This window comes from Streptomyces sp. NPDC046909 (assembly GCF_040644695.1).
GTDB lineage: Bacteria > Actinomycetota > Actinomycetes > Streptomycetales > Streptomycetaceae > Streptomyces.
The window spans coordinates 1-193,925 of the sequence record NZ_JBEYXC010000008.1 but is presented as its reverse complement, the minus strand read 5'-3'; the positions used below and the strand labels follow the sequence as shown (position 1 = coordinate 193,925).

Below are 193,925 nucleotides of genomic sequence, written 5' to 3'. Positions count from 1 at the left end.
CGTCCGGTGGGTGTCCGGGCGCCGGAGCCGATCGTGGTCCGGTGATGAGGGCTTGCCCGCGGTCGGATGTCGGTGGCGTTCCGGTGGCCTGTGGCGGTCTGTCCGGTGGGTGTCCGGGCGCCGGAGCCGATCGTGGTCCGGTGATGAGGGCTTGCCCGCGGTCGGATGTCGGTGGCGTTCCGGTGGCCTGTGGCGGTCTGTCCGGTGGGTGTCCGGGCGCCGGAGCCGAGCGTGGTCCGGTGATGAGGGCTTGCCCGCGGTCGGATGTCGGTGGCGTTCCGGTGGCCTGTGGCGGTCTGTCCGGTGGGTGTCCGGGCGCCGGAGCCGAGCGTGGTCCGGTGATGAGGGCTTGCCCGCGGTCGGATGTCGGTGGCGTTCCGGTGGCCTGTGGCGGTCTGTCCGGTGGGTGTCCGGGCGCCGGAGCCGAGCGTGGTCCGGTGATGAGGGCTTGCCTGCAGCCGGGCGTGGGTGACGTTCCGGTGGCCTGTGGCGGTCCATCACGTGGACGTCCCGGCGCCGGAGCCGACCGCCGTCCGATCATGAGCGCATGCCCGCAGTCGACATCCCCGGTTCCAAGTCCATCACCGCCCGCGCCCTCTTCCTGGCGGCGGCGGCCGACGGAGTCACCACCCTCGTACGCCCCCTCCGCTCGGACGACACCGAGGGCTTCGCCGAGGGCCTGACCCGGCTCGGGTACCGGCTGGGACGGACACCGGACGCCTGGCAGGTGGACGGCCGCCCGGCGGGCCCCGCGGTACCGGAAGCGGACGTGTACTGCCGGGACGGCGCGACCACGGCCCGCTTCCTGCCGACCCTGGCAGCGGCGGGCCACGGCACGTACCGCTTCGACGCCTCGGAGCAGATGCGGCGCCGCCCCCTGCTCCCCCTGACCCAGGCCCTGCGCGACCTCGGCGTGGACCTGCGGCACGAGCAGACGGAGGGCCACCACCCCCTGACGGTCCGGGCAACGGGCGTCGAGGGCGGCGAGGTGGTGCTGGACGCGGGGCAGTCCTCGCAGTACCTGACAGCACTGCTCCTCCTGGGCCCACTGACCCGCAAGGGCCTGCGGATCCGGGTGACGGACCTGGTCTCGGTGCCGTACGTGGAGATCACGATCGCGATGATGCGGGCGTTCGGGGTGGAGGTGGGGCGGGAGACGGGCGGTTCGCAGGGGAACGTCTTCGTGGTCCCGCCGGGCGGCTACCGCGCCACGACGTACGCCATCGAACCGGATGCCTCCACGGCCGGCTACTTCTTCGCGGCGGCAGCGGTGACCCCGGGCGCGGAGGTGACCGTGCCGGGCCTGGGGGAGGGGGCGCTCCAGGGCGACCTGGGCTTCGTCGACGTACTGCGGCGGATGGGTGCGGAGGTGTCCGTGGGACCGGACGGCACGCGAGTCAGGGGTACAGGGGTCCTGAGGGGGGTCACCGTGAACATGCGGGACATCTCCGACACGATGCCGACGCTCGCCGCGATCGCACCCTTCGCCGACGGCCCCGTACGGATCGAGGACGTGGCGAACACCCGGGTCAAGGAGTGCGACCGACTGGAGGCCTGCGCGGAGAACCTGCGGCGGCTGGGGGCGGAGGTGGCGACGGGCCTGGACTGGATCGAGATCCGCCCGGGGGTCGCGGGCTCCTTGAGGGGGACCGAGATCAAGTCGTACGGCGACCACCGCATCGTGATGTCGTTCGCGGTGACGGGCCTTCGGGTGCCGGGAATCTCGTTCGACGACCCGGGATGCGTACGGAAGACTTTCCCGGGCTTCCATGAGGCGTTCGCGGAGCTGAGGGACGGCCTGCGGTAGGGGGGCACGGATGGCGCGTCGCGGGCGGTGCGGTGCGGGTCAGGGTGTTTCCGTGCGGGGTGTTGCCGACTCGGCGGCTGATGACCGTAGTTGATCCCGCACCGCCCTCAACACCGGGTCTCCCTCCGCCCCCGTCCGTACCGCCGCGAAGATGTTCCTCGACGGCGGTTCCCCCTCCGTCGTCAGTACCGCGAGGCGCCGGTGTTCGTACAGCGGCCGCACCAGCCTCGGGATCAGCGCCACCCCCGCCCCCGCCTCCACCAGCGCCGCCAGTGCGCTCCAGTCGTTCACGGCGTGGCGGATGTCCGGGGTGAAGCCGGAGGTCGCGCAGACCGCGCGGGTGATCGCGCCGACGCAGCTGCGGGCGTCCCCGGCGACCCAGGTGTCGGTGGCCAGTTCGCGCAAGGCGACCTGCTTGCCGCCGGTCAGTCGGTGGTTCGTCGGGACCACGATGTCCAGGACGTCCCGCAGCACGTCGATCCGGCTGTAGCGGCGGTCCGTGTGGGGTGGGGTGGCCGCGAAGTCGACGGCCACCGCCACGTCGACCTGTCCGGCGTCCAACGCCGTGAAGAGGTCCGGGGGTTCGGCCTCCACGACCTCGACGCGTACGTCGGGCAGACGCGCGGCCAGTCCGCGCAGTACTCCCGGCAGGAGGCCCAGGATTCCGCTGGAGAAGCAGCCGATGGTCACCGAGCCGCGGCCGCCTTCGCCGTATGCCGCCAAGTCGCTGCGGGCGCGCTCCAGTTGGGCGGCGATGGCGTCGGCGTGGGTGAGGAGGACACGGGCTTGGCCGGTGAGGCGTACGCCTCGGCCGTCCCGTTCCGTCAGGGGGGTGCCGATCTCGCGGGACAGGGCCGCGATCTGCTGTGAGACCGCCGACGGGGTCAGGTGCAGGGCCTCCGCCGTTCTCGCCAGGCTGCCTCGGCGCTGGAGTTCGCGGAGGACCGTGAGGCGGCGCAGGTCGACTGTGAAGGTCTCGCTTACCTGTTCCATCGAGAAAGGTTAACTGGACCGGTCGGGCTGTCATCGGAAACCATCTACGCCATGACCTCCTCCTATCTCATCCTCCACGGCTGGCAGAACCACCGTCCCGAGGGCCATTGGCAGCACTGGCTCGCCGATCGTCTCGCCGAGCTCGGGCATGAGGTCACGTATCCGCAGCTGCCGGAACCGGACGACCCGGACCTGGAGGTGTGGCTCGGCGAACTCGCCCGCCACCTCGAACAGCGCCCTGACGTCGTCCTCGCCCACAGCCTCTCCGCCGTCCTCTGGCTGCACGCCGTCTCACGCGGGATCGTCAAGGAGGGGTACGTGGAGCGCGTACTGCTCGTCGGGCCGCCCTCTCCCACCGTCCTCGCGCAATACCCCGAGGTCGCCGAATTCGCCCCGCCCCCGCTGGAGTTCGCCCTCCCCGGCCCGACCCTCCTCGTCGCCGGCGACGACGACCCGTACTGCGCGGGAGGCGCCCGAGCCGTCTACGGCGACCCCCTCGGCCTCCCCACGACCCTCCTCCCCGGCGCCGCCCACCTCGACCTGGACGCCGGTTACGGCTCCTGGCCCTCGGTGCTGGAGTGGTGCCTGGACCCGGAGACTGAGTTCACGGTGCGGGGGGAGGGGTAGCGCCACCGGACGTACCGCTCTCCTCCCCGGCTCCGGCCCCACCCGCACTTCCCGGCCTCCGCAACTCCGGCGTCGTCACCCCCACCCCCACCACCGCCGCCACGCACATCAGCCCTCCGGCGATCAGCGCCGTCGCCCCCGACGTCCAGCCCGCCACCAAGCCGCCCCGCAGATTGCCGAGGTGAGGGCCCGCCTGGCCGACGATCGTCTCGGCGGCGGTGACCCGGCCGAGGAGGGAGTCAGGGGTGAAGGTCTGGACGATGGTGGTGCGGGAGAGGACGGCGAGGGCGTCCGCCGCGCCGGCCAGGGCGAGGAGGGCGAGGCCCGCCCAGGCGCTGGTCGTCAGGCCGAAGAGGAAGAGGAACACGCCCCAGCCCCCGGACGCGCACAGCATGACCGGGCCGGGGCGGGCCAGGCGGGTGACCGGGCCGGAGAAGGCGGTGGCGGTGACTCCGCCTACGGCCAGGGCGGAGAGGAAGAGGCCGAGGGTGCGTGGGTCGCCGCCGAAGCGTTCCTGGTTGACCAGGGGGAAGAGGGAGAGGGGCATCGCCAGGACGCATGCCGCGAGGTCCGTGAGGAGGGCGCCGCGCACCACGCGGTGTCTGACCAGGAAGCCGAGGCCGTCCAGGACGCCGTGGACGCCCGGGCGGGACTTGTCGCCCTCGGGTGGGAGGGCGGGGAGGCCGTAGGCGCCGTAGAAGGACATCGTGAAGCTCAAGGTGTCCAGGAGGTAGCAGACGCCTATGCCCCACCAGCCGAGGACGACGCCGGCGACGGCGGGGCCGGTCAGCATCATCGCCTGGGCGGTGACCTGCTGGAGGGCGAGGCCCGCGGCCACCTGCTCCTTCGGCAGCAGACGCGGGACGAACACGCCCGCCGCGGGGGCGCCCAGCGCGGCGAAGGACGTCTGGACCGCGACCAGGACGAGGACGACCGCCACCGGCGCGTGTCCGGCGAAGCCCTGCACGGTCAGCAGGAGGGAGCAGGCCGCCGATCCGACGGTGCCCGTGAGGTACATGCGGCGGCGGTCGACGCGGTCGGCCCACGCGCCCGCGAACAGACTGACGGCGACCATCGGCACCGCCTGCGCGACACCCACCGCGCCCGTCCAGAACGTGCTGTGGGTCATGTCCCAGACCTGGTACAGGACGGTGACCATGGTCATGAAGCTGCCGAGCGTGGACACCGTGCGCCCGAACAGCAGCCGCCGGAAGACGGGGGAGGTGCGCAGGGGCCGTACGTCGAGCAGCGCGTGGGACAGGCTCATGAGAGGAGGACCGGGGGCGGGGTGGGCTGATGCACCCGGGGACGCTAACCGGTCGTCGGCTCCCGAGCCACCGAATTAGTCAGGCGCTCGCGGCGCTGAACAGGTCACGCGCTCTCGTTCAGCAGCCGCCCCAGATGCTCCCGCCCCGCCCCCAGCAGCTCGGCCAGCGGTGCCGCCCCCTCGTACCAGCGCTTCTCGTACTCCCAGCACAGCCAGCCGTCCCAGCCGTGCCGGGAGAGGACCTCGACGCACTCGGCGAGCGGGAGGACGCCGGCGCCGAGGGGGAGCGGGGTGGTGTCGTCGGGGGAGGCGATGTCCTTGACCTGGACGTATCCGAGGTACGGGGAGAGCGCCGCGTAGGTCTCGGAGGGCTGTTCGCCGCCGAGCCAGGTGTGCATGACGTCCCAGAGGGAGCCGGCGTTGCGGTGGCCGACGAGGCCGAGGACGCGGATCGCGTCGGCGCCGGTGCGGTGCGAGTCGTGGGTCTCCAGCAGTACCCGTACGTCGACGTCGGCCGCGTACTCCGCCGCCGTGCCCAGGCGTCGCGCGGCCGTCGCGTCGGCCTCCGCGGTCGTCTGCTCGGGGCTGGCGCCGGGGAAGACGCGGATGTACGGGGCGCCGAGGTCGTGGGCGAGGTCGAGGAGGGCGCGGATCTCCGCGATCACCGTCTCGTCGTCGCCCGGCGCGGCCACGCGCGCGTACCCGGCGAGACCGAGGATCTCCACCCCGGCCGCCTTGAACTCGGCGACCACGTCGGCCCGGCGGGCGGCGTCGATGCCGGGATGCACCGCCTCCTCCGGATGCGCGCGCAGTTCCACGCCGTGATAGCCGTGGGCGGTCGCGAGGCGGAGGACCTCGGGGACGGGGAGACCGGGGACGCCGAGAGTGGAGAACGCCAGCTTCATGTCAACGGACTCTACGCGTCACTCCTGACCGCCGTGCAGGTCCAGGCGCCAGTCCTGGCCGACCAGGTCCTTGCCGAAGGAGCGGTGCGGTTTCTCGGCGAGGAGGACGAAGCCGTGGCGCTGGTAGATGTGGCGGGCGGAGGTGAGGATGTCGTTGGTCCACAGGACCAGCTCGCGGTAGCCGACGCCGCGCGCGAAGTCGATGACGGCGGTGACGAGCCGGTCGCCGATGCCGAGGCCGCGCGCCTCCGGCTCGACGAGGAGGAGACGCAGGCGGGCCGTCGCCGGGGCCTCGTCGCGTACGCACATCACGCAGCCCACCGGGCGGCCGTCGAGCTCGGCGATCCACACGCGTTCGAGGTGCGGGTCGTGGTCCTCGGCGAAGTCGGCGACGATCCGGGCCACCAGCCCCTCGTAGTCGGCGTTCCAGCCGTACTCCGCGGTGTAGAGGGCCGCGTTGCGCTGCACGATCCAGCCGAGGTCGCCGGGACCGGGCTCGCGCAGCAGGACGTCCTCGCGGCGTGGCGGGCGGCCGTCGGAGAGGAGTTCGCGGACGGTGTGCATGGCCTCGGCGAGCCGGGGGCGGTCGGCGGACGGGACCGTCGCCAGCAGCGCGCCCACCGACTCGTCCGCCCGCTCGGCGAGCAGCGCCGCGGTCTCCCGCCCCCGCGCGGTGAGCGTGACCCGGCGGCGGCGCGGGTCGCGGCGGGAGGGGGCGCGCTCGATCAGGCCGTCCTGCTCGAACTTGTTCAGGATCCGGCTCAAGTAGCCCGCGTCCAGGGAGAGTTCGCCCCGCAGATCGGCCGCGTCGGTACGCGGGGAGTGCGCGAGCTCGTACAGGACGCGGGACTCGGTGAGGGTGTACGGGGCGTAGAGGTGGCGGCTGTAGTCGAGGGCGCCGATGACGTTCGTGTAGAAGCGGTTGAAGGCGCGGATGTCCTGCACGGTCATGGTCGTCGACCCCCGGATCGTTGACTCAGTCAGAGATACCGTACGACGACCCCGCACCCCCGTCCAGAGTCACGCCCGGCGATACACGCTGACCTGCGTCCCCGTCGGCGAGGTGGCCGTCGACACCAGCTCGAAGGTGTGCTTGGCGCCCTCGGTCGGGAAGATCGACTTGCCGCCCCCGAGAATCACCGGCATCACGATGAGCCGCAGCTCGTCGACGAGCCCCTCGTGGAGAAGGGTGCGGGCGAGGCCGGGGCTGCCCATGACGAGCAGCTTGCCGCCCTCACCCTCACTCTCGCTGATCTTGCGGAGGTGGGCGACGGCCTCGGCGCCGGGGACGAGGGTGCTGTTCTCCCAGGTCAGGTCGTCATCGCCGAGGGTGTCCGTGACGACGTACTTCTTGATCGAGTTCATCCGGTCCGCTGGGGGTCCCCCCGCTTGCGGGGGAGGATCCCCCGCCCGCTCCGGCCACGCCCCCGCCATCGCCTGCCACGTACGCCGCCCGAACAACAGCGCGTCCGCCTCCCCCAGCGCCGCGTCGAAGGCCCCGCCGACCACCTCCGGGTCGAAGAAGGCGTGCGTCCACCCACCGTGCGCGAACCCGCCGTCGGTGTCCTCCTCGGGGCCGCCGGGGGCCTGGACGACGCCGTCGAGGCTGATGAAAGAGGTGATGACGATGGGCATGGGAGGTGCTCCTGTCGGCTGTGCGGCTGGTTACGGGAAGGGAGACCGGCGCGGGGCGCGAAACTCATCGGTACTCATCGGTGGGCGTTCAATGTTGGTCCGGCGGCCCGATGATGTGCAGCCCGACGTGCCGGGCCACCCAGGTCACCTGCCGGGCCTCGTCCTCGGGGTCGCCGGTGGCACGTACATGGACGAAGACGGTGTGGTCGTCGGCCCGTTCGTCCCAGTCCCGCGTACGGCGGTTGAACTGCACGGAGACCTCGGCGTGCTTGAGATCCCGGTTCAGCTCCTCCTCCGGGACCTCCGGCCACACCAGGCCGTACCACTCCAGCTGCCCGATGCACCGGCCCGCCGCCGCGGTGAAGGCGTCCTCGATGCCGCCGATCGGCTGCTCCCACAGGTCGGCCGCCAACGGCAGCCAGCGCGACAGGGACTCGGGGTCGGTGGCGAGGTCGGCTCCCGGGACGCCGCAGTAGAGCGCGGGCGGGTCGACGGGTTCTCCGTTCATCCGCCGCACGTCCCGCCACCGCGTGGTGATGAACGTGGCGTCTCCGGGAAGCGTGTTCCGCAGGCGCACCACGTCCTCGACGGTGTCCAGCCGGACATCCACCCGCACCTTCGACTCCGCGCCGACCCCCACCGCCACCAGCCCCCGCGCGATGCTCAACGCCTCGGCCGGGTCGGTCGTACGGAACACGGGGTAGGCGACTTCGACGGACATGAGCCGGACCCTGCCACAACCCCGGAGACGCGGAAACCGGATATCACCTGCGCGGCGGGGACGCTGAGGGCGAACGGGGGTTTGTGGCAGGTGAGTTGTCCCCAGGATCAAGGGCATGACGACAACGGCCACACCGGCGTACGACGATCACGCGGACTGGTACAACGCGTTCATGTCGCCGAGCCTGGGCGGCGCGTACTTCGAGCAGGTGCATACGACGCTGAGGGCGCTGCTCGGCCCCGGCGAGGGCGTCTGTCTGGACGTCTGCTGCGGCACCGGCGCCCACGCGGGCGTCGCGGCGGAGCTGGGCCGGACCCCGGTCGGCGTCGACCTCTCGGCGGGGCAGCTGCGGCACGCCGCGGCGCGGCTGCCGGTCGCGGTCGCCGACGCGACGGCGCTGCCGCTGGCCGACGCCTCCGTGCCGGCGGCGATGTGCGTGCTGGCGAGTACGGACGTACCCGACTACGCGGCCGTGGTGCGCGAGATCGCGCGGGTGCTGACGCCCGGCGGGCGGTTCGTGCACCTCGGGGTGCATCTGTGCTTCGTGGGGGCGTTCGCGGACTGGCGGGAGCGCGGGCGGGTGGTGCTGGACGACCGGTACGCCGACCGGTCCCGCACCCTCGACTCCTGGAACCCCGAGGGCGTACGGGCTCGGGTGGGCGCCTGGCACATCCCGCTGGCCGACCTCCTGAACGCCGTGACGGCGGCGGGGCTGCGGCTGGAACGGACCGTCGAGGCGGGGCCGGGCGGGGTGCCGGAGCTGTTCGGATTCGTCGCGGTGCGGTGAGGTTCGTGTCGGAAATCCGGGCCGGGTAGAGAAACGCTTGCGTTTCGTTAAGCCTCCTCGTAGTCTGAAGCTTGTCGGTACGAAACCGTTTCGTATCGAAGTTCGGCTGTCGACAGACAGGGAAAGGGGAGGTGGACCGCGATGACAGGTTCCCCCGTGCTCCTGGCGGTGGCCCTCTCCCTCGTCTCGGCGGTCTGCTACGCGGCCGCCGCGGTCGTGCAGGAGCGGACCGCCGCCGGCACCACGAGCGTGCGCGGCGCCCTGGCCCGCGGCGCCTGGTGGGGCTCGGTCCTCCTCAACGCCTCCGGCGCCCTGCTGCACGTGGTCGCCCTGCGCTACGGACCGCTGACCCTCGTCCAGCCGCTCGGCGCGCTGAGCCTGGTGCTGGCCGTGCCGCTGGGCTCGCTGGTGACGGGGCGCCGGACCTCGGGCGCGCAGTGGCGCGGCATGGCCTTCACGGTCGTGGGACTGTCGACGCTGCTCGCCGTCACCGCCTCGGGCACCGGCCCGGCCGAGACCCTGAGCACCCCCGAGGTCCTCACGGTCGCCCTCGTCGCCGGCGCGGTCATCGCCGCGCTCGCCACCCGGACCGGCCTCGCGGTCGCCGCCGCGTCCGGCATCGCCTCCGGCGTCGGCTCCACACTGGCCCAGAAGCTGGTGATCGGCCCGACCGTCTCCTGGGACGCCGCCCTGCTGACCCTCCTGACGGTCGCCTTCGCGGTAGGCGGCCTGCTCCTGTCGCAGAAGGCGTACGGCAACGGCCTCGGCGCCCCCCTCGCCACCCTCACCCTCCTCAACCCCGTCACCGCCTCCGCCATCGGCATCGCCCTCCTGGGCGAGGGCTTCCAGTACGGCGCGACAGGCACGCTCCTCGCCCTCGCGGGAGCCGCGGCGGCGGTACGCGGGGTACTGCTCCTGAGCGGCCCGAGGCCCGACGAGGCGACGGCGACGGCCCCGGTCCACCCGCTGGCCATCGACGAGGTGCCGCCGACGCTCCCGGTCCGGCCGCCGGTCATCGACGAGATGCCGTCGAGGCTCCCGGTCCGGCCGGTGCGCACGGAATCCCTGCCGAGCGGTCCCCGGACCGAGCCGAGCGGCCCCCGGACCGCCGAGATGCCGCCCACCGTCCCCGTCCAGCCGGTGCGCAAGGCCCCCCTGCGCCCCCTCACCGTCGCCACCGTCTCCGTCGAACTGACCGGCGCCAGCCGGGCCCTGTGAGAGGCAGAACCCGAAGATGACGATCCTGCAGATGCCCCCTCGGACCGCCGTACGCAGGGCGGGACTGGTGGACGTACCCGCGGTGGTACGGCTGTTCACGGTGCCGGAACACGCCGCCGTGGACCCGGACCAGGCGCAGCGCGCGATGCGGCTGATGCTGGCCCACTACGCGCTGGAGGAGGGCGAGGTGTGGGTGGCCGAGCGCATGGACGGCACCTTGCTGGCGGCGGCGGTCTGGCTCCCGCCCGGCACCGAGTCCCCGCACACCCGCTTCAGCGGCCTCTTCGCCCGCGAACTCAGTGTCCCGCTGCCGAGGGAGCCGGCCCTTCCGACGGCCCTGAAGCAGGCCAAGCCCGACACCCCGCACTGGACGGTGATCACCGTCTGCACCCCGGACGACACGGAGGCCTGGGACCCCAAGGTCGTCACCGACCTCCTCTCCCCGGGCCTCCACACGGTCGACGCCGACCACGCCCCCGCCATCGCCGTCACCCTCTCCCCCCGCCACATGGACCAACTCCGCCCCCTGGGCTTCCGCCACCCCCACCAGGTCACCCTCCCCCCGGGCAACGGCATATGGCTGACGACCCGCTCTCCGGAGCCTCGGCTGGCGGCTTGAGGGGCCACTGGAGGGGTCACTTGAGGGGCCACTTGAGGGGCCGGGGAAGTCGGTCCCGGCATCCCGGGCATCGGCATGCGCCTGCTGCCCCGCCGTCCGGAACGCCGGCCGACGGCTTGGTCCGTCAGGGCCCGCACCTCGCCCGGCGAGGGCAATCCGCAGCCTCCGCAGCTTCCGTAGCCTCCGAGCTTCCACAGCCTCCGGAGCTTCCGTAGCCTCCGGAGCCCTCTCCGGGCCGCTCAGCCCCGCGGCGCCCCGGTAGACCCCCGCACCATCAGCTCCCCCCGGATCACGGCGATCCCCCCAGGCGGCTCCTCCTCCCGCCCCATCGCGATCCGCCCCGCCCGAGCCCCCGCCTCCGCCAACGGCAACCGCACGGTCGTCAACGCCGGCACCGCGTCGATGCTGAACGGCAGATCGTCGAACCCGGCGACGGACACGTCGTCCGGAATCCGCAGCCCCGAGTCCCGCAGCGCGGCGCACGCCCCCAGCGCGACGGAGTCGTTCGCCGCCACGACTGCCGTGAGGGACGGATCCCGCCGCAGCAGCTCCAGCGTGGCCTCGTAACCGGAACGCCGGTCGTAACGTCCATGCACGGTCCACCGCGGGTCCTCGGAGATCCCCGCGTCGGCGAGCGCGGCGCGATGCCCCTCCAGCCGATGCCGGGTGGTCGTCCGCTCCTCGGGCCCCGCGATGTACCCCAGCCGCCGGTGGCCGAGCCCGAGCAGATGCTCGGTCAGCTCCCGCCCGCCGCCACGGTTGTCGAAGGTCAGCGCGATCGCGGAGGTGTCCGGCGCCGGCGGCCGCCCGCACAGCACCACCCGCGTCCCCGCGTCCCCCAGCTTCCGCAGCTTCGCCGCGACCGCCGCCGCGTGCGGCGCGTCCTCGACCGCGCCGCCGGTCAGGACCACGGCCGCCGCCCGCTGCCGCTGGAGCAGCGTCAGGTACGTCAGCTCACGCTCCGGCGAGCCCCCCGTGTTGCAGGTCACCGCGAGCCGCTCACCGCCCGCGCGCCCGCCCGGACCGCCGATCTCCGACTGGATCGCGCTCGCCATGATCCCGAAGAAGGGGTCGGCGATGTCGTTGACGAGGATCCCGACCAGGTCGGACGTCGCCGCGGCCAGCGCGCTCGCCGGCCCGTTCAGTACGTAGTCCAGCTCGTCCACGGCGCGCAGCACCCGCTCGCGGGTGGATGCGGCCACGGGATAGTTCCCGTTCAGCACGCGCGACACCGTCGCGGGCGAGACCTGCGCGCGGGCCGCCACGTCCGCCAGGGTCACCGTCATCTCGTCGTCCTCCGGTCGCGCATCGCAGTCGTACTCCGTCGTACGTGGTCCTACACGCGGGCACCCATGGCCCGGTTCCGAGCCGACCTTAAGGGCACACCCCCCTGTTGTTCGCCCCCTCGAACAACTCAACCCAGTCACGGTCTTGTCCGGACCGCTGGTCAGAGGCTAGCTTCTTCCTAGATAGAAAGCGCTTGCTGTACCGCTCACCCGTAGAGGCGTACGCGGCGCGCACAACCGCGTACGAAAGCTGCGTACGACTCCTACGAAGGGACTGCCGTGACACGCAAGACGGTGCGTATCGCCATGAACGGCGTGACCGGGCGCATGGGCTACCGCCAGCACCTGGTCCGCTCCATCCTGGCCCTCCGTGAGCAGGGCGGCCTCGACCTCGGCGACGGCACCGTGCTGTGGCCCGAGCCGATCCTGGTCGGCCGCCGCGAGCACGCCCTCAAGGCGCTGGCCGAGCGGCACGGCCTGGAGCACTGGTCGACGGACGTGGACGCGGTCCTCGCCGACCCGACCGTCGACGTCTTCTTCGACGCCGCGATGACCTCGGGCCGCGAGGAGGTCCTCAAGAAGGCCATCGCCGCGGGCAAGCACGTCTACACCGAGAAGCCGACCGCGGTCGGCCTCGAAGGCGCCATCGAGCTGGCCCGGCTGGCGCGCGAGGCGGGCGTCAAGTCCGGTGTCGTGCAGGACAAGCTGTTCCTGCCCGGCCTGCTCAAGCTCAAGCGGCTCATCGACGGCGGCTTCTTCGGCCGGATCCTGTCCGTGCGCGGCGAGTTCGGCTACTGGGTCTTCGAGGGCGACTGGCAGGAGGCCCAGCGCCCGTCGTGGAACTACCGCGCGGAGGACGGCGGCGGCATCGTCGTCGACATGTTCCCGCACTGGGAGTACGTGCTGCACGAGCTGTTCGGCCGGGTGACCTCGGTGAACGCGCTGGCCACCACACACGTCCCGACCCGCTGGGACGAGAACGGCAAGCCCTACGCCGCCACCGCCGACGACTCCGCGTACGGCATCTTCGAGATCGAGGGCGGTGTCGTCGCCCAGATCAACTCCAGCTGGGACGTGCGCGTCAACCGCGACGAGCTGGTCGAGTTCCAGGTGGACGGCACGGAGGGCTCGGCGGTCGCCGGTCTGCGCAACTGCCGTGTCCAGCACCGCAGCGCGACGCCGAAGCCGGTCTGGAACCCGGACCTGCCCGCCACCTACTCCTTCCGCGACCAGTGGCAGGAGGTCCCGGACAACGCCGAGTTCGACAACGGCTTCAAGGCCCAGTGGGAGCTCTTCCTCAAGCACGTCTACGCCGACGCCCCCTACCACTGGGACCTCCTCGCCGGCGCCCGCGGCGTCCAGCTCGCCGAGCTGGGCCTGAAGTCCTCGGCCGAGGGCCGCCGTCTCGACGTACCGGAGATCGGGCTGTGACGATCCAACTCCCCGACGGCCAGGGCGGATTGAGGGCGTACGAACCCCGCCGCGAACCACTCGCCGTCACCACCGGTTCTCCCTTCACCTCTCGTACGGTGTTCTCGGCGGCGCATGTCGTCGCCGACCCGTTCGCCGACACGACCCCCGACTCACCGGCCGCCGTCGACTGGGACGCCACCCTCGCCTTCCGCCGCCACCTGTGGTCCCACGGACTCGGCGTCGCCGAGGCGATGGACACCGCCCAGCGCGGCATGGGCCTGGACTGGGCGGGCGCGGCCGAGCTGATCCGCCGGTCCGCCGCCGAGGCCAAGTCCGTCGGCGGCCTCATCGCCTGCGGCGTCGGCACCGACCAGCTCACCGGCCCGGCGTCCCTGGACGAGGTCCGGGCGGCGTACGAGGAGCAGCTCGCGCTGGTGGAGGAGTCCGGCGCGCAGGCCATCCTGATGGCGTCCCGCGCCCTCGCGGCGGCGGCGAAGGGCCCCGAGGACTACCTGGAGATCTACGGCCACCTGCTCCGCCAGGCCACCGAGCCGGTCGTCCTGCACTGGCTGGGCCCGATGTTCGACCCGGCCCTTGAGGGCTACTGGGGCTCCTCCGACCTGGACGCGGCGACGGACACCTTCCTTGAGGTCATCGCGGCCCACCCGGACAAGGTCGACGGCATCAAGGTCTCGCTCCTGGAGGCCCAGCGCGAGATCGACATCCGCCGCCGCCTCCCGCAGGGCGTCCGCTGCTACACCGGCGACGACTTCAACTACCCCGAGCTGATCGCGGGCGACGAGAAGGGCTTCAGCCACGCCCTGCTCGGCATCTTCGACCCGCTGGGCCCGCTGGCGGCGGAGGCGGTCCGCGTCCTGGACACGGGCAACACGGAGGGTTTCCGCGAACTCCTCGACCCCACGGTCGAGTTGTCCCGCCACCTCTTCCAGGCGCCCACCCGCTTCTACAAGACGGGCGTGGTCTTCCTGGCCTGGCTCGCGGGCCACCAGAGCCACTTCACCATGGTCGGCGGCCTCCAGTCGGCCCGCTCCCTCCCGCACTTCACCCGCGCCTACGAACTCGCCGACGGCCTGGGCCTGTTCCCGGACCCGAAGCTGGCGGAGGAGCGGATGAAGAACCTGCTCGCCCTGTACGGAGTGGCCCAGTGAGCACCGGACTTGAACGCTTCTCCATCAACCAGATGACGGTCAAGCAGCTGTCGATGCCGGAACTGGCCGACGCCTGCGGCCAGTTGGGCATCGTCAACGTCGGCCTGTGGCGCGAGCCCGTCCAGACGTACGGCCTGGAGGCGACGGCCAAGCTGATCCGCGACGCGGGCCTGACGGTCACGACCCTGTGCCGCGGCGGCTTCTTCACGGCGATCGATCCGGTGGAGCGTTCAAAAGCGCTGGACGACAACCGCCGCGCGATCGACGAGGCGGCGACGCTGGGCACGGACACCCTGGTCCTGGTCTCCGGCGGTCTGCCCGCCGGTTCGAAGGACCTGCACGGCGCGCGGGAGCGCATCGCCGACGCGCTGGGCGAGCTGGGCCCGTACGCGGAACAGCACGGCGTACGCCTGGCCATCGAGCCGCTGCACCCGATGTACGCCTCCGACCGCTGCGTGGTGTCGACGCTCAAGCAGGCCCTCGACCTCGCGGAACGTTTCCCGGCCCACCAGGTCGGCGTCACGGTCGACACGTACCACATCTGGTGGGACGACGACGCGCCCGCGCAGATCGCCCGGGCGGGCGCGGGCGGCCGTATCCACACCTTCCAGCTCGCCGATTGGACCACCCCGCTGCCGGAAGGCGTCCTGAACGGGCGCGGCCAGATCGGCGACGGCGCGATCGACATGCGCGAGTGGCAGGGCTACGTCGAGGCGGCCGGATACACCGGCGCCATCGAGGTGGAGCTCTTCAACGACGGGCTGTGGGCGCGGGACGGCCGAGAGGTGCTGGCGGAGACGGCGGCACGGTTCGTGGAGCACACGCTGAATCAGTAGTCGGCAGCTTCCGAGTAGATACCCTCCCAGGCCGCCGCGATGTCGGTGGCCTGGGGGTGTTGGCACGTTGACAGCACCTTGAGGATGTCCTTCATGACCAGGCGCATGTATTGGTGCGAGTCTCGGGCCAAGTCCGTGCGGAGCCGCCGTAGCTTCGGATCCCCGGGGAGTTCCTGACCGAGCGACAACAGGCCGAGGGCGGCCAGTATGCGCTCCTGGGTGGCACCCGCCTGTGGATAGGACCGCCGCAGCGCGGCGTGGGCATTCATTCCATCGATACGAGACAGCGCAAGCGCGCACTGGCCTCGAATCTGCCACTGCGTGCTTGTGAGTCCTTGGTGAAGCTCGTTCAGGAACCTGTCGTCGTTGAAGACGTGGGTCTCGCCCGGCAGATGTCGATAGAGCTGCTCGGCCGCCGCTGCGTCCGGCTCTGCGTGTGCCAGAAAGAAATCGTACGACGACACACCGCACCTCCGGCGACGCCGAGTGCCCCCGATTGTCTGCCGGGCTTGTGCACCCCGGCAAGGGGACGGTGGGACGAGGGGCGGACCTGTCCACGCTTTAAGATCGGCCCCGGTACCCAGACGAACGGATGTCGACGCCCATGTACGTCAGCCGGATCAGAGTGCAGGACATCAAATCCTTCCACGGCCCGCGTCAGGTCGACCTGACTCTGACTCGCCCCGACGGCAGCCATGCCGGGTGGACAGTGCTCGCGGGCCGCAACGGATCGGGCAAGACGACCTTGCTGCGCGCCATGGCTCTGGCGCTCACCGGACCGGCGGTGGCGCGCAGTCTGGTGCCGGGGTTCGAGAACTGGGTGACGGAACAGAGCGGGGCGGGCACGGTAGAGGTCGAGATCACCCGGGACGCGAAACACGACCGCTTCTCACACGGCCGCCCGCCCACTGGTTCCTTCCGGGCAGGGCTCCGCTGGACAGTTCCCCGGGACGGCTCGGCCGGGCGGGTGCCGGTCCGCAGGGGGGTGCTGCCCGGTCTGGGGGAGATCACGTACGGCAAGCGGTCGGCCAGTGCCAGTGCCGCTCACCGTGGTCCATGGGCCGACAACCCGGCAGGCTGGTTCTGCGCCGCCTACGGGCCCTTCCGGCGGATGGCCGGAGGCTCCGGTGAGGTGCAGCGGCTGATGCTCGCTTCAGGTCCCGTGGCCAGGAACACGAGCCTGTTCCACGAGGACGCCTCCCTGGCCGAGGGGGTCGCCTGGCTGATCGAGCAGCATCTGCGCGCGCTGGAGAACAGGGAGGGCGCCGCCGGGCTGAAGGCGTTCACCCTGGCGGTGCTCCGGGACGGGCTGTTGCCGGACGGGTACCGGATCGTCGACGTCGACTCCGAGGGCCTGTGGGTCGAGCGGGACGGCAGTCGATTTCCGCTGCGCGAGACGAGCGACGGATTCCGTACGGTGACCGCCCTGGTCGTCGACATTCTCAAGCAACTGCACGACGTGTACGGCCCCGGTCTGTGGACGTCCGAGTTGTGGGAGGCCCGGGGTGGCTCGGTCGCGCTGATGACCCCCGGTGTCGTCATCATCGACGAGATCGACGCTCATCTGCATGTCTCCTGGCAACGCCGCATCGGACCCTGGCTGACAGCGCACTTCCCCCGCATCCAGTTCGTCGTCACGACGCACAGTCCCTACATCTGCCAGGCCGCGGACCCCGGTGGCCTGATCCGGCTGCCGGGTGTGGACGAGGCACGCCCGCCCGAGGTCATCGATCAGGACCTGTACGACCGAGTGGTCTACGGCAGCGGCGACGACGCCGTTCTCTCCGACCTCTTCGGTCTCGACACGCCCTATTCCGAGCGGGCCGAGCAGGTGAGGGCCGAGTTCGTGGAGTTGGAGGCGGAGATCTACGACGGGGCCTCGTCACGGGAGACGCTCGCCCGCTACCGGGAACTCAAGGAGCGGCTCACCAGCTCGCCGTCGGCCCGTGTGGACGAGATGAGCGCGCACCTCCGCCGGATCGGGGAGGAGATCACCGGGGGCCCGAAGGACGAAGAGGAGTGATCCGGCTTCGGCGCGCGGTCCTGTCCGCGGGCACGAAGGAGCTGCTGAAGGACTACACCGAGGACATCCGGCAGCGGGCCACGGAGAAGGAACGCAAGGACAGGGCTAAGGACCTGTGGGCGAATCGCCGGCAGGTCCGCCCCGGCCTCCTGGCGGGGCTCGCGGAGATGGCTCCCGGCCACGAACGCTGCATGTACTGCGGTGACGGCCAGGGCACGGACATCGATCACTTCGAGCCGAAGAGCCTCGCTCCGCTGCGTACCTTCGACTGGCTCAACCACGTGCTCGCCTGCTCGTTCTGCAACAGCAACCAGAAGCGGAGCCTGTTCCCCGTAGCGGCCGACGGCAGCCCACTGCTCGTCGACCCGACAGCCGAGGACCCCTTGGACCATCTACGGCTGGTGCTCCCGCTTGGAACGTATCAGGGCCTGACCGACAGAGGACGGGCCTGTATCGAGGTGTTCGGCCTCAATGCCAGGGCGGTGCTGGTCAAGGGGCGCAGGGACGCCTACTGGACGGCCAGGGATTCCATCGAGCTGTGGCGCTCAGCCATGGACAAGGGAGACGGTGACAAGGCGAAGCGGATCGTCCGGGTTGCCTGGAACCGCCCACTCATCGATGTACTGGTCGCCATGTTCCACCAGTCCGGACATCCGGCGGCCGATGCCCTGTTCGCGGGGGAGGAGGAGGTCCTCGACCTCCTCCACGATCCCGAACTGCGATCCGCGTTTCTGCACTTCCGGGGCATCGTCTACTGACGCGCCCGTCCGTCCTCCCCGAAGTGGTCGAACTCGCCTGCCTGTACGCCGAGTACAAAGGCATCCCACTCGGGGCGAGTGGTGGTGACGGTGGTGTGCGGGGCGGTGGTGTTGTGGATGCGGACGGTGTCGTCTTTGCCGAGGGTGGCCTGGATGGCGGGTCGGTCGGAGTGGGGTTGGCGCTTGAGGGCGGTGAGGAAGGTGGCGAAGGTGGCCGGTGTGGCCGTGAGTATCGCTCCGGTGGGGTCGCTGCTTTCCGTCAGATGAACGGTGCCGGGGGTGGCGGCGATGTGGATGCAGGAGTCGCCTGATCCGCAGTAGGACGACCTCTGCCAGGTGTAGCGAGGCATGGTGACTCCTTACAGTTCCCGGGCGATTTGGTGGATGACATCCCGCGATTTGGCCGGGGGGAGGGCCCTGGCTTCCATGCGGTCGAGGAGCCTTCGATACATGTGCAGTTGGGCTTCGGCGTCCAGGAACACCGGCCCGTGGGACTGGTCGAGGTGGACGGTGTCGAGCTGGGGCACCGGCCCGTTGGAGTAGAAGATCGACTGGCCCGAACCGGGGAACGAGCCGGCGGTGAAGGGGAGTACTCGTAGAGTGACGTGGTCACGTTCGCTCATGTCCAGCATGTGGTGCAGCTGAGCCCTGGCCATGGCCGGCCCGCCGAACTGCATCCGTAGGGCGGCTTCGTGGACCACCACCTCGTACGGCGTCGGCGGGTCCCGGAAGAGCACTGCTTGGCGCTTGATGCGGTACGACACTCGATGCTCGATGTCTGGTGGGGAAAGCTCGGGAATCACCTGGCGGAAGAGCTCGCGGGCGTGGTCGATCGTCTGCAGCAGGCCGGGGATGTGAACGGTGACAGAAACGCGCAGGTGCGCGGCGTGGTGTTCTACCTCGGCGAGGTCCAGCAGGGCGGCTGGCAGCAGGTCCCGGTACTCCTCCCACCAGCCGCGATGGCGCTGGGAGGTCATGGTTGCCAGCGCCTCGGTCAGGGCCCTGTCCGCGCACTTGTAGTGGCAGGCGAGCGCGCGGACCCGCTCGGCGCTCACGCCCACGCGTCCAGCTTCCATGTTGCTGATCTGGCTCTGCTGCGCACCGACCAGTTGACCGGCCTGGGTCGCGCTCAGGCCTGCGCTCTCCCGGAGTTTGCGCAGTTCAGTGCCGAAACGGAGCTGGCGCCCCGTCGGGATGGCTCTCATGGTCGGCGCCCCTCCTCGGAGCGCTTGGTCACCCACAAGGATGATTGGTCATGGATGTCTAGTAAATGGAGTCATGTATTAACTCAACATCGCTACCTTATTGCTCAGGCGCCCTCGCTCAGAAGCGCACCGCCCGACGGGGCGGCACCGCCACTGGGCAACCATCCGCACATCCTCAACTCCCCACTGTGATCGGAGATTTCCATGGCCACCGTAACCCCGCCCTGGGCCTACACCCTCCACCTCCCGCACGATCCACTCGCACCGGGGATCGCCCGCGCAACCCTCCGCACCGTCCTCGCCGCACACGGCCTCGCCGAGGTCGCCCCCGTCGCCGAGCTGTTGGCGTCCGAGCTGCTCACCAACGACCCCCGGGTGCCGCCCGGATTCGGGGGCGCCGACATCGACGTACCACCGCCCGACGCCGAGAACGGCCGCGGTCTGCACCTCGTACGGGCCTTCGCGGACTCCGTCGGGGTCTCCGTACTGCGGGAGCTCGGCGCGTCGAAGGGTGGGAAGCTGCTGTGGGCCGAGTGCCGGTGACTCCCAGGCGAGCCGGGCTTACGCCACGATGCCGGGAGCGACGGTCGGCATCCTGCGGTGAGCCGCATCGCCGTGCGCACCGTGACCGCACTGCCTGCTGAGTAGGCGCACCCGACCGCACCACGAAAGGCTCGCCCCTCACCCATGAGCGTCCGTAGCATCACCTGTACGCCCATCTCAAGGAGCAGGCACATGAGCGCACAGCCCGTCGAACCCTTCCCTGAACCCCCGCGCACGCCGGACGACGTCGCCGCCGCCCTTCCGCCTGCGCAGCGCATGGAGTTCTACCGGGAGATCGGTACCGCCACCGAGGAGACGATCAGCGGGGTCCTGCGCCGCTGGCGCCTGCGCATCCGCCTCTACCAGAACCCCGACCCCGGAGAGCGGATGCTGCGCGAACACCAGGACGGCACCCGGCCCGGCCTGCCCGCAACCGCCGCAATCCGCGCCGCCGAGGAGGCCCGCGGCCGGTGAACGAAGAACAGCATGACCGCATCACCCTCTCTCCGCAGGTCTGGGACACTCTCGACGACACACGAATGTCGGCCGACGTCTTCGGGGCGATTGCCGCATTCCTCGTCGAGCTGCGGAAGAACGCGGTCCCCCAGGACGCGCTCCCCATCCCCGGACGACCCGACTGGTACTCCGCTCCACTCGTCCGTGATCTCGGTCTGGTCGAATACCACGTCGGTGACACCCAGCCAGGCCAGGATGACCCTGATCCTGGTCCGGACATCTTCGTCGCCCGCATCCTCCGTGTCGACGTACCCGACTTTTGACGATGCGGGGGGACGCACAGACGTTGGGCGGTGGGGTTCATAGGGATGTGACACTTCGCGCTGAAGTGACACATCCCCGCGGAGGGAGGGCCTGCAGAGAGCGGGCTGGAGGGCGCCGCACCGCTTTGTCGATCTGCTGCGCGTCGTCGGGCTGGGCAGCCGCCATTCGCCGCAGTCTCAGCGCTTCACCAAAAATTCCTGAGAAACCGTGCAACCCTCCCCCCACCCCGTGGGTCGTACTTGGCATCAGGGCTTCTGGGGAGGGGATCTGGGGGGATCGCGGGGGTTCTGATACGGAGGGGAAAACCCGAGGGGGCCTGGTCGACGGACCAGGCCCCCTCGAAGTTTTCCCGGGTCACTGGGGCACCGGGTCACCGGGTCAGAAGAAGACCCCGCACCTCAGCAGCACATTCGCGTACGGCCGCGCCTCGCCGGTCCTCACGACCAGCCGCACCCCCGCCGACAGCTCCTTGAGCCGCTCGTGCGAGACGAACTCCAGGCCGTCCTCGCCGAAGTGCCCGGCCAGCAGCTTCGCCGCCCCCGGGTTCGCGTTCCGTACCTCCGACGCCGCCGTGGCCCCTTCCACCACCAGCTCGGCCAGCAGCCCCTCCACCACCTCGGCGAAGGACGGCACCCCGGCCCGGAAGGCGAGGTCGACGACCCGGGGCCCGTCGGGTATCGGCATACCGGCGTCGCAGACCAGTACCCCGTCCCCGTGCCCCAACTCGGCCAGCGCGCCCGAGAGATGACGGTTCAGGATTCCCGCCTTCTTCACAGTGCGTCTACCTCCTCGGCCGTCGGGAAGGACACCTGCGCGCCCTCCTTCGTCACCGCTGCCGCCCCGACCCGGGCCGCGTACGCCGCCGCCTCCGCCAAAGAGGACCCCCTGCCCAGCCGATAGGCCAGCGCGGCTGTGAAGGCGTCACCCGCGCCCGTCGTGTCCACGGCGTCCACCTTCACGGACGGGACCCGCACGACCCCCTTCGAGGACGCCACCAGCGCGCCCTCCGACCCCAGCGTCACGACCACCGACCGCGGCCCCTTCGCCAGCAGGATCCGCGCCCAGTCCTCCGGTGAGTCACCCACCGCCGAATCGCCGAGGATCACCTTCGCCTCGTGCTCGTTGACGATCAGCGGGTCGCAGGCCGCCAGCACCTCGGTCGGCAGGGGGCGCGGCGGCGACGGGTTCAGTACGAAACGGCTGTCCGGGGCGAGACTCCGTACGACCTCCACGACCGTCTCCAGCGGGATCTCCAACTGGACCGAGACGACCCGGGAGGCGTGGAAGAGGCTCCCCGCGGCCCGTACGTCCTCCGGGGTCAGACGGCCGTTCGCGCCCGGCGAGACCACGATGCTGTTGTCGCCGGACGGGTCGACCGTGATCAGCGCGACCCCCGTCGGCGCCCCGCCCACCAGCACGCCCACCGTGTCGACCCCGGCCGAGCGCTGCGAGTCCAGCAGCAGCCGGCCGTACGCGTCGTCGCCGACCCGGGCCAGCAGGGCCGTGGCGGCGCCGAGACGGGCGGCCGCGACCGCCTGGTTGGCGCCCTTGCCGCCCGGGTGGACGGCGAGGTCGGAGCCGAGCACGGTCTCCCCGGCGCCCGGCCGGCGCTCGACGCCGATCACCAGGTCGGCGTTGGCGGATCCCACGACCAGGAGGTCGTAGTCGTACATGAAATCGCTCCCCTATGAAGTGAGTTGAGGCGGGCGGGTCCCCGTCAGGACGACCCGCCCGCCTTGCGGCCTCAGCCCGCCGGCTTCAACCGCCGCTACCGGCCCGCCGGTCTCAGCCCGTGAAACCGGCCACGTTCTCCTTCGTGACCACCTTCACCGGCACCATGACCGACTTCGCGACCTTCTCGCCCTGCGCGGCCTTCACGGCGTTCTGCACGGCGATCCTGCCGAGTTCGGAGGGCTGCTGCGCCACCGACGCGTACAGCGTGCCTGCCTTGACGGCGGTCAGGCCGTCCTCGGTTCCGTCGAAGCCGATGACCTGGACGGACTTTCCGGCCTTGGAGCCCAGCGCCTTGATCGCGCCGAGCGCCATCTCGTCGTTCTCCGCGAAGACACCGGAGATGTCGGGGTTGGCCTGGAGCAGGTTGGTCATGACGTCCAGGCCCTTGGTGCGGTCCCAGTCGGCGGGCTGCTTGGCGACGACCTCGATGCCCGGGTAGGCCTTGAGCCCCTCGGCGAAACCGGCGCCGCGCTCACGGCTGGCGGAGGTGCCGGCCTGGCCCTGGAGGATCACGATCCTGCCCTTGCCGCCCAGCTTCTCGGCGAGTGACTTGGCGGCAAGCTTGCCGCCGGTGGTGTTGTCGGAGGCGACGAGGGCGGAGGTGGAGGCGTTGTTGACCGCGCGGTCGACGGCCACCAGCGGGATGTCCGCCTTGTTGACGGCCTTCGCCGCCGGGGTCACCGCGTCGGAGTCCACCGGGTTGACGATGATCGTGCCGAGCCCCGAACTGGTGAAGTTCTCCAGCTGGTTGGCCTGCTGCGAGGCGTCGTTCTGCGCGTCCGTGACGGTCAGGTCCACGCCCAGCTTCTTCGCCTCGGCCTGCGCGCCGGAGCGGATCGACACGAAGAAGGGGTTGTTGAGGGTCGACAGCGACAGACCGATCTTCTGGGTCTTCGCCTCCGACGTACCGCTGTGCAGGAGGGAGGTGGCGCCGACGATCGCCGCCGCGACCACGGCCGCGAGGACGTACGTCGCCGCCTGCTTGCCCTTGTTGCCACCCGTGCCGGCGGCCACCGGGGTCGCGCCCGCCTTGCGGCGCACGGTGTCCAGCAGGACCGCCAGCGCGATCACGACACCGATGACGACCTGCTGCCAGAAGGCGGATACGGACAGGAGGTTGAGGCCGTTGCGCAGCACCGCCAGGATCAGCGCGCCGATCAGCGTCCCGGACGCCTTGCCCGTACCACCGGCCAGCGAGGCGCCGCCGATGACGACCGCGGCGATCGCGTCCAGCTCGTAGCCCTGTGCGGCCTGCGGCTGCGCGGAGGAGAGCCGGGCGGCCAGGACGATGCCGGCCGCGGCGGCGAACAGGCCCGAGAAGGCATAGATCGCGAGCTTCTGCTTCTTCACCCGGAGGCCGGAGAGACGGGCCGCCTCCTCGTTGCCGCCGATCGCGTACATCGAACGCCCGATGTACGTCCGCCCGAGCACGAACGCCGTGACGATCCCCATGCCGACCATCACCAGCACGGGCACCGGCAGCCACCCGCCGAGCGTGTCACCGAGGTGCGAGATCGACGAGGGGAACGCGATGGGGGAGCCCTGCGAGATCACGAGGGACAGACCGCGCGCCACGGACAGCATGGCGAGCGTCGCGATGAACGGCGGCAGCTTCCCGTACGAGATGAGGAAGCCGTTGACCAGGCCGCACGCTATGCCGGTCGCGATGGCGAGGAGCACGGCCAGGACGACCGGCATGCCCTCCGAAGTGGCGCTCCAGGCAAGGACGGTGGCCGACAGGGCCGCCACCGAGCCGACCGACAGGTCGATGCCCGCCGAGACGATCACGAAGGTGACGCCGAAGGCGAGGATGGCGGTGACGGCCGCCTGGACGCCGACATTCAGCAGATTGTCGGTGGTCAGGAAGTCGCCCGACAGCGCCGACATGGCGATGACGAGGACGATCAGCGCGGTGAGCGCGCCGTTGTCGAGGAGCAGTCGGCGCAGGCCGCCGGCGGCGCCACCGGCGCCCGTCGTGCTCTTGAGCGTGTCAGCGGCCACGGCCGGCCTCCACTTCGGTAGTAGGCGTTTCGGTAGTAGGCATGTCGGTAGTGGGTGTGCTGACGGCGAGTGCCATCACGGAGTCCTGCGTGGCCTCGGCGGCGGAGAGTTCGCCGGCGATCCGGCCCTGGGCCATCACCAGCACCCGGTCGCTCATGCCGAGCACCTCGGGCAGATCGCTGGAGATCATGAGGACGGCGGCACCGGCGGCCGTCAGTTCGTTGATGAGCTGGTAGATCTCGACCTTGGCGCCGACATCGATGCCACGCGTCGGCTCGTCGAGGATCAGCACCTTGGTGTCGGCGAGCAGCCACTTGCCGATGACGACCTTCTGCTGGTTGCCGCCGGACAACGTCCGCACGTGCTGCTGGAGTCCGGCCATCCGCACGCCCAGCTGCTCGGCGATCCGGGCGGCGTTCTCCCGCTGCCCGTTGAGATCGACGAGCCCCGCGCGCGTGGCCGAACGCAGCGTCACCAGACCGAGGTTCTCCTCGACGGACGCGTCCAGGACGAGCCCCTGGCCCTTGCGGTCCTCGGGGATGAGCCCGATACCGGCCGACAGGGCGGAGTTGACGTCATGGCCCTTCAGCGGCGCCCCGGCGACCTTCACGGTCCCCTTGTCGTAGGGGTCGGCCCCGAAGACGGCCCGCACCACCTCCGTACGCCCCGCCCCGACCAGCCCGGCGATCCCGACGACCTCACCGGCGTGCACCTCGAAGGACACGTCGTGGAAGACCCCGTCCCGGGTGAGCCCCTCGACCGACAGCAACGCGGCGCCCTTCTCGGGCACTTCACGCGGGTACTGCTGCTCGATCGACCGCCCCACCATGAGCCGTACGAGCTCGTCCTCGGGGGTCGACGCCGGGACCTGCCCGACGGACCTGCCGTCGCGGATGACGGTGACGCGGTCACCGAGGGCGGCGATCTCGTCGAGGTGATGCGTGATGAACACGATGCCCACGCCGTCCTCGCGCAGCTTGCGCACGATGGCGAAGAGCTTCTCGACCTCCTCGGAGGTGAGCACGGCGGTCGGCTCGTCCATGATCAGCACGCGCGCGTTCAGGCTCAGCGCCTTGGCGATCTCGACCATCTGGAGACGGGCGATACCGAGTTCGCGCACACGCGCGCGTGGCGACACATTGACGCCCACGCGCTTCAGCAGCACCTCGGCGTCGGCCTCCATCCGCTTGCGGTCGATCATGCCGAGGCGGCGCGGCTGGCGGCCCAGGAAGATGTTCTCGGCGACCGTGAGGTCGGGCACGAGGTTGAACTCCTGGTAGATGGTGGCGATCCCGAGGCGCTCGGAGTCCTGCGCACCATGGATGCGCACCTCCTCGCCGCCGGCCAGGATCCGCCCGCCATCGGGCGTGTAGGCGCCGGAGAGCATCTTGATGAGGGTGCTCTTGCCCGCGCCGTTCTCACCGAGGAGGACATGCACCTCGCCGCGGCGCAGATCGAAGTCGACGCCGTCGAGCGCGACCACGCCGGGGAAGGTCTTCCTTATGCCCTCGATGCGCAGCAACTCGTCCTCGTTGCTCACGACTGGCTCCTGTTCTGTACGGGTGCCGGCTCGGGGGAAGCCGGCGGCTCGGGGGAAGCCGGGTTCTCGCCGCACGAGCGGCGTACGACGAGACGGGCGGGGAGGGTGACGGACTGCGGGGGCCGCCCCTCGATGCGGTCGACCAGGGCCCGCACGGCGGCCCGGCCCAGCTCGCCCGTCGGCTGGGCGACCGCGGTGATCGGCGGATCGGTGTGCACGAACCACGGGATGTCGTCGAACGCGGCGAGCGCGATGTCCTGCGGAACCCGCAGCCCACGCGCGCGTACGGCGTCCAGGGCGCCGAGCGCCATCAGGTTGTCCGCCGCGAACACGACCTCGGGCGGCTCGGGCAGATCGAGGAAGCCCTCGGTGACCCGGCGCCCGCTCTCGGCCTGGAAGTCGCCCTGCCCTATGTAGGCGTCGGGGAGTTCGAGACCGTATGCGCGCAGGGCCTCCCTGAAGGCCTCCACACGCTCACGACCGGTGGTGGTGGCGGCGGGCCCCGCGATGATGGCGAGCCGCCGGTGCCCGAGCGCGTGCAGATGCGCGACGAGGTCACGCACGGCACCCCGCCCGTCCGACCTGACGACCGGCACGTCCACGCCCGGGATCCACCGGTCCACGAAGACCATCGGCGTCCCCGCGCGCGCGGCGTCCAGCATCAGCGGGGAGCCGCCGTCGGTGGGGGAGACGAGGAGGCCGTCGATACGGCGGTCAAGGAGGGTCCGTACGTGGTGGTCCTGGAGGTCCGGCCGCTCGTCGGCGTTGCCGATGATCACGCTGTACCCCAGCGCGCGGGCCTCCTCCTCGACGGAACGGGCCAGCTCGGTGAAGTACGGGTTCATCACGTCGCTGATGACCAGCCCGAGGGTGCGGGTCTGGTCGGTGCGCAGCGAACGGGCGACGGCGTTCGGGCGGTAGCCCAGCGCCTCGACAGCGGCCAGCACGCGCGTGCGTGCGTCCTCGCTGACCGACGGATGGTCGTTCAGGACACGCGACACCGTGGCGACGGAAACCCCCGCCTCGGCAGCGACGTCCTTGATGCTCGCCATCGCCGCTCCACCTCCTCGTGGAATCGATTACACGACTTCGTGTACGGAGGATTGGAATCGATTACACGGCGATTAATCAACCCCTGAACCGCATCCCGAGACCTGATCGTGATGAAGGGGGCGCGGGTGGGGGTGGGGGAGGGGGAGGGGGTGATGGGCAGATGTGTTCCATGGTGGGGCGTCGGCCACCTGCGGTTTTGTCGCCCGGACGTGGAACGGATCTGCCCATCACGGCCGGGGTCGACCTTCGCCCCCGCTCACCGGCGCGCCCCACGCGCGGGCGACGCGCTCGGCCACGGTGTACGCCTCCGCCGCGTGCCCCTCCTCGCCGAGGAACCGGTACAGGTCGCCGAGGGCCTGGGCGAGGGGGCGCGAGGCGTAGGCCCCGCCGGCCGTCCCGGCGAACTGTTCCCGCAGGGGCAGCAGATGCCCGATCAGGAGGCGCGCGGTGTCCCGGTCGCCCAGCAGGACGGCGAGTTCGCTGCGGTAGTCGAGTTCGATGCCGTAGAGGTGGTCCGTCACCGGCCGGGCCGGGATGTGCATGGCCCGCGCCTCCTCCACCCGCCCCAGCCGGGCCAGGACGAGCGCGAGGGCCACGGCGACGGGAGCGCCGACGGCCGAGTGCACCGCGCGGACGTCGGCCTCGATCTCCGCCTCACGGCCCTGTGTGAGCCGGATCGTCCACAGGCCCAGCGTGCGCGGACCCGTGGCGTGGTGTGCCCCGACCCGCTGGAAGAGCCCTTCGGCCTCGGCGTACCGGGCCTCCGCCTCCTCGAACCGGCCGGCGACCGTGGCGAGCATGGCCGACGTGGTGACGTTGATGCCCTGGGCCCAGCGCATGCGGTAACGGTGGGCGAGTTCGAGTCCGGCGGCGGTGTGGCGTCGTACGGCGTCCGGGTCGTTGCGAGTGGCGGCCGTCAGCCCGTCGAGGTGCTCGCACACCCAGAGATGGGCGGGCAGATCATGAGCGGCGGCCAGCTCGCGCAGTTCGGCGACGAGCGGGGTGCGGACCGAGCCCTGCGTCTCGTGCGGCAGCACGCGCGCGGACGTCATCAACGCCGAGGCCAGCAGCCGGGGTTCGCCGTCGGCCCGGGCCAGCGCGAGCTGGGCGCGCGCCGTCTCCAGGGCCCGCGGCGCGTCCTCGCCCGCCACCGCGTCCGCGAGTACCTGGAGCACGCGCGCGCGTGTCGGCCCGTCCAGCGCGGGGTCGCGGGCGAGCCGCTCCAGATGGGCCAGGTCGGTCCGGTCGAGGAAGCCCTCCAGCCGGCTGCGCCAGGGGGAGGGCTCGGTCCAGCCGCCGTAGACCGCCGCGGCGAGGTCGTCCCGGCCCGCCCGCACGGCCAGGTCCACCGCCCGCCCCCGGGTGCGCCGGGCACCGTCCGTGGCACCGGCCCGCACCTGCGCGCCGAGCAGCCGCACCAGCAGCGCGACGGTGCCGTCCGGGTCGCCCTCGGGGTCGGCGGTGGCCGCGGTGTGCGCCTCCAGCGCCTGCTCGATGAGCCCGACGGCCACGTCGTGGGCGTACCGCCGCTCGGCCCGCTCGGCGGCCCGCAGCGCGTAGTCGACGGCCAGGGGAGCGTTCGCCGTACGGCCCGACCGGGCGAAGTGGTGGGCCAGCGCGGCCAGATCGTCGGGGCGATGGCGGCGCAGTTCGACGGCGATCCGGTCGTGCAGGCGGGCGCGTCGGGTGCCGGACAGGTCGGTGTACACGGTGTCGCGGACCAGCGCGTGCACGAACCGCACCCGCCCCGGCCCCGGTTCGGTGAGCAGATCCGCGGCCACGGCGGCGTCGAGCCCGGCCAGCAGGGTCTCCTCGTCGGCCTCCGTCCCGGCCGCGTCCGCGAGGAGCGCGACGTCGGACTCCAGTCCCGCCACCGCCGCGAGCCGCACGGCCGCGAGCGCGCCGGCGGGCAGCAGCGCGAGCCGCCTGCGCAGCACGTCCCGCACGCCCTGCGGCACGTCGGACACGGCGACCAGGGCGCCCTCGTCGGCCAGCAGCCGCGCGCTCTCCCACACGTAGAACGGGTTGCCGCCGGTGCGCTCGGTGAGCGCGGCGACCGTGGCCCCGTCGACGGGCTCCCCGCGAACGGCCTCCACGACGGTGGCGACATCCCGCGCGGACAGCCCGCCGAGCGCGATCCGGTGCGGGAAGCGGGGCGCGAGGTGGGCGAGGGTCTTGACCAGATGCCCATGCGCCTCCGCCGGCCGGTAGCAAGCGACGGTGAGCAGCGGCACCCCGGTGATCGAGGCGGCCGCCTCCAGGAGAGCGAGGGTCTGTCCGTCGGCACGGTGCAGGTCTTCGAGGACCACGGCGACCGGCCGCTCGGCGGCGGAGTCCCGCAGCCAGGCGGCGAAGGCCCGGTGCAGGCGGAAGCGGCCTGCGGTGGCTTCGTCGCGGGTGGTGGGGGCGGGGGCTGGGGGTGTTACGGGGGCTGTGGTGGCGGGCGTTGGGGTTGGTGTGGGGCGGGTCGTGGCGGCGGGGCCCGGAGTTGCCGTCTCCCAGGTCGTGGCGGCCGTGCCGATGCGGGCCGAGGTCGGCGTGTCCCAGGTGGTGGCGGTCGTGCCGAGGGGCGCTGCGGCCCCCGCCTCCCAGGTCGTCGCCGTCGTACCGACAGACCGCGCGGTTGCCGTGTCGCGGGCGGCGGCCGTCGTGCCGTCGGACTCCTGCAACAAGGCCGCCAGTTCCTCCGGGCGGGCCGGGGGTACCTCCCGGGCGAGCGCGGTGAGGGCTTCCGTCCAGGCCCAGGCCGGTGGGGCGCCCTCGTCCTCGGGGCAGCGGCCGACGACCACCGTCCAGCCCTCGCGGCGCAGATGGGCGGCGAGCCGGCCGAGGAGGGCGCTCTTGCCCGCGCCCGCCTCCCCGGTGACCAGCACCATGCCCCCCGCCCGCCGGGCCGCCCGCGCGGCGGTGTCCAGGGCGCGCAGTTCGTCGCTCCGGCCGACGAAGAGGTCGTGGGCACCACGGGGCGCCGCGGGTGCGCTGAGCGGTGCCGCCGCGCCGGGCGGGAAGGCCTCCGCAGGTCGCGGCGCGGCAGGGGCGCCCAGGGCGATTGCCGCGGGTTGACGTGCCGCAGCGGAAGCGGCACGTGCCGCGGCTCCGTCGCCGGCGGCTCCCGGAACCGGCGGTGCCGCCTCCCCGCCGAACTCCGGCCCCGCCACGGTCGGATCCGCGTCCGCCCATCGCGGTACGGCCTGATCTCGCCCCGAGGCTCCCGCCACGGTCGGATCCGCGTCCCCCCATCCCCGTACCGCCGGACCTCGCCCCGCAGCCCCCGCCACGGTCAACTCCCCGTCCCCCCACCGCCGTACCCCCAGCCCTCGCCCCGCATCCCCCACCCCCAGCGCTGCCGGCGCCGGTACCGCCGCGCGCAGCACCTCCAGCCGCTGGGTCAGGACCGCATGTTCCAGTTCCGTCAGGGCCGGGGAGGGGTCGCAGCCCAGTTCGTCGTGCAGGACCGTACGGGCGCGACGCACTGCGGCGAGGGCGTCGGCGCGGCGGTCGGACGCCCAGTGGGCGAGGGCCAGCAACCGCCAGCCCTCCTCGCGCAGAGGGCGGTCCCGGACCATGGTTTCCGCGGCGAGGGTGGCCTCGGCGGTGTGACCGGTGTGGAGGGCGGCCGCGACGGAGAGTTCGCGGGCCTCCGCGCACAGCGCGTCCAGGCGGGCCGCCTCCGGGACCGCCCAGGTCTCGTCCGCGTGCTCCAGGAACGCCGGCCCCTGCCACCACCCCAGCGCCTCGGCCAGCAACTCCCGTACCCGCGCGGGCGGTGCGTGCCGGGCCCGGCTCACCCAGGTCTCGAAACGCCAGGCGTCCACCGCGTCCTCGGGCAGCCGCAGGGCGTATCCGGGAGCGGCGGAGACCAGCACCGAGGCGGGGGTGCGAGGCGGCCGCCCCGGTTCCAGGACTCGGCGCAGATTCGACACGTACGCCTGGAGGGAGACCGTCGCCTTGGCCGGCGGCGCCCCGCGCCACAGTTCGTCCACCATGCGGTCGACGGACACCACCCTGCCGCGGGCGGCGATCAGGAGGGCGAGGACAGCACGCTGCCGCGGGGGTCCCAACTCCACCGGGGCGCCCGCGACATCGGCACCCAGGGGACCCAGGACTCTGATGGACAGCACGCTGCCGGAATGTAGTCGAGCGCTGTGTCGGTCCCGTCAACAGGGGCTAAACGACCTGCTCAGGGCAGCGATCGGGACCCGCCCCCACGCCCCTCCAAGCGGACGCCATGTCACCGCCAAGCGCGCCCCGCGAGCGTGGCCGCCGTCTGTATCCGAACGTCGAAGGACACCCGCGTGACCCCCAGCAGCACACCGTCCGGCCTTCCCGCCGACGGCCGCCCCTACACCCACGAGATGGTCGTCGTGCACCGCGTCTTCCGCCGGGAGTCCGCGCTGCTCCCGCGCCTGGTCCGGGCCGTACCGGACGGGGCGTCGGCCCGCGCCGAGGAGGTCTCGGCGTACCTCACCGACTATGTGACGGGGCTGCACCACCACCACTCGCTGGAGGACGAGCTGATCTGGCCGCTGCTCCGCGCGCGGGCCGCCGCACAGGACGGCCTGGTGGCCCGCATGGAGGACCAGCACGGGCACATCGACCGGACCCTCGCGGCGGTCGAGGAGTGGGCACCCCAGTGGCGGCGGTCCGGCGACAGCGTCGCCGGACAGGAGCTCGCCCTCGCGCTGGAGGAGCACCGCCTCGCGCTCCTGGACCACCTGGACGACGAGGAGAAGCTCGTCCTCCCGCTGGTCGCCGAGCATCTGACCGTCGCCGAGTGGGACGAGGTCGGACGCCGTGGCCTGGAGACCCTCCCGAAGGACAAGGTCATGATCGCCATCGGCGCGATCCTGGAGGACGCCACCGACGACGAACGGGCCTACTTCCTCGGCCGGGCCCCGCTGCTGGGACGGCTGGCGTGGTGGCTGGTGGGGCGCCGCCAGTACGCCGCGTTCTGCCGCGCCGTACGGGGTCCGCTGAACGAGGAGACGGGACGGTGACCGTACTCGACTCCGCCCCTCTGGACGTCCTCGACGCCTACCGGACCTGCGAGTTCGTCACACTGGGCCGCGACGGTACGCCGCTGGCGTGGCCCACCGCGGTGTGGCGCCGCCCGGACGGGACCCTGGTGCTCACCACGTCCCTCGCCTTCGCGCAGAAGGCCCTGAACATCCGCCGCGACGGCCGTGTCGCCCTGCTCTTCTCCGACCCCACCGGCAGCGGCCTCACCGACGCCCCGCACCTCTTCGTCGGCGGCACGGCGGAGTGCCCCGACGACATCAGGACGGGCCCTCAGGACCTCGACGCCTACTGGCGGATGCTCTTCGAACGGCAGCCGCACAGCCGGTCGTACCTCTCCCGCCCCATGCGGCGCCTGATGGACTGGTACTACCTGCGGCTCGTCATCACCGTCACCCCGGACCAGGTGCTGATACGCCCCGCCGGACCGCTGCCGGTGCCGAAGCAGACATCCGCCGAGCCGACCGCCGAACCGGCCGGGGACGCGCTCCCCGGCGCCCTACAGCTCTCCCGCTACCCCACCGCCGTCCTCGCCGCCCGCGACGAGTCCGGGGCGCCCGTTCTCGCCCGCACCCTCACGACTCCGGCGCCCGGCGGCTTCGCGGTGTGCCCGCCGGACGACCACGCCGTCGTGCCCGGCCCCGCCTCCCTCCTGGTCCACCGGCACGACGAACGCATCAACCACATGCAGAACGCCCTGGTCCGCGGCGAGTTGAGGCAGACCGGCGACGGCTGGCTGCTCGTGCCCGACAAGGTGCTTGAGCCGATGGGCTCGGGCCGGCTGAGCGACGCCGTGCAGGTCCTGCGCAGCACCCAGCGCGCCACCGACCGCTATCTGCGGCGTCGGGATCTGCCGCGTCCGAAGGTGGAGTGGGACCGGTTCCGCGAGATCGCGCGGTCCGCCCGGCGGCGAGGCGCGGCCTGACCCATGGCGAGCCTGGCAGTGGCGGCGAGTCTCCTGACCGTCGCGATCGCGACGGCGATCCGGCTCGCCCGCCGACCTCCGTGCACCCCGCCCGACGAGGACCGGATGCGGAACGTGATCCGCTCCCCGCATCACTGAGCCCGCCTGTGGATACCCCCGCCCGTTGTCACACCCCACCGGTACCGTCGGATCATGGCTCAACAGGCGGGGAACCCCACGGGCGAACGACGACTCGCCGTCCTCGAAGGTGTCCTGGAACGCATCACGTACGCCAATGAGGACAACGGCTACACGGTCGCCCGGGTCGACACCGGCAGAGGCGGCGGCGACCTCCTCACGGTCGTCGGCGCGCTGCTCGGTGCCCAGGTGGGGGAGTCCCTGCGGATGGAGGGCCGTTGGGGCTCCCATCCGCAGTACGGCAAGCAGTTCACCGTGGAGAACTACACGACCGTCCTCCCCGCCACCGTCCAGGGCATCCGCCGCTATCTCGGCTCGGGCCTCGTCAAGGGCATCGGCCCGGTCTTCGCCGACCGGATCACCCAGCACTTCGGCCTGGACACCCTCCAGATCATCGAGGAGGAGCCCAAGCGGCTCATCGAGGTCCCCGGCCTCGGCCCGAAGCGGACCAAGAAGATCGCCGACGCCTGGGAGGAGCAGAAGGCGATCAAGGAGGTCATGCTCTTCCTCCAGACCGTGGAGGTGTCCACGTCCATCGCCGTGCGGATCTACAAGAAGTACGGCGACGCCTCGATCTCGGTCGTGAAGAACCAGCCCTACCGGCTCGCCTCCGACGTCTGGGGCATCGGCTTCCTCACCGCCGACAAGATCGCCCAGTCTGTGGGCATCCCGCACGACAGCCCGGAGCGGGTCAAGGCCGGTCTCCAGTACGCCCTTTCGCAGGCCACCGACCAGGGCAACTGCTACCTCCCCGAGGAGAGACTGATCGCCGACGCGGTCAAGCTCCTCCAGGTCGACACCGGCCTGGTCATCGAGTGCCTGGCCGAACTCGCCGAGCCCGACGAGGACACCGGTGAACCCGGCGTCGTACGGGAGAAGGTGCCCGGCGAGCACGGCGAACCCGTCACCGCGATCTACCTCGTCCCCTTCCACCGCGCCGAACTCTCCCTCTCCGCCCAGCTGTTGCGCCTCCTGCGCACCGACGAGGACCGTATGCCCGGCTTCCACGACGTGACCTGGGACAAGGCGCTGGCCTGGCTCAAGTCCCGTACCGGCGCCGACCTCGCCCCCGAGCAGGAGGCCGCGGTCAGGCTCGCGCTCACCAAGAAGGTCGCCGTCCTCACCGGCGGCCCCGGCTGCGGCAAGTCCTTCACGGTCCGCTCGATCGTGGAGCTGGCCCGCGCCAAGAAGGCGAGGGTGGTGCTCGCGGCCCCCACAGGCCGTGCCGCCAAGCGCCTCGCCGAACTCACCGGCGCCGAGGCCTCCACCGTCCACCGCCTGCTGGAGCTGAAGCCGGGCGGCGACGCGGCGTACGACAAGGACCGTCCGCTGGAGGCCGACCTGGTGGTGGTCGACGAGGCGTCGATGCTGGACCTGCTGCTCGCCAACAAGCTGGTGAAGGCGGTGCCGCCGGGGGCGCATCTGCTGTTCGTGGGGGACGTGGACCAGCTGCCGTCCGTCGGCGCGGGTGAGGTGCTCCGGGACCTGCTCGCCGATGGCAGCCCCATCCCCGCCGTCCGTCTCACGCGCGTGTTCCGGCAGGCCCAGCAGTCCGGGGTCGTCACCAACGCCCACCGGATCAACTCCGGGCAACACCCCGTCACCGACGGCATGAAGGACTTCTTCCTCTTCGTCGAGGACGACACGGAGGAGGCCGGACGGCTCACCGTGGATGTCGCGGCCCGGCGAATTCCGGCCAAATTCGGGCTCGACCCGCGCCGGGACGTCCAGGTGCTCGCCCCCATGCACCGGGGCCCCGCGGGCGCCGGAAACCTCAACGGCCTTCTCCAGCAGGCCATCACGCCGGGCCGCCCCGACGTGCCGGAGAAGCGGTTCGGCGGCCGGGTCTTCCGCGTGGGCGACAAGGTCACCCAGATTCGCAACAATTACGAGAAGGGCAAGAACGGTGTCTTCAACGGCACCGTGGGCGTCGTCACCTCGCTCGACCCGGTCGACCAGCGACTCACGGTGCTGACGGACGAGGACGAGGAGGTTCCGTACGAATTCGATGAACTCGACGAGCTGGCCCATGCGTACGCGGTGACGATTCACCGTTCGCAGGGGAGTGAATATCCCGCCGTCGTGATCCCCGTCACGACCGGAGCATGGATGATGCTCCAGCGGAACCTGCTCTACACGGCGGTCACCCGGGCCAAGAAGCTGGTCGTGCTCGTCGGTTCACGCAAGGCGATCGGTCAGGCGGTGCGCACGGTGTCGGCGGGACGGCGGTGCACGGCACTCGATTTCAGACTCAGTGGAAAAAATGATCGATCAAATGAGTCATGAAGGTCACAGAGCCCTTCCGGAACCGGGCGAGGAGGGGCAGGATGGGCAAGCTGGCGGCACTGAGTGCCGTCAAATAGCCCAATGGCCGACCCCGAGTGCACTCTCCTGCGCCAAATGGGGGATGGTAGAGACAGTCAGGGCAACCTCGAAGATGAGGCACAACGTCGGTGAGGGAAGACGTGAGCGACAACTCTGTAGTACTGCGGTACGGCGACGGCGAGTACACCTACCCGGTGATCGACAGCACCGTCGGCGACAAGGGCTTCGACATCGGCAAGCTCCGCGCCCATACCGGTCTGGTGACGCTGGACAGCGGCTACGGCAACACCGCGGCCTATAAATCCGCCATCACCTACCTCGACGGTGAGGCGGGCATCCTCCGCTACCGCGGCTACCCGATCGAGCAGCTGGCCGAGCGCTCGACCTTCCTGGAGGTCGCCTACCTGCTGATCAACGGCGAGCTGCCGACCGTCGACGAGCTCTCCGTTTTCAAGAACGAGATCACGCAGCACACCCTGCTGCACGAGGACGTCAAGAACTTCTACCGTGGCTTCCCGCGTGACGCCCACCCGATGGCGATGCTGTCGTCGGTGGTCAGCGCCCTGTCGACGTTCTACCAGGACAGCCACAACCCGTTCGACGAGAACCAGCGCAACCTCTCGACGATCCGCCTCCTCGCCAAGCTTCCGACGATCGCGGCGTACGCGTACAAGAAGTCGATCGGTCACCCGTTCGTCTACCCGCGCAACGACCTCGGTTACGTCGAGAACTTCCTGCGGATGACCTTCTCGGTCCCGGCGCAGGAGTACGAGCTCGACCCGGTCGTCGTCTCGGCCCTGGACAAGCTGCTGATCCTGCACGCGGACCACGAGCAGAACTGTTCGACGTCGACGGTCCGTCTCGTCGGTTCCTCGCAGGCGAACATGTTCGCCTCGATCTCCGCCGGCATCTCCGCCCTGTGGGGCCCGCTGCACGGCGGCGCCAACCAGTCCGTCCTGGAGATGCTCGAGGGCATCCAGGCCAACGGCGGCGATGTCGACTCCTTCATCCGCAAGGTGAAGAACAAGGAGGACGGCGTCCGCCTGATGGGCTTCGGCCACCGGGTGTACAAGTCCTTCGACCCGCGCGCCAAGATCATCAAGGCCGCCGCGCACGACGTCCTCTCGGCCCTCGGCAAGGACGACGCGCTGCTGGACATCGCCCTGAAGCTGGAGGAGCACGCGCTCTCCGACGACTACTTCGTCTCGCGCAACCTCTACCCCAACGTCGACTTCTACACCGGCCTCATCTACCGCGCCATGGGCTTCCCGACCGAGATGTTCACGGTCCTCTTCGCCCTCGGCCGCCTCCCGGGCTGGATCGCCCAGTGGCACGAGATGATCAAGGAACCCGGCTCCCGCATCGGCCGCCCCCGCCAGATCTACACGGGCGTCGTCGAGCGCGACTTCGTCCCGGTCGAGGAGCGCTGACACCTGCCGGTGAGGGGCGCCGCTTCGTAGGAGGTGCCCCGCCGCGGTGACCCTGGTCTGTGTGGCCGGGGGTCCGGGGGTTGTCCCCCGGGAGATGCTGCCACGGGCGTCGTCGAGCGCGACTTCGTCCCGGTCGAGGAGCGCTGACCTCGGCGTCGAGCCGCTTGAGCGAGCCGCGACAGCGCAGGGCCCCGTACACGGTGAACGTGTGCGGGGCCTTCGTACGTATTCAGGGGTACGGAGGCAGCCGGTAAGCGGGAGTACGGGAAGGCAGCAGAAGGCGCCCCGGCGCCAGTCCCCCCACGGGCCGACGACCAGGGCGCCTTCCCATGTCCCGGTGCGGATTCCCCCCACGGGATCCGGCCGGGCGTTTGAGAGAGCAGCGCCTGAATTCGCTGTCTTTCGGTACTGCCAGGTGGTGCTGTGTGAGCAGAACGAGCAAAAGTCGCTGTACTGCTCGTGATGTGTGCGATCTGCCGGGACAGCGCACGATCGGGAGGGCCGCTCAAAGCTTCCCGAAGTACGTGCCCCGGCAACGCATCTCTGAGGAAGTCCCCCAAGACATCCCCAGACGCCAGAACACGCCCCCCAAGACGCGGTCTGACATCGTCAACTTAGACCTTCGAACCCCTTCGATGGTTACGTTCACATCACTGTGATCTGCGTCTCTTGCATTTGTCCGTTTGATACGCAAGGGGCCCGAAACGTCGATCGGAGCCCAAGCGTAAGGATGATGCGCGAGCCTTGTGAAGAGCTTATGTGAGTGGCGCGCCGGACTCCAGAGGGGTTTCTCAACGGAATCCACGCAGACGCAGGCTGTTCGTCACCACGAAGACCGAGGAGAACGCCATGGCGGCACCCGCGATCATCGGGTTCAGAAGCCCCGCGGCGGCCAGCGGCAGCGCGGCCACGTTGTAGCCGAAGGCCCACACCAGGTTCCCCTTGATCGTGGCCAGCGTCCGCCGCGACAGCCGGATGGCGTCGGCGGCCACCCGCAGATCCCCGCGCACCAGCGTCAGATCGCTCGCCTCGATCGCCGCGTCCGTCCCGGTCCCCATGGCGAGCCCCAGGTCCGCGGTGGCGAGCGCGGCGGCGTCGTTGACCCCGTCCCCGACCATCGCCACGACCCGCCCCTCGCCCCGCAACTGCCGCACGACGTCGACCTTGTCCTCGGGCAGCACCTCGGCGACCACCCGCTCGATCCCGACCTGCCGCGCCACCGCCTCCGCGACGGCCCGGTTGTCCCCGGTCAGCAGCACCGGCGTCAGCCCCAGCGCCCGCAACTCCCGCACGGCCTCGGCGCTGCTCTCCTTCACCGCGTCCGCGACGGCCACGACACCCCGTGCCACCCCGTCCCAGCCGACCACGACGGCCGTACGACCGCCCCTCTCGGCCTCTTCCTTGACGCGGGCCAGCTCGGGCGGCAACTCGGCCGCGTTCTCGGAGAGCCGCCCCACAGCGACGTCACGCCCCTCCACACGCCCCCGCACGCCCCGCCCGGGCACGTTCTCGAACCCCTCGACCGGCGGCAGCGCCCCGACCCGCTCCTCCGCACCGGCGGCGACCGCCCGCGCGACGGGATGCTCGGAGGCGTGCTCCAGGGCGCCCGCGAGCCGCAGCACCAGCTCCTCGTCGGCGCCCTGGACGGCGTACACCTCTTGAAGGGTCATGCGGCCGGTGGTGACGGTTCCGGTCTTGTCGAGTACGACGGTGTCGACGCGGCGGGTGGACTCCAGGACTTCGGGCCCCTTGATGAGGATGCCGAGCTGCGCCCCACGCCCCGTGCCGACCATGAGGGCGGTCGGGGTGGCCAGGCCCAGCGCGCACGGGCAGGCGATGATCAGCACGGCGACGGCCGCGGTGAACGCGGCGACCATGTCCCCGGTGACGCCCAGCCAGGCCCCGAAGGTGGCGACGGCGATGAGGATGACGGCCGGTACGAAGACGGCGGAGATCCGGTCGGCGAGCCGCTGCACCTCCGCCTTGCCGTTCTGCGCCTCCTCGACGAGCTTCGCCATCCGCGCGAGCTGCGTGTCGGCGCCCACGCGCGTGGCCTGGACGACGAGCCGCCCGCCGGCGTTGACCGTGGCCCCGGCGACCTGGTCGCCCACGCCCACGTCCACCGGCACCGACTCCCCGGTCAGCATGGACGCGTCGACGGCGGAGACGCCCTCGACGACGGTGCCGTCGGTCGCGACCTTCTCCCCGGGCCGTACGACGAACCGGTCCCCGACCGTCAGCCGGCCCACCGGGATCCGCACCTCACGGCCGTCCCGCAGCACGGCCACGTCCTTGGCGCCGAGTTCCATCAGCGCCCGGAGCGCCGCTCCCGCGCGGCGCTTGGAACGGGCCTCCAGATAGCGGCCGAGCAGGATGAAGACGGTGACCCCGGCGGCCACTTCGAGGTAGATGGTCGAGGCGCCGTCCGCGCGGGAGACCGAGAAGCTGAACTCGTCCTTCATGCCCGCCATGCCGGCGTCCCCGAAGAACAGCGCCCACAGCGACCAGCCGAACGCGGCCAGCGTGCCCAGCGAGACCAGGGTGTCCATGGTGGCCGCGGCATGCCGGGCGTTGGTCCAGGCGGCCTTGTGGAAGGGGAGGCCGCCCCAGACGACCACGGGGGAGGCGAGGGTGAGTGCCAGCCACTGCCAGTCGTCGAACTGGAGGGCCGGGATCATCGAGAGCAGGACGACCGGGACGGCGAGGACGGACGCGACGACGAGACGCTGCCGTAGCGACGTCAGCTCGGGGTCCTCGTCCTTGGCCCCGTCCTCGGCTCTCGCGACGTCCGTCCGCGGAGGCGCCGGCTCCTCCGCCGTGTACCCGGTCTTCACCACCGTGGCGATCAGATCGGCGACCCCGACGCCCTCGGTGTAGGTGACCTTCGCCTTCTCGGTGGCGTAGTTCACCGTGGCGGTCACGCCCTCCATCCGGTTGAGCTTCTTCTCGACGCGGGCCGCGCAGGAGGCGCAGGTCATCCCGCCGATGAGGAGCTCGACCTCGGAGGTCGGGGCTATCGGGGTCTCGGTGGTGATCATGGTCCGTGCTCCGGAGAAGTGCTGTGTCAGGCCTGGCCGACGAGCTCGAACCCGGCCTCGTCCACCGCCGCACGCACCGCCGCCTCGTCGAGCGCGGCCTCGGAGACCACGGTGACCTCACCGGTGGACGCGACGGCCTTCACCGAGGTGACGCCGGCGATCTCGGAGATCTCGCCGGACACGGAGCCCTCGCAGTGGCCGCAGCTCATCCCGCTCACCTTGTAGACGGTGGTCACGGAACCCTGGGTGTCGGTCTGGGCGCTCATGTCGTTCTCCTCATAGAGGTGTGTGACTCCTGTGTCTCACACTCTATACCCCTAGGGGGTATTTCTCCAAGAGGGGTCCCGGCGGGCGAGCGACCGCACCCACGCGACCCCGAACAGCGACACGAGCACCATGAGCCCGACCGAGAACAGCGTGAACAGATGCTGCTGCTGGTCGGTGGGCCGCGGCATGTACCCCTGGGCGAACAGCGACTTGTCCAGGCCGGTGCTCGACAGGTGCGCCACCAGCCACAGCGCGATCCCGTGCGTCGAGTCCCACAGCGCGTGCAGCAGCGAGACCCCGGCATACGTCCCGATCACGGGCCCGGCGAAGTGGAAGTGCCCGTTCGGTCGCCGGTACGACAGCAGCACGCCACCCGCGATCGCCGTCCACAGGCCGTGCCCGAAGGGGGCGAGCACCCCGCGCAGGATCTCCGTCTGCAACAGGGCCCGCAGATCGACGCCCTTGGTGGAGACGGCGGCGTTGAAGGCGTACCCGGCGCTCTCCAGCGCCGCGAAACCGAAGCCGACGGTCGCGCCGAGCACCAGCCCGGCCCGCATCCCGCGCAACCGGGGCTGCTTGCGCAGCACGAAGACGAGCGCGGCCAGCTTCACGGCCTCCTCGATGAGGCCGACGCCCACGAACATCCACAGGGACGGATGCAGCAGGTAGTACTCCATCACCGAGGCGCCCAGCACCCCCAGCGTGCCGCCGGTCAGGAAGCAGCCGAGGATCACGCTGACCCCGAGATCCCGCCCGTGCCGCTCGTACGCCCACAGCACGAAGGTCACCGGCACCAGGAAGCTGCCGAGCAGGATCAGCGTCGGCAGCAGGGTCGTGTTCTTCGTGGCGTACGTGACGAGCGCGGTCAGCACCCACAGCGCCAGCCCGCCCCACAGACAGCGCTTCCACAGGCCGGGCCGGATCTGGGGGTACGTCGGTGGCGGCTGCTGCGGACCGGGGATACGGGCCTGCGGGGCGCCGGGCGGCGGAGAGTAGGTCACGGCAAATCCCTCTAGTTGGACGGATTTGTCCGAACCCTATGGTAAGTACCCCCTATGTCGCAGGCCGGGACGCTCGTACTGATCATGTCCATCGCGGTGCTGGCGCCGCTGCTCGCCTACGGGATCAGCCGCTGGCTGCCCGTACCGCTCGTCATCTTCGAGATCCTGCTCGGCATCCTGGCCGGTCCTGACGTACTGGGCTGGGCGGGCGACGGACAGGTCATCGACACCCTGTCCGACCTCGGCCTGACGATGCTGATCTTCCTCGCCGGGTACGAGATCGAGTTCGACAAGGTCCGCGGGGACACCCTCAACCGCTCGCTGTGGGCATGGGGCATCTCGCTGGTGGTGGGGCTCAGCGCGGCCACCCTGCTGTCCGGCTGGGCCAAGGGCGTCTACATCGGCACGGCCCTCACCAGCACCGCCCTCGGCACGATCCTGCCCGTCCTGCGGGACGCCGGGGATCTGCACACCCGGTTCGGCTCGGTGATGATGGCGTTCGGCGCGGTGGGGGAGTTCGGCCCGATCATCGCCATGGCCCTGCTGCTCAGCGGCCGTTCGCCGGGCCGGTCCACGGCGGTCCTGGCGGCGTTCGCGCTCCTGACGGCCGCCGCCGTGTGGTGGGCGATGCGCCCGCGCCCGCCCTGGTTCTCCCGGGTGATCGCGAAGACCCTGCACAGCAGCGGCCAGTTCGCCGTACGCCTGGTCGTCCTCCTCCTGATGGTCATGCTCGGTGTCTCCCAGGCCCTCGGCCTCGACACCCTCCTCGGCGCCTTCGCCGCCGGCCTCCTCACCCGCCTCGTCCTGCACGGGGCGGCCCCGGACAGCGCGGGCCAGGTCCTGGAGAAGATCGAGGCGATGGGCTTCGGCTTCCTCGTACCGGTGTTCTTCGTGGTCACGGGCATCGAGTTCGACCTGCACGCCCTGCTCTCCGGTGGCCGCGCCCTGCTGCTCCTGCCGCTGTTCCTGCTGCTGTTCGTGCTGGTCCGAGGCGTCCCGGTGTACCTGCTGGCCCCGCAGGACCTCGTCCCCCGGGACAGACGCGCCCTGACGGTCTACGCCTCGACCGCCCTGCCGCTGGTGGTGGCCATCACCACGATCGGCGTCGACGACAAGGTCCTGAGAACGGACGAGGCGGCGGCGCTGGTGGGGGCGGCGATGCTGTCGGTCCTGGTGTTCCCGCTGATGGGGCTGAGGCTGCGGGGGGAGAGGCTGGGATCGGAGGAGGCGCTGAGGGGTTCGGAGGCGTGGTGAGGCTTTTAGGACAAGGGGAACCATGAGCGCCCCGTTAGGGGCGCGGGGCTGTTTCGATTTTGCGGCTCCGCCGCGGGGCGCGACCAGCCACGATGGACCCGCAGACCGAAACGACGAGGGGATGGCAGATGCGAGCGGTGATATTCGAGCAGTTCGGTGAACAGCCCGAGGTACGAGAGGTCCCCGCCCCCACACCCACCCCCCACGGAGTCGTCGTACGAGTCGAGGCCACCGGCCTCTGCCGAAGCGACTGGCACGGCTGGCAGGGCCACGACCCGGACATCACCCTCCCTCACGTCCCCGGCCACGAACTCGCCGGCGTCATCGAGACGGTCGGCACCGAGGTGCGGAACTGGCGCCCCGGCGCCCGAGTGGCCGTCCCCTTCGTGGGCGCGTGCGGCACCTGCCCGACCTGCGCCGCGGGCGACCACCAGATCTGCCCGCACCAGACCCAGCCCGGCTTCACCCACTGGGGCTCCTTCGCCGAGTACGTGGCCCTGGACCACGCCGACGTGAACCTGGTGGCGCTCCCCGACGACATCTCCTACGCCACCGCCGCGGGGCTCGGCTGCCGGTTCGCGACGTCGTTCCGGGCGGTCGTGCAGCAGGGCCGGGTCGCCGCGGGCGAGTGGGTCGCGGTGCACGGCTGCGGCGGGGTGGGCCTGTCCGCGGTGATGATCGCGGCGGCGTCCGGCGCGAGGGTGGTCGCGGTGGACGTCTCCCCGCAAGCCCTGGACCTGGCAAGGAAGTTCGGCGCGGCGGAGTGCGTGGACGCGTCGCGGACCGGGGACACGGCGGCGGCGGTCCGCGAACTGACGGGCGGCGGCGCCCACTTGTCCCTGGACGCCCTCGGCTCGCCCGTCACCTGCGCGGCCTCGGTCAACTCCCTGCGCGGCCGCGGCCGTCACGTCCAGGTCGGCCTGCTGCCCTCGGCGGACGGCACGACCCCCGTCCCGATGGCCCGCGCGATCGCCCTGGAACTCGAACTCCTCGGCAGCCACGGCATGGCCGCCCACACCTACCCGCCGATGCTGGAACTGGTCCGCGCGGGCGTACTCCGCCCCGACCTGCTGGTCACGTCCTCGATCGCCCTGGACGCGGCCCCCGCCGCACTGGCCGCGATGGGGACGGCACCGGGGGCGGGCGTGACGGTCATCGAGCCGTGGAGCTGAGGGGCGCCCCCGGCCGAGGTCATCCAGCCGTAGAACTCAGGGCAACCCAGTCCCGATCGAGGATCCCCATCACCACCTCGTCCACCCACACCCCGTCCCGCAGCTCGGTCTCCCGCCGCACCCCTTCCCGTACGAACCCGGCCTTCTCGTACACCCGCAGGGCCCGGTGGTTGTGGGCGTACGCCTCCAACTGGATGCGATGCAGCCCGAGTTGCCCGAAGCCGTAGCCGACGACGAGCCGCGTCGCCTCGGTGCCGATGCCCCGCCCACGCCCCCTGGGCCCGATCAGCGTGCGGAAGGTGCAGCTGCGGGCGCCCGGGTCCCACTCGTAGAGGACGACCTCGCCGAGGACCTCACCGGTGGCGGGGTCGGTGACGGCGAGGTCGAGGCGGTCGGGCTGGTCGCTGCGGGAGCCGTACCAGTCCCGCAGCCGCCGAGGGGTGAGTTCGCCGGGGGAGTCGCCGGTGAACCGTATGACCTCGGGGTCGCCGATGATCTCCCACATGGCCTCCGCGTCCGCCTCCGTGAACGGGCGCAGCACGGTCTTCTCGCCGGTGAGAACGGGTTTGACGGAGAAGTCGCTCATGGGGCGACTGTGTCAGACACCGCCCCCACCTGCCCCGGGATTTCCGGCGCCCCCGACACGCCCGCCCCCGGCACCAGATGCCCCGCCACGCTCCGCAGCTTCTCGCAGGTCTCCTCGTGCTCCCGCGCGGGCCGGGACTGCCGGACGATCCCCGCACCGGCCTGGAGCCAGCAGTGGCCGTCCTCCTGGAAGACGGTCCGCAGGACGAGCGCGGCGTCGAGGGCGCCGCTCGCGTCGCAGGTGAGCACGGCACCGGCGTACAGGCCTCGGGGGCGGCCCTCCAGGCGGCGGATGAGGGGGTAGGCCGGGGCCTTGGGGATGCCGGTGGCGGTGACGGCGGGGAAGAGGGCCGCGAACGCCTGCCAGGGCGTACGGTCCGCGCGCAGCCGGCCGACCACGGCGGAGGCCAGATGCTGCACGGTGCCGCGCTCCTCGACGGTCATGTACTCGGCGACGTACGTCTCGTCGCACACGGCGGCGAGCTCCTCCAGCGCCAGCTTCACGGAGACGGCGTGCTCATGGACCTCCTTGGGGTCGCCGAGGAGGTCGGCGCGGAGCCGGGCGTCCTCGGCCGGGGCGCCGGTGCGGGCCCGGGTGCCGGCCAGCGGACGGCTCACCACCCGCCGGTCGCCGGTGATCTCGGCGACGGTCTCCGGGCTGAACCCGGCCGCCTGGACGCCGCCGAGGTCCAGGAGGAAGGAGCGCGCGGGCGTGTTGGCCCGCCGCCCCGCCACATAGGTCGCGGTCAGATCCAGCGGGACCGGCACCTCGACCCGCCGCGACAGGATCACCTTCTCCAGCGGCCCCGGACCGTGCAGATGCGCCAGCACGGCCGCCACCGCCTCCCGGTAACCACCGGGGTCGTCCAACGCCGCCCCGACCCGCCCGTCCGGCACGGCCACCGGTTCGCCCGGCGCACCGACGAACCGGGCGAGCCGCTCCAGCAGTTCGGGATCCACGGCCCGTACGAGCACCCGCCCGCCCTCGGCCCGTACCTCACCGGCCGGTACGGCGAGACAGAGCAGCCGCCCGTCGCCCGGGTCGACGCCCGCCAGGGCCGCGCCCAGTTCGAACGCCGCCCAGCCGTAGGCGCGGTAGCCGGTCACCGGCAGCGAGGCGAGCCACTCCTCGACGGCCACCAGGTCCCTCGTACCGTCCAACGAGTCCCGGTCGAGCCGGAGTTCGGCCAGCGCGCCGCCGGCGAAGGACCACTCGGCGCCGTTCTCGTACACCGCGTACTGCCCGAACAGCCCGCTGCGGGCGAGCCGGGCCATGAGCATGAGCGGCTCCTCGGTGGCGGGCAGCTGGATTTCCCGGTACTTCACGAGTGCTCCCAACGACTGACGACTGAAGACTTGCGGCGTGCGGCGTGCCGCGTGTGGCTTCCGACGTGTGACTTATGACGTGCGACTTATGACGTGGCGACTTATGACGTGCGACGGCCCCTGGCGCTCACCAGGGGATAGGAGTTGACGACGAAGGACGGGTCGTCGAGGAGGGCGAGGAAGCGGTCGAGGTCGGTCGCGGGAAGGTCCAGGGTTCCGGCGACCTGCTCGACGTTGACCCGGTGCAGGCGGATGCCCTCGCCGCCGCCCTGCCAGGACTCCGCGTAGGTGGTGGCGCTGACGTCCGCCAGCCCCGCGCGCAGCATCGCGCCCACCACCTGCCGCCCCCAGCGGGGTTCGGCGCCGGCCTTCTCCAGCAGCGCCATGAGGGAGCCGTGCACCTGCTCGAAGAGGGCCGCCGCGCTGTCGTCGGGCGCGGCGAGCACGGGCGTCCAGGTGCAGTCGAACTCCTCCAGGACCAGCCAGCCGCCCGGCCGCAGCGCCTCCACGAGCCGCTCCAGGACCCGTAGCCGCTCGGGCAGATGGATCAGCACCAGCCGGGCGTGGATCAGGTCGAAGGCACCGGAGGGGAGGGGGTCGCGGGTGATGTCGTGGCGGAGGACCCGGGGATGCGCCGGTTCGAGGTCGGTGACGGTGACCTCCCCGTCCGGCCCGACCCGGGCTTCGAGCCACTCCCCGAGCGAACCCCCGCCCCCGCCGATCTCCAGACAGCGCCGGCCCGGCCCGATTCCGGTGCGTTCCAGTGCCTTTCTGGACGCGGGGTCGTAGCGGGATTCCAGTACGGAAAAGCGTCCGGCCGCCTGTGGGGCTTTGTTGTCGAAGAGATAGCGAGGCATAGGAGAAATGGTCACACCGGAAAGCGCCTCGAAATAGAGGGGAGCCGGGGGGAGTTGGATCAGGCCAACGCTAAGCGGATTGTCGTATGAATACATGCGCGCCGACCGTGCCCGGGGCATGCGCTCATCGACACATGTGCGCCCTTGAAGCGCTTCGCTCCCGTCCGTTGCACTGGACGGAGAACGGCAGGTCACACGCCCTCTCCAGTGGAGTATGTCCCGTGGGTGAAGAATATGTTTCCGACGATTTCACCGCCTGCGTACGGCGCGAGTTCCCCGCGCTGGCGCACAAGGCGTATCTGGACACCGCGTGTATCGGAGTAGCGCCTTTGCGGGCCGTTCGGGCCGTGACGGATCTCGCGCAGGGAATGCAGTACTGCCCCGCCGAATCGGGCACCGCGATGCACGGCCGGCTCAATGAATTACGGGCGCAGGCGCGGCCGTTGGCGGCACGGCTGATCGGGGCGGAGGCATCCGACATCGCCCTGACGGAGAGCGCGACCCACGGACTGAAGATCGCGCTGGAGTCGCTGCCGCTGCGGGCCGGGGACCAAGTACTCATCCCCGACCTGGAGTTCATCCAGATGGGCGTGATGTGGCAGCAGCTCAAGGACCGCGGCATCACGGTCCGGACCGTCCCGCACGACGAGGCCGGACGGATCGGCGTGGACGCCGTACGGGCCGAACTGACCAGGGACGTCAAGGTGGTGGCGCTCAGCTCGGTCCAGTGGACCAACGGCTACCGCGCCGACCTCGCGGCCCTGTCCGAACTGTGCCGACGCCGCGACATCTGGCTGGTGGTGGACGCGGCCCAGCACCTCGGCGCCCTGCCGCTGAACGTCCGCCGGACCCCCGTCGACATCCTCGTCTGCGGCGGCCACAAGTGGCTGTGCTCACCGTTCGGCACCGGCTTCCTCTATCTGGACCCGGCCGCCCGCCCCCGGCTGCGCCGCCCCCTCGCCGGCTTCTTCGCGGCCGAGCCGCCCGCCCGCACCTGGGGCGAGGCGTTCCTCCGCCCGGACCTGACCCCGTTGCAGGACTACGAGTTCAGCGAGGACGCCTACGCCTGGGAGACCGGCGGCACCGGCAACTACCCCGGAGCAGTGGGCCTTTCGGCCGCCCTCTCCCTCCTCCTCGAACTGCGCCCCCAACGCGTCGAGGCCCATCTGCGCACCCTCACCGACTACTTGACCGAGGGCCTCGACCGCCTCCGCCTCACCGTCGTCAGCCCACGCGACCCCCGACACCGCTCCGGCATCATCACCTTCACTACGGGACGCCCGTCCGCCGACGCCGCGTTGATGGGCTCGCTGCTCGCGGCGGGAGTCGCGGTCAGCGTCCGCTTCACCTCCGGCGTCGGCGGAGTACGGGTCAGCTGCCACCTGTACAACACCCTCCGCGACCTCGACGCCCTCCTGGAGGCGACCGAGGACTGGCAACGCCGCCCCCGCCGCAACGGACGCCCCACCGGCCACCCCCAGCCCCGCCGCTCCGCCGCCGCCCAGGTCGTCCGGCAGCGCGCCCTCATCGACGCCCTCGACGACGACCTCATGGGCCTCATCACCGCCCGCGACGGAGTCAGCCGAGGCATCCGCCGCTCCCGCTTCGAAGGCGCGATGTCCCGCACCGACCTGGCCCGCGAACGGGAGGTCGTCGAACGCTTCCACCACCGCCTGGGCCAGAACGGCACCCGCCTGGCCCTGGAACTCCTGCGCATGTGCAGGGGCGACACGTAGGTCGGTTGGGCGCGGTGATGGGCAGATCCGTTCCACTCGCCCGCGTCGGCCACCTGCGCTTTTCCTGTCCGGAGCGCGAACAGATCTGCCAATCACTCCCACCCCACCCACGGAGGTCCAGTGAGCGTCCCCTTCAACGCCGGCACCTATCTCGTCGACCGTCAGATAGCCCGCGGGTTCGCCGATCGGCCCGCTCTCATCGGCGCCCGTTCCACCCTCACGTACGCCGATCTCGCCACCCGGGTCGCCACCGCGACCGCAGGCTGGCGCGCGCTCGGGGTCCGGCCCGAGGAGCGCGTGCTGATCCATGCCGCCGACGGTCCCGAAACCGTCGTAGCCCTCCTCGCCCTTCTCCGCATGGGCGCCGTACCCGTCCCGGTGTCCACCATGAGCACCCCCGCCGAACTGACCGCCCTCGTCGCCGACTCCCGCTGCCGGCACCTGCTCGCCGGGCCGGAGTTCTGCGACCGGGTGCAGACGGCCGTACGGGACTCGGCGGCCGTTCCCGACCTGGTGGGGGTCGTCGTCCTGGACGACGCGCCCGTGCGGCCGCCGCCCGCCGTGCTGCGGATCCGCTGGGAACACCTGGTCGCCGCGGGCGAGTCGGCCGCGCCCGCCGATCGCGCGGCCGACCGCACCACGGAGGACTCGCCGGCCCTGTGGCTCTACACCTCCGGCACCACGGGCACCCCCAAGGCCGCGATGCACCGGCACGCGAGCATCAGGTGCGTCGCCGAGCGGTACGGGCAGGAGGTGCTGGGCCTGCGCCCCCAGGACCGCTGCTTCTCGGTCGCCAAGCTCTTCTTCGCGTACGGCATCGGCAACTCCTGCTTCTTCCCCCTTGCCGCCGGCGCCGCCGCCGTACTCGACCCAGCCCCGCCCACCCCGGAGAGCATCGCTCGCCGCCTCGCCGAGGACGCGCCGACGGTCTTCTTCGGCGTCCCCACGTCGTACGCGGCGCTGCTCAGAGAGCCCGGGATCCCGGCGGACGCCTTCCGCGGCGTACGCGTCGCCGTGTCGGCGGGGGAGCCGTTGCCGCCCGAGCTCCAGGACCGTTTCCGAGCCCGCTTCGGGACCGACCTGGTCAACGCGATGGGCTCCACGGAGGCGCTGCACATCTTCCTCTCCAACCGCCCCGGCGAGGTCCGCCCCGGCACGCTCGGCACGCCCGTGCCCGGCTACGAACTGCGCATCGACCAGGACGGCGTACTCAAGGTGCGCGCCCCCTCCGCCGCCACCGGTTACTGGAACCGCACCGCCGCCACCCGCACCGTCTTCCAGGGGGAGTGGATCGACACGGGCGACCTGTTCACGTGCGACGCCGACGGCTTCTACGTCTGCCGCGGCCGCGCCGGCGACATGATCAAGAGCGGCGGCATCTGGGTCGCCCCGGCCGAGGTCGAGAACCTCCTCCTGCGACACCCCTCCGTGGCCGCCGTGTGTGTCGTCGCGGCACCGGACCCGGACGGCCTGGACCGGCCCGTGGCCTGCGTGGTGCCGGTGTCCTCCGGGGACTTCGACCCGGCCGCCCTCACCGCCTTCTGCCGCGAGCACCTCCCCTCCCACAAACGCCCCCGCCGCTTCCTCCCCGTCCCCGCCCTCCCCACCACCGGAACCGGCAAGGTCGACCGACGCCGGGTGCGGGAGGAGGCATGCGGGCGGGTGACGGCACCACGGGTGCCGGAACAGGCCACGGCGCCGGCCACCGACCGGTCCGTGCCGCCCGTCACCGGCCAGGCCACGGCGCCGGCCACCGACCGGTCCGTGCCGCCCGTCACCGGCCAGGCCACGGCGCCTGTCGCTGACCGGTCCATGGCGCCTGTCGCCGACCGGGCCACGGCCCCCGTCGCCGACCAGGCCACGACCCCCGCCGCCGGCCAGGCCGCAGCGCCCGTCACCGACCGGACCGCGGCCCCCGCCGCCAGCCGTACGACGCTCTCTGGAGTCGACTGACATGACCGTCCTCACCTCGGTTCTCACACCCCCCGCCCCGGGCCCGGTGGACCTCCTCTTCCATACGGCGGACCGGCTGGCCTCCCATCCGGAGGCGGCGTCGACCGTCGGTGTCGTACTCCAACTCACTGGAGAGACACCGGATTTGAGGCGTCTGCGCGAACGGCTCGCGCGTCGCCTGCACCGCCTGCCCTGCCTCACGCATCTCCTCGTCACCGACGAGGGACCTCCCCGCTGGACCCCCTCACCCCCGGACCTCGACGACCACATCACCGAGCGCCACGTCACAGCCGCCGACCTCCACGACACACTCCGCGCCCTCCTCCGCGACCCGCTCCCCGCCGACGCCCCCGCCTGGCGCCTCACCGTCCTCTCCGGCCACGCCCCGCGCGCCTACTGCCTCGCCCTCATCACCACCCACGCCGTCCAGGACGCCGCGAACCTGGTGGCCGTCGCGGAGATCCTCCTGGGCCCCGACGACGACACCCTCGATGCCGACACCCCCAATGCCGACACCCCCAATGCCGAGACCCCCGACGGCGACACCCCCGCGACGACGACCACCGGCCCCGCACGGAAGACCGAGGCCCCGCCCTCCCCCCGCCGCCTCCTCGACACCACCGCCTACCTCTGGCGCAGCACCCGCCCGCACGCCCTGTGGAGCGACCCGGACCGACCGCTCTCCGGCCGCCGTCACGTCCTGTGGCAGGAGGTGCCCACCCGGCTCCTGAAGGAGACCGCGAGGGCCTACGGCGCCACCAGCAACGACGTCCATCTGGCCGCCCTCGCGCACGCGGTGAGCCGCTGGGCCGCCGAACACCGCCCCGACGCCGACCTCGACGTCCTGCCGCTGATGCTCCCGGTCAACCTGCGCACCCCCACCGAGACGGCCCTGCCCGGCAACCGCTTCTTCCTGGCCCGTCTGGACCTCCCCGGCGGCCCCATGACCGTCACCCGCCGCCTCAACGCAACCCTCCCCGCCACGGCACCCCTGAAGGACCCCGCGTACCGAGGGACCTTGAGGCACCTGCTGACCCAAGACCCGTCTCAATACGCCCAGTTGATCGCCCGCACGGCGGCACCGGAGAGCCTGACGGTGGTCGGCTCGATGTACCGCATCGCCAACCACCTGTCCTACGACGGCGATCCGGTGGACCGGGTGATCCCGATCATCTGCTGCCCCGACGGATTCCCGCTCACCGTGGGCCTGTTCCTCTACGGCGACACCTCCACCGCCTCCTTCCAGATCGACCACGCGCTGCCCGGCGCCGCATCCATCCCACGCCTCTGGCGCCGGGCCCTCGACGACATGGCCACCTGCGCACCGGGAGGAGCCCGGTGAGCCCGGTGACCCCGGCCGCCTTCGAGGACCGCACCGCCCTGGTCGTGTCGGCGAGCCGGGGTATCGGGTACGCCATCGCCGCCGAACTGGCCCGCCAGGGCGCCTCGGTGGCTCTGACGGCCCGTACCGAGGACCCGTTGCGGGAGGCGGCCGGACGCATCCGCGAGGAGACGGGCCGTCGCACTCTCGCGATCAGGGCCCACAGCCGGGAGGAGAAGGACCGGAGGGCGGCCGTCGAAGAGGTCATGGACACCTTCGGCCGCCTGGACGTGCTCGTCTACGCGACCGGCATCAACCCGGCGCTCGACCAGCCGGCGATCGACCTCGACCTGGACTGCGTACGCCGGATGTTCGAGACGAACGTCCTGGGCGCGCTCCACTTCACCCAACTCGCCTGGGAGGCCTGGATGAAGGAGAACGGCGGGTCGGTGCTCATGCTCAACACGGTCGCCGCGCACGCGGTGTTCCGTATGCCCGCGTACAGCGCGACGAAGGCCGCCCTGCACCGCCTGACGGAGGACCTGGCGGACCAACTGGCCCCGGGAGTACGGGTGAACGCCCTGGCCCCCGCCTTCGTCCGCACGTCCTTCATGGAACCGATCACCCGCGTACCGCAGGAGACGGCCGCCGCCAGCTACCCCTTGGGCCGCCTCGGCGAACCGGACGACATCGCCCAGGCCGCCGCCTTCCTCCTCTCCCCGCGCGCCTCCTGGATCACCGGCACCACCCTGCGCGTCGACGGCGGCAAGTCGGTGGCGACGGCGACCCAGGACCGCCCGCACCCGGCCCCGGGAAAACCGGTGCTGTGAGAGGGGGCCGAGGCAGCGAAAAGGGTGCCCGCGGAGAGAGAAGCCACGGGCACCCGAGCAAAGCCAGGAGAGGGGTCAGTCCTCTCTCCGCCCACGATTACCCGGCCGCGAGGCCACCCACCGCCGGACGGTGTCCGCGTACCAGAACGGCTTGCCGCCCTCCACATGATCGGGCGGCGGCAGCAGCCCGTGCTTGCGGTACGACCGCACGGTGTCCGGCTGCACCCGGATGTGCGCGGCGATCTCCTTGTACGACCAGAGCCTTCGGTCGGTCATGAGGTGCACCTCCCTGCGCGCACCACGGCGGCGGCCGGGAACGGCCGTCGGGGGTACCGGGCGCTGCGCTGGCGATCACAAAGCCTGTGCCCCGTCAACGACACACAGTGACCGCAGGTCAGGCCCTGTGTACCGCGTGTGACGCAAGACCCGCGTATACGCGACATGTGTGACACGGAGGGGGCGTTTGTGACACGAGCGCAGCAAAGGCGCACGCGGGCGCGAGGGCGCGGCGCATTGACACGGAGCCGCACAGGGCATCGTCGTGGGCGCACGCAGGACGGGCCGGACCCGCTGCGCCGGGCCCGGCCCGCCGGCTCCCCCGCCTCCCCGTTGGTCGGAGCGGCTCGGCACCGGAGGTCACAGACTGCATTCAGCCAACCCGGCCGGTCTTGGAAAAATGCGCACCGGAACCGGGGGTGAGCACCAGACTTGTCGCCTCGCCCGTCATCCGGTCACCGCCGGGCACCCCGCCCGGCCCCCGCCGCGCCAGCGTGAACTCGCGGGGCGTGCATCCCGTCATCGCCTTGAACTCGCCGCTGAGATGGGCCTGGTCGTAGTACCCGCACACGGCCGCGGTCTCCGCCTGCCCCCGCCCCGCCGCCAGCATCCGCCGAGCCCGCTGCAACCGCAGCACCCGCCCGGCCGCCTTGGGCCCCAGCCCGATCTGCTCCCGGAACCGGCTCTCCAACTGCCGCACACTCCACCCGACCTGGTCGGCGAGTACCGGCACCGGCACGGCCCCACCCGTCCGTACCAGCTCCGCCCAGGCCCGCACGACCCGAGCCGAACACGGCGTACCGGCATCCGCCCACCGCGCGAACACATCGTCCAGCAGCCCGAACCGCGCCTCCCACGACGGCAACGAGGCCAACGCGGCGGCGAGTTCACCGACCCGGCCCGGCAGCGCATGCGGCAACTCGTCCGGATCGACGGTCCGATTGGCGAGCTCGTGCTGCGGAGTACCGAAGAGCGTGAAGGCGGCCCAGGGCGCCAGCAACACCTCGATCCCCGAGAGCCGCCCACTGTGCTCGCCGACGGCGGGGGTGGTCGTGGGCCCGCAGTACACGGACACGAGGGTGTCGGGTTCCCGACCACCACGGGTGATCCGTACCGGCTCCTCGAACCCCAACAGCAGAGTGGCGGCCCCGATGGGAGCCTCAAGCCGCCGACGGGGCCGGTCAAGGGCCATCCGAACCCCGCGATAACTGATCACACCGGGCCGAACCCGAGGATGGGGCCGAGCAAGGGCAACTTCCCAAGAACCCCAGGGCCCCTGTCCGCCCCGAACACGCACGGCACTAGTCATCGAGCCATGCTGCAACATACCCAGGGGCGCGGGGAACTGCGCGACCAGCCCCCACGCGCCCGCAGACGAAGAACTACGCCCCGCAGCTCCGAAGAAACGCCCGCGTCCGCTTCGCGATCGGCAACGGAGTGCTCGGCGCACACGGATACATGTCCTGCTCGACAATCGCGAACAGATCCACGTCCAAAGCCTGCGCAGCCTCCAGCACAGGCCCCAGCGCGGGAACCCCCGTAGGCGGCTCACACATCACACCCTGAGCCACAGCGGGCCCGAACGGCGTCCCCTTCGCCCGCACATCAGCGAGGATCTCGGGATCCACCTGCTTGAGGTGCAGGTACCCGATGCGCTCACCGTACGTCTCGATCAGCTTGACGCTGTCGCCGCCGCAGTACGCGTAGTGCCCGGTGTCGAGACACAGCGAGACGAGCGAGGAGTCGGTCCCGTCGAGGAACCGAACGACGTTCTCCTCGGAGTCGATGTGCGTGTCGGCATGCGGGTGCACGACGATCCGGAGCCCGTACTCCTCCCGCACCCGCTGCCCGAGACGCTCGGTCAGCGAGGTGAGATTCCGCCACTGCTCGGGCGTGAGCGTGTCGGACTCCAGCACCTCACCGGTCTTGTCGTCCCGCCAGAAGGACGGGATGACGACGAGGTGCTTCGCGCCCATCGCCTGCGCCAGCACCGCGTTGTCGGCGACATGGGCCCAGGTCTTCTCCCAGACGGCCTCGCCGTGATGCAGGCCGGTGAAGACGGTGCCGGCGGACACCTTGAGTCCCCGTCGCGTGACCTCCTCGGTCAGTACGGCGGGATCCGTCGGCAGGTACCCGTAAGGGCCAAGTTCGATCCACTCGTACCCGGAGTCGGAGACCTCGTCGAGGAACCGCTGCCAGGGCACCTGCTGGGGATCGTCGGGGAACCACACACCCCAGGAGTCGGGAGCCGACCCGATCCGGATGCGGGACAGTGAGGAAGAGGGTGACAACGACGTCATGCCGGTCAGCTTCCGCGCGAGCGGTAAGCGCTGTCAAGGCCTCGTCCGAATGTCTGGACAAAACATTGACAGGGCTCCTCATAGGGGACTAGAAAACCGTGGAGAGCCGATACGAAGGGAACTCGATGGCGTACGACCTGATCACCATGGGGCGGATCGGAGTAGACATCTATCCGCTGCAGACGGGCGTCCCCCTGCCGCAGGTGGAGACCTTCGGCAAGTTCCTCGGCGGCTCGGCCACGAACGTCGCGGTCGCGGCGGCCAGACTGGGACGGCGGACCGCGGTGATCACCCGCACCGGCGACGACCCGTTCGGCACCTACCTCCACGAGGAGCTCAAGGGCTTCGGCGTCGACGACCGCTGGGTCACCCCGGTACCCGGCCTGCCCACCCCGGTCGTCTTCTGCGAGATCTTCCCGCCGGACGACTTCCCGCTGTACTTCTACCGCGAGCCCAAGGCCCCGGACCTGGAGATCGACGCCCACGAGCTCGACCTCGACGCCATCCGCGAGGCCCGGATCTTCTGGGTCACCGGCACCGGCCTGAGCGAGGAGCCCAGCCGTACGGCGACCCTGGCGGCCCTCGCCCACCGGGCCAAGGCGGGCACCACCGTCTTCGACCTCGACTGGCGACCCATGTTCTGGAAGGACCCGGCGGAAGCCCGCCCCTTCTACGAGGAAGCCCTCCGCCACACCACCGTCGCGGTCGGAAACCTGGACGAGGTCGAGGTCGCCACCGGAGTGCGTGAGCCGAAGGCCGCCGCCCAGGCCCTCCTCGACGCCGGTGTCGAGATCGCGGTGGTCAAGCAGGGCCCCAAGGGAGTCCTGGCGGTCGGCCGCGACGGACAGACCGCCGAGGTCCCGCCCCTCCCCGTGACCGTCCTCAACGGCCTCGGCGCCGGTGACGCCTTCGGCGGCTCCCTCTGCCACGGCCTCCTCGAAGGCTGGGACCTGGAGAAGATCATGCGCCACGCCAACGCGGCCGGCGCGATCGTCGCCTCCCGCCTGGAGTGCTCGTCGGCGATGCCCACGCCGGACGAGATCGAAGCCGCCATCGCCGCAGGAGCCGTCAAGTGACCGTCGACGTCTCCGAACTCGTCCGCCTCCGCACCCGGCACCCCGAGGCCGTCGCGGAAGCCGCCGCCCGCCGCAGGCGCAGGCCGCTGCTCAACGAGGCCGGCCGGCTGATGATCGTCGCCGCCGACCACCCGGCCCGCGGCGCCCTCGGCGTCGGCGACCGCAAGTTCGCCATGGCCAACCGCGCCGACCTGCTGGAACGCCTGGTCCTCGCGCTGTCCCGGCCCGGCGTCGACGGCGTCCTCGCGACCGCCGACATCCTCGACGACCTGCTCCTCCTCGGCGCCCTCGACGGCAAGGTCGTCATGGGCTCGATGAACCGCGGCGGCCTCCAGGGCGCCAGCTTCGAACTCGACGACCGCTTCACCGGCCACCGCGCCGAGGACATCGAGCGGCTCGGCTTCGACGCCGGCAAGCTGCTCCTCCGTATCGACTACGACGACCCGGGCTCCCTCACCACCATGGAGTCCACGGCCCGCGCGATCGACGACATGGCGAGCCGCCGGCTCCCCGTCTTCGTCGAGCCGTTCATCAGCGGCCGCACCGCCGAGGGCAAGGTCAAGAACGACCTCTCCGCCGAGGCCGTCACCAAGTCCATCGCCATCGCCTCGGGCCTGGGCGGCAGTTCGGCCTACACCTGGCTGAAGGTCCCCGTCACCCAGAACCCCGACGACATGGCCGAGGTCATGGCGACCTCCACGCTCCCGGCCGTACTGCTCGGCGGCGAGGTCGGGGACGACCAGGACGGGGCGTACGAGAAGTGGCGGGGCGCACTCCAACTCCCCACCGTCCGCGGCCTCGTCGTCGGCCGTTCGCTGCTGTACCCGGCGGACGGGGACGTGACCGCCGCCGTGGACACCGCCGTAGGACTGTTGTGAGGGCCGCATGACAAGCCAGAGCACGAGCGATCTGTACGTCCCCCAGGGCGCCTCCAGTAACGCCCGGTACACCGTGGACATCGACCCCAAGCGGGCCGGCTGGACCTATTGCAGTCTGCGGATCGTCACGCTGGAGCCGGGTGGTACCCACACCTTCACCACCGGCGACAGCGAGTGGATCGTCCTTCCGCTGGAAGGCGGATGTACCGTACAAACAGAAGAAAAAGAGTTCCAACTCCTGGGCAGGGAAAGCGTGTTCGCGTCGGTCTCCGACTTCGCGTACGTTCCCCGCGACGCCCAGGCAACGATCGCCTCCGGCGCGGGAGGCCGCTTCGCCCTGGCAGGAGCGAAGTGCGAGCGACGACTCCCCGCCCGCTACGGCCCCGCGCCGGAGGTCCCCACGGAAGAACGCGGCAGCGGCAACCGGCTGCGCCACGTCCGCAACTTCGCCTCCGCCGACGCCTTCGACTGCGACAAGCTGATCGCCGTCGAGGTCATCACCCCGGGCGGCAACTGGTCCTCGTACCCGCCGCACAAGCACGACGAGCACCGGCCGGGCGTGGAAGCGGAGTTGGAGGAGATCTACTACTTCGAGATCGACGGCCCGAACGGTTTCGGCTATCAGCGCGTATCCCCTTCCCGTGAGGGCGGATCGGACGTCCTCACGGAGGTCCGCTCCGGCGACGCCGTCCTCGTCCCCGACGGATGGCACGGCCCGTCCATCGCCCAGCCCGACCACGACATGTACTACCTGAACGTCATGGCGGGACCGGGCGAGACACGGGAGTGGCGGATCTGCTTCCACCCGGACCACACAGAAGGATATGGGGGGCACCGATGACGACCACCAGGCTCACGGTCGCGCAGGCCCTTGTACGCTTCCTCGCCGCCCAGTACACCGAACGCGACGGCGTACGCCAACGCCTCATCGGCGCCACCTGGGGCATCTTCGGCCATGGCAACGTCGCGGGCCTCGGCCAGGCGCTCATCGAGTACGGCGACGACATGCCGTACCACCAGGGCCGCAACGAGCAGTCGATGGTCCACGCGGCCGTCGGCTACGCCCGCCAGTCCAACCGCCTCTCCACGCACGCCGTGACGACCTCGATCGGCCCCGGCGCGACCAACCTGGTCACCGGCGCCGCCCTCGCCACCATCAACCACCTCCCGGTCCTGCTGCTCCCCGGCGACATCTTCGCCACCCGGGTCGCCGACCCGGTCCTCCAGCAGCTCGAAGTCCCGCACGCGGGCGACATCAGCGTCAACGACAGCCTGCGCCCGGTGTCCCGGTACTTCGACCGCGTCACCCGCCCGGAGGCCCTGATCCCGGCGGCGCTCCAGGCCATGCGCGTCCTCACCGACCCCGTCGAGACGGGCGCGGTGACCCTCGCCCTCCCGCAGGACGTCCAGGCCGAGGCCTACGACTGGCCGGACGAGTTCTTCGCCGAACGCACCTGGGTCGTACGACGTCCAGGCGCCGACCCGACCGAACTCGCCGAAGCCGTACGGGCGATCAGGTCGGCCCGCCGCCCCCTCGTCATCGCCGGCGGCGGAGTCCACCACAGCCGCGCGGAGGAGGCCCTCGCCGAGTTCGCGGAGACGACGGGCATCCCGGTGGCCTCCACGCAGGCCGGCAAGGGCTCCCTGCGCTGGGACCACCCCCAGGACGTCGGAGGCGTCGGCCACACCGGCACCGCCACCGCCAACGAACTCGCCCGCCAGGCGGACCTGGTGATCGGCGTCGGGACGAGGTACACGGACTTCACCACCGCCTCCCACACCCTGTTCGCGGGCGACGGCGTCCGCTTCCTCAACCTCAACATCGCGCCCTTCGACGGCCACAAGCTCGCCGGACAGCCGCTCGTCGCGGACGCGAGCAGCGGCCTCGCCGAGCTGACCGCGGCCCTGCGGACCCACGGACACCGGGTCCCCGACGGGTACGTCACCGAGTACACCGAGGACAAGCAGCGCTGGGAACACCGCGTCGACGCCTGCTACGAGGCCGACGAACCCGACGTACGCCCCACGCAGCCGCAGGTCCTCGGCGCGCTGGACGCCCTCGTCGACGAGTCGGACGTGATCATCAACGCGGCCGGCTCGCTCCCCGGCGACCTGCACAAGCTGTGGCGGGCCCGCTCCCGGGACCAGTACCACCTGGAGTACGGCTACTCCTGCATGGGCTACGAGATCCCGGCCGCGATCGGCGTGAAGATGGCCGCCCCTGAGCGGAACGTCTGGGCACTGGTCGGCGACGGCACCTACCTGATGATGCCGACGGAGATCGTGACCGCCGTCCAGGAGGGCATCGCGATCAAGATGCTGCTCGTGCAGAACCACGGGTACGCGTCCATCGGGGGACTGTCCGAGTCGGTGGGCGGCGAGCGGTTCGGCACCGCGTACCGCTACCGGTCGGACGACGGTACCTACACCGGGGCCCCGCTCCCGGTGGATCTGGCCGCCAACGCGGCCAGTCTGGGGATGCGCGTTCTGCGCGCGAAGACCGTGAGTGACCTGCGCGAGGCCCTCGCCCAGGCACGCGCGGCGGACACTCCCACATGTGTCTACGTCGAGACCGAAACGGCAGACACAGTGTCGGGCGCGCCTCCGGCGCAAGCCTGGTGGGATGTACCTGTGGCCGAGACCGCGACCCGACCGTCGGCGGTGAAGGCCCGCGAGGAGTACGACCGGCACGTCTCTACCCGACGCCGCCATCTGTGAAGGAGCAACTGGGCATGACGAAGATCGTCAACCACTGGATCGGCGGCAAGACCGTCGAAGGCGCGTCGGGCAACTACGGGCCGGTCACCGACCCGGCGACCGGCGCGGTCACCACGAAGGTCGCGTTCGCGTCGGTGGACGAGGTCGACTCGGCCGTCGCCGCCGCGAAGGACGCGTTCCAGACCTGGGGCACCTCGTCCCTCGCCAAGCGGACCACGATCCTGTTCAAGTTCCGGGCGCTCCTGGAGGCGAACCGGGACGCGATCGCCGAGCTGATCACCGCCGAGCACGGCAAGGTGCACAGTGACGCGCTGGGCGAGGTCGCGCGCGGTCTGGAGATCGTCGACCTGGCGTGCGGGATCACCGTGCAGCTGAAGGGCGAGCTGTCGACCGAGGTGGCGAGCCGCGTGGACGTCGCGTCCATCCGCCAGCCGCTCGGTGTCGTGGCCGGCATCACGCCGTTCAACTTCCCGGCGATGGTCCCGATGTGGATGTTCCCGATCGCCATCGCGACCGGCAACACCTTCGTCCTGAAGCCGTCCGAGAAGGACCCGTCGGCCTCCCTGAAGATCGCCGAGCTGCTGGCCGAGGCCGGTCTGCCCGACGGCGTCTTCAACGTCGTCCACGGCGACAAGGTGGCCGTGGACCGCCTCCTGGAGCACCCGGACGTCAAGGCGGTGTCGTTCGTCGGCTCCACCCCGATCGCCCGCTACATCCACACCACCGCCTCGGCGAACGGCAAGCGCGTCCAGGCCCTCGGCGGCGCCAAGAACCACATGCTGGTCCTCCCGGACGCCGACCTCGACGCGGCGGCGGACGCGGCCGTGTCCGCGGCCTACGGCTCGGCGGGCGAGCGCTGCATGGCGATCTCCGCGGTCGTGGCGGTCGGCTCGATCGGCGACGAGCTCGTCGACAAGATCCGCGAGCGCGCCGAGAAGATCAAGATCGGCCCCGGCAACGACCCGACCTCCGAGATGGGCCCGCTCATCACCAAGGTCCACCGCGACAAGGTGGCCTCCTACGTCACCGGCGCCGCGGCCGAGGGCGCCGAGGTCATCCTCGACGGCACCGGCTACACGGTCGAGGGCTTCGAGGACGGCCACTGGATCGGCATCTCGCTCCTCGACAAGGTGCCGACGACGGCCAAGGCCTACCAGGACGAGATCTTCGGCCCGGTCCTGACCGTGCTGCGCGTCGACACCTACGACGAGGGCATCGCCCTGATCAACGCCTCGCCCTTCGGCAACGGCACCGCGATCTTCACCCGGGACGGCGGCGCCGCCCGCCGCTTCCAGCTGGAGGTCGAGGCCGGCATGGTCGGCGTGAACGTCCCGATCCCGGTCCCCGTCGGCTACCACAGCTTCGGAGGCTGGAAGGACTCGCTCTTCGGCGACCACCACATCTACGGCAACGACGGCACCCACTTCTACACCCGCGGCAAGGTCGTCACGACCCGCTGGCCGGACCCGGCCGACGGCCCGACGGGCGTGGACCTGGGCTTCCCGCGCAACCACTGAGCGAGCGACATCGGGCCCGGGCACTCGCAGGAGCGCCCGGGCTCAGTCATGCCTACTGCCCCTGCGAGTCCTTCAGCGCCTGGGTCATGTCGACGGTCTCCGAGGCCGGAGGAGCCTTGACGTCGGCCGTCTTGCCGAACTTCTCGAAGTCCATGGTGACCTTCATGGCACCGACCTTCTCTGTCAGCCGCACCGGCAGGTCCTTGGCGCCGACCCAGACGTCCATGGAGATCGAGGTCGCGCCGCCGGTGACCGAGCCCATGAGGCTGTCCTCGTCGCCGAGGGCGTCCGCGAACTTGCCCATCTGCTTCTGGTCGATCACGGCCCGGTAGTGGGTCGTGCTCTGCCCGTTGACGGTCTCCTTGCCGAGGTCCTCGACATCGTTGGCGTACTTGAGGCCCTTCATGGACGCCGACGGGCTGCCGTTGGCACCGGTCACCGCCTGCGCCCCCGCCTCACCGAGGACGGCCGACGCGTCGATCTTCATCCACTCCTTGCCCTTGAGCGGGCCGGAGGGCTGCGGGTCCACGTCGTAGTAGTAGGCACCGTCCACGAAGAGCATGCGGATCGACGGGTCGCTCGTCAGCGTCTGCATCTGGGCGGCCTTGGTGTCCATCTCGACGTCGTAGGCGTATCCGTCGCCCCACGAGTACGTGCCCTCCATGGCCACCGGCGTGCCGGTGCCGATGTCGGTCGACATCTTCACCTCGGCCGACCCGACCTGCTCGGTCCGGTCCGTCGCCCGCGAGAGCGCCGCCATGATCGCGTCCGTCTTGTCGACCGCCTCGGCGGCCTGCTTCACGCCGTCCGCGCCACACGCCGACGTCGCCACCAGCGCCGCCGCCGTGAACCCCACCCAGGCAGCGGTGTGCTTTGCCTTCATCTGTCCCCACCCAAGGCTGTGTGTTTCGTCTGTGAGTTCTGTGTCCAAAGACTCTAGCGGCCCCCACTGACACTCCCGCGACGGGATTTTTTTGCGCCGCCCCCTGCGATTACCGCACACCCCAAGTACGGCAGGGCGACAGCCGAGAACGACGTATACGAATCCTTAACGCCCTGTCGATCTACTGATTCCGTAGGTAAACAGTCATTGACGTGATGGTTTTCGTCGGGATTCCATGCAGTGCAATCCGCTGCACGAGTCGATCGGAATCACCGTATGACCGACACGCTCCGCCCCGCCGCGACCACCGCCCCAGCGGTCGCGGACAGCCCCCAGAAGCTCAAGCGCTCCATCGGAGTAGTCGGCGGCACCCTTCTGACCCTCTCCTGCGTGACCCCGGCCTCCACCCTCTTCGTGGTGGTCCCCGACCTGTTCGGCTCGCTGGGCACGGCCACCGCCCTCACGATCGCCATCGGCTCCCTGCTCTGTATCGCCGTGGCGTTCTGCTACTCCGAGCTGGGCACCCTCATCCCCAGCGCGGGCGGCGAGTACGCGATCGTCTCGACCCTGGCGGGCCGCCTGGCGGGCTGGCTGGTCTTCGTCCTGTCCCTGCTGGTGGTGATGATCGTCCCGCCGGTGATCGCGATGGGCACGGCGGACTACCTGGCCCCGATAGTCCACCTGAACCCGTCGATGGCGGGCGCCGGAGTCATGCTCCTGGCCACCCTGGCGGGCCTGCTGGACCTGCGCGCCAACGCCTGGATCACCGGAGTCTTCCTGGTCCTGGAGGTGGTGGCGGCAGCGGTGGTGGCGGTCCTGGGCTTCGCCCACAGCGAGCGAGGCGCGGACAGCCTGGTCTCCCTCCAGGTGGCGGGCCCGAACGGCGAGACGGACACGGTCACGGCGATGCTGATCGTCTCGGGCCTGGCGATCGCTCTCTTCGTCACCCAGGGCTTCTCCACCGCCGTCTACCTCTCCGAGGAACTGGAGAACCCCCGCCGCAACGTGGCCCGCACGGTCCTGGCCACCCTCGCCATCTCCACGGTGATCATCCTGGTCCCGGTGGCGGCGATCACGATGGGCGCGAGCGACCTCACGGAACTCACCGGCGGCGACATCGGCACGATGGTCACGGCATGGTCCAACTCCGCCGTCGGCACCTTCGTCAGCCTCTGCGTCGCCCTCGCCATCATCAACGCCGGCATCGTCATGGTCATCCAGAACTCCCGAGTCCTCTACGCCTCCGCCCGCGACAAGGCCTGGCCCACCCCCGTCAACACCCTCTTCGCCAAACTCGGCCGCTTCGGCTCCCCCTGGGTCGCCACCCTCGCCGTAGGCATCCCGGGCGCCGCCCTCTGCTTCGTCAACCTGGACACCCTGTACGGCATCACGGGCGTCTCGGTGACAGGCATGTACCTCCTGGTGGCGGTGGCGGCCCTGATGGCCCGCAAGGGAGCCCACCAGCACACCAAGGCCTGGCGCATGCCTCTGTGGCCGACGATGCCGGTCCTCCTGATAGCGGTACTGGCGTACATCCTGAGCCAGCAGGAGACGGCGTACCTGCTCTGGACGGGCGGCATCACAGCGGCGGCAACTCTGTACTGGGCGGTGTACCTACGCCCGCGCAAGGCAACGAGGTGGCTGGTCTCCATCCCAACGGAGGATTGAGCGCCCCGTTAGGGGCGCGGGGCTGTATCGATTTGCGGCTCCGCCGCGTGGGCGCGACCAGCCAAAAACAACCCGCACCCGGCAGGTGACAAGCCGGACCGAGCTCGTAGCCGTACAACGAACGCGGTACATAAGAACCCCGCCGTACCCCCACAGGAGGTCCGAGGTTCAACCCCCGGTCGATAACGATCCGACAGTTCCGCCCCGTACCGTTAAACGCATGGATCTTCGACTGCCCCGGCGACGAGCCCCGCGGCGGCCCCGACGGATCATCTCCGCCGCGACCGCCGCACTCGTCCTCACCGGCGCCGGAACATGGGCGGCCGTCGCCTCCGACAAGCCACCGCAGGTGACCCGCGCGGACCGGGTCATGTCCCTCAACGGCGTACGCATAGACACCTCGTACTTCACCCCCGAAGCCGCCGGCAGGCACCCCGCCGTGCTCCTCGGCCACGGCTTCGGCGGCAGCAAGGACGACGTACGCGCCCAGGCCGAAGACCTCGCCCGAGACGGCTACGCGGTCCTCACGTGGTCCGCGCGAGGCTTCGGCAAGTCGACCGGCAAGGTCGGCCTGAACGACCCGAAGGCCGAAGTCGCCGACGTCTCCGGCCTGATCGACTGGCTCGCGAAGCAACCCACGGTCCAGCTGGACAGGACGGGCGACCCCCGAGTCGGCATCGCGGGCGCGAGCTACGGCGGAGCCATCGCCCTCCTCACCGCCGGTTACGACGACCGCGTGGACGCCATCGCCCCGGCGATCACGTACTGGAACCTCTCGGACGCCCTCTTCCCGAACGGCGTCTTCAAGAAGCTCTGGGCGGGCATCTTCGTCAACACGGCAGGCGGCTGCGCCAAGTTCGAGCCGGCGATCTGCGCGATGTACGACAGGGTCGCCGAGTCCGGCACCCCGGACGCAGCCGCCGAGAAGATGCTGGAGGAGCGCTCACCCTCCGCGGTGGGGGACAGGATCAAGGTCCCGACCCTCCTCATCCAGGGCCAGACGGACTCCCTCTTCCCCCTCAACCAGGCCGACGCCGCCGCGAAGGCGATCAAGGCCAACGGCGCCCCCGTGGACGTCGACTGGATCGCGGGCGGCCATGACGGCGGCGACCTGGAGACGAGCCGGGTCCAGTCCCGGGTGCAGTCCTGGTTCGACCGCTACCTCAAGAAGGAAACCGGCACCGACACGGGCCCGGCCTTCCGAGTCACCCGCACCGGAGGCGTCGACTCCACCGACGGCGCCGCTCAGCTGCGGGGCGCGACCGACGACACCTACCCCGGCCTGGAGAACGGCCGTCAGTCCATCGCCCTGACCGGCGAGGAGCAGCGCGTCATCAACCCGGCCGGCGCCAACCCGCCCGGCATCTCCGCCCTCCCCGGCCTCGGCGCCGCGGGCGGCCTCTCCCAGCTCTCCTCCCTCGGCGTCGGAGTCTCCCTCGACTTCCCGGGCCAGTACGCCCGGTTCGACTCGAAGCCGGTCACCGACGACCTCCGTATCACGGGTTCCCCGACGGCCACCGTCAACATCAAGTCGACGGCCGAAGACGCAGTCCTCTTCGCCAAGGTGTACGACGTAGGCCCGGACGGCACCCAGCAGGTACTCCCGTCCCAGCTGGTCACCCCCCTCCGCGTCGAGGGCGCCAGAGCGGGCAAGGACGTGACGATCACGCTCCCCGCCATCGACCACAAGATCGAGCAGGGCCACCGCCTCCGCCTGGTCCTCGCCTCCACGGACCTCGGCTACGCCTCCCCGGCGGCCCCGGCGACGTACACCGTCTCCCTGAAGAGCGACCTGTCGGTCCCCACGGCCCCCGGCGTCACCACCGCGGCCGCCCCGCTGCCCTCCTGGGTGTGGTGGCTGCCCCTCGCGGGCGCCGTGCTCGCACTGGCCCTGCTCCTGACGGGCCGCCGCCGCACGGCGATGCCCGACCCGGACCCGGAGCTGTTCGAAGTCCCGCTCCAGATCACGGACTTGAGCAAGAAGTACGCGGGCGGCGACCGTTACAGCGTCCGCGACCTCTCCTTCCGCGTGGAGAAGGGCCAGGTGCTGGGCCTGCTCGGCCCGAACGGCGCGGGCAAGACGACGACCCTGCGCATGCTGATGGGCCTCATCAAGCCGGACGGCGGCGAGATCCAGGTCTTCGGCCACGCGATCCGCCCGGGCGCGCCCGTCCTGTCCCGGGTCGGCTCGTTCGTCGAGGGCGCGGGCTTCCTGCCGCATCTCTCGGGCCGCGAGAACCTGGAGCTGTACTGGCGCGCGACCGGCCGCCCGCCCGAGGACGCCCACCTGGACGAGGCGCTGGAGATCGCCGGCCTCGGCGACGCACTGGCCCGCGCCGTCCGCACCTACTCCCAGGGCATGCGCCAGCGCCTCGCCATCGCCCAGGCCATGCTCGGCCTCCCGGACCTCCTCATCCTCGACGAACCCACCAACGGCCTGGACCCGCCACAGATCCGCGAGATGCGCGAGGTGATGATCCGCTACGCGGCAGCCGGCCGCACGGTCATCGTCTCCAGCCATCTCCTCGCGGAGGTCGAGCAGACCTGCACGCACCTGGTGGTCATGGACCGCGGCCAACTGGTCCAGGCGGGCCCGGTGTCCGAGATCACCGGCTCCGGCGACACGCTGCTGGTGGGCCTGGCGGCCGACATCACGGACCCCCTGCTGGAAAAGGTGGCGGCCCTACCGCAAGTCGAGTCGGCAACAAGAACAGACGGCGGCCTCTTGGTCCGCCTGACGTCGACCCAGGCAAGGGGCGCGGGGAACGGCGCGACCAGCCCCCACGAGCCCGCAGCCGAACAACAACCCATCACGGAACGCACAAACGCCCTACTCATAGAGCTGGTCCGCCTGGAGGTACCCGTAGCCTCACTGGGCCCCCACCGCCGCCTGGAAGACGCCTTCCTCACCCTGATCGGAGGCTCCGCATGAGCACCGGCACGCTCACCGAAACCGCCTCCGGCTACCAGCCCCGCCACACCCTCCCCCTCCGCGTCGAACTGGTCCGCCAGCTCAAACGCCGCCGCACGATGGTGATGTTCGGCATCCTCGCCGCCCTCCCGTTCATCCTGCTCATCGCCTTCGCTATCGGCGGCGAGCCGGGCGGCCGCAACAACACGGTCTCGCTGATGGACACGGCGACCGCGTCGGGCGCGAACTTCGCCGCCGTCAACCTGTTCGTGTCGGCGGGCTTCTTGCTGGTCATCCCGGTCGCCCTGTTCTGCGGGGACACAGTCGCCTCGGAGGCCGGCTGGTCCTCCCTGCGCTATCTCCTCGCGGCGCCCGTGCCCCGGGCCCGCCTGCTGTGGTCCAAGCTCGTCGTGGGCCTCGGACTGAGCCTGGCCGCGATGATCCTGCTCCCGGTCGTCGCCCTGGCGGTCGGCACGGCCGCCTACGGCTGGGGCCCGCTGGAACTCCCCACGGGCGGCTCGCTCTCCCCGGGGACGGCGGCCGGGCGCCTGGTCGTCGTCGTGGCGTTCATCTTCATCTCCCAACTGGTCACCGCGGGACTGGCGTTCTGGCTCTCGACCAAGACCGACGCCCCGCTCGGCGCGGTCGGCGGCGCGGTCGGCCTGACCATCGTCGGCAACGTCCTCGACGCCGTCACCGCCCTCGGCGACTGGCGCGACTTCCTCCCCGCGCACTGGCAGTTCGCCTGGGCCGACGCCGTACAGCCCACCCCGGAGTGGTCCGGCATGATCCAGGGCACCGCCGTCTCGGTAACGTACGCCCTCATCCTGTTCGCCCTGGCCTTCCGCGGTTTCGCCCGCAAGGACGTGGTCTCCTAGGTCAACGGAAGATCACCCACCGGTCTCGACACCCGCCCTCCGTGCCCTCTTCGAGACGCTTCCGCAACGCTCCGTGGCGCACGTTCCGGCCCCCTGGCCCGTCACAGTCACAGTCACAGAAGTCGACGTCAACGGACCAAGGGGGCACGGAAGATGGAGCAGTACCGAATACGACGTGTGCGCGCCGCCCTGCTCGCACTCACCGCGGCGGGCGGCCTGCTGCTGACGGGCTGCGGTGGGGGCGACGACAGCGGCGCCAGCGACAACGCGTACGACGGCGGCCGCAAGGGCTACGCGCCCGCCCCCGACGGCGAACAGCACAGCAGCCCGGACGGCTCGGACAGCACCGACGGCGACTCCCGAGAGGTCGCCCCCGACCCCGACTACCTCTCCACCTTCGCCCTCGACGTCGACACCGCCTCCTACGGCTACGCCCGCCGCACCCTCGCCGATGGCCGGCTCCCGGACCCGGACACGGTCCGCCCCGAGGAGTTCGTCAACAGCTTCCGCCAGGACTACGACCGCCCGGACGGCAACGGCTTCACGGTCACCGTCGACGGCGCCCGCACCGACGGGGACGACTGGTACCTGGTCCGCGTGGGCCTCGCCACCCGCGCCGCCGAGAGCGCCGACGAACGCCCGTCGGCCGCCCTGACCTTCGTCATCGACGTCTCCGGCTCCATGGCCGAGCCGGGCCGCCTCGACCTCGCCAAGGACTCCCTGGACACGATGACGAACCAGCTGCGCGACGACGACTCGGTCGCGATCGTCACCTTCAGCGACGAGGCCGAGCGGGTCCTGCCGATGACCCGCCTCGACGGCCACCGCGACGACATCCACGACGCCATCGACAGCCTGGAACCCCAGGAGTCCACCAACCTCGGCGCGGGCGTCGAGACCGGCTACGAGACCGCCGAGAAGGGCCTGCGCGAGGGCGCCACCAACCGTGTCGTCCTCATCTCCGACGCCCTCGCCAACACCGGCGACACCGACTCCGCCACCATCCTCGAACACATCGCGAGCGAACGCCGCGAGCACGGCATCACCCTCTTCGGCGTCGGCGTGGGCAGCGACTACGGCGACGAACTGATGGAGGAGCTCGCCGACAAGGGCGACGGCCACACCGCCTACGTCTCCGACGAGGACGACGCCCGCGAGGTCTTCGTCGACCAGCTCCCGCGGAACATCGACCTCACCGCCCGCGACGCCAAGGCCCAGGTCGCCTTCGACCCCGAGACGGTCAAGGAGTTCCGGCTGATCGGCTACGACAACCGCCAGGTCGCCGACGAGGACTTCCGCGACGACAGCGTCGACGGCGGCGAGATCGGCCCCGGCCACACCGTCACCGCCCTCTACGCCGTCCGCCACAAGCCCGGCGCCGACGGCCACCTCGCCACCGCGAGCGTCCGCTGGCTCGACCCCGCCTCCCGCACCCCGCACGAGGAGTCCGGCCAACTGGAGTCCGAGGACCTCGACACCGACCTCTGGGACGCCCAGCCCCGCCTCCAAGTCGACGCCGTCGCCGCCTACTTCGCCGACAACCTCCGCTCCTACGGCGCCGAGTACGGCCCGCTGCCCGACACCCCCACCCTCGACGAACTGAGCGAGCGCGCCCACGACTTGGCGCGGACCACGGACGACGCGGACGTGACACGGCTCGCCGAGGCCATCGACCAGGCGAAGAAGCACGGCGACTGACACAAGATCCTGCCGGACCCATTGACCTTCCGTTACGCACGAGTAAGTTGACCCCCCAGTCAGAGCCGACTGGGGGCCGTCATGGGCGTACGCAAGGACTTGAAGAGGGCGAAACAGCGCAGCGACCTGGCGACCCGCACCAAGGTCGAGATCACCAGGGACGAGAAGGGCACGGTACGGGAGGCCCGTACCGCACCCCTCGCCCCGCCGTCACCGGCCGGCAGCACCGCCGACCTCCCGTACACCAACGCCGCCGAGGCCCCCGACGCCGTGGTCCTGCGCCGCAAGGAGGGCGCCGCCTGGCACCCCGTCACGGCCGCCGCCTTCGCCGCCGAAGTCACCGCCGTCGCCAAGGGATTGATCGCCGCGGGCCTCGAACCGGGCGGCCGCGTCGCGGTGATGTCCCGCACCCGCTACGAGTGGACGGTCCTGGACTTCGCGATCTGGGCGGCCGGCGGCCAGACCGTCCCGATCTACGCCACCTCCTCCGCGGACCAGGTGGAGTGGATCGTCCGCGACTCCGGCGCCCGCTTCGTCGTCACCGAGACCGCGGAGAACGCCGGCACGGTGACGACGGGCACGGCATCCCACCAAGAGCAGCCGCGTATCTGGCAGTTGGACGCCCACGCGCTGACCGAACTCAAGGCTCTCGGCGCCGACCTCCCCGACGAGGAGGTCACCAAACGCCGCACGAGCCTCACCCCCGCCACCGTGGCGACGATCTGCTACACCTCAGGCACCACCGGACAGCCGAAGGGCTGCGTCCTCACCCACGCCAACCTCCACGCCGAGGCCGCCAACACCGTCGAGCTGCTCCACCCGATCTTCAAGGAGGTGACCCGACAGGTCGCCTCCACCCTCCTGTTCCTCCCGCTCGCCCACATCCTCGGCCGCACCCTCCAGATCGCCTGCCTGATGGCCCGCATCGAGATCGGCCACTGCCCGAGCATCAAGCCCGACGAACTCCGGCCCGCCCTCAAGGAGTTCCGCCCGACCTTCCTCGTCGGCGTCCCGTACCTCTTCGAGAAGATCCACGACACCGGCCGCGCCACCGCCGAGAAGCTCGGGCGCGGCGCCTCCTTCGACCGCGCCGACCGCATCGCCGTCCGCTTCGGCGAGCGGTACCTCGACAAGTTCCTCGACCGCGGCAAGGGCCCGGGCCCCGGCCTCTACGCCGCCTGGGCCCTGTACGACCTCCTGGTCTACCGCCGCGTCCGCAAAGAACTCGGCGGCCGCATGCGCTACGCCATCAGCGGCGGCTCACCCCTGGACCGCAACCTCAACCTGTTCTTCTACGCGGCCGGGATCATCGTCTACGAGGGCTACGGCCTCACCGAGACCACCGCCGCCGCCACCATCGTGCCGCCCCTCAAACCCCGCCCCGGCACCGTCGGCCCACCGGTCCCCGGGGTCGCCGTCCGCATCGCCGACGACGGGGAGGTCCTCATCAAGGGCGGCATCGTCTTCGGCGCCTACTGGAACAACCCGGCCGCCACCGACGCCGTCCTCACCGACGACTGGTTCGCCACCGGCGACCTCGGCTCCCTCGACGAGGACGGCTATCTCACCATCACCGGCCGCAAGAAGGACATCCTCGTCACCTCCGGCGGCAAGAACGTCTCCCCGGCCGTCCTGGAGGACCGCCTCCGCAGCCGCCCCCCGGTCGGCCAGTGCCTGGTCGTCGGCGACAACCGCCCCTTCGTCGCCGCCCTCGTCACCCTCGAACCCGAGGCGATCACCCACTGGCTGTCGGTCCGCAGACTCCCCGCCGACACCCCCCTCTCACAGCTCGTCCAGGACCCACGGCTGCGCGCCGACGTCCAGAGGGCCGTGGACTACGCCAACGAGGCCGTCTCCCGCGCCGAAGCGATCCGCGCCTTCACCCTGGTCGAGGGCGAGTTCACCGAGGACAACGGCCTGCTCACACCGTCCCTGAAGGTGAAGCGGCACGCGGTGACGGCGGCCTACGCGGAGGAGATCGAGGTGCTCTACCGCAAGTGACACACCGGGTACGCGGAACGGCGGGCCACCGGAGAACCGGTGACCCGCCGCGGCGGATGATCCGAGGATCAGCCGTTGCCCTGACCGTTGCCGGAGAGGGCCGAGATGTCGTCCAGGATGTGCGACAGCGGCTCGTCGCCCTTGGCCTGCGTCGAGTTCTCGACGCACTGCTGGTTCTGCGGGGCCGACAGGATCGGGATGTCCTGGGCCACGCCGACGGCCGCGAGGCCGACGATCCCCTGGAGGTTCAGCTTCGCCGGCAGGCCGACACAGGGCTTGTTCAGCGAACCCTGGACCAGCGAGAGCTGCGGGCTCATGTCGCCGAAGGTCGCCGAGTTGCCGAACTCCTGCGAGGCGCCGTTGCCGCTGGCGGAGGTGGTGCCGTTGTCGTCACCGATGGCCATGGCGGGCGAGCCGGCACCGACGACAGTGGCGGCAATAGCCGCGGTTGCCCACAGCTTCTTCATGTTCATTCCCTTCGAAAAGCGGACTCCGGTGAGGAGCTGCATGATCGACAACGCCCGCACCCCGGCCGGGGTTGCGCTCTTTGCCCCGATTGGCCCAGCGCATGGGCGGAGGCGGCGGGCGCCCCGGTCGTACGAGCTCATTTGCAGGTCAGCGAGCTGCCCCGCACCGGGCCGTAACCCCTCAGTCCGGGCGGGTCCTTGGGCCGCGGATCCGCGCTCGCCTTGAGCAGCGGCTTGTCCGCGCGCAGCCTGGCGAACATCGCGTCCGCCCGCCGCATGTCCCAGGCCAGCGTCGAACCGATGTCCGGCCGGGTCTCGTTGAACCCGGCGATCGGCACCGTCGTGAACTCCATCGACTTCGCCGGCACCTTGTTCAGCGCCGCCGCCAGCTCGATCAGCTCCTTGGCGTCGAAGCCCTGCTCGACCCGCCCGTTCCCGAGCAGCGTGCCCACCACCCGGGCCATGCCCACCGGGTCGGTGAGCGCCTTCTTCGCCTTCAGGCCGCGCAAGGCGTTCACCAGGAACCGGTGCTGGCGCTGGATCCGCCCGAGATCGGCGCTGGTGTCGACATGCCGGGAACGGACGTACTGCAACGACCGGCCGCCGTTCAGCGTGTGCCGGCCCGGCCGGAGGTTCAGCTTGGTCGCCGAGTCCTTCAAGGTCCGCGAAGTGCACACCTCGACCCCGCCGACATCGTTCACGGCGTCGATGAAGCGCCGGAAGTCCACCTGGAGATACCGGTCGATCCGCATCCCGGTCATCGACTCCACCGTGCTGATGGAGAGCCCGGGACCGCCTTCGTCGTAAGCGCCGTTGATCTTCGAGGGGTGCGGTCCGCGTTCCTCGCCGGTCGACTCGTCGCGGTACGGCGGGATGTCGGCGTAGGAGTCCCGCGGCATGCTCACCACGCTGACGCGGTCCCTGCGGGCGGAGACATGGACGAGCATCAGGACGTCGGTGCAGTTGCAGGCCTGGCCGCCGGCGTGGAACTTCCGCTTCTCGGCGGCGGTGATGGTGTCCCGCTGGTCCGTGCCCATCAGCAGGATGTTCAGGGCCTTGGGGGCCTGTCGCTCGGGAAACGCGGAACTGCCGAGCAGCGTCGCGCCGGCCGCGAGGACGAGTCCGGGGATCGCGAGGGAAGAAAGGGTTCTCTTCATCGTCACGCGCCGAACGCTAAGACAGCGGGCCGCCGGGAAACCGGCGGCCCGCTGACGGGGGCTCAGATTGCAGCCCGAGGGCTCAGTGACGGAACCCTGGAGGACGTACGGCTCAGTGGTTGCCCGTGCCGTTGCCCGCCAGGACGGAGATGTCGTCCAGGATGTGCGACAGCGGCTCGTCGCCCTTGGCCTGCGTCGAGTTCTCGACACACTGCTGGTTCTGCGGGGCCGACAGGATCGGGACGTCCTGGAGGACACCGACGGCACCGACGCCGACGATCCCCTGGAGGTTGGCCTTCGCGGGCAGGCCGATGCAGGGCTTGTTGAACGAGCCCTGGATGAGCGCCATCTGCGGGCTCATGTTGCCGTAGGTGGCCGAGTTGCCGAACGACTGGTGCGCACCGTTGCCGCTGGCGGACGTGGTGCCGTCGTCGTTGCCGATCGCCATGGCGGGGGAGGCGATACCCGCGACGGAAGCGGCGACCGCGGCGGTAGCCAGAACCTTCTTGATCACTTGCTAGTCCCTTCTGAGGAAACCCCGTCCACCGGAGCGCACTGGTCAACTGCCCGGCGCCCGCATGGTTGCTGCCATTCACTCCGATGGCCCAGCGGAATTCCGTTAATTCGGCAGCGGCCACCGGCCCGATCGAGTGAAGTGCCGAAACCAAACCCCGTGGAGTTGGTTGATGCGGAGGCAGGAGCGTGCGTCTTGGTGATGCACCCAGGAAAGGAACTGAAATGCTGAAGAAGGCAATGGCCGCCGCGGCGGTCGCCGCTTCCGTTGTCGGTGCGGCGTCGCCGGCCATGGCCATCGGGAACGACCACGGCACCACGTCCGCCAGCGGCAACGGCGCCCACTCGAAGTTCGGCAACCAGATCACCAAGGGCGACATGAGCCCGCAGGCCACCCTGGTGCAGAGCACGGCCAACAAGCTCTGCATCGGCCTGCCGCTGAAGGCGAACGCCCAGGGTATCGCCGGTGTCGGTGCCGTCGGTGTGCTCCAGGACGTCCCGGTCCTGTCGGCCGCGCAGAACCAGCAGTGCGCCGACAACTCGACCCAGGCCAAGGGCGACGAGCCGCTGTCGCACATCCTGGACGACATCTCCGCCCTCGCGGGCAACGGAGCGGGCAACCACTGATCCGTCGTTCCTGAACGCGCTCGGGCGGCCCGTGAATTCCACGCGGGCTGTCCGGGCGTTTTCCGCCACTCAGGCGAAGCGTTTCTCCTCGTACGGATGCGTCGCGTCAATTATATGAATGCGTTCGAGTGAATTAAGAGGTGCCTCACGTTCCGTAGTTTCTTCGGCTGTCTATCCCTCGTTTTACAGCCTGCAGGTCACGTCATAGGGGCATGACCGCAGAGAAGGGAAAGCACATGAAGAAGACCGCTGCTGTCGTCGCGGGCGCGATCATGGCCCTGGGCATGGCCGCCCCCGCTTTCGCCGACGCGGGCGCCGAGGGTGCCGCTGTCGGTTCGCCGGGCGTCCTCTCCGGCAACGTCGTCCAGGTCCCCGTGCACATCCCGGTCAACGTGTGCGGCAACACGATCAACGTGATCGCCCTGCTGAACCCGGCGTTCGGCAACACCTGCGTCAACGACTGACGTCGTAGCACCCCAGCCTCTCCGGCTGTGTGAGCCGGCCTTGGACTGCTTCCTTGCCCTCCAAGGCCGGCTTTTCCCACTTCTTCAAGCAGGAGGACAACGAGATTGCGACAGACCCTGAGCAGGGGAATGGTCGCGGCGGCCGCCGCGACGAGCATTCTGTCCCTGTGCGGCAGCAGCCCCGCCCTCGCCGACTCGGACGCGAACGGGGCCGCCAAGGGCTCGCCCGGCGTCCTGTCCGGCAACAACGTCCAGGTCCCGGTCGACGCGCCGGTGAACGCCTGCGGCAACTCGATCGATGTCATCGCCCTGCTGAACCCCGCGTTCGGCAACTCCTGTGCCAATGACTCGGGTTCACCCAAGGGCGGCGGTGCGTACGGCGACGACTCCGGTTACGGGGACTCCGGATACGGCGACTCCGGGTACGGCGGGGGCGCCCACGGCCCCTCCGGTCACGGGACGCACGGCAGCGCCGAGGGCTCGCCCGGTGTGGTGTCCGGCAACCACGCGCAGGCGCCGGTCGAGGTGCCGGTGAACGCGTGCGGGGACACGGTCGACGTCATCAGCGGGCTCAACCCCGCGTTCGGCGGCGACTGCGGATCCGGCGGCTACGGGGACACCCCGGGGTACGGGGACACGCCCACGCCGACGCCGACCGACACGCCTCCGACCGGCGGGGACCAGACCCCGCCCACCGGCGGCGACCAGACACCTCCGACGGGCGGTGACCAGACGCCCCCGACCGGTGGTGACCAGACGCCTCCGACCGGTGGCGACCAGACGCCCCCGACGGGCGGTGACCAGACGCCGCCGACCCAGGAGGACAGCACTCCTCCCGGGCACAACGGCCCGCCGCCCCACCTTCCCGACACCGGAAGCAGCAGTGCGGCCATGATGGCCGCGTCCGGTGCCAGCGCGGCGCTGATCGCCGCCGGGGCCGTGCTGTACCGCCGGGGCCGCAGGACGGCCGGCGAGCACCGGTAGCAGTGCGCCGGGTGCCGGACGTCCCCGTCCGGCACCCGCGGCCGCTCAGCGCCGCGCCCCCTCGGCCACCTCCCGGCGACCCGGCGCCGGCACCGCTCCCTCGCGCGGCCCGGTGTGCAGCCGGCGCCGCACCCCTCGCACCAGCGCGCCCGCCGTGTAGGTCGCGCCGTGCACGAAACGCATCGCCGGGCCGTAGGCGGAGGCCGTCACCAGGCCCGCCAGGAACAGGCCCGGGTGGGAGGGCGACTCGAAGTCCCGGCCCGCCGCCGGAGTGCCGTCGGCCCCCGTCGCCAGAGCCGTGCGCAGCTGCTCGGAGAGCAGGCCGAGACGGTCGCTGGTGGCCCTGAACCCCGTTGCCGCGATGACGTGTTCCGTCTCCAGCGTGCGCGGCGCCCGGACCCCGTCCGTCCGGTCCGCCACCTCCAGCCGCACCCCGCCCGGCACCTCGCGCGCCGCCGCGACCTCGTGACCGAGGAGCACCTCGACGGCCGGTTCCACCCGGTCCCGCACCCACCAGGCGCCCGCCGGACCGAGCGCCGTCGTCGCGATCCGCGCCCGCGTCCGCACCGGGAGCCGGCGGAAGAGACCGGGGCGCTCGGCGTAGAACCAGTTGCGCCAGCCGCAGCCCAGGCCGCTGTGCGGGGAGCGGGCCGAGCGCCACAGCGGGCGCTCCCACGGCGGCGGTACGTCGTTCCAGCACAGCTCGTCCGCGCGCGCCAGCACCCGCACGCGCGTGCCCTGTTCGGCGAGCAGGGCCGCCGTCTCCAGGGCCGCCTGGCCGCCGCCGATCACCGTGACGTCCTTGCCGCGGAAGCGGTCGAGGTCGCTGTGGTGGCTGCTGTGGGTGACGAGCGCGGGGGAGAGGTCCTTGAGGGCCGCCGGGATCTCGACGAACGGCATGACGCCCACGGCCAGCGCGACCGTGCGGGCGGGCAGTACCTCGCCGTCGTCGGTGACCGCCTCGAAGCCGCCGGGGCGCAGCGCGACCACCCGGGTCACCGTGCGCTCGTCGACGGCCGGCACGGCGTTGCGGGCGAACCACAGGCCGTACTCCGCGAACACCTCCACCGGGATCGGCTCCCCGTGACGGGCCGTCATGCCCCGGCCCTCGCAGTAGGCGTCGAGGCGCCAGCGGCGCTCCGGGTCCGAGAGATGGGAGGCCCACGGCTCCGACTTGAGGAACATGCCGCGGGGCATGTGGTCGCGCCAGGACGCCATGGGCCGGCCGAAGACACGCACCTTCAGCCCGGCGGCCGCGGCGTGGGACGCGATGGACAGGCCGTACGGGCCCGCGCCCACCACCAGCAGGTCGTACATCAGCAGCTGCTCGCTTTCTCGTCGTCGGTGAGACCGGTGTCGGTCAGATCGGTCGGCTCGGTCGCTTGGCGCACCACACGCGCGCGTGTCCGGTCGGCAGCCGGCGGGTACAGCCGGCCGAGGCGTTCCCGCACCCGGCGCGACACGTGCCGGGCCCACAGGCCCCACATCGCCCGTCCCGGCGCCCGGTCGTCGGCCGCGCACCAGGCCAGCTCCCGCCCGGCGGGCGCCGGGCGCAGCGCGGTCAGCGGCGCGTAGTTCTCCACCACGAACTCCCGCCCGGCCCGCGGCACCCCGTCCGGCAGCGGACGGTGCGTCAGGTCCAGGTGCAGGGCGCGTACGACGTCCAGGCCCGCGGTGTCGCTGAAGAGCCGGAACTGGGCGCCCGGGCGCGGGTTGAAGTCGAGCAGGTGGTGGCGGCCCCGGGCGTCGCGGCGGAAGTCGAGGTCGAAGATGCCGCGGTAGCCGAGCGCGCCGGTGATCCGCTCGGCGAGTGCCTGCACCCGCTGGTCCGGCGTCCAGCGGCCCACCGCCGTGAGGCCCGCGCCGCGCGGCCAGGCCCGCAGCTTGACGCCGGCGCCGCCGCCGCGGACGGCGCCCGAGCGGTCGGCGTACCCGTGGAAGAACCAGTCGCGGTCGGTGCCGGGCGGGAGATACGCCTGGAGCAGCAGTCGGCTGCCCGCCTCCTCGGTGCGCAGATACAGGTCCCGTGCCTCCTGGGCGGAGCCCAGCACCACCGTGCTGCGCAGTCCGCTCTCCGCCGGCAGCAGCCAGGGGCGGCTCCACTTGGCGATCACCGGCAGACCGAGCTGCCAGGCGGCGTTCGCGGCCTCGGCGGGGCTGTCCGGGATCAGGGTGAGCGGGTGGGGGACGTCCACGGCGGCGCACAGGGCGGCCAGTTCGGCCTTGTCGGCGACGCGCTCGGCGAGCGGGTCCGGGGTCGCGGGCAGCAGATAGGCGGGCGCCAGCTCCTGGCGCAGCCGGCTCACGGCGATCGCGCTCGCGTCGTCCATCGGGATCAGCACCGCGGGGCGGGCGATCCGGGCGGCGATACGGCGCAGGGCCACGGCGATGTCGGCGGTGGGCGTGCCGGGTGGCGGCGGGGGATGGATCTGTCGTACAAATCGCGACCGGGACACCGGACTTCCGGTGGATTCCGCGATCACATGCACCTCCACTCCCGCCCTGCCGAGCGAGCGCACGGCACCCAGCGTTCCGTGGTGAAAGGGATTCCGGTCGATCCGCAGCAGTACGGCGGGGACGCGGGTGTCGAACTGCGACACGTACTCAAATCCTTCGGTCGTTTCACTCGTGCGGGCGATCGGGCCACTCGAAGGCCGTAAGCACGGTGGCGGAATTCATATTGATATGACTGAGTGTCAGTTACCGGTGTCGTTCGCCGGAGAGCGCGAGAGTGAGAAAGGAGCAGGCATGGACTCACAGCAGCGACGGGCCCGGACCAGAAGGCTGGCGTTCATCGCGGCGTCGGTCGTCGCGTCCGCCGCCCTGGCCACGGGGCCCGGGTTCGCAGCGGGGGTGGGGCGGGCCGGCGATCCTCCCGCTCCCACGCCGACCCTGCCGCCGGTCCCGGCCGTCCCCGCGGTGCCGTCCCCGGCCGCGCAGTCGAGCGCGACCCCGGCCCCGGCCGTGACCCCGGCCCCGACCACCACCGATCCTGTGCTCGATCCCGAGCCGAAGCCCGCGGAGCAGCTGCCCGCCTTCGGCGCCTACCTCGACTACGGCCCGCGTGGGGTGACCCGCATGGCCGAGCTCAGCCGCTGGCTGGGCGGCGCCGATCTGCGGGTCGGGCACACCTATCTGCCCGGCGACCGCTGGAGCAACATCGAGGGCGCCCCGAACTTCCTCGACGCGTGGGCCGACTGGCGCAACGCGCGCGACGACCGGCTGTTCGTCCTCAACGTCCCCATGCTGGAGCGCAACGAGGACCGGGTCCCCGACTACGAGGTCCGGCGGCTGCTGCAACAGGGCGCGCGCGGCGACTTCGATCACCACTTCCGCCGCCTCGCCAAACGGCTGGTCGAGCTGAAGGTGCCGGACACGGTCATCGTGCTCGGCTGGGAGATGAACGGCATCACGTACACCCATCGCTGCGGGCCGGACCCGGAGGCCTGGAAGAAATACTGGAACAGGATCGTCACCACCATGCGTTCGGTGCCGGGCCAGAAATTCCGGTTCGATTTCACGCCGAGCCGCGGCCGGGACGCCGTCGGCTGGACGAAGTGCTATCCGGGCGACGACACCGTCGACATCATCGGCATGGACTCGTACGACCAGCCGGAAGGCCTCTCGTTCGACCAGCAGGTGAAAGAGCCCTTCGGACTTCAGGAACACGTGGAATTCGCGAAATCCCACGGCAAAGCAATTTCCTATCCTGAATGGGGACTCTTCCGCAACGGAGACAATCCCGAGTACATGCGGCGCATGCTCGCGTGGATGGACGAGCACAAGCCGCTGTACAACACGCTGACGGACTACTGTCCGCACGGCGTCTGGCAGTGCGACGACAACCCCAAGGCGTCCGAGGTCTACCGGTCCGTGCTCTTCGGCCGCAACGAGGAGCCGACCCCGACACCGACCCCGACGCCCACCGAGCCCACGCCCGACCCGACTCCGACTCCGACCGAACCGGCCAACTGCACGCCGCTGGACCTGGGCGAGTGGGTCGAGTACTGGATCGGCGGGAAGCTGTGCATGCGGTTCGACTGGTGGTCGCGCAGCCGGTGAGTCCCGGGTGGCGGCGGTCCGTTCAGGGGCCGCCGCCACCGCGCTCCCTCCACTTCCGCAGCAGTTCCTTGCCCCGGCTGCGGGCGGCGACATCGCACAGGGCCGCCGCCAGCAGCGGGGCGGTGCGCCGCCGGGCCAGCAACAGCCGCTGGTTGAGCACGGGTTCGGGTTTCCAGTGCTGTTTGTACGGCTCGTTCCCGCGCAGCAGGCTCAGCGTGCCGCGCGCGTGTCCGCTGCACGCGTCGAGCAGCATCACCGCCACGTCCGCCTTCCGCTCCCGCAGACACGGATGGGCGCCGTACAGATAGCCGCCCGCCAGGCGCCGCGACAGCAGCGTCAGATCGACGGCCACCACGTCGTCGTCGAGCCGGAACTCGGTGACGACCGCGTCTCCGGCGGCGACCATCGGGGCGACCGAGCGCACCAGGTGCTCGCAGAACCGGGGCCGCAGGTGCTCGCTCGTCACCTTCCGCCCCTGCCACTGGAGTTGATGCAGTTCGAGGAGGCGCCGCAGCGCCTTGTCGACCTCGTCGGGCTGCACGACATGCCGTTCGACACCGAGTGCGGTCAGCTTGCGGAGCTTGGCGCGCACCCGCTGCTGGGCCTTCGTCGACGGCAGCCGGGCCACCAGTTCGTCCATCGGTACGGCGGGCAGCTCCAGGCACAGCGAGTCGCCGACCCGGCGCCGGGGCCCGGGCCAGTGGTCGTAGATCCGCTCGGCCGCGCCGCCCGGCCGCACCTCGCGCAGATCGACCAGCGCGGTACGGGCCGCCGCCGCGAGCCCCTCGGTGAGCGCGGCGACCGCCCCCTCGCCGCGCTCCTCGTCCAGCAGGACGTCCCCGTAGTCGGAGATCGCCCCGCCCAGCGGCACGAGGGACGGCACGGGACGGCGTACCCGCATCAGGGGCGCGGCGGCGACCAGTTCGCGCCCGTCACGGACCAGCAGGACGCGCAGCCGGCCGCGACGGCCGTACGAGAGCCACCAGGAGTGCAGCCAGGGGTGGCTCTGGAACGGGGTCGCGGCGGGGCAACGGCCGTACAGGCGCGCCCAGTCGGGGGCGAGGGCGGCGAAGTCGGTGTCGTCGGTGACGAGTTCCGTCGTGTACGTCACAGCTGGCCGTGCGCGTCGGCGGCGACGGCCGGGCCGGGCACCGAGGCCGGGCGCCCGGGGTCCGACGCGTTCCGCCGCGGCCGTACCAGCAGCACCAGGCCGCCGAGCAGCCCGCCTGCGCTCGCCCCGACCAGGCCGGTCACCGCGGGGGAGGCCGAGGACGGCTCGGTGGGCTTGGTGGCCCGGGCGAACTGCTGGAGCTCGACGTTGGTGTCGCCCTTGGTGTCGCCCGCGTGCCGGGTCAGGGCGCGGGAAACGGCGTTGGCCATGTCGGCGGCCAGGTCGGGGCGCGAGGAGGTCGCCGTGATCGCGACCATCGGGGCGTCCGGGGAGGTCGCCGTCTGCACGCTCGACTGGAGCGTCCGCACCGGGACGCCCGCCCACACCTGGGCGTCCCCGAGCACCGCGAGCTGGGTCGCGACCCGGCCGTAGGCCTGCGCGAAGCCGAGCGCGGACGCGGGGTCGGACTTCTCGGTGGGGACGGCGATGACGTAACTGGTCGCCGTGTACGTCGGTGTCTTGGCGAGGCCGTACACGCCGCCGAGCAGTCCGCCGACGACGGTGCCGGCGGCGAGCAGGGACCAGGCCGGGAGGGTCCTGGCGCGAGTGAGGACGGCCGGGCGGCGCGGGCCGGTGGGGTTCTCGGTCATGTGGAACTGGCTCCCTGGGATGACGGTGCTGGACTGGCCGCGGCCGCGTAGACGTCCATCAGTGCCGCGGCGCTGCGGGTGATGCAGTAGTGGTGGGCGGCGTCGGGGGCGGTCCGGGGGCGCGGGCCCTCGGTGCGGGCCGCCGCGATCGCGCGGGCGAACTCCTCGGGGCCGCCGAGGACCTGCCGGCTGCCCGGGGCGGCCTGCGCGGGCAGGTCCTCGATCGCCGGGCAGGAGCTGTAGAGGACCGGCAGTCCGGACGCGAGCGCCTCGACGACCGCGAGCCCGAAGGCCTCCTCCGGGGAGGGGGAGACCAGCAGGTCCATCGCGGAGGCGAGGGAGGGCAGGTCGGGGCCGGGGGAGCCGTCGGGGGCGTAGGGGCGTTCGCCGGTGAACAGGACCCGGTCGGCGACGCCGGCCTCGCGGGCGGTGCGGCGCAGGAGGTGCTCGTCCGGGCCGCCGCCGACCAGCAACAGCCAGCAGTCGGCCGGGAGTCGGGTGACGGCCCGGATCGCGGTGTCGAAGCGTTTGCCCGCCGTGAGACGTCCGATGCCGCCGATGACGTACGCCTCCTCGGGCAGGCCGAGACGGCGGCGGGTGTGCAGGCGCTGGAGGGGGTCGAAGCGGAAGCGGGCCAGGTCGATGCCGTTGGGGACGACCTCGATGCGGGGGGCGGGCACGCCCCAGCGCTTGAGGCGGGCGGCGACCGTGGGGGAGACGGCGACCGTGGCGCGGCCGAGGCGCTCGCTGGCGAGGTAGAGGCCGCGGACCCCGGCGGTGAGCCTGCGGCCCTCCATCTGGGAGTCGCCCAGGGAGTGTTCGGTGGCGACGACCGCCCGGACACCCGCCATGCGCGCGGCGAGGCGGCCGTAGACGCAGGCGCGGTAGAGGTGGGTGTGCACGAGGTCGTAGCCGCCCGCCCGGATCAGCCGGACCAGACGCGGCAGCGCGGCCAGGTCCCGGTTGCCCGCCATGCCGAGGTGGGTGACGCGCACCCCGTCGGCGACCAGCCCGTCGGCGACCGCGCCCGGGTTGGTGAGCGTCACGACGTCGCAGTCGACCGGCAAGTGCCGCAGCAGCAGCCGCAGTTGCTGCTCGGCGCCGCCGACGCCGAGGCCGGTGATGACGTGGAGGGCCTTCACCTCAGATCCCCTCGACGGGACGGCGGCGCAGCCGGTGCAGCCGGTATTTGAGGAACAGGCGTACGGCGGTGTCGTTCTGGCCGATGTGGAGGCGGGGGAGGGCGTGCGGGCCGGTGAGGGGGCCGGGGTCGATGGCGCAGGCGTACCGGTATCCGGCCTCCCGTACGGCGTTCACGGCCCGCTCGTCGAGGGTGCCGTAGGGGTAGCAGAAGCCGTCGACCGGAGCGCCGGTCAGCTCCTCCAGCGCGGCCCGGCTCTCCACGACCTCGGACTTGAGGCGAAGGTCGTCCGCCGTCGTCAGGTCGACGTGGGTGAGGCCGTGCGAGCCGATCTCGATGCCCGCCTCGGCGGCCTGCCGGATGCCGTCGGCGGTGAGCAGCGGTTTGCGCGGGCCCAGCGGGTCCCAGGCGTTGTCGCCGCCGAGGCGGCCGGGGAGGACGAAGAGGGTCGCGCCGAAGGCGTGCCGGCGGAGGACGGGGAGGGCGTCCGCGACGAAGTCGGCGTACCCGTCGTCGAAGGTGAGGCCGACGAGGTTCTTCCGGTCGGGAGCGGCCAGCAGCTCGGCCATCGAGACGCCGCGCAGGCCACGGCGGCCGAGCCAGGTCAGCTGGCGGTCGAGTCGGTCGGGGGTGACCGTGATGCGGTACGGGTCGTCGGAGGGGTCGCCGACCGAGTGGTACATCGCGATCCACGGGACGGGGGCGGAATCAACGGCCATGGCTGAGCCTTCGTGTGACGGAACGTACGGATCGGAGTGCGGGGACCACGCCCTGGGCGTCCATGGCCCAGGCGAGCAGGACGAAGACGGCGGCGACGGTCGCGCCGCCCGCCGCGAGCCCGGGCACGGCCGACGGCACCTGACCGGCGACGAAGGTCCCGGCGACACCGGCGACCACCGCGGCCCGCACCGGCTTGCTCAGCTCGTGCAGCGCGCGGCGCTTGCGGATCGGGACGCTTCTCGGGCCCATGCCGGCGAGCAGCACCAGGGCGGTCACGGTGATACCGGCCGCGTTGGCGGCGGCGATGCCGGAAACGCCCCAGACGCCGACCGTCAGGGCGCCGATCCAGGAGGTGGCGATGATGCCGGTGGCCATCGCGGCGACCGGGTACCAGCTCGGGCGGGCGGCGGAGAAGTACGAGCGGACGAGCACGCCGGTCAGGGTCTGGCCGAGCAGCCCGAGGGCGTACACGCGCATGACGCCCGCGGTGGCGGCGGTGTCCTGGGCGGTGAACGCGCCGCGCTGGAAGAGGAGTCCGACGATCTGCGGGGCGCAGGCGATGACGGTCGCGGCGCCGAGCAGCAGCACGCAGGAGGCGAGGGCGAGGTCGCGCTCGACGCGGGTGCGGGCCTTTTCGATGTCGCCGTCAGCGAGGGCGCGGGCGACCACCGGGAAGGTGACCGTGCACAGCATCATCGACAGGGTCATCGGGATCTGGGCGACCTTCTGCGCGTAGTTCAGATGCGAGATGGCGCCCGCGTCGAGGGTGGAGGCGAGGAAGCGCTCGATGAGCGTCTGGGACTGCCGGCACAGGGCGAACAGGAGGACGGTGGCGACGAGGGCGGCGGTGACGGAACGCTCGCCGCTCGGGGCGGACCGCGGTTCCTGCTCCTGCTCCTGTTCCTGCTGTGCGAACTGCTGGGGGGCCTGCTGGGGAACTTGCTTGCGGCACAACTGCCGTACGAAAGGCGGCAGTTGGATGAGGACCATCAGCCCGCCGCCGATCGCCACCCCGGCCGCCGCCGACCGTACGCCCCAGTGCCCGCCCAGGACGAACATCGCGGTGATGATGCCGGTGTTGTACGCCACGTAGATCGCCGCCGGCGCGAGGAACCTGCGGTGGGCGCGGAGGGCGGCGCTGCAATATCCGGCGAGTCCGAAGCCCAGGACGCAGAGCGCGGTCAGGCGGGTGCAGTCGACGGCGAGCGCGGGGTCGGGCAGGCCGGGGGCGAGGGCCTCGACGACGTAGGGGGCGGCGCCGACGATGACCGCGGACACGGCGACGAAGGCGAGGGAGAGCTTGGGGAGCGTGGCCGCGACCAGCGCGCGGACCGGGTCCCCGGGCGTCCCCTGTGCCCGCCGGGCCAGCGCCAGGCTGAACGCCGGGACCAGGGCGAAGGCCAGCCCGTCCTCGATGAGCAGCGTCGCGGCGAACTCCGGGATGGTCCAGGCGACGAGGAACGCGTCGGTCTCGCTCCCGGCCCCGAACAGCCGGGCCAGCGCCTGGTCCCGCACCAGCCCGAGCAGGGCACCGGCCGCGGTGAGGACGGCGGTGACGAGAGCGGCCTTGGCGAGGAAGCCGCGGGAGACGGGGGCGAGGTCGGCGGCCTCGGCGGGGGCGGGGGCGAGGTCGGTACGGGTCGGTGGAACGGCCAGGTCGACGCCGGACGGGTGGCTACGGCTCCGGTCGCCCTGCGAAGCCGCGTCTCGCCCGCCCGAGGCCGCCCGGGAGACCCCGGAGACCCGGGTGCCGTCAGCTGCCACGGCCCGTCCGGAGGCCCCGGTCGGCGCTACGACCCGCTCGCTCGGAGTCCCCGAGGAGTCCCCGGAAGCCCGAGGCGGCGTCACCGTCATCGCGCGGCCGCCTCCTCGGCGAGCTCACGCACCGGCGCCGGAGCCGTCACGGCCTTCTCCGGCGCCCCACTGGCCAGCGCCCACCAGGCCGCGAGCCCGAAGCAGACGGCCGTCAGCACGGTCGAGGGGCCGCCGATGTCGGCGTACATGAAGTCGGTCAGCTGCCAGACCAGGAAGCCGCAGGCGACCAGCCCGCAGTCGAGCCCGGGGCCGGAGCGCCGGATCCGCGCGAGCCCCCGCAGTCCGCACACCAGCAGGGCCAGCCAGCCGCCCGCGAGGGCGAGGAGGCCGATGAGGCCCTGTTCGGCGAGGATCAGCAGGTACATGTTGTGCGGGGACAGCAGGGGCTGCTTGCGGTAGGCGGCGCCCGCGCCCTCCGTGTCGCTGCCCGCGGACAGCGCGAGGGAGGCATGGGCGTCCCGGTGCTCGGGGAAGCCCTTCAACCCCACGCCGGTCAGCGGCTGTTCGCGCCACATGCCGACGGCCGCCGCCCACATGGTGTACCGGTCGGTGACGGACTGGTCGGGCGCGTCGGTGACCTGGGTGATGCTGTTGATCCGCTCCTGGAGCATCGCCGAGCCGACCCCGAAGCCGCCCACCAGGATCACCCCGAGGGCCACCATCACGGCCCCCACCTTCAGCGCCCGCCGCAGCCCGGCAAGGACCAGCTGCGCCGAGCACGCCACGGCGGTCGCGATCCAGGCGCCACGGCTGAAGGACAGGGCGAGCGGGACGAGCAGCGCCAGCGCGCAGCCCGCCGCGATCGCCCGCTGCCGTACCGGGGTCCGGCCGAGCGCCAGCCCCACCGCGCACACCAGGCCGAAGCACACGACGGTCGCCATGCCCATCACGTCCTGCGCCCCGAAGGTGCCGACGGCACGGATCTCCTGGCCCTGGTACGAGGCCCCGGTCCCGGTCAGGAACTGGTGCACGCCCACCGCGCCCTGCCACAGGGCGAGCCCCACGAACGACCAGGCGAGGAGGCGGAAGTCGGCCCGGCCCCGGACCAGCAGCAGTACCGCCGCCGGGACGAGGACGAAGATCTGGAGATAGCGGCCCATGCCGGTGAGCCCGGCCCCCGGCGAGGACGCGCCCGCCGCCGCGACCGCCAGCCCCAGCACCGGCAGCCCGAGGACCACGGCCGCCGTACGGGACAGGGGGCGCCGCCGGTCCCGTACGAGACCGATTCCGCAGCCCAGCACCACCAGCGCCGAGACCGCGTCGGCGGGCCCCGCGCCGCCCTCGCCGCCCGGCCCGATCGGCAGCCCCAGCAGGGCGATCACCGCCACCACCGGGAGTACCGGCGCGAATCTCCGCACGTGGTCCATGCTCAGCTCCCCGTCGGACGTACGAGTGCCGCCGCGGTCCGGGCGAGGATGCAGATGTCCTGCCACAGCGACCAGTTGTCGATGTACGCGTTGTCGAAGCGGGCCCGGTCCTCGATGGAGGTGTCGCCGCGCAGCCCGTGGATCTGGGCGAGCCCGGTGATGCCGGTCTGCATACGGTGGCGGGCCGCGTAGCCCGGGTAGGTCTGGCTGAACTTGGCCACGAAGTACGGGCGTTCGGGTCTCGGGCCGACCAGGCTCATGTCGCCCCAGAAGACGTTCCAGAGCTGGAGCAGCTCATCCAGCGAGGTGCGGCGCAGGAAGCGGCAGAACCATGACATCCGGATCTCGTTCGCCACGCTCCAGCGGGTCGCCGACTCGTGCTCGTCGACCGGGCGGTGGGTGCGGAACTTCAGCAGCGTGAAGGGGCGGCCGTCCTTGCCGATGCGCTCCTGGCGGAAGACGACCCCGGGCCCGTCGGTCAGCCGCAGCACCACCGCGCACACCAGCAGCAGCGGGCTGACCAGCAGCAGCAGGGTGCCCGCGACGAGGATGTCCAGCAGCCGCTTGCCCGCGCTGCCCCTTCTGCGGCCGCCCATGTCGAGACGCCGGCAGGCGAATCCGGCGAGCAGGTCACGGGTGGCGTACGAGGGGGAGTCGGCGTCGATCTCCCACACCGCGGCGCCCGACTCGGCCAACGCCCTTAGCAGCGGCCCCTGTTCGGACCGTACGGACGGGTGGACGACCAGGACGTCCCGGACGCCGTTCTGGATCAGCGCCCGCTCGACCTCCTCGCCGGTCGTCAGCACGGGCAGGCCCTCGCTGCCGTCCGGCTCCTCGGTGACGACCCCGACCGGGCGCACTCCGCAGCGCGGGTGGCGCAGGATGCCGGCGGCGACGCGCTGCGCGGTCGTCGCGGGGCCGATGACGAGGGCCGCGCGGGGCCGGTTCCGCAGGGCCGTGCGGCGCCGCCAGTGCACGACGGCACGGGCCGCGCAGGCCGCCGCCGACTGGAGCAGGAAACCGGCGGCGAGGGTGACGGCGGGCAGCGCGTGCTGCGGGGCGTACGCGGCGACCAGGGCGCCGAGCGCCAGCCAGGAGACCGCGATCCGGCCGCAGACGGGGGGCAGTTCGTCCAGCACGCCCGGTACGGTCCGCGGCAGGTGCGGGCGCAGCAGCATCGACGCCGACACCAGCAGGGCCGCGAGCAGCGGATGGTGGGCGGTGCCGGTCAGCGCGAGCGCGCCGAGCAGCGCGGCGGCCAGGTCCGCGGCGAGCAGCGGTACCGGTGAGGCGGGCCGGGGCTGGGGGCGGCGGTGCGGGAAGCGGAAGCCGCCGGCGACACCGCGCGACGGGATGACCGAGACGGGCGAGAAACCGTGCTCCCGTGGCTGCCCGCCGGGCGAGGGAACGGTGCTTTCGGCGGTCACGAGTGGATGGACTCCCTGTACTCGGTGAGCACGGCATGGTCTGCGGCGCCGAGCAGTTCGCGGTACAGGCCCGCCACCGCCTCGGTCGTGTGCCGTACGTCGTGCGTGGACAGGACGTGCCGGCGCCCCTGGTGGCCGAGGGACTCGCACAGCAGCGGATCGAGCAGCAGCTCGGCGACGGCCCCGGCGAGCGCGTCCGGATGCTCCGGGGGCACGAGACACCGCCCGATCAGACCCGGCGGCAGGCTCTCCCGGGCGCCGTCCACATCCGTCAGCACCACCGGCCGCCCGCACGCCATCGCCTCCAGCGGGGCGAGCGCCATGCCCTCCCAGCGCGAGGGCAGGACCACGAGGTCGGCCGCCTGGTACCACCGCACGGTGTCGCTCACGGCCCCCGCGAACAGCACCGACTCCGGTGCCCGCGCGGCGAGCCGGTCCCGCTCGGGCCCGTCCCCGACGAACACGAGCCGCGCCCCGGGCACCCGCTCCCGCACCGCGTCCCACGCCTCCAGCAGAACGTCCTGCCCCTTCTGCCGGCACAGCCGCCCCACGCACACCACGAGGGGGGCCGCCGGATCGACGTCCGGCAGCAGCGAAGCCCGTACGGTGCCCACGGCGGCGGGGTGGAAGCGGGCGGGGTCGATGCCGTTGGGGAGGACGCTCCAGGGGGCGGCGATCCCGGCGCGTACGCCGGTCGCGCGCTCCGCGTCGCTCACGCACACCACCCGGGAGGCCCAACGCGCCCCCCATCGCTCCCACTTCAGCGCGAGGGCCGCGGTGCCGCCGCCGACCGCCTCGAACGACCAGGCGTGCGGCTGGAACACCGTCGGCACCCGGCCCCGCACCGCGAGCCGCCCGGCCAGACCGGCCTTCGCGCTGTGTGCGTGCACCAGTTCGGGCCGTACCTCTTCGATCACCCGAGCGAGCCGCCGTACCTCCCCGAGGAGCGACGGTCCCGGCGACCGCGCGGCCCGCCACCGCCGTACATCCGCGCCCAGCGTCCGCAGCCCGTCGGCGAAGACGCCGTCCGGACAGGCCACCGAGACCCGCATCCCGGCCGCGAGCTGGGCCCGCACCAGGTCGGTCACGACCCGGGCGACCCCGCCCTCCACGGGCTGCGTGAGGTGAAGGACCCGCGGCCGAGGGTCGGTTGCTGACTGGTGCATTGCGCGGTTTCCTCGCTCACGGATGACACTCGGGACGGGCGGGAACGCGCCTCACTGCTGGGCGTCGACGGCGACGAAGAGCGCGCCGGCCCACGCCGCGTCCCGCTGGGAAACGAGCCGGAAGGCCAGCTGGTCACCACCCGGCCGCAGCGCCTTGCCGAGATCGAACACATCGGAGTCGTAGCCGAGCGTGTTCGCGTACGAGGGGACTCGCCGCGCCGGCGCCGGGCCGGGCTCGGAGATCGTCGAATTCAGCACATCCGTACGGGGGTTGGCGTCGTCCGTCAGTACGGCGGACGCCTTGCGGCCGGTCGTCACGGTGAGCGATTCGCCCGTACGCCCGCGGTCCCCGTCGTAGGCGACAAGACCCGCACGGCCGAACGCGCCCTTCGGGAAGGACAGTTTCGGCAGCCGGATCTCCTGGGCCTTGTCCAAGGTGTCGAAGCCGTCCCACAGGGCCAGACGGCGCAACGGCTCGTCCGCCTTCTCGTACGCCACCACCAGCGTCCAGCCGCCCCACGATCCGGCCGCCGACTTCCCCATCGCCACATTGACCTGGGCGACGGTGTACAGCCCCGAACCGCTCTCCCGCACCAGCTTGGTGACATCCGCCGAGGCCTGGAAGGCGTCCGCGCCCCGAGCCGCCCGGTGGCCGACGAGGGTGTCCGCGAGGACCTCCTTGTACTGGCCGCCGGGCTCGGCGATCAGCACCCGGCCGTTGTCCTTCGGCGGCTTCTGCTCACCGACGCGGAGATTGCCGCCCCAGTAGAGGCGCGCGTACGTGGCCCGGGCGCCCTCGGGCAGCCGGACCTCGGCGCGGGAGGAGTTGTAGGTGTTCGGGTCGGTGTCGACGTCGACGTAGAACATGTCGAAGTCGCCGTTGGCCGCGGCCTTCCCGCCCTGCCCGGCCTTTCCGCCCCGGGCGGACGGGCAGGAGGCCGCCTGGGTCGCGCTCGCCCGGCAGCTGATGGAGGCGTTGGCCGCGCGGACCATCCCGCCGTGCTGGAGCGCGCGGTACCGCTCGGCGAAGGGGAGGCGTTCGGCCTCGGGGGAGGGCGGGGCGGACGCGAGGGCACCGCCGGGGGTCCAGATCGTGGCGAGGGCGAGGGCCCCCACCGTCACTCGGCGCAGCAGCGGACGCGGGGAATGGCGCATGACCGGGGTGGCCCTTCCGGGAAAGGTGCGGGGGGTCGGGGGCGCGCCCGGGGCGCGGTGCCAGGGCGTCAATGAATGCGATTTGCTGGCTATAGGGGTGCGTCAAGAGGTCCGCAACTCTAGTCGCTATCCGTATTAATCCGGCGAAACCCGACAAGTGTGTCGGAATGGTGAAGTCGGCCTCTCGCGAGATCACCCCATTGGCGGCACAACCAGCGAGGGCGCCGCGCGTTGACACAGCGCCGGGTATCCGCCCGGGTGTTTGTTCAACTCAAGGAGCACCTCTCCATGTCGCGTATCGCGAAGGGCCTGGTCCTTACTTCCGCTGCCGTCGCGGCCGTCGCCGGCGGCGCCGGCATCGCCGCCGCCGACAGTGACGCGCACGGCGCCGCCGCCCACTCCCCGGGTGTGCTGTCGGGCAACGTCGTCCAGGTTCCGGTCCACGTTCCGGTCAACGTCTGCGGCAACACCGTCGACGTCATCGGTCTGCTGAACCCCGCCTTCGGCAACACCTGCGTCAACGACTGACGTCGGCGACTGACGTCGGCGCGAAGCGCCCTTTGCCGGCCGCCCTCCCGTGGTTCCCCCGCGGGAGGGCGGCCGGTTTGCGTTGCCCCGAATGGGGGGTGGGGGTCGGGACACGCTGAGTGGGGCTTGACATGCACTCTCACCAGCGGCGACGTCCATGGGCGGCGATTACGGTGCGGAGCGGACCGGTTGCAGAGCGCGGTGAGCGCTTTCACGGTGGGCACAAGATCCGTTCCACATCGAAAGGCATCCTCCATGCGTGCTCTGCCCGCACTTCGTCTTGCGTCCGCCGCAGTCAGTGCCACCCTTCTGATCGGGATCGCCGCGCCGGCCGCGGTGGCGGTCGACCACGAGTCGAAGCGCGAGCGTGCGCTGGCGGCGGCGAGCCTTCCCGTCCCCGGCGCGGACGCGCTGCTCGGGCAGGTCAAGACCCTGGGCAACCTCGGGTCCGTGCTCAAGCCGGTCACCGACGTGCTGAACACCGTGCTCAACGCGGGAGAGGGGATCAGCCCCGAACAGGCGACCCAGCTCCTCGACACGGTCAAGTCCGCCATCGCCGGGATCACGGCGGCAGCCCCGGTGCCGGTCCCGGACACGCCCCTGACGCCGGCGACCCCGCCGGCCACCACCGCGCCGACGACCCCGCCCGCCGCGACCGCGCCGACCGCCGGACTGCCGGTGCCCACCACCCTGCCGACGCTCCCGCTGCCGGTGAACAAGGCGGACAAGGAAGACAAGGCCGCCAAGGGGAGCGACTCCAAGGCGCCGTCCGCCGACGCCGTGGGCGACGCGCTCGCCGCCCTCCAGACCGCGGTCAGTGACCTGCTCGCCGCGGCCTCCGCCACGCCCCCCGACCCCTCGAAGGTGCTCGCGGCCGCCACCGCCGTGGTCGGCAAGCTCCTCAACGCCATCCTCGCCCTGCTGCTCGGCGGCGGACTCCCGCTGCCGCTCCCGGTCGACCTGCCGGTGGACACCGGCGCCGTGACCGGCGTGGTCGGCGGGGTGACCGGCGGGAACAGCCCGGTCGGCGGGGTGACGGACACGGTCGGCGGTCTGACCGGCGGGCTCCCGCTGCCGCTGCCCGCCTCCTGACGCCCCGTCGTCATTCCAGCTGTGGTGCCGGTCCCGGACCGGCACCACGGCTGTTCTGTTTTCCTATTGCTTTCTTATAACCCCCGGGAATCCCAACGGGTGGGATACGCGGGGGATGCAGAAATTTTCTGCGTACGGGGTTTCCGCACCGGTCGGGGGTCGTTAGGCACGGCGTCAGAATTCCCCCTGGTGACGTGAGTTGCCGAAGAAAGGAACACGATGAAGTCCCTGAAGGCTGCCGCTGTTGTTGCCGGTACCGTGGCCCTCGCCGGCGCTGCCGCGCCCGCGTTCGCCTACAGCACCGCCGACGTCACGCCCACCAGCCTCACCGGCGCCGTGAACACGCTCACCAGCGGCCAGCTCGCCCCCGCCGACGTGATGCCGTTGCAGCACCAGTCGAACGCGCTCGACACCGAGAACAAGGACTCCGTGCTCAACACCGTGAAGGGCGCGACCGCCACGCTGAACAACAGCGGACTCATCGGTGGTCTTCCGCTCGGCGGCTGACGTATTCACCCCGCGATACCTCGCCGGAAAGGGCCGATTCCGTGGCGCATGGAATCGGCCCTTCGCGCTGTTCGAGGCCGCGTCCCTCGTTCGTGTGGACCCTGTCCGGGGTATCGCCCGGTCGGGTGAGAACGGGCCCGGCCGCGTTCCGGCCCGTCGATATGGTCGCGCGGTGACCTCAACCCAAAGCGAAACCCGCCCCTTCAACGCCGCCGACCTGGGCACGCTCGTCGTCATGGCCTGGAGCGGCGATGCCCCCGACGGCCACATGCCCTACCTCCTCGCCTACACCCTCGGGGATGCCGCGGGCGGCCCGGAGGCCTCCACGGCCGCCGTGGAAGCACTGCTGGAGAACAACGGCCTGCCCGTCGGCGGCGACCTCGTCGACGGCAACGCCCGCCCCAGCCTGCCGGTCAGCCTGCTCGTCGAGTCCGGCACGGCCGTCGTCAACATGCCCGGCTTCAACGCCCAGTGCACCCCGCCGCCGGAGTGGCTGGAGGCGGTCGCCGAACGCGGCTTCGCCTACTTCGTGTTCACCACCCGCCCCTGGCCCGAGGCCGAGCCGGGCAAGCCCGTCGAGCCCGAGGCGCTGGCCGCCTTCGCAGGCGCCGACGACACCCTGAACGCGGCCGCGCACGTCGTCCTCCCGGCCCGCAGCCTCCGCGGCTGACACAGCGGTGATCTCGCGGTGAACTCACGTACCGCAGGCGGCAGTCGCGCGTTCGCCGTACTGCTGGTGCTCACCGGGGCCGCCGGGCTGCTGGCCTCCTGGGTCATCACCCTCGACAAGTTCAAGCTGCTTCAGGACCCGGACTTCACCCCGGGATGCAGCCTGAACCCCGTGGTGTCCTGCGGCAGCGTCATGAAGAGCGACCAGGCCTCGGCCTTCGGGTTCCCCAACCCGATGCTGGGCCTGGTCGCCTACGCCGTCGTCATCTGCGTCGGCGTCAGCGTCCTCGCCGGTGCGCGCTTCCCCGGCTGGTACTGGCTGTGCTTCCTCGCCGGGTGCGCGTTCGGCGTCGGATTCGTGTCCTGGCTCCAGTTCCAGTCGCTGTACCGGATCAACGCCCTGTGCCTGTGGTGCTGTCTGGCATGGGTCGCCACCATTCTCCTCTTCTGGTACGTGACCTCGTTCACCGTAAGGAATCAATTCCTGCCCGCACCCGGCTGGTTGCGATCATTCTTCGGTGAATTCACCTGGGTCGTACCGGTGTTGCACATCGGAATCGTCGGAATGCTGATCCTGACCCGTTGGTGGGACTTCTGGACGAGCTGACAAATAAGCCGTCGTACTACTGCGGCAGTCGGGCGAATCTTGCACTGATGGCTGTTCCAGGATCGTTACGGGGTACGGACGTTGAGCCACCGAATCCTGAAAGGGACCGTGCCTGAGATGAAGTCGACCACCCGAGGAACCATTGCCGCCGTCATCACCGGCGTCGCGGCCGCGGTGGGCGCCGCCGCGACCCCCGCCGCAGCGGTGGAGACGGTCCCCGTACCCGTGCCGCTGGACGGCATCGAGAAGTCCCTCAACGTGGAGCTGCCCAAGGTCGGCGGCGAGATCCCGCTGCCGATGCCGGGCGCGCCCGAGGGCCCGCAGTACGTCGAGGGACGCCTGATCCCCGAGCGGGTGATCCCGCAGCTGCCGATCTCCGGCGGGCTGCCCGGCGTGGGCATGCGGGCGCCCCTGCCGCACGTCCTCGGCGACGACTTCGACCACGTCGGCGTCGGCACCCCCGCCTCCGACCTGCGCACCCTCGCCCCGGGCCTGGCCCTGGACGCCCCGCTGACCGCGCCCAACGCCGACAACTTCGGCCTGCCCGAGCCGAAGCTCCCGCAGGTCGGCGTCCTCACCCCGGTCCTCCAGACCGTACCGGCCGCGAACCTGGTGATGGGCCCCGGCCTCTGAGACCGGCCCTGCCAAGGAGCCCGCTCGGACCACCGGACGGTGACCGTGCGGGCTCCTTCGCGGTTACCGGTACGGATCAACCGAACCGGACGAGGAGCACACGATGGTCGTCAGTGTCGGCGGAGTGGCCGTGGGGGCGGAACCCGGAGCGAGCGGCCAGGCCAGACCCGGCCCGGCGGACGTACCGCGAGGCGGGCGGCGGGATCTGCTGCGCGGGCTGCTCGCCGCGGCCGGCGCCCTGGCCCTCGCCCCGGTCGTCGCGGCCTCCCGCCCGCCCGTGAAGACGGACGACCCCGGCCGCCTCGCCTTCGACGAGACCTACCGGGGCCGGCACATCCGCGGCATCGAGATCACGGCGGGCCGGGCCTTCGGCGCCGGCCAGTGGCACGTCACCGTCGACGGCCGCCAGCTCCAGCTCATGCGCCGCGCCGACGGCACCTGGCTGAGCATGGTCGACCACTACCGCTCGTACGACACCCCCCTCGAAGCGGCCCGCGCCGCCGTCGACGAACTGGGGCCGGGGCAGCAGCTGCGCGAGACGCCCATGGTCCACACGGGGGGACGGACGGGGCAGGCGGACCACATGGGGGGACCGATGGACAACATGGGGGGACACCATGGCGTACGTCCGTAAGGACGCGAGCACGCTCACGAGCGCCGAGAAGCGGCGGTTCGTGAAGGCGATGCTGGAGGTCAAACGGCGGGGCGAGTACGACGAGTTCGTGCGGATGCACATCGACTTCTACGTCACCGACGGCGAGGGCGGACTCCGTACGGCCCACATGGCGCCCTCCTTCCTGCCCTGGCACCGGCGCTTCCTGCTCGACCTGGAACGGGCGCTGCGCCGGGTGGACCCGTCGGTGAGCGTGCCGTACTGGGACTGGACCAAGGACCGGCGGGCGGGCGCCGCGCCCTGGACGAAGGACCTCCTCGGCGGCAACGGGCGGCCCTCGGACCGGCAGGTGATGACCGGGCCGTTCGCCTACGCGTCGGGCGGCTGGACCATCAGGGAGGGCGTGACGGACGGGGAGTTCCTGACCCGGGACCTCGGGCGGGCCCGTGACCCCATCGGGCTGCCCACCAAGGGCGACCTGGAGGCGGCGCTGGACGACCCGGTCTACGACGTCTCGCCCTGGGACTCGACGTCCCCGAAGGGGTTCCGCAACCGGTTGGAGGGCTGGGGGAGCGGGCGGGGGCCCGTCGCCTGGCGCAACCACAACCGGGTGCACCGCTGGGTCGGCGGCGCCATGCTCGGCGGCGCGTCCGTCAACGACCCGGTCTTCTGGATGCACCACGCCTTCGTCGACCTCCAGTGGTACCGCTGGCAGCGGCGGCATCGCGGGGCCCGCTATCTGCCCGCGAAGCCGGCGGCCGCCGGGAGCGCCCAGTACCGGCGGATCGTCGCGCGGCACGAGAAGATGCCGCCGTGGGACGTGACGCCGGACTCGATGGAGGACGTCAGCGGGATCTATCGGTACGCGTGACGTCGTACGCCTGACGCCTTCAGGCGTGCGGCGGGGCGCGTACGCCGAAGAGCCCCGGCGCTCGGAGTGCCGGGGCTCTTGCGGTGTGAACGGTGTGACGTGGCGTCAGTCGCCGTAGCCGTAGCCGCCCTTTTCGTGACCGTCGCTGACGTTGGCGCAGGTGTTGCCGAACGCCGGGTTCAGCAGACCGATGACGTTGATGGTGTTGCCGCACACGTTGACCGGCACGTGGACCGGGACCTGCACGAGGTTGCCGGACAGGACGCCGGGCGAGCCGACGGCCTCGCCCGAGGCACCCGCGTCCGCCATGGCCAGACCGGCGCCGCTGAGCGCCATGGCACCGGCGCCGAGGGCGACTCCGGCCACCTTCGCGATGCGAGACATCACGTTCTCCTTATTGGTTCGGTGAGTGCGACGGCAGGACGCGCCCCCGCACTTCCCGTTCAACGCCGCCGCTCACGGCTGGTAACGGCGAGCATCTGCGGATCACCCTTTTTGAACATCGGCGGAGCGGGAGGAGGAGTGGGGAGGGGAGCGGGAAGGGGGGCGGGAAGGGGGGGGCGGAAAATTCGCTTCGTCCGGGTGCGGTGCCTCAACTAGCCTCCCGGCATGGCTACCGACCCGCTCATGCGACTGTTCACCGACGAGATCCGGGTGCGTGCCTTCGCGGCGGTGGCCCTGGGCGCGGGAACCCCGGAGGAGGTCGCCGAGGCGGCCGGGCTGTCCCCCAAGGCGGCGGCCCTGGCCCTGCTGAAGCTGCGCGAGCAGGGCGTGGTGGCGGCCGGGGGCGGCGGTGAACTGGCCGTCGCCTACGAGCTGTTCCGGCAGCACGCGCGCGAGGGGCGGTCGGCGCAGGCGCCCGAGGCCGCCGGCTCCGAGGAGGAGCGCACCTTGCAGACCTTCGTACGGGAGGGGCGGCTGGTGCGGCTGCCCGCGCAGTGGAACCGCAAGAAGCTCGTGCTCCAGTACATCGCCGAGCAGACCTTCGAGCCGGGTGTCGAGTATCCCGAGCGGACCGTCAACGAGAAGCTGCGGGGCTGGTGCGAGGACGGCGACGTCGACCATGTGACGCTCCGGCGCTATCTGGTGGACCTCCACCATCTGCACCGGAGCGACGGGGTCTACCGGCGGGGCGACGCGGCGGCCTGAGCCTTCTCCCCGGAGGTCAGGGGAGCTGTCGTACGGGGGAACCCGCGAGGTAGGCCTGGATGTTCTCGACGGCCTGGCCGTAGTACGTCCGGTAGTTGGCCTGCGACACATAGCCCAGGTGGGGGGTGGCCAGCAGGCGCGGGGCTGTGCGCATCGGGTGGTCGGCCGGCAGGGGCTCGATGTCGAAGACGTCGATGCCGGCGCCCGCGATCCGGCCCTCGTGCAGGGCGGCCAGGAGGGCTTCCTGGTCGACGATGGCCGCGCGTGAGGTGTTGACCAGGTAGGCCGTCGGCTTGAGCAGGGCCAGTTCGGCGGGGCCGAGGAGGCCGCGGGTGCGGTCGCCGAGGGCGAGGTGCACCGAGACGAAGTCGCTGTCGCGGAGCAGGTCCTCCTTGGAGGGGGCGAGGGCCACGCCCACCTCGTCGGCGCGCTCCTTGGTGAGGTTCTGGCTCCACGCGCTCACCTCCATGCCGAAGGCCGACCCGATCCGCGCCACCCGGCTGCCGATCTTGCCGAGCCCGAGGAGGCCGAGGCGGCGGCCGTGCAGATCGGCGCCGACCGTGGACTGCCAGGGACCGCCCGCGCGCAGGGCGTTGCCCTCCTCGACGATCCCGCGCGCGAGGCCGAGCAGCAGTGCCCAGGTGAGTTCGACGGGCGGGGTGGAGGAGCTGGCCGTGCCGCACACGGTGATGCCCTGCGTCTCGGCGGCGGCGTAGTCGATGACGCTGTTGCGCATCCCGGAGGCGACGAGCAGCTTCAGCCGGGGCAGCCGGGAGATGAGCGACGCCGGGAACCGCACCCGCTCCCGCAGGGTGACCACGATGTCGAAGCCGGCCAGCGCCTCGGCGAGGGCGTCCTCGTCGTCGAAGTGGGTGTCGAACGAGACGACCTCCACGTCGTCCGCGACCGGTGCCCAGTCGGCGAGTTCGGTCGCCACCCGCTGGAAGTCGTCGAGCACAGCACAGCGCAGTCGCACGTGGGTCCCTCTCCCTGTACCTGTCCTTCAGGGCCGTGATGCATGGCCGGGAAGATCGACTGTACGCCGGGTACGGGAACGGGATTCGGTCAGATTTTCGCGGGCGGCCCGCATCGGGGCGACGACGTGCGGAGATGAGGCGCCCCCGGTGGGGCAGCGACTGCATCTGTACGGGCCTGGATGGGGCGTGAGCTGGTTCTTTCCGGCACGGTGGCGGTGCCGCGGGTGCGTCGGCGCCGTCGTGGGGGTGGTTCCCGGTGACGGCCCCGGGTGGAGGGCCGCGCGGTGTGTCTGCGGGTGTCCATGGCGGTCCTGCGAGCGGTGCTGGTACTGGCGTCGGCTTTGAGGTGTGGGTGCGCCGTGGTTGTGCGTTGGTGGTGGCGTCGGTGGCCGGGTATGCCTCGTATGTTCATCAGCGGGAGTTCGCTCTGCAGGGCGGGGCGGATGTGGTGAGCGCGACGTTGTGGCCGTTGTCCGTTGATGGTCTCTTGTTGCTGGCGACGGTGGGGCTGCTGAACTCGTCCCGGAATGCGGGGCGTCGGGCGCGGACAGTGGTCTGGCTGACCTTTCTGCTCGGGATCGCGGTGTCGTTGGCGGCGAATGTGGCGGCGGCTCCTGCGCTCGCTTGGCGGCCGATGTTGGTGGCGGGCTGGCCTCCGGTCGCCCTGTTGCTGTCGGTGGAACTACTCGCCCACCGCCCGGCCGGCCGGGCGGGCAGCGAGAGTCCGGATGAGCCGTCCGAGCTTGGTGACGAGACTCGGCGAGACGGCGGCATGCCGCGGGATCGAGAGGCGAGCGGAGCGGACGGTCGTGAGCCGGACTCGGTTGAGCGAGACGAGACCGAGACTGCGCGGCGAGAGACAGGACGCGACAGCCGAGAGTTGACGGGCGGTGACGAGACGGCGCGTGCAGGGAGTGGGCCGGTCGGTGGTGATGGGTCGCGGTCTGCCGGGGCGACGGCGGAGGAGGTGATGTGGGAGCACTTTCGGCGGCAGTTGGCCGCCGGTCATACCCCGAGTGGGGCGGAGTTGGATCGGGTGGCGGGTACGAACAATTACGGGCGGGCTGTTTTGGCCCGTTGGCGGCGGACTGGGCGGATCCCGGACCCGGTAGACGGGACGCACGTGAACGGAGACCACGGTCACTCGTGATCCGTCGCCCGCGTCCGTGAGGGTCGCCGAGGCACCGTAACGAGCCGGGTCAGCGCCTCCAACGCCGTCTCCATCACGTGCAGTTGGTCTGCAGCGGGAGACACCGGGCCCCATGGAGACCAAGGCTCGCCGCGCACCCTGCGGCCAGCGCCCGTCGCCAGCAATGTGCCGACATCCGCGTCACTCGGAAACGGTGAGCCACCTTCCGGTCGCCGGCCCGGCCCCGATCAGGTCGACGGCTGCCACCGGACGTCGGGTCCGCTCCTCAGCCGTCGGTCCGCCGCCATCGGGATACCTCACCCGTCGGATCCTTCGGGTAGGCCGTCCGGATTCTGCCCGCGCATCGACTGCGGGCATCGGGCGCGGAGTTGGTGCTCGTCGCAGTGCCTTCGGGGGACGTTGGGGGAGCGGCGGGGGGTGTTGATTCGGTGATTCGTTAGGGAACTTTCACGCCTGCGGTTGAGCCGATGCGTTGGGTGACCAGGTGATGCGCGGGGAGTTGTCCCGATGGCTGGTTCTGTTCGATCGGGTCGTGGGTTGGTGTTGGGTTTCGTGCCGGCCTCCGGAGTCCAAAGGCCCTGCAAAAGGGAGCAGTTGCTTTTCTGCCCCTTCCTTGTTTGTGTTCCGCAGTGGTTCGCGTGCGCACTTGCGCCCTCCTCGGCCGGATTGGCTGATTCGGCTCGGCGCGTTTCGATCAATCATTACTGAACGTGATTGCTAGAGCTGTAGGTGTGGCTTGCGGCTGGTGAACTGGCCGCACTATTTAGGCAGGTCGGACGCTATTTGGCCGCCCGCTGATGTTACTTAAATCACGTTGACGTTCGTATTGTGTCGCGCATTTACTCGCTCCACCTGTGAACAATCTGTGACTACGGGGTGGGGTTGTGGAGATGGGGTGGGGGCGCCGTCGTGCCCGAGTGCGAAGAAGTGGCACGCATTGCGTGGTCGGAGGGGTGTCCGCGGTCGCAGTGCTGTTGTCCCTACTGCCGGCCGTGACGATTGCGGCTTCCGGCTATGCGCAGGCGGCAGAACTGCAATCCGTACTCACCGAGCAGTCCGCCTCTGAGCGTGCGGCGGCGACGGGCGAACCCGTTGAAGTGACCGCGGCCCGCACGGAATACAGCAACACGGTCGCCAACCCGGATGGCACCTTCACCCTCACGCAGTCGACGCAACCGCAGCGTGCCCGGGCCGAGGACGGCACGTGGAAGGACATTGACGTCACGCTGGAGAAGCGCGCGGACGGCAGTGTCGGTCCCAAGTCGGCTGTGGTCGACATGGCGTTCTCCGGGGGCGGCAACGGTTCGGCGCTGCTGCGGCTGGGGCGGGACGGGCAGGAGTTGATGCTCGGTTGGCCCACCACCCTGCCGGAGCCGGTCCTGGACGGTGCCATAGCCACCTATGCCGATGTGCCCATCAAGGGCGTTGACCTGCAGATGACGGCGGAGGCCGAGGGCTACCGCGAGGTGCTGGTGGTCAAGACGGCCGAGGCGGCGGCGAGTTCTGAGCTTGAGGAGATCAAGCTGGCCGCCACCGGTGATGGTCTGAGCTTGGTGCCGGGCGAAGGCGGCGGCGTGCGGGTCGTCGATGCGGACGGCAACGTGGTCTTCCGCGGACCGGCGGGCCAGATGTGGGATTCCGCGGGCACTGAGACTGCGAGCCTTCAGACCCAGCTCTTGTCGACGGCCGCTGAGGAAGTCCAGGCCGAGCAGGGAACCAGTGACGACCCGGCCCATCCTGACGAGGGCGACGCCACAGCGGAACTTCCGGTCACCGTCGGAGAAGGCACCGTATCGGTCCAGCCGGACCTGAACCTATTGCGTGGTCAGGAAACCGTCTACCCGGTGTTCATCGACCCCTCGGTCGGGCTGGGCCTGTCGGAGTGGACGAAGTTGTCGTCGGACGGCGACAAGTTCTGGAAGTTCAGCGAGCCCAAGGGCGTGGGACGCTGCGGTGTGGCAGACGGCTATGCCTGCAGCACGGGTGGCTACACCGACCGGATGTACTTCGAGTTCGGCCCGGGGGCACTGTCCGGCAAGCACGTGCTGGACGCGACGTTCCGAGCGTATGAGACATGGTCGTTCAACTGCACCCCGTACTGGGTGGATCTGGAGCGCACCGACAACATCAGCGAGGGCACGCGCTGGCCCGGGCCCAAGCAGCTCGACCAAATGGTCGACAGGTATGTCTCGGCGGGGCGCGGCGATCTCTGCAGCCCCGAACAGCCCAACAAGTGGATCGATTTCAACGACAACCCGAAGGAGTCGGACGAGAACCTGACCTCTACGGTCCGGGCCTTCGCCGCCGGCAAGTTCCCCCGCCTGACACTGATGCTGCGGGCCAAGGACGAGAGTGAGCCGCGGGCCTGGAAGCGATTCGACAACAACGCCGAGCTGAAGGTCTGGTACGTGCACACGCCGGGCGTTCCGACCTCGGTCGGCGCGATCCCCGGCACCGGGACCACGGCCGCCTGTCGCCCCGCCTCCGACCCACTGACGGTGACAGTGGATACGCCGACCGTCCAGGCCCGGGTGCAGACAAAGGTCGAGCAGAACCAAGGGGAGGAAGAAGGGTATCTGCAGGCCGAGTTCGTGATGCAGCGCTCCAGCACGGATACGACTTCAGGTACCTGGTCGCAGGTGTGGAGTGACTACAAGCCGGACTCGGGCTGGGACCCGGACGGCACCTTGGAGAAGACCACTACCACCAAGCGGGCCGACGGCGGCCTGTATCGGTTCCGGGCTCGCACACAGTCGCACTGGAGCTACGACGGCAAGTCCGGCGATCTGTTCTCCCCGTACTCGTCCTGGTGCTACCTGCGGATCGACTCCACCGCGCCCAAGATGCCGACCATCACCTCCAACACCCCGTACACCGAGTGCCTGACCAACGACTGCGCCCCGCACGGCGGCCCGGGAGTCGCCGGCTCCTTCACCTTCGGCCCGAACGCCGCTGACACAGATGTGAAGGCCTACCGCTGGCGCTTCATGAGCAGCAAAGCCGATGCCACCAAGACGGTGAACGCGAAGGCGACCAACGCCCCGTTGACCGTCACCGATGTCAAGCCCGGCCTGGGTGGCACGCAGACGCTGTCGGTCGAGGCCAGTGATCTGAAGCTCGACAAGGACGGGCGCGTTCGCTGGGGGCCGCCTGCCTATTTCACATTCAAGGTGGACCCGCCCCTGGAGGCGAGCGGCCGCTGGCACTTCGGTGAGCTCAAGCCCGGTACCGGCACCATGACGGCGGCGGACACCGCCACCGTGGGCGCACGCCACAACGCGACCCTGGTCGGCGAGGCGGGAACCGGCGGCTCGACGAGGGCCCGACGGGGTGCGGGTGACTACTCGCTGCGCCTGAACGACCTCACCTCCGACCCGGCTAAGCAGACCGGACATGCGGCCACCGCGTCGCCCGCTGTGAACACGCAGGACTCTTTCACCGTCTCCGCGTGGGCTTATCTGACCAACGCCTCGGCGAACCGGGTCGTGCTGTCGCAGGCGGGTTCCAAAACCACGGCGTTCGCGCTGTATTACTCGACTGCGTACAAGAAGTGGGTGTTCAACCGTGCGGACAAGGATCAGTCGGGCCCGGTATTCATCCGCTCCCTCGCCGATACGGCCAATCCGCCGCTGAACGTGTGGACGCATCTGGCGGGGGTGTTCAACACCCAGGGTGACGCGGACAAGAGCAACGACACCATCCAGTTGTTCATCAACGGGCAGCCGCAGGGCAGTCCCGTGGTGCTCGCCAGTGCGACCACGACGTATGAGCCGTGGGCGGCAATCGGGGGTTTGCAATTCGGTCGTGCGGTGTCGGCCGGAGTCGGCGTGGACCACTTCTTCGGTCTGCTGGACGAGGCGGCCGTCTGGCAGGACCCCCGCAGCCCGGAGCTGATGCGGGACGAGGACCGTCTGGAGACGGACGGCGTGGCCGCCAACGAACTGGTGGCGCACTGGGACGCCACCATCTCCTCGGGAACCAAGGTCGCCGAGAGCCCGGAGGACCCGGACAACCCGGCCAGTACATCGTTCCCCTACGGTCGTGGAGGCCTTGCACTCTCGAGCTCCGGGGCGGCGTTGACCGGAGAGGACGCCACCGCCTTGGTGCTGGACGGTGCGGCGGGATATGCCTCGGTGAGCGGACCGGTCGTCGATGAGACGGGCTCGTTCACGGTCTCGGCCCGGGTGCGGTTGAAGAAGGCCACGCTGGACTCCAAACCTGTCGGCTATCGCGGGATGGTGGCTGCTCAGGCAACTCCGATGGGCAAGGAGTCCTCGTGGGCGCTGTGGGTGGAGAAGGCCGCGGATGGCGTCTATCAGTGGAAGTTCGGACGTACTGCTGTCGACTCTGCCGGCCGGGTCGTCGACACCGCTGTCGCCCCGGCAGAGGCAGCGGTCGGTGACCGGGAGTTCGGCACCTGGGTTGATGTGACCGGAGTCTTCGACGCAGGGCAGGACTTCACTGCCGACGACGGAACCCAGCACTTCGGCGTCGCGCAGCTCTACGTGGGCCCGTTCATGCAGCAAGGCGAGGAAGACCCCGGCCTTGCCGCCGCGCAGCAGGGCACAGGCGTGTTGTCCGCCGGGAGCGGCTCTACGAGCGGTGCCACAGGGCACTACCTGCCGGGCGATCTGGCCAAGCTACGCGTGTGGGTCGGCGCTATGACAGCCGACCAGGTGAACGCCCAGATCGCGAAGCCCTCGACCTGATCCGCGCGGCGGTCGCCACGCCGCTCTTTGACCAGCAGCCTTCTTCGGGACCTTGATGACGTGTGCCCCGGCCACCGTGCTGGGGCACACGCGAGGAGACGTGTGATGAACAAGCTTGCCTTCCGCATGCCGCGATCGGGCCGCCGTAGTGCACACGGCGGACCAGCCTGGATACGTCGGATCGCCTCAGCGACCGCCCTGGCCTTGGTGCCCGGTCTCCTCACCCCGGTCGCCTTCGCGGCGGACAGCGATCCACTCGGCGAGCCCCGCCTGAAGTCTCCGCGCCCGGCCAAGGTCTCGCCCTGGACGGTGAAGACGAACAGGAAGAACGCCGCGATCGTGGCCCGGTCCGCCGCTGCTGATCTCGCGGCGGTGAAACGGGCTCGAGAAGCCCAGCAGCGTGAGGTGGTCTGGCCCGCTGGCGGAGAGGCGACGCTGGCCCTGTCGGCAGCTAAGGCAGCCAAGGCCAGACCGGGGGACCTGCCTCTCACGCTCTTGTCGCTTCCGCCCGACAAGGGCAAGAAACGCTCGGACACCACAGGCAAGGTCACAGTGAGGGTGCTTGACCAGAGCACCACTCGCAAGCTCGGTATCAGGGGTGTGGCTCTGACCGTCACGGGTCCCAAGAGCGGAGCAAAGGCCCGCCTGGGCATCGACTACTCCGCCTTCTCCTCTGCCTACGGAGCCGACTGGGCAGGCCGTCTGCAACTACTGCAGTTCCCCGCATGCTTGCTCGACGACGCCGACGAGGGCGAGTGCCGGACCCCCAAGACACTCCGGTCTGCCAACGACCGCAGTGCTGCGACGCTTTCGTCGACACTGACATTCGCCGCCTCCTCCACCGCTGCACCGCAGCCTATGGTGCTCGCCCTGGCCGCGGGTACGCAGTCCGGCGGCGGCGACTTCAAGGCCACCCCGCTGTCCGCCTCCTCCACATGGGAGGCCGGAGGCTCTTCAGGCAGCTTCACCTGGTCGTACCCGGTCCGGGTACCGCCGGCCGCAGCCGGTCCCACGCCGGACCTGTCCATCTCGTACGACTCCGGCAGCATCGACGGACGCACCGCCACGACGAACAACCAGGGCAGCCAGATCGGCGAGGGCTTCGACCTGACGTCGTCCTACGTCGAGCGCAAGTACGGCTCCTGCGATGACGACGGCCAGGACGACAAGTTCGACCTGTGCTGGAAGTACGAGAACGCCTCGCTGGTGCTGAACGGCAAGGCGACCGAGCTGGTCAAGGACGACACCAGCGGGAAGTGGCGGCTGAAGAACGACGACGCCTCCACGGTCACGCACTCCACCGGGGCCGACAACGGTGACGACGGCGACGACAACATCGACGGCAAGGGCGAGTACTGGACCGTCACAACCGGCGACGGCACGAAGTATGTCTTCGGACTGAACAAACTCGAGGGGGCAGCCGCCGGCGACCGCACCAACTCGGTATGGACCGCACCGGTCTTCGGTGACGACACCGGTGAGCCCGGCTACGGCAGCGGCTCCTCCTTCTCCGCCCGCGACAAGAAGCAGGCCTGGCGGTGGAATCTCGACTACGTCGAGGACACCCACGGCAACGCCATGTCGTACTGGTACACGGCCGAACTCAACAACTACGACAAGCTCGGGGACGACACCACAGGCAGCGAGTACGTCCGAGGCGGCTACCTGAAGGAGATCCGCTACGGCCAGCGCAAGGGCACCCTCTTCTCGGGCTCCCCGGCTGCGTCCGACAAGGTCGTCCTCTCCTACTCGGAGCGCTGCACGGCGTCCGGCACGGGCTGCGACTCGCTGACCGAGGACACCCGAGACAACTGGCCGGATGTGCCGTTCGACGCGGTGTGCAAGGACGGAGACAAATGCACCGGCAACGTCGGCCCGTCGTTCTTCACCCGCAAGCGCCTGACCACCATCACCACCTACGCGTGGAATGCCGCAGCCACTACTCCGGCATTTGAGCCGGTGGATGCCTACAGTCTCAAGCAGCAGTACCTCGACCCGGGCGACACCGGGGACTCAGCGGACCAGTCACTGTGGCTGGACGAGATCAAGCACACCGGCAAGCGCGGCACCGACCTCGCCCTGGACCCGGTGAAGTTCACGCACGTGTTCCTGCCCAACCGGGTCGACGGCGCGGCAGACGACATCCTTTCGCTGGACCGGCCACGGCTGCGGACCGTCACGTCTGAGACCGGGGCGCAAACGATCGTCTCCTACCAAGAAGCGGACTGCGTGGCCGGGCAGACCATGCCCAAGGTCGATGAGAACACCAAGCGCTGTTACCCCGTCTACTGGTCGCCCAACGGCGAGGAAACCCCGATCCTCGACTGGTTCCAAAAGTATCCAGTCGGCTCGGTGTCCACCACCGACGCCCGTGGCGGCTCAGAGGCCGTCCAGCACACTTACCAGTATTCCGGCGGCGGTGCCTGGCACTACAACGACGATCCGATGACCCCCGCCAAGGAACGCACCTGGTCCATCTGGCGAGGTTTCGGCAAGGTCACCCATCTCACCGGTGACAGCGACAGCACCCAGCTCAAGACCGTGACCGTCTACCTACGCGGCATGAACGGTGACCGTGTCCTGGGCGCCGACGGGAAGGCCCCCGCTGCTGACGCTCGCAGGACCGCGGAGGTCACGGGCATCAAGGCCGCCAAGATCGCGGACCCCGACCAGTACGCCGGTTTCGCCCGTGAAACGGTCACCTATAACGGCGCGACCGAGGTCACCGGCACGATCAACGATCCGTGGTCACGCAAGACGGCAACCCAGCACAAGTCGTACGCCGACACCGAGGCGTACTACGTCCGCACCGGGGCTACCCATACGCGCACGAACATCACCAGCGGTGTCGCCCCCCGCGACCGTGTCCGTACCATCGCCACCACGTACGACTCCTACGGCATGGCCTACACAGTCGAGGACCGTGGTGATGACGCCGTCGACGGCGACGAGAAGTGCACCCGTAACGACTACGCCCGCAACGACACCGTCGGCATCAACTCGCTGATCTCCCGTGTGCGGGTCGTCGCCAGAACCTGCGCCACCGCCAACGCAGACCTGGATCTGCCGTCCGATTCCACTCGCTCCGGCGATGTCATCTCGGACACGGCAACCGCCTACGACTCCAAGACCTACACAAGCACACAGACCCCGACCAAGGGGGAGGCCCAGTGGACGGGCCGGGCCAAGAGCTACGGTGCCGACTTCGTACCCAGCTGGCAGAAGATCGCCACGACCGACTACGACACGCTCGGCCGAGCTACGGCGGTCAAGGACACCAACGACCTGACGGTCGCCGCCACCACGTACGTGCCGACAGAGACCGGACCGCTCACCTCGACCAAGGTCAGCAACGCCAAAACGTACGCCACCACCACCATGGTGGACTTCGCCACCGGTGCAGCGCTCAAGACCACCGACCCCAACAGCAAGATCACCGAGAGCGAGTACGACAGCCTCGGCCGACTGACCAAGGTGTGGTTGCCGAATCGGTCCAAGGCGCTGGGCAAGACACCGAACCACGTCTATGCCTACAACGTCGTCAGCTCGGCCATGTCCTGGGTCTCCACGAGTACCCTCAAGGGCGACGGTTCCGGCTACACCACCAGTTACGAGTTCTACGACTCGCTGCTGCGCGTTCGCCAGGCACAAACCCCGACGCCCATCGGCGGGCGACTGGTGTCCCTGACCATGTACGACGACCGCGGGCTCGCCGTCAGCGCCCAGGGAGACATCTGGGACAACACCTCGGAACCCTCCGGCAGCCCGGTGCAGACCGAAGGCGCCCAGGCCCGGATCCAGACCGACACCACATATGATGGTGCAGGCCGTGCCACCAAGGTGGTGACGAAGACCAACGGCGTCACGCGCTGGAGCACCGACACCACCTACACCGGAGACATCACATCGACCAGCGCGCCGAACGGCGGCCAGGCAACCGCCACCGTCACCAACGCCCTTGGGCAGGTGACCGAACGCCGTGAGTACGCAAACCCGAAGCCGACCGGGACCGACTACACCACGACCGGCTTCACCTACACGCCGGCGGGTGCGCAGGAGACCATCACCGGCCCCGACAAGGCCAAATGGTCTTACGCCTATGACCTGTTCGGACGCCAGGTAACCGCAACCGATCCGGACAAGGGCAGCGCTGCCACCGAGTACAACAGCCTCGACCAGATCATCAGCACCACCCCGAACAAGGACGTCACACAGAAACTCCTGTATGCATACGACGACCTCGGCCGTAAAACCGATATGTGGCAGGTCGACAAGTCGGACGGCAACAAGCTCGCCGCCTGGACCTTTGACAAGCTCGCCAAGGGGCAGCAGGACACCGCGGTCCGCTACGACGGCGGGGCGACCACCACGGGCAAGGCCTACACGCAGGAAATCACGGCCTACGACAACCTCTACCAGGTCACGGGCAGCCAGCTGACCCTGCCCGACAGCGACTCGCTTCGCGAGGCGGGCGTACCTAAGACGCTCACCTTCACCACCGGCTACCGCCTGGACGGCACCATCAGCCAGGCCTCCCAGCCCGCCGTCGCCGGCCTCGCCTCCGAGACCGTCTCCTACACCTACAACGCCACCGGCCAGCAGCTCACCTCCAAGGGCACCACCGGCTACCTCCAGGGAGCTTCGTTCTCGCCGGAGGGCGACCTCACCCAGCTCCAGCTGGGCGTTCAGGGCGGCGACTCGGCAAAGAAGGCCTATCTCAACTGGGAGTACGAACCCGGTACCCGCCGACTGACCCACTCCTTCGTCACCGACGACGTACACAGCTACATGCCGCAGGAGCTGAAGTTCACCCAAGACGACGCCGGCAACGTCAAGTCGATCTTCGACGGCTCAACACAGGGCGGCACCGCGAAGGCCGACTACCAGTGCTTCACCTACGACGGCTACAGCCGCCTGACCGAGTCCTGGACCCCCAAGACAGCCGACTGCGCAACGACCGGCCGCACCACCGCCAACCTCGACGGCGCCGCGCCCTACTGGACCACGTACACGTACACAGGCGGGGGCCAGCGCAAGACGGAGACCAAGCACGCGGCTTCGACCGACAGCACGACCACGTACACGTACGACGACACCACCGCCGACACCAAGCCGCACACCCTGGACAAGACCACTGGCGCAGTCGCCGGCAGCTACACCTACGACGCAGCCGGCAACACCGTCACGCGCCCCGGCCCGACAGCCAAGCAGACACTGGCCTGGAACACCGAAGGCAAGCTGGCCAAGACCACCGAGAGCACAAAGGAAACCAGCTACCTCTACGACGCCGGCGGCGAACTCCTCATCCGCCGCGCATCCGGAGACGGCGACACGGTCCTCTACCTCGGCGGCACAGAGGTCCGCCTGACGGTCAAGGGCACGACGAAGACCCTGTCGGGCACGCGGTACTACTCGGCGAGCGGCCAGACCATCGCCGTACGCACCGCGGTCTCCGGCACCTCAGGCACCAAGCTCAGCTTCCTGGCCGCCGACCACCACGGCACGTCCAGCATCGCCCTGGACTCCAGCACGTACGCGGTCACCAAGCGCTACACAACGCCCTTCGGCGCCTCACGCGGCACCAAGGCCACCAACTGGCCCGACGACAAGTCCTTCCTCGGCAAGCCTGCCGATGCCTCAACGGGCCTGACCCATATCGGTGCCCGCGAATACGACCCGGCCATCGGCCAGTTCATCAGCGTCGACCCGTTGCTCGTCCCGGACGCGCCACAGTCCCTCAATGGCTACTCCTACGCGGACAACACTCCGGTCACGAGCTCTGATCCGACGGGTCTGTGCAATGACCCGGACTGCCCCACTCGACCGTCGCCTGGGCACGAGAACACTACTCCGGGGCACACGCCGGGTAAGGCGAAGAAGTCAGCCAACGAGCAGTACGAAGAACAAGGGCTGAGCTACAACAGCGGTACGTCTCAGACAGACAGTTCTGGGGAAACGAATAGTACGACTGATTCGGGTACTGGAGTCGTGGCAGGGCCCAGCGACACCGAGCAGAACGCTGGTGGGGGGATGACTGGCCCGGAAAGCGGGGGATCTAATTTCTTCGCAAACACAATTCTGGGCATCATCTCAAACGCTCCGTACCTGGCAGAGTATTTCGCTTGGCCGGTAGATAGTGATTGCCGAAATGGCGGTGCAGGCACTTCCGGGTGTGACTACGGAGAGAAGTTCGATGCATGGGCTGCAGAGCATGGATTCCAGCCGGAAGGGGATGCTTACCAGGTCCCCAGCCTACTGGCTGCTATCTTTGCCCACAGGCCGTCCAATACTCGGACAAGGCCCATCGGATTCCCCTCCTGGAAGAAGGTTAGTATTGACATGGTCCACATTCTTGACCGGCATACAGCGGGAGGTAAGACCTATCAGCAGAGTGTTCGGCAAGTGGAGCAGAACGGCGGCGTTAAGTATAAGGACAAGTTTGCCGACAATATGACTCCCGAGAAGATTGAGAGCGCAGTTAGGCAGGCTTATCGGAACGCCGGAACCCCCGTGAAGGTGCAGGGTGAGCGCTACAAGATGAGAGGCATGAGTGGTGGCATGACTATTGAATTTTGGTTCAATAAGGAAACTGGGATGGTTGAAACGGCCTATCCGATCGGAGGTAAGTAGTGTTCCGTACCATCGTAGAGATTGATTCGCTGGAGCGGGCACAATCCGGTGCCATTTGGGGGAATGTGTGGCATGAAGTGGAGAATCGAGGATTCCCTCACCCGGGGTGGAATGACATGGCTGTCCCCTACTTGGTGGCACTGGCGCACGAAGTGGCTGGCGCCCTTTCTGGCAGGAAGGGGGAAGTGATGTTCTTTGATGGCCCTTTCTCGATCGAAATGCTTCCGGCTGGGCGGCATGTGAAATTGGTCCCTCGGGGTGCTCCTGGGTTTCCGGTTTGTCAGGTGGACGGCGAGGAATTGTCTTCTGGAGTGGCTGGTGTGTGTCGACTAGTACTTGAAGCATGCAGGGAGAGGGGGTGGTCTGACGATAGCGATGTTCGCCAACTGGAGGCGGCTATCCGGCGACTCTTGTAAATGCTGCTCAGAGGCACCGCATTTGTGCGGCTGGTGCTGTGCTGGATTCACTTGATCCGAAACGGAGGGGCTAGTGTCTCGTGATCTTGCGTGTCTCGTTGGTGACACCGCCGGCCGGCACCGGGCTTTCGCACTGGTCGACGCGCGAACTGGCGAAGTACCTGAAGCGGACCGAGGACGTCACCGTGTCCTGACACTACATCGCGCGGATCTGGCACGAGGAGCAGCTCAAACCGCATCGCAGCGGCACCTTCAAGATTTCCAAGGACTCCGCGGCCGCAGAGAAAGTCGCCGACGCGGTCGGGCTCTACCTCGCTCCGCCCGGTGGGGCGGTCGTGCTCTCGATGACGAGAAGACGCAGTGAGGGGGCCTTGGGGCAAGCCGCGCACACTTCCTGTGGCCAGAAGCGAGCCATCAGGAGAGTGACAAACGCTGCAGTGCGGCCGAAAGTTCGGCAATCCCGCGTTGGAGGTACCAGGCTTTCGCCCGCCGCGTCCTTTGGAACGCTCCGTCGCAATTGCGGGAACGTACCCGAGCAGCTGGGGGACGATGGTGTTCTCCACGTCCGAGCCGCCGCCGGAGCCGCAGGTGCGGAAGTGGGATTCCATCTCGTCGAAGTAGGCGATGACGGGTGTGCTCTCGGATGCCTTCCCACGTGCACGTCTGGAAGGTGAGGCGGATCGTCGAGGCCGACCCGGCACGGAGGGTGACAGATGCTTGCTGCAGTTCACCCCCTCCGGCACGAACCTGCGGGACGTGGAGAGGGCTTGAAGTCCACATCTACCTGGGGTGATGCCCGGCAGAGCCATGTTGGTCCTGCCCGGGCCGATACGCAGCATGCTGCCATTGGAAGTGCCATCGGAAGGCCGTTTGGCCCGTCTGGCCTGCGAAAACGCGGAGTGTAGCGGTGCGCCCCCGGCAGGACTCGAACCTGCGGCCAAGCGCTTAGAAGGCGCCTGCTCTATCCACTGAGCTACGGGGGCCGGGTGTGGTGGCCTCGTACCTGGTGCCCGGGTGTGGGCTGATCCGTGACGTTGCCGGGGACAAGGATAGGGCTCTTGGATCCTTGTCCCTGTTGCTTCGCCTCCGTGGCTCAATGTGGAGGTTCGGTGAAGCGGTCCTGATAATCGCAGGCAGGTACGAATCGTGCATCGCTTTTGGCGTCTCACGCCCCGGGTGTTGTGCACTCGTTATGCCTGGACTGTGCCGTTGCCCCAGTCGTCCCTTCCATCCCTTGTGTTCCGTCGGCGCGCAGACGTGCTTATATGCTTCAGAAATCCCCTAAAATTGGGCATTCTTCGCATGTGGTGACCTTGGACGTACGGCCTCAGCTGCTCGACGCACTCTCCGCCCTGCGCGACCGTGTCGCCGCCGCACGCTTCCCGCTGCCCCTTGCCGGGGCTCCACGCGCGCGTGCCAACCGCGACGAACTGCTCGCCCAACTCGACGACTACTTGGTGCCCCGGTTGAGGGAACCCGAAGCGCCCCTCCTGGCCGTTGTGGGCGGCTCCACCGGCGCCGGGAAGTCGACCCTCGTCAACTCCCTTGTGGGGAGGAGGGTCAGCGAGGCCGGTGTGCTGCGGCCGACCACGCGGACCCCCGTTCTCGTGTGCCACCCGGAGGACCATCACTGGTTCAGCGGGATGCGCGTCCTGCCCGACCTCACGCGCGTGTGGGTTCCGCACCAGGAGCCGGGCGACGACATGCTGCTGCCCGGCGAGGACCCCGCGCGCGTGCTGCGCGTCGAGACCGCCGACACCCTCCCGCCCGGCCTCGCCCTCCTCGACGCACCCGACATCGACTCCCTCGTCGCCGACAACCGCACCCTGGCCGCCGAACTCATCTGCGCCGCCGACATCTGGGTCATGGTCACCACCGCCGCGCGGTACGCCGACGCCGTGCCCTGGCACCTCCTGCGCACCGCCAAGGAGTACGACGCCACCCTCGTGACCGTCCTCGACCGGGTGCCGCACCAGGTCGTCTCCGAGGTCTCCCGCCAGTACGGGGCGCTGCTCACCAAGGCCGGACTCGGCGACGTACCGCGATTCACCGTGCCCGAACTCCCCGAGTCGGCGTGGGGCGGCGGACTGCTCCCCGCCACCGCCGTCGCGCCGCTCAGGACCTGGCTCGTCCACCAGGCGCAGGACCCGGCCGCCCGGCAGCACACCCTGGGCCGTACCGCGCACGGCGTCCTGAACTCGCTCAAGACCCGGATGCCCGAACTGGCCAGCGCCGCCGCCGCCCAGTACGCGGCCGCGCTGCGGCTCACCGCCGCCGTCGAAGGGGCGTACGACAGCGAGCACGCGCGCGTACGGGGACGGCTCCAGGCCGGTGCCGTGCTCGCCGGGGACGCCCTCAAGCGGTGGCGGGCGTTCCCGCTCGACTGCTCCGCCGCGGAACTCCTCGACGCGCTCGTGGAGAGCCTCGCCGCGCTCCTGCTGTGTGCCGTCGGCGCCGCCGACGAGCGCGTCGACGAGGCCTGGCGGCGCGAACCGGCCGCCGGTGCCCCCGAACTGGCCGGCCCCGACCCGACGCTGGAGAGCGCGGAACACCGGATCGGGATGGCCGTACGACGGTGGCGGCGCGAGCTGGAGGAGTACGCCGAGGAAGAGGTGCGCGACCTCGACCGCGGGGTCGCGCCCGATCCCGAGGTGATCGCCGCGCTCGTCGCCACCGCCCTGCTCGGCGGCCGCAGGGCGCGCTCCGCGGGCGAGGGGCTCGCCGAGCGGATCGGGGCGCACGGCGCGCTCAGGCTGCGCGACCGGGGCGGACGGCTGCTCACCGAGCACCTGGACCGGGTCGTGCACACCGAACGGGAGCGCCGGCTCGCCCCGCTCGACGCCCTCGGCGTACACCCGGAGCCGCAGGCCGAACTCATCGCCGCGCTGTCCGTACTGCAGAAGGAGAGGTGACCGGTGACCGCCGTCACTGACGAGGACCAGACCGATCACGCCGAGGACATCGTCTGCGAGGACGAAGACCAGGACGAGGACCAGCACGGCATGCCGGACGAGGACGAGGGCGTGGAAGCCGGGGACGCCAGGGGGTCCGCGGACGGCGAGGCCGAGGAGCGGGGGGACGGGCACGCGCGCGTGGAGGACTTCGACGCCTCAGGGCGCGCGGAGGACCGTACCGACTCCTCGGGCTCCTGGGACGACGGGCTGATCGCGCGGCGGGTCAGCGAGACCGCCGTGGCGGAGCCCGTCGCCGTCGTGGAGACGCGGGGCGCCGCCGCGCAGATCGCGGCCCCTCTGGCGTACGACGGACCGCTCAGGTCCCGGCTCGACGCGCTGCGCGAGCTCGTGGGGCTGTCGCGGACGCGGCTCGACAGCCGGACCCTCGCCGAGGCGGGGCGGGTGCTCGACGAGGCCGCCGCGCGGCGCAGGCTGTCGGGGCAGCACACCGTCGTCGCCATCGCGGGGGCCACGGGGAGCGGGAAGTCGCAGCTGTTCAACGCGCTGGCCGGGGTGACCATCTCGGAGACGGGCGTACGGCGTCCCACCACCGCCGCGCCCATCGCGTGCAGTTGGAGCGACGGGGCGGCGAATCTCATCGAGCGGCTCGGGATTCCGCCCCGGCTGCGGCGGCGGCCCTTGCAGAGCGCCGAGTCGGAGGCGTTGCTGCGGGGGCTTGTGCTGGTGGATCTGCCGGATCATGATTCGGCGGCCGTGCAGCATCGGGAGCAGGTGGATCGTGTTCTCGATCTCGTGGACGCGGTGATCTGGGTCGTCGACCCGGAGAAGTACGCCGATGCCGTGCTGCACGAGCGGTATCTGCGGCCCATGGCCGGGCACGCGGAGGTCATGTTCGTCGTCCTCAACCAGATCGACCGGCTGCCCGGCGAGGCCACCGAGCAGGTCCTCGACGATCTGCGGCGGCTGCTCGACGAGGACGGGATCGCGCTCGGCGAGTACGGCGAACCGGGCGCGACCGTGCTCGCGCTGTCCGCGCTCACGGGCGATGGTCTCGGTGAACTGCGTGAAGCGCTCGGGCAGTTCGTGACCGAGCGCGGGGCGCCCGCGCGGCGGATCTCGGCCGATGTGGACGCCGCCGCGTGGCGGCTGCGGCCCGTGTACGCGACCGGGCGGCGGACCGGGCTGAGCGAGGAGGCGCGGGACGAGTTCGCCGTACGGCTCGCCGACGCGGTCGGGGCGACGGCGGCGGGCGAGGCGGCCGAGCGGGCGTGGCTGCGCAACGCCAACCGCGCGTGCGGGACGCCGTGGCTGCGGCTGTGGCGCTGGTACCAGGACCGGCTCGAACCGCCCACCGGACGGCTCCCGTTGCGCTCCCAGGCCGACGAGGAGGCCACCGCGCGGCAGCGCGTCGAGCAGGCGGTGCGGACGGTGGCGGAACGGGCCTCGACCGGACTCCCGGCGCCGTGGGCCCTGGCGGTGCGGGAGGCGGCCGCGCGCGGCTCGCAGGGGCTGCCCGAGGCGCTGGACGACCTCGCCGCGCGCGCGGGACTGCCGCCGGGGCGCCCGCCGCGGCCGGGGTGGTGGCCGGCGGCCGTGCTCGCGCAGGCGTCCATGACGCTGCTTCAAGTCGTGGGCGGGCTGTGGCTGGTGGGGCAGATCGTCGGGTTCATGGCGCCGAACCTCGGGGTGCCGGTGCTGCTGATGGTGGCCGGGATCATCGGCGGACCGCTCGTCGAGTGGAGCTGTCGGATCGCGGCACGCGGGCCCGCCCGGCGGTACGGCATGGAGGCGGAACGGCGGCTCCGTGAGGCGGCGGCCGGGTGCGGGCGGGCCCGGGTGCTGGATCCGGTGGCGGCGGAGCTGCTGCGGTACCGGGAGGTTCGGGAGCAGTACGGGAGGGTGTTGGGGGTGGAGGCCGGGGTGCGGTGACCGGGGGGTGGGGAGTGGGGTGCGGTGACCTGCCCTTTTGGTGGGGCTCCGGGGCTTCTCGGGGTGGGCGTCGCTCGTTCGGGTGACGGAGTTTTCCACAGGCACATCCCTGGTCCACAGCGCTCGGCGGGCTCGGGCCGGCGGCGGCAGTCTGGCTTCGCGGCGATCGCGCAGGACGCGGTCGGCGGAGCAGACGCAGCCGTACGGGACGGGCCCGTCGGCGTACGCGGGAGGGGTTCGAGATGAACGAGACGATCATCGGCGTGGTCGGGAACGTGGCGACACAGCCGGTGTGCCGGGAGACGCAGAACGGTCCGTCGGTGCGGTTCCGGCTGGCGGTGACCTCGCGTTATCTGGATCGGGAGAAGAGCGAGTGGCGGGACGGGCACACCAACTTCTTCACGGTGTGGGCCAGTCGGCAGCTCGCCGCCAACGCGGGGGACTCGCTGTCGGTGGGTGAACCCGTCATCGTCCAGGGCCGGTTGAAGGTCCGCACGGAGGTGCGCGAGGGGCAGACCTGGACCTCGGCGGACATCGACGCGGTGGCGATCGGCCACGACATGGCGCGGGGGGTGTCGTTGTTCCGGCGCGGGCGGAAACCGGAGGCGGTCGGAGCGGCGACGCAGCACGAACCGTCGCCGCACGGATCTTCGCAGACCGAGCCGAACTGGGAGACGCCCGTCGGCGAGGCGGCGGAGCAACAGGACCGGGAGCCCGTCGCGGTGACGTGACGGCAGCTGACCTCACGGCGGCCGACCGAAGTGCGGCTTATCGGCGAATGCGCGCCGAACGACCCCGGTGGATTTGTCGATAAGCCCTGGTCGTAAGCGATCTTGGCGATAACGATTCCGAGTCGGATCGGCCGCCCGACCGCATCACCGGGAACCGTGGTGCGAGCACATACCTAGGATGCCGGGCATAGCTCTCGGGGCTGCTGATTCTGCTGGTGGGACCGTTCCCCCACATCAACGGGTCCTGCGCGAAGGGGAATTCTGTGTTTTCTGCGTTGTTGTCCGCGTGCGGGCGAGGGACGGTCCGCGGTGCCGCCGCGACGCTGGTCACCGGGATCGTCGCGGCCGGTGTGCTGACGGCGGCCGGTACCGGGACGGCTGCCGCCGCCGCTGACGGCACGGCGCAGAGCCAGGGCGGGGCGACCGCCACCATAGGCGGGCTGAAGACCTACGGCACGGCCGTCATACACGACGACTCCGGGGACCTGGAGGTCTCGGCGGGCCTGTTCGAGATGTCCGTCGACGGCGGCGGCACCCTCCAGACGTACTGCGTCGACCTCCACAACCCCACACAGCGGGACGCCAAGTACCACGAGACACCGTGGAGCGGCACCTCGCTGGGCGCCAACAAGAACGCCGGCAAGATCCGCTGGATCCTCCAGAACTCCTACCCGCAGGTGAACGACCTCGCGACGCTCGCCGCCGAGGCCGGCGTCAAGGGCGGGCTCACCGAGGAGGACGCGGCGGCCGGCACGCAGGTGGCCATCTGGCGCTACTCGGACGACGCGGCCGTCGACGCCCTCGACCCGCAGGCCGAGAAGCTCGCCGACTACCTCCAGCGCAGCGCCCGCGAGCTGGCGGAACCCGCGGCCTCGCTCACCCTCGACGGCGCCGCGGTCTCCGGGCGCCCCGGCGGACTGCTCGGGCCCGTGACGGTGCGCACCAACGCGGACGCCGTGACGGTGACCCCGCCGGCGGACGCCGTCACCAGCGGGGTGCGGATCGTGGGCAAGGACGGCAAGGTCCTCACCGCCGCGCACAACGGCAGCGAGCTCTTCTTCGACGTGCCCGCGAAGGCGGCGGCCGGCTCGGCCGAGCTGACCGTGCAGGCCTCCACGACCGTGCCGGTGGGCCGCGCGTTCACCTCCGAGAGCCGGAGCCAGACCCAGATCCTGGCCGGCTCCAGCGAGTCGACGGTCTCGGCGACGGCGAGCGCGACCTGGGCCGACCAGGGCGCGATACCCGCGCTGTCCGCGGCGAAGAACTGCGCCGAGAACGGCGTCGACATCACCGCGGCCAACGAGGGCGACGCGCCCTTCACCTTCGAGCTGATGGGCATCGAGCACAGCATCCCGGCGGGCGAGTCGCGCACGGTCACGATCCCGCTCCAGGAGGACCAGGCGTACGACTTCACGATCACCGGCCCTGGCGGCCTCGCGAAGCGCTTCACCGGCGTCCTCGACTGCCAGACCCAGGGCGCGGAGACCGGCGACGCCACCCAGACCCTGAGCGAACCCAGCCCGGCCACGGTCGGCGGCGCCACGGCGGGCACCAACCTGGCCGAGACGGGCGGCTCCGGCGCGACGCCGACGGTCGTCGGCGTCGGGATCGGGTTCGTGGTGATCGGCGCGACGGCACTGCTGCTGGTGCGCAAGAAGAAGACACCCGCACAGGGCTGAGCGGCACGGCCGTACGACCCTGTGTGACGGGGTCGTCACCGGGTGGAGTGGCCGGGCGAGGGGCCTGACGGTATCGGTTTCCGTCCGGGGATGGACGTACGGCAAGATGGGGTGTATCTGCCCACTGCCAGATCTCAAGCTGCCGGACGGTTTCTCTTGGCTGAGTACATCTACACCATGCGCAAGACGCGTAAAGCACACGGCGACAAGGTGATCCTTGACGACGTGACGCTGAGCTTCCTGCCCGGCGCGAAGATCGGTGTGGTCGGGCCGAACGGTGCCGGTAAGTCCACCGTTCTGAAGATCATGGCGGGGCTTGAGCAGCCGTCGAACGGGGATGCGTTCCTGTCGCCGGGCTACAGCGTCGGGATGCTGCTTCAGGAGCCGCCGCTCGACGAGTCCAAGACCGTTCTGGAGAACGTGCAGGACGGCGCCGCCGAGATCATGGGCAAGCTCAAGCGCTTCAATGAGGTCGCCGAGCTGATGGCGACCGACTACTCCGACGCGCTGCTCGAAGAGATGGGCAAGTTGCAGGAGGACCTGGACCACGCCAACGCGTGGGACCTGGACACCCAGCTGGAGCAGGCCATGGACGCGCTGGGCTGCCCGCCCGGCGACTGGGCCGTCACCAACCTCTCCGGTGGTGAGCGCCGCCGCGTCGCGCTGTGCAAGCTGCTGCTCGAGGCACCCGACCTGCTGCTGCTCGACGAGCCCACCAACCACCTGGACGCCGAGTCCGTGCAGTGGCTGGAGCAGCACCTCGCGAAGTACCCCGGCACCGTCGTCGCCGTCACCCACGACCGGTACTTCCTCGACAACGTCGCCCAGTGGATCCTGGAGCTCGACCGCGGCCGGGCCATCCCCTACGAGGGCAACTACTCCACGTACCTCGACAACAAGGCCTCCCGCCTCAAGGTCGAGGGCCAGAAGGACGCCAAGCGTGCGAAGCGTCTGAAGGAAGAACTCGAGTGGGTCCGCTCCAACGCCAAGGGGCGGCAGGCCAAGTCCAAGGCCCGTCTCGCGCGGTACGAGGAGATGGCCGCCGAGGCCGACAAGATGCGGAAGCTGGACTTCGAGGAGATCCAGATCCCGCCGGGCCCGCGACTGGGCTCCATCGTCGTCGAGGTCAACAACCTCTCCAAGGCCTTCGGCGACAAGGTGCTGATCGACGATCTCTCGTTCACGCTGCCGCGTAACGGCATCGTGGGCGTCATCGGCCCCAACGGTGCCGGCAAGACCACGCTCTTCAAGATGATCCAGGGGCTTGAGACGCCCGACTCCGGGTCCATCAAGGTCGGCGAGACCGTCAAGATCTCGTACGTCGACCAGAGCCGCGCCAACATCGACCCGAAGAAGACCCTTTGGGCCGTCGTGAGTGATGAGCTCGACTACATCAACGTGGGTCAGGTCGAGATGCCCTCCCGGGCGTATGTCTCGGCCTTCGGGTTCAAGGGTCCCGACCAGCAGAAGCCGGCCGGGGTGCTCTCCGGTGGTGAGCGCAACCGCCTCAACCTCGCGCTCACCCTCAAGCAGGGCGGCAACCTGCTGCTCCTCGACGAGCCGACCAACGACCTTGACGTCGAGACCCTCAGCAGCCTGGAGAACGCGCTCCTGGAGTTCCCGGGTGCGGCCGTGGTCGTCTCCCACGACCGGTGGTTCCTGGACCGAGTGGCCACGCACATCCTCGCCTACGAGGGTGAGTCCAAGTGGTTCTGGTTCGAGGGCAACTTCGAGTCGTACGAGAAGAACAAGATCGAGCGGCTGGGTGCCGAGGCCGCTCGTCCGCACCGCGCCACCTACAAGAAGCTGACCCGGGGCTGATCGATCTTGCGGCACATCTACCACTGCCCGCTGCGCTGGGCGGACATGGACGCGTACGGCCACGTCAACAACGTGGTCTTCCTCCGCTACCTGGAGGAAGCCCGTATCGACTTCCTGTTCCGCCCGGAGAAGGACTTCAAGCAGGGGTCCGTGGTGGCGCGCCATGAGATCGACTACAAGCGGCAGCTCGTGCACCGGCACACGCCGGTGGACATCGAGCTGTGGGTCACCGAGATAAGGGCCGCGTCCTTCACCATCGCGTACGAGGTGAAGGACGACGACCTGGTGTACGTGCGCGCCTCGACGGTCATAGTGCCGTTCGACTTCGAGACGCAGCGGCCACGGCGGATCACCTCCGACGAACGGGAGTTCCTGGAGGGATACCGGGATGACGACGAGGAGGAGGCCGTCGCCGCATGACGGTGCTCCACCTCGCCGACGAGGGGGAGGCGGCGGATCTCGCGGCCTTCCTCTCCCGGCTGATCCACTACGACCGCGCGGCCGCCGTGCGGTTGCAGGCGGCCGGCACCGCGCTCGCCGTCTTCGGACGGCCGCCGTCCTTCGAGGTACTGGCGATCCGCGCGGCGCGGCTGGCGAAGCCGTACGAGAACGGGCTGGACGCCACCCTCGATGTGACCGTGTCCGCGGGGGAGTTGCTGGAGTCCGTGGACGAGGCGGCGGCCACCGCCGTCGTACCGGAGGCCGTCACCGGGCCGCCCTGGGCCGGGGTGCTGCCGCCTCGCGGTGGCTGGCGGGCCGTGCCCGGGTTGCCCGCGGCGGACGCGCTGCGGACGATGGTGGGTGCGGGCGTCGCCGAATTCCGGGCCCGTACCGGGGAGTTGGCGCCTGAAGGGCGTACCCGTGCCGAACTCGACCGGATCGGGCGGGAGATCTGGTCCCGGAGCGTGGGCGACACGCAGCTGCCCGTACGGGCCGTGCATGCCGCCCAGTCGCTGGGGTTCCTGCGGGGAGCCGAGGAACCGGCGTTGTTCTCGTCCGGGGCGTGGCTGCGGCTGCGCACGCCGTACGGGTCGATCGCCGTACGGCGTGCGGGACTTGGGGACTTCGGGCTCAGCGTGCGCTGAGGCCGTGGATCACTTCAGAGGCCTTTGCTTCAAAACCTTTGCTTCAGAGGCCTTTGCTTCAGAGGTCTAACATCAGCGGGCCTTACACCGGCGGGCTTTACACCAGCGGCCACAGTGCGGCCGTCAGGGCGAAGCCGATGACGCCCATCGTGGTCGTCAGGACCGTCCAGGTGCGCAGGCCGCTCGCCACGTCCAGGCCGGCCAGCTTGGTGAACATCCAGTAGCCGGCGTCGTTGATGTGCGAGACGGCCAGGCCGCCCGCGCCCATCGCCAGGGCGACCAGGGAGAGTTGGGGCGTCGACAGGTCGGCGCGCTGGAGGAGCGGGGTCAGGATGCCCGCCGTCGTGATCAGCGCGACGGTCGTGGAGCCCTGGGCGGCGCGCAGGGCGAGCGCGGTGAGGAACGCCAGCACGAGCGCCGGGAGACCGGTCCTGTCCAGGACGTCCGCGATCGCGTCGCCGATGCCGCTCGCCACCAGCACCTTGCCGAAGACACCGCCGGCGCCCGCCACCAGGATCACCATCGCCACGGAGGGCAGGGCCGAGCCCATCACGTTCGCGATGTGCGTGCGGTCCCAGCCGCGGCGGGCGCCGAGGAGGTACGCGCACAGCGCCACGTCGATGAGCAGGGCGACCATCGGGGCGCCGAGGACCGTGAGGACCGCGCGGAACGTGGAGCCCTCGGCGAGGATGTTCTGGCCGAGAGTACCGGCGAGGATCAGCAGGATCGGGGTGACGATCAGGGCGAGGACCATGCCGAAGGAGGGGGCGGCGGGGTGGGACGGGTCCGGGGACGAGGCCAGGGACGGGGCCGGGTCCGTGGTGGTCGTCGTCGGTGCGGGCTTGGTGAGTACGGCGGTGCCGTGGCCGTCATCCGCCTTGGTTGCGGCGGGAGTTGAGCCGACACCGCCGTCGGTGGTGGGGTCGGGCTGCTCGCCGTAGACCTCCGCGTGCACCGCCGGGTCCATCGGGTACTCGCGGCGGGTCATCCGGCGGGAGACCAGGTAGCCGAGCAGCACGACCACCGCGGTGACCGGGATGCCGAGCAGCAGGACCAGGCCCTGGTCGGCGCCGATGGCCTGGGTGACGGCGACCGCGCCGGGGTGCGGGGGCAGGAAGGCGTGGACCGTGAGCATCGCCGCGCCCATCGGGAGGGCGTAGACCAGGAGCGGCTTGCGGGAGGCACGGGCGACGCCGTACGCGATCGGCATCAGGATGATCAGGCCGACCTCGAAGAAGACCGGGATGCCGAGGACGAAACCGGCGACGGTGAGGGCGAGGGGCGTGCGCCGGGAGCCGAAGCGGTCGATGAGGGAGTGCGCGAACGCGGCCGCGCCGCCGGAGAGTTCGATGATCCGGCCGATCATCGCGCCCAGGGCGATGATCGTGGCGATGTGGCCGAGGGTGCCGCCCATGCCCTCCTCGATCGTCTTCACCAGGTCGGCGGCGGGGACGCCTGCGGCGAGGGCGACGCCGATGGAGACGACGACCAGGGCGACGAAGGGTTGCACCTTGGCGCGGAGGATGAGGAGCAGGAGGGTTGCCACGCCTGCGGCGGCTATCAGGAGGAGGGTGGTGTGGCTCATCGTGAACCGGCCTTCTGGGATGGGGAGTTGGGAGCGGTGGGGGTGGTGGGGGCCGTGGGGGTAGTGGTGGGGGTCTTCCTTGGGGAGAGGATCGTGACCACTGATGAGTCGTCCTCCGCGGAGAGGCCTGCCGCCTCGCCGAGCAGGTAGAGCTGCTGGGCGGCCGAGGCGAGGGGGACGGGGACGTGGGCGTCCCTCGCGATGCCGGTGACGATGCCCATGTCCTTCACGAAGATGTCCAGACGGGACTTCACCTCGGGGGTGGTGTCGTCGGCGTACGTCTCGACCATGCGGGGGCCTCGGTCCGCGAACATGAAGGAACCCGCGGCTCCGTGGCGGAGGCTTTCGACGACGGTCGCGGGGTCCAGGCCCAGGGCTCGGGCGAGGGCGATCGCTTCTGCGGCGGCGGCGATGTGGACTCCTGCGAGGAGCTGGTTGATCGCCTTGAGGGACTGGCCGTCGCCGGGGTTCTCGCCTACGACGGTGAGGGTGGAGGCGAGCAGGTCCAGGACGGGGCGGGCCTGGGTCAGGGCCTTGTCGTCCGCGCCCACGACGATGAGCAGGTCGCCGTTGCCGGCTCGGGTGGGGCCGCCGCTGACGGGGGCGTCGACTGTGCGGATGCCGTGCTCTGCGAGGCGGGTGGCGGTGGTGCGGGCGGCTTCCGGGCCGACTGTGCTGGTGAGGATGACGGTGGTGTCGGGGCGGAGGGTTTCTGTGGCGCCGTTCGGGCCGAAGAGGGCTTCCTCTACTTGGTGTTGGTCGCGGACTGCGAGGAGGACGACGTCGGCTTCGCGGGTGGCTTCGGCGGGGGTGGGGGCGGGGGTGCCGTTCGCTGCGGCGAGCTGGGCGAGGCGGGACTCCGAGATGTCGTATGCGGTTACGGGGAGTTGAGTGGCCAGGCGGGTGGCCATGGGGAGGCCCATGGCGCCCAGGCCGAGGACGGCGGTGCGGGGACGGGGGCGGGGGGTCATGAGGGGTCCTTCTGGGGAGGGGGGCGTTGGGTTGGGTGGGGTGCGGGTTACTTGGGGTGCGGGCTGTTTTGGGGTGCCGTTTCCGGTGGGGTTGCCGGAGTGGGGGCTGGGGTGGGGGTGGGTGCGCTCGCCCGCGCGCCTGCGCCCACCCGTGCCGCCCCTAGCGGCACGCCTGCCCGCAGACGGCGCGGGGTTGAGTGGCGTCGCCTGTTTGGGTGGGCGCCGCTTCTAGCGGCACGCCTGCCCGTAGCTACTCGGGCGAGATCTGCTGGCGGTCGTTGTTACGGCTGTTGTGACAGCTGGGTGATGATTCGGGACGCTGCCTCTGTTACCGCTTGTCGGCCTGCTGTCCAGATGCTCACCACGTCTGAGCCCGGTAGGGCGTTGGGGAGTTGGGACTGGACTGCCTGGAGGTAGGCCCTGCGGAGTTCTGCGTTGACGTTGATTTTGGCTACGCCTCTGGTGAGGGCGCCCTGGAGTTGGGGGGTGGGGAGGCCGCTGGCGCCGTGGAGGACCAGGGGGATCGGGACTGTTGAGTGGATCTTTGCCAGGCGGGGGAGGTCCAGGGTTACCGGGGTGGTGGTGAAGCCGTGGACGTTGCCTACCGCTACCGCCAGGGCGTCTACGTCGGTCTGTGCGACGAAGTCCGCCGCCTGGGCGGGGTCGGTCATCGCGGTGGGTGTCGTGGTCGCGTTCGTCGAGATGTCCTCGTCGCCGGGGAGGGCGCCCAACTCGGCCTCCACCCAGGCTCCGTGGTCGCGGGCGCGGCGTACCGCCTCGCGGGTGAGGGCGATGTTGTCGGCGAAGGGGAGGTGGGAGCCGTCGACCATGATCGAGGTGTAGCCGGCCTTGAGGCAGGCGGTGATTTCGTCGAGGTCGCGGCTGTGGTCGAGGTGGACGCCCAGGGAGGCTGAGGATGTTGCCGCCGCGTCCAGCGCCAGGCGCATCAGTGGGTCCCTGCCCGCGTGCTTGAAGGGGCTGGAGCCTGCCTGGAGGAGGACGGGGTGGGTGGGGTGCGCCTCCGCTGCCGCGACTATCGCCTGGACCGTCTCCAAGTTGTAGGCGACGAAGCCGGGGATGGCGCTGTGTGATGCGTAGGCCTCTGTCAGGGACTTCAGGCCTTCCGGGCCGGTCAGCAGCATCAGGCGGCGCTCCTCAGGAGGGCGACCGCGGTGGTGAGGGCGGTGTCGTCGCCGACGTTGCCGGCGAAGACGATGTAGGGGATGCCGGTGGCGGGGCCGTCGACGGGCTGCCAGAGGGAGACGATGCCGGGGAGGAGGGTGCCCCTCGCCCAGGCTCGGCGGATCTCCAGGCCGTGGGTGGCGGTGTCGCTGGAGGTGATGCCGCCCTTGGCGATGACGAAGGCGGGGCGGCGGGTGGCCGTGATCCGGCGGACCGTTTCGACCAGGGCGGCGGAGACGCTGCGGGAGATGGCGAGGCTTTCGTCGGGGTCCGCCGCGGTGACGACCGTGCGGGTGGTGCGGATGACCGTGTCCGCCGTGGCCATCGCGGTGGCGGCTGCCGTCGCCGTCTCTTGGATGTGGGTCTCCCGGCGGGCAGGGTCCAGGAGTTGGGTCACGTCCAGTTCGAACTCGGCCAGGTCCGGGGTGGTTTCGCGCAGGTGGTTCAGTTGGCGGGTGGTGAGGGAGACGTGGGAGCCGACCACGATCAGGCCGTGTGGGGACGGGGCGCGCAGGGGGGCGAGTTCGGTGGCGGACAGCGGGGGGTGTGCGGGCTGGGCCGCGCGGGCTCGGACGAAGGACGGGCCCACCCGGTAGAGGAGGCGGGTGCCCCGCGCCTCCGCCTCCGCCGCGGCCAGCGCCAGGACACGCAGGTCCTCGTCGCGGACCGCGTCCACGACCGCGACCGCGCCGTCGCGGAGGCCGCGCAGCCGGTCGGTGACATGGGCCGGGCCGCCGGTGCGCAGGTCGTCGAGGGTGATGCGGACGACCTTGTCGGCCGGGACCCGGCCCTTCGTCTTCTCCTCGACCCAGTCGGGCAGGACGGAGGAGGTGTAGCCGAAGGTGGCGTCCTTCGCGAACTCGCTCTCGCCGACCGGGAGAAGACCGTCCGGGGTGCGCATCCAGTGCGTCGAGTCGACGGTGAGACGGCCGGCCTCGATGTACGCCGGGACCAGGACGACTCCGTCCGGCGGTGTGCCCAGGGCCGTCAACTCCTCGGCCAGGACGTCCGTTTCGAGCGGGAAGTGGCCGCGGAGGGTGGAGTCGCCGCGGGAGGCGATGACGTACGGGATCTGCTCGGCCTCGGAGGCCTCGTGCAGGGCGCGGACGATCTCGCGGTTGCGGGTGGCCGCGTCCTGCGGGGCGAGGCTGCGGGTGTTGGTGAGGACGAAGAAGGCGGGGCTGTCCTGGCGCAGGGCCCAGCGGAGGTCGGCCACGGACCAGGTGGTGAGGACCGGGATGTCCTTGACGGTCTGGGTGCCGGTGGGGTCGTCGTCGAGGACGGCGAGGCGGGGGGCCTTGGTGAGGCTCGCGGCCACGGTGGTTGGGGTGATGTCCCTGATTACGGGGATATTTTGGAGTACTTCCGACTCCGGGAGGGCGTGACGGGGTAGGGACATGGCCAATCCTGGGTGGGGTGGAGTGGAGTGGAGTGGGGTGAGGTGGGCCGGGGAGGGGAATCCCGGGGCGAGCGGGGGGCTTACTCGGCGGACTTCAGTACGTGGGTGCGGTAGTCGTTCGCCGTCTGGTTCATGTGGGCGTTCATCGCGCTCCGGGCCTTGTCCGGGTCGCCGGACTCCAGTGCCGCCAGGACCGTCTCGTGGTGGGCGATGGCGTTGACGCGGATCTGGGGGACCGCGGAGGTCTCCCGGCGGCCCTCGGCGAGGAGCGGGCCGAAGGGCTCGAAGAGGAGGGGGACGAAGAGGTTGCCGGTGGCGCGCATGACCGTGGCGTGGAAGTCGATGTCGGCCTGGACGAACTTCTCCGTGTCGGCCTCGTCGGCGGCCTCGCGCATGGTGTCGAGGTGTTCGCGCAGCTCGGCGAGGTGGGTCTCGTCGCGGCGGAGCGCGGCCAGTTCGGTGGCGCCGTTCTCGATGAGGCGGCGGGCCTCGATCAGCTGCTGGGAGAGCGAGGTGTGGGCGGAGCGGGACGCGGCGCGGACCACGGGCTCCAGGGCCGTCCAGCGGTCCGGGGGGTTCACGTAGGTGCCACGGCCGCGGACCACTCGTACGACGTTCTGTGCGCGCAGCTGCTTCACCGCCTCGCGGACGGTCAGCCGGCTCACGGCGGCCTGTTCGGCGAGCTCGCCCTCCGGGGGGAGGGTGGCGTCCGGCGGGTAGGTGCCGTCGATGATCTCGCTGAGCAGGCGTTCGGCGAGGTCTTCGGAGAGCGACATCTTCGGGCCTCCGGGCGGGCGGGCGGGTGCGGCGGGTGGGGTAGTTCAGGGAGTCACCGTACGGGGTGGCGGCGGTGGCTCGGTCTGGGGTCTTGAGTATCTGACGTCAGACATCTGATGTCTCGATGTCGGTAACCATGGCAGTGGGTTTTGGGTGCGTCAATACCCTTGCCGCATTTCTGTTTGGTTACGGGGTGTGATCGGGTGTGAGTGAGTGATCAGGTGTGGTCGCTGTCGTCCGGCCATACGCCTATGTGGTCGGGCTCCAGTTCCAGGGCCACTCGGTCGCGCATGCCCAGGGCCTCCGTGTACTCGGCGGGGAGCTGTAGGCGGCCGGCTCGGTCGAGCATGGCGTATTCGCGGGCGACGACTGTTTCGTGGCCCGTCGTCGCGTCCACCTCGCTGCGGCGGAGGACCTCCGTGGAGGTGCGGCCGTCTCTGATGGCGACCGTGCGGCGGACCTCGTTCGCCACCGCCTGGTCGTGGGTGACGATGACGATCGTCGTGCCGAGGTGTTCGTTGGCGGTGCGGAACGCGGCGAAGATCTGTTCCGCGGTGTGGGAGTCGAGTTCGCCGGTGGGTTCGTCGGCGAGGAGGACGGCGGGGGCGTTGGCGAGGGCTACGGCTATCGCGACGCGTTGTTGCTGGCCGCCGGACATTTCGTTCGGGTGGCGGTCCCGGCAGTCGGCTATGTCCAGCAACTCCAGGAGTTCCAGGGCTCGTTCGGACTGTTCCTTGCGGGCATTGCGGGCATTGCGGGCAGTGCCGGGCTTGCGGGCTTCGGCCGTGGACTTCGTCGCCAGTTGCATCGGGAGGGTGATGTTCTGGGCGGCGGTCAGGTAGGGGAGGAGGTTGCGGGCCGTTTGCTGCCATACGAAGCCGACGGTTTTGCGGCGGTAGGCGAGGCGGTCCTTCGGGGTCATGGTGAGGAGGTCGTGGGTGGCGACGCGGGCTGCGCCGGCGGTGGGGGTGTCGAGGCCGGCGAGGATGTTCATCAGGGTGGATTTGCCGCTGCCGGACGCGCCTACCAGGGCCATGAGCTCGCCTTCGCGGACGAGGAGGTCGAGGCCTTGGAGGGCTTGGACCTCTATGCCGTCCGTGGTGAAGATGCGGACGAGGCGGTCGCAGGTGATGAGGGCGTCGTGGCCGTAGGTGGGGGTGTTGCGGGCCGTGGTGGCTCGGGTGGTCAGGTCTGCGAGGGTGGGGTTGGTGGTCACTTGCGGCTCCTCGGGTCGCTGGCCTGGGTGGGGGCTGAGGTCGGGTGGGTGTCGCTCGCCCGCGCTGGCGGGGTGCCGCCTCTCTCTGGGCCGGGAGCCGCCCCTAGCGGCACGCCTGCCCGCGGGCTGGGCGGCTGGGCGGGCGCCGACTGCCCGGGTGGGCGTTGCTCTGGTGGTACGCCTGCTCGCAGGCTGGGTGGCCGGGTGGGCGTCGACTGCCTGCGTGGGCGTTGCCCTGGCCGCGCGGCTGCCCGCACGTCAAGTGGGTCCAGATACTCCGTCATCTCGCATCCCCCGCCCTCAATTCCCCCACCGCCCCCCGTCTCCCCGACCACCACGCCTGAACCCCCGCCACTCCCACCGTCACCAGCAGAACCGCGGTCGCCGGGATCGCCAGGGACAGCGGAGACAGGATCAACTCGGCTCTCCCCGCGCCCGATTGGTTGGTGGAGAGAGCGATGGTCGTCAGGTCGATGCCCGGGGAGAGGAGTGCCACTGTCGCCCAGCCTGTCAATGCGCCGCCCAGGGCTGCCAGGAGGGCCTGGGGGAGGGACTCCAGGATGAGGAGGCGGCGGCCTTGGGCGCGGGTCAGGCCCATGGTGCGGAGGCGGGCCAGGAGGGCGGTGCGTTCGGGGGCGGCGCGGAGGAGGGAGAGGAGGAGGGCGAGGACGGCGTAGCCCGCGCCCGCTGCCACTGCCGCCGTGTAGATGTGTTCGGCGCCTGACTGGAGGGGCGAGTTGATGTAGGCGGCTCGTTCCTCCGCGCGCAACTGGACGTGCGCTGCCCCCGCCCCTGCCCCCGCTCCCGCCGTCACCTTGCGCAGGGCCTGGCCGTCCACGTCCGGGCCCGTCACCAGCAGGGCCGTCGGGCGGGCCGCGGCCTCGGGCAGGGCCGCCCTGTTCACCAGTAGGAACTCCGTGCCGGCCACCGCCGGGGTGCGGTCGCGGATCGCTGTGATGCGGGCGGTGAAGGACGTACCGTCCGGGAGGTTCACGGGGAAGGGGCGGGTGCCGTACGTCGCGGCGACCGTGGGGGACGCCACCGCCGGCAGGACCGATCCCGATCCCGACCGTGATCCCGATCTCGAATCCGAATCCGACCCCGAACCCGAATCCGACCCCGAACCCGAATCCGACCCCGCCCCCGACTTCCTCAACTCGTCCTCATCGAACGGCCCCAAGCCCGTCCTCCTCGCCAACTCCGCATATCCCACCGGGTCCACGCCCACCACCGGTGCCGACTGGCGGCCGTTGTCGAGCTGGGCCTGGTAGGCGATGCTCACCGGCGTCACGGCCCGCACACCCGGAGTCTCGCGGACCCGGGCGGACAGCGTCGACGGCAGGGGGCCCTCCGCGTCCACGCGGGCGTCCGCGCCGACCGTGGAGAGGGCCGCGCGGTCGCGGGCCTCGCTCACGCCGGTCAGGACCGAGCCGCCGAAAGCGGCCGTCGTCAGGGCGGTGAGGAGGGCCAGGAGGGGGAGGACCGCGGAGGCCGAGGTGCGGCCCGCGCGGGCCAGGGAGAGGTGGGCGACCACGCCGCGGAGGCGGCCTGCCGGGCGGGCCAGGCGGCGGAGGGGGAGCGGGTAGAGGCGGACCAGGACCAGGGCCGCGATCACTCCCGTCAACACCGGGGCCACGTAAGAGAGTTCGTCGGCCTCCGCGCCTCTCCGGCGCAGGGTCTCCACCGCGGCCAGGGCCAGGACGAGGAGGGTCAGCTCGGCGACCGTGCGGCGGCGGGACGGTCGTACCGTCGCCACGTCCTCGCGGCCGGTGTGCAGCCGTACCACCCGGTGGGCCACCATCGCGCGCACCGGGAGGGCCGCGCAGGCTGCCGTCGTGACCGCCGCGGCCGCCGCGACGGCGTACGTCGTGCGGGCCTCGGGGATCAGCAGCAACGCCGCCGTCAGGCCCACGGCCCCCGCCGGGACGGCCACCGTCGCCGTCTCCGCGCACAGGCGGGCCGCCAGGCCGCGCAGGGAGGCGCCGCGGGCGCGCAGCAGGGCGAGTTCGGTGCGGCGGCGGTCGGCGGCGAGGCCGCCCGCCATGAGGAGGACCACGGCGGCCACCGTGCCGGCGCCGCACGCGGCCACCGCGATCAGCGGGGTGACGCCCTCGCCGAGGCGGTCGTAGGAGGCCAGGATGTCGTCGAGGTCGGTGTCGGCGTCCGTCAGGGGGCCGGTGACCTCACGGATCTTCTGGAGCGCCGGGCCGGCTTCCAGGGAGGCCACGGCGGTCCTCAGCCGGTCGGCCTCGTAGGCGTGCAGGGCGTTCGTGACCGGGGCCAACTGCCAGTAGCGCCAAGGGTTTCCGGGCGTGCCCAGCAGCGCGGGGGCCGCCTCGGGGGCGAGCAGGAGGGCGCCGAGCCAGTACTTCTCCATGTTCGCGCCGGGGACCGGGACCAGGGAGGGGCGGTGCAGGACGGGGTGGGTGGACCAGTAGGCGCCCGCCGGGTCGCTCGGGGTGACGATGCCGGTGACGCGGACGACCAGCGGGTCGCGGCCCTCGCCGGGGACGTGGATGCGTGAACCCACCCTGATGTGCAGGCTCTTGGCCGTCGCCGCGCTGACCGCCGCCTCCACCTCGGGCGTCGACGCGGACGTCGAGGCCGACGCGCGCGGCAGCCGGCCGGTGACCGAGCGGACGTGGTCGGCGAGGCCTGCCTGCGCGACCAGCGTGACCTGCGCGGGCGTGCCGGTGGGCTGCGGGATCCAGGCGTCCGGCACCTCGAAGCTGCTCGCGGTGCGCACGCCGTACGTGGACTGGGACTCGTCGGGGACCACGGGCCGTTCGACCGTGGCGAGGATCTTCGCGTACTGGTCGGCCAGGACCGAGGGACTGACGTCCTGCTCCGAGATGATCCCGTACTCGGGCTGCGCGTACAGCTGTACGGACGTCTGGTCGGGGCCGGCCTCCTCGACGGCGTGGTGCAGGCCCGCGTCCTCGTAGTGGTCGACCGCGCGCGGGAAGGCGGCGGCGAGGCAGGCGGTGAGCACCACCATCAGGGCGAGGGCCGCGGCCGCACCGGGGGCGGCCCGGAGCCGGGTGCGGATCCAGGGCGCGCGGAGCCGAGGGGCCCGCATCAGACGGGCGCGGATCCGAGAGGCGCGCATACCGGGGACCCCGGGGACACGTACGGACTTCATCTCACTCGCTCCCCTGCTCCCGCAGCGCCGCCACCGGATTCGCCCGCCGCAACGCCAGTGCGCCCGTCACGACCAGCGGCGTCACCGCCACCGCCGCCAGCAGCAACGCCACCCGTGACACGGGCAGTTGGACCAGCACCCCCGGCACCGGACGCGTCGCCTCGCCGGTCAGGACGATCAGGGGGATCACCGCGCGCGCCAGTACCGTTCCGAGGGCCGTGCCCACCAGCAGGGCCAGCGTCACCAGGACGCCCTGCTCGACGGCGATCGTGCGGGCCAGTCCGCGGCGCGGGGCGCCCAGCGCGCGCAGGACCGCGAACTCCGAGTCCCGCTCCCGCAGGGAGCCCGTCGCGCTCACCGCGAACCCGAGCGCGGCCAGCGCCGCCGCGACCCCGGCCGCCGCCGTGAACGCCGCTTCGGGGCCCGCCCCGAACGGGTCGTCGCGCAACTCGGCGGCGATCTCGTCCCGTACGACGACCTGCGCGGGGTCGATGTCCGGCCGGCCCCGCAGCGCCGCCGCGACCTCCGCCGGCCGGTCGGTCTCCAGCCACCACTCCGTCGGCGCCACACTCTCCCCGTACCGCGCCTCCAACACCCGGTTCACGGACCGCAGATCGACCAGCAGGGCCCCGCCGTCGCCCACCGTCGTCGGCAGCGCCTCGACCGACGCCACGATCCGCACCGGCAGCGTCCGGCCGCCGAACGTCACGTCCACCCGCTGCCCGGTACGGGCGCCCGCCGACTCCAGGTAACGGTCGGTCGCGACGGCCGTCAGCTCCGGCGGCGCGGCCTGCGCGACCTGGAGGCGGACGGTCAACGAGGCGATGACGTACGGGTTGTCGGCCGGGATGTACCCGGTGCCGTACTCGGCGGTCGGCGGCCGTGCCCCCGTCACCCGCGCCTTGGTGGGGAGATTGCTGGCGTCCACGTTCTCGACGATCCCGTCGGCGAGGGAGTCGACCGTCCAGTCGGACGGCAACCGCACCTGTCGTACGGCCTTGTCGGCCCCCACGGCCGCCAACCCGCCCAGGGACAGCCGCTGTTGCTGTCCCCGGCCGACGGGGAGCGGCTGGACCAGCTGTACGTCCGTCAGTGTCAACGGGCCCGACGGGACGGCGAGTTCGAGGGCGTGCGGGCGGCCGTCGCCCGCGAGGGTGCCCGCCGGGACGCGGTACGGGGTGCCGTAGCGGTCCTCCAGGGTCACCGTCACATCGGCCACCGTGTCCGCCGTCGCGCCGCCCAGGGTCGCCGTCAGCCGCAGCCGGGACGTGCCCTCGGGCACCTTCGCGCCCGCCGTCGAGCCCTTCGGACCGAGCCCGGCGAGCAGCGGCCGTACCGGCTCGGACGCCAGGTCCCGGCGCATCAGCATCGCGTCCGCCGCGTGCGCGGTGTCCAGGGCCAGGACGGAGGCCGTGCGGTCGCCGGACAGGGGGAGTTCCGTGCGGACGGCGGGAGCGGTCTGCCGTACGTCGTCCAGGGCCGCGTACTCGTCGGTGCGGCCGAGGTCGTCCTGGCCGTTGGCGGTCACGCGGACCGGTACTCCGGCGCGGAAGTCGGCCTGGTCGTCCTGCGAGCGGTTCCAGGAGGCGCCCTGGGCGATGGCCAGCATGCCCAGCGCCACGGCGAGGACGAGCAGCAGCACCGGACCCGCGCCGCGTCCCGGGCGACGGCCGATCTGCCAGCCCGCGAGGGCGGCGGCGAGACCCCGCCCGGCGGCCGCCCGGTGTTCGGCGAGGCGGGCCAGCGGGGGCAGGAGGCGGAGGGTGAGGACCGTACCGGCGAGCAGGGCGAGGGCGGGGGCGGCGACCAGCAGCGGGTCGACGCCCAGGGAATCGGAGCTGTCGTCGGTCACCGCGCCGGTGGTCTGGCCGTCGAGCCGCCAGTACGCGACCCCGGCGATCACCAGCAGGCCGATGTCCGCGCCGGAGCGGATCGCGCCGGGCAGGGCGCGGGCCCGGCTGCCGCGTTCGAAGGACGACGTCAGCGCGGGCAGCGTCACCGCCAGTGCGCAGCCCAGGGCCACTCCGGCCGCCACCAGCCACACTCCGATCCGTCCGGCGGCCGGTACGTCGAGGTGCAGGCCGATCCGGGCCAGCGCGCCCTGCCCGGCGAGCAGCCGGGTCAGCGGTCCGGCCAACAGGGGCGCCAGCGCCACGGCGGGGACGGCGAGCAGCAGCGCCTCCAGGGCGGCCAGGCCCGCGACCCGGGGGCGGGAGGCGCCGCGCGCCCTCAACAGCCGGGTCTCGCCCGCGCGTTGGGAGCTCAGCAGCCGGGCCACCAGGAGCAGCGCGCAGCCCGCGAGGAGCGCCAGCTGGAGCGCGACGATCAGGAGGGTGGAGCGGGAGACGAGCAGCGAACGCTCGACCCGGTCGAGGACGGTGGGCAGTTGGGTGTTCGCGGCCGTCGTGCCGCTCAGCGCGGACTCGCCGCGCATCGCCGCACCGCCCGCGCGGGCCGCCTCGCGCAGGGCGCCGATCCGGGCGGTCGTCAGCGTCGAGAAGTCGGCCGTCGCCAGCCACGCCGACGGACCGGCGGTCACCCGGCCGCCGGTGAGGGTGTCGGGGGCGGCGAGCAGGGGGCCGTACGTCGTGAAGTCGAGCTTGTTGACACCGCGGCCGCGCAGGTCGTCGAGGAGCTGCCAGTACGGGGCGTCGGTGCGGACGGGCCGGTACAGGCCGACGATCTCGACGCTCACCTTCACGCCGTCGAGCCGGTCGACGAGGGTGAGACGGGCGCCGGGCCTGAGCTTCAGGAGGCGGGCGGCGGACTGCGGGAGCGCCACTTCGACCGCCGAGGAGGAAGCGCTGGGGGCGCGGCCCTCGGTGATCCGCACCTGGGACCCGTCCAGGGCCGCGAAGTGCGTCAGATCCGGGTCGCCGGACCGTTCGGCGGCGGGCTGGAGCGAGCGGGGCAGCGCGTACGGGCCGGACCGTTGCAGTTTGCGCACGGTCACCGGCAGCCCGGCGAAGGTCTTCCGCGCCCCTTCGCGTACGGCGGTGTCGGCACCCTCGCGGCCCTCGGCCGGTACGTCGGCCTTGACGACGAGGGCGGTGTCGGCGGCGTTGCGGGAATCGTTCAGGGAGTGGCGCAGGGCCGCGTCGCCGATCGCGCCCGAGTAGGCGGTGAGGGTCGCCAGGACCGCCGTGGTCAGCAGGACCGCGAGCAGCGCGGCGGCCAGGAGCGGACGGTGCGCCCGCGCGCGCAGCAGGACGAACCTCGCGAATCCCCCGAACCCCGTCACGCCGAACCGGCCCCCCGCCGTGTTGTCCAGACCTCCCGGCGATGCTGTCAGAGGAGACCGGCGCGCGGTAAGCGTTTGTGGGGCGGCCTTGACCGGATCGTGATCGGAATCCGGCGTTCTATGACCGGAATCCGGGACTCAGGCGACGCGGTGGGCTGAGTGGGCGTCGGGGCCGAGTGAACGCGGTGGGTCAGCCCTCGGTGTTCACCATCGAGGCCGCCGCGTACGTCAGGTAGTTCCACAGCGTGTGCTCGTGCTCCTCGGACAGCCCGAGCTCGTCCACGGCGACCCGCATGTGCTTCAGCCACGCGTCGTGCGCCGCCCGGTCCACCTGGAACGGGGCGTGCCGCATCCGCAGCCGGGGGTGGCCGCGGTTGTCGCTGTACGTCGTCGGACCGCCCCAGTACTGGATGAGGAACAGCGCCAGCCGCTCCTCGGCCGGGCCCAGGTCCTCCTCGGGGTACATCGGCTTCAGGAGCGGGTCCTCGGCCACGCCCTCGTAGAAACGTCGGACGAGGCGGCGGAAGGTCTCCTCCCCACCGACCTGCTCGTAGAAGGTCTCCGTCTGAAGCGTGCCGCGCCGAATCTCTTTCACCCGTCCATCGTCTCAGACGAGGAGACCCAGGACTTGGGGCTTAGGACCCTTCCGCAGGACAGTGGAGGTATGGGTGCGCACGCTCTCCACAGGGATCTGGAAGAACTGGCCGCCGAGGCGCGGGCCGCGCTGGTGGAGCGGATCGACGCGAGCGGGGCCTGGGCGGACGACCCGGTGTGGCGGGAGGCCTTCGCGGCCGTACCGCGCCATCTGTTCGTGCCGTACTACTACGTCGGCGGTGGGGGTCCCCCCGCTCGAGCGAATTCGAGAGTGGGGGAGGGCGGCTACGAGCGCCGCTGGGGCCAGAGTCCCGATCCGCGCGCCCGGGAGCGCTGGGTGCGCGGTGCCTACGCCGACGCCCCGCTGGCCACCCGGCTCCGGGACGGCGAACTGGTGTCGTCGTCCAGTCAGCCTTCCCTCATGGCGATGATGCTGGCCGCCCTGGAGGTCGGGGACGGCGACCGGGTCCTGGAGATCGGCGCCGGTACGGGGTACAACGCGGCGCTCCTCGCGCACCGGCTCGGCGACGACGGCCTCGTCACCACCGTCGACCTGGAACCGGAGATCACCGAGGCGGCCCGGCAGCATCTGGCCGCCGCCGGGCACCGTCCGGTCGTCGTCACCGGCGACGGGGCCCGCGGGGTCCCCGAGCGCGCCCCCTTCGACCGGATCATCGCGACCTGCACCCTGGGCTCGATCCCGCAGGCCTGGCTCGCCCAGTGCGTCCCCGGCGCCCGGATCCTCACCCCGCTCGCCACCGGCCTGATCGCCCTCACCGTCCGCGACCCGGGGCACGCCGAGGGGCGCTTCCTGCACACGCCCGCCTACTTCGTGCCGCTGCGGGGATCGGGGCGCCCGGAACCGGAGCCCGCCCGGCTCGGCGGGGTGCCGCGCCGGGCCCGGGAGCACGAACTGTTCCGCTTCCTGCTGGTCCTGAGCCGCAGCAGCCTCGATCCGCAGGAGGCCTACCAGCTGTGGGAGAACGAGGGATGGCCGGTGCGGGAGCGGTACGGGATCACCGTGAGCGGCGGGGCGGAGTGGGCGTGGCTGGACGATCCGGAGGGGCCTTACGCGTGGCCGATCGGGGGGTGAGACGCCGAGAGGGCCGGACGACGTCGTACGTCCGGCCCTCTCGATCGTCGTGACTAGCCGCGGCGGACCGTGATCGTCGTCCACGCGCCCACGTGCACGCGGTCGCCGTCCTGGAGCGGTACGGGGACGAAGGGCTGGATCGGTTCCTCCGCGCCGTTCACCGTCGTACCGTTCGTCGAGTTCTGGTCGACGATCGCCCAGGTGCCGTCGGGCTGCTGGACCAGTACGGCGTGCTGGTGCGAGACGCCCGGGTCCTCCGGCGGCACCGACAGGTCGATGTCGGGGGTGTCGCCGGTGGAGTGCCGGCGGCGGCCGATGGTGACCTGGTTGCCGCTGAGTGTGCGCTGCTGTTCCGGGGAGTACGCGGGCAGGTTGAGGCCGGCGGCCTCGGGGCCCGAGCGCTGCATCATCGCCATGAAGTACTCGCGGTCCGGGCCGATGGTGGCGGTCCAGGTCGCGGGCTGCTGCGGGTACCCGGGGCCGGGAGGGGCCTGGGTGGAGCCGGGCTGGGGGTAGCCGTAGCCACCGCCGGGGCCGCCACCGGGACCGCCGGGGGCGGTGGAGGACGGCGGGGAGATCACCCAGTCGTCGTCACCGCCGCCGAAGCCGCCGGGACCGCCCGGACCGGACGGCTGGAACGCCGAGGGCGCGCCCCCGGGACCGCCGGGACCGCCGGCGGGCGGGGTCGGGCCGGGCGGCGGAGGCACCGGCCGCGAAGGGTCACCGCCGAAGGCGGAGGGGGCGCCGGGAGCACCGGGTCCCCCAGGTCCGTCGAAGCCACCGGGACGCCCCGGACCGCCCGGGCCACCAGGTCCGTCGAAGCCGCCGGGGCGACCGGGGCCGCCGAAGGCGCCGGGGGCACCCGTACCGCCCGGGCCGCCGGGGCCGTCGAAGCCACCCGGGCCACTGGGACCACCAGGGCCACCGGACCGACCGGGACCACCGGGTCCGCCGAACGCGCCCGGTCCGCCCGGGGCGCCGGTGCTACCCGGACCACCCGGGCCGTCGAAGCCGCCAGGTCCACCGGGGCCGCCAGGGCCGCCCGGTCCACCGAACCCACCAGGTCCGCCAGGGGAGTTGGGGCCACCCGGAGCGTTGGTACCGCCAGGTCCTCCCGGGCCGTCGAAGCCGCCGGGCCCACCCGGGCCACCAGGTCCGCCGAAGCCGCCCGGACCGCCGGGCGCACCTGTGCCGCCGGGACCGCCCGGGCCGTCGAAGCCACCGGGACCACCAGGGCCACCGGATCGACCGGGGCCGCCGAAGGCACCCGGGCCGCCAGGCGCACTCGTACCGCCCGGGCCGCCAGGTCCGTCGAAGCCACCGGGGCCGCCAGGCCCACCGAACCCACCCGGACCACCCGGCCCGCCAGGGCCACCAGCACCCCCAGGCCCCCCGGATCCACCGAACCCACCCGGACCGGGCGGTGGCGGAGGCGGGCCTCCCGCCGGTCCGGACGGGTCGCCGCCGAAGGGCGGGATCGGTTCGGCGGGGCGGTTCATCTGGGACGGGCGGGAGCCCTGGTACTCGTACGAGTCACCGGCGCCGTAGGACGCGCCGGGCGGCGGGCCCTGGAAGCGGACGCCCGGGCCGGGGGCCGGCGGGCGCGGGGCGGCCGGGGTGTACGACGTGGCCGTGTTCGTGAGGAAGTTCCACCGGCACTCCTCGCAGAAGGGCGCACCGCCCTCGCGGGGCGTGCGGCACTGCGGGCAGAGCTCCGGCTCGGGGTCCGGTACGGCGGACAGATGGGAGCGTCCGGGCTGGCCGCCGGCCCCGGGCGGGGGTGGCGGGAAGCCGTAGCCGCCGGCGGCGGGGGGCGGGGGAGGGGGTGGAGGCACGGCACCGGCCATGCGGTGACCGCAGACCTCGCACCAGTCGTCGGAACCCGACTGGTGTCCGTTCGGGCAGGTCGGCATGTCGGCGCGTCCCCCTCTCCTTCTGTGACCCAGTAGGTCGTGCTACGTCACTACTTCTTTACACGAACAGTCTTTGTGGACCGTGTCTCGAGTGTCATCTCGTCGGCCTCCTCGACCTTCGCCTTCAACCGCACAGTACCTGTCGCGGCATCGACCACGTCCACCACCTTCGCAAGCAGTTTCGCAGTATCGGCGTTCCCGGAAGCGCTTGCGAGCTGAACGGCCCGACCCAGTTTGGCCGTTGCTCCATCCATATCGCCCGCTTTGCGCAGGTCCAGCCCTTGTTGAATGACTTGTGCCAGTTCGGCCTGCCCGGTGTAGTGGGCGACCTGGGGGTTGATCGACGTCGAGGCGACCATGTCGTCGGTCCACACGGCCCGTACGAGCCCCTGCGCGCCCAAGTTCTGGGCGCTGCCGTCGGGTTGGGGGACGACGAGGGAGACCCGGGCGGCCAGCATCTCCTGGCCGATGTGGGCGGCCTGGACCTCGACGCAGAGGTGGTAGTCACGGGACTCGTCTCCCCAGGAGCCGGTGGGGTAGTCCCCGGCGCGCGGACCGGCCTCGGTGCGGCGGTCGGTCAACTCCTCGACGGTGGGCGCGACCTGCTTGACGAACCTGATGGTGGTGCCGACCGGTGTCCACACCCGCAGGGAGACGTCCGCGACCTCCTTGCCCATGGCCGTCTCCATCATCTGTGTGAAGTCGGCGGCGAGCCCGGCGGGGTCGGCGACGATGTCGGCCGTGCCGAGCAGGGCCGAGGCGATCCCTGTGACTTCACTCACTACCCAGTCGGTGCCCACGCCCCGCGCGTCACAGGTGAAGCGTCCGGCGCAGGAGTCGAGGGCGGCCTTGAGGTCCTCCGGCGACTCGTGCTCGTTGCGTCCGTCGGTGAGCAGGATGCCGTGCCGGATGGCGACGTCCACCGAGGACAGCAGCCGGTCGGCGAGGCGCAGCCAGGTGCCGATCGCCGTACCGCCGCCCGCGCTCAGCTTGCGCAGGGCCTGCTTGGCCTGGTCGCGGGTGGTGGCGTCGGCCACGGCCAGCCGGCCGCCGCCCGGATAGACCTCCTTGGCCACGTGCGTGCCGCCGATCACCGCGAAGTGCACCCCGTCGCGCAGGGTGTCGATGGCGGCGGCCGTCGCGTCACGGGCGTTGCGCATCTTGGTCGGCGGGTAGTCCATCGAGCCCGAGCAGTCGACCATGATCGCCACGGCGGCGTCCGGGCCCTGCCCCGGGGTGTACAGGTGCGGCGAGCCGACCGCGCTGCCGATGGTGCCGCCGCCGGTCGTGGTCACCGTGACGATGGCGTTGACCTCGCGCCCGCCCTCCGGCAGGTACTCGTTCTGGTACACGTCCATCGAGAACTGCGGCACGTTGGACTTCGAGAAATTGGCCATGCCGTCTCAAATCCCCCTCGGAAACCCCACGGACGTGGGGCAATGACTGTGAGCGGACCGGTCCCCTCCGGTCCGTTGAGGCGTCCCCGTAATCGGCCTCAGGCCGATCCTGCCCCCTGCGGAGGGGCGGGGAACGGCACGACGGCCACTGTTACGTTGTCGTGGCCCCCGCCGTCCAGGGCGTGACCGACGAGGACCTGCGCGCTGTGCAGGGGGCGCGCCGCGGCGTCGAGGGGGAGGGCCTCGGCCATCTCCGGCGCCGCCTCGGCGTAGTTCCACAGTCCGTCGGTGCACACCACCACTACACCCGCACGGTCCGGCTTGAAGGAAGCGGTGTGCGGCTCCAGTTCGTAGGCGTCCGCGCCGAGCCAGCCGGTGATCGCGTGGGCGCGCTCGTCGGCGTACGCCTCCGCCTCGTTCATCAGCCCCGCGGCGACCATCTGCGCGGCCCACGAGTCGTCCTCGGTGAGCCGGGCCGGGGGAGCGCTGCGGTCCACCGGGACCCAGTAGGCGCGGCTGTCGCCGACCCAGCCGACGACCAGCAGTCCGGCGGTCACCACGGTGCCGACGATCGTGCAGGCCGGGGCGTTCTGGTGCGGGGCGTGCTCACGGGCCGTCTGCGGTTCGGCGGCCAGCGAGTTGACCGCGCGGGAGGCGGCGACGATCGCGTCGTGCATGGCCTGCTGCGGGTGGGTGCCGCGCGGCAGGGCGGCGAGCAGCGACTCGCTCGCCGCGCGGGAGGCGGCCAGCGAGGCGTCGTCGGGGCGGGTCGCGGAGGAGACGCCGTCGCAGACGATCGCCACGGCGGCGGGCTGTCCGTCGGGCAGGGCGGCGGTGCCGATGGCGAACGAGTCCTCGTTGCGGTGGTGGCGCAGCCCGCGGTCGCTGACGGCGGCGATCGGGCCCGACTCCTGCTCCATGTGGTCGCGTTCGCGCGGCTGGGCGTGCCCGCAGTTCTCGCAGTACCCGTCGTGGTCGACCCGCCCGGCACGGCAGGCGACACACACCTTGACGCCCTCCGCCGGGGTCGGCACGTCGGGCGTGATCCGTGGATCGGGCGCCTGGAGCGGGTACTCGTCGGGCTCCGGCGGGCGGTCGAAGCGCACACCGGTGACCGGGGAGACCGGGGAGCCGGTGGGCGGGACCTCATGGGCGGCCGACAGGTCGTGGCCGCCCGAGTCCGTGCCCGCCAGGTCCGTCGGCAGATGAGTGGCCGGCGGGCTGTCCGAGCCGGCCGGCTCGGAGGCGACCGGCCAGGCGACTCCCTCGGCCTGGCCAGAGCCATTGGCGTTGACGGCCACGACGACCGTCGGGTCGTCGGCGGGCGGGGCGGGCACGGCGGACAGGTCGTATCCGCACGCACCGCAGAAGCGGTCACCCGATTCGAGGGGTTCCTCGCAGCTGGGGCAGGCGGACAACTGGGGCATCTGCGACATCAACTACACCCACGTCCGGGGGCGGTAACGGTTGGCACGTTCCACCAGGTCGATCCTCTCCTCGCCGCCGCGGGCCAGCCGGGCCAGCGTGCGGTACGAGCGCTCCAGGCCGAAGCGGAGTCCCCGCTCGTCCAGTTCGCTGCCGAGCAGCACCCGGCGGGTGGCCGGGGCGGTGCCTTGGCCACCGGAGAGTACCCAGTCGAGGGCACAGCCGAGGACTTCCGTGGACAACTGCTCCCGGCGCGCCGGATCCAGCCCGTACGCGTCCAGCGCCTCGACCTGCCCGGCGGCGGCGGTCAGGTCGTCGAGGAACGGTACGTCGCCGGCGGCCGCCGTACGTCCGCGCAGCCGCGCTCTCACGGCGGCCACGCGCGCGGCGGTGTAGTGGATGGACGACTCCGGCACCGACTCCAGGGACGCCACGGCACCGGCCCGGTCCCCGCTCGCGAGCTGCACGCGTGCGAGCCCGAACGCGGCGCTCACATAGCTGGGGTCGGTCGACCACACCAGCCGGTAGTACTCGGCGGCGTTGTCGAGCTGTCCGAGCACCTCCGCGCACAGCCCCAGCGCCAGCTTCGGAGCGGGCTCGCCCGGGAAGGCGTCGTAGATGGCGTCGAAGGCGAGCGCGGCGGCCTCGTGGTCCCCGGTGACGAGCGAGGCCACGCCGCGGTACCACACCACCCGCCAGTCGTCGGGCCGCTCCTCCTCCAGCCGCCGCAGCGCCTCCACGGCGGTGTACGCGTCCCCGTTCTCCAGCCACGCCCGGATCTGCCGCAGCCGCGTCTCCACGGACGGCGCGGGCGCGGCGGCGAGGGCGCCGAGCAGTTCGGCGGCGGCGGTGGCCATGAGCCCGGCGAGGAACCCGGCGTTCGGGTCGGAGGGATCGACCCGGGGCACAGGCAGGGCGAGCGCCGCCGCCGGCGTCCCCACGGCCTTGACGAGGGACTCGGTGCTCCCGAGCGCCGCGACGGCCGGGCCGCTGAGGGAGAGCTGGGGAAGCGCGGCGCCTCCACGGCGGGGCGTGGACGCCACCCGGCCGCCCAGCCGCGACACGTCCCCGTCCAGCTTCGGGAACAACTCCGTGTCCGTCACCCGCAGTTCGGGCCCGAACAGCGTCGACAGCGCAGGACGCGCCCGCCCCGTCTGGAGCGACACGACCTCCCGCAGCACCCCCGTCAGCTGCTCGGCCATCTCCTGCGCGGAGGCGAACCGGCGGGCCGGGTCGGGGTCGGTCGCCCGGACCAGGAGCCGGTAGAAGGACTCGTACTGGCGGAAGACCTCGATGTGGTCGGGGTCGGGGAGGGAGTCCACGAAGACGTTCGTGTAGCCCTGGAAGTCGAAGCTCAGGACGGCCAGCGTGCGGGCGACCGTGTAGAGGTCGGACGCCACCGACGGGCCGACCTCGGCGACCTCCGGCGCCTGGTAGCCCACCGTGCCGTAGATGGCCGACTCGTCGTCGTCCATCCTGCGCACCGCGCCCATGTCGATGAGCTTGAGCTGGTCCTCGGTCTGGATCGCGTTGTCGACCTTGAAGTCGCAGTAGAGCAGGTTGCGGCTGTGCAGGTGGCCGAGCGCCTCCAGGGCCTCGATGCCGTACGCGCAGGCCTGCTCCACCGGCAGCGGATCGCGCTTGCCGCCGGAGGTGCGGCGGCCGTTGGCGATCTCCTTGAGGGACTTGCCGCCGACGTACTCCATGACGATGTAGCCGTCCAGCGAACCCGTCCGCTGGTCGAGGTGCTCGACGAAGTTGTAGATCCGCACGATGTTGGAGTGCTCGATCTCGGCGAGGAAGCGCCGCTCGGAGATCGCCGCCGCCATCGCGTCCTGGTCGCCCGTGTCGAGCAGGCCCTTCAGGACCACCCAGCGGTCCGACACCGCGCGGTCCACCGCGAGATAGACCCAGCCGAGACCGCCGTGCGCGAGACAGCCCACGACCTCGTACTGGCCGTGCACGATGTCCCCGGCACCGAGCTTCGGGACGAACGAGTACGGGTTGCCGCACTTGGTGCAGAAGCCCTCCGTACGGCCCGCCCGGTCGCCGCGCGAACGGCCCACCGGCGCCCCGCAGTCCGAGCGGGAGCAGAAGCGCTTGCGCTCGGGAACCTCAGGGTTCTCCAGGACCATCGCGCGCGGATCGGGCCGCGGCACGTCCGGGACCTGCACCAGACCCGCCCCGAGCCGGCCCCGCGCACTGGAGTTGGTGCTGGAGCCGGAGCTGCGCACCGACACCGAGCGGCTCGTCGAACGCCCCGACAGGGAACGCGAGAGCCGTCCCGACACCGAGCGCCGTGACTTCGACGACTGCGACGACGTACGGGAGCTGGCGCGGCCGCTGGGGCGCGAGGAGCGCGAACTGCCGCTGCCCGAGCCACGGGAGCCCTTGCCGTTGCCCGTGACACCGGTCGGCGGGGAGCCCACCATGCCGTCGGCCGAGACGACCGGTGCGAGACCGCAGGTGTCGCAGTACAGCTCGCCGCCGCCCATGTCCTCGTACGACCCGTCGCAGCCGGGTCGCTGACAGGCCTGCTGTGCCTCACTCATGACTGGGCCTCCCCCCTACGGTCCTCGGGCCCGCTCTGCTCCGGCACCCTCGGGGCGCGCAGCAGTTCGGCGGCCGCCTGCTGGTAGCGCAGCACGGCCTCTCCGGCGACGCGCAGATCGCAGGGCGCGCTCCACAGCATGCGGCGCGCCGCGTCGTAGCGCTCGATCAGGAACGGGTCCTCGGCGAGGCCGTGCCGGGCGACCTTCGCCTTGTACGCGTCGAGGCGGCCGCGCAGCTCCGCGCGGACCGCCAGTGGCTGGGTGACCGCGGTCAACGACTCGCGGGCGCGCAGCAGTTCGTCCTCCGCCTTCTGCTCCAGGGACTCCAGGAGCGGGGACAGGCGGTGCCACTGGGCGTGTCTGCGGTACTCGGCGGCCGTCGCCAGCTGCTCCTGGAGCACCGTCGGCGGTCCGCTGACGACCGGCACCTCCGTGGCGGCGATCTTCGCCAGCACCTCGCCGCGCGCGGTGCGGGCCTCGGCGAGCGTGCGGTCCGCGCGGGACAGCACGTCCCGGAGCTTGATCAGCCGCTGCTCGGCGTCCTGGCGGACCGTCAGCACCGCGTCGATCTCCCGGCGCACGTCCTCCAGGGCGCGCGCCTCACGGTCGTACACCGTGGTGTCGGGACGGCCGCCGCCGGGCGCCGAACTGCCCTGGGCGGGCAGCCAGTACGCCAGCGGGTCGGAGACGACCTCCTCGCGCAGCTGGGTCAGCGTGCGGGTGATGCGCTCCAGGTCGTCGCCCGCCGGGTGCTCGCCCGGGCGGACGCCGACGGAGTGCGCGAGCTTGCGGGTGCGCTGGAGCTCCGCGGCCAGTAAATCTATCCGCGCGGGCAGCGCCGACCAGACGGCGTCGGCGGCCACGACCATGTCCAGCGAGGTCGCGTACAGCTCGTTCATGCGGTCCACGAGCGTCGACAGCGAGAACTGTTCGCTGAGCTTGCCCGAATTGCCGTGCAGGGTCGGCGCGTTGGCCGTTGCCGTGGCGCTTCCGGCCACCGTCACCGACTCGCCGCGCAGCAGTTCCGTCAGCTCCGCCAGGTCGCCCTGGCTGGACCAGCGGCGCCGGGACCTGATCTCGCGGGCGGTGCGCAACGCGTCGGTGTAGGCGTCGAAGTACGCCCACAGCAGCGTGATCGACGCGTCCGCGGCCGTCCAGCGGTCCTTGGTGACACCCGTGAGCGCGGCGCCCTCGAGCAGTCTGCGGCCCGAGTGGTCCTGCAAGGCGAGGAGCGAGGTCTCGATCGCCTCGTACTCCGCGCCGAGCCGCGCCAGCGCACGGTCCACCTCGTCCCGGTCCATCACCGGCCCGGGGGGTCCCGTGACGCCCATCGATCACCTCTCGCTGCTGGGTAGTTGGGGGTTGAGTGCCTGTTCCGTCCGGTGTCCGCGTCAGCTCTTGCGCAGGTACTCGGGGGCCGGCGGCGCCGACTCCTTCGCGTCCGCTCCCAGTGTCGCCGAAAGCCACTTGTCGTACGACGCCTGCCAGCCGTTCGCGGTGTCCTTGCGGTAGTCCGCCAGGATCTGGTTGACCCGGCGTACCAGATCGTCGGCCTTCAGGTTCATCGCCACGCCGTAGTACTCGGTGGTGAACGGTTCGCCCTTGAGCTGGACCGTCGGGTCCTGCGCGGCCTGGCTCGCGGCGAGCGCGCCGTCGGTGACCACCGCGTCGACCTCGCCGAGCTGAAGCCGTACCAGGCAGTCGAGTTGGTTGGGGACGGTGGTGGAGATGTCGGTGGTGGCGGGCAGCTTCCCCGCCGTCTTGTCGTCGTCCAGCTTCGCGTACGCCGTCGAGCCCTCCGCCGTGCAGATCTTCTTCTTGGCGAGCTTGCCGATGTCCTGCGGTCCGTACCCCGAGATCGTCGAGGAGATCGGGGCGAGGAGCTGCTGGCCGGTCTTGAAGTACGGGGCGGAGAACGACACATCGGGCAGGCGCTTGCAGTTGATGGTCATCGTGCGGACCACCATGTCGACGCGGCCGTCCTGGATCGCCGGGATGCGCTGGTTGGTCGGGATCGCCTTGTACTGGACCGCGTTCGGGTCACCGAGGATGTCCTGGGCGATCCGGCGGACCAGGTCGATGTCGAAGCCCTCCAGCTCGCCCTTGTGCTCCGCGTTGGGGTTGCGGTAGCCCCAGCGGTAGCTGTTCTGGTCGACGCCGACGATCAGCTTGCGCTTCTCGCCGACCCGGGCCTTGATCGCGGCGATCGTCGGGCCGTCCGCGGACGACGGGGACAGCGTGTACGTCTCCGGGGCCTTCGCGATCCGCGGGTCCTTCTCGCAGGGCCCGTCCTCGGCCAGGGCCTGGCTGCCGTGGGCCACGCCCTGGCCGCCGGTGGCCGGGCCGGCGCCGGACGACTGGGTCAGCGGCAGCAGCAGCGCGAAGGCGAGCGCCAGGGCGCAGACGACCGCCATCGCGGCCACCCCGCCCCAGCCCTTCAGACCGGCCCGCAGCACCCGCATACGCCGTGCGTTCATCGTCATGCCCCCTCTCACCGGTACTCCGACAGCCTGCGGCCGATGCCCAGGACCGCGCCGGCCGCGCCCAGGACGGCGAGCACCGCGGCACCCACCGGCAGCCCCGCCATCGCGTCCAGACCGTCACCGGCGGACTGCCTGAACTCGGCCTCCTCGTGGTCCAGCGCCTTGGCGAGGTTCTTGTCGACGCTGTCGAAGCACTCGCCGGTCGCGCCCTCGGAGCCGATGACCTTGTTCAGCGCCGCCTCGTACAGCCCGTCCTCGTCGGCCTTGCGGGCGTCGCCGTGCCGGAGCTTCCACTCCTTCATGTTGCCCTCGGCCGCGGTGACGGGCTGCTCGCCGGAGTCGTCGTCGGCGAGCTTCGCGGCCTCGGCGAGACCCTTGCCGAGGGTGTTCATGTCGGTCTGGAAGCTGTTGTCGTACGCGTCCTTGACCTCGTCCTCACCCTTGGCGTTCTTGACCGTCACGGTCTCGGCGCCGCGCGCCACCAGGGTCAGGTTCTCGTTGCCGCGCGCCTTCAGGGAGGCGATCCGCGCGTCGTGCAGGACGTTCAGCGAGCGGACGCCGTGGTCGTAGGAGTCGTCGAGGCCCGCGCGCGCGACGCTGTGCCCGACGACGAGCCACAGCAGGACGACGGTCGTCGTCGCCGAGGCCGCGACCAGGCCGTGGTTGAGGACCCGGTTGGTGCGCCGGTAGTTGCGGTGCTGGGCCCAGACGAGCGCGCCGAGGACGGTGACGCCGAGGCCGATCGCGGCCCACGGGTAGGGCGTCGCGTCGTCGTAGTCGGCGCGCAGGCGCTGGTTTTCTTTTTTGTACAGGTCCTCGGCCGCCGGGAGCATGTCCTTCTGCATCTTCTCGTTGGCGTACCGCAGATACGCGCCGCCGACCGGGAAGCCCTGGCGGTTGTAGGTGCGGGCGCGCTCCACGAGGCCCTTGTACTCGGGCAGCATGCCGTTGAGCTTGGTGACGGTCTCCGCGGCCGGGGAGTCCGGGTCGGAGTTCGAGGCGGCCTTGACGAGACCGGCGGCGGCCTTGTCGATGTCCTCCTCGTACCGCTGCCGGGACGCGGCCGTCTCCTGGCCGCCCGCGAGGAACCCGCTGGAGGCCGCGGTGTTGGCGTCCGCGAGGCTGCGGTAGATGTCGGCGGCGGCGCTGCTCAGCGGCTGGCTCTTGTGCAGCACGTCGTCGGCGGCGGCCGCGCGGTCCGTCATCTGCCAGGCGGTGACCGCGCCGAACGCCACGACCAGCGCGGCGAGCAGGGCGCCGATGATGCGCAGCCGGCCGGGCTCGGTGACGGCGGCGGCGCGCAGCCGGTCGACGCCCTCGGCGAACGCGGTACGGCGGGACTCCGGCGGCGAGGCGGGTGTGGGGGTGCCGGTGCCGTTGGAGTGCGCCTGTTGTGCGTGCTGCGGTGGCACGGCCGGCATCGTGGGCACGCCGGGTGCCGGTGGTGGCGCCGCGCTGCTTTTCGGCGGGTGTGTCACTGTTGACCTCCCCCATGGTCATCCGTCGCCGCAAGTATCGCTGCCGGGACTGACATCCGCACCGGCCTTCACTGGATCTTGATCGGATTGCAGCGCGGTGCGCGGTTTTACGGCACGCCGTGGCGCCCCGCACCTCCCCCTGCCCATTCACACGCGGGAGGAATCTGTTCGGTTCCCGGTTCGGGTTTCGGGGGTGGTGCGCCGATGCTTGCGGCGGCCCGTGGCCCCTTGGTGGGGGCTTGCGTTGCGCACCATTCGCCGTCGTGGGTCGGGGCCGCACCGGGGGGTGTCCGTCCTCGGTCGGGCGGCTCTGTATCTCCGGCGGTTGAACGTGTTTGACGCCCGCCGCTGCGGGCGGACACCCCCCCGGTACGTCCCCTGCTCGCCGTTGCGCCGGTGCGGACTCGTGGGTCCCTCCGTCAGCCCTCGTAGTACGCGCGCGTGCGGGCGTGTGCCTCCATGGGTGCGCCGGTCGCGTCCAGGCCCAGCAGGGCCGCGCCCAGCACCGGGCTCGCTGTCACCACCTGCGGTACGGCCTTGGGGGCGCGGGCCGCCAAGAGGTCCCGTATGCCGTCGTCCAGTTGGGGGTGACGGGCCGCCAGGACGCCGCCGCCCAGGAGGACCGGGGTCTCCTCCGTCAGGAGGTCCAGGCGGGTCAGGGCCACCGTCGCCATGGTCACCACCTCCTCCGCCAGCCGGTCCACCAGCGACCGGGCCACCGGGTCGCCGTCCGCCGCCGTGGCGAACAGCACCGGGGTCAGTTCATGGCGGCGGGCTGGTGGTATGTGCTCCAGGTGCAGGGCCTCGATGAGGGCGAGCATGGTGGCGTGGCCGAAGTGGGACGGGAGGGTGCGGGAGAGGGCTGTGGGTCCGCCCCGGCCGTCCTCCGCCCTGGCCGCGTGCCACAGGGCCTCCTCCGCCAGGCCCCAACCACCGCCCCAGTCGCCGGAGATGCGGCCCAGGGCGGGGAAGCGGGCGGTGCGGCCGTCCGGGCGCATGCCCACGCAGTTGATGCCGGCGCCGCAGACCACTGCCACGCCTCGGGGTTCGGTGATGCCGGCGCGGAGGATGGCGAACGTGTCGTTGCGGACCTCCACCGTCGTGCCCCACGCGCGCGCGTGCAGGGCCGCGGCCAACTGCTCCTCCTCCACCGGGAAGTCGGCGTTGGCCAGGCACGCCGAGACATGGTCCACCGAAGTGATGCCGGCCGCCGTGAAGGCCTCGGCCACCGCCTCGGCGAGTGCGTCCACCGCCGTCTCCACGCCCACCGCCGGCGGCCGGAACCCCCCGCCGCGCCCCGTCGCGAGGACGGTTCCGTCGGCCGCCAGCACGGCCACGTCGGTCTTGCTGTTGCCCGCGTCCACGGCGAGGACACCTGCGGTCATGCCCACGCGAGATGCTCCCGGTTGTGTGCGATCAGTCGGTCGGTGAGGGCTTCGGCGTACTCGTACTGGCCGATCAGGGGGTGGGAGAGGAGGGCGCGGAAGACTCGGTCGCGGCCGCCGCGCAGGGCCGCCTCCAGGGCCAGGTCCTCGTATGTCGTCACGGCCGCCGTCAGCCCCGCGTACAGCGGATCGACCGGCGCCACCGGCAACGGCGTCGGCCCGCTGTGCCCCACCGCCGCCTGCACCTCGATCACCGCGTCGTCGGGGAGGAAGGGCAGCGTGCCGTTGTTGTACGTGTTCACCACCTGGTACGGGCTTCCCGTACCGGTGAGGAGCGCCGCCGCCAGGTCCACCGCTGCCTCCGAGTAGTAGGCGCCGCCCCGCTTGGCCAGCAGCTCCGGCTTCTCGTCCAGCTGCGGGTCGCCGTACATCTTCAGCAACTCCCGTTCCATCTGTGCCACTTCGGCGGCCCGGGAGGGCTTGGTCGTGAGTTCCCGTACGACCTCGTCGTGCGCGTAGAAGTAGCGCAGGTAGTACGACGGGACCGCGCCCAGGTGGTTCAGGAGGGCGGGTGGGAGGTGGAGGTCCGTTGCGATCGTCTCGCCGTGGTGGGCCAGGAGGTCGGGCAGGACGTCCTTGCCCTCGGGGCCGCCGAGGCGTACGCCCGTCTCCCAGGTGAGGTGGTTGAGGCCGACGTGGTCGAGGTGGATGTCGGCGGCGGGGACGTCGAGCAGGGCCGCGAACTTCCGCTGGAAGCCGATCGCCACATTGCACAGGCCGACCGCCTTGTGGCCGGCCTGGAGGAGGGCGCGGGTGACGATGCCGACGGGGTTGGTGAAGTCGATGATCCAGGCGTGGGGGTTGGCGCGGCGGACCCGTTCCGCGATGTCCAGGACCACCGGGACCGTGCGGAGGGCCTTCGCGAGGCCGCCCGCGCCCGTCGTCTCCTGGCCCACGCAGCCGCACTCCAGCGGCCACGTCTCGTCCTGCTCGCGTGCCGCCTGTCCGCCCACGCGGAGTTGCAGCAGCACGGCGTCGGCGTCGGCCACGCCCGCGTCGAGGTCGTCGGTGACGGTGATCCGGCCCGGGTGACCTTGCTTCGCGAAGATGCGGCGGGCCAACCCGCCCACCAGGTCGAGGCGTTCGAGGGCCGGGTCCACCAGGACCAGTTCCTCGATGGGGAGGGTGTCCCGCAAGCGCGCGAAGCCGTCGATGAGTTCGGGAGTGTAGGTCGAACCTCCGCCGACCACGGTGAGTTTCACTGGGAGGTCCCTCGCTTTCGGGCGCCGGGGGCGGTCTTGATCGGCCGGGGGTCCGGGGGTTGTCCCCCGGGGAGACACAGCATGCGCGTCAGCCCTTTACTCCGGTGAGCGTGACACCTTCGACGAACGCCTTCTGCGCGAAGAAGAACACGAGGATCACGGGGGCCATGACCAGTACGGTCGCGGCCATGGTCAGATTCCAGTCGGTGTGGTGGGCGCCCTTGAAGGACTCCAGGCCGTAGGACAGGGTCCAGGCGCCCGGGTTCTCCGAGGCGTAGATCTGGGGGCCGAAGTAGTCGTTCCAGGCGTTGAAGAACTGGAAGAGGGCGACCGCGGCGATCCCGGGCTTCGCCATCGGGAGGACGACCTTCAGCAGGGTGCGCAGGTCGCCGCAGCCGTCCACCTTCGCCGCGTCCAGGTACTCGTTGGGGATCGTCATCAGGAACTGGCGGAGGAGGAAGATCGAGAAGGCGTCCCCGAACGCCAGCGGGATGATCAGCGGCCACAACGTGCCGGAGAGGTCCAGCTGCTTCGCCCAGAACAGGTACATCGGGATGACGACCACCTGGGGCGGCAGCATCATCATCGAGATCACCAGCATCAGGGACAGATTGCGGCCCCGGAAGCGGAACTTGGCGAGCGCGTACGCCACGGGGATCGACGACACGACGGCGAGCACGGTGCCCGCGCCGGCGTAGATGAGCGTGTTCTTCCACCAGGTCAGAAAGCCCGGAGTGTCGAAGACCTTGCGGTAGTTGGCCCACTCCCAGGTGTGCGGGATCAGGTCCCGGCTGAGGGCCTGGTCGTCGCTCATGAGCGAGGTCAGGAAGACGAACACGAAGGGGAGCGTGAAGAACAGGGCCGCCGCGATGCCGAGGGAGTGGATGGCGATCCATTCCAGGAGCGCCTTGCGGCGGGCCGTGCGTTCGGCGGGGGAGGCCGGTTCCTTCAACTCCACCGGCCGGTCCAGTACTTGGGTCATCTGTCAGTCACCTGCCTGGATCAGGCCGCCTCGGCGCCGCATCAGGAACGCGGTGAAGGCCATGGAGAGGGCGAAGAGGACGAGGGCCACTACGCAGGCCGAGCCGTAGTCGAAGCGCTGGAAGCCCAGGTTGTAGACGAGTTGGGGGAGGGTGAGCGTCGACTTCTCCGGGTAGCCGGGCTCGAACATGGTGCCCGCGCCCTGGATCACCCCCGAGGCGACCTTTCCCGCCACCAGGGGTTGCGTGTAGCACTGCATTGCCGCGATCACGCCCGTGACCACCGCGAACATGATGATCGGCGAGATGTTCGGGATCGTCACGAACCGGAACCGCTGCCACGCCGACGCCCCGTCCAGCTCGGCCGCCTCGTACTGCTCCTTCGGTACGTCGAGCAGCGCGGCCATGAAGATGACCATCAGGTCGCCCACGCCCCAGAGGAAGAGGAGGGTGAGGGCCGGCTTGGACCAGGCCGGGTCGTTGAACCAGCCCGGGGCCGGGATGCCGATCTTCTCCAGGAGGGAGTTGACCGGGCCCGTACCGGGGTTGAGGAGGAAGGCGAAGGCCATCGTGGCCGCTACCGGCGGGGCGAGGTAGGGGAGGTAGAAGAGGGTGCGGAAGACACCTGTGCCGGTCTTGATCTTCGTGATGAGGAGACCGATGCCGAGCCCGAAGAGGACTCGCAGGGTCACCGTGATCACGACCAGCCACAGGGTGTTGCGCAGGGCGGGCCAGAAGTAGGGGTAGTTCTCGAAGACGTACGTCCAGTTCTTCGTCCCGCTCCACGTCGGCGGCTTGAAGCCGTCGTAGTGCATGAAGGAGAAGTAGAGCGTCGAGACCATCGGGTACGCGAAGAAGACCGCGAAGCCGATCAGCCAGGGCGACATGAAGGCCAGGGTCCGAAGCGCCGATCGGCGGCGCTTCGACCTCAACGTGACGGTGCTCATCGCTACTTCGCCTGCGCGATGTCCGTGTCGATCTGCGCGGCCGTCTTCTTCAGGCCCGCCGTCAGATCGGTGGTCCTGCCGCTCTCGTACTCGTAGCCGAAGTTCTGGATCGTCTGGAGATACACGCCGCCGTTGAGGGAGGCGGGAGACGTCGTCGAGTTGGGGTCGGCGGCGATGTCCAGGAACGTCTTGAAGCGCGGGTCGTACTTCAGCTTCGGGGACTTCAGGGCCTCCAGCGTGGAGGGCACGTTGTGGATGGCGTTGGAGAAGTCCACCACCGCGTCGGTGTCCGTGGTGATGTACTTGACCAGCTCCCAGGCCGCGTTCTGCTTCTTGCTGGTGGCGGCGATGCCGGTGATCGTGCCGGTGATGTAGCCCTTGCCGTACTGGTCGGCCTGGTCGTCGGGGACGGGCAGCGGGGCGACCCCGATCTCGAAGTCGGGCTTGGCGTCGAGGGCCATCCCGAGCCGCCACTCGCCGTCGAGCTGCATGGCCACCTGGCCGGTGTGGAAGGGGTGCTTCGGGCCCCACTCGTCACCGAGCTTGGCGCGGTACTTCTCCAGCTTGGCGTAGCCGCCGAGTTCGTCGACCAGCTTCTTCTGCGTGGTGAAGGCGGCGGCGACCGCCGGGTCCGTCGCGACCGTCGACTTGCCGCTCTTGTCGAAGTACGTGGGGGAGAACTGGCCCATGTAGTGCTCGGTCGTGGTCTCCCAGCCGTGGTAGTTCGGCATGAAGCCGAGCTGCTTGTAGCTGTCGCCCTGAGTGATCGTCAACTTCTTGGCGTCGGCCTCGAATTCGGACCAGGTCTTGGGCGGGCTGCTGATCCCCGCCTTCTCGAACGCCGTCTTGTTGTAGTAGAGGCCGTACGCGTCACCGAGCAGCGGGGCCGTGCAGCGGTTGCCCTCGAACTGGGTGTACTCGCTCATCGCGGTCGGGAACGTCTTGTCCGGGTCGATGCCCGCCTTCTCGAAGAAGGGGTTGAGGTCGACCAGGGCGCCGGAGGAGCAGAACTTGCCGACGGCGTTGGTGGTGAAGGACGAGATCACGTCGGGCGCCTTCGAACCGCCCGCGCGCAGCGCCTGGTTGATCTTGTCGTCCGTCATGTTGCCGACGATGTTGACGTGGATGTTGGGGTGCGCCTTCTCGAACCCGGCGATCAGGGACTTGACCGCCTTCACCTCGTTCGGCGCGCTCCAGGCGTGCCAGAAGTTGAGGGTGGTCTCGGCGGACGCGTCGTCGTTCGCGCCGGACTCCGACTGGCCGGTACAGGCGGAGGTGGTGAGGAGGGCCGCGGAGGCGATCAGGGCAAAGGCCGTTATTCGGGCGCGCTGGGGCATGGCGAGGTCTCCCTGGGGCGAGGGCGGAGGGCTGGCGGTGAGGTGAGGGGGCTTGCGGTGAGGTGAGGGGGGTTACGGAGAAGCGGAGAGGGGGCTGCGGATCAGCGGGATCAGCGGGATCAGCGCGAGGTGTCGAAGACCTCGTCGCGGGTGGCCGCCAGCGCGCTCTCCAGCGCGCCGCGCAGCACGGGGTGTTCGGGTACGGCGCCGACGACGAGCTTGGGCCTGGCCGCGGCCAGTTCCGCCAGCTCGGACTCGACTAGGGAACGCAGGACTTCGCCGCCGGAGGTGAGCGAGGCGCCGCTCAGGACGACGAGTTCGGGGTCGAGGACGGAGACGAGGGAGGCGAGACCGGTGGCGAGATGGGTCGCGTAGGTCTCCAACAGCCGCAGGTGCAGGGGGTCTTCGGACTCCGCGGCTCGCCGCACGAGGGCGGCGGCGACCTCGGCGTACGGTCCGGTGGGGATGTCGTGGACCCCGAGTTCACGGGCGAGCTTGGGGATGGCCTGTGAGCCGGCCAGCTCCTGGTAGCCGCCGCTGTTGGCCTTGGTGACCTGCCGGACCAGCGGGGCGCCGGGCACCGGCAGGAAGCCGACCTCACCGGCGCCGCCGGTCCAGCCGCGGTGCAGCCGGCCGCCGAGGACGAGCGCGGCGCCGAGTCCGCCCTCGTTCCACAGCAGCACGAAGTCCTCGTGACCGCGGGCCGCGCCGAGCCGTTGTTCGGCCACGGCGACGAGGTTGACGTCGTTCTCGTACTCCACCGGCATCGGCAGCGCGGCGGCGAGTTCGTCGAGGAGGGTCGGGGTGTGCCAGCCCGGGAGGTGGGAGGCGTAGCGCAGCCGGCCGGTGCCCGGGTCGAAGGCGCCGGGGGTGCCGATGACGAGCCGCTGGATGTCGGCGCGGGCGAGCCCGGCCGCCTTCACGGCGCCGTCGAGGGCGTCGGTGACCTGCTGGACGACGGGCCGCGCGGGGCGTCTGCCAGGGGTGGGCAGTTCGTACGACCCCACCGTGCGGCCGGTGATGTCGGCGACGGCGGCGAGGATCCGTTCGGGGGTGACGTCGAGGCCGGCGGCGTAACCGGCGGCCGGATTGACCTCGTACAACTGGGCGTTGGGGCCGGGTCGTCCCTCGGTGGTGCCGGTGGCGAGGACCAGTCCCGCGGCTTCCAGGCGGGCCAGGAGCTGGGAGGCGGTCGGCTTGGAGAGGCCGGTGAGCTTGCCGATCCGGGTGCGGGACAGCGGGCCGTGCTCCAGGAGGAGGTCCAGGGCGGCGCGATCGTTCATGGCGCGCAGCGTGCTCGGGGTGCCGGCCATGTGTACCCCTCTCCCGGGACGGTTCCGCAGCAGACTTTACGGAAGGTGACTGTTAGGAAGGTTTCCTATCGGATGCAGGGAACATAGGTCTGGACCGTGGGGGAGTCAAGGGGGGTCAGGCAAACCGCCCCCGCAGGAAACGGAGTCGTTACCTGCGGGGGCGGTCGAGGGGGCGAGTGGTGACTACCGCACGTCGATGTAGTCGCCGGACGCCTTCGCGGCGGCGGTCGTGGACGTGCCCGCGAAGACGTACCGGAAGTAGCCGTCCTTGGTCGCCGTCACCGTCGTCTTGAGGGCGCCGCCGGTGCCGGAGGTCACCGTCTTGACCGTGCTGTAGGTGTCCGAGCCCTTGGCGCGGAACTGGAGGGTGGCCTTCTGGGAGACGTAACCGCTGTAGCTGCCGGTCTCCCAGTTGGCGCGGCTCAGCTTGCCGCTGACCGTGATGGTCTTGCCCTTCTTCACCGGCTCGGGCGAGGCGTTGACGGTGAGCTTGGCGGCGCGCTGGATCTTGGCGGTGCCCTTGTTGCCCCAGGCGGCGTAGCCGTATTCGAGGCTGACCTTGTCGTCGGAGTCGTCCATGTCCGCGGCGAGCTGCCCGTAGAAGCCGCCGACCTTCCAGGTCGTGGCGTCCGCGGCCTCGAAGAGGTCGTACGACGGGTCGATGGTCAGCGTGTCGGAGCAGGACTCCGTGATCGTGGTGTCCGTCGTCGCCGTGGTGGTGCAGCTCGGCGAGGCGTCGCTCTCGATCTCGTTCTCGGCGGTCGCGAGCCCGCCGCGGTAGAGCAGGATGCCCGCCGCGTTGTTCTCGTAGTCGATCGTCAGGTCCGAGGGGCGAGTGAGGGTGTACGTCACCGGGACGGTCACCTTGTTGGTGGTGCCGACGACGATCGTCTTCCCCTTGTTCACCGTCACATCGGCGAAGACGAGATCCGGCGTGGCGGCCTGGGCGGCGGGCACGGCCAGCGCGGACAGAGCCAGGGCACCGGACACGACGGTGCCTATGGCGAGCTTTCTCATGTGTTTCCCCACATTCAGGGCGGGCCCCTGGGCGTTGCGCTCCAGAACAAGGGCCCGCTGATGGCCCGAACCTAGACGAGGGGAGCGTGCGTTGGGAATGCAAAGGAGCTGTGAACAAGATTAAATCCGGCCCGGCTTCCCGAGCGGCGTCACGGCTTCATCACGATCCCGCTTTCCGCAGGTGAAAGGGCTCGCCTTCACAGGGTCCTGTAATTTCATCCGCCTGCGAAGGGGAGAGTGGGAGGGGGTGCGGGGTGAGGACCTCGGTGGTGTTGCTGTGTGCGGCGGCGTTGCTTGTGACCGGGTGCCGGGTGGGTGGGGACGACTCCGTGGCGGTGACGCGCACGGGCGCGGCGCCGGCGTGCGCCAAGGGGGCGATCCGGTGGGTCGGCGTGAGCAAGGAGCGGAAGCTCGTCGCGGTGTCCCGGCCTCGTGAGGTGGCCAAGGACGAGGGATGGGTCCGGCTGTCCCCGGTGCGGGTACGGGAGTTGGAGCCGCGCATCGAGATGAGCGGGGACGGTCCGGCCGCCGAGCGGCTGCTCGCGTCCCTCGCGAAACGTCTGGGGTGGGACGGGGAGGAACTGGCGGGTCCGGGCGAGCCGTCGGACGTCGAGGAACACGACGAACGGGCCGACTTCCAGGGCGCGGGCACCTTCGTGGCCGCCCAGGGCGTCTGGTCCATCGAGGCGAGCTTCACCGCGGACTGCTCCGGCAAGCCCGTCTACGGCAGTGTCTCGACCTGGAGGAACGGCGCCACGGCCTCCCTCCAGTGCGGCTACGACCCCTCGAAGCACGGCTCCCACGAGGCGTGGGTCCTGGAGGCCTACGAGTTGGCGTGCGGGTCATGAGGCTGGCGACGGCCTGCTGGCGGGCGAGCGCGGCCAACGCCGCCCCGCTGATGGCCCTTTCGCTGCTCGGCTCCCTCTGGGACGACCGCTCCACCTGGTCCGGCATGGCGCAGGACGTCGTGGCCATGGCGGGGGCCTGGGGTGCCGTCAGTCTCGTCTGGGCGGTGCTGGCCTGGCTGCTGCTCGGGCGGCGCGCGCGGCGGGCGGGGGTCGGGCTCTCCGTGGACGCGCTGGAGGAACGCCAGACGCATCTGCTGTGGCCCGCCGGACCCGACGAGAACCTGCCGGAACGGATCCGTGAGCGACTGGCCTCGTCCGACCGCGCGTTCCTCGTCCTCGAACCGGCCCAGGACGAACTCACCTTCCGCTGGCGCCCCGTCGGCCGCCGCTCGGACCAGTCGGTCCGGGTCTCCCTGACCTTCGAGGAACTCGCGGGAACGGTCCTGGTCGACATCCGGGGCGGCGAGCACCACCTCGGCGTGGCGGGCCTGCACAAGGGCACGGCCTTCGTCGCGCTCTCCCAGATCGCCGTCACGCTGGGCCTGACGGGCGGGAAGGGGCGCCCGCGTGAGCGCGTATGACTGGAGCGCGGTCGTGCTGGGGTGCGGGCTGCTGCTGACGGGGGCGTTCACCGTCGTGACGGGACGGCTCGTGCTCCCGGCGAAGTCCGTGGTACGGCCTCGGTTCGTGGGGGTGTCGGAGCTGTGCTGCGGGCTGATGGGGCTCGGCCACCTGCCCCAGGTCGACGCGGGCGGTACGGCGAGCCTCGTGCTGATGGGCCTGAGTGCTCTGGCGATCCAGATCAGCTGGTGGGCCCCTCGCAGGCAGGCCTCTCCCGCACACGAAGAAGCGGCGCCCTGAACCCCCAGGACGCCGCCTTCCCCGTACCGCCCCCTACTTCTGCGTGAGCGGGGTCGCCGCCTGGGCCTGCGGTGAGGAGGTGTTGGAGTATGCCGACGGGGCCGCTATGGCGGCGGTCGGGTCGGTGTCCGGGGTGTCGTCGGCGGGAGCCGCAGGGCCGCCGACGATGGGGATGTCGGCGGCGTCGAAGGCGCGCTTGACGCGCCAGCGGAGTTCGCGTTCCACCGTGAGGGCCTTGCCCGGCATGGTCTTCGCACTGACGCGGACGACCATGGAGTCGAGGAGGACGTTGTCGAGGCCGAGGACCTCGATGGGGCCCCAGAGGAGTTCGTTCCAGGGCTCTTCCTTGCTCATGCGCTCGGCGACGTCGTCGATGGTGCGCTTCACGCGGTCGAGGTTCTCGTCGGCGCGGACCGTCACATCCACCCCGGCCGTGGCCCAGCCCTGGGAGAGGTTGCCGATGCGCTTGACCTCGCCGTTGCGGACGTACCAGATCTCGCCGTTGTCGCCGCGGAGCTTGGTGACGCGCAGGCCGACCTCGACGACCTCGCCGGAGGCCACGCCCGCGTCGATCGTGTCGCCGACGCCGTACTGGTCCTCCAGGATCATGAAGACGCCGGAGAGGAAGTCCGTCACCAGGTTGCGCGCGCCGAAGCCGATCGCGACGCCCGCGACACCGGCGGAGGCGAGGAGCGGGGCGAGGTTGATCGCGAAGGTGGAGAGGATCATCAGGGCCGCGGTGCCCATGATGATGAAGCTCGCGACCGAGCGGAGGACCGAGCCGATCGCCTGGGAGCGCTGACGGCGGCGCTCGACGTTCACCAGAAGGCCGCCGAGCGCCGTGCCGTCGACCGCCTGGACCGTGCGGTTCATGCGGTCTATCAGCTTGGTGATCGCCCGCCGCACCACCACTCTCAGCACCGCCGCGATCACCAGGATCAGCAGTACGCGCAGACCGATCGCCAGCCAGGTCGACCAGTTCTGCTCGACCCAGCTGGCGGCGTTGGTCGCGCTCTCCTGGGCGTCCTGGAGCGTGGGGACGGCGGGCGTCTGCGACTCCGAGGGGGAGGGCGACGGCGACGCCGAGGCGGCGAGCAGGACAGCGGGCAAGGACACGGCGGGTACCTCCAGGTGCAGCGTCCGCGGCCCGGCCGGATGGTCAAGGTCACGAAAAGGTCACCGGGCGGCAGACCCACCACACTAACGGTGCATCGTGTGCGGATCGTCGCCATGTTCGAGGGAGAGACCGTGCTCACCTGGGGATGAAGAAAGCAGTGGTCGTAGGTGTGGTCGAAAACACTCTCAGCCCGTTACCGGGAGATGGTGGCGTTTCCACCAGGCATGAGGGGAGACTGACTACAGATCGTCCCGGCGCGAGCCACGCGCCGCCGACGCCCAAGGAGGCATCCGTGCCGCATGTCCTGGTCCTCAACGCGTCGTACGAGCCACTGGGCGTCGTACCGCTTCGCCGCGCGCTCGTCCTCGTCCTGGAGAACAAAGCGGTCTCCCTGGAGGAATCCGGCGCCTTCATGCACAGCGCAACCGTCACAGTCCCCGCACCAAGCGTGGTCCGGCTCAAGCGATTCGTCCGGGTTCCCTATCGGGGGCCCGTTCCTCTTACCCGGCGCGCGCTCTTCGCCCGCGACGGGGGCCGGTGCATGTACTGCGGTGGCGTCGCAACCAGCGTCGACCACGTCATCCCGCGCAGCCGCGGGGGCAAGCACGTCTGGGACAACGTGGTGGCCTCGTGCCGCCGCTGCAACCACGTGAAGGCCGACCGACACCTGTTCGAGATCGGCTGGCGGCTGCGCCACAAACCCGCACCACCCACCGGTCTGGCCTGGCGCATCATCGGGACCGGACACAGGGACCCGCGCTGGCTGCCGTACTTGCAGCCGTACGGCGCGGAAGACGCGATGGCCCGGATCGACGGCATCTCTGCCTGACGACGATCCGGGCCTTTGTGCACCCGTGGACGCCGGTGCGCGGACGCTTGTGCACGGACGGTTGTGCACGGACGGTTGTGCACCGGCCCCGGGGGTCCCCCGTACCCCCGGGGCCGGCTCGTCCGCGCGCGCTCACGCGTAGCGCAGCTCCGCGGGTCGCAGGGTGCGGCGCAGCAGCGGGAGCGAGGTGGCGGCGGCGAGGAGACAGGCCGCGTACACCGTGAAGGGGACCAGGAGCGCGGCGTACGGCGTGACGGTCACCTCCTGCTGCGGGAGCCGGGAGTACCAGACGCCGATCGCCATGCCTCCGGCGCCGCCCAGCAGCAGGGCCGGCGCGAGCGGCAGCGCGGTCTCCAGGAGCAGCGCCCGGCCGAGCACCCGCTGCGGCACCCCGGCGGCGGTCTGCGCGGCCAGGCCCCGGCGGCGGGTGGCCAGTGACTCGGCGGTGCCCACGGCCAGGCCGGAGAGGGTGATCACGAGGGTGGCGGCGATCGCGGCGGCCACCAGGTTCACGCCCGTCGTGTAGTACGCCATGGGCGCGGCCAGCTCCTCGGGCTTCCTGGCGCGCAGCACACCGAGCAGCACCTGCCGCACGCCCACGAAGCCCGTCCCGACGACGGTCACCAGCAGCACCGCGGCGTGGGTGCGGGCGGCGGCCCAGGGGTCCTCGCGCAGCCGTTCCGCCGCGATCAGCGTTGCCGCGGTGCGCGCCCGCCGGGCCAGCCACCGCCCGGTCAGCGTGGCCACCGCCCCGACGATCCCCACCGAGGCCACCCCGACCAGGAGCAGCGCCCCGGCCAGCAGCAGCGGTCCACTGGCGTACGAGGACCTCTCGCCCGGCATCCCCGAGGACGTGCTGCGCGTGGCGGCGAGCGCGAGCCCGGCCACGAGCAGCACCCCGCCCGCGAGCAACGCCCAGAACCCGCGCCCCGACCCCGGCCGCACCCGCCGCACCCGGCCCAGCGGCGAGGCCACCACCCGGCGCAGCGCCAGCACACCCGCCACGGCCCCCAGCACGGGCACCGCGAGGGCGATCACCGCGATCCCGGCCCAGGCGAGCCAGGTCGGACGGTCCCACTGGCCCAGCAGGACGGCCACCGAGACGACGGTGGCGAGCACCGAGCCGAGCAGACAGGCCAGCCCGGTCTCCAGCCCCGCGATCCGCCGCACCTGCGCCGCCGAGGCCCCGGCCAGCCGCAGCCCGGCGAGCCGCCGGTCGCGGTGCACGGCCCCGATACGGGCGCTCTGCCCGAGAAACCCGAGCACGGGCACGAGCAGGAGCAGCAGCACGACGATCACCCCGGACCGCGTCCCGGGATCGTCGAGCAGCCCCGCGCCCACGGGCAGGTGATACCGCCCCTGGAGCGCGGCGAGACTCACGGCGGCCAGCGCGAACCCGGTCGCCAGCGCCGCCCCGACCGCGGTGAGCCCGACCCGCCACCACTCCCGCCGGTCGGAACCACGGGTGAGCAGCCAGGCGAGCCGAAGATCCCCGACGAGGCCCCGCAGGGCGGACCGGATCCCACCCCGCGTGCCGCCACCGCCACCGCTCCCGGCGCTCATGCCGCCACCCGCACCGATTTCGGAGCTCATGCCGCCACCCCCACCGGCGCGACGGCCCCGTCGCTCAGCCGGACCTCGCGGTCCGCGTACGCCGCCACTTGGGCGTCATGCGTGATGAGGAGCACGGCTGTGTCCTGCTCGCGGGCGGTGTGCACCAGGGCCGCCATGACCTGCTCACCGGCCAGGGAGTCCAGCGCACCCGTGGGCTCGTCCGCGAAGACGATCCTCGGCCCGGTGACCAGGGCCCGGGCCAGCGAGGCCCGCTGGGCCTGGCCGCCGCTCAGCTCGCCGGGCCGCAGCGCCTCCTGCCCGCGCACCCCGAACCGCTCCAACCACTCGCCGGCCTTGGCGTGGGCGTCGGTGCGGGAGCCGCCCGCCAGCATCAGGGGCAGGGCGACGTTGTCGAGGACGGTCAGCTCGGGGATCAGCTGGCCGAACTGGAACACCACCCCGAACTCGGTCCGGCGCAGCTCGCTCAGCCGCTTATCGGGCAGCGTGTCGAGCCGCTCCCCGCCATAGCTCACGGAGCCCGCGTCCGGACGGACGATGCCGGCGAGGCAGTGCAGCAGCGTCGACTTTCCGCTGCCGCTGGCGCCGGTCACGGCCAGGATCTCGCCGGCCCGCAGCTCGACCGAGGCACCGCGCAGGGCCTCGGTCCTGCCGTGCGCCTTGACGAGGTCGCGGGCCGCGAGAAGCGGCACTGGGTTGCTCATGCTGTGTCGACCTCCGCGGTCAGGGTGGTCAGCCGGCCCGCCGTGGTGTTCATCCAACGGAGGTCGGCATCAAGGTGGTTGAGGGCGTAGTCCGCCGAGAGCACGGTCGCGAGATCCGCGCCCTTGGCCGTCTTCACCTGGGTCAGCTCCCGCATCCGCGCCATATGGGCGGCACGCTGGGCGCTCAGATACGAGGCGGGATCCCCGCCGGAGAGGATCGCGACGACGACCTTGGCGAAGATCTCGTTGGCCACGAACGGCGCGGGCGGCGTGATCTCCCCGGCCCACGAGGCCAGTTCACGCCCCCCGTCGTCCGTCGACCGGTACATGGTCCGCTCCGGCCCGCCGTCGGAGTCGATGCCCTCGACTTCGGCGAGCCCGTCGCGGACGAGCCGCTGAAGGGTTGTGTAAACCTGCCCGTAGGCCAGCGGACGGGCCTGCGGAAAACGTTCGTCATGGCGTCGCTTGAGGTCATAGCCGTGGCTGGGCCCCGAGGCGAGCAGCCCCAGCAGGATGTGGCGGGTGCTCATGCGGACGATTATGCACTCGATACATGTACTGAGTGAATAGTGATCAGCGAGAAAATTCTGCGGTCGGACCGAGGGCGGAGGCGCAGGTGCCGGGACAGAATGTGACGAGAGCCGCGATATCCCTTCCGGGGCGTCTGCCGCCGCGCCCGCTGGGTAGGGCTGCGGTATCCGCACGTCGTATCCGACAAGGAGGCCCCCGTGGCCGCATCGGCACAGCTCCTGCTCTCGGCTCTCTCCAAACCCACCGAGACGTACGAGAGGTACGAGACCCACGAGCCGCACCTCTGCGTCTTCAGCGCGGAAGGCGCGGCGGCCGAGCCCCCACTGACCAGCGAACCGCCCCTCCCGGACGCCGAGCAGCCCCTCACCAGCGAACCGCCGCTCGCCGACCCCGCCCATCTGACCAGCGAGTCGGATGCCGGTACGGAGCTGTAGATGACCGCACCGTCCGAGGACCTCGCCCGCCTCGCCGAGCTCTACGGCGTGGCCACCTCCTACAACCCGTCCCCGGACCGCACGGTAGCGGCCTCCGCCACCGCACTGACCCTGACCCTGACAGCGCTGGGCGTGGACGTGACCAACCCGGCCACGGCACTGACGGCCCGAGAACACGACCTGAGCACACGCCTGCTGCCCCCCACGGTCGTGTCCTGGACCGGCGCACCGCTCCCGCCGGCCCTGACGTCCCTCCCCGCCGGCACCCGCCTGCGCATCGAGACGGAACAGGGCGAGACCCGGTCGTCCCCCGAGCAACTCCCGCCCGGCGTCCACGGATTGACGGCCGTAACCCCCGACGGCCGCACCGCCACCGCCCACTTGGTAGTGGCCCCACCCCACATCCCTCCCCCCACCGGCCGCTCATACGGCCTACTCGTCCAGCTGTACTCCCTCCTCTCCCACCACTCCTGGGGCATGGGCGACTTGGGCGACCTCGCCGAACTCACGGCCTGGGCCGGACGCGGGCTGGGCGCAGGCTTCGTCCAGGTCAACCCCCTCCACGCGGCGGTACCCGGCGCCCCCACGGACCCGTCCCCCTACCGCCCCTCCTCCCGCCGCTTCCCGGACCCGGTACACCTACGGGTGGAGGACATCCCCGAGTACGCGTACGTCACCGCCCCGGACACGATCCGCTCACTCACGGAACGCGCCGGCCGACTGCGCGAAGCAGTACTGGAGAAGGGGGCGTTGATCGACCGGGACGCGGTGTGGGACCTCAAACGCGAGGCACTGGAACTCCTCCGGGAGGTCCCACTGGGCCCCGGCCGCCGAGCGGCATACGCCGACTTCCTGGCCGAGGAGGGCCAGGCCCTGGAGGACCACGCGACGTGGTGCGCACTGGCGGAGGTCCACGGCTCGGACTGGAGCACCTGGCCCCCACCCCTACGGGACCCTCGCTCGCCGGAAACGGCCCGAGCGCGCACGGAGTTGATGGACAGGGTCGACTTCCACTGCCGCCTGGCCTGGCTGACGGATGCGCAGTTGACTGGCGCGCAAAGGGCGGCGAGGGAGGCCGGCATGCCGGTGGGAGTGGTGCACGACCTGGCGGTCGGCGTACACCCCGGCGGCGCCGACGCATGGGCACAACAGGAGTACTTCGCCCCCGGAATGTCGGTGGGTGCCCCACCGGACGCCTTCAACGCCCGGGGCCAGGACTGGGGCCTCCCGCCCTGGCGCCCGGACCGCTTGGCAGAGTCCGGCTACGCCCCCTACCGACGTCTCCTCAAGGCCCTCTTCCGCTACGCCGGCGCCCTCCGCATCGACCACGTCATGGGCCTGTTCCGCCTCTGGTGGGTCCCCCAGGGACACCCCCCGACCGAGGGCACGTACGTCCGCTACGACGCCGAGGCGATGCTGGCGATCCTGGTCCTGGAGGCGTCCCGAGCGGGATCGGTGGTGATAGGCGAGGACTTGGGCACGGTGGAGCCCGGGGTCCGGGAAACGCTGCGCGCACGAGGAGTACTGGGCACATCGGTGCTGTGGTTCGAACGCGACTGGAACGGAGACGGCCGCCCCCTGCCCCCCGACCGCTGGCGCTCCGACTGCCTGGCCACCGCCACGACCCACGACCTGCCGTCCACCGCAGCCCGCCTGAGCGGCGACCACGTGGAACTCCGCCACCGACTGGGCCTGTTGACCCGCGACCTGGCGGAGGAACGAGCAGAGGCCGCAGCCGACACAGGGGAGTGGCTGGAGGTACTGACCCGCCTGGGCCTCCTGCACAGCACGGGCGGCGCCCACGGCACCTCGACGGAGGAGGCCGAGATCCAGGCCGTACACCGCTTCCTCCTCCGCACCCCGGCCCGCCTGGTGGGCGTCTGGCTACCGGACGCGGTGGGCGACCGACGCCCCCAGAACCTGCCGGGCACGTGGGACCAGTACCCGAACTGGCGCCTGCCGATCGCGGACGCGGAGGGAACGCCGGTGACGCTGGAGACCTTGGCGTCGTCGGCGCGTCTGCACGCCCTGATGGAGGTGCTGCGGGCGGCCCGCGCCGCTCGGGGGCAGGCGGGGTGAGGCGGGGTGAGGCGGGGTGAGGCGGGGGGGGGTGAGTGATTGGCAGATCCGTTCCACCCCCAGCCGCCAAAACCGCAGGTGGCCGAGGCCCGGGACGGAACAGATCTGCCAATCACCCACCCAACCCCTCCGCCCCCGCCCCCGCTCCCCGTCCCACCGCCCCCTCATACGGCACCCCCGGACGAGCGCCCCCGTAAGTCGTTCGATACTTTTGGCACCGTGGACAAGAAGAACGCCCTGCGCGCCGGTGCCCTGGCTGCCGGTACGACGCTGATGATGCTGCTCATGACGTCTCCCGCGCTCGCGCTCACCCGCGACGACGGCGACGACCCCGGTACGGGCCTGAGCGTCATGGAGACGCTGGGGCTCTACGTCGTGGCCCCCGCCGCGATCTTCGCGGTCATCGCCGGCCTGGTGATGGTCCTCGACCGCTCCTCGGACCGCGCACCGAAGACCAAGTCCAAGGCACCGGCGAAGGCCAAGGCCAGCGCCTGACCTGACCCCAGGCTCCCCGAGGGCGCCGACCCGCCGCACACAGGCGAGGCCGGCGCCCTCGATGTGTTTCCGGGCGCGGCGTCGGGGCGAGGGGTTGGCCTGCGCCACGGACTGCCCTCCCTCAGGCGCTCCCCCTCAGGGACTCCCCGCCGTCAGATACCGCTGCACAGTAGGGCCCACCCAAGCCACCACCTCCTCCCGCGCCAACCCCACCGCCGAGGGAATCCGCAGCACGTACCGCGTCAGCGCCAGCCCGAGCAGCTGTGACGCGACGAGTGCCGCCCGCGCCGGGACCTGCTCGGGGTCGGGGCACACGTGTCGGGCGATCGGCAGCAGTTGGTCCCGGAAGATGCCCTGCATGCGCTCGGCCCCGGCCTGGTTGGTGACGCCGACCCGGAGCAGGGCGGTGAGCACCTCGTTGTCCTCCCAGGTGTCGAGGAAGTGGGTGACGAGGACCCGGCCGACGTCCTGTCGCCGTGACACCGCGCCCCCCACGTCGGGCATCCGCAGATCGATGGCGACGGCCGCCGCGAAGAGGCCCTCCTTGTTGCCGTAGTAGCGCATCACCATCGAGGGATCGATGTTGGCGTCCTTGGCGATGGCGCGGATGGTGGCCCGCTCGTAGCCGTCGGCGGCGAACCGCTCGCGGGCCGCGGTGAGGATCGCTCCGCGGGTGGCGTCGGAGCGGCGGGAGGTGCCGGAAGCGGAGTCTGTGGTGCCGCTGTTACTGCCGTTCATGCCCACGAGAGTAGGCCAACAACTGTTTGCCAACAACTGTTGACTCGTCCTGAAAAGCCTCGCTACTCTCATCAACGAGCGTTGGCAAACAGGCGTAGGCAAACAACCGTTGGCGAACACCCGTTGGCAACAGGAGGCCACCATGAACGGCACCGCCACCACCCCCACTCCCACCACCCCGGGCTCCGTGATCGTCATCGGCTCCGGCCCCACCGGCCTCCTCCTCGCCGGAGACCTCGCCGCCGCCGGCGTCCCCGTCACCCTCGTCGAGAAGCGCCCGCGCAAGATCAGCAACCTCTCCCGCGCCTTCGTCCTGCACGCCCGCACCCTGGAGCAGCTCGACGCCCGCGCCCTCGCCGACGAACTGGAGGCGACCGGCCAGGCCCTCGACCGCCTCCGCCTCTTCGGACGCCTCACCCTCGACCTGCGCACCCTCCCCTCCCGCTTCAACCACCTGCTGGTCATCCCGCAGTACGAGGTGGAGAAGGTCCTGCTGAACCGGGCCGTGGAGGCGGGCGTGGACTTCCGTTACGACACCGAGCTGACGGGCCTGACCCAGGACGCGGACGGCGTCACGGTCGAACTCCGCACGGCCGACGGAACCGCCGACGGAACCGTCACCGAGCAGCGCGCCGCCTACGTCGTCGGCACCGACGGCATGCGCAGCGCCGTGCGGGACGCGATCGGGCTGCCCTTCCCCGGCCACTCCGTCATCCGGTCCGTCGTCCTCGCGGACGTACGGCTGGCCGAGGAGCCGGAGACGCTGCTCACGGTCAACGCCGTCGGCGACGCCTTCGCGTTCCTCGCGCCCTTCGGCGACGGCTACTACCGGGTGATCGCCTGGAACCGCGCCCGGAACGTCCCCGACACCGAGCCCCTCGACCTGGACGAGGTCAAGGAGGTCACCCGGCTCGCGCTCGGCCGTGACTTCGGGATGTACGACGCCCGCTGGATGTCCCGCTTCCACAGCGACGAACGCCAGGCGCCCGCCTACCGGGTCGGCCGCGTCTTCCTCGCCGGGGACGCCGCCCATGTGCACACCCCGGCGGGCGGCCAGGGCATGAACACGGGCCTCCAGGACGCGGCCAACCTCGGCTGGAAGCTGGCCCAGGTCGTCCACGGCCACGCGGCCCCCGACCTCCTCGACACCTACCAGGCCGAGCGCCACCCCGTCGGCAAGGCGGTCCTGCGCAGCAGCGGAGGCCTGGTCCGCCTCGCCATGGCCAAGCGCCCCTGGACCCTCGCCCTGCGCGCGGCCCTGACCACGTTCCTCAACACCGCCGCCCCGGCCGCCCGCAAGATGGCCGGCCAGGTCACCGGCATCGGCTACAAGTACCCCGCCCCCCGAGGCACCCACCCCCTCACCGGCACCCGCGTCCCCGACGTGACCCTGGAGACCGGCCGCCTCTACGAGGCCCTGCGCGGCGGCCGCTTCGCGCTGATCACGCCGGAGCCCTACGAGAACCAGGCGGCCCGCAAGGACCGCCTGACGGTGGAGCGCTGGGCGAGTGACCGGCGTACGACGATCCTCGTCCGCCCCGACGGATACGTGGCGTGGGCGGCGGACACCACGGATGTGGCGGGCATCGAGGAAGCGGTGACCCGGTACGTCGGTTAGCACCCGACCCCAGTGTTCCGGACCTAATGCTCCGAACTCTGCGCCCCCGCCAGCAACTCCCGCAACAGGTCGGCCAATTGGCCGACCTGTTCGTCGTTCAGCGCGGCCAGCGCCTCCGTCTGGACGGCCAGCCCCGCCCCGACCGCCTGGTCGATGACCTCCAACCCCTTCTCGGTCAGGGTCACTTGGAGTCCGCGGCGGTCGTGCGGGTCGGGTGAGCGGCGCAGCAGGCCCGCGCGTTCGAGCTTGTCGAGGCGTCCCGTCATGCCGCCCGTGGTGAGCATCAGCGTGGCCGAGAGCTGGCGCGGCGAGAGGGTGTACGGCTCTCCGGCGCGCCGGAGTGTCGCCAGGACGTCGAACTCGCCGCGGGAGATGCCGTGCGGGGCGTACGCCTTCTCCATGCGGTCGCCCATGGTGCGGGAGAGGCGGTAGATCCGCCCGAAGACCTCCATCGCCCGGGTGTCGAGGTCGGGCCGCGCGGCCGCCCACTGCTCGATGATCGCGTCGACGGCGTCCTTGCGCTGAGCACTCATGCACCGAGTATCCGCACCGACAGGGTCACCCGCAAGAAAGTAGCTTGACGGAAAGTTGCTTAGTGCTAAGCTAATCACCACCAAGCGATCTGCCTCTCTCAGACATCAGCCCCAGACCTCACCCCAAGGAACCCGGTCATGAACAGGTCCGCGACCATCCTTCTCACCGCTCTCGCCCCCGTCTCCTGGGGCACGACCTACGCCGTCACCACCGAGTTCCTCCCGCCCGACCGCCCGCTGTTCACCGGCCTCATGCGAGCCCTGCCCGCCGGGCTGCTGCTGCTCGGGCTCGCCCGGGTGCTGCCGAAGGGGGCCTGGTGGTGGAAGGCGGCGGTGCTCGGGGCGCTCAACATCGGTGCCTTCTTCCCGCTGCTGTTCCTGTCGGCGTACCGGCTGCCGGGTGGGCTCGCGGCGGTCGTCGGGTCGGTGGGGCCGCTGGTCGTCGTCGGGCTGTCGGCGGGGCTGCTGGGGCAGCGGCCCACGGCGCGGAGTGTGGTCACCGGGGTTGTGGCGGCGTTCGGCGTCAGTCTCGTCGTACTGAAGGCGGCCGGGGCGATCGACGCCGTGGGGCTGCTCGCGGGGCTCGCCGCGACCGTCTCGATGGCCACCGGGACCGTGCTCACCAAGCGGTGGGGACGGCCCGACGGGGTGGGGCCGCTCGCGCTCACCGGCTGGCAGCTGACGGCGGGCGGGCTGCTCATCGCGCCGCTCGCGCTGCTGATCGAGGGCGCGCCGCCCGCGCTCGACGGCCGGGCGGTCGGCGGCTACCTCTACCTCGCGCTGGCGAACACGGCGGTCTCGTACTGGCTCTGGTTCCGTGGCATCGGGCGGCTCACCGCCACGCAGGTCACTTTCCTCGGGCCGCTGTCACCCTTGACCGCGGCGATCGTCGGGTGGGCGGCGCTGGGGCAGGCGCTCACGGTGGTGCAACTGGCGGGGATGGGGCTGGCGTTCGGGGCGACGGTGGCGGGGCAGTTGCAACCGCGCTCGGTGAGGGCGGAGCGCGAATCGTTCAGTTCTGCTGAACGGAATCATCGAAAAGATTCGATGGACGTGACAGGTTCCGCGCTGCGACGGTAGATCCACCGAGATCACCGCCCAGTGGAAGGACATCAGTGACCGTCGTCCTCGAAAGGACCTCCCGTACCTCCCGTACCACCCAGATCCCGATCCCGAGGGCCGCTGCCCTCGGGATCGTCTTCGCCGCCGTCGCGACCGTCGTCTGGTCCGGCAGCTTCGTCGCCTCCCGTGCGCTGCACGACAGCGTGCCACCGGTGCAGCAGGCCTTCTGGCGCTGGATGGTCGCGCTCGTCGCGGTGGCCCCCTTCGGGGCCCGACAGGCTTGGCGGCAGCGGGAGTTGATACGGCGGCACCTCGGCTTCGTGCTCCTCGCCTCGCTGCTCGGTGTAACCGTCTACAACACCCTCGTCAACCAGGCCGGGTTGACCACCTCGGCCGCCAACATGGGCATGATCATGGCCGCTTCGCCGGTGCTGATGGCGGTGTTCGAGCGGGTGGGCGGCGTACGGCTGGGGGTGCGGCGGGCCGGTGGGTTGCTGGTCGCGTGTGCGGGGGTGGTGCTGCTGGTCGGGGGCGGTGGGGCGGGGCTTGCCGCAGGGGATGTGTGGATGATCGGCGCGGCCTGCTGCTTCGGGTCGTACAGCGCGCTGTTGCGGCGGAAGCCGGCGGAACTGGGCAGTGCGGCCTTTCTGTTCACGACGTTTCTGTTCGGCGCGCTGATCCTGCTGCCCGCGCAGGGGGTGAGTCTTGCCGTCCAGGGCGGGTTCGAGCCGGCGCCGGGGACGGTTCTGCCGCTGCTGTACGTCGGTGTGGTGTCCTCCGCCGTCGCCTTCTTCGCCTGGAACCGGGCGATCTCGCTGGTGGGACCGTCGCGGGCCGGAGCGGTGTACTACCTCCAGCCGGTCTGTGTGGCCCTGCTGTCCTGGGCGGTGCTCGGGGAGACGGTGTCCGGGGCGCAGGTGCTGTGCATGGCGCTGATCCTCGGCGGGGTGATGCTCGGTGCCGCCGGATAGACCGGCCCCGCCGGATAGGCCGGCCCCTCCGGATAGGTTGGCCGCCATGCTCGACTGGGACATCCGGAAACTGCGCATTCTGCGGACGCTGCGGGAACAGGGGACGGTGACCGCGACCGCCGAGGCGTTGCGGATGACGCCGTCGGCGGTGTCGCAGCAGCTGACCAATCTCGCGAAGCAGCTCGGGGTGCCGTTGCTGGAGGCGCAGGGGCGGCGGGTGCGGCTCACGGACGCGGCGCGGCTGGTGCTGCGGCACGCGGAGGCGGTGTTCGAGCAACTGGAGCGGGCGGACGCCGAGTTGGCCTCCTACCTGCACGGCGAGGTGGGGGAGGTCCGGGTCGGGGCCTTCTCCACCGCTGTGCCCGCGCTGGTCGTGCCCGCGGTGCGGGTGCTGCGGGAGGCGTGTCCCGGGGTTGTGGTGCGGGTGCGGGAGGCGGAGGCCGGGGAGGCGTACGAGCTGCTGGCCGGCGGGGAGGTGGATCTCGCGCTGTCGCTCGCGGCGCAGGCGCCGGAGGTGGGGGACGGGCGGTTCACGCGGGTGGAGTTGCTGGCGGATCCGCTGGATGTCGCGCTGCCTCGGGGGCATGAGCTGGCGGAGGTGGAGGGGGTGCGGTTGGCGGATCTTGCCGGGGAGTCCTGGATCTTCGGGGGGAGCGGGGCGTGGTCCGACATCACCCGGGGGGCTTGTGAGGGGGCCGGGTTCAGTCCTCGGCAGGGGCATTCCGCGGCGGGGTGGACGGCGATTCTGGCGATGGTGGAGGCGGGGATGGGGGTGGCGTTGGTGCCGCGGATGGTGGCGGTGTCCCGGGATGGTGTGGTGATGCGGGAGCTGGGGGTGGACCGGCCCGTACGGCATGTGGTGGCCGCGGTGCGGAGGGGGAGTGAGGCGGGGGTCGCGGTGGGGCGGGTGCTGGCGGCGTTGCGGGGCGTCGCCGGGGGGCTTGCTTGAGTGTGGCTCTGGGCGGCGGCTGAGGCGGGGGCGGGTGTCGCTCGCCCGCGCCGGCGGGGTGCGGCGACTGGACCCACCCAAGGGGCGCGGGGAACTGCGCGACCAGCCCCCACCGGCCCGCACGCGCGTCACAAGCTGCCGCCCCTCCGTCCTGCCGCCCCTCCGTCCCGGCGCCCCACGACAAGGGGCGCCCGGCATCACGCCAGGCGCCCCCGATCCACGTACCGCCGACTACGACGCGGCCGCGTCCGCGGCCTGGGCCTTCAGGGCTCGCTCCACGCCCGAGCGGGACTCCGAGACCAGGCGGCGCAGGGCCGCGTTGGGCTCGGCGGAGGCCAGCCAGGCGTCGGTCTTGTCCAGGGTGTCCTGGGAGACCTGGATCGACGGGTAGAGGCCGACCGCGATCTGCTGGGCGATCTCGTGGGAGCGGGTGTCCCAGATGTCCTTGACGACCTCGAAGTACTTGTCCGTGTAGGGGGCGAGGAGCTCTCGCTGGCCCGTCTGGACGAAGCCTCCGATGACGGCTTCCTGGAGGGCGTTCGGGAGCTTGTCGGACTCCACGACCTGGGCCCAGGCCTCCGCCTTGGCCTCCTCCGTGGGGCGGGCCGCACGGGCGGTGGCCGCGTGGCGCTCGCCCGCCGCCGTCTTGTCGCGCTCGTACTCGCCCGCGATCTCCGCCTCGTCGAAGCGGCCGACCGCGGCGAGACGCTGCACGAACGCCCAGCGCAGCTCGGTGTCCACCGCCAGGCCCTCGATCGTCTGCGAACCGTCCAGCAGGGCCTCCAGGAGGTCCAGCTGCTCCGGCGTACGGGCCGTCGCCGCGAACGCGCGCGCCCACGCCAGCTGGTGGTCGCTGCCCGCGGTCGCCGACCGCAGGTGCGCCAGCGTGGCGTCGGTCCAGCGGGTCAGCAGCGCCTCGCGGGCGGTCGGGTCGGCGTACAGCTCGATCGCCAGCTTGACCTGGCGGTGCAGGGACTGCACGACACCGATGTCCGACTCCTTGCCGATGCCGGACAGGACCAGGGAGAGGTAGTCGCGGGTCGCCAGCTCCGCGTCCCTCGTCATGTCCCACGCCGACGCCCAGCACAGGGCACGGGGGAGCGACGACTCGAAGTCGCCCAGGTGCTCCGTCACGAAGGACAGGGACTGCTCGTCCAGGCGGACCTTCGCGTACGACAGGTCGTCGTCGTTCAGCAGCACGACCGCCGGGCGGCGCTTGCCGACCAGCTGCGGTACGGCCGTCAGCTCGCCGTCCACGTCCAGCTCGACGCGCTCGTCGCGGACCAGCTTGCCGCTGTCCTCGTCGAGCTCGTACAAGCCGACCGCGATGCGGTGCGGGCGCAGCGTCGGCTCGCCCTGCGCGCCCGCGGGGAGCGCCGGGGCCTCCTGGCGGATGGCGAAGGAGGTGATGACGCCGTGCTCGTCCGTCTCGATCTCGGGGCGGAGGATGTTGATGCCGGCCGTCTGGAGCCACTTCTGCGACCAGGTGCCCAGGTCACGCCCGGAGGTCTCCTCCAGCGCGCCCAGCAGGTCCGAAAGGCGCGTGTTGCCGAACGCGTGCCGCTTGAAGTACGCCTGCACGCCCGCGAAGAACTCGTCCATGCCGACGTACGCGACGAGCTGCTTGAGCACGCTCGCGCCCTTGGCGTACGTGATGCCGTCGAAGTTGACGAGCACGTCGTCGAGGTCGCGGATCTCCGCCATGATCGGGTGCGTGGAGGGGAGCTGGTCCTGGCGGTACGCCCACGTCTTCATCGAGTTGGCGAACGTCGTCCAGGAGTGCGGCCAGCGCGACTCCGGGGCGTACGCCTGGCAGGCGATCGACGTGTATGTGGCGAACGACTCGTTCAGCCACAGGTCGTTCCACCACTCCATGGTGACCAGGTCGCCGAACCACATGTGGGCCAGCTCGTGGAGGATCGTCTCGGCACGGACCTCGTACGCGGCGTCCGTGACCTTCGAGCGGAACACGTACTGGTCGCGGATGGTCACCGCGCCCGCGTTCTCCATCGCGCCCGCGTTGAACTCCGGCACGAACAGCTGGTCGTACTTCTTGAACGGGTACGCGTAGTCGAACTTCTCCTGGAACCAGTCGAAGCCCTGCCGCGTCACCTCGAAGATCGCGTCCGAGTCGAGGAACTCGGCGAGCGAGGGGCGGCAGTAGATGCCGAGCGGGACGGACTGGCCGTCCTTCTCGTACACGCTGTGCACCGAGTGGTACGGGCCGACGATCAGCGCCGTGATGTACGACGAGATGCGCGGGGTCGGCTCGAAGACCCAGACGTCGTCCTTCGGCTCCGGCGTCGGGGAGTTGGAGATGACCGTCCAGCCGGTCGGCGCCTTCACGGTGAACTGGAAGGTGGCCTTCAGGTCCGGCTGCTCGAAGGAGGCGAAGACGCGGCGGGCGTCCGGCACCTCGAACTGGGTGTACAGGTACGCCTGCTGGTCGACCGGGTCGACGAAGCGGTGCAGGCCCTCGCCGGTGTTGGTGTACGCGGCGTCCGCGGTCACCCGCAGCACGTTGCGGCCCTCCAGCAGGCCGGGGAGCGCGATGCGGGAGTCCTGGAAGACCTCGGCCGGGTCGAGCTGGTCTCCGTTGAGCGTCACCTCGTGGACCGTGGGGGCCACCAGGTCGATGAAGGTCTCGGCGCCGTTCTCGGCGACGTCGAAGCGCACCGTGGTCACGGACCGGTAGGTACCGCCCTCTTGCGCGCCGGAGAGGTCGAGATCGATCTCGTACGAGTCGACGCTGAGCAGTTTTGCCCGCTGCTGCGCCTCTTCGCGAGTCAGGTTTGTGCCAGGCACGCGGTCATCTCCTCGTTATGGGTAGGTTCGGCGGTTCCGCCATCCTTCCATGGGAGCTGCACGGAAAGCGATGTCCGGAACCCGCCGGTGACCGGGGCGTACAGCCGGGAGTGTGGAACACATGACCACCTACACCGCACGCCCCATCACCCCCGGGATCCTGAAGGAGCTCCGCTCCACCGACGACTCGGGGCGCGAGATGGTTCCCCTGACCGACGACGAGGGCGGGGCGCCGCTCAGGTGCTGCCTGCGGCGCAGCGCGCCCGGCGAGCTGATCGCCCTCGTCTCCTACGCCCCGCTGCGGCGCTGGGCCGCGGAGACGGGCGCCGAGCCGGGGGCGTACGACGAGCAGGGACCCGTCTTCATCCACGCCGGGGAGTGCCCGGGACCGGACCTCGACGGCCATCCGTTCGCGGGCGCCCACCGGACCGTCCGCCGCTACTCCGCCGACGGGCGCATCCTGGGCGGGCAGTTGGTCGACGCGCTCGACGACGGCGCCTTCCGGAACGCGTTCGACGACCCGGCCGTGGCGCTCGTCCACGTCCGGGCCGTCGAGTACGGCTGTTTCCTCTACGAGGTCAGGAGGCCTTGAGCTCCGCCGCCACCAGCTCCGCGATCTGCACCGCGTTCAGGGCCGCGCCCTTGCGGAGGTTGTCGTTGGAGATGAAGAGGGCGAGGCCGTTGTCGACGGTCTCGTCCTGGCGGATGCGGCCGACGTACGAGGCGTCCTTGCCGGCCGCCTGGAGGGGGGTCGGGATTTCGGAGAGCTCGACGCCCGGGGCGGTCGACAGGAGCTCCGTCGCGCGCTCCGGGGAGATCGGGCGGGCGAAGCGGGCGTTGATCTGGAGGGAGTGCCCGGAGAAGACCGGGACGCGCACGCAGGTGCCGGAGACCTTCAGCTCGGGGAGCTCCAGGATCTTGCGGGACTCGTTGCGGAGCTTCTGCTCCTCGTCCGTCTCGTTCAGGCCGTCCTCCACGAGGTTGCCGGCGAAGGGCAGGACGTTGAAGGCGATGGGGCGCTTGTAGACCTGCGGCTCGGGGAAGTCGATCGCCTCGCCGTCGTGGGTCAGCTTGTCGGCGTCGGCTACGACCTTCTGGACCTGGCCGTGCAGCTCCGCCACGCCCGCGAGGCCCGAGCCGGAGACCGCCTGGTAGGTGGTGGCGACCAGCGCCTGGAGGCCCGCCTCGGTGTCCAGGACCTTCAGGACCGGCATCGCGGCCATCGTGGTGCAGTTCGGGTTGGCGATGATGCCCTTGGGGCGGTCCGCGATCGCGTGCGGGTTGACCTCGGAGACCACCAGGGGCACCTCGGGGTCCTTGCGCCAGGCCGAGGAGTTGTCGATCACCACGGCGCCCTGCGAGGCGACCTTCTCGGCCAGCGCCTTCGAGGTCGCGCCGCCCGCGGAGAACAGCACGATGTCCAGGCCCGTGTAGTCGGCCGTCGCCGCGTCCTCCACCGTCACGCCGTCCAGGACCGAGCCCGCCGAGCGCGCCGACGCGAACAGCCGCAGCTCGGTGACCGGGAAGGCGCGCTCCTTGAGGATCCTGCGCATGACCGTGCCGACCTGACCGGTGGCTCCGACGATTCCGACCCTCACGGTGACTCCTTCTACATGGCGGGTGCGTGGCCTGGACGTTTCCATCATGCGTCTCTTACCGGCCGGTGTGTCCAATCGTTTGCCCGAGGGATGGGACGGCATGCCGGTCAGGGGCGCAGTTCCATCGTCCACTCACCGAGGCACCGGATGTGGAGGATCGAGGCCGATATGCGGTACGGGCCGGAAGAAGCCGTGAGTTTCCGGTGCGGGAACAGATTTTCGTCGAGTTCGAAGACATGGATCATGCCCGTCGCGACGGGCACCAGCTCGGCCTCGGGCCCGGTGTGACGTACGACTCCATACCAGCCGCCGGGGGTGCGCGCCCCGAGCAGGGGCGCCGCGGCGATCGGGGCCGGCTCCAGCCGCCACTTCGTGTCCTCGTTGGCGCGGACCGTCACGAAACAGGTGCCGCCCGGGTCGACCCACACCGGGCCGAGGGTGGGACGGCGGCGGCCGAGGGTGTCGGCGATGACCACGGTCTTGCCGTAGGGATGGTTCAGGGCCAGGGCGCTCAGGTGCTCGTTGTCGCCGCGTGAGGTCCGCTGCACCGTCATCAGGGTGGGCGGCCCCTGATAGCGCAGGACCGTGCTGCCCCGTCCCTCGGCCGGGCCGGTGAGCAGCGGGGCCTGCTCCTCGGGCAGCAGCCGCAGCGTCCAGTCGCCCGCGCACTTGACCCGTACGGCCTGCTCGGCCCGGCCGTCGGAGAACAGTGCCGACGTGCCACGGGTGCCGTGCTGGCGGCCGGTGAGCCACTCGACCTCGTCGCCGTACTCGTCGACGCGCTTCACTTCGAGGCTGTAGTCGGCCCTGGCGCCCGGGAAGTCGTACTCGATCAGGGCCGGGCGGCCGGGGCGGGGGTTGAGGAGGGTGACCGTCTTGTCGCCGCGGCCCTGGTAGGTGCCGGTGTGCCGGCCCTTGGACGGGTCGCGGACGGGGAGCGGCTTGGCGGTGAGCTCCCAGTCGCCGTCGCCGTGCTCGACGACGAGCAGCAGCGGGCCGTCGGGGACCGGGACGGTCTGCTTGAGCCTGCCGGTCTCGTTGCACAGCAGCTCGTGCTCGTCGAGGTCGTCGAAGTGCTCGGTCTCGTGGCATCTCAGGACGAACCACTCGCCGCGGTCGGCGCCGCCGTCGAAGCGGACCTTCACATCGGCCATCGTGCCCGCGTAGGAGACGACGTCGGGGCCGCGCCCCTTGAGCGTCCAGGTGCCCAGCGGACGGGCCGCCGACAGCGGCAGGACCCTGATCGTCCAGTCGCCGTCGTAGTTGACCTTCATCCGCAGCGGACGGTCGCGCGGGGGCTGCACCAGGGCGCGGCCGTGGAAGTCGCGCAGGGTGGTGTTGAAGACGGTGTCCTCGTCCTTGTTGCGCCGGTTCAGCGTCTCGACGAGAAGCCATTCGTCGCCCCGGACCTGTGCCTCCACGATCACCGGTCCGGGCGGCAGCGGTACGTCGACGGAGACGACGCCGTTGCCGCGGCCGCTCTGGACGTACGGGGCGAAGTCGGGGCCGAGGGAGACGGGGGAGTGGGCCGGGGCGGGCATCGAGATGAGTGTGGCGGTCGGGGGCGCGCTCGCCTTCGACACGGGCGCCGCCATCGGAGCCACGGGCACCGGCACGGGCACCGCCACCGGCGCCTCCACCACGATCCCGAAGTCCGTCGCCAGCCCCGCAAGCCCCGACTCCCACCCCTGCCCGACCGCCCGGAACTTCCACTCCCCGTTGCGCCGGTAGAACTCCCCGAGCACGAACGCCGTCTCACCGGCGGCGTCCGTCACGTCGTAGTGCACGACGAGCGAACCGTCCGCCGCGACGGTCTGGAGCGCGAGCCCCGGCACCGCCCCGAAGGTGCCGTCGTCGCAGGACGCGGCGATCAGGACGCGCTGCACCGCCGGTTCCACCCGGGGCAGGTCCAGCTCCAGCCACTCGGCGAGCTGGTCCGGGCCGTCGCCGGTGCCGAGGTGGCGTACCGCGCCGGACGGATGGACGGGCTGGTTGTGGAAGACGAGATCGGCGTCGCCGCGCACCGTGCCGGTCGCGTCGAGCAGCAGGGCCGAGACCTCCACGACGGGCGTCCCCGGTGCCTTGCGGCGGGTGACGGCAACCCTCAGAAGACCGGCGGGAACAGGGGTGTTGGCCCCCTTCGCGATGTGCGTCATGGGGCTCATGGTGGCAGTGAAGATCATGTGAAGAAAGAATTCCGGGAATCGGGCCGAACGTTGCCGAACGTTTCCGCCCGCCCCGGCGTCTTAGGGGAAACGCGGCTAGGGGAGGGGTGGCTGTGCTGCGCAGAAAAGCCCGCCGCGGGCAGGGGGAGGGCCTCCACGAGGGGCCGGACGACCCGCTCGACGCGGCCCAGGAACGTCGGGTGCGGGCCGTGCTCGCGCTCGGCGGTGTACCGCAGGCGGACCTGCCGGACGGGGTGCAGCAGGTCCGTCTGCGGTTGCTGGAGCGCGCGGCGAAGGGGTACGAGGCGCCGCGGGACGTCTCCGCGTGGGCGGCCGTCGTCGCCTCCAACCTCGCCATGGACTGGCACCGCGCCAAGCGCCGCCAGGAGCGGATCGGCGAACGCCTCGCCTCGCTGCGGCAGTTGGAGCACCCCTCAGGCGAGGACACCAGCGTGCTCTCCCTCGCCGTCGCCCAGGGACTGGACGAACTGCCCGAGGCCCAGCGCCAGGTGCTCGTCCTGCGGTTCTTCGCCGACCTGCCGGTGCGCGACATCGCGCACGAACTCGGCGTCCCCGAGGGCACGGTCAAGAGCAGGCTGCACACGGCGGTCCGCGCACTGCGCGATCGCCTGCACGAGGGTGAGGTGGTGTGACATGACCGCCGAACACGACGGCATCGACGCGCTGATGGCCGCGATCACCGACGAACCACTGACCGACGAGGCCCGCGCGGACACCGCGTTCATGGCCGAGCACGACAAGGCCACCGCCGATCTCGCCGTCCTGCGCGCGCAGTTGGGCATCATCGGCGCCGCCCTGGCCGAACCGCCGCCGAGCACGAGCGAGAACCCGAGCGCGAGCGAGAACCCGAGCACGAGCCCGGCTCCGAAGCCCGCTTCCGGCCCCTCCTCTCGTCCCGCAGGCCCCTCGCGCCTCCGCGTCTGGGCGCCCAAACTCGCCCTTGGCGGGCTCGTGGCGGCCGCGGCGGCCTCCGTGGTCGCCGGTATGGGCTGGCTGATCGCGACGGGCGGGAACGACGCCATGGACTCCGGAGGGGACACCAGCAGCGCCCAGAAGTCCGACGCCGAGGCCGACGCCGGCAGCCGCTTCGGCAGCCCCCACTACCTCGCCTGCACCCGCCTGGTCGTGGAGGGGGAGATCGCCTCGGTCGAACGCCTTGAGGACGGGGTGCAGTTGAGGATCACCGTGGACGTGGTCCGCTACTACAAGCAGGACGGCGAGCGCCCGGACCGGCTCACCTACGTCGTCGACGACACGTTCTCGCCCGGTCTGCTCCGGGGCGACCGGGTGCTGTTCGGGGTGCCGGAGGGCGACGCGGTGCCCGACCACTGGGTGGTCGGCGAGAAGGAGGTAGCCCGGGAACGGGCCTGGATCCAGGCATCGTTGCCGGAGTCGCGCCAGCTGGCCTGCGGGTGACCGAACGATCTGTGACGCTCCCACGTCTCAGGAGAAACGCGTCAGGAGAAACGCGTTCGGTACGACGAAGGGGCGGGCGCCTCCCCAGGCGCCCGCCCCTTTTCCCCCGTACCTCGTCGTGTACGCAGGCCCACCGATCCGTACTAGATCGGCTCCTTGTCCCACACCCAGCTGCCCTTGTCGGTGTCGTTCTTCGGCGGCTTGGGCAGGTTGCCGTCGTCGAGGTCGTCTCCGTCACCGCCCACGCCGGCGGCCGTGACCGAGGTCTGCCCGGCCGGCGCTGAGGAGGCGCTGTGGATGCCGAGGACCAGCGGCAGTGCCAGCGTCGCGAGGGCTGCCGCAGTGCCGATAGCCGTCCGAACGACTCGCCCGGTGATGTGTCCCATTTCTTCGCCTCTGCAATCCTTGTGCCTGCGTGCTGCTGCGTACTTACTGCGTTCTGCCGCGCTCTGTCGCGTGCTGCTGCGTCCTGCGTGACCGATCATTCCGTGGCGTTCATGTCCCTGTCATTGGCTTCAGGGTGGCCTGAGGCGGACATGGCAGTCTCATGCCAGCTGTACGTCGGTCCGCTCAGATAGCGGTCGGGACGGCAGCCACCGATCACCCAGTCCGGCAGCAACCCCGAACCCAGCCATCGGTTCCAGCCGTGCCGTGCCCGGGCCATCGCCTCCTCCGGGCCGCCGGCCTCGACGAAGGTCATGGCGATCAGGCTTCGTCCCCAGCGGGCCAGGCTGACATGGGCGATGCCCGGCTGCGGGACGGTCCGCGTGTGCTGGGCGATCGCGTCGAGCCGCTGGTCACCGGGCATGTCGCTGGGAGGGCCCGGGGCGTCGGGGAACGCGGGATCCGGTGAGGGCAGGAGAATGACCTTGACTGCGTACACCTGCCCAACCTAGGCAAGAGACCGGACTGGACCACTGCGGTGGGTCTGTCAGCCCCCGGTCATGGCAGGGAGCGGCCACGTGCCGGCGGCAGCTCACGTCACGGTGGTCACAGCCACCCCCGCCGGACCGCCTCCGCCCCCGCCTGGAAGCGGCTCTGCACCCCGAGGCGCTTCTGGAGGTCGGCGGTGTTGCGGCGGACCGTGCGCAGGGAGACGCCCATCTTGCGGGCGATGCCCTCGTCGGTGAGGCCCGCGACCAGCATCTTGAGCAGGGCCGCCTCCCGGTCGGTCGGCTCGTCCTCGGAGAGGTCCTGCGGAATCGTGCCGAGCGGTACCGCGCTCTCCCACACCAGGTCGAACAACTCCTCCAGCGCCCGCACCATGCTGGGGTACCGGATCAGCAGCGCGCCCTGTCTGCTGTCGTCGGCGTCGATGGGGATCACGGCGGCCGTGTGGTCGCACAGGATCATCCGCATCGGCAGCGTGGGGGCCGTACGGGTCTCGCCGCCGACCGAGGCCAGCCACGTGGCGTACTCGACGGTCGGGGCGTCGTTGCGGACGCTGTCCAGATACACCGTCTTCATCCGGACGCCGCGCGCGAGGTTCTGTTCGTCCAGCGGCCGGCCCGCCTCCAGGGCCGCGGCGCTGAGCGCCCCGCCGGGCACGAAGGTGCGCACCTCGACGGCGGCCCGGTGCGCCAGCTCCATCAGCCGGACCCGTACCGCGTCGAGGCCTTCGAGCCGTTCCACCCCGCTGTCGGTGCGGTGGGTGGTGAGGGTCGCGTACTCGGTGGCGAGGGCGGCGAGCGCGGCGCGCTCCTGGGACAGCCGGGCCCGCTGCTCGTCGAGTTCGGCCTCCCGGCGCAACAGCAGGGGGGAGAGGCCGACTTCGGGGCTCACGGGCACGAACTGGTGGTCGGCGGCCTCGTGCAGCAGGGACAGCTGGGTGAGCCGGTCGAGCGCGGAGCGGACCTCGGGGTCGGTGAGGCCGGTGTCCCGGGCGATGTCCTCCAGGGTCCAGGAGGGGTGCAGCAGCAGGGCTCGATAGACGTCGTGGGTCGATCTGTCGATGCCGATGGTTTCCAGCACTCATCCCCCTGCAAGATCGGTGACCGGTCGGGTCCGTGACTGGTCGGGTCCGGTGACCGGTCGGGTCCGATGACTGGTCGATTCGAATGGACAGACGGTATCCGATCGTCCGTTTTGGTGGGTGGATGTGCCTCGCGTCCTGCCCCGCCGTCCCTGCACTCCGTCCGGCCGGGCTCCCGCTGGCAGCCCCCGGCCATGGCCACCGGGTGCCAGTCGGCAAGCGGTCCAACGGCTGTTCCGGGGGCCTAATGTCTTGCTCACCGGGAAGCGACAAGGCGGAATCCGCCGAAGCCGACCGGTGAGAAGACATCCAACTACCCATATATGAAAGGGAGTTCAGTCGTGGCCCTGACCAAGCCCACCAACTCCTGGCGCACCGCCGCCCGCACCGTCCTGACCGTCGCAGCGGTCACCGCTCTGGCCGCCGCGGCCCCGAGCGCCGCCTTCGCGGACGACACCGATCCCGCCACCGAAGTGGTCGTCGGCACCCAGCCGCCGGCCGAGCCCGAGGAGGACGTCACTGACGTTCCCCCTTCGGACGTCACCCAGACGCCGGGTACCGGTACGGGTACGGGGGACGGCAGCGACCTCGACGACCCCGTGCCGACCAAGCCCTCCAAGCCGGGTGACACCACCAACAGACCGTATTGCGATCCGGCCAACATCTACACCCCGACGAGCAAGGGCTCGAAGTACCACAAGGGTGTCGGCGCGACCCTCTCCAACACCAACAACACCTCGCGCACGGCGAAGTCGACGTTCACCTCCGAGGTGTCCGGCACGGTCGGCGTCAGCGTCACGACCGGGCTCTCGGTCAGCGTCGACGCGATGATCGCCAAGATCGAGGCCAAGTACGACGTCACCCTGTCCGCGTCGATGACCGCCAAGCTCGGCAACACCATCAGCGTGGACACCCCGGCGAAGACGACGACGAACGCGAAGTACGGCGTCTACCGGCTGAAGAACACCGGCACCAGCTACCACATCTACGACAACTGCGAGGCCTCGCCGAAGAAGACCGTCACCAGCTACACGCCGATGAAGGTGGGCTGGTACCTGTGGGAGGGATGATCCTCCGCCGCCCGGGCCGGGCCGCCGTTCTGGCGGCGGCCTGCCTGGCGGTGGCACTGAGCAGCGGCTGCTCGGGCAGCAAGGACGAGGCGGGGAGCGGTGGTTCTTCGGCCACGGCTCCGGGGAACGCCGCGTCCGCGCACCCCGAGGCCACCGCGGAAGCCACCCGGCGGGCGGAGAACGTCGAGGGCGAGTCGGTGACCGAGGCACCGCAGTTGATCGACGGCGAGACCGTGACGTCGGTGACCGACGTGCGGGGGAGCCGGGCCGTCGAGATCAAGGGCGGGGTACGGCCGGGAGCGGTGGGCATCGCCGTGAACTGCCGGGGCGAGGGCACGCTGACCGTCGAGTTGCACCCGGTCGGGCTCAGCTTCCCGCTGAAGTGCGTCGCCGGCGAGATCAGCAGCACGTACAACCAGATCGACCTGAAGAAGGCACGCGAAGAGGCCTGGGTTCAGGTGACCGCAGGCTCCGGAGTGCGCTGGGCGCTGTCCGTCGGACAGTGACGGACGGCGAGTGGCGGGACTTCGGGAGCCGGACGGCGCCACGCGGGGGGTGGCGCCGCCCGGCCATGGGAAAGGGGCGGGTGCTTTGGGGAGCGCCCGCCCCTTTCGCGCCGCCGTCACCGACGGCAGCGATGATCACTCGGTGGTTACTCGGTGGTCTTCTCGATCACGACCGTGCCGACCCCGGCCGCCGTGCCCCGCGCGTTGGTCAGCTTGATCTCGCCGAAGAACTGCCGGCCCTCGGGGCCCGCCGTCTTCGCCGTGACCTCGCCGGAGACCGTCGCGGAGGCGCCGTTGGCGAGCGAGACCGTCTTGGCGGTGTCGACGCTCAGCGAGCCCAGCGCGGCGGAGTAGTAGACGTCCTTGTAGTTGTACGTCGTCGTGCCGGCCGGGACGTCGTAGCCGTCGACCCGCACGGTGTACGTACCGGCGGCCGGCTTGTCGATGCTGACCGACTCCTCCGAGTCGCCGTCGGCGGACTGACCGACGACGGCGCCGTCCTTGAGGACGAAGAGGTCGAGGTCGGCGCCCGCGTCCGAGACCCCGCCGATGGAGACGTCGAAGCGCTCGGCGCCCTCGGGCACGACCACCGTGGTCTCCTGCGAGGCCTGGTGGGCGATGGTCGGCGTCGCGAGCTTCGCGGAGCCCAGCGAGCCGCCCGCCAGCTTGCCCTCAATGGCGGCGAAGGTGTTCTTCACGGTCCACTCGGCGGTGGCCGGCGTACCGATCTTCGCCTCGGGGATCGTGACGACGGCCGGCTCGAAGACCGTGCCGAGCACGGAGACGTCCAGCTTGTACGGGTTGTCCAGCTCCGGCGACGTACGCCGCGACTCGACCTCGATCTCCCAGACACCCGGCGTCGGGTCGGTGTACGTCCGCAGGTCGGGACGGCACGTGTTGGGGTCGCTCGGGTTCGAGTAGTGCGGGTAGCAGTAGATCGTCGAGCTGTCCTCGACGGCCACACCGTACGGGTGGATCGAGATGAACCGCGTCTGGCTCTCGCCCTTCAGACCGCCGAGCGCGACCTCCAGGGTCTTGGCGCCCTCGGGCACGGTCACGAAGTACGACTTGCTGCTGTTGCGCTGCACCGAGCCGGAGTCGGAGAAGGAGTACGCCGGCGAGGCCAGCGGGCGCGAGACCACGACCGTGCTGAGGATCTGCTTGTCGACGCCCTCGGTGCGCTCGTCGTCGAGCTCCAGGATGGCGCTGTGCACCCCGGCGGTCTTCGCCTTCGCGCGGACCTTGACGGTGACGGGCTGGTTCAGCGGCAGCGCGATCTCGTCGTCACCGACGACACTGAAGGTGCCGTCGTTGTAGCGCCACTCCAGCTCGTGCTTCACGGCCCGGTCGGGCCCGCTGGTACGGGTGACGGTGACGTCGTACGTCTTCGACTGACCGGTCTTCAGGCCGCCCTCGCGGTCGTAGAGGCCGGTGCCGAAGCCCGGGTCCTTCAGGAACTGGTCGAGCGCGGTGTCGACCGGGGCCTTGACCGTGTAGTCGTGGGCGGTGGCGCCGTCCTTGATGGCGTCCCAGGCCTGCACGATGCGTATCAGACCGGCGCCCTGGACGTGCGCCGGGACACCCTTGATCTCGCGGGCGGTGCTCACCAGCGCGGTGCGCAGGGTCAGCGGCGACAGCTCGATCTTCTTCTGCTTGGCGGCGGAGATCAGCAGAGCCGCCGCGCCCGTCGCCTGCGGCGAGGACATCGAGGTGCCCTGCAGCATGGCGTAGCCCGGCGGGAGGCTGTAGCCGGCCTCGGCGATCGGGGCGCCGGGCGCCCAGGTCTGGATGGTGTTGATCGCGGCGCCGGGCGCGGTCAGCGTCGGCGTGAAGCCGCCGTCCTCGCGCGGGCCCGCGGAGGAGAAGGGCAGCATCGCGTACTTCTTCTCCACGACCGAGCCGTAGTTGGCGGCCCAGGTCTCCTTGGAGATGGCGGCGCCGACGCTGATCACCTTGTCGGCGAGCCCGGGGTCGCCGATGGTGTTCGTGCCGGGGCCCTCGTTGCCCGCGGAGATCACCAGCTGGACGCCGTACTCGTCGATGAGGCGGGTGTAGAGCTGCGCGCGGGCGTTGTTGCCGTCGTTCAGCGGGGGCAGACCGCCGATGGACATGTTGACGATGTCCACACCGCGCTTGGTGACGAGGTCGATCATGCCCTCGGTGAGCGCGACGTTGGTGCAGCCGCCGGTCCAGGTGCAGGCACGGGACGAGACGAGCTTGGCGCCGGGGGCGGCGCCGTTCATCTTGCCGCCGAAGAGGCTGTTGGCCGCGGTGATACCGGCGACGTGCGTGCCGTGCCGGCCCTCGATGACACCGATGTTGACGTAGTCGGCCTTGGCGCCGGCCGCGTTGTAGACGACGTCCTTGCGGATCTCGACGACGAACGGGATGCGCTCGGAGACCGCGGTCGCCGGGTCGTCCGTACCGAAGTAGCCGATCTGGAAGTTGTCCTTGTACGGCTTCAGCGCCTCGTTGTTCGTGAAGTCGCCGTCGTTGTCGAGGTCGACGCGGGCCGTGCCGGCGGCCGGGTCGTAGAGCACGCCCCAGACGTCGGTCGTGTCGCCGTCCCGGTTGAGGTCACCGGCCATGTCGCCGCCGCTGGTGGCCGACTCGGCGAACAGCTGGAGCTTGTACGAGCCCGCGGGCGCCTTCCAGGTGCGGCCCCCGGCGGTGAAGTCGGGGCCGGTCACCGAGGCGGTCATACGCAGCCAGGTGCCGTCGCGGTCGGCGACCGGGTCGGTGGCCGTCACCCAGTCGACGATCTTGCGCTCGCCGGTGGTGGTCTTCTGCAGCGCCGGGTGCCCGAGGTCGACACCGGAGTCCAGGATGCCGATGGTCACACCACGGCCGTCGTACTTCGGGTGGTCCTCGACGAAGGACACCGCGCCCGTCTCGAACGACGGGTTGTACGGGTTGGCGGCGGGCGTCTTCTTGCCGGGCCCCGTGTAACCGGCCCCGGCGGCGGAGCCGCTCGTGGCGGACGACGTGCTCGTGCCGGTGCCGCCCGGCTCCGGGTCGTCGAGCGGGATCTCCTGCTTGAGGTCGATCGCCTGGACGGAGGAGAGCTTCTGGGCGGCGGCGAGGGCCTTCTCGGCCTTGGCCGTGGGGACCGTGGCCCGGACGTAGCCGAGCTTGTCGTCGGTCTTGCCGACCAGTCCGCCGGCCAGCCCGTCGAGCTGCTCGGCGACGGTCTCGGTCTGCCCGGGCTTGGTCGCCACCATGAAGGTGACGTTCTTGTCGCCGTCGGCCTGCGCCTCGGCGAGCAGGCTCGCGTCGTCCGAACCGAGCTTGTCGTGCGCGGACTTGACGACCGGGTCGGCCGCGGGAGGCGCGTCGGCTGCGGCGACGGCCATGGGTATCGGTCCGGCCGCGGAGAGCGCGGCCACGACACCGGCGGCGACGGCTATGCGCACCACGCGTCTCGCGCCGCCCGATATCGGGCCGCGCTGGGGGGTGAAGGTCATCGGCATCCCTTGTAGGTAAAGGAACGTGCGGTGGCGGCCGGGGCCGATCGGTCCTGACCGCGAAGGTCCGGAAATGCGACCCGGACGATCGCACAGCTTTACGCATGGGAAGGATGTTTAGGGAGAGTTGACCGAATCGATATGGGGCGGTGGGGAAAACCCGCTATCCCCTTTAGGGAGTTGCCCCACAAAAGGGGCAAACCGGAGACCGGATCCTCAGGATTCTCTGGTACGCGCGTAATGCCGCGACGCCTTCGCCCGGTTCCCGCACGCCGCCATCGAGCACCAGCGGCGCGTGCCGTTCCGTGAGGTGTCGAAGAAGTGCAGGACACACGCCTCGTGGGCGCAGCCGCGGATCCGGTCGGGCGCGACGGAGAGAAGCTCCAGGTAGTCGCGGGCGGCGAGCCAGGCCGGCCCCCAGGCGGGGTCCTTGAACTCCGGTGTCTCGCCTGGCCCTTCGGCGGTGAGGGTCGCCCGGATCCGGCCATGCCCGAGCACCGCGTCGACCCCTTCCGTGACGTTCTCGTGAACGGCTGCGTACAACGCGTCCCGCGCCCGGAGCACATGGCGCAAGGTGGGCGCGTCCGCCGCGAACCGCCCGTCGAGCGCGTTGGCCGCCAGCCATACGGCGAGCCCGTCGGTGCCGGTGAGCAGGTCCTGGAGGACCCCGTCCCGCATCCACCGCGTGTTGAGCAGGTCGAGCGCGAGGGGCTCGCCGGTGAGGGGGCGGGGGTCGGCGGACATGCGGGGCTCCTTCCGGGCTCCTTCCGTACTAACCGGTCAAGGGTACGTGACTGGTTGCGCGATCCGTGACTAACCTTTAATTTATATGTGAGAGGTTAGATCTGCTGAAGGGGACAGCCATGACCTTGAGTACGAGCCATGTCGGCCTGAACGTCACGGACCTCGACCGCTCCCTCGCCTTCTACCGGGACGTCCTGGGCTTCGTCCCGGCCGGAGAGGGCAAGGAGGAGGGCCGCCGGTACGCCTTCCTCGGCGACGGCGAGCGCCTCGTCCTCACCCTGTGGCAGCAGGCGGAGGGGGCGTACGACGCCGACCGCGCGGGCCTGCACCACCTCGCCCTCCAGGCGGACTCGATCGAACGGGTCAGGGAGTACGAGGAGGCGCTGCGGACGTTCGGCGCGCGGTTCGCCTACGAGGGCGTCGTCGCGCATCGCGAGGGCGGCGCGTCGGGCGGCATCTTCTTCCACGACCCGGACGGCACCCGCCTGGAGATCTCGGTACCGAGCGGCGCCGAGGGCGCCCCGGCACCGGTCGAGTCCGCTCCGACCTGCGGGTTCTTCTAATGCCGGGCACGACGGGCATCTATCACGCGGGCTCGCTGGCCGTGCAGGAACGGGTGGGCGTGAGGGAACTCGCCGCGCGCATGGGGCGGGCCAGCGGCGAGGGCATCAAGCCGGTCGCGGCGGCCTTCCTGGAAATCCAGCCCCTGCTCGTGGTGAGCGCCGCGGACCCCTCGACCTCCCGGGTCTGGACGTCCCCCCTCACCGGGACGCCGGGCTTCGTCCGCGCCACCGGCACCCACCAGATCTCGGTGATCGGCCGCGCCCCGGAGACCGACCCCCTCGCCACCGCCCTGGCCACCCCCGGCACGCCCCTCGGCACGATCGCCCTCGACCCGCGCACCCGCCGCCGGATGCGCCTCAACGGCCGCGTCCGGCCCACCGCGCGCGGCTACGCCGTGGAGGCCGACCGCGTCTTCGGCAACTGCCCCAAGTACCTCCAGAAACGGGACTCGTACGAGGTGGTGGCCGGCCGGGGGGCCGAAGCCGCCCGGCGCGGCAGCGAACTGACCTCGGAGCAGGCGGAGTTCATCGCCTCGGCCGACACCTTCTTCCTGGGCACCGTGCACGCGGAGGGCGCCGACACCAGCCATCGCGGCGGCAACCCCGGTTTCGTGAGCGTCGATTCACCGGGTGAGCTGAGCTGGCGGGACTACGCGGGCAACTCCATGTTCCTGTCCCTCGGGAACATCGAGGCGGACCCCCGGACAGGGCTGCTCTTCCTGGACTGGCAGACGGGGACGACACTGCAACTGACAGGGGAGGCACTGCTGGAGTTCGGTGCGGACTCCGGTGCGGACAGCGGCGAGGAACGCCGGGTCCGCTTCACCGTCACGGAGGTCGTCGAGCGGCCGTCGGCGGTTCCCCTGCGCTGGTCGGCACCGGAATACTCACCGGCCAATCCTGACCTCGCAGGCTAACTTCCGTGTATGCGGAAGAAGTTGAGGGTGGCGGCCTACGCCATATGCGTCCGTGAGGATCAACTCCTGCTCGCCCGTTGGATCGACGACGACGGCAACCCGGAGTGGACCCTGCCGGGCGGCGGGATGGAACACGGGGAGGATCCGTACGACACGGTGCTGCGGGAGGTGGAGGAGGAGACGGGGTACCTGGTGGAGATCACCGGCCTGCTCGGCGTGAACTCCTTCCGCCACTCCATCCCTCGCGGCCTCGGCCAGGACATCGACCAGCACCAGGTACGGCTCGTCTACGAGGGCCGCGTCACCGGCGGCGAACTCCGCCATGAGATCGGCGGCTCCACGGACATGGCGGCGTGGCATCCGCTGGAGGACGTGCCCGCGCTGAACCGGGTCGGGCTCGTCGACGTCGGCCTCCGGCTGTGGCGCGAGCGCCCGGCGGCGGGGCGGGCGGTGTAGGGGTGAGCGGGCGGCCGGTGCGGCACTGGTCGGGCGGCCGGTATAGCGGGCGTACCCACGAAGATGAACACGGAGTGACCGCCTCCGAGCCGTTCGAGGAGCGGTCGTGGACGCGGAGGGTGGCCGTGCCGTAGCCCAAGATCCACGTACGGTGATCGGCGTTGCGCGTTGCCGTCTCGTTCACGCGCAGGTCATTCCCGGTGCCAACGATCCAGAGCGAGCGGGTCGTTCGCGACAGCGAGCCCCCGCGACCACTGCCGACGCGTTCGCACTCGGGGAGACCGCGCCATGTCGCGCATACGCTCTGTCGCCACCTCCGCCCTGGCGGTCAACCGCCGTACCGTCCTCGCCGCCACCGGCGCCGCCGCCGTCTCGGTGGGCGTCGGCTACGCCCTGCGGCCCACCGACAGCCAGGCCGCCACCAACGCCACCGGCACGGCCGACGCCGGTGCCGCCGAGGCGCCCGTCGCCCAGTCCCGGCAGGCCCCGGCGGCCGCCCCGCTCGCTCCGTACACGCGCGGCACGACCGTCGCCACGGTCGCCGCCGCCCGTACCTCCTCCGGCTTCCGCCGCCTCGGGAACGGTCACGGCTGGGCGCGGGTCGTCCGCAGCGACCTGGCCGCGCCGAAGTCCGGCCGCGCCGGTCGCCGTACCGCGCTCGCCGCGTTCGTGCAGCTCACGGACATGCACCTGATCGACGCCCAGCACCCGCTGCGCCTGGAGTACCTCCGCTCGACGGACGTGCACGCCTGGCGGCCGCAGGAGGCGCTGACCGTGCACGGCGCGATCGCGCTGGTCGAGCGGGTCAACGCGCTGCGCGGCGGCCCGGTGACCGGCGCCCCGCTGCACTTCGCGATGACGACCGGCGACAACACGGACAACAACGCCAAGACCGAGCTGGAGTGGTTCCTGAAGGTCATGAGCGGCGGACGCATCAGCGCCAACTCCGGTGACCCGCGGCACTACGAGGGCGTCCAGAACAGCGGCCTCAAGCAGTACTGGCAGGCCGACAGCGCGGTCCGCGACCACGACAAGCAGCTCGGCTTCCCGCACCTCGACGGCTTCCTCGCCGCCGCGATCCGCGAGCTCAACAGCCCCGGTCTGAACCTCCCGTGGTACTCCACCGTCGGCAACCACGACGCCATGCCGCTCGGCTGCTACGCCTCGCACGCCGACCCGTGGCTCACCGAGTTCGCCGTCGGCGGCAAGAAGCTGATGAACCTGTCCGCGTCCGAGGCCAAGAAGCTCCAGGACGCCATCAGGAACGCCAAGGACCCCAGGGGTGTCGGCTTCCGCGACCTCCTCAAGTCCCACGCCCGGGACATGCGCTCGGTGACCCCGGACGAGAAGCGGGCGCCGTACACGCCGAAGGAGTACGTCCAGGCCCACCTGGACCCGGCCTACCGCGGTCTCGGCCCCGTCGGACACGGCTACTCCACCGCCAACCTCGACGCGGGCACCCAGTACTACTCCTTCCGCGTCGCCGAGGACGTCATCGGCATCAGCCTCGACACCACCGACGCCGGCGGCCACTACGAGGGGTCCGTCGGGACCGCCCAGATGAAGTGGCTGGACAAGACGCTCACGGACAACAAGGACTCGTACGCCGTCGTCTTCAGCCACCACACCAGCAAGTCGATGGACAACACCCGCCCCGACCCGGCCCGCCCCGGTGAACGCCGGCACAGCGGTGACGAGGTCGTCGCCCTGCTCGGCCGCCACCGCAACGTCCTCGCCTGGGTGAACGGCCACATCCACCGCAACGAGATCACCCCGCACGCCTCGTCCGGCGGCCGGTCCTTCTGGGAGATCTCCACCGCCTCCCACGTCGACTACCCCCAACTCGCCCGCGTCGTCGAGCTGGTGGACAACAAGGACGGCACGATCTCCCTCTTCACCACCTGCGTCGAGTCCTCGGCCCCGCACCGCACGGACTTCGCCGACCTCTCCCAGACGGGCCTGTCCGCCCTCTACCGCGAGCTCTCCTTCAACGCGCCGGGTGCGAGCACGAAGCTGGGGGGCTCGGCCCGGGACCGGAACACGGAGCTGGTGCTGAAGAAGGGCTGAGCCCGTTCGGCTGGCGTACGAGGAAGGGCACGTCATCGGTCTCTCCGTTGAATTCGGTCAGCTCCGCCCGCGCGTGTCCTCAGGGTGGTCACCTCACTCGGACGGGTGATCGTCGGCGAACGTGCGGCGGACAGTCGCACATGTGCGTACGTTGGGTAATCGTGAAGCTGGTGGTGCAGGTCAAGCTGCTGTCAACGCCTGAGCAGGCGTTGGCACTTGAGGCGACCCTGCACGCCTGCAACGAGGCGGCCAACTGGCTGTCAGCCCAGGCGTACGGTCGGCAGGTGACCTCCCGGTCCGGCCTCCAGGCCCTGGCCTACGGCGAGCTGAAGAGGCAGGGCCTGTCCGCGCAGCCCGCCCTGCATGTGCTACGCAAGGTTGCCGACGCCTACACCGCGCTGGAGGCGAACCTGAAGGCCGGAAACCTGGGAAGGCCCGGCTCGAAGCGGCACATCAAGGCCACCGGCAAACCAGTCGCGTTCCGCGAGGACGCGGCCCAGCCGTACGACGACCGCTGCTTGTCCTGGCAGACGGCCGAGCGCACGGTATCGATCTGGACCACGACCGGCCGCCTGAAGAACCTTGCCTTCACCGGCCAGGACGACCAGCTCGCCGTCCTGGCCGCGTACCGCAAGGGCGAGTCGGACCTGCTGCGCCGAGGCGGCCAGTGGTACCTGATCGCGACCTGCGATGTTCCCGAGGCCATGCCGAACATCCACCCGGCGGGATTCCTCGGTGTGGACCTGGGGATCGTGAACATCGCCTCCACCTCCACCGGCAAGCGCCACTGCGGCCGGCGGCTGAACCGGCGCCGGGAGGCGGACCGCAAGCTGCGCTCCAAATTGCAGAAGAAGAACACCAAGTCCGCCAAGCGGCGGGCGAGGAGACGCGCGGGCAAGGAAGCTCGCCGGGCCCGGGACATCAACCACAAGATCAGCAAGAGCATCGTGGCGGAGGCTCAACGCACCATGCGCGGGATCGCCCTGGAAGACCTGGGAGGGATCCGCGAACGGGCACGGCTACGCAAGCCCCAACGCGTCACACTGCACTCCTGGTCCTTCCACCAACTCGGCAGCTTCATCGCCTACAAAGCCAAGCGGGCCGGGATCCCACTGGTTTACGTGAGCCCGGCGAACACCAGCCGGGAATGTTCCAGGTGTCACCACGTCGACAAACGCAACCGGCCCTCTCAGGCCGTCTTCAGTTGCAGGTCCTGCGGCTTCGTTGAGCACGCCGACCTGAACGCGTCCCACAACATCGCCGATCGCGGCTGGATGGTGTGGGTCCGCGGGGCCGAGTCACAGGCCCCTGCCCTCACCCTTGTCGCGTGAGAGCTGGACGCAGCCGGGCCTCATCACCGCCAGTGATGACCCGAGCAGCAAGCCCGGGACGTCAGCCTCGGGCAGTTGACCGGGGACTGGTCGGGGCAGTGACGGAGTGGTCGAAGCGGGATTCTGTGGCAAGTAGGCCTTTGCCAAGAAGGGTTTTACGACCTGCGCGTTTCGGTGTAATTGCGCCGACCCCGACACGAAGCACCGCGTTCATGCGTATGTAATGTCCGTACCGCCTCATATCGGCTAACCCGCAGTTCACGGGGATGGCTCGATATGAGTGCAAGGCGGGTGATCGTGTGCGTGTGCTCTCGGTCTACGAGGGGTTCTTCTCCGGAGGAGCCCGGATCGTGCACAGCGACATCGTTCTGGGCCTGCTGGAAGGCGGCCAGGACCATCGGGTGCTGAGCGTGCACGGCGAGGTGCACCGCGAGGCCACCCGGCAGCGCATGGAGGACGACGCCTGCTACCGCTCGCTGACCTCGGCGGGCGTGGCGGTGTCGTCCCTCGGCCGGGTGCACGGCGTTTCGGCCGCGTTCACGGGCGAGGAGCTGGCCGAAACGGCGAGGGTGACGGCCGCGGCGGACGTCATCCTCTCCCTGAAGGAACAACCGCTCGCCCTGCTGAACCAGGCGGGCCTGCCCCGCCGCCCGGTCGTGGTCTGCCTCCACCGCTCCGACCCGGAGAACCAGGGCGAGGCGCTGGAGGAGCTGAAGGCCGCCATCGCCGACGGCACGGTCGCCGCGTGCGTCTGCTGCGCGGAGTCGACGCGGGCGGCGTACGCGGCGGCGGGCATCCCGGCCTCGCTCCTCCACGTCATCCCCAACGGCGTCGACCTGTTCCGCTTCCGCCCGGACGCGGCCCGCCGGGTGCGGCTGCGCGCGGAGCTGGGCATCCCGGCCGACGCCCCGGTGGTCGTCTTCGCCGCCCGCTACGACGGCATGAAGAACGTCCCGCTGTTCGTGGCGGCGGCGGGGGAGTTTCTACGCCGTGAGCCGGACGGGCAGGTCCTGATGTGCGGGGCGGGGATGACGGAGGCGAACGCGGCGCTGGCGGCGGAGCTGGGGCTGGGGGTGGGCGCGGTGGACCGCGGGCGTCTGCATCTGTTGGGCGTACGACGGGACATGGAGACGGTGTACGCGGCGGCGGATGTCGTGGCGCTGACGTCGGCGTGGGGCGAGGCCGCCCCCCTCTGCCTCATCGAGGGCATGATGTGCGGCGCGGTCCCGGTGACCACGGACGTCGGCGACAGCGCGGCCATCGTGACCGGCCACGGCATCGTGACGGGCTGGGACCCGACGGAGATCGCGGCCGCGTGGATGGAGGCGGCGGCACGGCGGGGGGAGCTGGCTCCGATTCTGGAGGCGAGCCGCGAACGCTTCAGCCGGACGCGGATGGTGGCGTCGTACGCGGCCTTGATCGAGAGCGTGGTCAGTGGGGGAGGGGTGTTGACAACCGGTCAGCGGACCGCCGAAGATCCGCTGGCTGACAAGGAGATGTGGTGATGTCGAGGTTGTCCGTCCGGGTCGCGCTGCGGTCCCAGAGGTTTCTGGAGCCCGGTGAGCAGATCCGGGGTGTGGTGCTGGCGCAGGGCGGGATGAATCCCTGGCTGCTGACTGTCTGCTTCATGGCCGGGTTCCTCGGCGTGCGATTCGCCGTCCTCGTGGCCGGTGCGCCGGGTGGGGCGGCCGATGTGGCCTGGGGCGCGCTGGGCGCGGTCGTCGGGACGGCGCTCGCCAACGCGTTCTTCACCCGACGGGTGCTGCTGGCGACCGACCGGGGTCTCGTGGTGCTGGAGTACCCGCGGTTCGGGTCCATACGGCCGACACGCGTGCGTGCCCGACTGCCGCTGGGCACGGGGATCGGCCCCCTGTCCGGCATCTGGGCCCGGACCGAGGTCGCCGGTGAGCGGCTGTGGGTGCACAAGAAGTGGCACAAGCACGCGGCCGCGTTCGTGCCGGTGCGGATCGCCTGAGTCGCTGAATCTTTGGGTCGCTGAGTCGTGGACGCGCGTGGCAGTGGCCGCCGCCGCTCCGGGCGCCCCGGCTACCGGTGCCCCGGCTACCGTTGCTCCGCATGACCCACACCGAGACCGAGATCACCGCGGACTTGATCCGGGACCTGCTGCGCGACCAGCATCCCGACCTCGCCGACCACCCCGTGCGGCTCGGCGCGCGCGGCTGGGACAACCAGCTGTGGCGGCTCGGCGACGACCTCGCCGTCCGGCTGCCGTGGGCCACACAGGACGCGGACACGCTCCTGCGCAAGGAGCACACCTGGCTGCCCGCCCTCGCCCCGCACCTCCCGCTCCCCATCCCCGTCCCGC

At 71.1% G+C, this 193,925-nt stretch carries 160 protein-coding genes, 1 tRNA gene and 2 pseudogenes; 83 read left to right on the top strand and 80 right to left on the bottom strand.

The window, feature by feature from the left end:
- The first annotated feature begins 547 nt into the window (after positions 1-547).
- Positions 548-1,807 carry a 3-phosphoshikimate 1-carboxyvinyltransferase gene (gene aroA / locus ABZ928_RS26700; protein ID WP_361523844.1) on the top strand — a complete coding sequence of 420 codons (1,260 nt, stop codon included), beginning with the start codon at positions 548-550 and terminating at the stop codon, positions 1,805-1,807.
- 39 nt (positions 1,808-1,846) lie between these two features.
- On the opposite strand, the gene ABZ928_RS26695 is transcribed toward aroA, so the two are convergent.
- Entirely contained in the window at positions 1,847-2,800 is a 954-nt protein-coding gene (locus ABZ928_RS26695; protein ID WP_361523841.1) for a LysR family transcriptional regulator, read from the bottom strand.
- A 51-nt stretch (positions 2,801-2,851) separates the two neighbouring features.
- Between ABZ928_RS26695 and ABZ928_RS26690 the strand changes: the two genes are divergently transcribed.
- Complete coding sequence (locus ABZ928_RS26690) at positions 2,852-3,427, top strand: alpha/beta hydrolase (RefSeq protein WP_361523838.1); 576 nt, start codon at positions 2,852-2,854, stop codon at positions 3,425-3,427.
- On the opposite strand, the gene ABZ928_RS26685 is transcribed toward ABZ928_RS26690, so the two are convergent.
- The 5 genes from ABZ928_RS26685 to ABZ928_RS26665 form a co-directional block, all read right to left on the bottom strand.
- Positions 3,405-4,694, bottom strand: coding sequence for an MFS transporter (locus tag ABZ928_RS26685; RefSeq protein ID WP_361523835.1), 1,290 nt, complete (start codon positions 4,692-4,694; stop codon positions 3,405-3,407). The two genes, ABZ928_RS26690 and ABZ928_RS26685, sit on opposite strands and share 23 nt — an antisense overlap.
- A gap of 104 nt (positions 4,695-4,798) precedes the next feature.
- Entirely contained in the window at positions 4,799-5,599 is an 801-nt protein-coding gene (locus ABZ928_RS26680; RefSeq protein WP_361523832.1) for a sugar phosphate isomerase/epimerase family protein, read from the bottom strand.
- An 18-nt stretch (positions 5,600-5,617) separates the two neighbouring features.
- Entirely contained in the window at positions 5,618-6,550 is a 933-nt protein-coding gene (locus ABZ928_RS26675) for a helix-turn-helix domain-containing GNAT family N-acetyltransferase (RefSeq protein WP_361523829.1), read from the bottom strand.
- 69 nt (positions 6,551-6,619) lie between these two features.
- On the bottom strand, positions 6,620-7,234 hold the full coding sequence (locus ABZ928_RS26670) for a dihydrofolate reductase family protein (protein WP_361523827.1): 615 nt from the start codon (positions 7,232-7,234) through the stop codon (positions 6,620-6,622).
- Positions 7,235-7,322: 88 nt separating this feature from the next.
- On the bottom strand, positions 7,323-7,955 hold the full coding sequence (locus ABZ928_RS26665; protein ID WP_361523824.1) for a hypothetical protein: 633 nt from the start codon (positions 7,953-7,955) through the stop codon (positions 7,323-7,325).
- A gap of 115 nt (positions 7,956-8,070) precedes the next feature.
- Between ABZ928_RS26665 and ABZ928_RS26660 the strand changes: the two genes are divergently transcribed.
- The 3 genes from ABZ928_RS26660 to ABZ928_RS26650 all read left to right on the top strand — a co-directional run bounded on the left by ABZ928_RS26660 (position 8,071) and on the right by ABZ928_RS26650 (position 10,579).
- Positions 8,071-8,742, top strand: a complete 672-nt coding sequence (locus tag ABZ928_RS26660) for a class I SAM-dependent methyltransferase (RefSeq protein WP_361523821.1) — start codon at positions 8,071-8,073, stop codon at positions 8,740-8,742.
- A gap of 141 nt (positions 8,743-8,883) precedes the next feature.
- On the top strand, positions 8,884-9,960 hold the full coding sequence (locus ABZ928_RS26655; RefSeq protein WP_361523819.1) for a hypothetical protein: 1,077 nt from the start codon (positions 8,884-8,886) through the stop codon (positions 9,958-9,960).
- A 31-nt stretch (positions 9,961-9,991) separates the two neighbouring features.
- Positions 9,992-10,579: a hypothetical protein gene (locus tag ABZ928_RS26650; RefSeq protein WP_361523816.1), complete on the top strand. Its 588-nt coding sequence runs from the start codon at positions 9,992-9,994 to the stop codon at positions 10,577-10,579.
- A 239-nt stretch (positions 10,580-10,818) separates the two neighbouring features.
- Here ABZ928_RS26650 and ABZ928_RS26645 read toward each other — a convergent pair whose 3' ends face one another.
- Positions 10,819-11,865 (bottom strand): LacI family DNA-binding transcriptional regulator, encoded by a 1,047-nt coding sequence (locus ABZ928_RS26645; protein WP_361523814.1) that lies wholly within the window; start codon positions 11,863-11,865, stop codon positions 10,819-10,821.
- A 279-nt stretch (positions 11,866-12,144) separates the two neighbouring features.
- Between ABZ928_RS26645 and ABZ928_RS26640 the strand changes: the two genes are divergently transcribed.
- The 3 genes from ABZ928_RS26640 to ABZ928_RS26630 are packed head-to-tail and all read left to right on the top strand — an operon-like array spanning position 12,145 to position 15,283.
- Complete coding sequence (locus ABZ928_RS26640; protein ID WP_361523812.1) at positions 12,145-13,296, top strand: Gfo/Idh/MocA family oxidoreductase; 1,152 nt, start codon at positions 12,145-12,147, stop codon at positions 13,294-13,296.
- Positions 13,293-14,447: a dihydrodipicolinate synthase family protein gene (locus ABZ928_RS26635; RefSeq protein WP_361523810.1), complete on the top strand. Its 1,155-nt coding sequence runs from the start codon at positions 13,293-13,295 to the stop codon at positions 14,445-14,447. Before ABZ928_RS26640 ends, ABZ928_RS26635 begins: the two co-directional genes overlap by 4 nt.
- A 32-nt stretch (positions 14,448-14,479) precedes the next feature.
- A complete protein-coding gene (locus tag ABZ928_RS26630; RefSeq protein WP_361524670.1) occupies positions 14,480-15,283 on the top strand; it encodes a sugar phosphate isomerase/epimerase family protein in 804 nt (267 codons plus the stop codon).
- Here the strand turns inward: ABZ928_RS26630 and ABZ928_RS26625 are convergent.
- A complete protein-coding gene (locus ABZ928_RS26625; RefSeq protein ID WP_361523807.1) occupies positions 15,277-15,747 on the bottom strand; it encodes a hypothetical protein in 471 nt (156 codons plus the stop codon). The two genes, ABZ928_RS26630 and ABZ928_RS26625, sit on opposite strands and share 7 nt — an antisense overlap.
- A 140-nt stretch (positions 15,748-15,887) precedes the next feature.
- Between ABZ928_RS26625 and ABZ928_RS26620 the strand changes: the two genes are divergently transcribed.
- Both ABZ928_RS26620 and ABZ928_RS26615 read left to right on the top strand, forming a co-directional pair.
- On the top strand, positions 15,888-17,306 hold the full coding sequence (locus ABZ928_RS26620; protein ID WP_361524667.1) for an AAA family ATPase: 1,419 nt from the start codon (positions 15,888-15,890) through the stop codon (positions 17,304-17,306).
- A complete protein-coding gene (locus ABZ928_RS26615) occupies positions 17,303-18,064 on the top strand; it encodes an HNH endonuclease (RefSeq protein WP_361523805.1) in 762 nt (253 codons plus the stop codon). The genes ABZ928_RS26620 and ABZ928_RS26615 overlap by 4 nt, the downstream gene beginning before the upstream one ends.
- Here the strand turns inward: ABZ928_RS26615 and ABZ928_RS26610 are convergent.
- On the bottom strand, positions 18,058-18,414 hold the full coding sequence (locus tag ABZ928_RS26610) for a DUF397 domain-containing protein (RefSeq protein WP_361523802.1): 357 nt from the start codon (positions 18,412-18,414) through the stop codon (positions 18,058-18,060). The genes ABZ928_RS26615 and ABZ928_RS26610 overlap by 7 nt on opposite strands.
- A 9-nt stretch (positions 18,415-18,423) precedes the next feature.
- The gene (locus tag ABZ928_RS26605; protein WP_361523799.1) at positions 18,424-19,269 is read right to left on the bottom strand and encodes a helix-turn-helix transcriptional regulator; all 846 of its coding nucleotides are present in this window, start codon (positions 19,267-19,269) and stop codon (positions 18,424-18,426) included.
- A gap of 204 nt (positions 19,270-19,473) precedes the next feature.
- Here ABZ928_RS26605 and ABZ928_RS26600 point away from each other — a divergent pair, with 204 nt between their 5' ends.
- From ABZ928_RS26600 to ABZ928_RS26590, 3 genes are all read left to right on the top strand, one after another.
- A complete protein-coding gene (locus ABZ928_RS26600) occupies positions 19,474-19,812 on the top strand; it encodes an ATP-binding protein (protein ID WP_361523796.1) in 339 nt (112 codons plus the stop codon).
- Between the two features lie 192 nt (positions 19,813-20,004).
- Complete coding sequence (locus ABZ928_RS26595; protein ID WP_361523793.1) at positions 20,005-20,286, top strand: DUF6247 family protein; 282 nt, start codon at positions 20,005-20,007, stop codon at positions 20,284-20,286.
- The gene (locus ABZ928_RS26590; protein ID WP_361523789.1) at positions 20,283-20,591 is read left to right on the top strand and encodes a hypothetical protein; all 309 of its coding nucleotides are present in this window, start codon (positions 20,283-20,285) and stop codon (positions 20,589-20,591) included. Before ABZ928_RS26595 ends, ABZ928_RS26590 begins: the two co-directional genes overlap by 4 nt.
- 379 nt (positions 20,592-20,970) lie before the next feature.
- Here ABZ928_RS26590 and rbsD read toward each other — a convergent pair whose 3' ends face one another.
- From rbsD to ABZ928_RS26560, 6 genes are all read right to left on the bottom strand, one after another.
- Positions 20,971-21,366, bottom strand: a complete 396-nt coding sequence (rbsD, locus tag ABZ928_RS26585) for a D-ribose pyranase (protein ID WP_361523786.1) — start codon at positions 21,364-21,366, stop codon at positions 20,971-20,973.
- On the bottom strand, positions 21,363-22,265 hold the full coding sequence (locus tag ABZ928_RS26580; protein WP_361523783.1) for a ribokinase: 903 nt from the start codon (positions 22,263-22,265) through the stop codon (positions 21,363-21,365). Before ABZ928_RS26580 ends, rbsD begins: the two co-directional genes overlap by 4 nt.
- A gap of 112 nt (positions 22,266-22,377) precedes the next feature.
- Positions 22,378-24,327: a substrate-binding domain-containing protein gene (locus ABZ928_RS26575; protein WP_361523780.1), complete on the bottom strand. Its 1,950-nt coding sequence runs from the start codon at positions 24,325-24,327 to the stop codon at positions 22,378-22,380.
- Positions 24,317-25,867 carry a sugar ABC transporter ATP-binding protein gene (locus tag ABZ928_RS26570; RefSeq protein WP_361523778.1) on the bottom strand — a complete coding sequence of 517 codons (1,551 nt, stop codon included), beginning with the start codon at positions 25,865-25,867 and terminating at the stop codon, positions 24,317-24,319. The genes ABZ928_RS26575 and ABZ928_RS26570 overlap by 11 nt, the downstream gene beginning before the upstream one ends.
- Complete coding sequence (locus ABZ928_RS26565; protein ID WP_361523775.1) at positions 25,864-26,919, bottom strand: LacI family DNA-binding transcriptional regulator; 1,056 nt, start codon at positions 26,917-26,919, stop codon at positions 25,864-25,866. The genes ABZ928_RS26570 and ABZ928_RS26565 overlap by 4 nt, the downstream gene beginning before the upstream one ends.
- Positions 26,920-27,147: 228 nt before the next feature.
- Positions 27,148-31,041 carry a BTAD domain-containing putative transcriptional regulator gene (locus ABZ928_RS26560; protein ID WP_361523772.1) on the bottom strand — a complete coding sequence of 1,298 codons (3,894 nt, stop codon included), beginning with the start codon at positions 31,039-31,041 and terminating at the stop codon, positions 27,148-27,150.
- A gap of 174 nt (positions 31,042-31,215) precedes the next feature.
- Between ABZ928_RS26560 and ABZ928_RS26555 the strand changes: the two genes are divergently transcribed.
- The 5 genes from ABZ928_RS26555 to ABZ928_RS26535 all read left to right on the top strand — a co-directional run bounded on the left by ABZ928_RS26555 (position 31,216) and on the right by ABZ928_RS26535 (position 36,793).
- The gene (locus ABZ928_RS26555; protein ID WP_361523769.1) at positions 31,216-31,917 is read left to right on the top strand and encodes a hemerythrin domain-containing protein; all 702 of its coding nucleotides are present in this window, start codon (positions 31,216-31,218) and stop codon (positions 31,915-31,917) included.
- On the top strand, positions 31,914-32,861 hold the full coding sequence (locus ABZ928_RS26550) for a pyridoxamine 5'-phosphate oxidase family protein (protein WP_361523767.1): 948 nt from the start codon (positions 31,914-31,916) through the stop codon (positions 32,859-32,861). The genes ABZ928_RS26555 and ABZ928_RS26550 overlap by 4 nt, the downstream gene beginning before the upstream one ends.
- A 3-nt stretch (positions 32,862-32,864) precedes the next feature.
- Positions 32,865-32,999, top strand: a complete 135-nt coding sequence (locus tag ABZ928_RS26545) for a hypothetical protein (protein WP_361523764.1) — start codon at positions 32,865-32,867, stop codon at positions 32,997-32,999.
- A 54-nt stretch (positions 33,000-33,053) separates the two neighbouring features.
- A complete protein-coding gene (locus tag ABZ928_RS26540) occupies positions 33,054-35,324 on the top strand; it encodes an ATP-dependent RecD-like DNA helicase (protein WP_361523761.1) in 2,271 nt (756 codons plus the stop codon).
- A gap of 179 nt (positions 35,325-35,503) precedes the next feature.
- On the top strand, positions 35,504-36,793 hold the full coding sequence (locus tag ABZ928_RS26535) for a citrate synthase (protein WP_361523758.1): 1,290 nt from the start codon (positions 35,504-35,506) through the stop codon (positions 36,791-36,793).
- Positions 36,794-37,584: 791 nt separating this feature from the next.
- Here ABZ928_RS26535 and ABZ928_RS26530 read toward each other — a convergent pair.
- From ABZ928_RS26530 to ABZ928_RS26520, 3 genes are read right to left on the bottom strand one after another with little or no spacing between them, the layout of a single operon-like run.
- Positions 37,585-39,831: a heavy metal translocating P-type ATPase gene (locus ABZ928_RS26530; RefSeq protein ID WP_361523755.1), complete on the bottom strand. Its 2,247-nt coding sequence runs from the start codon at positions 39,829-39,831 to the stop codon at positions 37,585-37,587.
- A gap of 26 nt (positions 39,832-39,857) precedes the next feature.
- The gene (locus tag ABZ928_RS26525; RefSeq protein WP_361523752.1) at positions 39,858-40,097 is read right to left on the bottom strand and encodes a cation transporter; all 240 of its coding nucleotides are present in this window, start codon (positions 40,095-40,097) and stop codon (positions 39,858-39,860) included.
- A gap of 51 nt (positions 40,098-40,148) precedes the next feature.
- The gene (locus ABZ928_RS26520; protein WP_361523750.1) at positions 40,149-41,099 is read right to left on the bottom strand and encodes a PrsW family intramembrane metalloprotease; all 951 of its coding nucleotides are present in this window, start codon (positions 41,097-41,099) and stop codon (positions 40,149-40,151) included.
- A gap of 54 nt (positions 41,100-41,153) precedes the next feature.
- Between ABZ928_RS26520 and ABZ928_RS26515 the strand changes: the two genes are divergently transcribed.
- Together ABZ928_RS26515 and ABZ928_RS26510 are read left to right on the top strand one after the other, a co-directional pair.
- Complete coding sequence (locus ABZ928_RS26515; protein ID WP_361523747.1) at positions 41,154-42,353, top strand: cation:proton antiporter; 1,200 nt, start codon at positions 41,154-41,156, stop codon at positions 42,351-42,353.
- A 128-nt stretch (positions 42,354-42,481) separates the two neighbouring features.
- Positions 42,482-43,525: a zinc-dependent alcohol dehydrogenase family protein gene (locus ABZ928_RS26510; protein WP_361523744.1), complete on the top strand. Its 1,044-nt coding sequence runs from the start codon at positions 42,482-42,484 to the stop codon at positions 43,523-43,525.
- Between the two features lie 19 nt (positions 43,526-43,544).
- Here the strand turns inward: ABZ928_RS26510 and ABZ928_RS26505 are convergent, their stop codons facing one another.
- From ABZ928_RS26505 to ABZ928_RS26495, 3 genes are all read right to left on the bottom strand, one after another.
- On the bottom strand, positions 43,545-44,111 hold the full coding sequence (locus tag ABZ928_RS26505; protein ID WP_361523742.1) for a GNAT family protein: 567 nt from the start codon (positions 44,109-44,111) through the stop codon (positions 43,545-43,547).
- Entirely contained in the window at positions 44,108-45,436 is a 1,329-nt protein-coding gene (locus ABZ928_RS26500; protein ID WP_361523739.1) for a salicylate synthase, read from the bottom strand. The genes ABZ928_RS26505 and ABZ928_RS26500 overlap by 4 nt, the downstream gene beginning before the upstream one ends.
- A 101-nt stretch (positions 45,437-45,537) precedes the next feature.
- Positions 45,538-46,293 carry a methyltransferase domain-containing protein gene (locus ABZ928_RS26495; RefSeq protein ID WP_361523737.1) on the bottom strand — a complete coding sequence of 252 codons (756 nt, stop codon included), beginning with the start codon at positions 46,291-46,293 and terminating at the stop codon, positions 45,538-45,540.
- A gap of 221 nt (positions 46,294-46,514) precedes the next feature.
- Here ABZ928_RS26495 and ABZ928_RS26490 point away from each other — a divergent pair, with 221 nt between their 5' ends.
- The 4 genes from ABZ928_RS26490 (at position 46,515) to ABZ928_RS26475 (ending at position 52,133) form a co-directional block, all read left to right on the top strand.
- Positions 46,515-48,029, top strand: a complete 1,515-nt coding sequence (locus tag ABZ928_RS26490; RefSeq protein WP_361523734.1) for an aminotransferase class V-fold PLP-dependent enzyme — start codon at positions 46,515-46,517, stop codon at positions 48,027-48,029.
- Between the two features lie 120 nt (positions 48,030-48,149).
- A complete protein-coding gene (locus ABZ928_RS26485; RefSeq protein WP_361523731.1) occupies positions 48,150-49,982 on the top strand; it encodes a benzoate-CoA ligase family protein in 1,833 nt (610 codons plus the stop codon).
- A 1-nt stretch (position 49,983) separates the two neighbouring features.
- Entirely contained in the window at positions 49,984-51,324 is a 1,341-nt protein-coding gene (locus ABZ928_RS26480) for a wax ester/triacylglycerol synthase domain-containing protein (protein ID WP_361523728.1), read from the top strand.
- Entirely contained in the window at positions 51,321-52,133 is an 813-nt protein-coding gene (locus ABZ928_RS26475; RefSeq protein ID WP_361523725.1) for an SDR family oxidoreductase, read from the top strand. Before ABZ928_RS26480 ends, ABZ928_RS26475 begins: the two co-directional genes overlap by 4 nt.
- 75 nt (positions 52,134-52,208) lie before the next feature.
- Here the strand turns inward: ABZ928_RS26475 and ABZ928_RS26470 are convergent, their stop codons facing one another.
- The 3 genes from ABZ928_RS26470 to ABZ928_RS26460 form a co-directional block, all read right to left on the bottom strand.
- Positions 52,209-52,409, bottom strand: a complete 201-nt coding sequence (locus ABZ928_RS26470) for a MerR family transcriptional regulator (RefSeq protein WP_361523722.1) — start codon at positions 52,407-52,409, stop codon at positions 52,209-52,211.
- A 373-nt stretch (positions 52,410-52,782) separates the two neighbouring features.
- Positions 52,783-53,601: a helix-turn-helix domain-containing protein gene (locus ABZ928_RS26465; protein ID WP_361523719.1), complete on the bottom strand. Its 819-nt coding sequence runs from the start codon at positions 53,599-53,601 to the stop codon at positions 52,783-52,785.
- Positions 53,602-53,791: 190 nt separating this feature from the next.
- Positions 53,792-54,709: a sugar phosphate isomerase/epimerase gene (locus ABZ928_RS26460; RefSeq protein ID WP_361523716.1), complete on the bottom strand. Its 918-nt coding sequence runs from the start codon at positions 54,707-54,709 to the stop codon at positions 53,792-53,794.
- Between the two features lie 125 nt (positions 54,710-54,834).
- Here ABZ928_RS26460 and iolC point away from each other — a divergent pair, with 125 nt between their 5' ends.
- The 5 genes from iolC to mmsA are packed head-to-tail and all read left to right on the top strand — an operon-like array spanning position 54,835 to position 60,898.
- Positions 54,835-55,785, top strand: a complete 951-nt coding sequence (iolC, locus tag ABZ928_RS26455; RefSeq protein ID WP_361523714.1) for a 5-dehydro-2-deoxygluconokinase — start codon at positions 54,835-54,837, stop codon at positions 55,783-55,785.
- Positions 55,782-56,663: a deoxyribose-phosphate aldolase gene (locus ABZ928_RS26450; protein WP_361523711.1), complete on the top strand. Its 882-nt coding sequence runs from the start codon at positions 55,782-55,784 to the stop codon at positions 56,661-56,663. The genes iolC and ABZ928_RS26450 overlap by 4 nt, the downstream gene beginning before the upstream one ends.
- A gap of 7 nt (positions 56,664-56,670) precedes the next feature.
- Entirely contained in the window at positions 56,671-57,504 is an 834-nt protein-coding gene (iolB, locus tag ABZ928_RS26445) for a 5-deoxy-glucuronate isomerase (protein WP_361523709.1), read from the top strand.
- Entirely contained in the window at positions 57,501-59,381 is a 1,881-nt protein-coding gene (gene iolD / locus ABZ928_RS26440) for a 3D-(3,5/4)-trihydroxycyclohexane-1,2-dione acylhydrolase (decyclizing) (RefSeq protein WP_361523706.1), read from the top strand. Before iolB ends, iolD begins: the two co-directional genes overlap by 4 nt.
- 14 nt (positions 59,382-59,395) lie before the next feature.
- Positions 59,396-60,898, top strand: a complete 1,503-nt coding sequence (gene mmsA, locus ABZ928_RS26435) for a CoA-acylating methylmalonate-semialdehyde dehydrogenase (protein WP_361523703.1) — start codon at positions 59,396-59,398, stop codon at positions 60,896-60,898.
- A gap of 52 nt (positions 60,899-60,950) precedes the next feature.
- Here the strand turns inward: mmsA and ABZ928_RS26430 are convergent, their stop codons facing one another.
- Positions 60,951-61,781, bottom strand: a complete 831-nt coding sequence (locus ABZ928_RS26430; protein WP_361523701.1) for a hypothetical protein — start codon at positions 61,779-61,781, stop codon at positions 60,951-60,953.
- A 276-nt stretch (positions 61,782-62,057) separates the two neighbouring features.
- Between ABZ928_RS26430 and ABZ928_RS26425 the strand changes: the two genes are divergently transcribed.
- The 5 genes from ABZ928_RS26425 (at position 62,058) to ABZ928_RS26405 (ending at position 70,937) form a co-directional block, all read left to right on the top strand.
- A complete protein-coding gene (locus tag ABZ928_RS26425; protein ID WP_361523698.1) occupies positions 62,058-63,449 on the top strand; it encodes an APC family permease in 1,392 nt (463 codons plus the stop codon).
- A 220-nt stretch (positions 63,450-63,669) separates the two neighbouring features.
- Complete coding sequence (locus ABZ928_RS26420) at positions 63,670-66,381, top strand: alpha/beta fold hydrolase (protein WP_361523695.1); 2,712 nt, start codon at positions 63,670-63,672, stop codon at positions 66,379-66,381.
- Positions 66,378-67,238 carry an ABC transporter permease gene (locus ABZ928_RS26415; protein WP_361523692.1) on the top strand — a complete coding sequence of 287 codons (861 nt, stop codon included), beginning with the start codon at positions 66,378-66,380 and terminating at the stop codon, positions 67,236-67,238. Before ABZ928_RS26420 ends, ABZ928_RS26415 begins: the two co-directional genes overlap by 4 nt.
- Positions 67,239-67,391: 153 nt before the next feature.
- Complete coding sequence (locus ABZ928_RS26410; RefSeq protein ID WP_361523689.1) at positions 67,392-68,936, top strand: von Willebrand factor type A domain-containing protein; 1,545 nt, start codon at positions 67,392-67,394, stop codon at positions 68,934-68,936.
- An 81-nt stretch (positions 68,937-69,017) separates the two neighbouring features.
- The gene (locus ABZ928_RS26405; RefSeq protein WP_361523686.1) at positions 69,018-70,937 is read left to right on the top strand and encodes a long-chain fatty acid--CoA ligase; all 1,920 of its coding nucleotides are present in this window, start codon (positions 69,018-69,020) and stop codon (positions 70,935-70,937) included.
- 68 nt (positions 70,938-71,005) lie between these two features.
- Here ABZ928_RS26405 and ABZ928_RS26400 read toward each other — a convergent pair whose 3' ends face one another.
- The 3 genes from ABZ928_RS26400 to ABZ928_RS26390 all read right to left on the bottom strand — a co-directional run bounded on the left by ABZ928_RS26400 (position 71,006) and on the right by ABZ928_RS26390 (position 73,075).
- Positions 71,006-71,404, bottom strand: coding sequence for a rodlin (locus ABZ928_RS26400; protein WP_361523683.1), 399 nt, complete (start codon positions 71,402-71,404; stop codon positions 71,006-71,008).
- Positions 71,405-71,541: 137 nt separating this feature from the next.
- Positions 71,542-72,561 (bottom strand): LCP family protein, encoded by a 1,020-nt coding sequence (locus ABZ928_RS26395; RefSeq protein ID WP_361524664.1) that lies wholly within the window; start codon positions 72,559-72,561, stop codon positions 71,542-71,544.
- A 112-nt stretch (positions 72,562-72,673) separates the two neighbouring features.
- Entirely contained in the window at positions 72,674-73,075 is a 402-nt protein-coding gene (locus tag ABZ928_RS26390) for a rodlin (protein ID WP_361523680.1), read from the bottom strand.
- A gap of 224 nt (positions 73,076-73,299) precedes the next feature.
- Between ABZ928_RS26390 and ABZ928_RS26385 the strand changes: the two genes are divergently transcribed.
- From ABZ928_RS26385 to ABZ928_RS26375, 3 genes are all read left to right on the top strand, one after another.
- A complete protein-coding gene (locus ABZ928_RS26385) occupies positions 73,300-73,701 on the top strand; it encodes a rodlin (protein WP_361523677.1) in 402 nt (133 codons plus the stop codon).
- A gap of 272 nt (positions 73,702-73,973) precedes the next feature.
- The gene (locus ABZ928_RS26380; RefSeq protein ID WP_361524661.1) at positions 73,974-74,165 is read left to right on the top strand and encodes a chaplin; all 192 of its coding nucleotides are present in this window, start codon (positions 73,974-73,976) and stop codon (positions 74,163-74,165) included.
- 105 nt (positions 74,166-74,270) lie between these two features.
- Positions 74,271-75,149 (top strand): chaplin, encoded by an 879-nt coding sequence (locus ABZ928_RS26375; protein WP_361523674.1) that lies wholly within the window; start codon positions 74,271-74,273, stop codon positions 75,147-75,149.
- A 45-nt stretch (positions 75,150-75,194) separates the two neighbouring features.
- On the opposite strand, the gene ABZ928_RS26370 is transcribed toward ABZ928_RS26375, so the two are convergent.
- Positions 75,195-76,466: an FAD-dependent oxidoreductase gene (locus ABZ928_RS26370; RefSeq protein ID WP_361523672.1), complete on the bottom strand. Its 1,272-nt coding sequence runs from the start codon at positions 76,464-76,466 to the stop codon at positions 75,195-75,197.
- A complete protein-coding gene (locus ABZ928_RS26365) occupies positions 76,466-77,749 on the bottom strand; it encodes an ATP-grasp domain-containing protein (RefSeq protein ID WP_361523669.1) in 1,284 nt (427 codons plus the stop codon). The genes ABZ928_RS26370 and ABZ928_RS26365 overlap by 1 nt, the downstream gene beginning before the upstream one ends.
- A gap of 148 nt (positions 77,750-77,897) precedes the next feature.
- Between ABZ928_RS26365 and ABZ928_RS26360 the strand changes: the two genes are divergently transcribed.
- Entirely contained in the window at positions 77,898-79,211 is a 1,314-nt protein-coding gene (locus ABZ928_RS26360) for a glycosyl hydrolase (protein WP_361523666.1), read from the top strand.
- Positions 79,212-79,233: 22 nt separating this feature from the next.
- On the opposite strand, the gene ABZ928_RS26355 is transcribed toward ABZ928_RS26360, so the two are convergent.
- Genes ABZ928_RS26355 through ABZ928_RS26315 form a run of 9 tightly spaced genes read right to left on the bottom strand, consistent with a single transcriptional unit; the run spans position 79,234 to position 89,763 of the window.
- On the bottom strand, positions 79,234-80,322 hold the full coding sequence (locus tag ABZ928_RS26355; RefSeq protein ID WP_361523663.1) for a GNAT family N-acetyltransferase: 1,089 nt from the start codon (positions 80,320-80,322) through the stop codon (positions 79,234-79,236).
- Positions 80,319-80,972 carry a lipopolysaccharide biosynthesis protein gene (locus tag ABZ928_RS26350; RefSeq protein ID WP_361523661.1) on the bottom strand — a complete coding sequence of 218 codons (654 nt, stop codon included), beginning with the start codon at positions 80,970-80,972 and terminating at the stop codon, positions 80,319-80,321. The genes ABZ928_RS26355 and ABZ928_RS26350 overlap by 4 nt, the downstream gene beginning before the upstream one ends.
- Complete coding sequence (locus tag ABZ928_RS26345) at positions 80,969-82,114, bottom strand: glycosyltransferase (protein WP_361523658.1); 1,146 nt, start codon at positions 82,112-82,114, stop codon at positions 80,969-80,971. The genes ABZ928_RS26350 and ABZ928_RS26345 overlap by 4 nt, the downstream gene beginning before the upstream one ends.
- A 1-nt stretch (position 82,115) precedes the next feature.
- Positions 82,116-82,832 (bottom strand): polysaccharide deacetylase family protein, encoded by a 717-nt coding sequence (locus ABZ928_RS26340; RefSeq protein WP_361523655.1) that lies wholly within the window; start codon positions 82,830-82,832, stop codon positions 82,116-82,118.
- Positions 82,822-84,687, bottom strand: a complete 1,866-nt coding sequence (locus ABZ928_RS26335) for a lipid II flippase MurJ (protein WP_361523653.1) — start codon at positions 84,685-84,687, stop codon at positions 82,822-82,824. The genes ABZ928_RS26340 and ABZ928_RS26335 overlap by 11 nt, the downstream gene beginning before the upstream one ends.
- A complete protein-coding gene (locus ABZ928_RS26330) occupies positions 84,684-86,015 on the bottom strand; it encodes an O-antigen ligase family protein (protein ID WP_361523650.1) in 1,332 nt (443 codons plus the stop codon). The genes ABZ928_RS26335 and ABZ928_RS26330 overlap by 4 nt, the downstream gene beginning before the upstream one ends.
- 2 nt (positions 86,016-86,017) lie before the next feature.
- Positions 86,018-87,442: an exopolysaccharide biosynthesis polyprenyl glycosylphosphotransferase gene (locus ABZ928_RS26325; protein ID WP_361523647.1), complete on the bottom strand. Its 1,425-nt coding sequence runs from the start codon at positions 87,440-87,442 to the stop codon at positions 86,018-86,020.
- Positions 87,439-88,608 carry a glycosyltransferase gene (locus ABZ928_RS26320; RefSeq protein ID WP_361523644.1) on the bottom strand — a complete coding sequence of 390 codons (1,170 nt, stop codon included), beginning with the start codon at positions 88,606-88,608 and terminating at the stop codon, positions 87,439-87,441. The genes ABZ928_RS26325 and ABZ928_RS26320 overlap by 4 nt, the downstream gene beginning before the upstream one ends.
- Before the next feature lie 51 nt (positions 88,609-88,659).
- Positions 88,660-89,763, bottom strand: coding sequence for a DUF3344 domain-containing protein (locus ABZ928_RS26315; protein WP_361523641.1), 1,104 nt, complete (start codon positions 89,761-89,763; stop codon positions 88,660-88,662).
- Positions 89,764-90,051: 288 nt separating this feature from the next.
- Here ABZ928_RS26315 and ABZ928_RS26310 point away from each other — a divergent pair, with 288 nt between their 5' ends.
- From ABZ928_RS26310 to ABZ928_RS26275, 8 genes are all read left to right on the top strand, one after another.
- The gene (locus ABZ928_RS26310) at positions 90,052-90,291 is read left to right on the top strand and encodes a chaplin (protein WP_361523638.1); all 240 of its coding nucleotides are present in this window, start codon (positions 90,052-90,054) and stop codon (positions 90,289-90,291) included.
- 255 nt (positions 90,292-90,546) lie between these two features.
- The gene (locus ABZ928_RS26305) at positions 90,547-91,383 is read left to right on the top strand and encodes a hypothetical protein (protein WP_361523635.1); all 837 of its coding nucleotides are present in this window, start codon (positions 90,547-90,549) and stop codon (positions 91,381-91,383) included.
- Positions 91,384-91,602: 219 nt separating this feature from the next.
- On the top strand, positions 91,603-91,890 hold the full coding sequence (locus ABZ928_RS26300; protein ID WP_361523633.1) for a hypothetical protein: 288 nt from the start codon (positions 91,603-91,605) through the stop codon (positions 91,888-91,890).
- Between the two features lie 172 nt (positions 91,891-92,062).
- Complete coding sequence (locus ABZ928_RS26295; RefSeq protein WP_361523630.1) at positions 92,063-92,560, top strand: DUF5949 family protein; 498 nt, start codon at positions 92,063-92,065, stop codon at positions 92,558-92,560.
- A gap of 18 nt (positions 92,561-92,578) precedes the next feature.
- Positions 92,579-93,166 (top strand): vitamin K epoxide reductase family protein, encoded by a 588-nt coding sequence (locus ABZ928_RS26290; RefSeq protein WP_361523628.1) that lies wholly within the window; start codon positions 92,579-92,581, stop codon positions 93,164-93,166.
- 117 nt (positions 93,167-93,283) lie between these two features.
- The gene (locus ABZ928_RS26285) at positions 93,284-93,799 is read left to right on the top strand and encodes a hypothetical protein (protein ID WP_361523625.1); all 516 of its coding nucleotides are present in this window, start codon (positions 93,284-93,286) and stop codon (positions 93,797-93,799) included.
- Positions 93,800-93,902: 103 nt separating this feature from the next.
- On the top strand, positions 93,903-94,433 hold the full coding sequence (locus ABZ928_RS26280; protein ID WP_361523623.1) for a tyrosinase family oxidase copper chaperone: 531 nt from the start codon (positions 93,903-93,905) through the stop codon (positions 94,431-94,433).
- Positions 94,417-95,283 carry a tyrosinase family protein gene (locus ABZ928_RS26275; protein ID WP_361523620.1) on the top strand — a complete coding sequence of 289 codons (867 nt, stop codon included), beginning with the start codon at positions 94,417-94,419 and terminating at the stop codon, positions 95,281-95,283. The genes ABZ928_RS26280 and ABZ928_RS26275 overlap by 17 nt, the downstream gene beginning before the upstream one ends.
- A 105-nt stretch (positions 95,284-95,388) precedes the next feature.
- Here the strand turns inward: ABZ928_RS26275 and ABZ928_RS26270 are convergent, their stop codons facing one another.
- Positions 95,389-95,667, bottom strand: a complete 279-nt coding sequence (locus ABZ928_RS26270) for a chaplin (RefSeq protein ID WP_361523617.1) — start codon at positions 95,665-95,667, stop codon at positions 95,389-95,391.
- Positions 95,668-95,892: 225 nt separating this feature from the next.
- On the opposite strand from ABZ928_RS26270, the gene ABZ928_RS26265 reads away from it, so the two are divergent.
- Positions 95,893-96,432 carry a DUF2087 domain-containing protein gene (locus ABZ928_RS26265; RefSeq protein WP_361523615.1) on the top strand — a complete coding sequence of 180 codons (540 nt, stop codon included), beginning with the start codon at positions 95,893-95,895 and terminating at the stop codon, positions 96,430-96,432.
- 16 nt (positions 96,433-96,448) lie between these two features.
- On the opposite strand, the gene ABZ928_RS26260 is transcribed toward ABZ928_RS26265, so the two are convergent.
- Entirely contained in the window at positions 96,449-97,408 is a 960-nt protein-coding gene (locus ABZ928_RS26260; RefSeq protein WP_361523612.1) for a D-2-hydroxyacid dehydrogenase family protein, read from the bottom strand.
- Between the two features lie 257 nt (positions 97,409-97,665).
- Between ABZ928_RS26260 and ABZ928_RS26255 the strand changes: the two genes are divergently transcribed.
- The 4 genes and pseudogenes from ABZ928_RS26255 to ABZ928_RS26240 form a co-directional block, all read left to right on the top strand.
- Complete coding sequence (locus ABZ928_RS26255) at positions 97,666-98,559, top strand: DUF2637 domain-containing protein (RefSeq protein WP_361523610.1); 894 nt, start codon at positions 97,666-97,668, stop codon at positions 98,557-98,559.
- Between the two features lie 890 nt (positions 98,560-99,449).
- Entirely contained in the window at positions 99,450-103,268 is a 3,819-nt protein-coding gene (locus tag ABZ928_RS26250) for a LamG domain-containing protein (protein ID WP_361524658.1), read from the top strand.
- 126 nt (positions 103,269-103,394) lie between these two features.
- Positions 103,395-109,898, top strand: coding sequence for an RHS repeat-associated core domain-containing protein (locus tag ABZ928_RS26245; protein WP_361524656.1), 6,504 nt, complete (start codon positions 103,395-103,397; stop codon positions 109,896-109,898).
- Between the two features lie 643 nt (positions 109,899-110,541).
- A pseudogene (locus tag ABZ928_RS26240) lies at positions 110,542-110,661 on the top strand (IS630 family transposase); the annotation flags it as partial.
- Between the two features lie 563 nt (positions 110,662-111,224).
- On the opposite strand, the gene ABZ928_RS26235 reads toward ABZ928_RS26240, so the two are convergent.
- Positions 111,225-111,297, bottom strand: a tRNA-Arg gene (locus ABZ928_RS26235).
- Between the two features lie 321 nt (positions 111,298-111,618).
- Here ABZ928_RS26235 and ABZ928_RS26230 point away from each other — a divergent pair.
- The 7 genes from ABZ928_RS26230 to ABZ928_RS26200 all read left to right on the top strand — a co-directional run bounded on the left by ABZ928_RS26230 (position 111,619) and on the right by ABZ928_RS26200 (position 120,474).
- A complete protein-coding gene (locus tag ABZ928_RS26230; protein WP_361523608.1) occupies positions 111,619-113,226 on the top strand; it encodes a dynamin family protein in 1,608 nt (535 codons plus the stop codon).
- Between the two features lie 3 nt (positions 113,227-113,229).
- Positions 113,230-115,158 carry a YfjP family GTPase gene (locus ABZ928_RS26225; protein WP_361523605.1) on the top strand — a complete coding sequence of 643 codons (1,929 nt, stop codon included), beginning with the start codon at positions 113,230-113,232 and terminating at the stop codon, positions 115,156-115,158.
- Positions 115,159-115,400: 242 nt separating this feature from the next.
- Positions 115,401-115,889, top strand: coding sequence for a single-stranded DNA-binding protein (locus tag ABZ928_RS26220; protein ID WP_361523603.1), 489 nt, complete (start codon positions 115,401-115,403; stop codon positions 115,887-115,889).
- 263 nt (positions 115,890-116,152) lie between these two features.
- Entirely contained in the window at positions 116,153-117,568 is a 1,416-nt protein-coding gene (locus ABZ928_RS26215) for a Cys-Gln thioester bond-forming surface protein (protein ID WP_361523601.1), read from the top strand.
- A 156-nt stretch (positions 117,569-117,724) separates the two neighbouring features.
- Complete coding sequence (ettA, locus tag ABZ928_RS26210) at positions 117,725-119,389, top strand: energy-dependent translational throttle protein EttA (RefSeq protein ID WP_361523599.1); 1,665 nt, start codon at positions 117,725-117,727, stop codon at positions 119,387-119,389.
- Between the two features lie 6 nt (positions 119,390-119,395).
- Positions 119,396-119,809, top strand: coding sequence for a thioesterase family protein (locus tag ABZ928_RS26205; RefSeq protein WP_361523597.1), 414 nt, complete (start codon positions 119,396-119,398; stop codon positions 119,807-119,809).
- Positions 119,806-120,474, top strand: coding sequence for a hypothetical protein (locus ABZ928_RS26200; protein ID WP_361523595.1), 669 nt, complete (start codon positions 119,806-119,808; stop codon positions 120,472-120,474). The genes ABZ928_RS26205 and ABZ928_RS26200 overlap by 4 nt, the downstream gene beginning before the upstream one ends.
- Before the next feature lie 97 nt (positions 120,475-120,571).
- Here ABZ928_RS26200 and ABZ928_RS26195 read toward each other — a convergent pair whose 3' ends face one another.
- The 9 genes from ABZ928_RS26195 to ABZ928_RS26155 form a co-directional block, all read right to left on the bottom strand.
- Positions 120,572-122,059, bottom strand: coding sequence for an SLC13 family permease (locus ABZ928_RS26195; RefSeq protein ID WP_361523592.1), 1,488 nt, complete (start codon positions 122,057-122,059; stop codon positions 120,572-120,574).
- Entirely contained in the window at positions 122,056-123,030 is a 975-nt protein-coding gene (locus ABZ928_RS26190; protein WP_361523589.1) for an NAD(P)-dependent oxidoreductase, read from the bottom strand. Before ABZ928_RS26190 ends, ABZ928_RS26195 begins: the two co-directional genes overlap by 4 nt.
- Positions 123,031-123,311: 281 nt before the next feature.
- The gene (locus ABZ928_RS26185) at positions 123,312-124,172 is read right to left on the bottom strand and encodes a class II fructose-bisphosphate aldolase (protein WP_361523587.1); all 861 of its coding nucleotides are present in this window, start codon (positions 124,170-124,172) and stop codon (positions 123,312-123,314) included.
- A complete protein-coding gene (locus ABZ928_RS26180) occupies positions 124,172-125,530 on the bottom strand; it encodes a four-carbon acid sugar kinase family protein (protein WP_361523584.1) in 1,359 nt (452 codons plus the stop codon). The genes ABZ928_RS26185 and ABZ928_RS26180 overlap by 1 nt, the downstream gene beginning before the upstream one ends.
- Positions 125,531-125,691: 161 nt before the next feature.
- The gene (locus tag ABZ928_RS26175; RefSeq protein ID WP_361523581.1) at positions 125,692-126,387 is read right to left on the bottom strand and encodes a FadR/GntR family transcriptional regulator; all 696 of its coding nucleotides are present in this window, start codon (positions 126,385-126,387) and stop codon (positions 125,692-125,694) included.
- 218 nt (positions 126,388-126,605) lie between these two features.
- A complete protein-coding gene (locus ABZ928_RS26170) occupies positions 126,606-127,604 on the bottom strand; it encodes an ABC transporter ATP-binding protein (protein WP_361523578.1) in 999 nt (332 codons plus the stop codon).
- Positions 127,605-127,884: 280 nt separating this feature from the next.
- Positions 127,885-130,683, bottom strand: coding sequence for an FtsX-like permease family protein (locus tag ABZ928_RS26165; RefSeq protein ID WP_361524653.1), 2,799 nt, complete (start codon positions 130,681-130,683; stop codon positions 127,885-127,887).
- Positions 130,684-130,747: 64 nt separating this feature from the next.
- Positions 130,748-133,987 carry an ABC transporter permease gene (locus ABZ928_RS26160; protein ID WP_361523575.1) on the bottom strand — a complete coding sequence of 1,080 codons (3,240 nt, stop codon included), beginning with the start codon at positions 133,985-133,987 and terminating at the stop codon, positions 130,748-130,750.
- A 190-nt stretch (positions 133,988-134,177) separates the two neighbouring features.
- Entirely contained in the window at positions 134,178-134,582 is a 405-nt protein-coding gene (locus tag ABZ928_RS26155) for a globin (protein ID WP_361523573.1), read from the bottom strand.
- Between the two features lie 69 nt (positions 134,583-134,651).
- On the opposite strand from ABZ928_RS26155, the gene ABZ928_RS26150 reads away from it, so the two are divergent.
- Entirely contained in the window at positions 134,652-135,674 is a 1,023-nt protein-coding gene (locus tag ABZ928_RS26150) for a methyltransferase domain-containing protein (RefSeq protein ID WP_361523570.1), read from the top strand.
- A gap of 53 nt (positions 135,675-135,727) precedes the next feature.
- Here ABZ928_RS26150 and ABZ928_RS26145 read toward each other — a convergent pair whose 3' ends face one another.
- From ABZ928_RS26145 to ABZ928_RS26080, 14 genes are all read right to left on the bottom strand, one after another.
- Positions 135,728-137,587: an FHA domain-containing protein gene (locus ABZ928_RS26145; RefSeq protein WP_361523568.1), complete on the bottom strand. Its 1,860-nt coding sequence runs from the start codon at positions 137,585-137,587 to the stop codon at positions 135,728-135,730.
- 50 nt (positions 137,588-137,637) lie between these two features.
- Positions 137,638-138,984, bottom strand: coding sequence for a VWA domain-containing protein (locus ABZ928_RS26140; protein ID WP_361523565.1), 1,347 nt, complete (start codon positions 138,982-138,984; stop codon positions 137,638-137,640).
- Between the two features lie 98 nt (positions 138,985-139,082).
- Positions 139,083-140,423, bottom strand: a complete 1,341-nt coding sequence (locus tag ABZ928_RS26135; protein ID WP_361523562.1) for a PP2C family serine/threonine-protein phosphatase — start codon at positions 140,421-140,423, stop codon at positions 139,083-139,085.
- Positions 140,424-142,961: a tetratricopeptide repeat protein gene (locus ABZ928_RS26130; protein WP_361523560.1), complete on the bottom strand. Its 2,538-nt coding sequence runs from the start codon at positions 142,959-142,961 to the stop codon at positions 140,424-140,426.
- The gene (locus tag ABZ928_RS26125; RefSeq protein WP_361523557.1) at positions 142,958-144,292 is read right to left on the bottom strand and encodes a hypothetical protein; all 1,335 of its coding nucleotides are present in this window, start codon (positions 144,290-144,292) and stop codon (positions 142,958-142,960) included. The genes ABZ928_RS26130 and ABZ928_RS26125 overlap by 4 nt, the downstream gene beginning before the upstream one ends.
- A gap of 60 nt (positions 144,293-144,352) precedes the next feature.
- Positions 144,353-145,438 carry a glutamate ABC transporter substrate-binding protein gene (locus ABZ928_RS26120; protein WP_361523554.1) on the bottom strand — a complete coding sequence of 362 codons (1,086 nt, stop codon included), beginning with the start codon at positions 145,436-145,438 and terminating at the stop codon, positions 144,353-144,355.
- Between the two features lie 14 nt (positions 145,439-145,452).
- Positions 145,453-146,865, bottom strand: a complete 1,413-nt coding sequence (locus ABZ928_RS26115) for a hypothetical protein (RefSeq protein ID WP_361524650.1) — start codon at positions 146,863-146,865, stop codon at positions 145,453-145,455.
- A 476-nt stretch (positions 146,866-147,341) separates the two neighbouring features.
- Entirely contained in the window at positions 147,342-148,313 is a 972-nt protein-coding gene (locus tag ABZ928_RS26110) for a BadF/BadG/BcrA/BcrD ATPase family protein (protein WP_361523551.1), read from the bottom strand.
- The gene (locus ABZ928_RS26105) at positions 148,304-149,569 is read right to left on the bottom strand and encodes a 6-phospho-beta-glucosidase (protein ID WP_361523548.1); all 1,266 of its coding nucleotides are present in this window, start codon (positions 149,567-149,569) and stop codon (positions 148,304-148,306) included. Before ABZ928_RS26105 ends, ABZ928_RS26110 begins: the two co-directional genes overlap by 10 nt.
- A gap of 88 nt (positions 149,570-149,657) precedes the next feature.
- Positions 149,658-150,551, bottom strand: a complete 894-nt coding sequence (locus ABZ928_RS26100) for a carbohydrate ABC transporter permease (protein WP_361523546.1) — start codon at positions 150,549-150,551, stop codon at positions 149,658-149,660.
- Positions 150,552-150,554: 3 nt separating this feature from the next.
- Positions 150,555-151,496 (bottom strand): sugar ABC transporter permease, encoded by a 942-nt coding sequence (locus tag ABZ928_RS26095; RefSeq protein WP_361523543.1) that lies wholly within the window; start codon positions 151,494-151,496, stop codon positions 150,555-150,557.
- Positions 151,497-151,498: 2 nt separating this feature from the next.
- Complete coding sequence (locus tag ABZ928_RS26090) at positions 151,499-152,833, bottom strand: ABC transporter substrate-binding protein (protein ID WP_361523541.1); 1,335 nt, start codon at positions 152,831-152,833, stop codon at positions 151,499-151,501.
- 119 nt (positions 152,834-152,952) lie between these two features.
- Positions 152,953-154,146, bottom strand: coding sequence for an ROK family transcriptional regulator (locus tag ABZ928_RS26085; protein WP_361523538.1), 1,194 nt, complete (start codon positions 154,144-154,146; stop codon positions 152,953-152,955).
- A gap of 183 nt (positions 154,147-154,329) precedes the next feature.
- Positions 154,330-155,163 carry a hypothetical protein gene (locus ABZ928_RS26080; RefSeq protein ID WP_361523536.1) on the bottom strand — a complete coding sequence of 278 codons (834 nt, stop codon included), beginning with the start codon at positions 155,161-155,163 and terminating at the stop codon, positions 154,330-154,332.
- 329 nt (positions 155,164-155,492) lie between these two features.
- Here ABZ928_RS26080 and ABZ928_RS26075 point away from each other — a divergent pair, with 329 nt between their 5' ends.
- The 3 genes from ABZ928_RS26075 to ABZ928_RS26065 are packed head-to-tail and all read left to right on the top strand — an operon-like array spanning position 155,493 to position 156,872.
- Positions 155,493-156,011 (top strand): hypothetical protein, encoded by a 519-nt coding sequence (locus ABZ928_RS26075; protein ID WP_361523533.1) that lies wholly within the window; start codon positions 155,493-155,495, stop codon positions 156,009-156,011.
- On the top strand, positions 156,008-156,592 hold the full coding sequence (locus ABZ928_RS26070) for a hypothetical protein (RefSeq protein WP_361523531.1): 585 nt from the start codon (positions 156,008-156,010) through the stop codon (positions 156,590-156,592). Before ABZ928_RS26075 ends, ABZ928_RS26070 begins: the two co-directional genes overlap by 4 nt.
- Positions 156,579-156,872, top strand: coding sequence for a hypothetical protein (locus ABZ928_RS26065; RefSeq protein WP_361523528.1), 294 nt, complete (start codon positions 156,579-156,581; stop codon positions 156,870-156,872). Before ABZ928_RS26070 ends, ABZ928_RS26065 begins: the two co-directional genes overlap by 14 nt.
- 33 nt (positions 156,873-156,905) lie before the next feature.
- Here ABZ928_RS26065 and ABZ928_RS26060 read toward each other — a convergent pair whose 3' ends face one another.
- Positions 156,906-157,988 carry a mechanosensitive ion channel family protein gene (locus ABZ928_RS26060; RefSeq protein ID WP_361523525.1) on the bottom strand — a complete coding sequence of 361 codons (1,083 nt, stop codon included), beginning with the start codon at positions 157,986-157,988 and terminating at the stop codon, positions 156,906-156,908.
- 293 nt (positions 157,989-158,281) lie between these two features.
- On the opposite strand from ABZ928_RS26060, the gene ABZ928_RS26055 reads away from it, so the two are divergent.
- The gene (locus tag ABZ928_RS26055) at positions 158,282-158,818 is read left to right on the top strand and encodes an HNH endonuclease (RefSeq protein WP_020116449.1); all 537 of its coding nucleotides are present in this window, start codon (positions 158,282-158,284) and stop codon (positions 158,816-158,818) included.
- A 132-nt stretch (positions 158,819-158,950) separates the two neighbouring features.
- Here ABZ928_RS26055 and ABZ928_RS26050 read toward each other — a convergent pair whose 3' ends face one another.
- Genes ABZ928_RS26050 through ABZ928_RS26040 form a run of 3 tightly spaced genes read right to left on the bottom strand, consistent with a single transcriptional unit; the run spans position 158,951 to position 161,624 of the window.
- Positions 158,951-160,411: an FtsX-like permease family protein gene (locus tag ABZ928_RS26050; RefSeq protein WP_361523521.1), complete on the bottom strand. Its 1,461-nt coding sequence runs from the start codon at positions 160,409-160,411 to the stop codon at positions 158,951-158,953.
- Entirely contained in the window at positions 160,408-161,094 is a 687-nt protein-coding gene (locus ABZ928_RS26045; protein WP_361523519.1) for an ABC transporter ATP-binding protein, read from the bottom strand. Before ABZ928_RS26045 ends, ABZ928_RS26050 begins: the two co-directional genes overlap by 4 nt.
- The gene (locus ABZ928_RS26040; RefSeq protein WP_361523516.1) at positions 161,091-161,624 is read right to left on the bottom strand and encodes a PadR family transcriptional regulator; all 534 of its coding nucleotides are present in this window, start codon (positions 161,622-161,624) and stop codon (positions 161,091-161,093) included. Before ABZ928_RS26040 ends, ABZ928_RS26045 begins: the two co-directional genes overlap by 4 nt.
- Positions 161,625-161,822: 198 nt before the next feature.
- Here ABZ928_RS26040 and ABZ928_RS26035 point away from each other — a divergent pair, with 198 nt between their 5' ends.
- The 3 genes from ABZ928_RS26035 (at position 161,823) to ABZ928_RS26025 (ending at position 164,633) form a co-directional block, all read left to right on the top strand.
- Positions 161,823-162,059 carry a hypothetical protein gene (locus ABZ928_RS26035; RefSeq protein WP_361523513.1) on the top strand — a complete coding sequence of 79 codons (237 nt, stop codon included), beginning with the start codon at positions 161,823-161,825 and terminating at the stop codon, positions 162,057-162,059.
- Entirely contained in the window at positions 162,060-164,138 is a 2,079-nt protein-coding gene (gene malQ, locus ABZ928_RS26030) for a 4-alpha-glucanotransferase (protein ID WP_361523511.1), read from the top strand. It abuts the gene before it with no gap.
- Positions 164,139-164,357: 219 nt separating this feature from the next.
- A complete protein-coding gene (locus ABZ928_RS26025) occupies positions 164,358-164,633 on the top strand; it encodes a hypothetical protein (RefSeq protein WP_361523508.1) in 276 nt (91 codons plus the stop codon).
- A 135-nt stretch (positions 164,634-164,768) separates the two neighbouring features.
- Here ABZ928_RS26025 and ABZ928_RS26020 read toward each other — a convergent pair whose 3' ends face one another.
- Entirely contained in the window at positions 164,769-165,371 is a 603-nt protein-coding gene (locus tag ABZ928_RS26020; protein WP_361523506.1) for a TetR family transcriptional regulator, read from the bottom strand.
- 142 nt (positions 165,372-165,513) lie between these two features.
- Here ABZ928_RS26020 and ABZ928_RS26015 point away from each other — a divergent pair, with 142 nt between their 5' ends.
- Positions 165,514-166,989, top strand: coding sequence for an FAD-dependent monooxygenase (locus ABZ928_RS26015; protein ID WP_361523503.1), 1,476 nt, complete (start codon positions 165,514-165,516; stop codon positions 166,987-166,989).
- Positions 166,990-167,012: 23 nt separating this feature from the next.
- On the opposite strand, the gene ABZ928_RS26010 is transcribed toward ABZ928_RS26015, so the two are convergent.
- Entirely contained in the window at positions 167,013-167,522 is a 510-nt protein-coding gene (locus ABZ928_RS26010; protein ID WP_361523500.1) for a MarR family transcriptional regulator, read from the bottom strand.
- Between the two features lie 138 nt (positions 167,523-167,660).
- Between ABZ928_RS26010 and ABZ928_RS26005 the strand changes: the two genes are divergently transcribed.
- The 3 genes from ABZ928_RS26005 to ABZ928_RS25995 all read left to right on the top strand — a co-directional run bounded on the left by ABZ928_RS26005 (position 167,661) and on the right by ABZ928_RS25995 (position 170,504).
- Entirely contained in the window at positions 167,661-168,602 is a 942-nt protein-coding gene (locus ABZ928_RS26005; RefSeq protein ID WP_361523498.1) for an EamA family transporter, read from the top strand.
- Between the two features lie 83 nt (positions 168,603-168,685).
- Positions 168,686-169,555 carry a DMT family transporter gene (locus ABZ928_RS26000; RefSeq protein ID WP_361524647.1) on the top strand — a complete coding sequence of 290 codons (870 nt, stop codon included), beginning with the start codon at positions 168,686-168,688 and terminating at the stop codon, positions 169,553-169,555.
- 46 nt (positions 169,556-169,601) lie between these two features.
- On the top strand, positions 169,602-170,504 hold the full coding sequence (locus tag ABZ928_RS25995) for a LysR family transcriptional regulator (protein WP_361523495.1): 903 nt from the start codon (positions 169,602-169,604) through the stop codon (positions 170,502-170,504).
- A gap of 231 nt (positions 170,505-170,735) precedes the next feature.
- Here ABZ928_RS25995 and pepN read toward each other — a convergent pair whose 3' ends face one another.
- Complete coding sequence (gene pepN, locus ABZ928_RS25990; protein WP_361523490.1) at positions 170,736-173,309, bottom strand: aminopeptidase N; 2,574 nt, start codon at positions 173,307-173,309, stop codon at positions 170,736-170,738.
- 121 nt (positions 173,310-173,430) lie between these two features.
- Here pepN and ABZ928_RS25985 point away from each other — a divergent pair, with 121 nt between their 5' ends.
- The gene (locus ABZ928_RS25985; protein ID WP_361523487.1) at positions 173,431-173,901 is read left to right on the top strand and encodes a DUF1203 domain-containing protein; all 471 of its coding nucleotides are present in this window, start codon (positions 173,431-173,433) and stop codon (positions 173,899-173,901) included.
- On the opposite strand, the gene ABZ928_RS25980 is transcribed toward ABZ928_RS25985, so the two are convergent.
- Positions 173,888-174,907, bottom strand: a complete 1,020-nt coding sequence (locus ABZ928_RS25980; protein WP_361523485.1) for an aspartate-semialdehyde dehydrogenase — start codon at positions 174,905-174,907, stop codon at positions 173,888-173,890. The genes ABZ928_RS25985 and ABZ928_RS25980 overlap by 14 nt on opposite strands.
- Before the next feature lie 107 nt (positions 174,908-175,014).
- Positions 175,015-177,063, bottom strand: coding sequence for a TerD family protein (locus tag ABZ928_RS25975; protein WP_361523482.1), 2,049 nt, complete (start codon positions 177,061-177,063; stop codon positions 175,015-175,017).
- 116 nt (positions 177,064-177,179) lie between these two features.
- On the opposite strand from ABZ928_RS25975, the gene ABZ928_RS25970 reads away from it, so the two are divergent.
- Both ABZ928_RS25970 and ABZ928_RS25965 read left to right on the top strand, forming a co-directional pair.
- Positions 177,180-177,725: a sigma-70 family RNA polymerase sigma factor gene (locus ABZ928_RS25970; RefSeq protein ID WP_361523480.1), complete on the top strand. Its 546-nt coding sequence runs from the start codon at positions 177,180-177,182 to the stop codon at positions 177,723-177,725.
- 1 nt (position 177,726) lies between these two features.
- Positions 177,727-178,509 (top strand): hypothetical protein, encoded by a 783-nt coding sequence (locus ABZ928_RS25965; RefSeq protein WP_361523478.1) that lies wholly within the window; start codon positions 177,727-177,729, stop codon positions 178,507-178,509.
- A 143-nt stretch (positions 178,510-178,652) separates the two neighbouring features.
- On the opposite strand, the gene ABZ928_RS25960 is transcribed toward ABZ928_RS25965, so the two are convergent.
- The 3 genes from ABZ928_RS25960 to ABZ928_RS25950 all read right to left on the bottom strand — a co-directional run bounded on the left by ABZ928_RS25960 (position 178,653) and on the right by ABZ928_RS25950 (position 180,480).
- Positions 178,653-178,895, bottom strand: a complete 243-nt coding sequence (locus ABZ928_RS25960) for a hypothetical protein (RefSeq protein ID WP_361523475.1) — start codon at positions 178,893-178,895, stop codon at positions 178,653-178,655.
- Between the two features lie 95 nt (positions 178,896-178,990).
- Positions 178,991-179,392 (bottom strand): hypothetical protein, encoded by a 402-nt coding sequence (locus tag ABZ928_RS25955; protein WP_361523472.1) that lies wholly within the window; start codon positions 179,390-179,392, stop codon positions 178,991-178,993.
- A 107-nt stretch (positions 179,393-179,499) separates the two neighbouring features.
- A complete protein-coding gene (locus ABZ928_RS25950) occupies positions 179,500-180,480 on the bottom strand; it encodes a helix-turn-helix domain-containing protein (protein WP_361523470.1) in 981 nt (326 codons plus the stop codon).
- A gap of 342 nt (positions 180,481-180,822) precedes the next feature.
- Here ABZ928_RS25950 and ABZ928_RS25945 point away from each other — a divergent pair, with 342 nt between their 5' ends.
- Positions 180,823-181,551, top strand: coding sequence for a hypothetical protein (locus ABZ928_RS25945; RefSeq protein ID WP_361523467.1), 729 nt, complete (start codon positions 180,823-180,825; stop codon positions 181,549-181,551).
- The gene (locus ABZ928_RS25940; protein WP_361523465.1) at positions 181,548-182,057 is read left to right on the top strand and encodes a hypothetical protein; all 510 of its coding nucleotides are present in this window, start codon (positions 181,548-181,550) and stop codon (positions 182,055-182,057) included. Before ABZ928_RS25945 ends, ABZ928_RS25940 begins: the two co-directional genes overlap by 4 nt.
- 146 nt (positions 182,058-182,203) lie before the next feature.
- On the opposite strand, the gene ABZ928_RS25935 is transcribed toward ABZ928_RS25940, so the two are convergent.
- Positions 182,204-185,521: a S8 family serine peptidase gene (locus tag ABZ928_RS25935; protein ID WP_361523462.1), complete on the bottom strand. Its 3,318-nt coding sequence runs from the start codon at positions 185,519-185,521 to the stop codon at positions 182,204-182,206.
- A gap of 216 nt (positions 185,522-185,737) precedes the next feature.
- The gene (locus ABZ928_RS25930) at positions 185,738-186,265 is read right to left on the bottom strand and encodes a CGNR zinc finger domain-containing protein (protein ID WP_361523460.1); all 528 of its coding nucleotides are present in this window, start codon (positions 186,263-186,265) and stop codon (positions 185,738-185,740) included.
- 119 nt (positions 186,266-186,384) lie between these two features.
- On the opposite strand from ABZ928_RS25930, the gene ABZ928_RS25925 reads away from it, so the two are divergent.
- From ABZ928_RS25925 to ABZ928_RS25890, 8 genes and pseudogenes are all read left to right on the top strand, one after another.
- Positions 186,385-186,828 carry a VOC family protein gene (locus ABZ928_RS25925; RefSeq protein WP_361523457.1) on the top strand — a complete coding sequence of 148 codons (444 nt, stop codon included), beginning with the start codon at positions 186,385-186,387 and terminating at the stop codon, positions 186,826-186,828.
- Entirely contained in the window at positions 186,828-187,745 is a 918-nt protein-coding gene (locus ABZ928_RS25920) for a pyridoxamine 5'-phosphate oxidase family protein (protein ID WP_361523454.1), read from the top strand. The genes ABZ928_RS25925 and ABZ928_RS25920 overlap by 1 nt, the downstream gene beginning before the upstream one ends.
- A 9-nt stretch (positions 187,746-187,754) precedes the next feature.
- Positions 187,755-188,201, top strand: coding sequence for an NUDIX hydrolase (locus ABZ928_RS25915; RefSeq protein WP_361523452.1), 447 nt, complete (start codon positions 187,755-187,757; stop codon positions 188,199-188,201).
- A gap of 288 nt (positions 188,202-188,489) precedes the next feature.
- Positions 188,490-190,268, top strand: coding sequence for a TIGR03767 family metallophosphoesterase (locus tag ABZ928_RS25910; RefSeq protein ID WP_361523449.1), 1,779 nt, complete (start codon positions 188,490-188,492; stop codon positions 190,266-190,268).
- 161 nt (positions 190,269-190,429) lie between these two features.
- A complete protein-coding gene (locus ABZ928_RS25905; RefSeq protein ID WP_361523446.1) occupies positions 190,430-191,599 on the top strand; it encodes a transposase in 1,170 nt (389 codons plus the stop codon).
- A 305-nt stretch (positions 191,600-191,904) separates the two neighbouring features.
- A complete protein-coding gene (locus ABZ928_RS25900) occupies positions 191,905-193,104 on the top strand; it encodes a glycosyltransferase (protein WP_361524645.1) in 1,200 nt (399 codons plus the stop codon).
- Positions 193,104-193,574, top strand: coding sequence for a hypothetical protein (locus ABZ928_RS25895; protein WP_361523443.1), 471 nt, complete (start codon positions 193,104-193,106; stop codon positions 193,572-193,574). Before ABZ928_RS25900 ends, ABZ928_RS25895 begins: the two co-directional genes overlap by 1 nt.
- A 101-nt stretch (positions 193,575-193,675) precedes the next feature.
- Positions 193,676-193,925, top strand: a pseudogene (locus ABZ928_RS25890) (aminoglycoside phosphotransferase); the annotation flags it as partial.

Bases quoted from the DNA above. Each gene is read 5' to 3' on its own strand.
- ABZ928_RS26495 (WP_361523737.1), bottom strand. From the start codon at position 46,293: ATGCCTCGCTATCTCTTCGACAACAAAGCCCCACAGGCGGCCGGACGC.
- ABZ928_RS26100 (WP_361523546.1), bottom strand. From the start codon at position 150,551: ATGACCCAAGTACTGGACCGGCCGGTGGAGTTGAAGGAACCGGCCTCC.
- ABZ928_RS26655 (WP_361523819.1), top strand. From the start codon at position 8,884: ATGACAGGTTCCCCCGTGCTCCTGGCGGTGGCCCTCTCCCTCGTCTCG.
- ABZ928_RS26385 (WP_361523677.1), top strand. From the start codon at position 73,300: ATGCTGAAGAAGGCAATGGCCGCCGCGGCGGTCGCCGCTTCCGTTGTC.
- ABZ928_RS26540 (WP_361523761.1), top strand. From the start codon at position 33,054: ATGGCTCAACAGGCGGGGAACCCCACGGGCGAACGACGACTCGCCGTC.
- ABZ928_RS26695 (WP_361523841.1), bottom strand. From the start codon at position 2,800: ATGGAACAGGTAAGCGAGACCTTCACAGTCGACCTGCGCCGCCTCACG.
- ABZ928_RS26050 (WP_361523521.1), bottom strand. From the start codon at position 160,411: ATGAGCTCCGAAATCGGTGCGGGTGGCGGCATGAGCGCCGGGAGCGGT.
- ABZ928_RS26085 (WP_361523538.1), bottom strand. From the start codon at position 154,146: ATGGCCGGCACCCCGAGCACGCTGCGCGCCATGAACGATCGCGCCGCC.
- ABZ928_RS26630 (WP_361524670.1), top strand. From the start codon at position 14,480: ATGACGGTCAAGCAGCTGTCGATGCCGGAACTGGCCGACGCCTGCGGC.
- ABZ928_RS26150 (WP_361523570.1), top strand. From the start codon at position 134,652: ATGGGTGCGCACGCTCTCCACAGGGATCTGGAAGAACTGGCCGCCGAG.
- ABZ928_RS25925 (WP_361523457.1), top strand. From the start codon at position 186,385: ATGACCTTGAGTACGAGCCATGTCGGCCTGAACGTCACGGACCTCGAC.
- ABZ928_RS26400 (WP_361523683.1), bottom strand. From the start codon at position 71,404: ATGAAGAAGCTGTGGGCAACCGCGGCTATTGCCGCCACTGTCGTCGGT.
- ABZ928_RS26545 (WP_361523764.1), top strand. From the start codon at position 32,865: ATGGCGAGCCTGGCAGTGGCGGCGAGTCTCCTGACCGTCGCGATCGCG.
- ABZ928_RS26420 (WP_361523695.1), top strand. From the start codon at position 63,670: ATGGATCTTCGACTGCCCCGGCGACGAGCCCCGCGGCGGCCCCGACGG.
- ABZ928_RS26410 (WP_361523689.1), top strand. From the start codon at position 67,392: ATGGAGCAGTACCGAATACGACGTGTGCGCGCCGCCCTGCTCGCACTC.
- ABZ928_RS26285 (WP_361523625.1), top strand. From the start codon at position 93,284: ATGAAGTCGACCACCCGAGGAACCATTGCCGCCGTCATCACCGGCGTC.
- ABZ928_RS26565 (WP_361523775.1), bottom strand. From the start codon at position 26,919: ATGGCGAGCATCAAGGACGTCGCTGCCGAGGCGGGGGTTTCCGTCGCC.
- ABZ928_RS26005 (WP_361523498.1), top strand. From the start codon at position 167,661: ATGAACAGGTCCGCGACCATCCTTCTCACCGCTCTCGCCCCCGTCTCC.
- ABZ928_RS26190 (WP_361523589.1), bottom strand. From the start codon at position 123,030: ATGACCCCCCGCCCCCGTCCCCGCACCGCCGTCCTCGGCCTGGGCGCC.
- ABZ928_RS26040 (WP_361523516.1), bottom strand. From the start codon at position 161,624: ATGAGCACCCGCCACATCCTGCTGGGGCTGCTCGCCTCGGGGCCCAGC.
- ABZ928_RS26465 (WP_361523719.1), bottom strand. From the start codon at position 53,601: ATGGCCCTTGACCGGCCCCGTCGGCGGCTTGAGGCTCCCATCGGGGCC.
- ABZ928_RS26080 (WP_361523536.1), bottom strand. From the start codon at position 155,163: ATGAGAAAGCTCGCCATAGGCACCGTCGTGTCCGGTGCCCTGGCTCTG.
- ABZ928_RS26350 (WP_361523661.1), bottom strand. From the start codon at position 80,972: ATGACCGAGAACCCCACCGGCCCGCGCCGCCCGGCCGTCCTCACTCGC.
- ABZ928_RS26675 (WP_361523829.1), bottom strand. From the start codon at position 6,550: ATGACCGTGCAGGACATCCGCGCCTTCAACCGCTTCTACACGAACGTC.
- ABZ928_RS26310 (WP_361523638.1), top strand. From the start codon at position 90,052: ATGTCGCGTATCGCGAAGGGCCTGGTCCTTACTTCCGCTGCCGTCGCG.
- ABZ928_RS25930 (WP_361523460.1), bottom strand. From the start codon at position 186,265: ATGTCCGCCGACCCCCGCCCCCTCACCGGCGAGCCCCTCGCGCTCGAC.
- ABZ928_RS26175 (WP_361523581.1), bottom strand. From the start codon at position 126,387: ATGTCGCTCTCCGAAGACCTCGCCGAACGCCTGCTCAGCGAGATCATC.
- ABZ928_RS25960 (WP_361523475.1), bottom strand. From the start codon at position 178,895: ATGGGACACATCACCGGGCGAGTCGTTCGGACGGCTATCGGCACTGCG.
- ABZ928_RS26270 (WP_361523617.1), bottom strand. From the start codon at position 95,667: ATGTCTCGCATCGCGAAGGTGGCCGGAGTCGCCCTCGGCGCCGGTGCC.
- ABZ928_RS26660 (WP_361523821.1), top strand. From the start codon at position 8,071: ATGACGACAACGGCCACACCGGCGTACGACGATCACGCGGACTGGTAC.
- ABZ928_RS26605 (WP_361523799.1), bottom strand. From the start codon at position 19,269: ATGAGAGCCATCCCGACGGGGCGCCAGCTCCGTTTCGGCACTGAACTG.
- ABZ928_RS26525 (WP_361523752.1), bottom strand. From the start codon at position 40,097: ATGAGCGCCCAGACCGACACCCAGGGTTCCGTGACCACCGTCTACAAG.
- ABZ928_RS26280 (WP_361523623.1), top strand. From the start codon at position 93,903: ATGGTCGTCAGTGTCGGCGGAGTGGCCGTGGGGGCGGAACCCGGAGCG.
- ABZ928_RS26650 (WP_361523816.1), top strand. From the start codon at position 9,992: ATGCCCCCTCGGACCGCCGTACGCAGGGCGGGACTGGTGGACGTACCC.
- ABZ928_RS26405 (WP_361523686.1), top strand. From the start codon at position 69,018: ATGGGCGTACGCAAGGACTTGAAGAGGGCGAAACAGCGCAGCGACCTG.
- ABZ928_RS26145 (WP_361523568.1), bottom strand. From the start codon at position 137,587: ATGCCGACCTGCCCGAACGGACACCAGTCGGGTTCCGACGACTGGTGC.
- ABZ928_RS26380 (WP_361524661.1), top strand. From the start codon at position 73,974: ATGGCCCTGGGCATGGCCGCCCCCGCTTTCGCCGACGCGGGCGCCGAG.
- ABZ928_RS26360 (WP_361523666.1), top strand. From the start codon at position 77,898: ATGGACTCACAGCAGCGACGGGCCCGGACCAGAAGGCTGGCGTTCATC.
- ABZ928_RS26015 (WP_361523503.1), top strand. From the start codon at position 165,514: ATGAACGGCACCGCCACCACCCCCACTCCCACCACCCCGGGCTCCGTG.
- ABZ928_RS26580 (WP_361523783.1), bottom strand. From the start codon at position 22,265: ATGTACGACTACGACCTCCTGGTCGTGGGATCCGCCAACGCCGACCTG.
- ABZ928_RS26530 (WP_361523755.1), bottom strand. From the start codon at position 39,831: ATGATCACCACCGAGACCCCGATAGCCCCGACCTCCGAGGTCGAGCTC.
- ABZ928_RS26595 (WP_361523793.1), top strand. From the start codon at position 20,005: ATGAGCGCACAGCCCGTCGAACCCTTCCCTGAACCCCCGCGCACGCCG.
- ABZ928_RS26610 (WP_361523802.1), bottom strand. From the start codon at position 18,414: ATGCCTCGCTACACCTGGCAGAGGTCGTCCTACTGCGGATCAGGCGAC.
- aroA (WP_361523844.1), top strand. From the start codon at position 548: ATGCCCGCAGTCGACATCCCCGGTTCCAAGTCCATCACCGCCCGCGCC.
- ABZ928_RS26315 (WP_361523641.1), bottom strand. From the start codon at position 89,763: ATGCGCCATTCCCCGCGTCCGCTGCTGCGCCGAGTGACGGTGGGGGCC.
- ABZ928_RS26645 (WP_361523814.1), bottom strand. From the start codon at position 11,865: ATGACGGTGACCCTGGCGGACGTGGCGGCCCGCGCGCAGGTCTCGCCC.
- ABZ928_RS26320 (WP_361523644.1), bottom strand. From the start codon at position 88,608: ATGCACCAGTCAGCAACCGACCCTCGGCCGCGGGTCCTTCACCTCACG.
- mmsA (WP_361523703.1), top strand. From the start codon at position 59,396: ATGACGAAGATCGTCAACCACTGGATCGGCGGCAAGACCGTCGAAGGC.
- ABZ928_RS26200 (WP_361523595.1), top strand. From the start codon at position 119,806: ATGACGGTGCTCCACCTCGCCGACGAGGGGGAGGCGGCGGATCTCGCG.
- iolD (WP_361523706.1), top strand. From the start codon at position 57,501: ATGACGACCACCAGGCTCACGGTCGCGCAGGCCCTTGTACGCTTCCTC.
- ABZ928_RS26685 (WP_361523835.1), bottom strand. From the start codon at position 4,694: ATGAGCCTGTCCCACGCGCTGCTCGACGTACGGCCCCTGCGCACCTCC.
- ABZ928_RS26430 (WP_361523701.1), bottom strand. From the start codon at position 61,781: ATGAAGGCAAAGCACACCGCTGCCTGGGTGGGGTTCACGGCGGCGGCG.
- ABZ928_RS26680 (WP_361523832.1), bottom strand. From the start codon at position 5,599: ATGAAGCTGGCGTTCTCCACTCTCGGCGTCCCCGGTCTCCCCGTCCCC.
- ABZ928_RS26340 (WP_361523655.1), bottom strand. From the start codon at position 82,832: ATGGCCGTTGATTCCGCCCCCGTCCCGTGGATCGCGATGTACCACTCG.
- ABZ928_RS26460 (WP_361523716.1), bottom strand. From the start codon at position 54,709: ATGACGTCGTTGTCACCCTCTTCCTCACTGTCCCGCATCCGGATCGGG.
- ABZ928_RS26045 (WP_361523519.1), bottom strand. From the start codon at position 161,094: ATGAGCAACCCAGTGCCGCTTCTCGCGGCCCGCGACCTCGTCAAGGCG.
- ABZ928_RS26090 (WP_361523541.1), bottom strand. From the start codon at position 152,833: ATGCCCCAGCGCGCCCGAATAACGGCCTTTGCCCTGATCGCCTCCGCG.
- ABZ928_RS26250 (WP_361524658.1), top strand. From the start codon at position 99,450: ATGGGGTGGGGGCGCCGTCGTGCCCGAGTGCGAAGAAGTGGCACGCAT.
- ABZ928_RS26395 (WP_361524664.1), bottom strand. From the start codon at position 72,561: ATGAAGAGAACCCTTTCTTCCCTCGCGATCCCCGGACTCGTCCTCGCG.
- ABZ928_RS26335 (WP_361523653.1), bottom strand. From the start codon at position 84,687: ATGACGGTGACGCCGCCTCGGGCTTCCGGGGACTCCTCGGGGACTCCG.
- ABZ928_RS26690 (WP_361523838.1), top strand. From the start codon at position 2,852: ATGACCTCCTCCTATCTCATCCTCCACGGCTGGCAGAACCACCGTCCC.
- ABZ928_RS26275 (WP_361523620.1), top strand. From the start codon at position 94,417: ATGGCGTACGTCCGTAAGGACGCGAGCACGCTCACGAGCGCCGAGAAG.
- ABZ928_RS26165 (WP_361524653.1), bottom strand. From the start codon at position 130,683: ATGCGGGCCCCTCGGCTCCGCGCGCCCTGGATCCGCACCCGGCTCCGG.
- ABZ928_RS25915 (WP_361523452.1), top strand. From the start codon at position 187,755: ATGCGGAAGAAGTTGAGGGTGGCGGCCTACGCCATATGCGTCCGTGAG.
- ABZ928_RS25995 (WP_361523495.1), top strand. From the start codon at position 169,602: ATGCTCGACTGGGACATCCGGAAACTGCGCATTCTGCGGACGCTGCGG.
- ABZ928_RS26140 (WP_361523565.1), bottom strand. From the start codon at position 138,984: ATGGCCAATTTCTCGAAGTCCAACGTGCCGCAGTTCTCGATGGACGTG.
- ABZ928_RS26220 (WP_361523603.1), top strand. From the start codon at position 115,401: ATGAACGAGACGATCATCGGCGTGGTCGGGAACGTGGCGACACAGCCG.
- ABZ928_RS26265 (WP_361523615.1), top strand. From the start codon at position 95,893: ATGGCTACCGACCCGCTCATGCGACTGTTCACCGACGAGATCCGGGTG.
- ABZ928_RS25975 (WP_361523482.1), bottom strand. From the start codon at position 177,063: ATGACGCACATCGCGAAGGGGGCCAACACCCCTGTTCCCGCCGGTCTT.
- ABZ928_RS26020 (WP_361523506.1), bottom strand. From the start codon at position 165,371: ATGAACGGCAGTAACAGCGGCACCACAGACTCCGCTTCCGGCACCTCC.
- ABZ928_RS26670 (WP_361523827.1), bottom strand. From the start codon at position 7,234: ATGCCCATCGTCATCACCTCTTTCATCAGCCTCGACGGCGTCGTCCAG.
- ABZ928_RS26095 (WP_361523543.1), bottom strand. From the start codon at position 151,496: ATGAGCACCGTCACGTTGAGGTCGAAGCGCCGCCGATCGGCGCTTCGG.
- ABZ928_RS26195 (WP_361523592.1), bottom strand. From the start codon at position 122,059: ATGAGCCACACCACCCTCCTCCTGATAGCCGCCGCAGGCGTGGCAACC.
- ABZ928_RS26245 (WP_361524656.1), top strand. From the start codon at position 103,395: ATGCCGCGATCGGGCCGCCGTAGTGCACACGGCGGACCAGCCTGGATA.
- ABZ928_RS26305 (WP_361523635.1), top strand. From the start codon at position 90,547: ATGCGTGCTCTGCCCGCACTTCGTCTTGCGTCCGCCGCAGTCAGTGCC.
- ABZ928_RS25910 (WP_361523449.1), top strand. From the start codon at position 188,490: ATGTCGCGCATACGCTCTGTCGCCACCTCCGCCCTGGCGGTCAACCGC.
- ABZ928_RS26620 (WP_361524667.1), top strand. From the start codon at position 15,888: ATGTACGTCAGCCGGATCAGAGTGCAGGACATCAAATCCTTCCACGGC.
- ABZ928_RS26125 (WP_361523557.1), bottom strand. From the start codon at position 144,292: ATGGGCGTCACGGGACCCCCCGGGCCGGTGATGGACCGGGACGAGGTG.
- ABZ928_RS25895 (WP_361523443.1), top strand. From the start codon at position 193,104: ATGTCGAGGTTGTCCGTCCGGGTCGCGCTGCGGTCCCAGAGGTTTCTG.
- ABZ928_RS26415 (WP_361523692.1), top strand. From the start codon at position 66,378: ATGAGCACCGGCACGCTCACCGAAACCGCCTCCGGCTACCAGCCCCGC.
- ABZ928_RS26115 (WP_361524650.1), bottom strand. From the start codon at position 146,865: ATGCCGGCCGTGCCACCGCAGCACGCACAACAGGCGCACTCCAACGGC.
- ABZ928_RS26330 (WP_361523650.1), bottom strand. From the start codon at position 86,015: ATGGACCACGTGCGGAGATTCGCGCCGGTACTCCCGGTGGTGGCGGTG.
- iolC (WP_361523714.1), top strand. From the start codon at position 54,835: ATGGCGTACGACCTGATCACCATGGGGCGGATCGGAGTAGACATCTAT.
- iolB (WP_361523709.1), top strand. From the start codon at position 56,671: ATGACAAGCCAGAGCACGAGCGATCTGTACGTCCCCCAGGGCGCCTCC.
- ABZ928_RS25920 (WP_361523454.1), top strand. From the start codon at position 186,828: ATGCCGGGCACGACGGGCATCTATCACGCGGGCTCGCTGGCCGTGCAG.
- ABZ928_RS26505 (WP_361523742.1), bottom strand. From the start codon at position 44,111: ATGAGCGACTTCTCCGTCAAACCCGTTCTCACCGGCGAGAAGACCGTG.
- ABZ928_RS25985 (WP_361523487.1), top strand. From the start codon at position 173,431: ATGACCACCTACACCGCACGCCCCATCACCCCCGGGATCCTGAAGGAG.
- ABZ928_RS26600 (WP_361523796.1), top strand. From the start codon at position 19,474: ATGGCCACCGTAACCCCGCCCTGGGCCTACACCCTCCACCTCCCGCAC.
- ABZ928_RS25965 (WP_361523478.1), top strand. From the start codon at position 177,727: ATGACCGCCGAACACGACGGCATCGACGCGCTGATGGCCGCGATCACC.
- ABZ928_RS26470 (WP_361523722.1), bottom strand. From the start codon at position 52,409: ATGACCGACCGAAGGCTCTGGTCGTACAAGGAGATCGCCGCGCACATC.
- ABZ928_RS26185 (WP_361523587.1), bottom strand. From the start codon at position 124,172: ATGCTGCTGACCGGCCCGGAAGGCCTGAAGTCCCTGACAGAGGCCTAC.
- ABZ928_RS26510 (WP_361523744.1), top strand. From the start codon at position 42,482: ATGCGAGCGGTGATATTCGAGCAGTTCGGTGAACAGCCCGAGGTACGA.
- ABZ928_RS26300 (WP_361523633.1), top strand. From the start codon at position 91,603: ATGAAGTCCCTGAAGGCTGCCGCTGTTGTTGCCGGTACCGTGGCCCTC.
- ABZ928_RS26010 (WP_361523500.1), bottom strand. From the start codon at position 167,522: ATGAGTGCTCAGCGCAAGGACGCCGTCGACGCGATCATCGAGCAGTGG.
- ABZ928_RS26120 (WP_361523554.1), bottom strand. From the start codon at position 145,438: ATGAACGCACGGCGTATGCGGGTGCTGCGGGCCGGTCTGAAGGGCTGG.
- malQ (WP_361523511.1), top strand. From the start codon at position 162,060: ATGACCGCACCGTCCGAGGACCTCGCCCGCCTCGCCGAGCTCTACGGC.
- ABZ928_RS25940 (WP_361523465.1), top strand. From the start codon at position 181,548: ATGATCCTCCGCCGCCCGGGCCGGGCCGCCGTTCTGGCGGCGGCCTGC.
- ABZ928_RS26130 (WP_361523560.1), bottom strand. From the start codon at position 142,961: ATGAGTGAGGCACAGCAGGCCTGTCAGCGACCCGGCTGCGACGGGTCG.
- ABZ928_RS26515 (WP_361523747.1), top strand. From the start codon at position 41,154: ATGTCGCAGGCCGGGACGCTCGTACTGATCATGTCCATCGCGGTGCTG.
- ABZ928_RS26665 (WP_361523824.1), bottom strand. From the start codon at position 7,955: ATGTCCGTCGAAGTCGCCTACCCCGTGTTCCGTACGACCGACCCGGCC.
- ABZ928_RS26425 (WP_361523698.1), top strand. From the start codon at position 62,058: ATGACCGACACGCTCCGCCCCGCCGCGACCACCGCCCCAGCGGTCGCG.
- ABZ928_RS25935 (WP_361523462.1), bottom strand. From the start codon at position 185,521: ATGACCTTCACCCCCCAGCGCGGCCCGATATCGGGCGGCGCGAGACGC.
- ABZ928_RS26480 (WP_361523728.1), top strand. From the start codon at position 49,984: ATGACCGTCCTCACCTCGGTTCTCACACCCCCCGCCCCGGGCCCGGTG.
- ABZ928_RS26070 (WP_361523531.1), top strand. From the start codon at position 156,008: ATGAGGCTGGCGACGGCCTGCTGGCGGGCGAGCGCGGCCAACGCCGCC.
- ABZ928_RS26370 (WP_361523672.1), bottom strand. From the start codon at position 76,466: ATGTACGACCTGCTGGTGGTGGGCGCGGGCCCGTACGGCCTGTCCATC.